General features: G+C 39.1%; 226 protein-coding genes, 1 tRNA gene, 3 riboswitches and 3 other annotated features (2 of these 233 only partly in view). Of the genes, 36 read left to right on the top strand and 191 right to left on the bottom strand.

The window, feature by feature from the left end; translation table 11 throughout:
- The 8 genes from AC6CH1_RS10340 to AC6CH1_RS10375 form a co-directional block, all read right to left on the bottom strand.
- Positions 1 to 375: the beginning of an oligopeptide/dipeptide ABC transporter ATP-binding protein gene (locus tag AC6CH1_RS10340; RefSeq protein ID WP_498317412.1), read on the bottom strand. It extends 576 nt beyond the left edge of the window; 375 of the gene's 951 nt are visible here — the first part of the coding sequence; the start codon lies at positions 373 to 375; its stop codon lies off the left edge, out of view.
- Positions 368 to 1414, bottom strand: coding sequence for an ABC transporter ATP-binding protein (locus AC6CH1_RS10345; protein ID WP_008407551.1), 1047 nt, complete (start codon positions 1412 to 1414; stop codon positions 368 to 370). The genes AC6CH1_RS10340 and AC6CH1_RS10345 overlap by 8 nt, the downstream gene beginning before the upstream one ends.
- 15 nt (positions 1415 to 1429) lie before the next feature.
- Complete coding sequence (locus AC6CH1_RS10350) at positions 1430 to 2416, bottom strand: ABC transporter permease (protein ID WP_251686830.1); 987 nt, start codon at positions 2414 to 2416, stop codon at positions 1430 to 1432.
- Entirely contained in the window at positions 2416 to 3360 is a 945-nt protein-coding gene (locus AC6CH1_RS10355; RefSeq protein ID WP_251686827.1) for an ABC transporter permease, read from the bottom strand. Before AC6CH1_RS10355 ends, AC6CH1_RS10350 begins: the two co-directional genes overlap by 1 nt.
- Positions 3361 to 3540: 180 nt before the next feature.
- A complete protein-coding gene (locus tag AC6CH1_RS10360) occupies positions 3541 to 5319 on the bottom strand; it encodes a peptide ABC transporter substrate-binding protein (protein ID WP_498317774.1) in 1779 nt (592 codons plus the stop codon).
- A gap of 54 nt (positions 5320 to 5373) precedes the next feature.
- Positions 5374 to 6459, bottom strand: a complete 1086-nt coding sequence (locus tag AC6CH1_RS10365) for a dipeptide epimerase (RefSeq protein ID WP_498317415.1) — start codon at positions 6457 to 6459, stop codon at positions 5374 to 5376.
- A gap of 13 nt (positions 6460 to 6472) precedes the next feature.
- Positions 6473 to 7267, bottom strand: coding sequence for a M55 family metallopeptidase (locus tag AC6CH1_RS10370; RefSeq protein WP_427708981.1), 795 nt, complete (start codon positions 7265 to 7267; stop codon positions 6473 to 6475).
- A gap of 308 nt (positions 7268 to 7575) precedes the next feature.
- The gene (locus AC6CH1_RS10375; protein ID WP_427708979.1) at positions 7576 to 8622 is read right to left on the bottom strand and encodes a DmpA family aminopeptidase; all 1047 of its coding nucleotides are present in this window, start codon (positions 8620 to 8622) and stop codon (positions 7576 to 7578) included.
- Between the two features lie 536 nt (positions 8623 to 9158).
- Between AC6CH1_RS10375 and AC6CH1_RS10380 the strand changes: the two genes are divergently transcribed.
- The 3 genes from AC6CH1_RS10380 to AC6CH1_RS10390 all read left to right on the top strand — a co-directional run bounded on the left by AC6CH1_RS10380 (position 9159) and on the right by AC6CH1_RS10390 (position 12335).
- Entirely contained in the window at positions 9159 to 9659 is a 501-nt protein-coding gene (locus AC6CH1_RS10380; RefSeq protein ID WP_498317418.1) for a 23S rRNA methyltransferase, read from the top strand.
- Positions 9660 to 9739: 80 nt separating this feature from the next.
- Positions 9740 to 9940 carry a CsbD family protein gene (locus AC6CH1_RS10385; RefSeq protein WP_008407565.1) on the top strand — a complete coding sequence of 67 codons (201 nt, stop codon included), beginning with the start codon at positions 9740 to 9742 and terminating at the stop codon, positions 9938 to 9940.
- Between the two features lie 211 nt (positions 9941 to 10151).
- Entirely contained in the window at positions 10152 to 12335 is a 2184-nt protein-coding gene (locus AC6CH1_RS10390; RefSeq protein WP_251686815.1) for an EAL domain-containing protein, read from the top strand.
- 23 nt (positions 12336 to 12358) lie between these two features.
- Here the strand turns inward: AC6CH1_RS10390 and AC6CH1_RS10395 are convergent, their stop codons facing one another.
- The 6 genes from AC6CH1_RS10395 to yneA all read right to left on the bottom strand — a co-directional run bounded on the left by AC6CH1_RS10395 (position 12359) and on the right by yneA (position 17240).
- Entirely contained in the window at positions 12359 to 13006 is a 648-nt protein-coding gene (locus tag AC6CH1_RS10395; protein ID WP_498317421.1) for an alpha/beta hydrolase, read from the bottom strand.
- A 13-nt stretch (positions 13007 to 13019) separates the two neighbouring features.
- Entirely contained in the window at positions 13020 to 13583 is a 564-nt protein-coding gene (locus AC6CH1_RS10400) for a DNA helicase (protein WP_427708971.1), read from the bottom strand.
- Between the two features lie 231 nt (positions 13584 to 13814).
- Positions 13815 to 15809: a transketolase gene (gene tkt / locus AC6CH1_RS10405; RefSeq protein WP_251686810.1), complete on the bottom strand. Its 1995-nt coding sequence runs from the start codon at positions 15807 to 15809 to the stop codon at positions 13815 to 13817.
- A gap of 139 nt (positions 15810 to 15948) precedes the next feature.
- Positions 15949 to 16185: a DUF896 domain-containing protein gene (locus tag AC6CH1_RS10410; protein ID WP_079527868.1), complete on the bottom strand. Its 237-nt coding sequence runs from the start codon at positions 16183 to 16185 to the stop codon at positions 15949 to 15951.
- 64 nt (positions 16186 to 16249) lie between these two features.
- Positions 16250 to 16906 carry a YneB family resolvase-like protein gene (locus AC6CH1_RS10415; RefSeq protein WP_251686809.1) on the bottom strand — a complete coding sequence of 219 codons (657 nt, stop codon included), beginning with the start codon at positions 16904 to 16906 and terminating at the stop codon, positions 16250 to 16252.
- A complete protein-coding gene (gene yneA, locus AC6CH1_RS10420) occupies positions 16893 to 17240 on the bottom strand; it encodes a cell division suppressor protein YneA (RefSeq protein ID WP_427708968.1) in 348 nt (115 codons plus the stop codon). Before yneA ends, AC6CH1_RS10415 begins: the two co-directional genes overlap by 14 nt.
- Positions 17241 to 17400: 160 nt before the next feature.
- Here yneA and lexA point away from each other — a divergent pair, with 160 nt between their 5' ends.
- The gene (gene lexA / locus AC6CH1_RS10425) at positions 17401 to 18024 is read left to right on the top strand and encodes a transcriptional repressor LexA (RefSeq protein WP_079527874.1); all 624 of its coding nucleotides are present in this window, start codon (positions 17401 to 17403) and stop codon (positions 18022 to 18024) included.
- Between the two features lie 83 nt (positions 18025 to 18107).
- Here the strand turns inward: lexA and AC6CH1_RS10430 are convergent, their stop codons facing one another.
- The 3 genes from AC6CH1_RS10430 to AC6CH1_RS10440 form a co-directional block, all read right to left on the bottom strand.
- Positions 18108 to 18803 (bottom strand): gamma-glutamyl-gamma-aminobutyrate hydrolase family protein, encoded by a 696-nt coding sequence (locus AC6CH1_RS10430; protein ID WP_498317424.1) that lies wholly within the window; start codon positions 18801 to 18803, stop codon positions 18108 to 18110.
- A 115-nt stretch (positions 18804 to 18918) separates the two neighbouring features.
- Positions 18919 to 19464, bottom strand: a complete 546-nt coding sequence (locus AC6CH1_RS10435) for a 5' nucleotidase, NT5C type (protein WP_251686803.1) — start codon at positions 19462 to 19464, stop codon at positions 18919 to 18921.
- Positions 19465 to 19543: 79 nt separating this feature from the next.
- Positions 19544 to 20251 (bottom strand): DNA alkylation repair protein, encoded by a 708-nt coding sequence (locus AC6CH1_RS10440; RefSeq protein WP_427708963.1) that lies wholly within the window; start codon positions 20249 to 20251, stop codon positions 19544 to 19546.
- A 257-nt stretch (positions 20252 to 20508) separates the two neighbouring features.
- Here AC6CH1_RS10440 and AC6CH1_RS10445 point away from each other — a divergent pair, with 257 nt between their 5' ends.
- Positions 20509 to 21054 (top strand): gamma-type small acid-soluble spore protein, encoded by a 546-nt coding sequence (locus AC6CH1_RS10445; RefSeq protein ID WP_427708961.1) that lies wholly within the window; start codon positions 20509 to 20511, stop codon positions 21052 to 21054.
- Between the two features lie 122 nt (positions 21055 to 21176).
- Here the strand turns inward: AC6CH1_RS10445 and glnA are convergent, their stop codons facing one another.
- From glnA to AC6CH1_RS10460, 3 genes are all read right to left on the bottom strand, one after another.
- Positions 21177 to 22511 carry a type I glutamate--ammonia ligase gene (glnA, locus tag AC6CH1_RS10450; RefSeq protein ID WP_251686797.1) on the bottom strand — a complete coding sequence of 445 codons (1335 nt, stop codon included), beginning with the start codon at positions 22509 to 22511 and terminating at the stop codon, positions 21177 to 21179.
- 62 nt (positions 22512 to 22573) lie between these two features.
- Entirely contained in the window at positions 22574 to 22954 is a 381-nt protein-coding gene (locus tag AC6CH1_RS10455) for a MerR family transcriptional regulator (protein WP_008407589.1), read from the bottom strand.
- A 162-nt stretch (positions 22955 to 23116) separates the two neighbouring features.
- Positions 23117 to 24364, bottom strand: a complete 1248-nt coding sequence (locus tag AC6CH1_RS10460; RefSeq protein WP_498317426.1) for a methionine gamma-lyase family protein — start codon at positions 24362 to 24364, stop codon at positions 23117 to 23119.
- Positions 24365 to 24481: 117 nt separating this feature from the next.
- Here AC6CH1_RS10460 and AC6CH1_RS10465 point away from each other — a divergent pair, with 117 nt between their 5' ends.
- A complete protein-coding gene (locus tag AC6CH1_RS10465) occupies positions 24482 to 25090 on the top strand; it encodes a trimeric intracellular cation channel family protein (RefSeq protein WP_008407591.1) in 609 nt (202 codons plus the stop codon).
- 50 nt (positions 25091 to 25140) lie between these two features.
- Here AC6CH1_RS10465 and AC6CH1_RS10470 read toward each other — a convergent pair whose 3' ends face one another.
- The 14 genes from AC6CH1_RS10470 to gpr all read right to left on the bottom strand — a co-directional run bounded on the left by AC6CH1_RS10470 (position 25141) and on the right by gpr (position 42120).
- The gene (locus AC6CH1_RS10470) at positions 25141 to 25443 is read right to left on the bottom strand and encodes a rhodanese-like domain-containing protein (protein ID WP_498317428.1); all 303 of its coding nucleotides are present in this window, start codon (positions 25441 to 25443) and stop codon (positions 25141 to 25143) included.
- A gap of 79 nt (positions 25444 to 25522) precedes the next feature.
- Positions 25523 to 25747 carry an RNA chaperone Hfq gene (gene hfq / locus AC6CH1_RS10475; RefSeq protein ID WP_079527893.1) on the bottom strand — a complete coding sequence of 75 codons (225 nt, stop codon included), beginning with the start codon at positions 25745 to 25747 and terminating at the stop codon, positions 25523 to 25525.
- 77 nt (positions 25748 to 25824) lie between these two features.
- Positions 25825 to 26733: a tRNA (adenosine(37)-N6)-dimethylallyltransferase MiaA gene (miaA, locus tag AC6CH1_RS10480; RefSeq protein ID WP_498317430.1), complete on the bottom strand. Its 909-nt coding sequence runs from the start codon at positions 26731 to 26733 to the stop codon at positions 25825 to 25827.
- Entirely contained in the window at positions 26726 to 27643 is a 918-nt protein-coding gene (locus AC6CH1_RS10485) for an alpha/beta fold hydrolase (protein WP_498317431.1), read from the bottom strand. The genes miaA and AC6CH1_RS10485 overlap by 8 nt, the downstream gene beginning before the upstream one ends.
- A gap of 22 nt (positions 27644 to 27665) precedes the next feature.
- Positions 27666 to 29564, bottom strand: coding sequence for a DNA mismatch repair endonuclease MutL (gene mutL, locus AC6CH1_RS10490; protein ID WP_498317433.1), 1899 nt, complete (start codon positions 29562 to 29564; stop codon positions 27666 to 27668).
- Positions 29565 to 29578: 14 nt separating this feature from the next.
- Positions 29579 to 32191, bottom strand: a complete 2613-nt coding sequence (mutS, locus tag AC6CH1_RS10495; protein WP_498317435.1) for a DNA mismatch repair protein MutS — start codon at positions 32189 to 32191, stop codon at positions 29579 to 29581.
- Positions 32192 to 32371: 180 nt separating this feature from the next.
- Positions 32372 to 32965 carry an outer spore coat protein CotE gene (cotE, locus tag AC6CH1_RS10500; protein WP_498317436.1) on the bottom strand — a complete coding sequence of 198 codons (594 nt, stop codon included), beginning with the start codon at positions 32963 to 32965 and terminating at the stop codon, positions 32372 to 32374.
- Between the two features lie 225 nt (positions 32966 to 33190).
- Complete coding sequence (locus tag AC6CH1_RS10505; protein WP_498317437.1) at positions 33191 to 35380, bottom strand: bifunctional diguanylate cyclase/phosphodiesterase; 2190 nt, start codon at positions 35378 to 35380, stop codon at positions 33191 to 33193.
- 154 nt (positions 35381 to 35534) lie between these two features.
- Positions 35535 to 35972: a YlbF/YmcA family competence regulator gene (locus tag AC6CH1_RS10510; protein ID WP_251686780.1), complete on the bottom strand. Its 438-nt coding sequence runs from the start codon at positions 35970 to 35972 to the stop codon at positions 35535 to 35537.
- Complete coding sequence (gene miaB / locus AC6CH1_RS10515) at positions 35969 to 37504, bottom strand: tRNA (N6-isopentenyl adenosine(37)-C2)-methylthiotransferase MiaB (RefSeq protein WP_251686777.1); 1536 nt, start codon at positions 37502 to 37504, stop codon at positions 35969 to 35971. The genes AC6CH1_RS10510 and miaB overlap by 4 nt, the downstream gene beginning before the upstream one ends.
- 76 nt (positions 37505 to 37580) lie before the next feature.
- Entirely contained in the window at positions 37581 to 37925 is a 345-nt protein-coding gene (locus AC6CH1_RS10520) for a hypothetical protein (RefSeq protein WP_251686775.1), read from the bottom strand.
- A 90-nt stretch (positions 37926 to 38015) separates the two neighbouring features.
- Positions 38016 to 39845 (bottom strand): translation elongation factor 4, encoded by a 1830-nt coding sequence (gene lepA / locus AC6CH1_RS10525; RefSeq protein WP_251686772.1) that lies wholly within the window; start codon positions 39843 to 39845, stop codon positions 38016 to 38018.
- A 334-nt stretch (positions 39846 to 40179) separates the two neighbouring features.
- Positions 40180 to 41001, bottom strand: a complete 822-nt coding sequence (gene spoIIP, locus AC6CH1_RS10530) for a stage II sporulation protein P (RefSeq protein ID WP_251686770.1) — start codon at positions 40999 to 41001, stop codon at positions 40180 to 40182.
- 84 nt (positions 41002 to 41085) lie between these two features.
- Entirely contained in the window at positions 41086 to 42120 is a 1035-nt protein-coding gene (gene gpr, locus AC6CH1_RS10535) for a GPR endopeptidase (RefSeq protein ID WP_251686768.1), read from the bottom strand.
- A gap of 164 nt (positions 42121 to 42284) precedes the next feature.
- Between gpr and rpsT the strand changes: the two genes are divergently transcribed.
- Positions 42285 to 42533 carry a 30S ribosomal protein S20 gene (gene rpsT, locus AC6CH1_RS10540; RefSeq protein WP_498317438.1) on the top strand — a complete coding sequence of 83 codons (249 nt, stop codon included), beginning with the start codon at positions 42285 to 42287 and terminating at the stop codon, positions 42531 to 42533.
- Positions 42534 to 42604: 71 nt separating this feature from the next.
- Here the strand turns inward: rpsT and holA are convergent, their stop codons facing one another.
- Positions 42605 to 43615 carry a DNA polymerase III subunit delta gene (holA, locus tag AC6CH1_RS10545; RefSeq protein WP_427708941.1) on the bottom strand — a complete coding sequence of 337 codons (1011 nt, stop codon included), beginning with the start codon at positions 43613 to 43615 and terminating at the stop codon, positions 42605 to 42607.
- Between the two features lie 245 nt (positions 43616 to 43860).
- Between holA and AC6CH1_RS10550 the strand changes: the two genes are divergently transcribed.
- The gene (locus AC6CH1_RS10550; RefSeq protein WP_079527924.1) at positions 43861 to 44034 is read left to right on the top strand and encodes a YqzM family protein; all 174 of its coding nucleotides are present in this window, start codon (positions 43861 to 43863) and stop codon (positions 44032 to 44034) included.
- Between the two features lie 51 nt (positions 44035 to 44085).
- Here AC6CH1_RS10550 and AC6CH1_RS10555 read toward each other — a convergent pair whose 3' ends face one another.
- From AC6CH1_RS10555 to AC6CH1_RS10610, 12 genes are all read right to left on the bottom strand, one after another.
- The gene (locus AC6CH1_RS10555; RefSeq protein ID WP_251686755.1) at positions 44086 to 46404 is read right to left on the bottom strand and encodes a DNA internalization-related competence protein ComEC/Rec2; all 2319 of its coding nucleotides are present in this window, start codon (positions 46402 to 46404) and stop codon (positions 44086 to 44088) included.
- Complete coding sequence (locus AC6CH1_RS10560) at positions 46373 to 46948, bottom strand: ComE operon protein 2 (protein ID WP_079527928.1); 576 nt, start codon at positions 46946 to 46948, stop codon at positions 46373 to 46375. The genes AC6CH1_RS10555 and AC6CH1_RS10560 overlap by 32 nt, the downstream gene beginning before the upstream one ends.
- A gap of 85 nt (positions 46949 to 47033) precedes the next feature.
- Entirely contained in the window at positions 47034 to 47681 is a 648-nt protein-coding gene (locus AC6CH1_RS10565; RefSeq protein WP_251686753.1) for a helix-hairpin-helix domain-containing protein, read from the bottom strand.
- Between the two features lie 124 nt (positions 47682 to 47805).
- Positions 47806 to 48543: a class I SAM-dependent DNA methyltransferase gene (locus tag AC6CH1_RS10570; protein ID WP_251686751.1), complete on the bottom strand. Its 738-nt coding sequence runs from the start codon at positions 48541 to 48543 to the stop codon at positions 47806 to 47808.
- Positions 48536 to 48889, bottom strand: a complete 354-nt coding sequence (gene rsfS, locus AC6CH1_RS10575; protein ID WP_008407622.1) for a ribosome silencing factor — start codon at positions 48887 to 48889, stop codon at positions 48536 to 48538. The genes AC6CH1_RS10570 and rsfS overlap by 8 nt, the downstream gene beginning before the upstream one ends.
- A 6-nt stretch (positions 48890 to 48895) precedes the next feature.
- Positions 48896 to 49456, bottom strand: a complete 561-nt coding sequence (gene yqeK, locus AC6CH1_RS10580) for a bis(5'-nucleosyl)-tetraphosphatase (symmetrical) YqeK (RefSeq protein WP_251686749.1) — start codon at positions 49454 to 49456, stop codon at positions 48896 to 48898.
- Positions 49425 to 50018: a nicotinate-nucleotide adenylyltransferase gene (locus tag AC6CH1_RS10585; protein ID WP_251686747.1), complete on the bottom strand. Its 594-nt coding sequence runs from the start codon at positions 50016 to 50018 to the stop codon at positions 49425 to 49427. Before AC6CH1_RS10585 ends, yqeK begins: the two co-directional genes overlap by 32 nt.
- Positions 50019 to 50029: 11 nt before the next feature.
- Complete coding sequence (gene yhbY / locus AC6CH1_RS10590; protein ID WP_251686737.1) at positions 50030 to 50335, bottom strand: ribosome assembly RNA-binding protein YhbY; 306 nt, start codon at positions 50333 to 50335, stop codon at positions 50030 to 50032.
- Positions 50322 to 51164: a shikimate dehydrogenase gene (aroE, locus tag AC6CH1_RS10595; protein ID WP_251686735.1), complete on the bottom strand. Its 843-nt coding sequence runs from the start codon at positions 51162 to 51164 to the stop codon at positions 50322 to 50324. The genes yhbY and aroE overlap by 14 nt, the downstream gene beginning before the upstream one ends.
- 156 nt (positions 51165 to 51320) lie before the next feature.
- Positions 51321 to 52424 carry a ribosome biogenesis GTPase YqeH gene (gene yqeH, locus AC6CH1_RS10600; protein WP_251686733.1) on the bottom strand — a complete coding sequence of 368 codons (1104 nt, stop codon included), beginning with the start codon at positions 52422 to 52424 and terminating at the stop codon, positions 51321 to 51323.
- 57 nt (positions 52425 to 52481) lie between these two features.
- Positions 52482 to 52997 (bottom strand): YqeG family HAD IIIA-type phosphatase, encoded by a 516-nt coding sequence (locus tag AC6CH1_RS10605; RefSeq protein ID WP_008407628.1) that lies wholly within the window; start codon positions 52995 to 52997, stop codon positions 52482 to 52484.
- Between the two features lie 34 nt (positions 52998 to 53031).
- Positions 53032 to 53814, bottom strand: coding sequence for a phosphatidylserine decarboxylase (locus AC6CH1_RS10610; RefSeq protein ID WP_498317441.1), 783 nt, complete (start codon positions 53812 to 53814; stop codon positions 53032 to 53034).
- 311 nt (positions 53815 to 54125) lie between these two features.
- On the opposite strand from AC6CH1_RS10610, the gene pssA reads away from it, so the two are divergent.
- Both pssA and sigK read left to right on the top strand, forming a co-directional pair.
- Positions 54126 to 54665 (top strand): CDP-diacylglycerol--serine O-phosphatidyltransferase, encoded by a 540-nt coding sequence (pssA, locus tag AC6CH1_RS10615; RefSeq protein WP_251686729.1) that lies wholly within the window; start codon positions 54126 to 54128, stop codon positions 54663 to 54665.
- An 85-nt stretch (positions 54666 to 54750) separates the two neighbouring features.
- On the top strand, positions 54751 to 55452 hold the full coding sequence (gene sigK, locus AC6CH1_RS10620) for an RNA polymerase sporulation sigma factor SigK (protein ID WP_079527948.1): 702 nt from the start codon (positions 54751 to 54753) through the stop codon (positions 55450 to 55452).
- A gap of 89 nt (positions 55453 to 55541) precedes the next feature.
- On the opposite strand, the gene mtnN is transcribed toward sigK, so the two are convergent.
- The 14 genes from mtnN to AC6CH1_RS10690 form a co-directional block, all read right to left on the bottom strand.
- Positions 55542 to 56234: a 5'-methylthioadenosine/S-adenosylhomocysteine nucleosidase gene (gene mtnN, locus AC6CH1_RS10625; protein ID WP_251686727.1), complete on the bottom strand. Its 693-nt coding sequence runs from the start codon at positions 56232 to 56234 to the stop codon at positions 55542 to 55544.
- A gap of 40 nt (positions 56235 to 56274) precedes the next feature.
- Positions 56275 to 56955 (bottom strand): YrrS family protein, encoded by a 681-nt coding sequence (locus AC6CH1_RS10630; RefSeq protein ID WP_251686725.1) that lies wholly within the window; start codon positions 56953 to 56955, stop codon positions 56275 to 56277.
- A gap of 133 nt (positions 56956 to 57088) precedes the next feature.
- A complete protein-coding gene (gene greA / locus AC6CH1_RS10635; protein ID WP_251686723.1) occupies positions 57089 to 57574 on the bottom strand; it encodes a transcription elongation factor GreA in 486 nt (161 codons plus the stop codon).
- 269 nt (positions 57575 to 57843) lie between these two features.
- On the bottom strand, positions 57844 to 58479 hold the full coding sequence (gene udk / locus AC6CH1_RS10640; protein WP_251686721.1) for a uridine kinase: 636 nt from the start codon (positions 58477 to 58479) through the stop codon (positions 57844 to 57846).
- Positions 58480 to 59757, bottom strand: a complete 1278-nt coding sequence (locus AC6CH1_RS10645) for a peptidase U32 family protein (RefSeq protein WP_251686719.1) — start codon at positions 59755 to 59757, stop codon at positions 58480 to 58482.
- Between the two features lie 19 nt (positions 59758 to 59776).
- Complete coding sequence (locus tag AC6CH1_RS10650) at positions 59777 to 60709, bottom strand: peptidase U32 family protein (protein ID WP_251686717.1); 933 nt, start codon at positions 60707 to 60709, stop codon at positions 59777 to 59779.
- Between the two features lie 5 nt (positions 60710 to 60714).
- Positions 60715 to 61347, bottom strand: a complete 633-nt coding sequence (locus AC6CH1_RS10655) for an O-methyltransferase (RefSeq protein ID WP_251686715.1) — start codon at positions 61345 to 61347, stop codon at positions 60715 to 60717.
- Positions 61348 to 61563: 216 nt separating this feature from the next.
- The gene (gene mltG, locus AC6CH1_RS10660; RefSeq protein ID WP_251686713.1) at positions 61564 to 62682 is read right to left on the bottom strand and encodes an endolytic transglycosylase MltG; all 1119 of its coding nucleotides are present in this window, start codon (positions 62680 to 62682) and stop codon (positions 61564 to 61566) included.
- A gap of 187 nt (positions 62683 to 62869) precedes the next feature.
- Positions 62870 to 63382, bottom strand: coding sequence for a DUF1292 domain-containing protein (locus tag AC6CH1_RS10665; protein ID WP_498317444.1), 513 nt, complete (start codon positions 63380 to 63382; stop codon positions 62870 to 62872).
- Positions 63383 to 63451: 69 nt separating this feature from the next.
- Positions 63452 to 63742 carry a DUF1292 domain-containing protein gene (locus tag AC6CH1_RS10670; protein WP_014823362.1) on the bottom strand — a complete coding sequence of 97 codons (291 nt, stop codon included), beginning with the start codon at positions 63740 to 63742 and terminating at the stop codon, positions 63452 to 63454.
- 107 nt (positions 63743 to 63849) lie between these two features.
- Positions 63850 to 64266 (bottom strand): Holliday junction resolvase RuvX, encoded by a 417-nt coding sequence (gene ruvX, locus AC6CH1_RS10675; RefSeq protein ID WP_251686709.1) that lies wholly within the window; start codon positions 64264 to 64266, stop codon positions 63850 to 63852.
- Positions 64263 to 64535 carry an IreB family regulatory phosphoprotein gene (locus tag AC6CH1_RS10680; RefSeq protein WP_014823361.1) on the bottom strand — a complete coding sequence of 91 codons (273 nt, stop codon included), beginning with the start codon at positions 64533 to 64535 and terminating at the stop codon, positions 64263 to 64265. The genes ruvX and AC6CH1_RS10680 overlap by 4 nt, the downstream gene beginning before the upstream one ends.
- A gap of 117 nt (positions 64536 to 64652) precedes the next feature.
- Positions 64653 to 67325, bottom strand: coding sequence for an alanine--tRNA ligase (gene alaS, locus AC6CH1_RS10685; protein WP_498317446.1), 2673 nt, complete (start codon positions 67323 to 67325; stop codon positions 64653 to 64655).
- A 137-nt stretch (positions 67326 to 67462) separates the two neighbouring features.
- Positions 67463 to 67670: a binding site (T-box leader), on the bottom strand.
- A gap of 54 nt (positions 67671 to 67724) precedes the next feature.
- Positions 67725 to 68873, bottom strand: coding sequence for a 3-phenylpropionate MFS transporter (locus AC6CH1_RS10690; protein ID WP_498317448.1), 1149 nt, complete (start codon positions 68871 to 68873; stop codon positions 67725 to 67727).
- Between the two features lie 103 nt (positions 68874 to 68976).
- On the opposite strand from AC6CH1_RS10690, the gene yeiL reads away from it, so the two are divergent.
- Positions 68977 to 69645 carry a transcriptional regulator YeiL gene (yeiL, locus tag AC6CH1_RS10695; protein ID WP_498317450.1) on the top strand — a complete coding sequence of 223 codons (669 nt, stop codon included), beginning with the start codon at positions 68977 to 68979 and terminating at the stop codon, positions 69643 to 69645.
- Positions 69646 to 69697: 52 nt separating this feature from the next.
- On the opposite strand, the gene AC6CH1_RS10700 is transcribed toward yeiL, so the two are convergent.
- Both AC6CH1_RS10700 and recD2 read right to left on the bottom strand, forming a co-directional pair.
- Positions 69698 to 70909, bottom strand: coding sequence for a NupC/NupG family nucleoside CNT transporter (locus tag AC6CH1_RS10700; RefSeq protein WP_251686702.1), 1212 nt, complete (start codon positions 70907 to 70909; stop codon positions 69698 to 69700).
- A 334-nt stretch (positions 70910 to 71243) separates the two neighbouring features.
- A complete protein-coding gene (gene recD2, locus AC6CH1_RS10705) occupies positions 71244 to 73739 on the bottom strand; it encodes an SF1B family DNA helicase RecD2 (protein WP_251686699.1) in 2496 nt (831 codons plus the stop codon).
- Between the two features lie 162 nt (positions 73740 to 73901).
- Here recD2 and hisA point away from each other — a divergent pair, with 162 nt between their 5' ends.
- The gene (gene hisA / locus AC6CH1_RS10710) at positions 73902 to 74663 is read left to right on the top strand and encodes a phosphoribosylformimino-5-aminoimidazole carboxamide ribotide isomerase (protein WP_251686697.1); all 762 of its coding nucleotides are present in this window, start codon (positions 73902 to 73904) and stop codon (positions 74661 to 74663) included.
- Positions 74664 to 74764: 101 nt separating this feature from the next.
- On the opposite strand, the gene AC6CH1_RS10715 is transcribed toward hisA, so the two are convergent.
- The 9 genes from AC6CH1_RS10715 to AC6CH1_RS10755 all read right to left on the bottom strand — a co-directional run bounded on the left by AC6CH1_RS10715 (position 74765) and on the right by AC6CH1_RS10755 (position 85210).
- Positions 74765 to 75658 carry a manganese catalase family protein gene (locus AC6CH1_RS10715; protein ID WP_251686696.1) on the bottom strand — a complete coding sequence of 298 codons (894 nt, stop codon included), beginning with the start codon at positions 75656 to 75658 and terminating at the stop codon, positions 74765 to 74767.
- A 65-nt stretch (positions 75659 to 75723) separates the two neighbouring features.
- Positions 75724 to 75930, bottom strand: coding sequence for a YuzF family protein (locus tag AC6CH1_RS10720; protein WP_251689991.1), 207 nt, complete (start codon positions 75928 to 75930; stop codon positions 75724 to 75726).
- Between the two features lie 70 nt (positions 75931 to 76000).
- Positions 76001 to 76447, bottom strand: coding sequence for a D-aminoacyl-tRNA deacylase (gene dtd, locus AC6CH1_RS10725; RefSeq protein WP_251686695.1), 447 nt, complete (start codon positions 76445 to 76447; stop codon positions 76001 to 76003).
- Between the two features lie 18 nt (positions 76448 to 76465).
- Positions 76466 to 78661, bottom strand: a complete 2196-nt coding sequence (locus AC6CH1_RS10730) for a RelA/SpoT family protein (protein ID WP_251686694.1) — start codon at positions 78659 to 78661, stop codon at positions 76466 to 76468.
- Positions 78662 to 78856: 195 nt separating this feature from the next.
- Positions 78857 to 79369, bottom strand: coding sequence for an adenine phosphoribosyltransferase (locus AC6CH1_RS10735; RefSeq protein WP_008407673.1), 513 nt, complete (start codon positions 79367 to 79369; stop codon positions 78857 to 78859).
- Between the two features lie 16 nt (positions 79370 to 79385).
- Entirely contained in the window at positions 79386 to 81707 is a 2322-nt protein-coding gene (gene recJ, locus AC6CH1_RS10740; protein WP_498317453.1) for a single-stranded-DNA-specific exonuclease RecJ, read from the bottom strand.
- Between the two features lie 233 nt (positions 81708 to 81940).
- Positions 81941 to 82306: a LapA family protein gene (locus AC6CH1_RS10745; protein WP_498317455.1), complete on the bottom strand. Its 366-nt coding sequence runs from the start codon at positions 82304 to 82306 to the stop codon at positions 81941 to 81943.
- A 106-nt stretch (positions 82307 to 82412) separates the two neighbouring features.
- Complete coding sequence (gene secDF / locus AC6CH1_RS10750) at positions 82413 to 84686, bottom strand: protein translocase subunit SecDF (protein ID WP_427708901.1); 2274 nt, start codon at positions 84684 to 84686, stop codon at positions 82413 to 82415.
- A gap of 215 nt (positions 84687 to 84901) precedes the next feature.
- The gene (locus tag AC6CH1_RS10755; protein WP_251686690.1) at positions 84902 to 85210 is read right to left on the bottom strand and encodes a post-transcriptional regulator; all 309 of its coding nucleotides are present in this window, start codon (positions 85208 to 85210) and stop codon (positions 84902 to 84904) included.
- A gap of 132 nt (positions 85211 to 85342) precedes the next feature.
- On the opposite strand from AC6CH1_RS10755, the gene AC6CH1_RS10760 reads away from it, so the two are divergent.
- A complete protein-coding gene (locus tag AC6CH1_RS10760; RefSeq protein ID WP_251686689.1) occupies positions 85343 to 86812 on the top strand; it encodes a putative polysaccharide biosynthesis protein in 1470 nt (489 codons plus the stop codon).
- Here the strand turns inward: AC6CH1_RS10760 and AC6CH1_RS10765 are convergent.
- The 8 genes from AC6CH1_RS10765 to AC6CH1_RS10800 all read right to left on the bottom strand — a co-directional run bounded on the left by AC6CH1_RS10765 (position 86792) and on the right by AC6CH1_RS10800 (position 93931).
- Positions 86792 to 87433, bottom strand: coding sequence for a DUF421 domain-containing protein (locus AC6CH1_RS10765; RefSeq protein ID WP_251686688.1), 642 nt, complete (start codon positions 87431 to 87433; stop codon positions 86792 to 86794). The genes AC6CH1_RS10760 and AC6CH1_RS10765 overlap by 21 nt on opposite strands.
- A gap of 97 nt (positions 87434 to 87530) precedes the next feature.
- On the bottom strand, positions 87531 to 87791 hold the full coding sequence (gene yajC, locus AC6CH1_RS10770) for a preprotein translocase subunit YajC (RefSeq protein WP_251686687.1): 261 nt from the start codon (positions 87789 to 87791) through the stop codon (positions 87531 to 87533).
- Positions 87792 to 87920: 129 nt separating this feature from the next.
- Positions 87921 to 89075: a tRNA guanosine(34) transglycosylase Tgt gene (gene tgt, locus AC6CH1_RS10775; RefSeq protein ID WP_251686686.1), complete on the bottom strand. Its 1155-nt coding sequence runs from the start codon at positions 89073 to 89075 to the stop codon at positions 87921 to 87923.
- Positions 89076 to 89192: 117 nt separating this feature from the next.
- Positions 89193 to 90230: a tRNA preQ1(34) S-adenosylmethionine ribosyltransferase-isomerase QueA gene (gene queA / locus AC6CH1_RS10780; protein ID WP_427708897.1), complete on the bottom strand. Its 1038-nt coding sequence runs from the start codon at positions 90228 to 90230 to the stop codon at positions 89193 to 89195.
- A gap of 15 nt (positions 90231 to 90245) precedes the next feature.
- Positions 90246 to 91250: a Holliday junction branch migration DNA helicase RuvB gene (gene ruvB / locus AC6CH1_RS10785; RefSeq protein WP_427708895.1), complete on the bottom strand. Its 1005-nt coding sequence runs from the start codon at positions 91248 to 91250 to the stop codon at positions 90246 to 90248.
- 15 nt (positions 91251 to 91265) lie between these two features.
- Positions 91266 to 91886 (bottom strand): Holliday junction branch migration protein RuvA, encoded by a 621-nt coding sequence (ruvA, locus tag AC6CH1_RS10790; protein WP_427708893.1) that lies wholly within the window; start codon positions 91884 to 91886, stop codon positions 91266 to 91268.
- 153 nt (positions 91887 to 92039) lie between these two features.
- Positions 92040 to 92822: a phosphotransferase gene (locus AC6CH1_RS10795; protein WP_251686683.1), complete on the bottom strand. Its 783-nt coding sequence runs from the start codon at positions 92820 to 92822 to the stop codon at positions 92040 to 92042.
- A gap of 50 nt (positions 92823 to 92872) precedes the next feature.
- Positions 92873 to 93931: a LysM peptidoglycan-binding domain-containing protein gene (locus AC6CH1_RS10800; RefSeq protein ID WP_498317458.1), complete on the bottom strand. Its 1059-nt coding sequence runs from the start codon at positions 93929 to 93931 to the stop codon at positions 92873 to 92875.
- A gap of 103 nt (positions 93932 to 94034) precedes the next feature.
- Between AC6CH1_RS10800 and AC6CH1_RS10805 the strand changes: the two genes are divergently transcribed.
- On the top strand, positions 94035 to 94583 hold the full coding sequence (locus tag AC6CH1_RS10805) for a transcription repressor NadR (RefSeq protein ID WP_498317460.1): 549 nt from the start codon (positions 94035 to 94037) through the stop codon (positions 94581 to 94583).
- Positions 94584 to 94635: 52 nt separating this feature from the next.
- On the opposite strand, the gene AC6CH1_RS10810 is transcribed toward AC6CH1_RS10805, so the two are convergent.
- From AC6CH1_RS10810 to AC6CH1_RS10925, 24 genes are all read right to left on the bottom strand, one after another.
- Positions 94636 to 95928: an FtsW/RodA/SpoVE family cell cycle protein gene (locus tag AC6CH1_RS10810; protein ID WP_498317461.1), complete on the bottom strand. Its 1293-nt coding sequence runs from the start codon at positions 95926 to 95928 to the stop codon at positions 94636 to 94638.
- Positions 95918 to 96313, bottom strand: a complete 396-nt coding sequence (locus tag AC6CH1_RS10815) for a helix-turn-helix transcriptional regulator (RefSeq protein WP_427708885.1) — start codon at positions 96311 to 96313, stop codon at positions 95918 to 95920. The genes AC6CH1_RS10810 and AC6CH1_RS10815 overlap by 11 nt, the downstream gene beginning before the upstream one ends.
- Entirely contained in the window at positions 96306 to 96851 is a 546-nt protein-coding gene (locus AC6CH1_RS10820) for a sigma-70 family RNA polymerase sigma factor (protein WP_498317463.1), read from the bottom strand. Before AC6CH1_RS10820 ends, AC6CH1_RS10815 begins: the two co-directional genes overlap by 8 nt.
- A gap of 233 nt (positions 96852 to 97084) precedes the next feature.
- The gene (locus tag AC6CH1_RS10825) at positions 97085 to 97474 is read right to left on the bottom strand and encodes a thiol-disulfide oxidoreductase DCC family protein (protein WP_251686672.1); all 390 of its coding nucleotides are present in this window, start codon (positions 97472 to 97474) and stop codon (positions 97085 to 97087) included.
- Positions 97475 to 97484: 10 nt separating this feature from the next.
- Complete coding sequence (pheA, locus tag AC6CH1_RS10830; protein WP_427708880.1) at positions 97485 to 98357, bottom strand: prephenate dehydratase; 873 nt, start codon at positions 98355 to 98357, stop codon at positions 97485 to 97487.
- 175 nt (positions 98358 to 98532) lie between these two features.
- On the bottom strand, positions 98533 to 98988 hold the full coding sequence (gene thrR, locus AC6CH1_RS10835) for a transcriptional regulator ThrR (protein ID WP_008405215.1): 456 nt from the start codon (positions 98986 to 98988) through the stop codon (positions 98533 to 98535).
- A gap of 17 nt (positions 98989 to 99005) precedes the next feature.
- Positions 99006 to 100295 (bottom strand): GTPase ObgE, encoded by a 1290-nt coding sequence (gene obgE, locus AC6CH1_RS10840; RefSeq protein WP_427708878.1) that lies wholly within the window; start codon positions 100293 to 100295, stop codon positions 99006 to 99008.
- Positions 100296 to 100307: 12 nt separating this feature from the next.
- Positions 100308 to 100823 (bottom strand): Spo0B domain-containing protein, encoded by a 516-nt coding sequence (locus AC6CH1_RS10845; protein ID WP_251686665.1) that lies wholly within the window; start codon positions 100821 to 100823, stop codon positions 100308 to 100310.
- Positions 100824 to 101024: 201 nt separating this feature from the next.
- Positions 101025 to 101321 (bottom strand): 50S ribosomal protein L27, encoded by a 297-nt coding sequence (gene rpmA / locus AC6CH1_RS10850; RefSeq protein ID WP_008405208.1) that lies wholly within the window; start codon positions 101319 to 101321, stop codon positions 101025 to 101027.
- A gap of 13 nt (positions 101322 to 101334) precedes the next feature.
- Positions 101335 to 101676, bottom strand: a complete 342-nt coding sequence (locus AC6CH1_RS10855) for a ribosomal-processing cysteine protease Prp (RefSeq protein WP_008405207.1) — start codon at positions 101674 to 101676, stop codon at positions 101335 to 101337.
- Positions 101677 to 101692: 16 nt separating this feature from the next.
- A complete protein-coding gene (gene rplU / locus AC6CH1_RS10860; RefSeq protein ID WP_251686663.1) occupies positions 101693 to 102001 on the bottom strand; it encodes a 50S ribosomal protein L21 in 309 nt (102 codons plus the stop codon).
- 14 nt (positions 102002 to 102015) lie between these two features.
- Positions 102016 to 102093 (bottom strand) — a sequence feature (ribosomal protein L21 leader region).
- Between the two features lie 45 nt (positions 102094 to 102138).
- Positions 102139 to 102750 (bottom strand): site-2 protease family protein, encoded by a 612-nt coding sequence (locus tag AC6CH1_RS10865; protein ID WP_251686661.1) that lies wholly within the window; start codon positions 102748 to 102750, stop codon positions 102139 to 102141.
- Positions 102751 to 103290, bottom strand: coding sequence for a hypothetical protein (locus AC6CH1_RS10870; protein ID WP_498317466.1), 540 nt, complete (start codon positions 103288 to 103290; stop codon positions 102751 to 102753).
- A 120-nt stretch (positions 103291 to 103410) separates the two neighbouring features.
- Complete coding sequence (minD, locus tag AC6CH1_RS10875) at positions 103411 to 104208, bottom strand: septum site-determining protein MinD (RefSeq protein WP_251689989.1); 798 nt, start codon at positions 104206 to 104208, stop codon at positions 103411 to 103413.
- 87 nt (positions 104209 to 104295) lie between these two features.
- Positions 104296 to 104964 (bottom strand): septum site-determining protein MinC, encoded by a 669-nt coding sequence (locus AC6CH1_RS10880; protein WP_251686659.1) that lies wholly within the window; start codon positions 104962 to 104964, stop codon positions 104296 to 104298.
- A gap of 91 nt (positions 104965 to 105055) precedes the next feature.
- Positions 105056 to 105574 carry a rod shape-determining protein MreD gene (gene mreD, locus AC6CH1_RS10885; RefSeq protein WP_251686658.1) on the bottom strand — a complete coding sequence of 173 codons (519 nt, stop codon included), beginning with the start codon at positions 105572 to 105574 and terminating at the stop codon, positions 105056 to 105058.
- Complete coding sequence (mreC, locus tag AC6CH1_RS10890; RefSeq protein ID WP_498317467.1) at positions 105574 to 106491, bottom strand: rod shape-determining protein MreC; 918 nt, start codon at positions 106489 to 106491, stop codon at positions 105574 to 105576. The genes mreD and mreC overlap by 1 nt, the downstream gene beginning before the upstream one ends.
- Before the next feature lie 12 nt (positions 106492 to 106503).
- Complete coding sequence (locus tag AC6CH1_RS10895; RefSeq protein ID WP_079528052.1) at positions 106504 to 107520, bottom strand: rod shape-determining protein; 1017 nt, start codon at positions 107518 to 107520, stop codon at positions 106504 to 106506.
- 386 nt (positions 107521 to 107906) lie between these two features.
- Entirely contained in the window at positions 107907 to 108608 is a 702-nt protein-coding gene (radC, locus tag AC6CH1_RS10900; RefSeq protein WP_285848679.1) for a RadC family protein, read from the bottom strand.
- A gap of 11 nt (positions 108609 to 108619) precedes the next feature.
- Positions 108620 to 109213: a Maf family protein gene (locus AC6CH1_RS10905; protein ID WP_498317469.1), complete on the bottom strand. Its 594-nt coding sequence runs from the start codon at positions 109211 to 109213 to the stop codon at positions 108620 to 108622.
- 106 nt (positions 109214 to 109319) lie between these two features.
- Entirely contained in the window at positions 109320 to 109919 is a 600-nt protein-coding gene (locus tag AC6CH1_RS10910; protein ID WP_251689987.1) for a translation initiation factor 2, read from the bottom strand.
- A gap of 207 nt (positions 109920 to 110126) precedes the next feature.
- Positions 110127 to 111374 (bottom strand): bifunctional folylpolyglutamate synthase/dihydrofolate synthase, encoded by a 1248-nt coding sequence (locus AC6CH1_RS10915; RefSeq protein ID WP_498317471.1) that lies wholly within the window; start codon positions 111372 to 111374, stop codon positions 110127 to 110129.
- A complete protein-coding gene (locus AC6CH1_RS10920) occupies positions 111371 to 112642 on the bottom strand; it encodes a bifunctional folylpolyglutamate synthase/dihydrofolate synthase (protein ID WP_498317472.1) in 1272 nt (423 codons plus the stop codon). Before AC6CH1_RS10920 ends, AC6CH1_RS10915 begins: the two co-directional genes overlap by 4 nt.
- 93 nt (positions 112643 to 112735) lie before the next feature.
- The gene (locus AC6CH1_RS10925) at positions 112736 to 115378 is read right to left on the bottom strand and encodes a valine--tRNA ligase (protein WP_498317473.1); all 2643 of its coding nucleotides are present in this window, start codon (positions 115376 to 115378) and stop codon (positions 112736 to 112738) included.
- 57 nt (positions 115379 to 115435) lie between these two features.
- Positions 115436 to 115741, bottom strand: a binding site (T-box leader).
- A gap of 117 nt (positions 115742 to 115858) precedes the next feature.
- Between AC6CH1_RS10925 and AC6CH1_RS10930 the strand changes: the two genes are divergently transcribed.
- Positions 115859 to 116050, top strand: coding sequence for a YszA family small membrane protein (locus AC6CH1_RS10930; RefSeq protein WP_498317474.1), 192 nt, complete (start codon positions 115859 to 115861; stop codon positions 116048 to 116050).
- Positions 116051 to 116102: 52 nt separating this feature from the next.
- Here the strand turns inward: AC6CH1_RS10930 and AC6CH1_RS10935 are convergent, their stop codons facing one another.
- The 16 genes from AC6CH1_RS10935 to AC6CH1_RS11010 form a co-directional block, all read right to left on the bottom strand.
- Entirely contained in the window at positions 116103 to 116690 is a 588-nt protein-coding gene (locus AC6CH1_RS10935; protein ID WP_427708864.1) for an alanine racemase, read from the bottom strand.
- A 63-nt stretch (positions 116691 to 116753) separates the two neighbouring features.
- Positions 116754 to 118043 (bottom strand): glutamate-1-semialdehyde 2,1-aminomutase, encoded by a 1290-nt coding sequence (gene hemL / locus AC6CH1_RS10940; protein ID WP_251686643.1) that lies wholly within the window; start codon positions 118041 to 118043, stop codon positions 116754 to 116756.
- A 1-nt stretch (position 118044) separates the two neighbouring features.
- The gene (gene hemB / locus AC6CH1_RS10945; protein ID WP_251686642.1) at positions 118045 to 119025 is read right to left on the bottom strand and encodes a porphobilinogen synthase; all 981 of its coding nucleotides are present in this window, start codon (positions 119023 to 119025) and stop codon (positions 118045 to 118047) included.
- A complete protein-coding gene (locus AC6CH1_RS10950; protein WP_251686641.1) occupies positions 119022 to 119765 on the bottom strand; it encodes a uroporphyrinogen-III synthase in 744 nt (247 codons plus the stop codon). The genes hemB and AC6CH1_RS10950 overlap by 4 nt, the downstream gene beginning before the upstream one ends.
- A complete protein-coding gene (gene hemC / locus AC6CH1_RS10955; protein WP_498317476.1) occupies positions 119755 to 120687 on the bottom strand; it encodes a hydroxymethylbilane synthase in 933 nt (310 codons plus the stop codon). Before hemC ends, AC6CH1_RS10950 begins: the two co-directional genes overlap by 11 nt.
- 23 nt (positions 120688 to 120710) lie before the next feature.
- Entirely contained in the window at positions 120711 to 121538 is an 828-nt protein-coding gene (gene ccsA, locus AC6CH1_RS10960) for a cytochrome c biogenesis protein CcsA (RefSeq protein ID WP_251686639.1), read from the bottom strand.
- A 139-nt stretch (positions 121539 to 121677) separates the two neighbouring features.
- A complete protein-coding gene (gene hemA, locus AC6CH1_RS10965; RefSeq protein WP_427708855.1) occupies positions 121678 to 123033 on the bottom strand; it encodes a glutamyl-tRNA reductase in 1356 nt (451 codons plus the stop codon).
- A 347-nt stretch (positions 123034 to 123380) separates the two neighbouring features.
- Positions 123381 to 126341, bottom strand: coding sequence for a vWA domain-containing protein (locus AC6CH1_RS10970; protein WP_498317478.1), 2961 nt, complete (start codon positions 126339 to 126341; stop codon positions 123381 to 123383).
- A gap of 12 nt (positions 126342 to 126353) precedes the next feature.
- Complete coding sequence (locus tag AC6CH1_RS10975) at positions 126354 to 127787, bottom strand: S-layer homology domain-containing protein (RefSeq protein WP_498317480.1); 1434 nt, start codon at positions 127785 to 127787, stop codon at positions 126354 to 126356.
- Positions 127788 to 127864: 77 nt separating this feature from the next.
- On the bottom strand, positions 127865 to 129559 hold the full coding sequence (locus AC6CH1_RS10980; protein WP_498317482.1) for a phosphate ABC transporter ATPase: 1695 nt from the start codon (positions 129557 to 129559) through the stop codon (positions 127865 to 127867).
- 142 nt (positions 129560 to 129701) lie between these two features.
- Positions 129702 to 129875 carry a YjfB family protein gene (locus tag AC6CH1_RS10985; protein WP_251686634.1) on the bottom strand — a complete coding sequence of 58 codons (174 nt, stop codon included), beginning with the start codon at positions 129873 to 129875 and terminating at the stop codon, positions 129702 to 129704.
- 123 nt (positions 129876 to 129998) lie between these two features.
- Positions 129999 to 130580: a ribosome biogenesis GTP-binding protein YihA/YsxC gene (gene yihA / locus AC6CH1_RS10990; protein ID WP_079528090.1), complete on the bottom strand. Its 582-nt coding sequence runs from the start codon at positions 130578 to 130580 to the stop codon at positions 129999 to 130001.
- On the bottom strand, positions 130580 to 132922 hold the full coding sequence (gene lon, locus AC6CH1_RS10995; RefSeq protein WP_427708844.1) for an endopeptidase La: 2343 nt from the start codon (positions 132920 to 132922) through the stop codon (positions 130580 to 130582). Before lon ends, yihA begins: the two co-directional genes overlap by 1 nt.
- A 258-nt stretch (positions 132923 to 133180) precedes the next feature.
- Positions 133181 to 134452: an ATP-dependent protease ATP-binding subunit ClpX gene (clpX, locus tag AC6CH1_RS11000; RefSeq protein WP_251686632.1), complete on the bottom strand. Its 1272-nt coding sequence runs from the start codon at positions 134450 to 134452 to the stop codon at positions 133181 to 133183.
- Positions 134453 to 134837: 385 nt separating this feature from the next.
- Entirely contained in the window at positions 134838 to 136127 is a 1290-nt protein-coding gene (gene tig, locus AC6CH1_RS11005) for a trigger factor (protein ID WP_498317484.1), read from the bottom strand.
- Positions 136128 to 136236: 109 nt separating this feature from the next.
- Entirely contained in the window at positions 136237 to 137226 is a 990-nt protein-coding gene (locus AC6CH1_RS11010; protein WP_498317485.1) for a DUF3196 family protein, read from the bottom strand.
- Positions 137227 to 137569: 343 nt separating this feature from the next.
- Between AC6CH1_RS11010 and proC the strand changes: the two genes are divergently transcribed.
- The 4 genes from proC to AC6CH1_RS11030 all read left to right on the top strand — a co-directional run bounded on the left by proC (position 137570) and on the right by AC6CH1_RS11030 (position 141498).
- Positions 137570 to 138379 carry a pyrroline-5-carboxylate reductase gene (gene proC / locus AC6CH1_RS11015; protein ID WP_498317487.1) on the top strand — a complete coding sequence of 270 codons (810 nt, stop codon included), beginning with the start codon at positions 137570 to 137572 and terminating at the stop codon, positions 138377 to 138379.
- Positions 138380 to 138580: 201 nt separating this feature from the next.
- Positions 138581 to 139810, top strand: a complete 1230-nt coding sequence (locus AC6CH1_RS11020) for a saccharopine dehydrogenase family protein (RefSeq protein ID WP_427708839.1) — start codon at positions 138581 to 138583, stop codon at positions 139808 to 139810.
- 32 nt (positions 139811 to 139842) lie between these two features.
- Positions 139843 to 141003, top strand: a complete 1161-nt coding sequence (gene nspC, locus AC6CH1_RS11025; RefSeq protein ID WP_251689986.1) for a carboxynorspermidine decarboxylase — start codon at positions 139843 to 139845, stop codon at positions 141001 to 141003.
- Positions 141004 to 141303: 300 nt separating this feature from the next.
- Positions 141304 to 141498 (top strand): hypothetical protein, encoded by a 195-nt coding sequence (locus AC6CH1_RS11030; protein ID WP_498317489.1) that lies wholly within the window; start codon positions 141304 to 141306, stop codon positions 141496 to 141498.
- A 66-nt stretch (positions 141499 to 141564) separates the two neighbouring features.
- Here the strand turns inward: AC6CH1_RS11030 and AC6CH1_RS11035 are convergent, their stop codons facing one another.
- Positions 141565 to 143028 (bottom strand): protein adenylyltransferase SelO, encoded by a 1464-nt coding sequence (locus tag AC6CH1_RS11035; protein ID WP_251686626.1) that lies wholly within the window; start codon positions 143026 to 143028, stop codon positions 141565 to 141567.
- A gap of 202 nt (positions 143029 to 143230) precedes the next feature.
- Between AC6CH1_RS11035 and AC6CH1_RS11040 the strand changes: the two genes are divergently transcribed.
- A complete protein-coding gene (locus AC6CH1_RS11040; RefSeq protein WP_251686625.1) occupies positions 143231 to 143821 on the top strand; it encodes a biotin transporter BioY in 591 nt (196 codons plus the stop codon).
- A 108-nt stretch (positions 143822 to 143929) separates the two neighbouring features.
- Entirely contained in the window at positions 143930 to 144379 is a 450-nt protein-coding gene (locus AC6CH1_RS11045; RefSeq protein ID WP_251686624.1) for a universal stress protein, read from the top strand.
- A gap of 43 nt (positions 144380 to 144422) precedes the next feature.
- Here AC6CH1_RS11045 and AC6CH1_RS11050 read toward each other — a convergent pair whose 3' ends face one another.
- The 3 genes from AC6CH1_RS11050 to AC6CH1_RS11060 all read right to left on the bottom strand — a co-directional run bounded on the left by AC6CH1_RS11050 (position 144423) and on the right by AC6CH1_RS11060 (position 149384).
- Positions 144423 to 147608 (bottom strand): DEAD/DEAH box helicase, encoded by a 3186-nt coding sequence (locus tag AC6CH1_RS11050; RefSeq protein ID WP_251686623.1) that lies wholly within the window; start codon positions 147606 to 147608, stop codon positions 144423 to 144425.
- 196 nt (positions 147609 to 147804) lie between these two features.
- Entirely contained in the window at positions 147805 to 148848 is a 1044-nt protein-coding gene (locus AC6CH1_RS11055; protein WP_498317491.1) for an acyl-CoA dehydrogenase family protein, read from the bottom strand.
- A 20-nt stretch (positions 148849 to 148868) separates the two neighbouring features.
- Positions 148869 to 149384, bottom strand: a complete 516-nt coding sequence (locus AC6CH1_RS11060; protein WP_251686621.1) for a DUF4242 domain-containing protein — start codon at positions 149382 to 149384, stop codon at positions 148869 to 148871.
- 163 nt (positions 149385 to 149547) lie between these two features.
- Between AC6CH1_RS11060 and AC6CH1_RS11065 the strand changes: the two genes are divergently transcribed.
- A complete protein-coding gene (locus AC6CH1_RS11065; protein ID WP_251686620.1) occupies positions 149548 to 149976 on the top strand; it encodes a winged helix-turn-helix transcriptional regulator in 429 nt (142 codons plus the stop codon).
- Positions 149977 to 149991: 15 nt separating this feature from the next.
- On the opposite strand, the gene AC6CH1_RS11070 is transcribed toward AC6CH1_RS11065, so the two are convergent.
- The 3 genes from AC6CH1_RS11070 to AC6CH1_RS11080 are packed head-to-tail and all read right to left on the bottom strand — an operon-like array spanning position 149992 to position 152499.
- The gene (locus AC6CH1_RS11070; RefSeq protein ID WP_079528125.1) at positions 149992 to 150753 is read right to left on the bottom strand and encodes an ABC transporter permease; all 762 of its coding nucleotides are present in this window, start codon (positions 150751 to 150753) and stop codon (positions 149992 to 149994) included.
- Between the two features lie 19 nt (positions 150754 to 150772).
- Entirely contained in the window at positions 150773 to 151711 is a 939-nt protein-coding gene (locus AC6CH1_RS11075; protein WP_251686619.1) for an ABC transporter substrate-binding protein, read from the bottom strand.
- 11 nt (positions 151712 to 151722) lie between these two features.
- Positions 151723 to 152499 (bottom strand): ABC transporter ATP-binding protein, encoded by a 777-nt coding sequence (locus AC6CH1_RS11080; RefSeq protein WP_498317494.1) that lies wholly within the window; start codon positions 152497 to 152499, stop codon positions 151723 to 151725.
- A 206-nt stretch (positions 152500 to 152705) separates the two neighbouring features.
- Here AC6CH1_RS11080 and AC6CH1_RS11085 point away from each other — a divergent pair, with 206 nt between their 5' ends.
- Complete coding sequence (locus AC6CH1_RS11085) at positions 152706 to 153269, top strand: GNAT family N-acetyltransferase (protein WP_498317496.1); 564 nt, start codon at positions 152706 to 152708, stop codon at positions 153267 to 153269.
- 34 nt (positions 153270 to 153303) lie between these two features.
- Here AC6CH1_RS11085 and AC6CH1_RS11090 read toward each other — a convergent pair whose 3' ends face one another.
- Entirely contained in the window at positions 153304 to 155097 is a 1794-nt protein-coding gene (locus AC6CH1_RS11090) for a carbon starvation CstA family protein (protein WP_251686616.1), read from the bottom strand.
- Positions 155098 to 155464: 367 nt separating this feature from the next.
- On the opposite strand from AC6CH1_RS11090, the gene AC6CH1_RS11095 reads away from it, so the two are divergent.
- Together AC6CH1_RS11095 and AC6CH1_RS11100 are read left to right on the top strand one after the other, a co-directional pair.
- On the top strand, positions 155465 to 155755 hold the full coding sequence (locus tag AC6CH1_RS11095; protein ID WP_427708827.1) for a KGG domain-containing protein: 291 nt from the start codon (positions 155465 to 155467) through the stop codon (positions 155753 to 155755).
- A gap of 282 nt (positions 155756 to 156037) precedes the next feature.
- Entirely contained in the window at positions 156038 to 156589 is a 552-nt protein-coding gene (locus tag AC6CH1_RS11100; RefSeq protein WP_251686614.1) for an integrase, read from the top strand.
- A 104-nt stretch (positions 156590 to 156693) separates the two neighbouring features.
- On the opposite strand, the gene AC6CH1_RS11105 is transcribed toward AC6CH1_RS11100, so the two are convergent.
- Positions 156694 to 158358 (bottom strand): ribonuclease J, encoded by a 1665-nt coding sequence (locus AC6CH1_RS11105; protein WP_498317498.1) that lies wholly within the window; start codon positions 158356 to 158358, stop codon positions 156694 to 156696.
- Between the two features lie 163 nt (positions 158359 to 158521).
- Between AC6CH1_RS11105 and AC6CH1_RS11110 the strand changes: the two genes are divergently transcribed.
- Positions 158522 to 159205: a TraR/DksA C4-type zinc finger protein gene (locus tag AC6CH1_RS11110; RefSeq protein WP_498317499.1), complete on the top strand. Its 684-nt coding sequence runs from the start codon at positions 158522 to 158524 to the stop codon at positions 159203 to 159205.
- Between the two features lie 50 nt (positions 159206 to 159255).
- Here AC6CH1_RS11110 and AC6CH1_RS11115 read toward each other — a convergent pair whose 3' ends face one another.
- Entirely contained in the window at positions 159256 to 160347 is a 1092-nt protein-coding gene (locus AC6CH1_RS11115) for an NAD(P)-dependent alcohol dehydrogenase (protein ID WP_498317501.1), read from the bottom strand.
- Positions 160348 to 160511: 164 nt separating this feature from the next.
- Positions 160512 to 161816, bottom strand: coding sequence for a protoglobin domain-containing protein (locus AC6CH1_RS11120; RefSeq protein WP_498317502.1), 1305 nt, complete (start codon positions 161814 to 161816; stop codon positions 160512 to 160514).
- A 201-nt stretch (positions 161817 to 162017) separates the two neighbouring features.
- Here AC6CH1_RS11120 and AC6CH1_RS11125 point away from each other — a divergent pair, with 201 nt between their 5' ends.
- Positions 162018 to 163010: an EAL domain-containing protein gene (locus AC6CH1_RS11125; protein ID WP_498317504.1), complete on the top strand. Its 993-nt coding sequence runs from the start codon at positions 162018 to 162020 to the stop codon at positions 163008 to 163010.
- Positions 163011 to 163094: 84 nt separating this feature from the next.
- Here AC6CH1_RS11125 and AC6CH1_RS11130 read toward each other — a convergent pair whose 3' ends face one another.
- The 9 genes from AC6CH1_RS11130 to AC6CH1_RS11170 form a co-directional block, all read right to left on the bottom strand.
- Complete coding sequence (locus AC6CH1_RS11130; protein WP_498317506.1) at positions 163095 to 164003, bottom strand: glycine betaine ABC transporter substrate-binding protein; 909 nt, start codon at positions 164001 to 164003, stop codon at positions 163095 to 163097.
- Positions 164004 to 164143: 140 nt separating this feature from the next.
- Positions 164144 to 165058 (bottom strand): glycine betaine ABC transporter substrate-binding protein, encoded by a 915-nt coding sequence (locus AC6CH1_RS11135; RefSeq protein WP_427708813.1) that lies wholly within the window; start codon positions 165056 to 165058, stop codon positions 164144 to 164146.
- A 199-nt stretch (positions 165059 to 165257) separates the two neighbouring features.
- Positions 165258 to 167621, bottom strand: a complete 2364-nt coding sequence (locus AC6CH1_RS11140; protein ID WP_498317508.1) for a bifunctional 2',3'-cyclic-nucleotide 2'-phosphodiesterase/3'-nucleotidase — start codon at positions 167619 to 167621, stop codon at positions 165258 to 165260.
- 125 nt (positions 167622 to 167746) lie between these two features.
- Positions 167747 to 168364 carry a thiamine phosphate synthase gene (gene thiE / locus AC6CH1_RS11145; protein ID WP_498317510.1) on the bottom strand — a complete coding sequence of 206 codons (618 nt, stop codon included), beginning with the start codon at positions 168362 to 168364 and terminating at the stop codon, positions 167747 to 167749.
- Positions 168348 to 169160, bottom strand: a complete 813-nt coding sequence (gene thiD / locus AC6CH1_RS11150; protein WP_498317512.1) for a bifunctional hydroxymethylpyrimidine kinase/phosphomethylpyrimidine kinase — start codon at positions 169158 to 169160, stop codon at positions 168348 to 168350. The genes thiE and thiD overlap by 17 nt, the downstream gene beginning before the upstream one ends.
- Positions 169157 to 169900 carry a hydroxyethylthiazole kinase gene (thiM, locus tag AC6CH1_RS11155; RefSeq protein ID WP_498317513.1) on the bottom strand — a complete coding sequence of 248 codons (744 nt, stop codon included), beginning with the start codon at positions 169898 to 169900 and terminating at the stop codon, positions 169157 to 169159. The genes thiD and thiM overlap by 4 nt, the downstream gene beginning before the upstream one ends.
- Positions 169878 to 170570: a thiaminase II gene (gene tenA / locus AC6CH1_RS11160; protein WP_498317515.1), complete on the bottom strand. Its 693-nt coding sequence runs from the start codon at positions 170568 to 170570 to the stop codon at positions 169878 to 169880. The genes thiM and tenA overlap by 23 nt, the downstream gene beginning before the upstream one ends.
- Before the next feature lie 75 nt (positions 170571 to 170645).
- A riboswitch (TPP riboswitch) is annotated at positions 170646 to 170744 on the bottom strand.
- 66 nt (positions 170745 to 170810) lie between these two features.
- Positions 170811 to 170909, bottom strand: a riboswitch (TPP riboswitch).
- A gap of 137 nt (positions 170910 to 171046) precedes the next feature.
- Positions 171047 to 172027 (bottom strand): NAD(P)H-dependent flavin oxidoreductase, encoded by a 981-nt coding sequence (locus AC6CH1_RS11165; RefSeq protein ID WP_498317517.1) that lies wholly within the window; start codon positions 172025 to 172027, stop codon positions 171047 to 171049.
- A gap of 121 nt (positions 172028 to 172148) precedes the next feature.
- Positions 172149 to 173405, bottom strand: a complete 1257-nt coding sequence (locus tag AC6CH1_RS11170) for a glycoside hydrolase family 18 protein (protein WP_014823223.1) — start codon at positions 173403 to 173405, stop codon at positions 172149 to 172151.
- 205 nt (positions 173406 to 173610) lie between these two features.
- Between AC6CH1_RS11170 and AC6CH1_RS11175 the strand changes: the two genes are divergently transcribed.
- Positions 173611 to 174051, top strand: coding sequence for a cell wall hydrolase (locus AC6CH1_RS11175; RefSeq protein ID WP_008405114.1), 441 nt, complete (start codon positions 173611 to 173613; stop codon positions 174049 to 174051).
- Between the two features lie 78 nt (positions 174052 to 174129).
- Here the strand turns inward: AC6CH1_RS11175 and AC6CH1_RS11180 are convergent, their stop codons facing one another.
- The gene (locus tag AC6CH1_RS11180; RefSeq protein ID WP_008405113.1) at positions 174130 to 174333 is read right to left on the bottom strand and encodes a hypothetical protein; all 204 of its coding nucleotides are present in this window, start codon (positions 174331 to 174333) and stop codon (positions 174130 to 174132) included.
- 134 nt (positions 174334 to 174467) lie between these two features.
- Between AC6CH1_RS11180 and AC6CH1_RS11185 the strand changes: the two genes are divergently transcribed.
- Positions 174468 to 174629, top strand: a complete 162-nt coding sequence (locus AC6CH1_RS11185) for a hypothetical protein (protein WP_498317519.1) — start codon at positions 174468 to 174470, stop codon at positions 174627 to 174629.
- Positions 174630 to 174693: 64 nt separating this feature from the next.
- Here the strand turns inward: AC6CH1_RS11185 and AC6CH1_RS11190 are convergent, their stop codons facing one another.
- Positions 174694 to 174846: a YpzG family protein gene (locus tag AC6CH1_RS11190; protein ID WP_008405111.1), complete on the bottom strand. Its 153-nt coding sequence runs from the start codon at positions 174844 to 174846 to the stop codon at positions 174694 to 174696.
- Positions 174847 to 175042: 196 nt separating this feature from the next.
- Between AC6CH1_RS11190 and AC6CH1_RS11195 the strand changes: the two genes are divergently transcribed.
- Positions 175043 to 175327 carry a hypothetical protein gene (locus tag AC6CH1_RS11195; protein ID WP_008405110.1) on the top strand — a complete coding sequence of 95 codons (285 nt, stop codon included), beginning with the start codon at positions 175043 to 175045 and terminating at the stop codon, positions 175325 to 175327.
- 43 nt (positions 175328 to 175370) lie between these two features.
- Here the strand turns inward: AC6CH1_RS11195 and AC6CH1_RS11200 are convergent, their stop codons facing one another.
- A complete protein-coding gene (locus tag AC6CH1_RS11200) occupies positions 175371 to 176561 on the bottom strand; it encodes a M14 family metallopeptidase (RefSeq protein WP_498317521.1) in 1191 nt (396 codons plus the stop codon).
- A gap of 197 nt (positions 176562 to 176758) precedes the next feature.
- On the opposite strand from AC6CH1_RS11200, the gene AC6CH1_RS11205 reads away from it, so the two are divergent.
- Entirely contained in the window at positions 176759 to 177388 is a 630-nt protein-coding gene (locus AC6CH1_RS11205; RefSeq protein WP_498317523.1) for a hypothetical protein, read from the top strand.
- Positions 177389 to 177779: 391 nt separating this feature from the next.
- Here the strand turns inward: AC6CH1_RS11205 and AC6CH1_RS11210 are convergent, their stop codons facing one another.
- The 20 genes from AC6CH1_RS11210 to AC6CH1_RS11305 form a co-directional block, all read right to left on the bottom strand.
- Positions 177780 to 178316 carry a hypothetical protein gene (locus tag AC6CH1_RS11210; protein ID WP_498317525.1) on the bottom strand — a complete coding sequence of 179 codons (537 nt, stop codon included), beginning with the start codon at positions 178314 to 178316 and terminating at the stop codon, positions 177780 to 177782.
- A 164-nt stretch (positions 178317 to 178480) separates the two neighbouring features.
- Positions 178481 to 179344: a T7SS effector LXG polymorphic toxin gene (locus tag AC6CH1_RS11215; protein WP_498317777.1), complete on the bottom strand. Its 864-nt coding sequence runs from the start codon at positions 179342 to 179344 to the stop codon at positions 178481 to 178483.
- 230 nt (positions 179345 to 179574) lie between these two features.
- Positions 179575 to 180039 (bottom strand): DUF600 domain-containing protein, encoded by a 465-nt coding sequence (locus tag AC6CH1_RS11220; protein ID WP_498317528.1) that lies wholly within the window; start codon positions 180037 to 180039, stop codon positions 179575 to 179577.
- Between the two features lie 51 nt (positions 180040 to 180090).
- The gene (locus tag AC6CH1_RS11225; protein ID WP_498317529.1) at positions 180091 to 180876 is read right to left on the bottom strand and encodes an ABC transporter ATPase; all 786 of its coding nucleotides are present in this window, start codon (positions 180874 to 180876) and stop codon (positions 180091 to 180093) included.
- Between the two features lie 314 nt (positions 180877 to 181190).
- Positions 181191 to 182249, bottom strand: coding sequence for a YkvI family membrane protein (locus tag AC6CH1_RS11230; protein WP_498317530.1), 1059 nt, complete (start codon positions 182247 to 182249; stop codon positions 181191 to 181193).
- A gap of 173 nt (positions 182250 to 182422) precedes the next feature.
- Positions 182423 to 183073 carry an SIMPL domain-containing protein gene (locus AC6CH1_RS11235; protein WP_498317532.1) on the bottom strand — a complete coding sequence of 217 codons (651 nt, stop codon included), beginning with the start codon at positions 183071 to 183073 and terminating at the stop codon, positions 182423 to 182425.
- Positions 183074 to 183329: 256 nt separating this feature from the next.
- Positions 183330 to 184286, bottom strand: a complete 957-nt coding sequence (locus AC6CH1_RS11240) for a sensor domain-containing diguanylate cyclase (protein WP_498317533.1) — start codon at positions 184284 to 184286, stop codon at positions 183330 to 183332.
- Positions 184287 to 184492: 206 nt separating this feature from the next.
- Positions 184493 to 185125: a precorrin-2 dehydrogenase/sirohydrochlorin ferrochelatase family protein gene (locus AC6CH1_RS11245; protein WP_427708781.1), complete on the bottom strand. Its 633-nt coding sequence runs from the start codon at positions 185123 to 185125 to the stop codon at positions 184493 to 184495.
- Between the two features lie 2 nt (positions 185126 to 185127).
- Positions 185128 to 186867, bottom strand: a complete 1740-nt coding sequence (gene cysI / locus AC6CH1_RS11250) for an assimilatory sulfite reductase (NADPH) hemoprotein subunit (RefSeq protein ID WP_427708779.1) — start codon at positions 186865 to 186867, stop codon at positions 185128 to 185130.
- 52 nt (positions 186868 to 186919) lie between these two features.
- Positions 186920 to 188743 (bottom strand): assimilatory sulfite reductase (NADPH) flavoprotein subunit, encoded by a 1824-nt coding sequence (locus AC6CH1_RS11255; protein WP_498317535.1) that lies wholly within the window; start codon positions 188741 to 188743, stop codon positions 186920 to 186922.
- A 24-nt stretch (positions 188744 to 188767) separates the two neighbouring features.
- Positions 188768 to 188911: a YezD family protein gene (locus AC6CH1_RS11260; protein WP_251686585.1), complete on the bottom strand. Its 144-nt coding sequence runs from the start codon at positions 188909 to 188911 to the stop codon at positions 188768 to 188770.
- A 20-nt stretch (positions 188912 to 188931) separates the two neighbouring features.
- Positions 188932 to 189660 (bottom strand): sirohydrochlorin chelatase, encoded by a 729-nt coding sequence (locus tag AC6CH1_RS11265; protein WP_427708775.1) that lies wholly within the window; start codon positions 189658 to 189660, stop codon positions 188932 to 188934.
- Positions 189661 to 189681: 21 nt separating this feature from the next.
- Positions 189682 to 190461, bottom strand: coding sequence for a uroporphyrinogen-III C-methyltransferase (cobA, locus tag AC6CH1_RS11270; protein WP_251686583.1), 780 nt, complete (start codon positions 190459 to 190461; stop codon positions 189682 to 189684).
- A 202-nt stretch (positions 190462 to 190663) separates the two neighbouring features.
- On the bottom strand, positions 190664 to 191482 hold the full coding sequence (locus tag AC6CH1_RS11275) for an ABC transporter permease (protein ID WP_427708773.1): 819 nt from the start codon (positions 191480 to 191482) through the stop codon (positions 190664 to 190666).
- A gap of 34 nt (positions 191483 to 191516) precedes the next feature.
- Positions 191517 to 192296 carry an ABC transporter ATP-binding protein gene (locus AC6CH1_RS11280; RefSeq protein WP_427708771.1) on the bottom strand — a complete coding sequence of 260 codons (780 nt, stop codon included), beginning with the start codon at positions 192294 to 192296 and terminating at the stop codon, positions 191517 to 191519.
- A gap of 17 nt (positions 192297 to 192313) precedes the next feature.
- A complete protein-coding gene (locus AC6CH1_RS11285) occupies positions 192314 to 193321 on the bottom strand; it encodes an ABC transporter substrate-binding protein (RefSeq protein ID WP_498317537.1) in 1008 nt (335 codons plus the stop codon).
- Between the two features lie 62 nt (positions 193322 to 193383).
- Complete coding sequence (locus tag AC6CH1_RS11290) at positions 193384 to 194832, bottom strand: aryl-sulfate sulfotransferase (protein ID WP_251686579.1); 1449 nt, start codon at positions 194830 to 194832, stop codon at positions 193384 to 193386.
- 417 nt (positions 194833 to 195249) lie between these two features.
- The gene (locus tag AC6CH1_RS11295) at positions 195250 to 196434 is read right to left on the bottom strand and encodes a PqqD family protein (RefSeq protein ID WP_498317539.1); all 1185 of its coding nucleotides are present in this window, start codon (positions 196432 to 196434) and stop codon (positions 195250 to 195252) included.
- A gap of 112 nt (positions 196435 to 196546) precedes the next feature.
- Positions 196547 to 197734 (bottom strand): HD-GYP domain-containing protein, encoded by a 1188-nt coding sequence (locus tag AC6CH1_RS11300; protein WP_498317541.1) that lies wholly within the window; start codon positions 197732 to 197734, stop codon positions 196547 to 196549.
- A 394-nt stretch (positions 197735 to 198128) separates the two neighbouring features.
- Positions 198129 to 199580: an aldehyde dehydrogenase family protein gene (locus tag AC6CH1_RS11305; protein ID WP_498317543.1), complete on the bottom strand. Its 1452-nt coding sequence runs from the start codon at positions 199578 to 199580 to the stop codon at positions 198129 to 198131.
- A gap of 318 nt (positions 199581 to 199898) precedes the next feature.
- Here AC6CH1_RS11305 and AC6CH1_RS11310 point away from each other — a divergent pair, with 318 nt between their 5' ends.
- The 3 genes from AC6CH1_RS11310 to AC6CH1_RS11320 are packed head-to-tail and all read left to right on the top strand — an operon-like array spanning position 199899 to position 202118.
- A complete protein-coding gene (locus AC6CH1_RS11310; protein ID WP_498317545.1) occupies positions 199899 to 200777 on the top strand; it encodes a carbon-nitrogen hydrolase family protein in 879 nt (292 codons plus the stop codon).
- A complete protein-coding gene (locus AC6CH1_RS11315; RefSeq protein ID WP_498317547.1) occupies positions 200767 to 201447 on the top strand; it encodes a GNAT family N-acetyltransferase in 681 nt (226 codons plus the stop codon). Before AC6CH1_RS11310 ends, AC6CH1_RS11315 begins: the two co-directional genes overlap by 11 nt.
- Positions 201447 to 202118, top strand: a complete 672-nt coding sequence (locus AC6CH1_RS11320; protein WP_498317549.1) for a GNAT family N-acetyltransferase — start codon at positions 201447 to 201449, stop codon at positions 202116 to 202118. Before AC6CH1_RS11315 ends, AC6CH1_RS11320 begins: the two co-directional genes overlap by 1 nt.
- Before the next feature lie 126 nt (positions 202119 to 202244).
- Here AC6CH1_RS11320 and AC6CH1_RS11325 read toward each other — a convergent pair whose 3' ends face one another.
- The 5 genes from AC6CH1_RS11325 to AC6CH1_RS11345 form a co-directional block, all read right to left on the bottom strand.
- Positions 202245 to 203597, bottom strand: coding sequence for an LLM class flavin-dependent oxidoreductase (locus tag AC6CH1_RS11325; protein ID WP_498317551.1), 1353 nt, complete (start codon positions 203595 to 203597; stop codon positions 202245 to 202247).
- 39 nt (positions 203598 to 203636) lie between these two features.
- Positions 203637 to 204650: an ABC transporter substrate-binding protein gene (locus AC6CH1_RS11330; RefSeq protein ID WP_498317553.1), complete on the bottom strand. Its 1014-nt coding sequence runs from the start codon at positions 204648 to 204650 to the stop codon at positions 203637 to 203639.
- Between the two features lie 84 nt (positions 204651 to 204734).
- On the bottom strand, positions 204735 to 205556 hold the full coding sequence (locus AC6CH1_RS11335; protein ID WP_427708754.1) for an ABC transporter permease: 822 nt from the start codon (positions 205554 to 205556) through the stop codon (positions 204735 to 204737).
- Between the two features lie 15 nt (positions 205557 to 205571).
- Positions 205572 to 206372, bottom strand: coding sequence for an ABC transporter ATP-binding protein (locus AC6CH1_RS11340; protein WP_498317555.1), 801 nt, complete (start codon positions 206370 to 206372; stop codon positions 205572 to 205574).
- 269 nt (positions 206373 to 206641) lie between these two features.
- A complete protein-coding gene (locus tag AC6CH1_RS11345; protein ID WP_498317556.1) occupies positions 206642 to 207718 on the bottom strand; it encodes an aldo/keto reductase in 1077 nt (358 codons plus the stop codon).
- 300 nt (positions 207719 to 208018) lie between these two features.
- Here AC6CH1_RS11345 and AC6CH1_RS11350 point away from each other — a divergent pair, with 300 nt between their 5' ends.
- Positions 208019 to 208528, top strand: a complete 510-nt coding sequence (locus AC6CH1_RS11350; RefSeq protein ID WP_498317558.1) for a nucleoside-diphosphate sugar epimerase — start codon at positions 208019 to 208021, stop codon at positions 208526 to 208528.
- Between the two features lie 384 nt (positions 208529 to 208912).
- Here the strand turns inward: AC6CH1_RS11350 and AC6CH1_RS11355 are convergent, their stop codons facing one another.
- The 13 genes from AC6CH1_RS11355 to AC6CH1_RS11415 all read right to left on the bottom strand — a co-directional run bounded on the left by AC6CH1_RS11355 (position 208913) and on the right by AC6CH1_RS11415 (position 217623).
- Complete coding sequence (locus tag AC6CH1_RS11355) at positions 208913 to 209056, bottom strand: hypothetical protein (protein WP_498317560.1); 144 nt, start codon at positions 209054 to 209056, stop codon at positions 208913 to 208915.
- A gap of 490 nt (positions 209057 to 209546) precedes the next feature.
- Positions 209547 to 209702: a hypothetical protein gene (locus tag AC6CH1_RS11360; RefSeq protein WP_251686568.1), complete on the bottom strand. Its 156-nt coding sequence runs from the start codon at positions 209700 to 209702 to the stop codon at positions 209547 to 209549.
- Between the two features lie 139 nt (positions 209703 to 209841).
- Positions 209842 to 209915 (bottom strand) — tRNA-Arg (locus AC6CH1_RS11365).
- 172 nt (positions 209916 to 210087) lie between these two features.
- The gene (locus AC6CH1_RS11370) at positions 210088 to 210588 is read right to left on the bottom strand and encodes a metallophosphoesterase family protein (RefSeq protein ID WP_498317562.1); all 501 of its coding nucleotides are present in this window, start codon (positions 210586 to 210588) and stop codon (positions 210088 to 210090) included.
- A 106-nt stretch (positions 210589 to 210694) separates the two neighbouring features.
- On the bottom strand, positions 210695 to 211288 hold the full coding sequence (locus AC6CH1_RS11375; RefSeq protein WP_251686566.1) for an XTP/dITP diphosphatase: 594 nt from the start codon (positions 211286 to 211288) through the stop codon (positions 210695 to 210697).
- Positions 211288 to 212040 carry a ribonuclease PH gene (gene rph, locus AC6CH1_RS11380; protein ID WP_498317564.1) on the bottom strand — a complete coding sequence of 251 codons (753 nt, stop codon included), beginning with the start codon at positions 212038 to 212040 and terminating at the stop codon, positions 211288 to 211290. Before rph ends, AC6CH1_RS11375 begins: the two co-directional genes overlap by 1 nt.
- Before the next feature lie 124 nt (positions 212041 to 212164).
- The gene (gene racE / locus AC6CH1_RS11385) at positions 212165 to 212965 is read right to left on the bottom strand and encodes a glutamate racemase (RefSeq protein ID WP_498317566.1); all 801 of its coding nucleotides are present in this window, start codon (positions 212963 to 212965) and stop codon (positions 212165 to 212167) included.
- A gap of 16 nt (positions 212966 to 212981) precedes the next feature.
- A complete protein-coding gene (locus AC6CH1_RS11390) occupies positions 212982 to 213425 on the bottom strand; it encodes a MarR family winged helix-turn-helix transcriptional regulator (protein WP_079528245.1) in 444 nt (147 codons plus the stop codon).
- 73 nt (positions 213426 to 213498) lie between these two features.
- Positions 213499 to 213720: a helix-turn-helix domain-containing protein gene (locus tag AC6CH1_RS11395; protein WP_008405041.1), complete on the bottom strand. Its 222-nt coding sequence runs from the start codon at positions 213718 to 213720 to the stop codon at positions 213499 to 213501.
- 69 nt (positions 213721 to 213789) lie between these two features.
- Positions 213790 to 214233: an acyl-CoA thioesterase gene (locus AC6CH1_RS11400; RefSeq protein ID WP_498317568.1), complete on the bottom strand. Its 444-nt coding sequence runs from the start codon at positions 214231 to 214233 to the stop codon at positions 213790 to 213792.
- Between the two features lie 141 nt (positions 214234 to 214374).
- Entirely contained in the window at positions 214375 to 215151 is a 777-nt protein-coding gene (sdhB, locus tag AC6CH1_RS11405; protein ID WP_251686562.1) for a succinate dehydrogenase iron-sulfur subunit, read from the bottom strand.
- A 16-nt stretch (positions 215152 to 215167) separates the two neighbouring features.
- Positions 215168 to 216913 (bottom strand): succinate dehydrogenase flavoprotein subunit, encoded by a 1746-nt coding sequence (gene sdhA, locus AC6CH1_RS11410; protein ID WP_251686561.1) that lies wholly within the window; start codon positions 216911 to 216913, stop codon positions 215168 to 215170.
- A gap of 95 nt (positions 216914 to 217008) precedes the next feature.
- The gene (locus tag AC6CH1_RS11415) at positions 217009 to 217623 is read right to left on the bottom strand and encodes a succinate dehydrogenase cytochrome b558 subunit (protein ID WP_079528254.1); all 615 of its coding nucleotides are present in this window, start codon (positions 217621 to 217623) and stop codon (positions 217009 to 217011) included.
- 271 nt (positions 217624 to 217894) lie between these two features.
- Here AC6CH1_RS11415 and AC6CH1_RS11420 point away from each other — a divergent pair, with 271 nt between their 5' ends.
- A complete protein-coding gene (locus AC6CH1_RS11420) occupies positions 217895 to 218311 on the top strand; it encodes a YslB family protein (RefSeq protein ID WP_498317570.1) in 417 nt (138 codons plus the stop codon).
- 95 nt (positions 218312 to 218406) lie between these two features.
- Here AC6CH1_RS11420 and AC6CH1_RS11425 read toward each other — a convergent pair whose 3' ends face one another.
- From AC6CH1_RS11425 to AC6CH1_RS11470, 10 genes are all read right to left on the bottom strand, one after another.
- Entirely contained in the window at positions 218407 to 219639 is a 1233-nt protein-coding gene (locus AC6CH1_RS11425; RefSeq protein WP_427708736.1) for an aspartate kinase, read from the bottom strand.
- A gap of 86 nt (positions 219640 to 219725) precedes the next feature.
- Positions 219726 to 219904: riboswitch (Lysine riboswitch) on the bottom strand.
- Between the two features lie 32 nt (positions 219905 to 219936).
- Positions 219937 to 221727, bottom strand: coding sequence for an excinuclease ABC subunit UvrC (uvrC, locus tag AC6CH1_RS11430; RefSeq protein ID WP_498317572.1), 1791 nt, complete (start codon positions 221725 to 221727; stop codon positions 219937 to 219939).
- Between the two features lie 135 nt (positions 221728 to 221862).
- On the bottom strand, positions 221863 to 222177 hold the full coding sequence (trxA, locus tag AC6CH1_RS11435) for a thioredoxin (RefSeq protein ID WP_079528262.1): 315 nt from the start codon (positions 222175 to 222177) through the stop codon (positions 221863 to 221865).
- A 284-nt stretch (positions 222178 to 222461) separates the two neighbouring features.
- A complete protein-coding gene (locus AC6CH1_RS11440) occupies positions 222462 to 223439 on the bottom strand; it encodes an electron transfer flavoprotein subunit alpha/FixB family protein (RefSeq protein ID WP_498317574.1) in 978 nt (325 codons plus the stop codon).
- Positions 223440 to 223495: 56 nt separating this feature from the next.
- Positions 223496 to 224269 (bottom strand): electron transfer flavoprotein subunit beta/FixA family protein, encoded by a 774-nt coding sequence (locus AC6CH1_RS11445; RefSeq protein WP_498317576.1) that lies wholly within the window; start codon positions 224267 to 224269, stop codon positions 223496 to 223498.
- Positions 224270 to 224330: 61 nt separating this feature from the next.
- Positions 224331 to 225104: an enoyl-CoA hydratase gene (locus AC6CH1_RS11450; protein WP_498317578.1), complete on the bottom strand. Its 774-nt coding sequence runs from the start codon at positions 225102 to 225104 to the stop codon at positions 224331 to 224333.
- Between the two features lie 14 nt (positions 225105 to 225118).
- Complete coding sequence (fadR, locus tag AC6CH1_RS11455) at positions 225119 to 225700, bottom strand: fatty acid metabolism transcriptional regulator FadR (RefSeq protein ID WP_079528268.1); 582 nt, start codon at positions 225698 to 225700, stop codon at positions 225119 to 225121.
- A 104-nt stretch (positions 225701 to 225804) separates the two neighbouring features.
- Positions 225805 to 227496 (bottom strand): long-chain-fatty-acid--CoA ligase, encoded by a 1692-nt coding sequence (locus AC6CH1_RS11460; protein WP_251686554.1) that lies wholly within the window; start codon positions 227494 to 227496, stop codon positions 225805 to 225807.
- A gap of 426 nt (positions 227497 to 227922) precedes the next feature.
- On the bottom strand, positions 227923 to 228336 hold the full coding sequence (locus AC6CH1_RS11465) for a DUF350 domain-containing protein (protein WP_251686553.1): 414 nt from the start codon (positions 228334 to 228336) through the stop codon (positions 227923 to 227925).
- A gap of 70 nt (positions 228337 to 228406) precedes the next feature.
- On the bottom strand, positions 228407 to 230686 hold the 3' portion of the coding sequence (locus AC6CH1_RS11470; protein WP_251686552.1) for an endonuclease MutS2. Its footprint extends 87 nt past the window's final position; only the last 2280 of its 2367 coding nucleotides appear in the window; its start codon lies off the right edge, out of view — the gene reads right to left on this strand; it ends in the stop codon at positions 228407 to 228409.

The following is a 230686-nucleotide window of genomic DNA, read 5'->3' on the forward strand; positions in this document are numbered from 1 at the left end:
GCTGTACCTTTTATTATTGATCAGGCCTTCCGAAACAATATAGTCAACCTTTGCCCGTTCATTCAAAGATGCGCCCGGGTCCTGGAAAATCATTTGAATCTTTTGTGTAATCTCACGGTCCCATGCACTGGAAATACGGCCATTAATCTGTTTTCCATGAAATAGAATTTCTCCGTTTGTTATCGGGTTAATACGCATAATCGCACGGCCGATTGTCGTTTTCCCGGAACCGGATTCCCCTACAAGCCCGAATGTTTCACCTTTATATATATCGAAGCTCACGTTATCTACCGCTTTGAACTGTTTTTTACCTTGTCCAAAAACGATATCAATATTTTTCACTTCAATCAGTTTTTCTTTATTAATTTTAGTCATTTGCATATTGTCTCCCTTCTGCGAAAAAGGCTTGCAACACTTCAGGCGGCTCTACTTTCGGTGCCTTTGGATCAAGCAGCCACGTGCGTGCATAATGGGTATCGGTCACTTTGAAAAAAGGCGGACGTTCAACAAAGTCGATTTTCAATGCATATTGATTCCTAGGTGCAAACGCATCCCCTTTTATTTCTTTAAACAAATTCGGCGGTGTTCCTTTGATTGAATATAATTCCTCGCCCTTATTTCCTAATTGAGGGAGTGATGAAATCAATGCCCATGTATACGGATGTTTCGCGTCGAAAAATACTTCCTCGGTTTGTCCAACTTCAATAATATCCCCTGCATACATAACCGCAATTCTGTCCGCGACTTTTGCAACGACTCCTAAATCATGGGTAATATAAATTGTCGACAGCAAATATTTCTCCTGTAAATTGGTTAACAGCTGCAATATTTGTGCTTGTATCGTTACATCAAGTGCTGTTGTCGGCTCATCACATATTAGGATTTGCGGATTGCAGGCAACAGCAATCGCGATCACGATTCGCTGACGCATCCCCCCGGAAAATTCATGCGGGTATTGCTTATAGCGGCGCGCAACATCATGAATTCCAACATCGCGCAGCAGCTGCAATGTTTTTTCATACGCATCATTGCCCTTCAAACCTTGGTGCAGCACGACACTTTCTTCAATCTGCTTTCCGATTGTTTTCAGCGGATTAAGCGATGTCATCGGGTCTTGTGTAACCATGGCGATTTTTTTGCCGCGAACTTTCAGCCAATCTGCCTCTGTTTTAAATTTCGATAAATCATGACCGTCAAAGTGGATTTGTCCATCCGCAATATAGCCGTTTTTATCAAGCAGACCCATGATTGATTTTACTAACACTGATTTCCCTGAACCAGATTCTCCAACGATTGCAAGACTTTCCCCTTTATATAAATCGAGCGAAATATCACGGATAGCCGTCAATGTTTGTCCACGCAGTTTAAATTTTATGACTAGATTTTCGATGGATAATATTTTTTCCTGTTCCATATAACGCCCTCCTCTTTAAACATGATTTTTCGGATCTGCCGCATCTGCAAATGCATTCCCGATAATATAAAAGGCAATCGTAATGACACTCAGCACGATACTCGGGAAAATAAGCTGATAACGTAAATCCGGTGACATCATCAGTACCCGTCCTTCATTGATCAAGTTTCCTAATGATGGCTCACTAACCGGCAATCCAAGACCGATATATGTTAAAAATACTTCCGCACCAATTGCTGCCGGCACTGCCAAACTCATTCGCAGCATAATGACCGAAATTAAGTATGGGAGCAGGTTTTTCAAGATGATTTTGTAGCCGGGTGTTCCTAATGTTTTCGATGCCAGATTGTACTCACGGTCGCGCAGTATGACTATCTGATTTCGCAGGAAGCGCGCCATTTCAACCCAGCCGGTTATACACATGGCAATAATGATCGTCGATATGCCAGGCCGTAAAATATATGCCATTAAAATCAGCACAATCGTTGTCGGAATATTATCCACGATATTGTATAGCTGGGTGATCGGTACCTCGAGCTTTCTCGAATAGCCCCACAAAGCCCCAACTGTAAAGCCGATCAGAACTTCGATAATCGCCACTGCAAAACCGATAAATAAAGAAGTTCTTGTCCCTTCCCAAATTCGGGACCATAAATCCTGACCGATTGAGTTTGTCCCAAAAATATATTCATCATTTGGAGCAACATTCCGGTCCTGCATTCCTGTATCCGGATTTAAATAAATCTGAGTCGGCGATTTCTGATCTGGTAAATAAGGTTGGACAAATGTAAATGCCATCAATACGATGACAAAGACAAGCAAAAATACTGCAATTTTATTTTTACTAAAGGAGCGGAAGGTCGAACGCCAATAAGAGTAATTGGAATAAGCTGTTTCTTCCGCTTTTGCATCATCGACAGCGGCAAAGTCAAACATATGATCATGCAGCTGTTCTGTTGATTTTTCCGAAATATTCTGAATCTCTTTCGTGAAAATTCCCATTAGCGTACACTGTCCCCTTTCCCTAGTTTAATTCGAGGGTCAACAATTGCCATAAGTAAGTCCCCTAAGATTAACCCAATGATCCCTAGTGAAGAAAATACAAGCACTAAACCTTGTACGACATTGTTATCCTGGCGCTGAATCGCATCTACGAGCAACCCACCCATACCTGGAATCGAAAATAATGATTCAATGTAAATCGAACCGGTAATCGTAAATAAAATTGTTGCCGGTAAATATTGCGCCATTGGTATGAAGGCATTTCTCATCACATGGCGGAACATAATCGTACGCTCTGTCACACCTTTTGCACGTGCCAGCTTAATATAATCCTTGTTCAGCTCATCCACCATATAGCGTCGCATCCACATTGCATATGAAGCAATCGGACCAAGTGCCAAACAGATTAACGGTAAAATAAAACTCCGGGGATTGTATTCATCAAACAGCATCGGCAAATTGAGCCATTCCGAAATATACATCTGAATCATGAGGAAATAAACCATCGCCGGTACCGCTACTACAATAACGATATAGCCTGTGCCAAGCCTGTCGAGCCAGCGTCCTTTAAACTGCGCCATTAAAATGCCCAACGGTACACCAACTAGTAATGAGAGTGCTACAGCCCCTAATCCGAACAATATGGAATACATCATTTTATCTTGAATAATGTCAAGTACTGGTACATCTGTACGGTATGTAATCGATTTTCCTAAGTCGCCTTGAATAAGGTCAATGTAGAAGTTTTTTAGTTGGACTAATAACGGATCCCGTAAGCCAAGATTTGTTAAATAGATTTCCTGTTGTTCTGGCGACATTTTTTCTGCTGCCGCGCCTAAATAGCCTTCATCAGGCATTAATCGTAACAGGGAGAAAACTATTGTCACAATGATAAATAACGTCAATATGGATTGCGCGAATCGTTTCGCAATATACTTTAACAAACACGTTCCCTCCTCAGTAATTCCTCGGCGTAATGACGTCCGGTGTCTTGTTTGTCGCTTGCGCCAATTACTCTTTTAATGAATCCGTAACATCATCCGAATGAAGTATATAAAAGCAGAAAGGAGATGCAGAAACATCCTGTCATCTCCTAATCTACCTCCATTTAAAATGCCTACGTATTAATTAGAAGTGTTTGCTAATGCTTCCGCACGTTCTTTTTCCCATGCTTCTTTAGCAGACTTGAATTCTTCATTACTCATTGGCTTTTCTAGGATAGACTGACCTTTAAACTTCTCGGATGTAACACCAAATGGCGAATATTGTGATTCAAATGGATTTAATTTTGAAGCAGTATAACCACCGCCGCCTACAGCGTACGGAATAACAAATGCTTCCTCAATTAAAAATGCCTCTGCCTTTGCAAACAGCTCATAACGTACTGCCGGATCTACTTCTGCTTTTGCAGCTTCGACTAGCTTGTTGTATTCACTGTTATAACCTTCTGCCATCTCCGGCTTGTTATATGTTCCGCCTTCTGAAAATGGATCTGTATACGTTGACGGGTCAGCAAAGTCCGGACCCCAGTTTGCTTCAAGCATCGAAAACTTACCAGGGCGACGTACTTCACCAAGGAATCCTGTAGCAGGACCTGCATATAGTTCCACATCGATGTAATCTGCACCTAAAAGGTTTTCAAGCTGCTGTTCCACTACTTGTGAACGGTTTGCCCATTCAGGTGAACCTGAGTTGTAAGGTAATAATACCTTTACAGGGAATGTTGCTTTACCAGCTAACGCAGCCAATGCCGCCTCTTTATGTTCAAGAGCTAAATCTTTGTTAAATGAATCTGTTTCTGTAATTGCTTTTAATGGTTCAAGCATTGTGTAATCTACACCTTCAACATCCACAAAGTTCTTTGGTGTAATTGTATTTGACAATAAATCTTGTGGATTGTAAGGCTCAATTGTTAACATCGCGGATACACGATCAAGCGCATGATAAAGCGATTTACGGAAATCTTTATTATTAACTGCCACTTTCCAGTTTTCAGGCTCATACTCTGCATCATATTGCGGATCAAAGTTTAATGCATAGAAGTATGTGTAGAAGTTATTTGTGTTTTGGCGTACTAAATCTTTTTTGTCGTCACTGTTTAACCATTCATCCAAAATGGATGTCGGAATTAGTGCCCCATCAATTTCATCACGTAGGAACAGTTCAGGTGCAACTGTTGCCGCTTCCTTATTGTATTTATAGCGGATACGATCGATTTTCACTGTTTCTTTATCCCAGTAAGCGTCGTTTTTCACAAGTACACGCTCATTCTGAGGTTCGAATTTATCTAAAATATATGCGCCATTATATAAAATATTCTCACGAGTTGTTCCGAACGTATCGCCTTTTTCAGCTAAGAACTCTCCGTTTACTGGGAAGAAACATACATAGTTCAGCATCGATAAAAAGTATGGCGTCGGTGCTTCCAATGTATATTCAAGCGTTGTTTCATCGATCGCTTTGATACCTACTTGCGAGAAATCCGTTACTTCGCCGTTGTAGAAGGCATCACCGTTTTTCACGACTGTTGCAATCCACGCTGTCGAAGATTCGTTTTTCGCATCAAGCACATAATTCAAACCATCTACAAAGTCCTGTGCAACAACATTTTCTACATCTTTACCTTCATGGTCTACCCACTTTACATCATCACGAAGTTTGAATGTCCATACAGTTGCATCTTCATTGGATTCCCAGCTTTCTGCTAATCCTGGCTTAACAACTCCGTATTGGTCATATTCTATTAATCCTTCTACTAAATTTGCTGATAATGCAAATTCATTTGTTTCCGCTGTTTTTAAATAGTTCAGCGTTTTAATTTCACCGGAATACACTGTTCGATATTCCGATGTTTCACCAGAATCCGATGAATCACCACATGCTGCCAGTACGAGTACAAACATACACAGTAACGCTAACAAAGATTTTTTCAAAGTCATTTCCCCCATTTCTCTTTTCTATCTGGCTAAGTAAGCCTCTATTAATAACCCGATACCGGGAGCATCGGTCATCTGAATATTCTCCCCTTCGAAAATCGGCCCCCCTTCAATTGGATCTTCACTGCACAAACTTGGTCCATCTAAATCGACCATTGTGACATTTTTGCTGGCCGCTGCAAAATGCGCAGCTGCACTGACACTAATTTTTGTTTCAAGCATACAGCCAATCATACAAGCGACACCATTTGCCTCTGCAATGTGATTAATTTGTTGAGCTTTTGAAATACCCCCTGTTTTCATCAGCTTAATATTTATTAAATCTGCGGCCCGCTTTTCAATGACCTCGATCGCTTGCTTTGGAGAAAATACACTTTCGTCAGCCAAAATATTTGTATACGTATTGCTCGTAACATACTGCATGCCCTTCACATCGCTATAGTGTACAGGCTGTTCAACGAGTTCGATATCTGCCCCTTTATCTTCAAGCTGTCCAATGATTTTTACAGCTTCTTTTGCTGTCCATCCTTGGTTGGCATCTACTCTTAACTTAATATCAGGCCCTACTGCTTTTCGAATTGCCATAACCCGTTCCACATCTTCTACCGGATTTTTCCCGACTTTCACTTTTAAAATGGAAAAGCCCCGTTTGACAGCTGCTAAACTGTCTTTCACCATTTCATTCGTTCCGTTCACACTAATAGTGATGTCCGTTGTTATGTTCTTTCGGTAGCCCCCTAGCAATTTATATAGGGGAGCATTGTATTGTTTCGCCCATAAATCATACAGCGCAATTTCGACCGCCGCTTTAGCACTCGTATTCTGGTAGAGACCCGCATCGACCTTTTGACAAAGCAGTGCAATTTCATCAATTTCAATTCCGATAATCGACGGTGCAATGACTTCTTCTATCACATAGCGGATTGATGAAAGAGTCTCACCTGTAATGACATGGGTCGGTGCAGCTTCGCCCATACCGATTAGCCCATTGTCTGTATAAATAAAGACAGCGATATTTCGTATACTATTTACTGTGCGTAATGCTGTTTTAAACGGGGTAATAAGAGGTGCCTCAACAAGCCCTACCTCAACCTTTGCTATTTTCATAAATTCACCTGCTTTATGTTAAAAATTGTAACAGTCTCAACACTTCAAAATATTCGGTTGTTTCGAACTGGACTGTATTATGCGGCTTAAATGTTGCGCCCGGATAAAACGAATTCCGGTATGCTTTAATATGATCCTTGTAAATAATTTCTACGGTAAAATGCTTCGGCAATTCAATTTGAAGCTTTGTTCGATCAATCTTCATTGATTGTTCTACAAGATATTTCGTCTTTTTCAATGTCGTTTGCGGACTTACATTAATTGTTGCATGACCGACTCCTTCTTTTGTCGCGAATGTGAAAATTTGGTCATTGTAACGGGCGATATGTTCTGTCAATGCCTGATCTCCGCTTACAAAAGCAACCGGTACATCATGGAGGGCTGCTGCATATGTATTTATTAAAAACTCACTAGCATATTCACCGTTTATTTTAATATCCGCCAGTAAGCTCAATGTATGTGCAAGCGGATTCTTCTCACTGCCGCCCTCACTGTGATAGCCAATAAAAATCGCCCGGTCAAAACTGCTGTCTAATCCTGCAACCATGCACATCGGCTCTTGTGTCCAGCCGCGAATGATTTTTACATTCTCCGGCATGTTTTCAATAAGAATATTTCGGCCGGAATCATGTGCATCTTTCAATAAAATTTCAGTAGCACCACCTGCAAATGCTCCTTCAATTGCGGCAAGCACTTCTTTTGTCATTTGTTTTTGAAACTGGGCGTAATCCGGAGCGCTCAGTTCGGTTTCGCTCCATACCGTTGTGCCCGTAATTCCCTCGATATCCGCACTTATATATACTTTCATTTTTTTCGATTCTCCTTTCATTTTTATTTATTCATCAGTCCAGAATAACATTTTTGAAGATTTAGATTTTTCTGTCTTTTATTTATAATCTATAAAATACCATACTTATTTCGATTGTGGAAGTTTTTTCTAATAGTTTTCGAAATAAAATAATAAACTTATAAAGCGCTAAAACCTTTGCTAAATAGCATTATTTCAAGAAGATTTAAAACAAATTATCCCAATAGATATTATATTTTAATAAGAAAAAAGCCTTCTACATTGATGATATGTAAAAGACTCAATAAACTTACTAACGAAAGAATACATTATTCGACAAAATTATAACTTTGGACTTTGTGATTATTTCTTCCCGTTGTTGTTGTTGCTTGTGACAAAGCATTCAGTATTGCTTCTTCTGTCGCTTCGGCAGCTGCCATAAATAATGTGTTCATGACGTCATGATCTTCTCTAATCTGCCGGCGACTTTCGAGTTCTCCATCGAATTGATGTTGTATTGTACGAGCTGTTGTGAAACCAATGACAATATCTCCGCTTCCATGAGAAAAGTGGCTCCCTGTTCTCCCTAACCCTATTCCGCAACGTTTTATAACTCGTTTCAGCTGGCGGCTGCTTAATGGGGCATCTGTCGCCATTACAATAATAATAGAGCCGTCTGTAGGGCTAATGGTCGATTCACCGTTGGCAGCCGTAACGTTATACCGGTTTGTCAAAAATTCGCTTGCCTTCCCAAAGTTACTCAATACAAGGCATCCGACAGTATATTTTTGGGCAGCTTTATCTTCAACGATGCGTGAAGAGCTGCCAATTCCTCCTTTATAGCCGAAGCAAACCATACCTTTTCCTGCTCCGACCGCTCCCTCTTCTATAACATCTGTTTTAGCTTGCTGTATCGCTTCAATTGCATGTTCAGGTTTTACTGGAAAATGACGGATGGAGTTTAAATGGCTATCATTGCATTCTCCGACAATGATATTAACTGTACCAGTCGAAATTCCTATCTCTTCATTCTGTTCAAGTAAATATTGGAGTGTCCCTTGTGATACATTAGGTACCCCAAATGTATTAGTTAGCATAATTGGCGACTCGATTACACCAAGTTCGTCCACTTGAACGAGACCGGTTGTTTTTCCGAATCCGTTTAATACATAGCTGGCGGCTGTCACCTTTTCCCGGAAAAGATTGCCTTGATGAGGTAAAATAGCCGTTACTCCGGTACAGGCAGCATCACCTGAATCATTTATCGGATAATCCAAGGTCACATGCCCGACACTAACACCTTCAATATCGGTAATGCAGTTTTTATCCCCTGGAGGCAATTGTCCAATCGTTATACCCAATTCACGTACTTTCATTGTCTGTTCTCCTTTAGTTGTTTATGTATTAGTTTCATCGTAAACAACTTTTTCCAAAAAGAAAACAGAAAAAAAGACACGTCCTCCCACTAGGTCGCATCTTTTTCATCAAGTGAAATGAATTTATGTTCGATTAATACTTCTACTCACGCAAAATTATATTTCCAGAATTCCTCTTGTCCAACGATCAACAAAGCTTTCAAAAGTAATGCCATATTTGTTATACACTTCATGATAAACAAAGTAAATTCCAAGTTTGTCTAGCAATTCATCATTAATCCGCATTCTACCACTCACTTTCGATTATTTAGATGATGGACTTTTCAGCGCCAAGCGATTCCTATCTAGTTCTAATCATACCCAGAGTTGCGAACGTTATTCATGAACAGACAATGCAAACAATTTCGGAAAAGATTTTCCTTATTCAACTAATTAACGAACTGTTACAATTTATTCACAATCTGTTTCAAAATCAGTGCGAATCTTTTATCACAATTTAGTAAGATGAATGAAATAACAGCATTGGAGGGACTCTAATGAGGAGATTTAGTTTAGTAATATTTTCTGTAATTTTATTGGCAGGATGTAGTGATACGGTATTGGATTTAAAAGAGGCGGCAGCCGGGATTAATGCAAAGGCAAATGAAGCAGCATCAGCGATTTCAATCGATGTCCATTCCATTCGAGCTACTGAAATTGAATTCGACAATCAAACTTTTACGATAAACGACTTATTTAAGACTATATTACGCGATGTCGAGTGGAATTATGACGACAGCGGTGAAACCCAGCAATTGAAAATCACAGGTACTTGGCAAGATAACGGTTTATTCGCCGAGCATTCATTTTCTGCGAACCAAAAAGAACTGTTAAAAGAAAATGGCGAAGTAAAAGTTATCGTTACATTTAACAATGGCACATTGGATGAAACAAAAACAAAAGTATCCATGATAATGGATAGTGAAACAATTATAAAAGAAGTGGGTCAGGAGATTCTTCATCACTTGTATAAAACCTACACACAAATTTTGCTCTAATCCGACTTTTTAATCCACTTTGTTTAGTATTGATAAACGAGGGAATATGATTACCATCTAAACTTTTGGGAGGTCATATTATGTCAAACGGATTTACAGATAAACTAAAAGGCGCAGGCAATAAAATTAAAGGTGAAGTAAAAGAAGAAATCGGTAAAAATACAAATGATCCTTCTTTACAAGTCGAAGGTCAGCGCGATCAGCTAAAAGGGGAAACACAGGAAAGAGTTGCTGATGTAAAAGATAAAATTACAACTAAAATCGATGAATATCGAAAATAAGGTTCACAGAAACTAGTAAATTCCATATTTACTAGTTTCTTTTTTTTGCGTTAAAATAGTTAATATACCTTAATATACCCTAATTTTTATTAAGTACTTTAGACTTAATTGAAAGGGATATTTTTATATTAATATAATCTCACTTTAAATTTATAGGAATTTTGTTATACTTTAGTTAAAATACACATTACTTTTTAAAGGGGAAGTTAGAATGACCATTGATCAATTTATACCCCTATCAAAAGACCGCTTATTTAATTGGCTAAAAACCTTAAGTAACCAGCTTTCGAAAGGATCGCTCATCATTGATATAAATGATGAAAATTTACCTATTTTACATGCTAATCCACACTTTTTAAAATTTACATCATTCGAAATGAAAGAATTGCTTCATCAAAATATCAATATTTTGAATGGACACAGAACGAATGAAACCTCTATTGAAGAATTAAATTTACATTTAAAATCAGGTGTAGCGAAAAAATTTACGATTTTGCATTATACGAAAGAAGGATCCGCTTTTTGGAACACAATTATACTGCATCCGATTCGAAATGAAGACAACGTGATTCAGTATATTTTATTAACTTGCGAAGATACAACGGAAGCAGAGTTAAATAAAATGGTTTATAAATTGGAGCATGAAGTTTATGAAGCGATTGATCATGAAGATAACCTGCAGTCCATTTTAAATTTAATTACCGAGAAGATTGAACTTTTCTATATTCGCGATGTGTATTGTGCCATTCACATTTTTGATGAAAATTGTGAAATTAAATCGTTAGGTACGCATTCATTGCCATTGGAAATTATTAATGAACTTAATATACTGGAAATCACACCTAACACTAGCCTGAATTCAAACGCAGTTTATTTAAAAGACTTTGCTCCCAAAGATCACCATATAGATCTTTTTAAACATTGGCATCTTAATTTTGTTCAAGGTTCATGGACAAAGCCTATTTTAACTCCTCAAAATGAAGTAAGCGGCATTTTGACCCTGTTCAATCAGGATCCAACAGAATTAAAGCAAATAGATATTAATTACTTAAATCGATTGGCCTTACTGATCCAATTAGCAATTAAGTATGCTGAACAAAAAATTGAGCTTAGCAGACTCGCCTTTTTTGATGTTGAAACAAATTTACCAAACCTGCATTATTTCAAATCTGAATTATCAGAATGGATTAATGTTGGCAACTCGGGATTAGTCGCAATTCTACATCCTACTGAATTTAATAAGGTCGTTGATTTATACGGAAGAAACGCTGGAGCCGATTTACTCCGTCAAGTGGCGGATCGTATGCAAATATATTTTCCGGAAAGTGATTCACTGATTTCACGCTTTTCAAATTCGCTTATTTTCGGAAAAGTTGACGAAAACGATTGCTTCCTTGCCTATAATCAGCAGCTTGAATCGATAACACAATTGCCATATATTATCGATGGTAAAGAAATCTATATTACATTAAAGATCGGTTATACAGTCTTTAATGAGTCGATGACAGTCGAGCAGAGCATTCATCAGGCAGATATCGCCTTATCCAATGCACAGAAGCGTACTGGGACGAGCTATGCAGTTTATGAAGATAATAGTACGAAACAATTGACGGAAGAAATGGATATCCTCAATCAATTGGCTTATGGGCTTCAACATGAAGAATTTGAAGTTTATTTGCAGCCTAAAATTAACTTCCAGACAATCGAAGTGGAAGGTTTTGAAGCATTATCTCGTTGGAATTCGAGCAAACTTGGTTTCATTTCACCGGTAAAATATATCCCAATCGCTGAACAAACGGGAAAAATTAAAGCGATTGATTTACTAAACTTTAAACAGATCCTTATCTGGCTACAAAATCGTATAAATGAGAATAAAAAGATTTTACCGATTGCGCTCAATATTTCGCCGGACCATTTTTACGATCCGGACTTCCTGCAAAATATAAGGGATATATTTTATCAATATAATGTCCCGCCGTATTATATAAAGCTGGAAGTAACGGAAAGCATTGAGTTGGTGGATTTTAAAAAAGCAAAAGAGATTCTAAATCAACTAAGACTTATGGGCATTGAATGTTCAATCGACGATTTTGGTATCGGCTTTTCTTCATTAAGCTATTTACCGCAGTTGCCCTTTTCTGAAATCAAAATTGACCGCAGCTTTATCAGCGCAATGGATGAACCCGGGATGTATGCAATCGTACAAACGATTATCCAATTGGCGAAAAATATTCAAATGCGCCCCATTGCCGAAGGAATTGAAACAGAAGAACAGCTGGCAATGCTTCAACAACTTGGCTGTCCTGCTGGTCAAGGCTATTATTTCTATAAACCGATGTCTATTACCGAAGCAGAACAATTGCTGGACACGAAAAAAACAGCTGACGGGAAGTAAATCACCTTCCATCAGCTGTTTTCTTAGTTTATAGTGTTCGGTAAATCTTTCGATAAGAATACGATTAAATCATGTAGATTTTGCTCGCTCACTCCATGACCTACCGGATAGGTTCTGAATGTAACGTCCGTGTCATAGTCATTGAAGAAACGAACGGCATGCTCTGCCCATTCAATCGGAAAATCATAATCATATTCCCCGTGAGAAATAAAGATTTTAGATTTATCCATCGTTTTTTTACTATATTCAAGCGCAACGAATTCCGGTAAATAACCGTTTAATGCTGCTGTTCCACGAATGGCATTGCCCATCACCATCGCAAGTGACTGTGCCATCGCTGCCCCTTGGTTGAAGCCAACAACATAAATTTGCTGTTCATCCAAATTGAATTCCCAAATAGCTTCTTTAATAAATAATTCTATACCTTTCAGCACTTTATCGAAAATGGCACGATTCGGCTTACCCTCTTCTTCAAATGTATAAAATGCATAGCCCGGACGATGTTTAATCGGTCCTTGCAAACTAAAAATATGACAATTTGTTGAAAACGAATCAACAAGTTGTAGTAAATCATTTTCATCGCTCCCTAATCCATGCAGCAAGAAAATCGCCGGTTGCTTATCTGCATCTACTTTAGGTGCTTTGTGTAAATAAATAAATGGTGTGTTCATTTTATATCTCCTTTTAAGAAAGCGTCATTTTATTGACAAGCTGGTCCGTGTAATAAGCCATGTAGCCATCCAGCAATTTGATTGTTTCCTCGATATCGCCTTCTGTTAAAATATTTGCATTTTTAGCACAGGCAACTGTCAAAAAATCAATACGGTATGCATGCTCCACGGATGCATAAGCATAATCGTAAATCACATCTTCATCCTCTACCTTTAATGCATTATATTGCTGATGGAATGCTTTCTTGTAATCGTCCATTTTCTCTCCGACACTGTTGCGGATTTGCATTTGCTGTGCCATTAATTCATTTTCGATATAAGAAACGGTTGGCACTTTTCCTGAACTGAATGTTTCCCGAACAAGATCTGTCCATGCCATTTTATTCTCCACATAATACGCAATATTTAACATTAATCGATCATAAAAATCAGTCGTTGACGTGGAGGAAGCTCTTTTTTCATCGATATTTTTTTGAAGCATTGTTTGGAATTTTTCAAGATCCGCTTTATTCGATAGGAAATAAAGTGTCTGTTCGATATATGTAGTAATTTCTTTTTGCTTATTTTCTGCTGTCATGATTCATCCACATCCTTCATCTGATACTTCCATATTTCTTTATTATCGTACCATTCCTTCAGTAAAATCGCACGTTATCCTATTATCTGTATGGGCCTATTGTATCTGAATTCAGCTCTTTTTGCCAAAGCTTTTTTCTTGTCACCTATACAATAAGTCGGGCTTCCGATTGATTTAGAAATAAAAAAATGCCACTTGCCATAGTAGACAAGTGACATTTTGAGCTTCGAATTAAAGTGCTTTTACTTTCGCAACTACATTTTCTACTGTGAAGCCGTATTCTTTTAACACAATTTTCTCTGGAGCCGATGCACCAAATTTATCGATTGCCAATACATCGCCTTCAAAGCCAACATATTTATGCCAGCCAAGTGATGCACCCATTTCAATTGCTAAACGCTTCGTCACAGCTTTTGGTAATACAGATTCTTTGTATTCCTTGGACTGTTTTTCAAAGCGGTCCATTGATGGCATTGATACAACAGATGCATCAATTCCTTCTGCAAGTAGTGCCTTTTTAGCTTCTACTGCCAAGCCAACTTCAGAACCTGTTGCAATTAACAGGGCATCCGGAGTTTCTTTAGATGAAGCTGAAACGACATAAGCACCTTTTTCAACACCATCGTATACTGTCTCTGTCGCAAGATCCAATACCGGCAAGTTTTGACGAGATAATACTAATACAGTTGGCGTTGATTTGCTCTCTACAGCTAATTTCCATGCAGCTACAGATTCATTTGCATCTGCAGGACGGATAACAGAAAGATTCGGCATTGCACGTAATGATGCTAAATGCTCAACTGGCTCATGTGTAGGACCATCTTCCCCTACTGCAATTGAGTCATGTGTAAACACATATGTTACAGGTAATCCCATTAATGCAGATAAACGAATTGCTGGACGTACATAGTCAGAGAATACAAAGAAAGTACCGCCAAATACGTTTAAACCGCCATGTAATGCCATACCGTTCAGTGCAGCGCCCATTGCAAATTCACGAACACCAAACCAAATGTTACGGCCTTCCGGAGTTTCTGCAAAGAAATCGCCAGCGCCTTTAATAGTTGTCTTGTTTGATCCTGCCAAGTCAGCAGAACCACCGAAGAATGATGGTGTTGTTTTTGCAATTGCATTGATTGCATCACCAGATGATGAACGAGTAGCTACTGCAGTACCTGCTTCATATACAGGTAACTCAGATGCAAAGTTCTCCGGTAATTTGTTTTCCATTGCGTTTACAAATTGTGCAGCCAGTTCTGGATATTCGTTTTTGTAGCTTTCGAATAATTCATTCCATGCTGCTTCTGCTTGTACACCTTGTACTTCGCTAGCTGCTTTAAATGTATCATATACTTCAGTTGGAACGAAGAATGGCTCATGTTCCCAAGCGTATGCAGCTTTTGTTAAAGTAACTTCATCAAATCCTAGTGGCGCACCATGTGAATCTGCTTTACCAGATTTGTTAGGAGAACCAAAACCGATAACAGTTTTCACTTCGATTACAGTTGGGCCGCCAGTATTTTGTTTCGCTTTTTCAATAGCTGAATTAATTTCCACGATATCTGTACCGTCTGCAACTTTTAAATAGTTCCAGCCGTATGATTCGAAACGTTTTTGGATGTTTTCCGAGAATGACTTTTCTAAATCACCATCAAGTGAAATATCATTTGAATCATATAGTACAATTAATTTATCCAATTTTAAGTGACCTGCAAGAGAAATTGCTTCTGCAGCAACACCTTCCATTAAATCACCGTCACCGCATAGTGCAAATGTATAGTGGTCTACAATGTCTTTACCTGGCTTGTTGTATGTTGCTGACAAGTGACGTTCAGCCATAGCCATACCTACTGACATTGCAATACCTTGTCCTAATGGACCAGTTGTCGCTTCTACACCAACTGTATGACCATATTCAGGATGTCCCGGTGTTTTTGAATTCCATTGACGGAAGTTTTTGATTTCTTCCAACTCTAAACCGTAGCCACCTAGATGCAATAAACTATATAAAAGCATGGATCCATGTCCAGCTGATAATACAAAACGGTCGCGGTTATACCAATTAGGATTTTGAGGGTTATGGCGTAAATGCTTCGTCCACAATGTATAGGCCATAGGTGCAGCACCCATTGGTAAACCTGGGTGACCTGAATTTGCTTTTTCAATTGCGTCGATTGATAGTGTACGGATTGCGTTAATTGCTAACTGATCCATCTGTTGTGTCATTATGTGACATCCTTTCCTCGTACGATATTTATACATTTTATAGTGTAGACAAATTTTCACAAGAAAACAATAATTTCTAAAAACGTCCTATAAAATATGTCATACTTTATATTAAATGTGACATATTAATGAAATGTTATTAGTTTAAGAATTTCTTCTGTGATTTAATTTGTTTTAATTTTTCAGGTGTCACATCATTGCCTTCTTCATCAATTACTTTTACATGCTCGATTGTATCACGCATTGTAGTACGGAAAGTATCTAAATATTCTTTGCGCAGCGCTGTACGTTCCTTCGCCTGCTCTTCCGTCAATTTACCTTCTCTCGCTAATTTAGAAAGCTCGTTAATGCGAGCTAATTTTTCTTTTGATAACATTTGAATCTCACCTTTCTTCCTACCTACTACAAAGGTATAAAAAAAACGACTTGAAAACAAGTGTTTACTCTTCAAGTCGCTCCATATATTCAATATATCTTCTATGTACGGTCGCTTTACTGATAGAAATGCCCAAGCCAGACAAAGTCGTAGCAATTTCTGCAAAGGTTAAGCCTTTCTGACGCAGTTGAACAATTTCTTCGACAGGCACTTCTTTTCGTTCACGCCCTTCAATATTACCGCGGTTTTTCAAATTATTTTGCGGCTGGTAGCCATTTTCTACAGCGCGGCGCATTCCCCGGCGGATTTTTGCATTATGCATACGACGCTGATACTCTTCGACAATCGCTAAAATTTCGAGCAGCATTGTATCCATTTCGTTTAATACGACAGGACCTGCATCATTCAATGTATATACTGTCGCTTCATATTTTTGCAGGAGGTGCAGCACTGCCATACGGGCATTCCCTCGCCCTAAACGGGTTTCATCCTGTACAAATAATGCTTTAATACCGTACTCTTTCATGTAGTCAAGCATGTCGAGTAATCCGTCTCGATCGACATCATATCCACTATGCTGGTCCATGAAAATCTCCACATCTTTATAGCCGAATGATTTTGCGTATTTTGTCAGCTCCTCCTGCTGACGCACTAGCGATGTTTCTTGTGTATTTTTATCCGTACTGACACGGCAATAGATCACTGCTTTAGTTTTTATCATTGTTCCCTCTCGCTACTTTAATCAATTGCATATCGGAGGATTCATTCAGCTGAGCTATGTATTGTGAATCTTTTTCTACAGGCACAACCAATACTTGTCCTAAAACAACTTTTTCATCCAGCATTCCGTTTTCCTTTTTTACTTCATTGATCCAATCATGCTTAGCCATTTTACCACGATATTGTTCTGCCAACGACCATAAAGTATCGCCATGCTCTATGCTTACGTGTTCGTATAATTCAATTTTATCATCCTGCATCATGAATAAAGCAATCATAAGTACAGAGAATAGTAGAAACATTGATGTGAAGCCATTTAATTTAACTCTTTTCATTTGAAAAACCCTCTTTCGAATGTACGTTCGGAATGTTTGTTCTCATAATAATACGAACGTATGTTTTTGTCAACCGTTTTTTCGAACTTATGTTTGCATTCATGTTCGCATACTGCTATACTTACTTTAAGAAAAATAGCATGATAAAGAGGTGAGTTAGTTGACACAAAAAATTTCAAAGCGGCAGCAAGCTATTCTAACTTTTATAAAAGAGGAAGTTCGTGCTAAAGGCTATCCGCCATCAGTTCGCGAAATTGGAGAAGCAGTAGGTTTAGCTTCCAGTTCAACTGTCCACGGGCATTTAGCTCGTTTAGAAAGTAAAGGGCTTATCCGCCGTGATCCTACAAAGCCGCGTGCCATTGAAATATTGGATCAGGAAGAGATGAATATCGCAAAACAAGGTGTTATTCATGTTCCGCTGATCGGTAAAGTTACAGCTGGTCTGCCTATTTCTGCAATCGAGGATATCCAGGAATATTTCCCGTTGCCGGATGCTTACGGCTCACCGGAAGAGGAATTATTTATGCTTGAGATTATGGGAGAATCCATGATTGAAGCCGGGATTTTAAATGGGGATTATGTGATCGTTAAAAAAACGTCTACTGCGAACAATGGAGAGATTGTCGTAGCAATGACGGAAGACGATGAAGCAACTGTTAAGCGCTTTTACAAAGAAAAAACTCATTTCCGTTTACAGCCTGAAAATAGCTCAATGGAACCAATCATTGTCAACCAAGTTTCTATTTTAGGTAAAGTGGTCGGCCTCTATCGAAATATCCATTAATCATCAACTTGCCATTCTAATAGAATCGGCAAGTTTTTTATTTACAAAATAAAAAGCTCAGCCGCGAACGACTAAGCCTTTCGTTATTTATTGCATGCTTCTACAAAACTATTAAATAAGCGCTGTGCATAAACATCACCGTTCGGAGCCAATTCTTCCGGATGCCATTGCACCGCGACACAATATGGATGCGATTCATGTTCAATCCCTTCAATGATGCCGTCCTTAGCAAGTGCCGAAACAACGAGCCCTTTCCCTAGCTTTCCAACCGATTGATGATGAAATGTATTTACACGGAATGAGTCTTCTTTAAAAATCTCTTTAAATTTAGGTGTCTTTACTTCAACGGTATGTGCCAGTTCCCCTCGCTTTGAAGGCTGTTTATGTAAAATTGTGTTCACTACTTGTGAGGGTATATCCTGAATTATCTTCCCCCCGAATGCGACATTCATAATCTGTTGTCCGCGGCAAATACCGAGAACCGGCATTTGTCTTTTATAGGCTTCATTCATCAATAAAAGATCGCTGTCATCACGTTTCCGTACAACACTTCCGATATGACGGTGCGGTTCTTCATTAAACAACAATGGATCTATATCCGCTCCACCAATTAATACGAGGCCATCAATTAGATCTAATAACTCATTTACGTTTTCTTCTGTAGCATTCGGTATACAAATCGGTATACCTCCCGCTTGTTCAATTGAAATTAAATACGTGTTATTAATATCCAACTTCTTGTCAAAATCATACATTGTTAATCCAATAATCGGTTTCATTCTTTTTATCCCCTTATAATTTATAGATAATTCCAATAATTTAAATTATACTATTGCGTTATACGAAATGACTACAAAAATAAAAAAGGATTGCAGAATCGCAACCCTTTACTTATTAAACACTTTCCATTTGTTTTATAAAATACTGTTTAATTTCTTTCCAGTTATGAACACGCATGAAACCTTCTTCTGATCGATTGTACGGCATCGAATACAATATACCTGTCCCTTTGAATGCTGCGAGTTGGCGTGGGCTGTCATCAATTAAATAATCGGTATGTATTACCGCTTTATTTCCGCAAAACACAATGTTCTGTGTTTTAATAAAGGGTAAATGCTCCATTAACCAGTCGTATTTCGCTGTAAATGAACCCGGTACATCCATTGCAGCTGTCGCAATAAAAATTTCATAATGTTCCTGCAACTCTTGAATGACTTTAATCGCATCTTCATCCAGTACTTTTAAATCTCTGAAATAGTCAGGCTCATTTAATATTGCAAATAATTTCTTCGCATCTTCTCGAGGCAAATCGCGCTGTGTCGTCAGAAGAAACTCTTCATCTGTAAAATTTGTTCCGAAATTTTCGTTATATGTCACACGTAATTTCGAATAAAAATCAGCTAGTACCTGGTCCATATCGATAGCAATACTTTTTTTCATGTAATAAGCCTCCTTGAAATTCCCATAATTTTAGTTTATACAATTGTATTGTGAAAAAACAAGGTATAACTCTTTACAATTAACAACGTACATATTTACGTTTAAAACCGATTCGCCCTTTTTCCACCTGTTTTTCAATTTCCTCATAAGCATGAAGCAAACCCGGTTTTTTCCCTTCCCGTTTCGTTTCAATTGGTCCGATCTCATTTGCAATTTGCACTGCCTCATCATGTAAAGGTTTAAATGAAACACCGACTGTCATGACAAAATTGTTCATCGCCACCTGTGTGCGCTGCGGTGCTTGACGGATATTTTGTTTTACATACTCGAGCATGTCCATTAACTTTTCCTTTGAAAATTCCTCATCTTTACGATTGCCGAGAAGCCAGCAGTAGCAATGCCACCCTGCCGACATTTTCAGATCCTCACCACTGGCAATCCACTTATCGCTTACTTCTTGCGCAATATCAGATTCCGCCAGAGTTACTGCCACAACATAATCCGAAATCATATAGAAATAGGCCTGTTCCATCCAGCGGTCATAATCTTCCTCAGTCATTGCATTCGGATCCGCAATAATTCCTGCGAAATACATAGCATCATAGTTGCCTGTAGCATAGAGCTGTTCGGCCAGTTCCTGGTCTATTTTTATTTGTTTTACATACGGTTTCATCGAGCCAATCGTTACACCGAACAACGGCTCCTTAGCCCCATTGGACATATAAATCTTTTTTGTACGCTCTTTCCCAAGTGCTTCTAACTCTTGCATCATTGTATCGAGTTTCATAATTTCCTCCTTTTTATTATTATTTTTGTCTTATACTATTATATGATTTAATCGCCAAACATACCTAGCGTTCTTCTCAATAAGCTTGCTAGTAAATATTTCATTTAAAACAGTATTTACGGGATATATACGGCGACATACACTCAAGCTTCAGTGTCCTTTTATTGTTGCCCTGTACTTTAATAAAAAAATTGGCAAATTATTTAACCGAATAATAAAACAACCTCTGAACAGAATAATCTCAGGAGGTGATATTGATGTCAAAAAATAAAAACAACATCAATAATAAAAACGTCGAATTCGGTATGGAAACGGACGTTAATCAAGTAAAACAGCAAAACCAAAAAGCTGAAGCTAAAAAGCAACAATCTTCCGGTTTGTTTGCAAACAGCGGTTTACAAAAGCAATCAAGTTCCTTGAATGCTGAATTCGGGATGGAAACTAACGTAAACCAAGTGAAGCAGCAAAACCAGCAAGCTGAAGCCAAAAAGCAACAATCTTCTGGATTGTTCGCGAATAATGGTTTACAGAAAAACTTCTCTTCCATGAACGCCGAATTTGGCATGGAAACAGATGTTAACCAAGTAAAACAGCAAAACCAGCAGGCCGAAGCCAAAAAGCAACAATCTTCCGGTTTGTTCGCAAACAGCGGTTTACAGAAGAAGCTTTCTTCAATGAGCGCTGAGTTTGGCATGGAAACAGATGTTAACCAAGTGAAACAGCAAAACCAGCAGGCCGAAGCTAAAAAACAACAAGCATCGGGTCAATTTGGTAAGAACAAATTCCAAAACGGCAATAAATAAAAAATATTGAACCGGCAATTTTTATTGCCGGTTTTTTTAGTTCAAAATTATATTGGTTATAATTTTAAATAATATGTATACCTATAAAAAAAACGCTGGAATTTTAACTCCAGCGCTTTCTCTTAGTACATCTTCATATATTGGTCGCGTTCCCACTGATGGACAGTAGAACGGTACATGTCGAATTCGATTTCTTTTGCTTCTTTAAAGTTAGCATAGATGTGGTTGCCTAATGCTCGTTGAACAACTTCATCTTTTGCAAGTAAGTTTAAAGCGTCGTCTAAAGCTGCAGGCAGGTTATCAATGCCGTTTGCTTTACGCTCTTCTTCGCTCATTACATAAATGTTGCGGTTAATTGCTGGTGGTGGCGTTGATTTTTTACGAATCCCTTCCAGACCAGCCTCTAAAATTACTGCCATCGCCAAATATGGGTTAGCTGATGGATCGACCGAACGAACTTCTACACGTGTTGAAACTCCGCGAGAAGAAGGAATACGTATTAAAGGTGAACGATTTTGTGCAGACCATGCTACGTAACATGGTGCTTCATAACCTGGTACTAAACGTTTATAAGAGTTTACTGTCGGGTTTGTAATTGCAGTAAAGCCTTGAACATGATTAAGTACACCTGCCATGAATTGCATCGCTGTTTCAGAAAGACCTAATTCAGTAGACTCATCAAAAAAGGCGTTTTCTTTTCCTTTAAATAACGAAACGTTGAAGTGCATTCCTGATCCGGCTTCACCGAATAAAGGTTTTGGCATGAATGTTGCGTGTAAACCGTGTTTACGTGCAATTGTTTTAACAACTAATTTAAATGTTTGGATATTGTCGCAAGCTGTAATTGCATCCGCATATTTAAAGTCAATTTCATGTTGTCCCGGTGCAACCTCATGGTGAGATGCTTCAATTTCAAAGCCCATTTCTTCTAGTTCTAATACGATATCACGACGGCAGTTTTCACCTAAATCTGTCGGTGCTAAGTCGAAATAACCCCCGTGGTCATTAACTTCCAAGCTTGGCTCGCCTTTTGCATCCAGTTTAAATAAGAAAAATTCCGGTTCTGGCCCTAAGTTGAAATCTGTGAATCCTAGCTCTTCCATTTCCTTTAATACACGTTTCAGGTTGTTACGTGGATCTCCTGCAAATGGTGTACCGTTCGGATTGTAAATATCACAGATGAAACGTGCTACTTTCCCTTTTTCAGCAGTCCATGGGAAAATCATAAATGAATCATAATCAGGATATAAGTACATATCTGATTCTTCAATACGCACAAAACCTTCGATTGATGAACCATCAAACATCATTTTATTGTCCAATGCTTTATCTAGTTGGCTTACAGGAATTTCTACGTTTTTAATTGTTCCTAAAATATCTGTAAACTGTAAACGAATGAATTTTACTTGCTGTTCTTCTACTAGACGTTTAATATCGTCTTTTGTATATTTGCCCACTAAATTCCACACTCCTAAATTTGTTCAGTACCGATTTTACTCGATCTTTTATAATTTACACACTATTGGTAAAAGCGTGATAAATCCCCTTGTCGAATAGATGTTTTTTGCATGCGCTGTGCTTGGCGCATTTCTTCACGTAAAATTTTTCGTAAGTCCGAATCTGAAATTTCTTTGCTCGCTTGTTGGGCGGCCGGATCATTTTTCAAAGCAAACACTTTTTTGATACCTGCCATATTAATACCCTGCTCAAGCATATCTTTGATTTCAAGTAAAGTATCGACATCATTTAAAGAAAACATCCGTCGATTTCCTTCTGTCCGGTGCGGCTGAATTAAATCATGCTCTTCATAATAACGGATTTGTCTTGCTGTCAGATCCGTTAGTTGCATGACGATACTTATCGATAATAGTGGCATTGAACGTCGAATTTCACTACTCATTTAATTCACCTCCCTTATCGCTATATTACGACTTGTTATTTACAATGTCAAATGTATGTCAGAAAAACTCACATAACTTATGTAAATGAGCAAATAGTTGACAGAATAAAGCGAATTCTATGCACAATAAAAATCGCCCAATAAATGGACGATTTCTATAAACTATTTTAGTTTTTGGACAGCAGAACATATGGCATATTTTACATGTTCATATGTTAAACCACCTTGGATAAATGCAGTATAGGGAGGGCGAATCGGACCGTCTGCTGTTAATTCAATACTTGATCCTTGGACAAATGTACCTGCCGCCATAATAACATCATCCTCATAACCAGGCATATAGGCAGGCTCCGGCGCAAAGTGAGCGTTAATAGGTGAAGCAGCTTGAATTTCACCACAGAATGCCACCATTTGTTCAGCCGTTTGGAAAGAGACTGACTGAATGAGATCTGTGCGAACATCCGTGTAATGCGGGGATGTCGTCATACCGATTTCTTCAAGCATAGCCGATGTAAAAATTGCACCTTTTAAACTTTGTGCAACAATATGCGGTGCCATGAAGAAGCCCTGATAAAAATCTGCTAACGTATTTAATGAAGCCCCTGCCTCCGCACCGATTCCCGGTGACGTCATACGATATGCACATTTTTCCACTAAATCCGCGCGACCTGCAATATATCCGCCAATTTTTGCAAAGCCCCCACCCGGATTTTTGATTAATGAACCGGCCATTAAGTCAACACCAACTTCTGTCGGCTCAAGCAACTCTACAAATTCACCGTAACAGTTATCAACAAAAATAACGGTGTTTGGTGAAATTACCCGTATTTTTTCAACCATTTCAGCAATTTGTTCAATCGTAAATGATGGGCGCGTCGCATAGCCTTTTGACCGCTGAATTGCAATCATTTTCGTATTTCCGTTTACTGCCTGTTTTACACCTTCCCAATCAATTTCCTTATTATCGATTAAATCTACATGGGAATAGCCAATTTTATAGTCCTTCAGGGAACCTGTATCCTTTTCGCCCCCGTCAACGATCGACTGAAGTGTGTCATAAGGCTTACCTGAAATATAGAGCAATTCATCACCAGGACGTAATACACCAAATAAACTTAATGTGATTGCATGTGTACCTGAAATGATTTGAGGACGTACGATAGCTGCCTCTGACCCGAAAGTTTGCGCATATACACGCTCTAAATTATCACGGCCTTCATCATCATAGCCATACCCTGTTGAAGGATGCAAATGAAAGTCGCTTACTTGATTTTCTCGAAAAGCTGCCAGCACCTTTTGCTGATTATAAAACGCACGTTCATCCACTTCCTGATGATAAGTGCGGACTTTTTCTTCCACTTTTGTTGCAAGCGTTAATGTTTCAGCTGTTAATATTGATTGAAATGCCATTTTTACTACTCCATTCTGTTCAAACTGTATCCATTATACATGAAAAAAAATAGTTTTGACGAATGTTTGAAAAACTGCTATCGTCATGGTCGAAAGGACATTAAGGGAGAGATGTTTATGGCGTGGGATGTATTTAGTTTGATCGGAACGGTTGCCTTTGCCATTTCCGGGGCAATTGTGGCAATGGAAGAAGAGTATGATTTATTTGGGGTGTACATATTAGGTATCGTTACAGCTTTTGGCGGCGGGGCTATCCGTAATATATTAATCGGTCTGCCGGTTTCGACATTATGGAACCAGGAGCTTATGTTTCAATTCGCGCTTCTTGCGATTACGGTTTTCTTTTTAATTCCGCATCATTTATTTAAACAGTGGAGTCGATGGGGATACGTTACCGACGCAATCGGATTATCCGCCTTTGCCATTCAAGGTGCAATGCATGCTGTCCACCTGGAGTTACCGATTGTAGCAGTAATTGTAGCTGCCGTTTTAACAGGTGCAGGCGGTGGGGTGGTTCGGGACTTGCTTGCCGGTAGAAGACCCATTATACTGCGTCACGAAATTTATGCCGTTTGGGCGGCCAGTGCAGGTTTCTTAATCGGCCTTGAAATTTTTAAGGGGGATTTGTTTTTATACTTTTTATTTGTTTCCATTACTGTCCTGCGGATATGTTCATACACTAAAGGCTGGAGCCTGCCATCAAAGAAAATTTATTATACAAAGTAGGATAACTAAAGGGAGTGCCGAATCAATCGGCACTCCCTTTCTTTTGGAAATTATTTAAATTCTAATTCTCCATCATAGGCCATCATTCCGCCATCTAAATTCGTTACATCAAAACCTTGCTCTGCCAGATATTCGCATGCATTCGCACTGCGCACGCCGCCTTTACATACGACGATATAGGATTTTGAATTATCCAGTTCATTAGTACGTTCAGGGATTGAGCCAAGTGGAATATGTACAGCACCTGGAATCATTCCGTGTTCCACTTCAAAATCTTCACGGACATCGATTACATTTAAATCTTCATTTGCATCGAGTAAGTTGATCAGTTCATCTGTTGTCATCATTTTCATCAAAAATCCTCCAATACTTATAGCATCTTAGTCATTATAATCAATCAGACCAAAATTCGCTACAAGTTTGGCTGTGTTGTTACTCTTCTTCCGATAAAGCTACATTTTTTGACGGTACAAAAGTAGAAATTGCATGCTTGTAAATAAGCTGCTGTTTTCCTTCCGACTCCAATAATACGGTAAAATTATCATATGATTTTATAAGTCCTTTTAATTGGAAGCCATTTAACAAAAATACCGTTACAAAAACATTATTTTTACGTAAATTGTTTAAAAAAGTATCTTGCAAATTAATCGATTTCATCGTCGTTCAATCTCCCTTACCATAAAATACATGCAATAGTTACCTATTCGTTATTCGGACAAAATTTCCCTTTAATTTTAATGATTTTCAAATAAACTTTTTATTTTACTCCAATCATTTCCGATCCACGCAATATCCATTTTGTTTCGGAAATAGGTAAGCTGGCGTTTTGCATAGCGTCTGGAATTTTGTTTAATCTGTTCCACTGCTTCATCAAGTGAAACCAGTCCATCGAAATGAGCATACAATTCTTTAAAGCCGATTGCTTTAATCGCCTGAACATCACGTATCCCAGCATCGTATAGCGCCCTAACTTCTTCAACAAGACCTGCTTCCACCATCAAATCCACACGTAAATTAATTCTTTCATATAACTTTTCACGGTCCATATCCAACCCGATGATTAAGTGGTTATATAGCGGAATATCCCCTCGATTGAATTGCTCTTCCGCTCGAGAAACCCCTGCAAGTTCTGCCATTTCCAGTGCCCGAATAACACGTCTTGTATTATTCGGATGAATGGACGCTGCAGCTGCCGGGTCCATTTGCACAAGTTTTGCATGCATCGCTTCAGGACCTAATACTTCAAGTTCTTTATAATAGTTTTCGCGTGCTGCTTCATCAACTTCCTGTTTGGCAAATTGAAAATCATACAAGACAGATTGTACATATAGCCCCGTTCCGCCAACAATAATCGGCATTTTACCTCGCGCTTGAATCTCTTCAATTTTCCCGCGAACAAGCTGCTGATATTCCGCAACCGAAAACCCTTCCGTCGGTTCTTTAATGTCGAGCAAATGATGCGGAACACCTTCCATTTCGGCTTCTGTAATTTTGGCCGTTCCAATATCCATATGGCGATAGATCTGCATGGAATCTCCGTTTATTATTTCGCCGTCAATCTCTTTTGCCAAGCGGACACTTAGCGCTGTTTTTCCTGATGCTGTAGGACCGATAATGGCCACGACATCGATTTTATTATTCATCTTTTAACCACCGTACAATTATTTCTCTTACTTGTTCTTTCTTTTTTTCATTTAGAATTTCATGGCGCATTCCTTCAAATATATGAACCTTCACATGTTCCACATCGGCACGTGCAAGCAGTTTCCCTACTCGAAACGCTCCTTCTGCTTCAGGTCCGGCGATCGGATCATATGTCCCGTTTGCAACGAGTATTTTTAAATCAGAGCGGATGCGCGCATTTGCATATTCATCCTCCATCTTAAGCATGCCTCCTGTTAGATCAACGAAAAATTGATTCGTCGGAATCACCCCGCAAAATGGATCATCGATATATTTTTGTACTTCTTCTTCATCGGTAGTAAGCCAGTCAAAATTTGTTTTTGCATCTTTAATTTTTCGGTTAAAACTGCTAAAACTAAGATCATTCATGAGATCACTTTGGATTTGTGCTCCCTGCAGCTTTACCAGCTGCTTCGCGATAATATGCCCTGCCTTATGAAGCAATGTCGGTGATCCCGATCCCGATAAAATCAGCCGTTCAATTTTATCGCTATGCTGTTGAATAAAGCGGCGTGCTATGAACGATCCCATACTGTGACCGAATAAAATAGGCCGTTCCGTTGTTTCTCTCTTTAAAAAGGAAAGCACTTCTACAACATCATCAACAACAAGTTCAAAACCTTTTTCAGGTCCGAAATAGCCGAACATGCCGTTTTTTTGCGCTGTATAACCATGGCCGCGATGATCATGTGCTGTTACAAAATACCCTTCATCACATAGCTTTTCTGCAAAATTTTCATAACGCCCACTATGTTCCGACATCCCGTGTAAAATATGAATATGTCCAATACGCTTCTTACTCGGTGCATAAGTACGGACGAAAATATCATGCCCGTCTGACATTGTGACAAAAAATGACCGTTGTTCCATAAAACCATCCCCTTTTTATGAATTACATAACGCGTTTAAACATTTTTTCCACTTCATATGACGTAAAATGAATTAATACAGGTCGTCCATGCGGACACGTAAACGGATTGTCGGCATTTCGTAAATCATTGATCAGCCTTTCCATCTGTTTTTTATTTAAATAGTGATTCGCTTTAATCGACTTTTTGCAGCTCATCATAATGGCCGCATCTTCACGTAATTTTTTTATATCGGTTTTCCGTGCACTTAACACTTGCTCGATCAATTCCTCGATAATTTCCTGTTCCTCGCCTTTCGGGAACCAAGTCGGGTATTCCCGTACAACAAATGAAGAAAGTCCGAATTCTTCCAAGAAAACCCCTACTTCTTCAAGTGCCTCTTTCGATTCTTTTAGACGCAATGCCTCATCTGCCGCATAATGGAATGTTAATGGCATGAGAAGTGTCTGACGTTCGTTTGCATTTACTTCTCCGACTTTATCACGGAAATATTCATACTTAATCCGTTCCTGTGCTGCATGCTGGTCAATTAAATAAAATCCGTCTTCCATTTGGGCTACAATATACGTTCCGTGAATCTGACCGACAATTTCAACTTGCGGGAAATGCCGTTTTGTTTCGGCTTCTTCCATTGGTACCTCTTCCGGATAGGTTTCCTCTTCAACAGTTGGAAGTTCATCGAAATCAGACCGATTATGCTGTTCCCTGCTTTCCGGCACAGGTGAAGCTGTATGCGTGACCGGTTGTTGCTTAGTCGGAACCGGCGCATACGGCTCTTTTACAACAGAAGCTTCACTTGATAATCGCTCAACGATTGTCGATAGCTTTTCTTCATTGAATACAGGCTGTGTTGAAGGTGCCGGTGCAGGGTTCCAAATATTCATCTGCTCAGTCGGCGTTCGAATTGGCTTCTCCTTTTTTTCAGCGAGCGGAATGCGGATAACATCCCGAATCGCAGAACGGATCGTATCTTCAATAAGCTTCAATAGTTCCGGCTCTTTACTTAAGCGTACTTGATGTTTCGCCGGATGAACATTGACATCGGTTAATTGCGGATCTCCCTCAACATACAAAAGTACGATGGGAAAACGCTCAATCGGTAAATACGTATGGTATGCATCTGTAATTGCCTTCTGAATCACGAAATGTTTGACCCAGCGTCCATTGACGAAAAGTGACATATAGTTTTTTGAAGCACGTGTCACCTCAGGCAAACTTGCAAAACCATGAATTTTATAATCTTGATTTTGACCTTCAAACGGCAGCATTTTCTTTGCATTATGTGCACCGTAAATGGCTGCCAATACTTGTTGAACTTGGCCGCGCCCGTTCGTTTGCAATAATGTTTGCCCATTATGCACTAGTTTAACCGCAATCGATGCGTAGCCAAGTGCAATCCGGTTAACAAAATCGATTGTATGCCCAAGCTCGGTCTGAATCGTTTTTAAATATTTTAGGCGTGCAGGTGTATTAAAGAAAAGCTGAGCAACAGTAATATCTGTCCCCCTGCGAAGTGCGGTCGGCTGATGCTCCTTCAAATGACCGCCTTCCATATACAAATGCACACCTCCATTTCCGTCCGATGTGCGTAATGTTAACTTGGAAACCGAAGCAATCGATGCCAATGCTTCACCACGGAAACCAAGCGTCCGAATGCGGAACAGATCCTGTTCTTTTTCTATTTTTGATGTGGCATGGCGCGAAAAGGATTTAAGCGCATCTTCCTCGTCCATACCACTTCCGTTATCTATGACTTGTATTGAATGAAGGCCAGCTTCTTCCAGGAAAATTTCGATTGACGTACTGCCAGCATCGATTGCATTTTCAACTAGTTCTTTTACAACAGATGAAGGGCGTTCGACTACTTCACCGGCTGCAATTTTATTTGATAGCCACTCATCCATTATTTGAATTTTTCCCAAAGCCGTTCCCTCCTTTATTGATTGCCTAGTAATTTTTGCTGCAGTTCATGCAATAATGTCATGGCCTGCATCGGTGTTGTACCCATCACATTCAGTTTTTTCAATGCATCGAGTACTTCTTGTTGTTCTGGTGCAATTGATGGTTCTTCTTCCATTGTAAACAATGAAAGCTGCAAATCGTTCTCCGCCACCTGTTCCACTAATTGCGGATTTTGTGGGGGTTCTTGTTCAAAAATAGCTTGTGGCTTTTCTGCATTCGTTGCTTCAAATTGTTCCAGTAACAGACGTGCACGCTGTAAAATCGTTTCCGGCATTTCCGCAAGCTCTGCCACATGAACACCGTAACTTTTATCTGCGGCACCTTTTTTCACTTTATGCAAAAATACAACTCGGCCGTCTTGCTCGGTTGCACTGACATGAACATTTTGCAGTCGTGCCAGCTCGTTTTCCAAATCCGTCAGTTCATGATAGTGAGTTGAAAATAGTGTGTTTGCTCCGATTTCATCATGAATATATTCCATCATTGCCTGTGCCAGACTCATTCCGTCATATGTTGAGGTGCCGCGTCCGATTTCATCAAATAACAGCAAACTGTTTTTTGTTGCATGTGTAATGGCATGCTGTGATTCAAGCATTTCTACCATAAATGTCGATTGACCTGCTGCTAAGTCATCAGCTGCACCGATTCGTGTGAAGATCTGGTCGGTAATCGGTAGTATCGCTTCATCAGCCGGTACATAGCATCCCATTTGAGCCAAAACGACAATTAGTGCGACTTGGCGCATATACGTACTTTTACCCGACATGTTCGGACCGGTAATCAGCATCATATTTTTATCCTCTGTTAGCACACAATCATTCGGTACATAGCTTTGTTTATTGAGCATTTTTTCAACGACCGGATGTCTTCCTTCAATAATTTTCAAAGCACGTCCTTCATGGAATTCCGGCTTTGTAAAACGGTACTTATCGGTTACCGTTGCAAAGCTCATCAGAACATCAAGCTCACTGATTTGGGCAGCCAATGCCTGAACCCGAGGTATATACCCTTTTAACTGTTCTCGCAATGCTACAAATAAATTATATTCCAATGCAAGGCTCTGCTCTTCAGCATTCAAGATCAGTGCTTCTTTTTCTTTTAATTCTTCTGTAATGAAACGCTCGGCATTCGCTAAAGTTTGTTTTCGTTCAAAACGTGCCAGGTCCGTATTATTCAAATGGGATTTTGTAATTTCAATATAGTACCCAAACACGCGGTTATAGCCGATTTTTAAATTTTTGATCCCTGTCAGTTCACGTTCTTTCTGCTCAAGCTGGGCAATCCAGTCTTTCCCGTTTCGGGATGCATCACGATATTCATCCAGCTGTGCATTGTAGCCATCGCGAATGACATCGCCTTCTTTGATCGAAATTGGCGGATGATCGGTTATCGCCTCTGCCAGCAATTGTTCGATATCGGCACATACGTCCAGCTTTTGACCAAGCGTCACACATTTCTCCAACCCGCTGTTTACAAGCTTTTGCTGAATCTCGGGTACTTGTCGTAATGATTCGCGCAGCTGTGCCAGATCGCGCCCTCCAACAGAACCAAATGCTACACGCCCTGCCAGACGCTCTAAATCATATACATTTTTCAGCAGTGTCGTTAATTCGTCGCGCAAGAAGAAGTCTTCCAGTAATTCCGTAACAATCGCCTGTCGTGCTTCAATAGCATTTTTCTTTGCGAGCGGCTGGTGCATCCATTGTTTCAGTTTTCGGCCTCCCATCGCTGTTACCGTTTCATCCAAAAGCCAAAGCAATGTACCTTTAGCATCCCCGCCCCGTATCGATTGGATTAACTCCAAGTTACGTTTGGAATTTGTATCGATACGAAGGAAATTATCGGCTTCAGTATAGGAAAACGGCTGAATATGCGATAAAGAACGCATTTGTGTACGTTCCACATATTGTAGTAGTCGCTTTGCCACACCTTGCAGCTGAACCGGCAAATGTGCAACATACTGATCTGCCTTTACCGGATCCATTTCTTCTGTTTCAAGTGATAGGACGATACCTACTGCTTCCGCATAATCGGCAAGCAGTAACTGCAGCTGTTCTGTTACAATCAGTTCTTTTATCGCATATGCTTGTACTTGCTGAATTAATTGTTTTGCACTTCCTTCAATTACCGAACAGTTTGCTTCGCCTGTTGATACGTCCAAATAGGCAAAGACGATTTCATCATCTTCATTACTTTCAGCAGCAGCAATAAAATGATTGGATTTCCCGTCAAGCGCTTTTCCCTCTGTAATCGTTCCCGGTGTAATTACTTGTACAACTTCGCGTTTCACAACACCTTTTGCATGCTTTGGATCTTCCGTCTGTTCGCATACTGCCACTTTAAAACCTTTTGCGACAAGTGTTTCGATATAGCCCTGCGCAGAGTGATGCGGTACCCCACACATCGGAATTGGATTATCTGTATTGCCGGCACGCGCTGTTAATGTAATTTCCAGCAGCTGTGACGCTTTAATGGCATCATCAAAAAACAGTTCATAAAAATCGCCTAAACGGTAAAATAAAAAAGCATCTTTGTAATCTTGTTTTACGAGCAAATATTGTTGCATCATCGGTGTATATGTAGTCATGGTTATTTCCCTCACTTGCTAAAACTTGTACAAGTATTATACCATTTGACTCGCAATTTGCCTTCCAAACGCAAAGAAAAGGAATTGTCTGAAAGTTATCTTCAAACAATTCCCATCTGTTTACGATAGAGTTTTACAATTTTTTACGATTAGACATTTGTTGTTAAAAGATGGATGCTTTTACGAAAATGACGAGGAATCATAATCTTTGCCAAAATCTTTGCCGCCAGAGTCGGACGATGATGATGATGACGATGAGGATGAGGATGAAGAACTGCTGGATGGTTGTTGTGAACTTTCTTCAAACGACCATTCATCTTCAAAATCCATTGGGTGTACATTAATGACAATTGTTGTTTCCCCAATAATCTCCACTAAAAATTCACGTTCAACCGTTACTTGGATTTTGTCGCCTTGCTTTGTAATAATTGCTTCAATACAATTCGGCGCTTGTAATACACGGACTTTTACATCATTTGAATCAATTTCTTCTCCATCACGGAATGACAGTTTGACACGATCCTTATAGGAAATTGTCTCTGTATGCACTGCCGTTTTTGAATGATTGCTATATGCATACCACACATTCACATCGAACTTCCCTGTCACCTCAACAAATTTACCGTTACGTTTCGCCTGGTGTTGATGGTTAATTACCCAACAACCTAATATGCTCGTTGGCGCATTCGGTGGACAGAGCGTTTCTACACATTCGGTACGCTTCTTCCCTTTTGCAATAACTGCTTTCGTCACAATTTGACGTAAACGCTTCACCGAACATCTCTCCTTTCTTCAACTAACTCGACTTATTGTATGCGGCAGGTGCCTAAAGGGTGAAATGAGTTTTTAGAAAAGAAAAAGCTACTACAATCCTTTATTGCAGTAGTGCTTTTCCTATTACCTCGCTCAAATGATTCTCAGTGCTGTCGTATCCGTATACGGGATATGGCCTACATAGTGCTTTGTTGTTTAGCCCATATTTTTATTTTACTGTGAGTTTCATTTGCTGAAAGTAATTTTTATTTCGTTATCGAGTAGTTCATTTATTTGTTTAATTGGCATTGGTTTATAATAATAATACCCTTGCCCGACCTGACAGCCTAATCGCTTCAGCTCAAGATGCTGCTCTTCTGTTTCGATTCCTTCTGCTACCGACACCATGTTCAAGTTATCCGAAAGCTGAATAATGGTTTTTATGACGGCATTCATCCTTGGATTCGCTAAATTATCGACAAAACTTTTATCAATTTTGATTTCTTTAAATGGCAGTTCCTGCAAATAGCTGAGTGATGAATAACCAACACCAAAGTCATCAATCGATGTTTCAATCCCCAGCTGTTGCAACTCGTCGATTATTTTTTTTGCTCTTATGACATTTTCCAGTTCGACACTTTCGGTTATTTCAAATTTTATAAATTTCGGATCTATTTTATAGCTTTCTATAAGGGCAATGGAACTTTCTACAAATGCCGGATTATAAAAATGGCTTGGTGAAATATTGATCGATACTTGATACAATTTCAATCCCGCATCGTGTCGTTGTTTTTGCCATTGGAGCACCTTCTTGAAAATTTCGAGGTCAACTTTATAAATATTGCCGGTATTTTCTACAACCGGAATAAATAACGTCGGTGAGACAACACCTAAATCCGTCGAATTCCAACGTGCCAAAGCTTCAAAACTTTCAATTTCCCCTGTCATCAAGTTCACTTTCGGCTGGAGCATCGGAAAAAATTCACTATTTTTTAGACCGCGTGCAAAATGGGCCAGTACATTCATTTCCTGTTCTACAGATTCAATTAAGCTCATATTAAAATTTTTAATAACAGTGCCCGTTACTTTAAGTGCACTTGATAACGCAATATCCGCCTGGCGGACTGCTTCTATGTAATTAATACGGGAACTAAAAGATGAAGTTCCTATTTTTAATGTTAAGTATACTTCTTTTCCATCAATATAATATGGCTCTGATAAAAACTGTTCAGCTACAATGGGCGGAATCTTCATTTCCCGTAATGATAAACGTGTCGCTACAATAATCGCTGAATGGGTATACCTCGCAATGATCGAGTCTGCGAATGATGGGATATTCTGTATTCGATTTGCTAACTGACGCAGCACTTCATCCCCGCCTTGCCGGTCATACAAATCAATAATATTTTGATATTCTCCCGGTTCAATAATATATAAATGCCCCATCGACTGATTTGCAGTAAAATCATTTAAAATGATTTTAAAGCGTTCATAATTATTTAATCCGGATGCAACATCACAAAAAGCAAGACGGTGAATCGCACTTTTTTGGTCAAAATATTTTAATGCGAGTGTAACAATCGGTGCGATTCGGTTCATGAATTTTATTTCAATCGTTTTTGGTTCTGCCAGTTGTTCAAAGTACATTGTAAATAAACCGATCGTTTTTTCTTCTGAATTTAAAATTGGCTGACTCCACATTGAAACTATACGATATTTATCGATAATCGGTCTATATGCTTCATGATAAATCGATTGCTCTAAGTCTTTTAAAATGAGCGGTTTATTTATTTTCCTATTGTCTTTCATATCCATCAATAAAACTTTCTCATCGAGCTCCTTCAAATCTTTCCACATTTCACCGTAAATATTAATCATCCGGTCATTTTCATCAACAAGGACGATGGAACAATGGCATTTCTTTCCGAAAGTTATTTCAACCGATTTGCAAATATTACGTAATACATTTTCAAGTGGATGCCCTGTTTCCAGACTAAAGTAGACTTCACGTTCCAGCTCAATCAACGACTCTATGTTCATGGAGTCCGTTACATCTTTCATTATGATCACACAATATTGGAGTATTCCTTGCTGATTAAACATTGGTAAATGCCTGACTTCGTTCCAAAATGCATACCCATCTTTCCGGTAATGAAAGGATGATGTTTTAAATGTCAGTCCATTTTCAATACTTTCCTGAATCGAATTCTCATTTAACATGTCAGTAAGAGGTCCCTGTAGTAAAGAAAGTGTTGACCCGAGCACATCATCTTCCCTGTACCCTGTTGTTTGCGTAAAGATCTGGTTTACAAATTCAATTGTATACCCTTTATTCGGGTTAATAATTGCTACTGCCAAATCGATCTGCCGAGCCATCTGACATAACCAATCGTACAATCCTTCATCACTTACACTTAGATTATCAAATTCGTTCATTAGTAAAGTCCTTCCTATATAGTTCTAACTAACTTAAATCATAACAAAAAATAGTAGGAATATCGACATATTTATTGTCACATATTGCTAAACTTTTAGAATATTAACTCTATATAAAAAAAGATATCCACGTGGGATATCTTTAATAATTATTTTAAGAACATGAGCCTGGTGTACTATTACGTACTTTTGATCCTGTTTCGCCTTTTAGAACATCGCCGCCTGTAGAAGCAATGACTTCATCTGTGACATTATTCGCAATGGCATTTGATACTAATTGTAACAATTCATTTACTTCTGTCTGTGATTGTTTAAATTGTTGAACGACTGGTAATTCGTCGATTTCTGTTTCAATTCCTGTAATTTTACCTTCGATCATTTTAAGCGCTTTTTCTTTCCCTAAGTGCTGGAAGTTAACCGCCTGCTTTTGCAGTGCTTTCAATGAGGCAATCTTTTCGCGTACAAATTGGTTTTCGTTAATATGTTCTTCCGCTTTTTTGAAAAATTCTACTTCTTCGGTATTCGCAATCATATGGGCAATTTCTTTTGCTTTCTCTACAATCTCATCTTTTGTATACAATTTTGTTGTCATCTTACGAACTCCCCCTCTTTTGTCACTTCTTCTACAAACTCACCCATTAAAGAATAAGATTTTGCTTCTAAAATTTTTACATTTACAAGCTTACCAATATATTTTGGATCTGCCTTAAAGTTAACAAGACGGTTTTTACGCGTATAGCCAGCTAACACATCATCGCGTCTTTTACTGCTGCCTTCAACTAAAACTTCTACTGTTTGACCTTCCAAGTCTTTGAGCGCTCTTGCAGAATACTCAGAGACAACCGCATTCAAGCGGTGCAGACGGTCTTTCTTTTCTTCCTCTGTTACATTATCAATCATTTTTGCAGCAGGTGTTCCTTCACGAGGCGAATAAATATACGTGAACGCCATATCAAAGCCGACTTGACGATACAAATCAAGCGTTTCCTGGAATTGCTCTTCTGTTTCATTCGGATAGCCTACAATGATATCTGTTGTCAGTGTTACTCCCGGAATTGCCGCTTTAATTTTATCGACTAATTGCAGAAAATGCTCACGGGTATATTTACGTGCCATAATTTTTAAAATTTCGTTTGAACCCGACTGGACCGGTAAATGAATATGATCGACGAGATTGCCGCCTTTTGCCAATACTTCGATTAATTGATCATCAAAGTCGCGCGGATGACTTGTTGTAAAGCGAATACGTGGAATATCGATTTTACGGAGTTCATCCATCAAATCACCAAGTCGGTATTCCATATCATCAAAGTCTTTCCCGTATGCATTGACATTTTGGCCTAAAAGCATAATTTCTTTATAGCCTTGTGCTGCCAATTCACGCACTTCCTGAATAATTTCTTCCGGGCGGCGTGAACGTTCTTTGCCTCGTGTATATGGAACGATACAATATGTACAGAACTTGTCGCAGCCGTACATAATATTCACCCAAGCTTTAATCGAACCAATACGTTTTTTCGGAAGGTTTTCGATAACATCGCCTTCTTTTGACCATACTTCGACAACCATTTCCTTAGACATATAAGCGTCATGTAAAATATTCGGCAATCGGTGGATATTATGTGTCCCGAACACCATATCAACATGCTGGTACTGTTTTAATATTTTGTTCACGACAGATTCTTCTTGCGACATACATCCGCAAACACCAATCAGCATTTCCGGATTTTTACGTTTATATTTTAACAGGAAGCCTAGCTCACCGAATACTTTATTTTCCGCATTTTCACGAATCGCGCACGTGTTTAGTAAAACGACATCCGCTTCTTCAATCATCTCAGTCGGTGTATAGCCAAGCTGCATGAAAATACCAGCCATTACTTCAGTATCGTGCTCATTCATTTGACAGCCGTATGTTCGAATATAAAACTTACGATCCTGTCCCATTCCTAAATATTTTTCTTCGATATCAAAATCCTTATGATACTTTACTTCTTCTTTACCGCGTTTTTTCGCGTCTTTAAGTGAAGGAGCCGTAAATACTTTCTCGAAATATTTACTATAGTCTTTTTCTTCCTTAGGTTGTTTAATCTGCTGACTAGCTAGTCGTTGTTCTTCATTCATCGACTACTTGCCCCCCTATCATTTATTACCTTTACTCATTTCATCATTATAGCGAACTGTTGCTGGTTGTTACAAGCTAGTCGATAAATTGTTTGTAACTATTCAAGTCATTATCGCGTAAAATTGTAAAAAATGTGACACTCAATTTGATTACTTGCGCCCAGTTCATTTCATATTTTGCTTCGAATTGATGCTTTGGCAGGCGCAGAACATCTTGGAACAGTCGTCTCGCTTCAATATTTTGCTGCGCTAAATACGCTAAAAACGCCAAGAACAGCTTGTGGTCTTCCAGTTGCAATGCTTTGTTTTCCAGCAGGGCATCTACCCGGCTCCCCGGAGAGTTGGCACGTTCAAACAATTTATTAAATTCACTTTCCAGTTTTTCATTTTTATAATGCAAAAAATTTAAAATATCGGTCATATTTTCTACCTCATTTTTAAAAAACATTTCAGTAAACTAACCTCTAAAAATAAAAGGCAGAAAGATTGCTCTATCTGCCTTTTACAAATATTATTTACTATCATCCATTTTCAGTACAGCCATAAATGCTTCTTGTGGAACCTCTACTGAACCTACTTGTTTCATACGTTTTTTACCCGCTTTTTGCTTTTCAAGTAATTTACGTTTACGAGAAATGTCACCGCCGTAACATTTTGCAAGTACGTTTTTACCCATCGATTTAATTGTCGAGCGGGCAATAATTTTTTGACCGATCGCTGCTTGCACCGGTACTTCGAATTGTTGACGTGGAATCAGCTCTTTTAATTTTTCTACAATTATTTTTCCGCGTTCATATGCAAAGTCTTTGTGTACGATGAAGCTTAACGCATCGACTTGTTCACCGTTCAGTAAAATATCCATTTTGCTTAACTTAGAAGGCTGGTATCCGATTAATTCATAATCGAATGACGCATAGCCTTTCGTATTTGATTTCAGGAAATCAAAGAAGTCATATACAATTTCCGCTAAAGGCATTTCATAAACGATTTTTACACGTGTGTCATCGATGTAATCCATTCCTGAGAAGTTACCGCGCTTTTTCTGGCAAAGCTCCATAACAGCCCCTACATAATCGTTTGGTACCATAATTGTCGCTTTTACATATGGCTCTTCAATACGTTCGATTTTTTGAGGATCCGGCATCATTGACGGGTTATCTACTTTTAATACCGAACCATCTGTTTTTGTTACCTCATAAATTACTGATGGCGCAGTCGTGATTAAATCAATGTTGAATTCACGCTCAATACGTTCCTGAATAATTTCCATGTGCAATAGTCCTAAGAATCCGCATCGGAAACCGAAGCCTAACGCCTGAGAAGTTTCTGCCTCATATTGTAGTGCAGAGTCGTTTAATTCCAGTTTTTCAAGTGCTTCACGTAAATCGTTGTATTTGGCTGTATCAATCGGATAAAGACCGCAATATACCATCGGATTCAGTTTACGGTAACCTGGAAGCGGTTCTGTTGCAGCACGGCTGCCCGCGTATGTTACCGTATCACCTACACGTGTGTCCTGAACATTTTTAATTGATGCTGTTAAATACCCAACATCGCCTACTGTCAATTCAGCTTGTGGTATCGATTTCGGTGTATGAACACCTACTTCGATTACTTCAAACTCTGCACCGGTAGCCATCATTTTGATTTTATCTCCGGCTTTAACAGTACCATTTACGATACGAATTGAAATGATTACACCTTTATACGCATCATAAACAGAGTCGAAAATCAATGCTTGTAATGGGGCATCCGGATCACCTTGTGGAGCAGGTACTTTTTCAACAATCTGTTCCAAAATATCCTGAATCCCAATTCCTGCTTTTGCAGAGGCAAGTACTGCTTCAGAAGCATCCAGCCCAATTACGTCTTCTACTTCAGCGCGAACACGCTCAGGGTCTGCAGCCGGTAAGTCGATTTTGTTGATAACCGGTAAGATTTCCAGATCATTGTCCAATGCCAAATATACGTTAGCAAGTGTTTGCGCTTCAATTCCCTGTGCAGCATCCACTACTAGAATAGCACCTTCACATGCCGCTAATGAACGTGATACTTCATATGTGAAATCGACATGGCCCGGTGTATCGATTAAGTGGAAAGTATAAATTTCGCCATCTTTAGCATTATATTTCAATTGTACAGCATTTAATTTAATTGTAATTCCGCGCTCGCGCTCCAAGTCCATAGAATCCAGCAGCTGTGATTTCATTTCGCGTTGTGTAACAGTTTGCGTCGATTCTAAAAGACGGTCTGCAAGTGTTGATTTCCCGTGGTCGATATGTGCAATAATCGAGAAATTTCGGATATTTTCTTGTCGTTTTAAACGTTGTTCTCGGTTCATGTATAATTCCTCTCCTAATTAGAAAAAACACCTGAGCCCATTTGGCGTTGGTGTCACTACATATGTAGATTATTCATCCATTTACTTTTCTACTAAAATACAGCCTCTATCTCCACCAATTTTAAGTAATGGAACAATAGAGGCATAACTTATTTTAAATTATACTATGAATTGTAGTGAAACGACAACAGCGAACCTTCACCTACAATAGGAAAACCGCATTTCGCGCCTAACTTTTGCGAAATGCGGTTTTTCATATTGGAGCGAATAGCCGTGCTGAAATTGTTCAACATGTCTCACACTATCCGCCTGCTATTTGTAAACCAATTAATACCTACGCTGCTGATTCAACGAAAGCAACCCGGATTGCCTGAGCTAAAATCGCCATTGTTCGCTGAAGCTCTTCTTCCGTGTTGTCAATACCGCCAAATTCAATCAGCAATACATTTGTTGCAAGATCCTGATTATAAACACCGTCAACACCAGTACCCGACTTTTTAATAATACCGCGTGAAACGCCTGGCACAATACGGTTCACTTGCTCACTTAACATTGTTGCATAAGCTAAATTCGCTTCATATGCAGGATGTTCAGCGCCGACAACAAAAGCAATCTTTGCATATTGTTCATTGTTTGCTGTAAGTGTCGTCACTTTTTTAGGGGCTGAATCCCGATGGAAATCGATTATAAGATCATATTCGCTTTCCTCCAAATACTGAGCCAATACAGGTCGAGCCACTTTGTATGCTTGGTGAAATGTTGCATCAACCTGTTTCATTTCGGTCATAACATCAAAGTCTACAATATGTGGGGTTAAATCGTTTAATTCAAGATAATGCTGCATCATTTCTTGTAGTGAAAAGATATTCATTTCTTCATCATAAACTGCCTGCATCCCTTTTGTTTTTTTGACGATCGGCTTATAGGACTCGTGTGAATGTGTGAACATCAACAGTACATCGAATGGATCGACTTTCGGTTCTTCAGGTACTGTGACAATTGGCTCTGCCGCTGCATAAACAACGTGTGGACGTTCACTTTTACTTTTTTGTGTAGTCATTTCATTATTTGGAAAAGGGAATTGCCCAATAATGATAGGCAGTGAAAATAAAAATAAGAACAATAATGAGAAGCGTTTTAGTTTCCGCAAACACATCACCCTTTCTCCAATACAATATGGGAAAAGAGTAAAACTTAGAACGTATAACTAGTTTTTATTGTTCAGAAAATAAATTGCCTGTTAATTACCGGCTTTTTGTTTTTCTTCAAGCCATGTAAACAAGCTTTCACCTAGTAAAAATGCATATTGGCTTAGCCAGAAGTCGACTTCTTTCGGTGTAACCATCAATCGCTCCGGATGGGTACTGAAAACTTCTTCAAATAATTGTCTGCGATCTTCAGTCGGCCATGTCGCCCACTGACCGAAAATCGGTTCAACTTTCGTTAAATCGACTTCCTCGTTTACAGGTGTCCAGTTTGTTACTGAAAGCTTGCCCGACGGTTTATCTCTTTCCTGTATTTTAGCCGCAATTGATCTGAATGCTACGTCAATTGCATCGGCGATTAAAATTGGTGCTTCGACAACTGTCGGAACTCCGATTGCTGTTACCGGGACGCCGAGCACTTCCTTGGAAACTTCCTTACGATGGTTGCCGACACCCCCTCCTGGATGAATTCCGGTATCTGTCAGTTGGATCGTCCGGCATAAACGTGCACTTCCGCTTGTTGCAAGCGCATCGATAATAATGACAAGTGCAGGTTTAATTTTTTCTGCCAATGCATGGATATAATCACTTGTCTCAAATCCTGTTTGGCCGGTTACACCTGGCGCATACAAAATAAACTTTGGTGAATCCAGTTCCGACTGTTTTTTATGCATGGCATCAATCGTATATGGACCAATTGCATCTGGGGTAATCGTCTTGTTCCCTAAACCGATCACTAAAATTTTTGAATCCGCGGTAATTTTTACGTCTTTGTGCAAATCATGCAAGTAATGGATTAAAGATTCCTGCATTTGCTCAAAACCATGGCGGTCTTCTGATGTGAGTGTAGGGATCGACAACGTTATATACGTCCCCTGCTTTTTACTTATTCTTTCTTCCCCTGTAGCATTCACTTCAACTTTTGTGATTTTGACACGATTTTGTTGGGATTCTTCCATGTGAATGCCGCGTTCTTGTTCCAATGTTTCCTTTTGCTGTTTTGTTTGATGTTGGACAACTTCTGCTGTTTCATCAATTAAATCTGTTCGATTCCAATCGATTTTTTTCATAATGCACCTCCACAATTCAGTTTGTTCAAACTGTCAAGTAAATATTCTTTGCGTTTATGTATTGCAATTCCTTCAATCCTTTGGTAGAATGATTTTTGTTGTATTGACACATGAAATAAGTGAGAAAATACTCATCTCGTACCTAAATCTAGGAGGTGAAAGAAATGCCAAACATTAAATCTGCTATCAAACGTGTAAAAGTTAACGAAAAAGCTAACGCTGCTAACGTACAAGCAAAATCTGCTATGCGTACTACAGTTAAAAAAGCTGAGCAAGCGATCGTAACAGGTGCTGAAAACGCACAAGAATTAGTAGTTGCTGCTTCTAAAGCATTAGATAAAGCTGCTTCTAAAGGTCTTATTCACAAAAACGCGGCTTCTCGTAAAAAGTCTCGTTTAGCGAAAAAAGCTTAATTGTAAACTTATAAAGCCAACTGTGCATTTGCACAGTTGGCTTTTTTCATTGTTTCCTAGAATATAAATTTCTATAGTTTCTTCATTAAAAACAGCTCTAGATGGCGCTCACGGTTACCACCTGTTGTTTTAAGCTGAAGATCTACTTCCGCCAGACTATAGAGCGCTTGAAGTAAACGCTGGTCGGATGGGCGGTTTCTTTGACCTGAAATGACCTGCACTCGGTACGGATGAATTTTAAGCTGTTTTGCAATCTGTTGCTGATGGTACCCTTTTTTTTGCAAATAGAAAATATTGGTCATCGTCCGGATATTGTTCGCTAAAAGTCCTACAAGTTTGATCGGTTCTTCTTTTTGACGTAAAAGATCATGATAGATTTTGAGTGCCTCTTCCTGATTGTGCTCCAAATAGGCATTCAGCATTTTAAATGCATCATGTTCAAGTGTTTTCGCCACTAAATCCTCTACAAGTTCATGTGTTATTTCATAATCTTCACCTAAATACAAGGCCATCTTTTCTATTTCCATCTGAAGCTGGAGCATATTCGGACCGACCATTTCCAGCAGCTTACCGACAGCTTCATCGGCGATCGCTTTTCCATGCTGCTCTGCTTCACTTTTTACCCATATATTCAAATCGTTGTTTTGTGGTGTTTCCGCTGCGATTACTGTACATTTTTCTTTCATAAGCTTCGTTACTTTTTTACGCTCATCCAACTTTTCGTATGGCGCGATAAATATGGTGATGGCTGTATCAGTAGGATGCTGCAGCCAGCTTTCAAGACGCTTTAAATCATGGTCAATCTTTTCCTTGCCTTTTTCAGTCGCTTTTAAAAATGATGCATTTTTAGCTATTATTAATTTACGTTCCGAGAAAAACGGAATCGTATCCGCTTCATCAATAACATAATCAATCGGCTGTTCATTTAAGTCAAAGGTCATAACTTCCGCATCTTCATTTTTTTGAAGAGCCGCCTTCAACTGCTTAATTGTTTCATCTACAAAATAGGATTCTTCTCCTACAAGCAAGTAAACCGGTGCGAAATTCCCCTTTTTAAAATCTTGCCATACTTTTGTTATCATACTGGGAACCTCCTTTACTTTCGTAGTTCTAAGTATACCATTTTTTACGTTATTGAGGATGTCCAGTTTCACATCACAATATGCCTTGAAGAAGAATTTATATGGCCGACCTCTTCTCTATTTACTTATGGATTTTTATTGAAGCTCACACCGATTCAATAAACCAATAAAAGGAATAATTAGCATTTCATATAGCATTTTTAGTTAGAATATTCTATAATTATTGAAGATTAGGAGGGATACTTATGGCAGGACATCAAGATCCAAACTATGTAGCTGAAAACCCATTTGAAGGTCGTGGCCGAGCGATGAAAAGCAATGACTTCCCAGATGCCGGTTACGGTTTCGCCATCGGTGGCGGATTCTTCATCGTATTGTTTATTATTGCAACAATCGTAGAAGCAGCTACACGTCTGTAATTCCTTAAAAGTGGGATGGTTTCTTGTTAAAATGAGAAACCATTCCATTTTTTATTTCATAAAAAGAGAATTCGATTTTTCAATATACATTTGATTTTGTGAGACAAAAATTTCTACCGTACCATCTATTCCTGTTGTCGAGTATGGAATTTTTTTCGCCTCAAACCGATTGACAACATCAATATGCGGATGATTATAACGGTTATTTTCACCTGCCATAAACACAACAAATTTAGGGTTTGTTACTGTTATAAATTCCTCGGTGCTTGATGTTTTACTGCCATGATGCCCGGCCTTCAATAAATCGATGTTACGTAATTTCTCGTTATAAAGCCGAATCAGTTCCCTCTCGCCTTCCTGCTCCAAATCTCCTGTAAATAATGCCCGAAATGCCTCATGCTTAACGAGTAGAACGAGCGAATCATTATTTCCTTCATATTCGATTTCCAATGGCCATAAATATTCAAAAGCTGTTTCTCCTATTTGCCACTTATGACCAGCCATTTTCTCAATCAGTTTCGTATTTGTTTTCTCCAGCTCATGCAAAAAATCGTTCATAACCGGTTTGGTGATTGAACCTGGTGTAACGTGCACCTCCTTTACAATCACTTCCCGCAACACTTCTTCAGCCCCCTCTACATGATCCGCATCCGCATGTGACAGCATAAATGTATCGATTGTTTGGATTCCTCGCCCTTTTAAATAGGGAACGACAACTTGACGCCCAACCTCATAGGGAGTTTTCCGCTCTTTCCATGTTTCCTGTTCAAATCTCAACAAGCCCCCTGCATCGATGACAATGACCGATTTTCTGTACGGCAATTCAATGACAATGCAGTCCCCTTGACCGACGTTGACAAAGGCCATTTTCAGATCACTATGCAAAAATGGCTGTATATGAAATATAAATGCAGGCAGTACTAAAGCAAAGATGGCTTTCTTTAACGGAGCTTGCTGGTCAAGCAAATAAAAAGTGAAAAAAACCGAACCGTATAAAACCATAAGCCATATCATCGAAGGTTTCCCGGGGTTCCACATTTGGACAATCGGCTGCTGAATGAAGAGAATGAAATTTGTCAGCGCTGTACGCAACGGCTCATATATAAAGAACAGAATGGAGTCAAACGGGAGTGGCAAATAAGTCAGCACAAGGACAAATAGATTGGTTGGTAAAACAATAAATGAAAAAAGAGGGACGAAGAAAATATTGGCGATAAAAGAGGATAGGCTAATTTCGTAAAAGTGGAACAGTAATAAAGGATAAACAAGGATTTGGCAAACGAACGTAATGTAGAAGGATTGTACCCAAAAATTTGAGTAGCGAGCTAAAATACGGCTGGAATAAACTAAGCTGTAAGTAGCCAAATAGGATAGCTGAAAGCCGACTTGAAAAACTGCACCAGGCTCTAATAAGACAAACATAATAAAGCTGAGCGACAATGCATCATCCATCGGTATTTTCCAACGAACATACTGTGCTAGCAAGACAAATTCCACGACACTTACTGCACGCCAAATAGACGGTGCCCCTCCTGCTAAAATTGCATACAACGGCAATAAAATAAGCAAAAATACTGTAGCGACCTCTCTACGTATCCTCAAGCGGAGCAATAACTGAAAAAACAGGAATGAGACAAGTGCGACATGCAAACCCGAAATTGCAAATAAATGGGTAATCCCGAGTTTTTGATAAGCGCGATTTAACTGTTCGTCGACATTTTCCTGGAAACCAATCAAAAGGGCTTGTGCCTCTGCGGCAAGTGATGGCGGGAACGTTTCTTCAATATGCCTTTTTAACTGAAAGCGCTGTTCATAAATAGGTTGCATGAAACTTTTATTTTGCCGAAAATATTGGAGCTGCTGAATTTCGATAATACCTCTTGCATTCTTACCTTGCAAATAGCGGGCCATAGAAAAGCCATAGCGGTGTGCGGGGATTGATGGGGATACTTGCTCCCCGGTTACAATAAAACTTGTACCAGCAAGCTGCTGTGCCTCGAAGCGTTGTTTTTCCTTTTCAGTTTTCAATTCATAGGTGACATATACTTTGTCGCCGGATTCATCAAGCATGAACCCCCTTAGCATCACACCATTTATATTGTACTCGTCGGTCCATGTTAATATTGCCGGTAGTTCAACCGGTAGTGAAAGCTTATTGATTTCATAGGAAAAATAACTGTAACTCCCAATGCCAACTATTAAAATAAACAGCAAATGAATGTTTGCCAGTCGTTTATAAAGACTAAACACCAACAATAATGCCAGCAAGAAAAGAAGCCTTCCCGATTCCAATGCAGCAAGTGCACTGATACAAACCGACAAGGCATAAAATATCCAGTTATGCTTGAACAAGTTTACCAAATAAAGCATGCATCTTCTCCTCTAATGGGAGCAACTGATCACGGCTTGCACCTAACTCACGAAGCTTTTCGAGCATTTCAGCAGTTAATGCGAACTTTTCATCTTGCAGAAAGTCGATTTTTGCCTCATCAAATGGAATATGCGCAACATGGACATCTGCTTTTTTGAACAATTCCATTGCGTACATATTATTTTTATAATCTTTTGCATAGTACACATTTTTGATACCAGCTTGAATGATGGTCTTCGTGCATGGCAGGCATGGGAAATGTGTGACATATAGATCCGCTCCATTTGATGGCGTACCATATTTCGCACATTGCAGTAATGCATTTGTTTCGGCATGCACTGTGCGGACACAATGGTTGTCCACAACGTAGCAACCTTCTTCAATACAGTGTTCGTCACCTGAAATGGATCCATTATATCCGCCGGCAATGATGCGCTTTTCCCGTACAATTGTCGCACCTACCGCAAGACGGCTGCATGTGCTTCTTAATGCGAGTAAATGACTTTGCGCCATAAAAAATTGATCCCAAGTAATTCGCTCCATATGATAACCCCCAAATGTTTTGTCACCTATCAGTTTATACGTAGTTCCTGACATTCGCAATGTAAGATCAATCAGAAATTTCGGTTTATTTTACGTCGATTAAGTCCTTTAACTGCTCAAATGTTTTATCCCCGATTCCAGTTACTTTTTTTAAATCATCTATAACTTGAAAATTCCCGTGTTCGGACCGATGCTGAATAATCGCACCTGCTTTGGATGGACCAATTCCCGGAAGCTGGGTTAACTCCGCTTCCATCGCTTTATTTATATTAATCTTTCCCTTCGTACTTCCGCTGCCTGAGCCGGTCGCCGGACTCGCCTGTATCATCTGTTCCATTACCTCCGCAGGCTCTTCGCCAGTTTTAGGTATATAGATCACCATTTCATCCTGAAGCCTTTGGGCATGGTTAATGAGCACCGGATTGGCATCGTCTGTGTACCCTCCTGCTGCTTCAACGGCATCGACAATCCGTTGATCTCCGGATAATGTATACACACCCGGATATTTTACCGCTCCTTTTACATCCACCATTATTGGCTTATGTTCGTTTTCGATTTCCGTTTCCGGATTTGTGGAAGGTTCATCAATAGCAGGAATTGTCATTTGGTCAATTGTTTCAATCGCAGCACTGTGCGAGGAATCATCGAGGAATAATAAGTAGATGAATACCGCAGCAACGACTCCGCCCAGAATGGCGAGTTGCTTTTTATACTTCTCCAGAAATGGCTGCAAAATAAAAAACACCCTTTCATAAAGAAGGTTTTATATATGGAGCTTACATCCACTATACAAATTCCGCTTCTTTATGAAAAGGTATTTCCATCAAAACTGCTGAAACTTACTTTTTCAGCTATTTTTATTTAACCGCCCGAATAAAAATTCGTTCGCTTTCATCAGTCGGTTGTGTTGTCATCCAGTCTGCCGTCACTTCAACGTGAGAAAAACCGATTTCTTTCAGCCATTTCACATATTGCTCATACGCAAATGTGCGCTGATAATGTTCTTCATCAAAGCGTTCATATAGACCGCTTTCTGTTAGTACAAAAAACGTCATTTGATGGTACACAGAATGGGGTTCTTCACCCGGCTCTGTATGCCAAACATATGAAATTTCGCCGTCGTCATACGTAAACGGACCATCCAGAAAAATTTCGTCCATTTTATATAACGAATGTACATCAAAGAATAGTTGTCCGCCTTCCCGAAGACTGTCAAATACCCGTTTCAATGTTTCCACGACATTTTGCTGCTCTTTTACATAATTGATCGAGTCAATTGGAATGATCGCAACATCCAAATTGCTGAAACCTTCCAGTTCGTCCATTGACATAGCATATAGAGGCATTGAAACTTTTTCATCCTCCATACGCGCACTTGCAATGGCAAGCATTTCTTCCGATAGGTCAATCCCTGATACAGCGTAACCCGCTTTATTCAGTAATAATGCAAGCGTTCCTGTACCACAGCCAATATCGAGCAGATTTTTATAGTTCTGTGCAGGTGCATATGTCTGAATCCATTCCACATATTCCGTATACGGGATATCGGTCATCAATTCATCATAAACTTCCGCAAAACGCTCATAACTATTCATTGTCCATTTGTGGCGCGTCTAATTGTGGTGCATCTCCCCATAGACGTTCCAGGTTGTAATAGGCACGCTCATCTTTATGGAAAATATGTGCAACAACATCACCCATATCGACTAAAATCCAGCGTGCAGTATCAAAGCCTTCAAGCTTACGTACTGTGTAGCCCGCTTCTTCTGCTTTTTCTTTAATTTCACGTGCAATTGCCTGTACTTGGCGCTCTGAGCTACCTTCTGCAATGATGAAATAATCAGCTAAAAGTGAAATTCCCTGCATATTTAATGCAACGATATCCTCTCCTCGCTTGTCATCGATTGCTTTGTACGTAATATTTAATAACGTTTCATTCATGTATGTTTATTCCTCTCTTATTAAGCTGTTGTAGCATTCAATCGAAACAGGATAAATTGCCTGCTGTGACGAAACTAAAAAACTGAGCGTATGTGTCACACATGCCCGGAATGCATCCTCTAAACTGATGTCTGCCAACGTTCTTAGTTCCTCAACACCCTGAAATTTACGATTTGGTTCAATCATATCTGCTACATAAATAATTTTCTCAAAAGTTGTCATATTCGCACGTCCGGTAGTATGATAACGAATTGCATTTAAAATGCCTTCATCATTAATTTGGAATTCCGTCTCGACAATCCAGGCACCGACCGGACCATGCAATATTTCAGCATTCCAGTCAAGCAGACGCGCATCCAACTGCTGTTCAATCACGACTTGCTTCATCCAGTCAACATCCGCATATTTAGCTATATCATGGAAGATAGCCGCAATCTCTGCTTTTTGTGGATTTTCACCGTATCGTTGAGCTAAACGGATCGCTGTTTCCATTACACCAATGGTATGAATATACCGTTTTTCAGGCATTCGATCTTTAATCGCTGCCAGCATCGTTTGACGTTCCATACAAACCTTCCTTTCGAATATACCGTTCAACTGCAGCAGGCAATAAAAACTGTAAAGGTGCCTCTGTTTGCTGTAACCGGTTTCGAATATATGTTGAAGAAAGGTCAATTTGCGGGGCTTCCACCATACACACGTCGTAACATGATTTTGCTTCACTGCCCGGGCGCTTCACTCCAACAAATGTGACAAGTTCCATTAACTCATCGATACGGTGCCATGTATGCAAAGAATCGATCATGTCCCCGCCGATAATAAAATAAAACTGTATTTGTGGTTCACGTTCACACAATGCTTTCATTGTATCGAATGTATAGGATACCCCTCCGCGCTCAAGTTCATATGTTTCCACATGAAAATACGGAATATCCTCGATCGCCAGCTCAACCATCCGCAGACGCTGAGCATTTGTTGCAGAGCGGGCCAAATCCTTATGCGGCGGCTTTGCGTTCGGCATAAAGCGTACTTCCGTCAAACCAAGCGCTGCATACACTTCATTGGCCATCATTAAATGTCCAATATGCGGTGGATTAAAAGTTCCGCCAAAAAGACCGACTTTCTTCATTACACTTCACCTTATTTCGTAGCTACTTTTGGTAATACGATTTTTTTGTTGTTGCGCGATTCTTTATATAAAACAACTGTCAACCCGATCAGTTGAACAAGCTCGGCACGTGTACCGGCAGCCAGTTCTTCCGCCACAACTTTTTTGTCTTCTTCACAGTTGTCTAAAATGCGTACTTTAATAAGTTCGCGTGCTTCCAATACATCACGTAATTGTGCAATCATTGCATCATTTACGCCACCTTTCCCAACTTGGAAAATTGGATCTAAGTGGTGTGCCTCAGCACGTAAAAAACGTTTTTGTTTACCTGTTAACATAATTTCCTCCTAATTGCGCCGTTAAACGGGCAATCATTGCATTTGTATTTGGATAATGACCTAACCAGTGTTCGTATGCAATCGCACCTTGATGCACGAACATGCCTAACCCATTGACAATTGTCGCCCCTTTTTGCTCAGCCGCTTGCAAAAATGGCGTCATTAATGGATTATACACAATATCTGCAGCAATTGCGCCTGCCGGGAACTTTCCAAGCGAAAATGGTAATGCAAAGTCGCCCGTAGCCATTCCTGCTGGTGTTGTTTGAATAAAAATTTCATAATTAGCCAGGCTTTGTTCTGCTACTTTCATCGAAACAGCTTGGCCGGCATGTAATTCATCAATAATTTGCTGTGCTTTTTCAACTGTTCGGTTGGCAATTGTTATATTCGTATAACCTGTTAGTTGGAGGGCAAATGCAATACCGCGGGCTGCGCCACCTGCTCCGATCAGTAAAACCGGTGCATTACGTTTTGTAGTACCGATCACATGCTCAAGTGATTTCACAAAACCCGGACCGTCCGTATTATAGCCCTTTAATTTACCTTCTGCAGTACGCACGACCGTATTGACCGCACCCATCTTTTCGGCAAGCTCGTCAAGTTCATCCAGGAACGGAATAATCGCTTGTTTATGCGGAATCGTTACATTCCAGCCGCTTGTCCCTAACAGTTTGAAAGATGCAACAGCTTGTTGTAGATGTTCTGGCTTCACGTGTATCGGGATATACGTCGCATCCACATTCGCTTCTTCATACCATGCATTATGCATCTCCGGAGATTTTGAGTGTGCAATCGGATCCCCAATAACCGCAAACCATTTTTTCATCGATATTTCCCTCTTTCCTGCTACCATTCATTCACTGTAAAATAATTGACTTGATAAAAAGAAGGCGAATTTGCCCGTCTACCCTTCATACCAATCAACTAACTTCACTTCAGATGTTAAAAATTTTTCCCTAAATTAGTTGAAGAGACCGTTCTATTAAATCAGTGATGGACGAATGAATACTTCTACGCCTTTTGGTGCGTGTGCTGCTACTACAACATTGGCATGCTGTACTGTAACCCAGCCTAATCCTGAAATAACTACATCAGTTTTCGGTTCTTTGATCGAAAACTCGTGACGTACTAATGGTGGTAATTGATCAATATGTTTAGACGTTGGAGGTGCCAATAACTCACCTTTATGTTCTTCATATAATTGATCCGCACGTTCCAGCTTCGTACGGTGGATCGGCAAATCATTTGCAACATGTACAGTAAATGCCGAACGCTCGCCTTGTATAAAATCAAAACGGGCAAGAGCACCGATAAATAGTGTTTGTCCTGGATTTTGCTGATACACTTTTGGTTTAATTTCTTTTTTTGGCATAATATATTTTAATTCACTTGAATCGATATGGTGTGCCATTTGGTGATGATTGATAATACCAGGTGTATCATATAAAGATGATCCGTCATCTAACGGAATGCCAATCATATCAAGCGTAGTTCCCGGGAAATGAGAAGTTGTAATAATTTCTCCTTCACCTGTAGCTTGCTTAATAATACGGTTAATAAACGTCGATTTACCGACATTTGTACAACCTACAACATATACATCTTTACCATTACGGTATTCTTCAATCGCTTCAACGACTTCCTGCATGCCCATTCCTTTATGTGCCGAAACAAGCTTCACATCAATCGGCTTTAATCCAAGTGCTTTCGCTTCACGTTTCAACCAGTTGATCACTTTCTTTTCTTTTACCGATTTTGGTAAAAGGTCTGCTTTATTTGCTACTAAAAGAACTGGGTTATTTCCAACGAATCGGTGTAAACCTGGTAGCCAGCTGCCATTGAAATCGAAAATATCCACGATTTTCACGATCAGACCTTGCTGTTGTCCAAGACCGTTTAAAATACGTAAAAAATCATCATCCGTTAAGCTAACAGGTTGGATTTCATTATAGTTTTTTAAACGGAAACAACGTTGACAAATAATCATTTCCTTTTCCAGCGAGGACGCAGGTGCATACCCTAATCCATTTTTATCTTCAGTTTGAATCACTGTTCCACAGCCAATACATTGTGGCATTTCATTCATTCAATATTTCCTCCTAACTACTATTGCACCTTCATGCAAAAAAACTTGGGTCGCTTTTTAGTCTTCCCAAGGATACTTTCCTTTTCGCTTTAAATCGTTGTATACACGACGTTCGACGAAGCGGTTAAATTTTGTGACGAGTCCATCAGAGTCAGCAACAGGACGAACTAAAAACGTATAAAGTTTTTGACGTTTTGCGCCCATCACATCTGTTAATAGCTGATCTCCCAGCATCGCAACTTCATGGCGACGTAGACGCAGCTGAACAAGGGCCGCATAGTATGCTGCTCCTAATGGTTTTTTGGCACGGAAAATAAACGGTATGCCATGCGGTTCTGCAAACTGGCGCACCCGTGCTTCATGATTGTTTGAGGCAATGATAATTTTTATGCCTGCTTCTCGCATCATTTCAAACCATTGTACAAGCTCTTCCGTTGCATCAGCACGGTCCCATTCAACAAGCGTATTATCTAAATCTGTTATGATCCCTTTAATGCCTAAATCCTTTAATTTTTCCGGTGTAATTTCATATACACTGCGAATAAATTCATCTGGTAATAAAAAGTTGTACAAAGCCGTAACCCCTAACTCAAAATTTATTTATTCATTATACCATAGTAGCAAAAGCTTCTCCCATTTTTATCTTCGCCCCATTTGTAACATTCTCGGTAAATTCAATTGCATTTTGTTCAAATAACATCACAACGGTTGAACCAAACGCAAAATAGCCGACTTCTTGTCCTTTTTTCCACTGTGTTGACGTATTTGTAAGTTCAATTGAATTCACAAATGTCGCTCCTACTTTAATGAATGCTGTATAATGTTGTTTTTGATAGTTAATTTCGCTTATCATACGATAATTATGACTGATTGGTTTTTTTCCATATTGTAAGCCCATCTGGTTTACAGGATAAGACTTTTGACCAAGTATGTATTGTCGCTTAACAATACCATCAATCGGACTATGGATACGGTGATAATCTGCAGGACTCAAGTAAAAAACAATATACTTGCCATTATTATACCTCTTTGCCTGTATTTCATTTCCCATTAAATCAATTAAAGAATACGGCTTATTTTTCACAGTAAACATTTCCTGATCCTCAATATTGCCGAATGCTTCTATTTTTGCGTCAACAGGACTTGCAAATATATTTTTGCGAACATCTACCGGACGTACTTCTTCTTTCAGCTGGCGAACAAAAAAATCATGCAGGCTAGTAAATTCTTTTGGAGATTTTGAAACTTCTTGTATGTTAATTCCGTATATTTGACTATAGCTACGAATAAAATTTTTACTTAAACGTGATTGTGCAATTTGTTGTAAAATTTTCGAAGAGATTTTACCATTTGATAGTTCTATCATATTCCGGTATAATTTTTCCTTCATTCTAGGTCCTCCGTTAAGTATTGAATAAAGTGAGACTTCAATCAGTTGGGCGCTTTCCTCATCCCCACTGATTAGAAGGAACACAAGCTAAAACCGTCACGTCCAGTGACAACGCTTGTGTAATCAACATCATGTTGGCCCGAACCAATCGGGCTTTTACGGGTAGTTTTACTACTCATTAATGCGGGATAAAAGTAAATTATATAATGACTGGCCAAACAAAGATAGGTTTTAATATGAATTAACTATTACCTTTTTTTAATAGAACAAGTATAATAGAATATAGCCGATGTGCAAGGGAGTGTTTTCCAATGTTTCTACTTCAAAAAGTTGATTCAACGTTTAAAAAAATAAAAGCAAACGCTGCTAATATCATTACAATTACAAATATGTCGTTTGGTGGGGCTGCAATTATGGCTACACTAAATGAGTATCATAGCTACAGTGTACTATTAATTTTTATCGCTGCTTTTTTAGATCGTTATGACGGTAAAGTTGCCCGTAAATTTAATCAGGAGTCCGAATTGGGAAAACAGCTTGATTCCATGGCGGATATTATTTCTTTCGGTGTAGCACCTGCCCTATTAATGTATGAAATGGCATTAATGAATGCAGGATTTACAGGTATGATGATGCCCGTATTATTTATTGCTGCCGGTGCGTTGCGTTTAGCTCGATTCAATGTGATGGATTCAACAGGTTATTTTGTAGGACTGCCGATTACAGCGGCTGGTACATTACTAACTTTTTCTTATTTCTTTACAAATATGTTATCCGAAACGTTTTACTTAATTCTTTTCCCGGTATTGGCACTATTGATGGTAAGTACCTTTACATTAAAAAAAGTGTAAGAGCAGAAATATCGCTCTTACACTTTTTTCATTTCTGCGCAAATTTCATCATATACTGTCGAAAAGATGAAAGGATGTTAATTGCTTGAGCGGTTTTGTGACAGCATTGGTTCAACTTTGGCTTGAGCTTCCCGCATTACTAGGCTATTTAAAAGGGCAGACGTTTTATAAACCGTTATCACGCGAGGAAGAAGAAGAAGTCATCAATCGTTTTATAAAGGGGGATGAAAGCGCTCGTGTCGAATTAATCGAGCGAAATATGCGGCTTGTTGCGCACGTTGTAAAAAAATTCCACCCTTCACACGATTTACTTGATGATTATATTTCAATTGGCACGATTGGTCTTATGAAAGCCGTAAGCAGTTTCACACCAGAAAAAAAGACCCGTCTCGCCACATATGCCGCCCGATGTATCGAAAATGAAATTCTGATGCATCTTCGCGCACAAAAAAAAGTGCAAAAAGATGTCTCGTTATTTGAGCCGATTGGTGTCGATAAAGATGGGCAGTCTCTTCAAATCCGTGATTTACTGCAGCTTGACGAACCTTCCACAATTGAAAAAATTGAACGACAGGAGGATTTTGCCCAGCTGTATCGCTATTTGGATACATTAGATCCACGTGAGCTCGAAATTATTTCCTACCGTTATGGGCTCCAAAACTTCGACCCGCATACCCAAAAAGAAATTGCCAAAAGGCTCAATATTTCACGCAGCTATGTTTCACGCATTGAAAAACGGGCACTTATTAAGCTTTACCAGCAGTTTAAACATGGTGAGAAAGAATAAGCCATATGAAAGGCAGATAGATTTTCAACATACAATAAAGAAAATGCCCAATCCTTTAATGCGATTGGGCATTTCTACGCTGATCCATATTATAACTTTGTAATTGCGTTTAATACGATTTCCGTTGAGTGTTTCGCTGCTACAGGTAAAAACTCATCAAATGACATGCTCGATTCTTGTCCTGCAATGTCTGATAATGCACGAATGACTACAAATGGTGTATCGAATTGGTGGCATACTTGCGCTACAGCCGCCGCTTCCATTTCCACGGCTTTCATTGTAGGGAAATCTTTTCGCACTGCCTCAACACGCTCAGGGTTGCTCATAAATACATCGCCTGAACAAATAAGGCCTACACTGTAATTATGCTCTCCCACTTCTTTAACTGCCTGTTTCGCAACTTCCATTAATTGTTCATCTGATTTATAAGCTGCCGGCATCCCAGCCATTTGACCGATCTCATAGCCAAAAGCTGTAACGTCGACATCATGATGACGTACTTCATCCGAAATGACGATATCCCCAACCTTTAATGCTGCATCAAAACCGCCTGCTGATCCTGTATTAATGACAACTTTCGGATTAAACTTTTCCAATAAGATCGTCGTAGACATTGCCGCATTCACTTTACCGATACCGCTTTTTAACAGTACGATTTCTTTGCCTTCATATGTACCTGTTGTGTATTCACTGTTTGCTATTGTTTCTGTTTTTGTATTTTGTAGAGCACCGCGTAATAATTCTACTTCCTGCTCCATTGCACCGATTACTGCTATTGTCATTTAGTTCATTCCTCCAATTAAACTTGCTAACTATTCTACTTTATTGTGAACCTTCTAATGTTGTCAAAACTTCTATTTGAACCGGTTTCCAGCCTTCATTGTCAACCCATTCTATACTTACACGATATTTTTGTTCTTTGTCCATCGATGTGACAACGGCAATTGCACTTTCCGTACTACCGTTATTATTCACACGCAGTACAATACTGTTTTCCTGCTGTAAATCAATGACGCTGAAAATTGCTTTTAGTTTTTCTTCGTAATCAATATGCCCTTTTTCATATGTCGACACATGTTCTCCTGTTTGTGCCGTCGGATAGGCCGGCCAATTAGGATTTGTAATGACTTCTTTTACTGACGGATCGTTGGAAGGACTCACCATGTCACCCGATTCAGATGTTGGCTGTTCAGTTTCATCTGTAGCGTTATCTTCCTCATCTACTTCTTCCTCCGGTACTTTTGTTTCTGTTTCATTATCTTCCGTTTCTTGTCCAGCGTCATCTTCCGGGACATCAGTTGCTACTTCTGCCGGTGAATCTTGCTCTGCTTCGTTTTTAGGTTCCGGCTCTTGTGTAATGATAAAAATTAATGTTGCCACAATTAACACAGCGACAATAGCGATTAAATAATTTAATCTTTTATCCGCTTTTTGAAATTTCGTCTGTTTTGTTTTTTGTTCAGCATACTGTTGTCGTGTTTGAAATCGTCTTTTTCGTTCCATTTCAATTCCTCCTATGCACACCTATTTTAGCATTAGAACAGCAAAGGTTGCACGGAAATTGAACATTGGAAACTCTTCCAAATATATCAACATAACAAAAGCAGCTAGCAATTTGATGCTAACTGCTTCATAATTATTTTACTTCTAAAATAATAACTTCCATATCTCCGCCTGGTGTTGTCAGTTTTACAACATCGTCCACATGCTTGCCCATTAAAGCTTTAGCAATCGGAGAGTCATTCGAAATTTTACCTTCCATCGGATCGGCTTCAGCTGAACCAACAATTGTGTATGATTCTTCAAAGTTTGCACGTTTACCGTTGATCAGTTCATCAAATGTAACTGTTTTACCTAAAGAAATTGTATTTGATGTTTCGTCCTCAGTAATAATAACAGCATTGCGCAGCATTTGTTCAATCAAAGAAATACGACCTTCCACAAATCCTTGCTCTTCTTTTGCTGAATCGTATTCAGAGTTCTCGGAAAGGTCACCGAAGCTGCGAGCTACTTTAATGCGCTCTACTACTTCCGGACGCTTTACTGTTTTTAATGTGTTTAATTCATCTTCTAATTTTTGTTTTCCATCAAGTGTCATTGGATATTGTTTTTCGTTTGACATTATTCCCACTCCTTAGTATTAACTTGAAAACGTTTACTTTTAGCGTTTTCTATTTCTATTCTTCTAAAAAATACGTATAAATTTAAAAGTTATTTTCACGTATTTTGTTCATAAATAACAGAAAACCCGACTACTAGTTTACGGTATGTGTAAATCCCTTCTTTTAGAAGAAGTTTACACCGTAATACGGGCAGCCGAATTTTATGATTAATTATTTATGTTGTTCTATCGATTTAAAATGTAATTAATGTAAATACTACATCATCATATTACAAGTTTGATTCAGTTTCAAGAATTGTTTTTATTTTCGTTACCATTAAGTCAATTGCAACGTTATTTTCTCCGCCTTCAGGGATAATTACATCTGCATATCGCTTAGTCGGTTCGATAAACATATTGTGCATTGGACGCACTGCTGTTAAATACTGATCGATTACCGAATCAGCTGTGCGACCGCGCTCTTTAATATCACGTTGAATGCGTCGGATAATACGTAAGTCAGAGTCTGTATCCACAAATAATTTAATATCCATTAAATCACGCAGACGCTCGTCCTCCAGCACTAAAATTCCTTCGACAATGATTACATCCTTAGGTTCCACATGAATGACTTCATCTGAACGCGTATGCTGTACATAATCATAGACCGGTTTTTCCACTGATTCATAGGCAAGTAAACGATGAATATGCTCGATCAGCAAATTATTGTCAAATGCAAGCGGATGATCATAGTTTGTTTCCAGACGCTGTTCAAACGTCATATGGCTTTGGTCTTTATAATAATAATCCTGTTCGATAACAACTACTGAATGTTCACGGAAAACATCGTATATAGAACGTGTCACGCTCGTTTTACCTGAGCATGAACCACCGGCAATTCCGATTACAACTGGACGGTTTGACATTTAATTATTCTCCTTTCGCATCATATCAAAATGTGATAATGAGCGATCAACTTTAAATTTAACGATTTGTAGTGGGTGGCGGGCAACATCTAGTTCATTGCCTTTTTCATCCCAAAGCTGGCCAACCGTCATTTTGAATGTATCCATATTAGGGCCGAAAAATTCAACCGTATCGCCTGTCTTGAAATAGTTGCGTTGTTCCAATGTAACTATTTGTGTTTCGGCATCATAATCCATTACAAAACCAGCAAAATCCCACTTCATTTTATGTGAATGGAAACCAAACATTTGTTGTTTATAGCTTGGCTCACCTTCAAAGAATGACGAAGCAGTCGCACGGTTTGCACAGCGCGCCAGTTCTTCCAGCCATTCTTTTTCGAATGTAAAGTTTTCCGGGTCTGCACAGTAAGCATCAATTACTTTACGATAAACGGAAATAACCGTTGCGATATAGTGAATCGACTTCATACGGCCTTCCACTTTTAATGAATCAATCCCTAACTCAATCATGTGAGGAATGGATTCGATCAATTTCAAGTCTTTCGGGCTCATTGCAAACGGTGCTTCACCTTCGTTAAACAATGCTGTTTCTTTACCGTCGTTATTTTCATATAAATCATAATCCCAACGGCAAGACTGACAGCAGCCGCCACGGTTTGAGTCTCTGGCCGTCATATGGTTTGAAAGTGTACAGCGTCCGGAATAAGCGATACACATTGCACCGTGCACGAATGCTTCGATTTCAATGTCTACCTCTTCTTTCATTTTACGCATTTCTTCCCCGCCGACTTCACGTGCTAAAACAACACGTTCCAAACCTTCTTCTTTCCAGTACTTTACCGCTTTCCAGTTGGATAAAGACTGTTGTGTAGAAAGATGGATTTCTAAAGAAGGGGCACACTTTTTACAAGTTTCAATAATTAACGGGTCTGCAACGATAATCCCTTTTACGCCTGCTCCCTCGATTGCCTGCAAGTATTCTTCCAAACCGTCCATATTTTCGTTATGCGCAAAAATATTTGTCGTTACATATACAACGGCTCCGTATTTTTTGGCAAATTCAACGCCTTCCTTCATTTCTTCAATAGTGAAGTTCCCTGCGTTAGAACGTAAACCAAATTCCTGACCACCGATAAATACAGCATCAGCACCGTAGTGTACGGCTACTTTTAATTTTTCCAAGCTTCCTGCTGGTGCTAGAAGCTCTGGTTTTTTCGTAATTACTGTTTTTCCGTTAATAGTTTCACGGATCTTTTCATTTTGAATTAATTGTAGCATACTGCGTTCGTTCTCCTTCCTAGTAGACTGTTTCCTTGTAGATGAAGCCAGTATCCAGTGGACGTAACGCTGGCTGAATTGCTTCGATTTGCTCAAATAGCTCGGATTTAATGTCATCGTACGCATCTTCGCCTTGATCCAAATACGTATCAATTGCTTGACGGTAAAGTTCTGTAACTGTCACCGTATAATCAAACGTTTGAAGGACACCATCAATTTTGAATGAATCGATACCCGCCTCAAACAATTCATTTAACTCTTCAATAATGCACATGTCATTCGGAGAGAAAATATGTGTGCCATTCATATCCTCATAGATCGGATATTTATTTTTACGCTCTTTATCGTGAAGGAACATATTTTTGTTTTCTTTACGATTTTCGATTTCCATCGCTTCGTCACGGTACAGGAAATAGTTCCCTAAAAGTGCGCGCTTAGATTGGAACATACAAGTCATACCATGTACTTGTACTTCGATTTCATGCTTTGTATTTTGTTTAATTTCGAGCACTTCATCGACTGAAAGTTCACGTGCCAGTACAGCACGCTTACTTCCGCGTTCACCCCAATAGTTCACTTGGAAGAAGTTCGTTGCAGTCGTTTCCGGATTCCAATGCAACGGAATGGTTACATTGTTTTCACGCACTGCGATAATTACTGCTGGGTCCCCGAATAATAATGCGTCTACCCCAATACGCTGCATCTGTACTAAATATTCATCCAATGCATCTAAACGATCGTTGTGGAATAATGCATTGACCGCCACATAAACCTTTTTACCTGCAGCGTGAATCAGTTTTGTTGCTTCTTCCACCTGCGCTACTGTAAAGTCTCCAGCTAGACGTAAGCCAAATTTTTGTTCACCGATCACAAAAGCATCAGCACCTGCCTCAAGTAGTGCTGTAATATGCTCAATGGATTGTGGTGTTACTAATAATTCTGGTTTTTTCACACTAATCACCTCTTCAAACAAATTAACAAACCATCACCGACAGGGAAAAAGGCACTAGAATAATCCGGATGTGCCATGATCCAGTCTGAAAATGTTTTTAAATTGCGGATCATCGTTCTTTTTCTTCTAGGTACTTCTTTTATATCTAAATCTGATAATCCGTGCATATACATATTATCGATGTATAAAACGCCACCCGATGGAACGAGTGTTGCGTACTTTTCGAAAAACTTCATGTATTGCCCTTTTGCCGCATCAATAAAAACAGCATCAAAAGTAGTAGGAAGTGTTTCCATGTCTACCTCTAACGCATCGCCCTCTATTACTTGTATGCGGTTTGCCACCTCTGACCTTGCAATGAATTCCTTGGCATACTGAACTCGCGACACATCGCGTTCAATCGTCACAATATGACAATCTGGCAGCGCTTGAGCCATTCGTATAGCAGAATAACCAATTGCCGTCCCAATTTCTAAAATCGATTTCGGATTTTGAATTCGCAAAATTTGATTCAGTGACTCAATCCCGGCAAGCTGCATGATCGGGACATGATTCTGTTCTGCGAAGCGTTCCATTTCCATTAATAATTCATCACGTTCAGGAATGAAAGAAGCAATATAAGCGTCTGATAATTCCATTCGTCATTCTCCCTTTACCTGGTTGTTTGCGCCCATCTTTCATTCACAAGAAAAAAGACGAAACGAAGATGTTTGCGCCTACAAAATTGTTATATAAGGACAAAAAATCACAATTTATAATAGCATGAAAAGAAAAGGAATGCGAACAATTTACTGAATTCCATCGTAAAACGGAAATTTCAAGCCATTCGATCCCTTTTCCACAACTTAACTTTCTTAACGTAAATATTTTTCGATGTTCGCTAAATGTTCATCATACGTTTTAGCAAAATGATTTATGCCTTCTTTATCTGCCAGGAAGTATAAATAATCAGTTTGTGAAGGATTCAATGCCGCTTCAATTGATGTTTTTCCGGCTCCCGCGATTGGTCCTGGAGGCAATCCAACATTTTGATACGTATTATACGGGTTGTCCACTTCCAAATCTTCATACAGCACGCGGTCTTTATGGGACCCTAATGCATACAGTACGGTTGGGTCTGTTTGTAAAGGCATCTCAATTTCCATACGGTTATAGAATACACTCGCAATTGTTTCACGGTCCGTTTGGGCAGTTGCCTCTTCTTCAAGCAGTGATGCAAATGTCAATAGTTCATGAACAGATGTTTCACGTTCTTCCAATACCGGAGTATATTCGGAAACAATCGTATTCATCGCAGAAAGCATTGTATCGATAATTTCCTCTATCGTTGGGTTTTCCTCAAAGAAAGGATATGTTGCCGGATATAAATAGCCTTCTAACGGATGACGAATATTCTCCTTTAAAATAGCTTCTGACAATAATTCAGGATATTCAGTGATTAATTGCTTGACATAAGCGGCATCCGTCACTTTTTTCATGAAGTCCTCTGCTTTATGAGAAGTATTTTTCTGTACAACATCTGCTACTTGCTCAAGTGTTAACCCTTCTGGCACTGTCATTGTAAATACAGGCTCGCGATACACACGACCTGTCTTTAAGCTTTCAATAATTTCGTCGAGTGTCATGGATTTCGTTAAAGAATAACTGCCGGCTTGGAATTCCGATTCATTTTTAAATTTAGTGTAATATTTAAAAATCTGTGCATTCTTTACAATGCCCTTATCTTCTAGAATAGTCGATATTAATGTAATACCTGAACCCATCGGAATTTCGACTTCAACTTTTTTGTTCGATTCCGGGTCCATTGGTTCCAATGCCGATGTCACATAGTTGTATCCTACGAAACCGACAATGGCAATAATCAGAAGAGCCACAAGCGCGATGATTCCCACAATTTTACGCACCGTTCTGACTTCTCCTTTACGCTCTTTCATCTTATTGAACATTTCTTGCTTCTTATTTTCGTCTAGCACGGGAGTCCCCCCTTTTTCTCTCCCATAATGATACATAAAAATCTCTTTCGACACAATATAGAGCCATGAAAGGTATGGAAATTCTCACTATTTGCGACGTTTTATAATAGAAAATGTTCGTTTTTGTCTAAATTTGAACAATAAAAAAACCCTACTGCCGTATAAATCGTCAGTAAGGTTCTTGAAATTAGTTTTGTGCCAATGAGTTTAATACTTGTTCCACCATTTCCCACTCTTCGTCTGTTTCGATAGGAAGTAAGTCCGCTACTTCACCGTTATCGCCAGCGATATAGGCAGAAGCATATACTTCTTCCAGTACAGGCTCATCGTCTTCCATAATTGCATAGAATAAGTAATTTTTGGCGTTGCTTTCAAAGCGGTGTAATATTTGGCACATAACTTCTTCATCATCTTCATTCGTGATTGTGAAGTAATTTGTCTGATCCGAGCCAAATTCGTCTAGTACCGTATTCATAACTTCTTCAACCATTGACCATTCTTCATCTGTTTCAATATCCGAAAAGCCGCTCATTTCGCCATTCTCGTCGAGAACATAGCGAAGTGCAGAAATACCTGCTTCTTCATCACCGATTAATGAGAATAAAACATATGAATGATCTTCCGAATCAAATGTAAATACAACGCGGCATTGTTGCTCTCCGCCGTCTTCTTTTTGCAAAATAAAAATATTTTCTTCCAAACTAATTCCTCCCAATGAATAAAACAGAGCAGGCTCATCACCCACTCTGTTTTTATTGTGTCAAATGAATTATTCTTCTTCGCCTAATTCGTCTTCAATCTGATTTAATACTTCTTCGATTAAATCCCATTCTGCTTCTGTTTCGATCGGCGTTAATTCGCCATCTTCACCGTTTTCAGCAGGAACGAATGCAGATGCGAAAATTTCAACTGCGCCATCTTCGTCTTCTTCTGCGCCTACTAAAGAATATAATACGTATGATTTACCGAACTCTTCTGAATCGAAAGTGTGTAAAATTTCGCAAAGTTGTTCGTTGCCGTTTTCATCGACTACTGTAATATGATTTTGTTGTTCTGACATGATCGTCACCTCTTCATAATATTTAGGCATTGGTGCCTGTTGCTGCTCAATACATTATACATAAAGCCTTTTCGGATAAGTACAAAAAAGCCTCATGTAGAGCAACTTTAGTTTTTACTATCTAAATAACCTTGTAAAATCATGACAGCAGCCATTTTATCAATAACTAGCTTTCTTTTTTTACGGCTTACGTCTGCTTCGATCAGCATACGTTCAGCAGCCATCGTTGTCATACGCTCGTCCCAAAGCTTAACAGGAAAACCAAATGTATCTTCCAGCAGTTTTTTATAGCTTTCAGAAGCTTCCCCTCGGGGACCGATTGAATTATTCATGTTTTTCGGGTAGCCTACAACAAATTCTGTTACATTGTGTTCCTTTACAAGCTCATTGATACGTTCAATACCAAATTTACCTGCCGCTTCATCGATTTTTATCGTCTCGATTCCTTGCGCTGTCCACCCTAGCGCATCGCTAATTGCAACGCCGACTGTTTTCGAGCCGACGTCTAAACCCATAATTCTCATTTATCCGCCTCAGTATTCTTTCTAATATAAAATCTAACGAGTTCCTCTAAAATCTCGTCACGTTCAAGCTTGCGGATTAAATTACGTGCGTCCTGGTGGCGAGGGATGTATGCCGGGTCGCCAGATAATAAATACCCTACAATTTGATTTGTTGGATTATACCCTTTTTCCTCTAAAGCCGTATACACCTTCAGCATCACTTGCTTTACTTCTTGTTCCATGGATTCTTCTGGAAAACTGAATTTCATTGTTTTATCGAAAGAACTCAAGACCAGCACCTCGCTTTCAGCAATGAGGAGATGAATCACACTCTCCCATCTCCATTTATATCATTATAACTTATTCCTGCAAGCACTTCAAATATGCCAGTAGTAAAATTTAGATGTTTAGAAAGATTTTACATGTTCGTAAACAGCATTTAATGCTTCTTCCAGTTTGGCAGCATCTTTTGCACCGGCCATTGCCATATCCGGACGACCGCCGCCTTTACCGCCGCAAGCTTCAGCAACTTGCTTCACAATGTTCCCAGCGTGATAGTTTCCACCTACGATATCTTTCGTTACACCCGCGCATAACATTACTTTCTCGCCATCAACAGCCCCAAGAACAATAACGGCTGATTCCATTTTTCCTTTTAAATCATCCATCATCTGGCGTAATTGATTATTGTCTTTTGCTTCTACACGAGTAGCAAGTACTGTCACATCACCAATTTTTTGTGCTGCATCCAATACTGCGCCAGCTTGTGCATTTGCGATTTTTTGAGACAATGTATCATTTTCGCGTTGAAGTTCTTTGTAATCCGCTTGAAGTGTTGCAACACGAGTTGCCACGTCTTTAGCATTTGATTTTAAAAGGCCAGCTGCTTCATTTAAGATCGCTTCTTCTTCTTTGATTGCTTCATATGCCGCTTTTCCTGTAACAGCCTCGATACGGCGTGTACCTGCACCGATACCGCTTTCAGATACGATTTTGAAAATGCCGATTTCAGATGAACGGCTTACATGCAGTCCACCGCAAAGTTCAATCGAATAATCCGAAACAGCTACAACACGGACAACATCACCATATTTTTCACCGAACAGTGCCATTGCACCCATCGCTTTTGCAGAATCAATATCCATTTCCTGAATAACGACTTCGATATCTTCCCAAATTTTTTCGTTCACCGCACGCTCAACTTGCGCAAGTTCTTCTTTCGTTGCAGCGCCAAAGTGAGAGAAGTCAAAGCGTAAACGGTCCGGTCCTACATAAGAACCTGCTTGTGCTACATGGTCACCTAATACATCTTTTAATGCACGGTGCATTAAGTGTGTTGCTGTATGGTTTTTAAGGATTAATTTACGTTTTGCTTCATCTACTTTTGCAGTAGCCAAATCGCCGACATTCATTTCACCCGATTCTACTACAACAGTGTGCAATGGCTGGCCATTTGGTGCTTTTTGAACATCTTTTACGATAGCAGTGAATCCGTCTGCTTCAACGATACCTGTATCGGCAATTTGTCCACCCATTTCAGCATAGAACGGTGTTTCGGATAGAATAACCAACGCTTCTTCACCTTCAGAAGCAGTTGAAGTTTCTTGTCCGTTGACAACAATTGCAGCAACTTTTGCAGAAGCTTCAAATGCATCATAAATAAATGTAGACTGCTGATTTAAATTTGACAGCACTTCGTTTTGTACTTGCATTGAATCCACATCAGCACGTGCATTACGAGCACGTTCACGCTGTTGTTCCATAGAAGTTTCAAAACCTTCATGGTCAACTGTCATGCCAACTTCTTCGGCATACTCTTCCGTTAACTCAATCGGGAAACCGAATGTATCATACAGACGGAATGCATCAGCACCAGGAATAACTGTTTCGCCTTTTGCTTTTTGGCTTTCTGCAACTTCGTTGAAAATTGCTAATCCACCATCAAGTGTTTCATGGAAGCGCACTTCTTCATTTTTAATAACACGTTGAATAAATGCTTCCTTTTCTTTTACTTGCGGATAGAAATCATGCATAATCTCTCCAACAGTCGGCACTAATTCAAACATAAACGGCTTTTCAATGCCGATTTTCTTCGCATATCGAACAGCACGACGTAATAGACGACGCAATACATAGCCACGGCCTTCATTTGATGGCAATGCACCGTCCCCAATAGCAAATGCTACTGTACGGATATGGTCGGCAATTACTTTAAATGGTGTATTCACGTCTTCAGTTGATCCGAAAATTTCATTTAAATCCACTTCATGCGGACGTTTGTACGTACGGTTTGCAAACATTTCTGTTTTTTCAATGATTGGCATGAAAAGATCTGTATCAAAGTTTGTTGGTACGTTTTGTACTACAGAAACGATACGTTCAAGACCCATACCTGTATCAATGTTTTGCTTTGGAAGTGGTGTATATGTGCCATCCGGATTGTGGTTGAATTGAGAAAATACAAGGTTCCAAATTTCAAGGTAACGCTCATTTTCCCCGCCTGTGTACATTTCTTCCGCCGGTGCACCAACACCGTACTCTTCACCGCGATCATAGAAAATTTCAGAGTTTGGACCAGATGGACCTTCGCCGATATCCCAGAAGTTGCCTTCAAGTCGGATTAGGCGCTCTTTCGGTATCCCGATTTCATTGTGCCATACGTCATATGCTTCCTGATCTTCAGGGTGGATTGTTACCGATAACTTTTCAGGGTCGAAGCCCATCCATTTTGGATCTGTTAAAAACTCCCAAGCGTAATGAATCGATTCTTTTTTAAAGTAATCTCCGATAGAGAAGTTCCCTAACATTTCAAAGAATGTATGGTGACGTGCTGTTTTACCTACGTTTTCGATATCGTTTGTACGAATCGATTTTTGTGCGTTTGTAATACGCGGGTTATCAGGAATGATACGTCCATCAAAATACGGTTTTAATGTAGCCACTCCTGAGTTGATCCATAAAAGTGATGGGTCATTAATTGGAACTAATGGTGCCGATGGTTCAATATGATGCCCTTTTTCTTTAAAGAAATTCAAATAAAGACGTCGAATTTCAGAACCTGTCATAATTTTTGTTGTCATGATTTTTTTCCTCCTAATTTTTATTGAAGTCGATGAATTTTGGTACGAATTAATTACATCCTTCACGTAAATAAGTGCTTCGTTCACCGGAAATCCCAATGATCCGCTGAAGAAAACAAAAAAAGCCTTCATCCCGGTAAAGGGACGAAGACTATTATTTCGTGGTACCACCCTAATTTATAATGCGCAATGCATTATATCTCAAGTGCTTGTAACGTAAGCAAACGGCAGTGATTAGCTGCACTCTGGAGTAGCTTTCAGTATTTATTCGGGGAGATTTTTTCAGCCGGGAAATCTCTTTCTGCTCACGAAATTCATACGTACTTGTTCCATCATCGTTTTCATTTTATTATGCTCTTCATTATAAAAAATAGACACCGTGCTGTCAATCGGCATTCCTTAATAATTAAAACGTTTTTTCGTCAGTAAAATTAAAAGGATTGCAGGCACTGTACAAATGATCATTCCTAAGAACGCCAGACCTGGCTCGATTTCATAAAGTGCACCACCTAATAATGTAAGAATCGCTGCACTTAAACTCATTGCAAGTGCCGAATAAATCCCCTGTGCATTTGGGATCTGCTCCTGTGGTAAAGCTTTTGAAATATAGCGGATAAAGGCATAATGCGCCATCGCAAATGACAGAGCGTGAAGTGCCTGAGATATGATAAACATCGGCATATTCGGAAATGCGTAAACTAAAATCCAACGAACGCTCGAGCCAATTGCCGCAACAAGCAATAATGAAGAAGGTTTCCATTTTGTTAAAATTGTATCGGCCTTGAAAAAATAAAGAACTTCAGATATTACTGCGACATTTAAAATCATGCCGATATAAAACGGATTGACATTCAGATCCTGTAAATAAATATAGCCATAGTTATAGTACGATGCATGTGCCCCCTGAAGTAAAATGACGACAAACAATACGATGATAAAGCTTTTCACTTCAAATAGACCCTTCATTGAGAGCGTTTTTCCATCCTCTTTTACAGGCACTATACTTAAAACTTGAGGTGCAGGCATGAATTGAATGATGAGCAATGCCGTTAAACCTAAAATCATCATCCATAAGATCATTTGCTCCCCGTACATCCCGCTGATCATACTGATGATTAATACAGCGACGACAAACCCGAAAGATCCTAACGAACGCGCTTTCCCATAATGTATGGTTCCATGTTGCATTAATGTGGAAGCACTGCTCTCAACAGCCGGTAATAAAGCCGGGTAAAAAGCACTGAACAGTAACGTCATTAAAAATAAGCCGCTGAATGAATTGATCGGTATGTATAGCAGCGTCACAATTAATGAACTTGCAGTAAAAAAGATCAGCACATTTTTGTTGCTCATTACTTTAGAAACAAACGGGAAAATAAACATCGTCGAGATGGCCCGTGCAACCAGTCCAAAGCCCATTATAATGCTCGCTTCCGAAACCGTAAGCCCTTTATCATTAATAAGCCAACCTGTCCAGTATGGCAGGAAAATACCCCATGTAATAAAGAACATAAAGAAGTTTTTCGCGAGCCAACGCTGATTATTCATAGTCTTCATCCTTTTTCTTTTTTATTAAGTTGAATATTAACATGAGAAATACTACAATAATGTGAGAAATCTCATATTTAATTGGAAGGAGTTGCTTTATAATTTGAGAAAGTTACCAATAGATGAAAGTCTCTCATATATCGAACAATACCCGATTTCCCAATATTTTTCTTTTGATATTGTTCCATTTATCCATGTGTATGAATTCGATAAAGGCGAATTTATTTTCCATGAGCATTCCTTCCCTGACTATTTGTATTACATGGTTGAAGGGAAAGCTAAATTATATATTACCCATAAAAACGGGAAAATTTCTCTTATCGATTTTATTACAGCCCCAACATTTATGGGCGAAATGGAACTGTTAAATGCCGAACGCTATTCAAAAGGCATTCAAACTTCATCAAAGTCAGTATGTTTTGCGATTTCCATTCAGGAAGTGAAGGAAAAATTATTGGCAGATCCTGTGTTTCTGAAAATGCTCTGTATTTTTTTAAGTCACAAAGCAACGACAGCCACAGCAAAATATACACAAAACCAGGCCTATCCGTTGGAAAACCGATTAGCCTCATTCATTCTACTATCATCGGATCAACAATTCTATAAAGAAAAACATACAGAAGTATGTGATTACTTAGGTGTATCGTATCGCCACCTGTTATTTGTCCTAGCACAATTTAGTGAAGCCGGCTATATAACGAAACAAAATCGCGGGTATGTACTGAAGAATCGGTCTGAACTGGAAAAACTCGCATCAGAAATTACGTATTAAAAAAGACTGCGCTAAAATATTTTTAGCACAGTCTCTTGAACACTGAAAGATTTTAAATAAACATACCAGCAATTGCAGCTGATAGTAATGATGCTAATGTACCTGCAGCAACCGCTTTAATCGCAAGCTTTGCAATCATTGGACGTTTATCCGGTGCCATACCACCTAAACCACCGATTAAAATACCCATTGAGCTTAAGTTTGCAAAACCACAAAGTGCAAACGAAATAATAATGGCTGTTTTGTCAGAAAGCTCGCCGATAACCGGTCCGAAGTTAGAGTAGGCAACAAATTCATTTAAGATTAATTTTTGACCGATAAATGAACCTGCACGTACTGCCTCGTCCCAAGGTACACCGATTAAAAATGCTAATGGAGCAAATACATAACCTAATAAACCTTCAAGTGTTACATTTTCAAAACCGAATAATCCTGTAATACCACCTAAAATACCGTTTAATAAGGCAATTAATGCGATGAAACTTAATAGCATTGCTCCAACATTTACTGCTAATTTCAATCCGTCAGATGCACCTACTGCAGCTGCATCAATAACATTTGTCGCTTCAGAATTACGCTCTAATTTAAAGTCATCTTCATTTACTTCTTCTGTTTCAGGAATCATTAATTTCGCCATTACAAGTCCAGCTGGAGCAGCCATGAAACTTGCCGCCAGTAAGTATTCAAGTGGAACACCTAATAACGAATAACCGATTAATACTGAACCTGAAACTGATGCAAGTCCACCTGTCATAACTGCGAACATTTGCGATTTCGTCATTTTATTTAAAAATGGACGAATTACAAGCGGTGCTTCTGTTTGTCCAACGAAAATATTGGCAGCAGCATTTACTGATTCCGCTTTTGTTGTACCTAATACTTTTGATAAGAATCCACCAATAATCTTAATGACAAATTGCATAATTCCCAAGTAATAAAGGACAGAGATTAAAGATGAGAAGAAAATAATAATTGTTAAAACGCTCATCGCGAATACAAATCCAACATTATCTGGATTTGCTAAACCGCCGAATACGAAGTTAATCCCTTCGTTGGCATAACCAATCAGCTTCTGAACACCTTCAGAAAGTTGCATAAGCTTCTCGCGGCCGAAAGACCACTTTAATACGATAAATGCAAAAATCAACTGGACAACTAATCCTGAAATAATAATTCTCCATTGAATTGCTTTACGGTTATTAGATAACCCTATGGCAATCGCTACAACTCCCAGAATACCTATGATTCCCCATACGAAATCCATGTATGTGCACCTCTTCTTTTAGTTTTGAAAACCTTTTCATTTTGTAATATTTGACATCAAACTTCGGATGTCATATAAGTTTTTTTTCATACTAACATATCCAGCAAACTAATATTAATTAATAGTTTCTTTCAAAATTTCTGATTTTTCCGCAAAAAGTTATCATTATTTTATTATGCCCTGTTTTGTTTCAAACTTTTATTATAATTAAAACATTTTCCCTCTACCTTTGATCATAAACACAGCATTTTATAAATTTGTCCAAAATTGTACTTTTCCATAAGCAATAAAAAACTAGTCATTTCCATTCAAACATGAACGAAAATGACTAGTTCTATTCTTCATTGAAGTCATATGGTGAAATATTCGCCATACCAATTAAAGGATGAATATAAGGTGCTGTTTCTGCCGTTAAGTGATTTGGCAGAGATTCACCGATTTTATGCGAATCCGACACATTCAAGAGTCCAAGCTGCTCTGTTGAAGAGTTTTGTTTCACTCCTTTAACGGACGCTTTTTTCTCTTCTATTTCCGGTGACTCTTCTGTCTTTTCTTCAGTGATAAATTCCTGATTTAGTCGTGCCTTTAATGTTGTTAAACGGGTTAAATCATCTGTTTTTGCTAAACCGTTCGCTAATACATCCGGCTCACCACATAAAATTAAAAAGTTTTTAGCACGTGTAATACCGGTATAAAGTAAATTTCTTCGAAGCATTTTTGAATAACCTCGGACAATCGGCATAATGACTGTTTGAAATTCCGAACCTTGTGATTTATGGATCGAACAGCAATAGGCCAATGTTATCTGATTTAAATCAGCACGCTGATATGTCACTTCGATTCCATCATAGCTGACGATAAGCAAATCCTGCTTTTCCACTGTTTCCTTTGCACGGATTATAGAAATCACTTCACCCATATCTCCGTTGAATACATTATTATCCGGTTGATTCACTAATTGCAGCACTTTGTCCCCGATACGGTAAATCGTATCACCGAAAACCAGTTCTTTTCTTGTCCCATCATTTGGATTAACAAGCTGCTGAATTTCTTTATTTAAATTATCGATGCCTGCAGGACCTTTGTACATCGGCGCCAATACTTGAATATCTCGAATTGCCTGACCTTTTGCAAGCGCACCTTTTACAATTTGAGTGACAACGCTCGTTACTTGTCCTGCTCCTGCCTGAATAAACGAGCGGTCCGTTGTTTTGGCAGTCAACGTATCCGGGACTTTGCCCTTTTTAATTTGATGGGCCATTTCGATAATTGTAGATCCTTCAGCCTGACGGTAAATATCCGTTAATTCAACGGTCGGAATTTGCTTGGATGCAAGCAAATCCTTTAATACTTGTCCTGGTCCAACAGGTGGTAACTGATCCTGGTCTCCTACAAAAACGACCTGTACATCTTCATGCAGCGCTTTTAAAAGCTGATGTGCCAGCCATGTATCCACCATTGACATTTCATCGATAATGATGAGTCGTCCTACAACTTCACGCTCTGTTTCTTCATCCTTTTCCTGCCCATTAAAACCTAATAAACGGTGTATTGTCATTGCAGGTAAGCCAGTCGATTCTGCCAACCTTTTTGCTGCACGTCCTGTAGGTGCTGCAAGGACAATCGGAAACGGTTCCTCTTTTTCGGCATATGTCTTAGGATTTAATGATAACCCGTGAAGCTCAGCATATACCTCGACCAAACCTCGGACAACGGTCGTTTTTCCCGTCCCCGGTCCGCCTGTTAAAATCATCACCGCGGAATTGATCGCCGTTTCAATCGCCTGTGCCTGTGTTGGCGCATATGTCACATCATACTGTTCTTCAATATCACCAATCGCTTTTCGGATTTCATCTTTCGAGAAACTTTCGGCTATTTTATTTTTTTCTTTCAGTTCATTAATTTTACTTGCAATGCCCACTTCACTAAAATAAAGTGACGGCAAGTACATGCGTGTTTCTTCACCGCATATTTTCGATTCCTCACGCATTTCGATAGCCGCTTTTGAAATCGCATCATATGGAATTTCAATGCGCTGACTTTGTTCAAGTATGTCTTTCACCATCGGAAGCACCATTTCCGCATCCAGATAAACATGTCCATCTGATAATGCTGCATTTGTCAGTACATGAAAAATGGCTGCTTTTATTCGATCCGGATGATTCCCTGTTATCCCCAGTTTCGCACCAAGTTCATCTGCACGTATAAATCCGACCCCTTCTACTTCCTCAATCAAACGGTAAGGATTTTCTGTCAGCAGCGAAATTGTTTCTTCACGATATGCCTGATAAATTTTCATTCCTAGCTGTGCCCCGAAGCCCCAATCATTCAGCCGCACCATCACCCGTTCCAGTCCAAGGTTTTCCTCGATCGTTTGGCGAATATGTAATTTCTTTTCAGCAGATAAACGGGGTACTGCATCAAGTGCTGAAGGATCTTCCAGTATTTTCGTAAGGGCATCCATTCCAAGCTTTTCTACGATTGTCTCCGCCGTTTTTCTGCCGACCCCTGTAAATAAGTCACTTGATAAATAATGGACGATCCCCTGCTCTGTTGTCGGCACTTCTTTTTCAAACGTGTCAATCTGAAACTGCATCCCGTATTTCGGATGACTTTTTAACTGTCCTGTAAAGCGGTACTGTTCGTCATTTACTAATTGAGGAAAATAGCCGACAATGATGATCTCTTTCTCGTCATACTGAATATTTGTTTCTTGAATTTTGACACGAACAATGGAGTACATATTCGTTGCATTATGAAAAATTGTTACAATTGGTCGACCTAAAATAAAAAGCTTATTTACGTCAAACAAATTTAGATTTTCCGCCATTTTCATGCCACGCTTTCTAATAAATTGTAAGCCCATTTTATCATACCGATTAAAGCCTGTCCTACAATAATGCAAACAAGCCATTACGTCTGATTTTTCTATTAATTTAGCTCACTAAAATGTTATGATACATATAGAATGTAAGAGAAAGTAGTGATGAACATGAATTTTAGACCTTGTATTGATTTACACGACGGAAAAGTAAAGCAAATTGTCGGAAGCACGCTTGGCTATGACAATAAAAAAGTGGTTGAAAATTTCACTTCTGACCAGGATGCCTCGTATTACGCTTCATTATTTCTGCAAAACAAACTGACAGGCGGACATGTCATTATGCTTGGTCCTGGCAATGAAGAAGCGGCGATTTCTGCATTGCAGGCTTATCCGAACGGTCTTCAATTAGGCGGCGGTATTACAGTCGACAATGCACAGAAATATATCGATGCAGGTGCTTCGCATGTCATTGTGACATCCTATATTTTTCATGATGGGCAGCTTGATATGGATCGCCTGCAGCAATTGGTTAAAACAATCGGCAAAGAAAAACTTGTCCTTGATTTGAGCTGTCGAAAACGTGATGGTAAATGGTATGTTGTAACAGACAAATGGACAAAATTCAGCGACTTCGAAGTAAATGCGCAGTCGATTAAGGAAATTGAAGAATATTGTGATGAACTGCTCATCCATGCGGTTGATGTGGAAGGAAAACGCAATGGTATGCAGGAAGATTTAGTACGTGATTTAGCTGAATGGACATCGATTCCGACAACGTATGCTGGAGGCGTACGTTCAATTGATGATTTAAAAAAATTCGAATCACTTTCTAATGGTAAATTACACGTAACAATCGGCAGCGCCCTTTCTATCTTCGGCGGTGACCTGGACTTCCAAACAGTAGTGAATTATTGCGAAGGTATTGAATAGCCAGAACGGATATAAAAATTTTAAGAAATACCATAAGAAACAACACTAAAAACCCATTTTTCGTCAGAGAAAAATGGGCCTTTATTTTATCACGCTTCTTTTTACATATTGAACATGAGACGTTTTGCGATCATCTGGAACTCTTCCGGACCGATTCCCGGTGCAAACTCTTCCGGTAATTCATCTAGATCCGGCATCTTTGCACCTTTTGGCGTTCCCTCTTCTACAATGAGCGGTGCATTCGTCAATGGATGCGGCCCTTTCCAGATTTTATTTATATCCTGATAATCCCCTACGTAATTCCACGTAAATAATACATTTCCATAGCCGCGCTCTTCATATTTTCTCGCGTGGTCAAATACATGGTTATCAAGGCTAGGAATCGGAAGCATCCTTGTTACATCCACACCAGTCGCCATTTCCAGCGCTTTTGCATAGGCAACAACATGTGTCCCGCCGCGCACCAGTAAATAGCCAATCATTTCACGGGCTGTCGGATGATCCGTCATTTCATAAACACGCATTTTATGTGTCCTCGCGCCGCACTCCAGGAAGAAATTATGCAGTAAATCGAGCACGAGATTTCCGCTGGAAAATACGTATTCCCCATTCCAAGGTTTCCCCATCGAATCGACAGGCAAAGCTGTCTGCGCAGAAGCGATAAAGCTCTGCGTATTGCGCATATTTTTGGCGTTCATCATCGGTCCCAGATTTGGGTTCCCGGAAAACGTCGTATCTTTGCCGAGTAAATTGATTGTCGTCGCTACAAGTTCCACATGCCCAAACTCTTCTGCTGTAATACTCGCAACTAAATCATAAAAAGGCTTTAATTTCTTTTTTCCACGGAAATTGAATGACTGATACATATAGTTATTCAAAGTCGACATTTCGCCAAACTTTCCGCCTAATAATTCCTGTACCGCACTTGCAGCGTTTGCGTCTCCATATTCAACCTGTGGTAAATCTATAAGTAATCGATTGACGCGTTGAAACAATAAAGCACCCCCTAATTGTCATAGTAAGCTTATGACGATTTGGGAGTGCGTAGACCACATTCATTTCATTTTTTTAAAAATGGCATAATCCAAACTATTTTGTCGATACGGATATAAAACGGCGTTTGGCACACATCAAGTACAATATAGTCCGGACAGATTGCGGCCAATATCCCTTGCTGAACACGATTTCCCTCTTGCTGGACGGCAACCATCTGCCCTAAATAGTTTTGGATCGCTTCAAGCCAGTACGCGTTTGGATATGTGTTCATTTGAACCAAAAAATCACTCCTTTGTATGCATACTGTACAATATGCGAAATAGGAGTGATCCGTTCATCGATTATTTGGCTTTAGACTCAATTGTAATCGTTACAGGACCATCATTAATGAGTGCAACATCCATCATCGCACCGAAAACACCTGTTTCAACATGCAGTCCATTCGCTTTTAATTGTTCATTGAATGCTTCCCATAATGGCTTTGCCTGTTCAGGTCTTGCCGCTTCCACAAAACTGGGCCGCTTCCCTTTGCGAGTATCCGCATAAAGGGTAAATTGGGAGATTGATAAAATATCGCCGCCTGCATCAGCAATGGAACGATTCATCTTGCCGTCCTCATCTTCCCAAATACGCAAGTCGGTAATTTTTTTCGCTACATATTTGATATCTTCTTCTGTATCGCTATGTGTAATGCCGACAAGCAGCACATAGCCTTTTTGAATGGCACCTGTTACTTGTCCATCGACTGTAACAGAGGCCTGTTTTGAACGTTGTAATATTACGCGCATCTTTTCCCCTACTATCTATTAATTAATTACACGCTGAACGGAGTAAATATCCGGAAGCTGTTTAATTTTTTCGACAACACGATGTAGTCCTGAAATATTGGTAATAGCAATCGTTAAATGAATCGTGGCAATTTTTTCACGATCCGCACGACCTGTAACTGCCAAAATATTTGTTTTCGCTTCACTGACAGCATGCATGACATCATTTAAAATACCTGGACGGTCGAATGCCGAAATCTCGATATCCACCGGGTAGTCTTTACGGATTTGTGTGCCGTCATTTTCCCATTCTACTTCAATAAGACGCTCCACGTTTCCATCTTCCTGGATATTCGGACAATCTGCACGGTGTACTGAAACACCGCGGCCTTTCGTAATAAAGCCGACAATATCATCACCCGGTACCGGTGTACAGCAACGTGATAAACGGATTAATAAATTATCAATTCCTTTTACAATAACACCTGATTCCGTTCGCTTTTTCGGTGTCGGATTGTTCATGCTTTTAACGATTTTTTCAAGCGCTTCTTCCTGTTCACGCTCTTTGCGCATTTTTTCAGCAAGACGATTGACGATTTGCTGAGCCGTAATTCCGCCTACGCCTACAGCCGCATATAAATCATCTTCATGTGTATAGTTGAATTTTCCAATCACACGTTTAATATTTTCTGTTGTTAAGACTTCCTTCATATCAAACTCTTGAGCCTTAATTTCTTTTTCAACGAGTTCCTTTCCTTTTACAACACTTTCTTCACGCACATGCTTTTTGAAAAATTGCTTGATTTTATTTTTTGCCTGCGAACTTTGTGCAATTTTAATCCAGTCTCGGCTCGGGCCGAATGATTGTTTCGATGTTAATACTTCAACAATATCGCCTGTTTTTAAAGGCGTATCAAGCGGTACCATTTTACCGTTTACTTTTGCTCCAATTGTTTTATTCCCGACTTCCGAGTGTACGCGGTAAGCAAAGTCAATCGGTACAGAACCGGATGGAAGCTCAATAACGTCCCCTTTTGGCGAGAAGACATATACCATGTCCGAGAATAAATCGAATTTCAACGATTCCATAAACTCAGCAGCATTTGATGATTCATTTTGGAACTCGAGAATTTCACGGAACCAAGTCAGCTTCTGGTCAATTGTTTCTGCATTTTGTTCTACGGTTTTACCTTCTTTATAAGCCCAGTGTGCCGCGATACCGAACTCTGCTATTTTGTGCATATCCTTTGTTCGGATCTGCACCTCAAGCGGATCCCCATATGGTCCGATAACAGTTGTATGCAGGGATTGGTACAGATTTTGCTTTGGCATCGCAATATAATCTTTAAAGCGTCCCGGCATTGGCTTCCATAATGTATGGATAATACCGATTACCGCGTAGCAATCTTTAATACTATCAACTAAAATACGTACCGCCAGTAGATCATAAATTTCATTAAACTGCTTTTTTTGAAGTACCATTTTGCGGTAAATACTGTATAAATGTTTCGGACGGCCAAAAATATCCGCTTCAATTTCCACTTCTTTCAGCTGGGAATTGATTTCGTCCATTACGTTATCCAAATAAGCTTCACGTTCATCACGCTTTTTCTTCATCAAGCTGACGATCCGGTAATACTGCTGCGGATTTAAATAGCGTAATGCCGTATCCTCCAGCTCCCATTTCACTTTCGAAATCCCTAATCTGTGCGCTAATGGCGCGAAAATTTCCAGTGTTTCCTGAGAAATACGACGTTGTTTTTCAGCCGGTAAATGCTTTAATGTCCGCATATTATGCAGGCGGTCCGCCAACTTAATTAAAATTACTCGGATATCCTGAGCCATCGCAACGAACATTTTTCGGTGGTTTTCAGCTTGCTGTTCTTCTTTTGACATATATTTAATTTTCCCAAGCTTTGTTACCCCGTCCACAAGCTTGGCTACTTCTTCGCTAAATTCATTTACTAGATCTTCGCGTGTCACTTCCGTATCTTCCACGACATCATGCAAAAATCCTGCTGCTACTGTTTCAGGATCCATCTGCAGCTCAGCCAAAATCCCCGCCACTTGTACCGGGTGAATAATATATGGTTCTCCAGAGCTGCGGAACTGCTCTTTATGTGCTTCTTTCGCTACCTCAAATGCTTTAACAACAAAGGTAACATGTTCTTCGTTCATATAAGATTTGACGAGCTCGAAAACATCTTCGGGCGCCAATATTTGTTCTTTCGCCATTATGAGTCCACCTGTTCTTTCTATTTTCGCTTTAAGTATAAGTTCAATTGTATAAAATATATCTACTAAATGTAAAGGCACGTGGGCATTTAGTTTTGCAGAAAGTCGAAATTTGTAGAATTATTGAACAGCTTCTAGTAGATACTTCATTGAAAAAAACTATCCCGCAAAGTTTATACGGGATAGTTCTGTGGATTAATATTGAATTAAAGTTTTAATTGGAATATTGTTGATTTTGTTGCGGCCATTCAATTCTGTAAGCTCGATAATGAATGCTGCACCTACTACTTCGCCGCCTAATTGCTCGATTAAACGAACAGTTGCTTCTACTGTACCGCCTGTTGCAAGCAAATCATCACAGATTAAAACTTTTTGACCTGGTTTTACTGCATCTTTGTGCATTGTTAACGTGTCTGTACCGTATTCTAATCCATAATCTGCAGAAATTACTTCACGTGGAAGCTTTCCTGGTTTACGAACTGGTGCGAAACCGATTTCTAATGCATAGGCAACCGGACATCCAATAATAAATCCACGTGCTTCAGGACCTACGATGATTTCAGCGCCAACTTCTTTTGCATATTTTACAATTTCATCAGTCGCATATTTATATGCCGGACCATTATCCATGATTGTTGTAATATCTTTAAAGCTGATGCCCTCTTTCGGCCAATTTTCAACTGTTGTTACGTACTGTTTTAAATCCATTCTTCCTATGTCCTCCTCAAGAACTCAATCGTTCATTAAACCATTGCTTAAGTTCACTGTATGTTGCATATAACAGCTTCTGCTCAAGTTCAATCTGTTGTGAACGCAATTTATATGACGGTGCTTCGGATAATGCTTTTTTCGGTGCATTTTCGTTTACTGTCGTCAAACCATTCTCTATTGTAACAAATCCTAGCTCAAAAAACACTTTTGTCATAAATTTAATTACTTCTATATTTAGTCCGATATGTTCGGATAATTGTCGAATATGTTGTTTCAAGTTAAAATCCGGACGTTTTTTCAGGAATCCGTAATACCATTTAAAGTGTTCCCTTGTCGGCATTCCATTAAAATATGCAGGTTGATCGGTATATAAATGTGCATAGATTCGTTCAATTTGTACATCTTGCAGTAATTTCTCCAATGTGGATACATTTTCCGGCAAATCGAGTAATACGATATTTCTGTGTAATTTTTCGGCTTCTGTCCCACCTGTAAAATATATTATTTCTTTCGGAATTTCCTGTTCAAAATGTAACTTTGTCTGTTCGGAAAAAGCAATAAAATCCGTTTTTTCCACGTTAATTTTTGCAAGCCAGTTTGCTGTCTTGCTTTTCCCTCGGTAATCATATAGCTGCCATTCATTAACCCGGACATCCTGAATCATGAATTGCGGTTTTTTATTGCCCTGCCATTCATTGATTTGCAAATCCCCAACTAATGATAGAGCAACTCCATATGATATCTCATCATGTAAAGTCCCTTTGTTGAATCCAATTGCATCAAGGGAGCGATACGGATCTTCCAACTCCATCTTCAGATGATTTTCGCCGGAACCAATTTTGCGCATCGATTTTACTTTTACATCCTGAATGCCAAAAACCGGCTTCGGAAATTCTGTGCCAAATGGCGCCAATTGCCGCAGTTCTTCAATCGCATCAACAGTAATTTCACTTAGCTCTATCGGCACATCAATCTGCATCTTTTGTACAAGCTGTTCTTCGGTTAAACAATGTCTGGCCTGTTCATTTAAACGTGTACGCAATGATTCCACATGCTCAATCGGTAATGTCATCCCTGCCGCCATTGGATGTCCGCCGAAATGCGGTAAAATATCACGGTTTTTCGCCAACTCATTATACAGATGGAACCCTTCAATACTTCTCGCGGAACCTTTCGCAATTGCTTTTTCATGATTAAGTGAAAGAACGATTGTCGGACGGTAATATTTTTCAACTAATCTCGATGCAACAATCCCGACAACACCAGGATTCCAGCCTTCCCCTGCTACGACTAGAACAAGGGAATCTTTTAATGAAGCATCATCATCAATCATAGCCATTGCTTCATTTGTAATGTCTTCCACAATTTTTTTTCGTTCAGTATTTTTATCATTCAATTGGGTAGCCAGTGTATTTGCCTGAAGCGGGTCTTCGCTCATTAAAAAGTGTACTCCCGGTTCGGCACTGCCTAGTCGTCCGATTGCATTCAGGCGGGGGCCAAAATAAAAGCCAACAGTTTCTTCATTGATGTCTTTCTTGTTTGCCCCTGATGCATCGCAAATGGCCTTTACCCAAGGATTTGGAGACTGCTTTAACGCCTGTAAACCGCGCTGTACTAAATAGCGGTTTTCGCCAACGAGTGGCACTAAATCGGCAATCGTCCCTACTGCCACATATTCAAATAGATGATCAGGCAACTCGCCGTACAATGCATGTGCCAATTTAAAGGCTACCCCTACGCCTGCGAGTTCTCCAAACGGATAATGACCTTCTGGCACACGCGGATGGATGATGACGTTGGCATCCGGTAAAATATCACCCGCTTCATGGTGATCGGTAATAATCACATCCATACCAAGCTCTCTTGCCACTTTTACTTGTTCAATCCCGCTTATCCCATTATCGACCGTAATAATTAAATTTACGCCATCTTCATAAGCTTTTTTGAAAAGTTCTTCGTTCGGTCCATATCCATGAATAAAACGATCCGGAATAACAAAACTGACATCTGCCCCCAGATCTAGTAAAGCATTGAGCAGCACAGTTGTACTTGTAATACCATCGGCGTCGTAATCACCGTATACGAGAATCTTTTCACCGTTATCCAATGCTTGTTCAATACGCATAACCGCGTCTTCCATTCCAGCCATTAGAAACGGATCATGATACTGAGTTTCGTCATTTTTCAGTAATGGCTTTGCTTGTTCTATCGATGTGCAGCCACGGGCAATTAATATTTTTGCTGCGATCGTTGAAATATTCAGCTGTTCACTAAATTGTTTTATAAGTTGCTCATCTTGCTTTATTATTGTCCATAATTTTTGTGACTGTATCATATATATTCACTTCCTCACGCAGTTCATTATAACGGAAATCTATTGCGTTTCCCAAAGTTTCTTCCGATATTAGTAGAAAAATTGATATGTAATTTCAGGAAGAGTATTTATTAAAATGGATACATTATATTGTTATCAACCCGTTCTTTACGGAATATGTTAACAATTAAAAAAGCTATTTGAAACGTTTTTCGCGTTTCAGATAGCTACTATTGGTAAGCATCACTTTTTGTTTAATTTTTCGGCATTTCATCATTATCCGGAATTTCTTCAGTCACAAATACGGAAGCACCCCGTTCACGAAGCTCGTTTTTCAATCGGACAATCTCAGCATCCTTTTCATTAATCAGTACGTGTGCAGCTTCAAGATCTTTTCGAACTGCTTTCGTTTGCCTTTTCCCTCCGTACATACGGAATGCCGAAAAACAAAAACTGATGATAAAACCGATTAATACTGACCCTAAAATAACTAATATCAATGGCCAGCGTGCTTCTCCAAAGACATAATTCACCTGCACACTATCCACATTAACTGTAGCAAAAATGGCAATTATTATAGCAAAAATGAGTCCAACTACCAATGTCCATTGAATTTTCATATGAGGCTCCTCTCACGCTTTAGTTAAGAAATTTATTCCTTTTTTTGAAAAAGGGTAAACAAAAAACCGCGTAATTTGCAAAATGCAATTACGCGGTTTAATATTTTTAAACTTGTGGCTCGTCTGAACCCCATTGTTTTTTCTCTTTTTTCACAACAGAAGTACCTTTTTTGTCCATTTCACGGCATTTCAGTGAATACCAAACTTGTGCCGCGATACAGATTGAAGAGTAAATCCCTGTAACTAGCCCGATCAATAAAGCGATTGAGAAGTTTTGAATTGATGGAGCACCTAGGAAAATCAATGCTATAACTACTACAATAACCGTCAATACTGTATTCACGGAACGTCCCATTGTTTGACGAAGAGATTTGTTGACGATCAACGCAAGCTCTTCTTTCGTCGTAATTTTTTCGTGACGGTCAATATTTTCACGGATCCGGTCAAACGTGACAATTGTATCGTTAATCGAATAACCGACAATTGTTAATACCGCAGCGATAAACGTAATATCTACCTCTAGACGCAGCATACTGAAAATAACAATAATGAAGAATACATCATGCAGTAATGAAACAATCGCCCCAAGACCCATACGCCATTCAAAGCGGATCGCCACATAAATAATGATACCGAGTGCCGCAAGCGCCAATGCATACATTGCATTTTTCGCCAGTTCTTTTCCGACTGTATCCGATACTGTACTTAAGCTTGGCTCATGTCCGTATTTTTCGTTTACCTGCCCTTTAAAATCAAGTACTTCTTGTTGAGAGAAGTCATCTTTATATCGCATTACAGCGATTGTCTGATTATCGCCTGAAATAACAACATCCTCGTTAGCAAAACCGATTTCATCCAGATAATTCTTAACTTCTTCTTGTACTAGTGCTGTATCCGATTTAATCTCTACACGTGTACCACTTGAGAAATCGATCCCTAAATTCAGTTTGAATACACCTAGCACAACAATACCTGCAACTAAAATGATTGTAGATATCGCATAGAACTTTTTACGGTTTCCAACGAAGTCCAATTTATCAAATTTCGTTGTTAAATCCAATGAAGTGATCCCTTCATCAAGTGAATGCTGTTTCGATCTGCTAATTCCGAACCATGCCGGATTATTGAAATAGCCGCTGTTTACAAGAAGCCCCTGCAACATACGGGAACCCCATACAGCTGTTACAAATGATAGTAAAATCGAAATAATTAATGTTGTAGCGAAACCTTTAACAGAACTTGTCCCGTAGTAGAATAATACGACAGCAGCAAGTAGAGTTGTCAATTGCGCATCAATGATTGCTGATAGTGATTGTTTTGAACCTAATTTGAATGCATCTTTTACAGAATGGCCAACACGTAGTTCTTCACGAATACGCTCGGCAGTTAAAATATTTGCATCAACGGCCATCCCGATCCCTAATACGATCGCGGCAATACCCGGTAATGTTAATACAGCATTAATACCGTTAAAGACGATTAACACTAAATATGTGAATACCGATAAAGTAATAATTGAGATAAACCCTGGTAAACGGTAGTAAAGCAGCATGAACAGGAAGATTAGCAGTACGCCGACTACTCCTGCGAATACTGTATCATTTAAAGCATCTTCACCGAATTGTGCCCCAACCGATGTTGAATAAATCTCCGTTAACTTAACAGGTAATGAACCTGCATTAAGTATAGATGCAAAGTTTTTCGTTTCATCTACTGTGAAGTTACCAGAAATCATAACATCTGTAGTATTTAATACTTGTGTAACAGATGCCGCAGAAACAAATTTTTGCTCTTCAGGAGGCTTTTTGCTTTCTTCAGCGTAAGAATCTACGCCCTCTTCAAAATCCAGCCAAACAACTAATAAGTTATTCGGTGCGCCCATGCTCATGACTTTTTGCGTCACTTCTGCGAATTTCGCTGCGTCTTTCAAAGTTAAAGTTACAATTGGTTGGTTTTGCTGATCAAATGAAGGCGCTGCGCCACCTTCCTTTAAATCTGTCCCATCGAGTAAAATATTATCATTTACGTCACGGAAAGTTAAATTCGCTGTACTCGATAATAGCTCACGTGCAGAATCCTGATCCGCTAATCCTGCAAGCTGTACACGAATTCGGTCTTCCCCTTCAATTTGAATGCTTGGTTCACTAACCCCGAATTCATTAATACGATTATCTAATGCCGTAGTCGTATCTGCCAATACATCTTGGGTAATCTTTTGTCCATCAACAAGTGATTCCACTTCATAAAGTACTTCAAATCCACCTTGAAGGTCCAATCCAAGTTTTACATCGTTTAAAACCTTCTCTACCGTTGTGCCCATCCCTGTAAATAGCAATGCTACGACAAGAACGAACGTAATGATACGGTTTGCTAATTTCATTAAAAAATCCTCCTCAATATCACACGAAACGCGGTGTGATGTAAAACGTAAAAATTACCTTCCACAAACTATGTATTCATTTCAATAATTTTCTGAATCACTTTTCAAAAATAACATTCCGATAGTTTGAAAAGCACAACACTCTCATTATGAAACAGCTTATGGAAACTGTCAAATTATTACTAGATAATTTATTATATTATTCTTATTTTTCCCTACTCTTTAAGCACATGGAACAAACCTTGCAGCTCTTCATTGGAAAGCTTTAAGTTCAATTCATTGCGCTTAAAATCCTTTATTTGCATATAGCTTAGCACTTCCGAAGCAGTAGCACGGAAAATGCCGGCTGTCAGCTCATGCAATCGCATATTTTGCACATCTCTTTTGCGCCACACCTTATCAATGCAATATTTCCATAAATCCTGTTCTGTTATCGAATCATATCCATAGTAATGGAATTCCTCGATTTTGTTCGTCAATATAAGCTGTACCTTTTCGTAAAGGCTGAAAAATGGAATTTGCATGTCGATCACTCCTGAACTTAGGTTTTAACTGCGATTACTACTGCATACTTTATTGTATATGAATGAAATTAAATTGAGAAGGGAGAAAGTAGAAGTTATTTGGGCTCATTTCTAAAAGGAACATTATTTTTAATGTTTGTTATATTTATTTCAAAATGTCTTGGGTTTATGTACAGAATGCAGTTTATGCGTATTGCCGGGGAGGAAGCGGTCGGGCTTTATATGACGGCTTATCCGACATTTATATTTTTCATTTCGCTTATTCAATTAGGTATTCCGATTGCCATTTCCAAGCTGATTGCAGAATACCATGCGAAAAAGAAAACGGAACATGTCACATCCGTAATGAAAACGGCAATCAAAATTTCGGCTATTTCAATTATTTTATTTAGCCCATTCATTTATTTTGCTATTCCGTATATCGCAAAAGTGCTTTTACATAATGAAAACCTTATTTTTACTCTTTATATTAGCCTTTTCACAATTCCGATCGTAATCTTTTCAAGTTTAATAAAAGCATATTTGCAAGGTTTAGCAAAAATCGCACCAACTGCATGGGCACAGCTTCTTGAGCAGCTTGTACGGATTGGTCTCATTGTCGTATTGTTACCTTATTTCATTTCGGAATCGCCTGCATTGACAGCAGCAGCCGCTATGGGGATAACAGCAATTGGTGAGATTTTTTCATTACTGTTTTTGGCAATTTTTTATAAACGCTCGAGTAGAATGTTCAAGAAGGGATCAACAGGCACTTCCTTTACAAAACCGATTTTTAATATTGCATTGCCATCAGCCGGCAGTAAATTATTTGGTACCTTTACATGGTTTTTGGAACCAATCATTTTCTTAAAGGCACTGACGGTTTCAGGATTGGCTGCAGGCGCGGCAACTACATTGTACGGTATCATCTCAGGTGTGCATATACCATTACTCTTGTTTCCGGCTTTCATACCTGCTGCATTGGCAATTGTACTCATTCCTGCCGTTAGCAGCGCACTAGCCAGCAATAATTACCCGTTGCTGAATAAACGCATTACACATTCATTACGACTATCTTCTTTAATTGGCTGTATGGCCGCTACTGTGTTTTTCATACACGGCGATGAGTTGACTATGGTACTGTTCCATCTTGAGGAAAATCGTGGCTATATGAAAATATTGGCTCCTATTTTTTATTTTTATTATATACAGAGTCCGCTTCATTCCATCTTACAAGCACTAGATGAAGCACAGGCTGCCATGATGAATTCCATCTATGGAGGAATAGGGAAACTGTTTTTACTGTTTTTCCTTGCCTCACAACCTGCCATTCAGGAAAAAGGCGCGATTATCGCTATAGGCTTTGGCGTATTAATTACGTCCTTCTTACACATTGCTTCCATTAGGCAGCAGAAAAAGATTAATGTAGGTTTCCGCTTCTTCGTTCTGCCGTATGGTATTTTCATCCTTACTTGTTTTGTACAGCCGATTATCGCTGCCGGCATGCCGCTTATCGTAAGCGTTGCAATTACGATTGGGTTTGTCTTGCTGTTACTGTTCATTACAAAACAAATCCGTTTTAACGATTTCCATTATCTTCGTTCAATATTTTCGCGCTCGTAATTGGACAAACCACTTTCCGTCTTCATAACTGCAGTAGAATATATCGCGTATATTGGGATAACCGTTTACCAATAATTCATGAACGAGCCATTTTTCATCTTTACCAATAATTTTTAAATGTCTTTTGTCAACATAGCCATCCAAAATGAGAGGTAAAATAAATCCGCCCTGATCTTTTTGGTAAATCGATAGCTTTCCGGATTGCTCCAAAAAAGCGTAGGCAACATCCTGCACAGAGCATACTCCCTGTTCACGTAATTGCTGGAGTAAATCATCGAGATTATAGCGCTGCTTTTTCATTTCCGCTTCACAAATATATCCGTCGCGGATAACAAGCGACGGATCACCTTCAATAAAATCGCGCAGTTTTTTATTTTTTAATATGAGCCAGGAATTTAAATATTGAATCAAAAATAATAAAATTATCGGTAAAATGGCTTTAAAGAACTGCCTGTCATAATCGTCTAAGGCGATTGCAGCTACTTCAGCCATCAATACGAATATTGCCAAATCCACAATACTGAGCTCACCAACTTCACGTTTGCCCATAAGGCGGAAAACAACTAGTAAAATAATATATAAAACAATTGTTCGAAATATAATTAATGTATAATCTTCCAATTGATTCACCTCTCATACAATAGCTTGTTCGAAATTGCATGAAAAATACAAAAAAGCTTGTGGAAAATTAAAATCCACAAGCTTTTTTATGTAACGTTTAAACCGATTCTATACGGCCAATTGCTTGGCGTTCGAATTTTAAACGTGTATTTCCGTCAACTAATAAAAAGACAGTCGTATCTTCAATTGCATCTACTTCTCCGTGTAAGCCACCTACAGTAACTACTTTATCACCACGTTTTAAGCTGTTTTGCATAGTAGCAGTTGCTTTTTGACGTTTTTGTGCCGGACGAATTAAAATGAACCACATCGCAACGAACATTACGATAATCGGTAAAAATTGTACTAAACCTTCCATTTTCAAATTGCCCCCTTTCTCTATCTCTTTCTCACTTACCTAGTATAGTATAGAATTGCACGTTTTTGCGCAAAAAAACTCTTTTTTTTCTCAAAAAATTATATTGAATTTCGAATTTCGAACATATTTTTAGAAATTTTTAGCATTCGGTTTATTGTAACCGTACTTTTCAAAGAACTCTTCTTTGAAATCGCCTAGACGGTCTTCGCGGATAGCCTGACGTACATCTTCCATTAATTTAATAAGGAAGCGCAGGTTATGGTATGACGTTAAACGTAAACCGAACGTTTCTTCCGTACGTAATAAATGACGCACATAAGCGCGCGTATAGTTTTTACATGTGTAGCAGTCGCAATTTTCATCGATTGGCGTAAAGTCTTTTGCATATTTTGCATTTTTGATAACCATACGACCTTCAGATGTCATTAATGTACCGTTACGTGCAATACGTGTTGGTAATACACAGTCAAACATATCGATGCCGCGCATTGCTCCATCGATTAACGAATCCGGTGAACCAACACCCATTAAATAGCGCGGTTTATTTGCCGGCATCATAGGTGCAGTAAATTCCAATACTTTATTCATAATATCTTTAGGTTCACCAACTGATAAACCGCCGATTGCATAACCCGGGAAATCCAGCTCCACTAAAGCTTCAGCCGATTTACGGCGCAGCTCTTCATATTCTCCGCCTTGAATAATACCGAACAGTCCTTGCTCGTCAGGACGTTGGTGTGCTTCTTTGCAGCGTTTTGCCCAACGTGTTGTACGATCAACAGATGCTTCCATGTATTCGTATGTCGCAGGGAATGGTGGACATTCATCAAATGCCATCATAATATCAGAACCTAAGTCGTTTTGGATTTCCATCGCCTTTTCCGGTGATAAAAACAGCTTGTCTCCATTTAAATGGTTACGGAAATAAACGCCTTCTTCTTCGATTTTACGGAATTTTGATAATGAAAATACTTGGAAACCGCCTGAATCCGTTAAAATTGGACGATCCCAGTTCATGAATTTATGCAGTCCGCCTGCTTCTTTCACGATATCATTTCCTGGACGCAACCATAGATGATATGTGTTTGACAGAATAATTCCTGCATTCATTTCTTTTAATTCTTCTGGGCTCATTGCTTTTACTGTCGCTTGTGTACCGACCGGCATAAAAGTCGGTGTTTCAAATGAACCGTGTGGTGTATGGACAATACCTAGTCGTGCACCTGTCTGGGCACATGTTTTAATCAATTCATAGCGAATTGGTGGTTGTTTTGTTTCAGTCATAATATAAAAATCCTCTCGTTTCTAAAGTAAACACAGTACTTCGAATGAAAACACCTACTAAATTTAGTAGGTGTTGCACAAATCATTATTGTATATAGGTTTTTGTTTAATTGCAAATTACTTAGCCGGGCGGATAAACATGGCATCGCCAAAGCTGAAGAAACGGTATTTTTCCTTAACTGCCTGTTCATAAGCGTTCATAATTGTTTCCTTTGAAGCAAGTGCGCTGACAAGCATTACTAATGTCGACTTCGGTAAATGGAAGTTTGTAATCAGGCCATCGATTGCTTTATATTCATATCCCGGATAAATGAAAATATTTGTCCATCCTTGAGAAGCGACAATTTTACCGTCATTTTTCGATGCGACAGTTTCAAGTGTACGAGTTGAAGTTGTCCCTACCGATATAACTTTGCCCCCTGCTTGTTTAGCACGTTCAATTACAGCCGCTGCCTCTTCTGTCACACTGTAAAATTCAGAGTGCATATCATGGTCCTCAATCGAGTCCACACTTACAGGGCGGAATGTACCAAGTCCTACATGCAGTGTAATAAATACGACTTCAACACCTTTTGCTTTAATCGCTTCAAGTAAAGGCTGTGTAAAATGCAGACCCGCTGTTGGTGCAGCTGCAGACCCGCGCTCTTTTGCATAAACCGTTTGATAACGGTCTTGGTCATCCAACTTTTCACGGATATATGGCGGTAATGGCATTTCACCAAGCTGATCTAAAATTTCATAAAAGATTCCGTCATATGTGAATTTAAAAGTACGGCCGCCATGATCCAGCTCACCCGTACAAATTGCCGTTAATAGTCCATCGCCAAAAGTAACGACAGTGCCTGTTTTCACACGCTTTGCAGGCTTTACTAACGTTTCCCACTCATCGTCATTTGTCTGTTTTAACAGCAGTAACTCAATGTTCGCACCTGTATCAGCTTTGACACCCATTAACCGTGCCGGCAATACACGTGTATCATTTAATACAAGGCAATCCCCTGCATTTAATTCATCTAAAATATGACCGAATGTGTGATGTTCCACTTCAAGCGAGTTCGGATTTACTACCATTAGACGACTCGCTGTACGGTCCAATAGTGGTGTTTGGGCAATTAATTCCTCTGGTAAATAAAAATCAAAATCTTCTACTTTCACGTTCAAAACTTCCTTCTATTCATTTTGTGTCGGCGGATAACCGAAATGGTCGTAACATAGATTTGTCGCAATTCGACCGCGTGGTGTTCGTTGGATAAATCCGATTTGCATTAAATATGGTTCATATACATCTTCAATTGTAATACGCTCTTCCCCGATTGATGCCGCTAATGCATCCAATCCGACAGGACCCCCGCCGAAGCGTTCAATCATTGACTGCATCAGTTTATGATCAATATGATCAAGGCCACGAGGATCAACTTGCAGCAGCTCGAGTGCCTGCTCAGCCAAACTTGTGGAAACAATGCCATCTGCCAATACTTGTGCATAGTCTCGGACACGTTTTAACAATCGATTTGCAATACGAGGTGTCCCACGGGATCTGCGGGCAATTTCAAATGCCGCATGCTTATCGAGCGCAACACCGAATAATTCGCCGGAGCGGACAACAATCTCAGCGAGAGACTGCTCATCATAATATTCCAAGCGCGATAATACACCGAACCGATCACGAAGTGGAGCAGATAAAGCACCCGCTCTCGTTGTTGCACCGACGAGTGTAAATGGCGGCAATTCCAATCGGATCGAACGGGCTTCAGGACCTTTTCCGACAACGATATCAAGACAGAAGTCTTCCATTGCAGAATAAAGCACTTCTTCAATCGCTCTAGGCAGGCGATGAATTTCATCGATAAAAAGTACATCCCCTGCTTCAAGGGAGCTTAAAATCGCTGCTAAATCCCCAGGCCGTTCAATTGCAGGACCGCTCGTCATCTTTACATTTACATCCATCTCATTTGCAATGACGATCGCTAACGTCGTCTTCCCTAAACCTGGTGGACCATAAAGGAGAACATGGTCAAGACTTTCCTGACGTAGCTTAGCGGCTTCGATAAAGATTTTAAGGTTTTCTTTCACTTTATCCTGGCCTATGTATTGCGCTAGACGTTGTGGTCTTAAAGATAGCTCAAACTGCTGCTCGGCATCTGTTGCTTCACCAGAAAGTACACGGTCTGACATGATTCTCACTCCTTTTTATTTCAATTTCAACAACAGCTTTAATGCCTGTTTAATATAGGCGTCTGTCGTCGTTAACTTTTCGTCTTCACTTAATTGGGATCTGATTTTATCTAATTCTTTTTCTGAATAGCCTAAAGCGACAAGTGCCAGCATCGCTTCCTGCAACTCATGCTCATTCGGATTCACTCCAAATAATGGCAGTTCATTTTCGGCGCTCGGTAATTCGACGTGATCAAGCAGCATGTCCAGTTTCCCTTTTAAATCGAGAATCATTTGACGAGCTGTTTTCTTCCCGACACCCGGGAAACGGATTAAAAATGCTTCATCTTCCATTTCAATTGCCTGGATGACTGAAGTTGGATTTCCGCTCGCTAAAATAGCAAGCGCACCTTTTGGACCGATACCTGATACTTGAATCAGTTTTTTAAATAATTCACGTTGCTCCAAACTATTGAATCCATATAAATTTTGGGCATCTTCACGTACTTGTAATGACACATAGATTTGCTGTTCACTTGCAGATGTACGGAATGCAAATGGATTTGGTGTATAGAGCATCCAGCCAATGCCTTGTTGCTCTAATACAATATATTCTGGTGTAACCCTAGTAACCTGTCCCTTTAAATAATCATACATCGTTTTATCCCTCACATTTCTCGCTCTATTATAGCATAAGAACTGTGAATTACCGAACGTATGTTGCACCAAAAAAGAAAAGACCGTCTTTAAAGACAGCCTTTAATAGTTTATCATATTCTTCTCCATCTAACATCGATTATAAACTGCCAATCAGTTTTGCAATGAATCAATTTGTCTTGCAAAAGAATCATAATTTTTCATCCAGTCATAAACAATCGATTGAATAAACGGATAGCAGGAAAGCTTTTGTCGATCGCTGAGTTTCAAATAAAATAGACATTCCCTTAATATTTCATTCGGGAAAAACAGATAATGAAGCTTTTCCTGCGCTTTATGCAAATAATGATGGTCATTTACAAGTGGCTGGACCTCATACTGAACATGTGGTAATACGCGATGAAGCCATAAAATAATTTCATCTGACGCCTCTCCTAAAGAAGCTAAATCAAAATCAATAAGTTTCACGTCTTCACCACGTAGCATCACATTATGATGAACAACATCCCCATGTAAAATCGTTTGCTTTTCACTCGGAACTGTAATTTGAGCCATTAAACCTAAGGCATAGGAAGCATGATTGACTAAAATATCATAATTGCTTTTTAATAAACGTCTTAGTTCTCTTTCATGATTGATAAAACGTTCAAATCTCCTCGTCCACTTCTCCTGTAATTGATACGTGGACAAGATGCCCGTTTCCGCCCAAGGAATGACTTCATTTGTTTCATGCAGTTTTTCGATTGCATGGAGGGAAAGCTGCTGATGTTCAAAACGTTTATACTCCGCACTTTTTCCTTCAAACCAAAACTGCTTTAATATATGTGGCTCTTCATTTTCTATAAGTGGAATATGATATGGAAATTGTATATTTTCAAGCTCTCGATGAATCGCTTTAACTTTCTGCGCAACAAAACCATTCTCATAGTACTTCATAAAAAAGGACCCTTTATGTGTATCCCACTTCCAGCAATTTTCTTTAATTACTATTGACATGATTTCGGCGGATGTGGCATTGGTTGCATTTGAGGCATCTGATTTGATGGATATGGCATCATTTGTGGGTGACAGCAAGGGTTTGGTTGACGCATCATGTGATCAATCTCTTCATAATACTGGTGTACTAGGTGATCCTTATCCTGGCAATGATCTCTCTTCAACGATGATTCTTCATGGAAAATCGGCTGCATCTGCATTTGCATAGGCACCGACATCGGCATTTGTTCCATATACATATTTGGCTGCATTTGCATTGGGGATTCCATTGCCATTTGGTTACATTTCGAACATCCAGGCATTTGTGGCATTGACATTGGTTGCATCTGCATTGGAGATTCCATGGCCATTTGATGACATTTTGAACATACAGGCATTTGTGGCATCGGCATTGGCATTGGCATGTGATGACATGTTGGACACATAGGCATTTGTGGCATTGGCATTGGCATGTGGTGACACGTTGGGCACACAGGCATTTGTGGCATTGGCATTGGCATTGGCATCGGCATTGGCTGGATATATTGCGGTTGTTCGATAAAAATCGGATGCTGTGGTTGCTGCGGAGGTGGTTGAACAACCGGTTGCTGTGGCATTGGCATTGGTTGCGGTACTGTCACCGTATTTTCAAATGTCGGCTGAACATGTACATTTGTTTGCCAACTCGGCATTGGCATCGGCTGTGGTTGCTGGAAATAAATAATATCCCCTTGCCAAATTGGCTTTTGCGGCTGTGGCATCGGCATTGGAGCTGGTGCTGGCGCTGGTGCCGGCTTAACCATTTGCTCTTTTTTCGGTGCTGGGGCTGGTGTTGGCGCTGGTGCCGGTGTTGGTACCGGCTGCTCTTTAACAGACTTTGGCTGTTCCTTCACAGGATGGTGCATTTCTTTTTTCGCTGTCGTGTCCGGTAAATAGATTTCCATTCCCGGAACAATATAGTCAGGGTTTGCTAAATGGGCATTTAATCGCTTTAACTCATCAAAGCCAACCGCGTATTGCTTCGCGATTTTCCACAAAGTGTCTCCCTTTTGAACAATATGAACGCGCACTTCTTTCCTCCTTTTCTCGTAATAGCATATGCACAAATTGTGCTATTGCCACAATGTTCACGCTTAGTTAGTGGTAAATATGATAAGATGAAAAGGAACTGGTATGCTAATTGAGGTGAATATATTGAAAAAATTATTAGGTGAAGAACGGCGTCTGGAACTGCTTGCATTGTTAAAAATTGCTGAACAGCCAATGACAGGTACAGAATTGGCGAAGCATACAAATGTTTCAAGACAAGTCATCGTCAATGATATGAATTTATTGAAAGCACGAAATGAACCGATTGTAGCAACAAGCCAAGGGTATATTTATATGCACAATGTCCAACAAACACGCCTTCAGCGAAAAATTGTCTGTATGCATAATCCAAATGAGGCAAAAGAAGAACTTTTCATACTGGTCGATTGTGGGGTTACGGTCGAAAGCGTTATTGTCGAACATCCGGTATATGGAGAAATTACCGCTTCGATCATGGTATCTAACCGCTTGGAAGTTGAGCATTTTGTGAAACGCGTTCAGGAAACTAATGCATTGTATCTTTCTGCATTAACGGATGGTACACACTTACACGTTATTAGCTCGGCTTCGGAAGAGAGTTTGAATCTGGCTGAAGCGAAATTACGCCAGCGCGGCTTTTTAATTGAAAACTAAGTTAAAACAGCTTATTCAAAAAGACACTTGTCAGATGAATAAGCTGTTTTTCTTATGAATAATCCCGTTGTAATCCATTTCTAAACAATGTTTTCCGGCGATAAACACTTAATGCAATCCCGATAACAAATGAGTTTAATAGGAGCGGTGTAAAACCATAACTTATAAAAGGAAGCGATAATCCGATAATCGGTAACCAGCCAAGTATCATGGCAACGGAATATCCAAACTGCATGCAATAAAAAGATACTGCTCCAATTACAAGCATTTTGCCATAGGAACGGGTTAATCGGTTCACTTTCCAAAGTATACGAATGGCGATTGCAAATAATACCGATACGATAACAATCCCCGCAATATATCCAAAATCCTGAATTAGCAGTACTAAAGCAAAGTCTGTATGCCCTTCCGGAATATAACGAATTTTCTCTGCCCCAAACCACCCTGCTTCATTTAGTGCATTTTTAACTGCCAAATAAATATAGCCTTCCGTTGTTGCATAGCTAGATGGATCCAAAAATGCATAAAACCGTACAAGCTGATAATCGTGCAACCGAGGAATGATAAAGAACATGCTACTCACTATGAACCCGATTACCGCTAAACTTGTCACAAGTTTTGTCTTGGCGGAATAGTCGCTAACAAAAAATAATACCGTCACTACCCCTGCATAAATGAGGGCTGCTATCAGGCTTGGTGCACTTAAAATAAACCATAACGGCAAAACAAATAACACAATTAACTGCCAGCTTTTAAGTTTTCTCTGCGTAAAAAAGCCTGCCCAAGCAATGAGCAGCAATGGTAAAACGGTCCAAGCTTGAATCTGTATCGGTCCTACCATTAAATAGCTTTGCCCTTGTACCATAGTTGTCGGAAAATAATTTAATATCATTAACAAAATAAGTGCACCAAAATATATAGCTAGACTGAAGCGCTCCAGCTTCCGATAATCGATATACATCAGTGCTGCAATCAATATTACGGCAAATAGAAGGTGCAGCCATTTATTTCGAATAAAATAATCGGTCATATCAACTCCAAAAATGATGGTACTGTCAAATGATAATATCGGGATAAAACTTGCACCTAAAAGAATGGCAACTAAACTAATCAGCAACCAGTCAATTTTCGGCCGGTGGATTTTGTCCATGGATTTTCCGATTTCAGACGCCGACCCCATTTCTTCGATTGCTTTTCGTTCGGCCTCCTCCGGTGTATACCCTTTTTTCATCCATGCATTTTTCGAATGTTCTATATGGTGCTTTAATTCGCCATATACATGAACCTGAGCTTCCTTTGACCGAATAAAGGCGGTTACTTTACTTAAAAACCTTTCACTCTGCATGCATGCGCACCCCCAATAGACGTTCCTTCATTGTCAGTTTCACATGCCCGCCTTGCTGTAATTGTTTTTTACCTGTCTTCGTTAACTCGTATCGCTTAACGCCTTCCTTCCAATTGGCAAGCACATATCCATCGCTTTCCTGTTCGTGAAGAATTGAATAGATCATCCCCTCGTTGTTGACAACATCATGTATCCCTCTTACATGGAGTAATTGCGTAATTTCAATACCGGACTTCGCTTCAAAAAGTAGTGATAAAATAACCTTTTTCAACTCCTCAGCGCTTAACTGTCGCTGAACATTTTCTTTATGCTGCTCTGTGAACTTCGTGCTGGAAAATGCAGTGCGATCCATCGCTTTTTTCAAATTTTTTAAACGATCATCCATTTTCTTCACGCTCCAGATGTTTTTTTAATAGTTGCTTCCCTTTTCGAAGCCTCGTTTTTACTGTGCTCTCGTTAATTTGCAGTACATCAGCCATTTCCTTCATCGTCTGATCTTCGTAATAACATAAATAAATAACTTCACGGTATTTAATCGGCAGCGCCATGACCGCCTTTACTAAGTTATCATCTTCCTGTTGCTGGATGACTTCCTGTTCAACGGAAATACTGCTTTCCACTTGCATAAAAGCTTCATCATCTTTAGCTTCAACATTTTTGGCATACCAGCTTTTCAGATAATCTTTTGAATGGTTAATTGCAATGCGCCAAAGCCATGTTTTTAACGATGATCCGTATTGGAAAGAAGGAAGTGCCCTGTAGCATTTCACGAAAATTTCCTGTGTCAGATCCTCGGCAATCGAGTTGTTATGTACATATTGCATGACAAGCTTTAATACGTCGTCTCCGTAATGTTGCATTAGTTCATCTATAATCGCTTCATTTGATAAGTTAGCGGTATCATTTATTAAATAACCTTCCACCGGAATACCTCCTTTCATCAATTAGACGAGCTCCGTTATTGGAAAGTTTGATTTCTTGACGGAATTTCTAATATATTTGCAGATTTTCTAATATAAATTTTTATCTTCTAATAAAATGGCGATTTTCTAATATATCGCCCGGAATAAGAGGCAACATTGTTCCATTAAAAAACCTGATCGATCCTAACAATCAAAAAATGCACTCCGCATGAAGCGGAGTGCACCTGTACATTTTATAAAAATCGTTTTCGCTGTTCTGGTGACGGTAACATGCATTCCTGCTTTTTCCCGAACCATTTGTAGCGGTTTTTTGCAATCCAGCGATACACAAGATCGCGAACCGGTTTTGGTACAACGATAAATACATAAAACAACTTCCATAAACCTGATAAATTTCGTGTAATATTAAGTGCGGCCGTCGATTCCGTATAATGCCGGTCATTTTCTATAAACACAATGCTGTCCGTTGTTTCCGGCACATCATACTTTTTCAATAAAGCTACTCCAATATCACTTTGAAGCGAGGCAAACTGAAACAATGCTTTCGGGTCACGTTTTATAATAAACTGGACACTTGCATCACAGACATTGCACTCTCCATCAAATAATAAGATTCGTTTCATGCTTTTCACCTCATTCCGGAGTGGCATATGTATAATATGTCCCGAGTGATTTCACTTTGCAGCCTAGCGCAATCAATTCTGCCATAGCGCCTTTCATCATCGGTTCCTCTTCATCTGCTAGTATATCAGTTATGAAGAAATAATTCCCGAGTCCTGTTTTCAGTGGTCGTGATTCAATTTTGCTCAAGTTCAGTTTACGCCATGCAAATACCGAAAGTACTTGATGAAGCGCACCAGACACATCTGTAGGTAATGTAAGCATAAATGTTGTTTTCGGCTGTGCCTGCAACGGTACTAAACCATGCTTTATATTTTGCTTCGATAAAACAAAGAAGCGCGTATGATTAAAATGGAAATCATGGATATTATGTTCGAGTATATGTAAATTATATTTCTCAGCGGCAGAAAAGTTCGCGACAGCAGCGATACATCGGTCTTCCGTACGGGAAACAAGTTCAGCTGCGGCAGCTGTTGAAGAATACGATGTCTGTCTTACGTCACCATGATTGTAATATAGATATTTATGACACTGTGCCAAAGCATGCGGATGTGAATAAATCTCCTCGATTACCTCGTTATTTTCTGCGAATTTTTTATTTACTAATAAATGTTGCTGGATTTTCGACATGACTTCTGCTGTAACGAAAAGCTCGGATTCATGATACAAATAGTCAATTGTCAGTGGGACAGAACCTTCCAGCGCATTTTCTACAGGGACAACCGCCAGTTCGACTTTCCCCTCAGATACAGCTTCAATGCACTCCGGGATGGATTTGTACGGGATATGCCAATCATGCGGGAACAATCCCTTTGTCGCCAAATATGTAAATGATGCTTCCGGACCTAGGTAAGCAACTCTTTTTTCCCAATTTTTTTCTGACATTAATAAGCACCTCGATTATAAGTTCTAAATTTTCTGGAAATTCATCCTATAAGAAAAGCTGTCCAATATGCCCTAAAACCTATTGGACAGCAATTTTTATTTAATTATATTCTGATGGAATTGCACAGGGACATCTCACTTTTCCCTACAAGCAACATCGCGCTTTGAAGAATAGTTAAAATGCGCCTGAACTGATTACTTCAGCAGATTCGATAAATTCAAGTTGATTTAAGCTGCGAATAAGTTCATCCAGCTCATAAGACATGCTTGTCACATCTAAAGAAAGCGTCACATTGGCACGTCCTTGAATGGGAATCGTCTGGTGAATCGTCAGTACATTGCAATGGGCATCAGATACAGTTTCGAGTAATTTGGCAAGTGTACCTTTTCGATCTTGCAATTGAATGAAAACCGTTAAAATACGCTCTTGCACAATCGAATGGAAAGGAAAAACTGCATCCCGATATTTATAAAATGCGCTGCGAGATAAATCCACTTCTTTTACCGCATCCCAAATGGATGAAACAGATCCTTTTTGCAATAATTGTTTTGCTTCCAATGTTTTTTGCATCGCATCTGTCAGGACATCTTCACGCACTAAATAATATCGCTGATTTGCTACGTTTTTCATCGTCATCCCCCACTTAATTAGTCGACAAAGTCAAATTCGAATTCCATTAAACGTACAGTATCGCCATTTTGAGCACCGCGTTTACGTAACTCTTCATCGACACCCATCGCACGTAACTGGCGAGCAAAGCGTCGAATACCATCTTCACGGCTGAAGTCTGTCATTTTGAACAGGCGTTCGATTGTGTATCCTGATAGAACATATGCACCATCATCATCACGTGAAATTTCGAAGTCGCCGCCTTGACCTTCATGCTTGTACATTACGACTGCATCCGACTCTTCTTCAAGAACATCATGTAATAAGAACTCCGGTGTCACTTCTAAAAGATCCGCAATTTCAAATAGTAATGGCTTTAACCCTTGACGTGAAACTGCTGAAACAGGGAAGATTTTTACATCCTCTCCTACTTTCTTTTTAAACTCTTCCAAGTTTTCTTCCGCATTCGGCATATCCATTTTGTTCGCAACGATAATTTGAGGACGCTCAAGTAATCGTAAATTATATTGTTCAAGCTCGTTGTTGATTGTTACATAATCATCATAAGGTTCGCGGCCTTCCATACCGGACATATCGATTACGTGTACGATGACACGTGTACGCTCAATGTGACGCAGGAACTGCATCCCTAATCCGACACCTTGGTGTGCGCCTTCGATTAGACCAGGTAAATCTGCCATTGCGAATGAACGGCCATCATCAGTTTCCACCATACCTAAGTTCGGTACTATCGTTGTAAAGTGATATGCGCCGATTTTAGGTTTTGCAGAAGAAACAACAGATAGTAATGTTGATTTACCTACTGAAGGGAAACCAACTAATCCAACATCCGCCAATACTTTTAATTCTAAAATTACTTCCAGTTCCTGACCTGGCTCGCCTTTTTCGGCTAATTCCGGTGCAGGGTTAGAAGGTGTCGCAAAACGGCAGTTACCGCGTCCGCCACGGCCTGCTTTAGCAATAATTGCTTGTTGGCCATGTTCAACTAAATCGGCAATGACTGTTTTTGTTTCAGCATTCATTACAACCGTTCCCGGTGGCACTTTAACGATTAAATCTTCTGCACGACGACCGTGCATCCCTTTACTCATTCCGTGCTCACCACGTTCAGCTTTGAAGTGACGTTTGTAACGGAAATCCATTAACGTACGTAAACCTTCTTCTACTTCAAAAATAACGTTACCGCCACGTGCTCCGTCTCCACCTGCTGGACCACCATTTGGTACATACTTTTCACGACGGAAGGCGACCATTCCATCCCCGCCGTCTCCACCTTTAACATAAATCTTTACGTGATCGACAAACATTTCTTTCACTCCTCATATGTGAAGAACATATTTCCAACTTGTATTCGTTTGTTCATATGTTTCCACATTAAAAATATTCTGTTCTATTGAAAATGGCGTCTGTTCCCATTTTCCCTTTAAATGAAATGAAATATTCCATTTATCTTCATATGTTTCGATGTTTAACAGTAATTGATGCTCTTCATATGGATCAAGCTTGTCGTAAACATGAATAATTGTGTTTTCCAAGTATTGAACAATCGCTTCATCGTACTTGCTTTGTATTGGTGTACTTACATCACTTGTCATGTTTAGCTGTAAAGCCGGATAACGCCAACATAGGGTATGAAGCCATTCAACTGTTTTTGTTAATTGAAGTCGATTGATGTTCGAAAGTATTTTACAATGTTCAGACTGGTCAAAAATCACCTTTTTTGCCTCGTCCACTCGTCCTAAATCTAAGTTCATCTGGATCAAATGAAGCTGATTCAAATAATCATGATTTGCAAAGCGCAATGCTTCACTTACAGTTAATTTTGAAACGGTCATTTCACACACTCCGTATTCCAATATTATTAGTATAACAAGTATTTCATCTATTTTCCTTCCATACTTCATACTCATACATATTCAATACTTAAGAAAATTTCAATCATCCATTTCCATAAAGGCATCTCTGTACTCAACTATGAATTTGAGTAAAAACTTAAAAAAAGGACTGCAATAAATGCAGTCCTTTCATTGCAAGAATTATGCTTCTTGAGCTGTAGGGTATACAGATACTTTTTTCTTGTCGCGACCATAGCGTTCAAATTTAACAACGCCGTCAACTTTTGCGAATAATGTATCGTCACCACCGCGGCCTACGTTTGTACCTGGGTAAATTTTTGTACCGCGTTGACGGTAAAGAATTGAACCACCAGTTACGAATTGACCATCAGCGCGTTTAGCACCAAGGCGTTTAGACTCAGAGTCACGTCCGTTTTTAGTAGAACCTACACCTTTTTTAGATGCGAAGAATTGAAGATCTAAAGTTAATAATAACATTCTGTTCCACCTCCTAGATCATTTTATATTTCAATTCGATATATTCTGAATAGCTCGCAGTCATTGTATAGAACTGTGTCACCATTGTGTTCAGAATAACTTGTAATTTAGCGTCTGTTTCATCATTCAGTTCAGCTTGTGGAACAGTTACTTTCAAGTAACCACCTTCAGCACCTTGTTCGATTTCAGGAGTAATTCCTGTAATTTGCGGGATTGCGTTTACTGCACCAAAGGCAACAGCAGAAGCACCTGCACAAACTAAATCACGACCATAGATATCCGATAAAGCATGTCCTGAAATTTCAAATCCATACGATTTACGATTTTCATCACTATAAATAGTTACTGTAATCATGTCCGTCACCTACTTATTAAGCGTTGATAGTTTCAACTACTAATTTTGTATATGGTTGACGGTGACCTTGCTTACGACGGTAGTTCTTTTTCGCTTTAAGTTTGAAAACAGTAATTTTCTTTTGCTTACCTTCTTTAACAACTTTCGCTGTTACAGTAGCGCCAGCAACTGTTGGAGCTCCAACTTTAACTGTTTCTCCACCTACGAATAAAACTTTGTCAAAAGTAACGATTTCGTCAGCAGCCACACCTAGTTTTTCAACATAGATTTCTTGACCTGCTTCAACTTTGATTTGTTTACCACCAGTTTCGATAATTGCGTACATTAAAATGCACCTCCTCTTAGACTCAGACTCGCCCGGAATTGCAGGTGACCTATAAAGGTACTTAAACCTGTTCAGCGCGGTTGCAGTAGCACGGGTGCTACAAACAATAACATTAAAATACTACCACACCGAAATTATCAAGTCAACCGCTTCATTACTATTTTTTCAAAAGCAGCACGGTATTTTCGATATTTCCAATCTCCAATTACTTTGCTCCATAAAAAGAGGCTTATAATTGCTAAAGATAAAGTTTGCGGCAATAAATATAATAGTACGATAATTGTTACCGTAAGTAAATAAAAAGAAGCCGTTAAATAAAATTCGAAAATTTTAGAAAACGGCCGCCGTTTCAAAATGCTGAAACATACTATTCTTCCACCATCAAGGGGCCAAATAGGAATAAGATTAATAGCTAAAATAAATAACTGCACCTCTATTAACCTCGCACTCAGCATATCAGGCAGAAATAAACTGATAAAAATCCCCACACATGTTGCAACCGGTCCACCAATAGCGATAATGATCAGCTGCTGATAGGATAACTGCAATTCATCCTTAATCGTCATCTCCCCGCCATACGGAACAATTTTACATTGCGTTATTTTGGCTCCGACTAGCTTTGCAGCGATAAAATGACCTAATTCATGAAATAATAGCGAAACAATAATAATACTGTATAAAGCAATATCACCATATAAAACAATTGATAAGAGCAGTAACAAAAATAATGGATGAATCGTGACTTTCATCTAAATTGGCTGTTCCTTTAGCCAGCGAATCGTTTCTTCCATATTTAAAACTTCCCCGTTACGTTCAATCTGAATGTAGAGTTCCCCGCTTTTTTTCGTTGCGACGACAGTTCCTTTTGTTACTGTCGTGTATGGTAATACATAGAAGTCGTCCACAAATCCAAATGTAACCGTATCCCCTGTATCATAAACAACCGAGACCGTTTTTCCGTTATATTTTGTATGGCCCGTAAACACAATCAATCCATCATACAATGCATTTAATACGAAAGGTTCATCATACACGAGTAAATATCCGTCATTAAAACGATCAATCGTCTCAAACAGCTGTAATTGACTAATCGATACATCTGCACTAACAGGGAGCTGCTGGTCTTCATTAGACAACATATTCACAACCGCTTTTCGCATCATGACTAAATCATCTGAACTATAGACAATGGAATGAATGACACGTTTTGTAGCGATATCCCCATAATAATTACAGCTATAAATAATAACAAAGACAATACTCGCGATGAGCCACTGCCATTTTTTCAAGCTCACCATCCAATCTTTTTGCACTAGTATATGTCAGGAACGACAATACAATTCAAGAATGCCTGTACATAGAAAAAAAGCTGTAAAGGATAATTGATTTTATCCCATACAGCTTACTTCTTATTTAAATAATGCTTTTATTTTTGCGAAAACGCCTTTTGGCTGATCATCTTCCAAGGACATTAACGGCACAGAATCACCTAATATACGGCGTGCGATATTACGGTATCCCAATGACGCTTTGTTGTTCGGATTCATGACAATTGGTTCACCTTTATTGGATGAACTGATAACATCTTCACTATCAACGATGATTCCCAATAAATCAATCGATAAATGAGTAGTTACCTCTGTGATATCCATCGCATCTCCGGTGTTCATCAAACTTTTACGGATTCGGTTAATAATAAGTTTCGGCGGTTCGATCGGCTCCTGCTCCAGCAAACCGATAATTCTATCCGCATCTCTTACTGCTGAAATTTCAGGTGTCGTCACAACAATGGCACGATCCGCACCAGCGACCGCATTGCGGTAGCCTTGCTCAATACCAGCCGGACAATCAATTAAAATATAGTCAAACTCACGCTTCAACTCATCAATTAAAGCTTTCATCTGTTCAGGATTGATGGCGTTTTTGTCTGTGTTTTGGGCAGCAGGCATCAAGTATAGACGTTCATCTACACGTTTGTCCTTTACTAATGCCTGATGCGTTTTACAGCGGCCTTCAATTACGTCCACTAAATCATAAATGATTCGATTTTCCAAGCCTAATATAACGTCTAAATTACGCAGTCCGATATCCGTATCGACTAGACAAACTTTCTTTCCTTGAAGTGCCAATGCCGTTCCTAGGTTTGCAGTCGTAGTAGTTTTCCCTACTCCACCTTTTCCTGAAGTTATAACGATTGCTTCTCCCACATTAGCGGCCCCTTCCTTATATAAGGTAGCTTTTTGAGCTCCAGTTTCATCAGTATTCTTAGAGAATAATAATTCTTCATCACTCATTTAGCTTCCTCCTTTGAATGTTGATAAATTCGGTCGTACATTTCTTATTTCCTGGATTCTATCATATGCTATTACATTATTTTCTCCAAGATAGGCAAAAATTTGATCGGTATTGTCTAGTATATATTGCGTCTCGTTCGTCATTACTTCCACATAATTCCCAATTAATATATGTGTTGGTTCAAAATGTGACGCGGATACAATTGCTTGTTCATTGCCACCCATGCCTGCATGCACAATGCCTTTTAACTTACCCGCAATATGTACATTACCCCCTGCCTCAATACGTCCGTTTGGATTGACATCACCTAACACAAGTATATCACCCGTTACACGAATCGTTTGTCCGGAACGCACAATACCTACATATGTTTCAAAGCGACTTGTCTCAAGCAATTTATGGCTTTCTTCTAATGTAATGACATCACTTTGAATTTTTTTCACACATAGTTTTTGCTGTTCTTCCACAATATCAGTAAGCTGGTCTTTTTGCTCTTGTGTACAGTAACGTTTTCCTAAGTGCAATTGTACATCTATTTTACCATCAAGATGGCCGTCTGTAACTTTTTTTCCAAGTTCTTCTACCAACTCGGTAAAAGAACATTGGTCATCCAAACGAAGAACTAACCCATCTTTTGTTCCTTTAATATGGATAAGTTGTTTTTTCATAGCTTTTTCAAGTCACCTCGCGCTACATAATAACGAAAAGAAAACAATCGGATTATAGGTCCGTTTTGTTTCTTTTCGTTTTTTTAAAATGCTATTGTGCCCGTTGAAATACACGAGCGTTAAGACAATATTTAAACGCCCATGCAAGCATTATCAAAAATAATAGATTACCAATTGTTGTCGGAACTAATCGATTCACTAGAAACGGCTGAAGCGCCATCGTTGTAAATTGGAGCATATAGAAAAATTCATATACAACAAATTCGAAAACAATCATTAGCAATAATGCCAAAATCGTAGAAAATACTAAATGTGGATGAACACGTTTTACACACCATGCCGCAATATAGCAGATAGCGGGATATAAAACCGTATAAAGACCAATAATATTAATATAAAACACATCAAAACAAAGTCCAAAAATAAGACCATAAATCATGGCTTTTTTTCGGCTGTAATAAATGGCTAGAAAAATTAAATATAAAATTAAAAAACGCGGAATCAAATAATAGATTCCTTCGCCCAACTGCAATGGGGAGAATACAGCAAATTCAGATTCAAGCAAAAACAGTAAGACAGCAACGAAGCCAATTAAAAATCGAGCGAGCATTACTCATCCCCCTCATTTTCATCGGCTGGTCCGTTTACTAAATCTTCATTTGTACTGCCGCCGTCAGAACCATCTACCGAAATTGTTTTGCGCTTAGCAATAATAACATGTTCGATCATTGAAAAATCTGCTGCTGGTTTGACATAGGCCATTTTCGTTAAACCGAAATCATCAGTTGTTACTTCTGTAATCTCTCCGATTAAGATACCTTTCGGGAAGATTCCACCTAGTCCGGAAGACAATACTTTTCCGCCTTCTTTCAAGTCAACTTTGGAATCGATACGCTTTAATAATAATTCGTTACGCTCAACGTCATAACCTTCTACTAAACCATGAATTTCCCTATTCTTTTCATCATGTACTACTGCAGATACACGATAGTTTTCATTATTCGTATAAAGCAATTCCACTTCTGAAGTATAAGGTGTTGCGATGACAATTTTACCAACTAGCCCTCGCGAAGTCATAACAGCCATGTTTTTTTCAACACCGTCTGCTGTCCCTTTATTTAAAATAATTTTTTCTTCCCACTGATCAGGGTTTCTCGCGATGACCGTCGCCTGAATTGGGTCGAAATCACGCAAACTTTCCTCGATTGATGCGAGTTCACGCAATGAAGAATTTTCGGCCTTTAATGTACTTACTTCCGCCTTCAGGACGGCAAAGTCTTCTAGACGCATCTTTAAGCGCTGGTTCTCTTCATACGTACTTAACAGCGAATCAATATTGCTAAAAATACCTGTTATGTAATTAGCCGGCTTTGCGACAAGCGATTGTGCAAAGCCAACTGTATCTTTAATAATTTTCTCGGGTAATGTTGCGTTATGACGATCACGTAAAGAGAAACCAATCAATGCCACTAGAAAAATCACGCTTACTAATAGGACAATTAATTTTTTATTAGAAAAATGTGGCACTGCCAGTCCTCCTTACTTCAATTGTTGCGCTCGAATTAAAGCGATGTTGTCTAATGCTTTACCCGTTCCGATCGCAACACAATCCAACGGATCTTCAGCAATAAATACAGGCATTTTAGTTTCATCGCTGATTACTTTATCTAAATTGCGTAATAATGCACCACCGCCTGTTAAAACAATGCCGCGCTCCATTACGTCTGCAGATAATTCAGGTGGTGTTTGTTCCAATGTTTTCTTAACGCCATCTAAAATAACTACAATAGCTTCATGTAAAGATTTTGAAATTTCGTCTGATGTAATTTCAATAGTTTTTGGTAAGCCTGTTAACAGGTCACGTCCACGAATTTCCATCGTTTCAGCAGGTCCTTCAGCACGTGCCGTACCAATTTCTACTTTGATGCTTTCCGCTGTACGCTCACCAATTGTTAAGTTATATGTTTTACGGATGTAAGCAATGATGGATTGATCCATTGCATCACCACCAACACGTACTGATTCACTTGTTACAATACCACCAAGAGAAATTACAGCTACTTCTGTTGTACCTCCACCGATATCTACTACCATCGAACCTGTTGGCTCCCATACCGGCAAGTTAGCACCGATTGCTGCTGCAAACGGTTCTTCAATTGTAAATGCTTCTTTTGCGCCTGCTTGACGGCTTGCATCAATAACCGCACGTTGCTCAACTGAAGTAATACCATATGGCACACAAATCATGACATTCGGTTTCTTCCAGTTAGAACCCGATGCTTTCATTGCTTCTTTTAAATAATATTGAATCATTGCTGTTGTAATTTCAAAATCAGCAATAACGCCATCTTTCATCGGGCGGATAGCCACGATTGAACCCGGTGTACGACCGATCATATTTTTTGCGTCGTTTCCGACTGCTACAATATCGCCTGTTTTTGTATTTTTCGCTACTACTGAAGGTTCACGCAATACAATTCCTTTACCTTTTACAAATACTAATGTATTAGCTGTGCCAAGATCGATCCCGACATCTTTATTCCCTAATCCAAACAAATTAAGTACTCCCTTTCTTATTAAAACAATTTCTAATTTATGATGCTAGCAAAATCATACGCTCTATTATAACGAATTACATCAAAAAATTATAGTGTTACAAGCACCGAATCGCGACTTTTGTCGAATGTTTTTTTCTACAACACTACTTTACTATTGTATTTCTATTTCTGTTACGAAACAAATAAAATTAATATGTAAGATTTAACAAAATCGCCACATGCTTATGACGAATATAACAAATAAAAGTTGCAATTGCGAAAATTGTCGACGAATTTTTAAATCCGTAATAATTGTTATCGCAATGTAATAATTCCTAATTATAAAATAACTACAAAATAAAAAGACAAACGCTTTAATACGTTTGTCCAATTATCTAGAATTCCCTAGAAATATCCCTTTTCCTTCATGCTTATAAACTGATGATCACCAATGATGACGTGATCGAGCAAATCGACTCCGACTATTTTGCCCGCTTCATAAAGTCTTGTTGTGACATCGATATCTTCAGGACTGGGTGTCGGAATGCCGCTTGGATGGTTGTGGGAACAAATGATAGAAGCAGCGGAACGTTTTACAGCTTCGCGGAAAATTTCCCGGGGATGGACGATGCTGGCATTCAAGCTCCCAACAAATATGGTTTGTTTATGGAGCACCTGATTTTTTACGTTGAGAAAAAGACAGACAAAATGCTCCTGCTGTAATGACGTCATATCCTGCATTAAAAAGGTCGCTGCATCTTCCGGCGAGCGGATCGTAAAGCGTTCTTCCAAATCTTTCGATGCGAGTCTTCTTCCAAGTTCGATCGCAGCAAGCAGCAAAACTGCTTTTGCTTCCCCTATTCCTTTAATCTCGGTCATTTCTTCAAGTGTTGCATGCTTTAAATTATGCAATTTTTCGAAGTTGATCAATACCCGATTGGCTACTGTCAATACAGACTCACTTTTTGTCCCGGTACCGAGCAATATGGCAATCAGCTCCTGATTCGAAAGACTTCTTGCGCCTTGGCGGATGAGGCGTTCCCGCGGGCGGTCTGCTTCATGAACGTCATGGATTTTCATATTCAATAACGGTTGTTGGACCGTCATTTACATCACTCCTAAAATGGTAGTTTTAGTAGTTGTAATGTAAGCATTTTTTGAACTAATGTAGCAATTGGTAACCCGACGACATTATTATAGTCCCCTTCAATACGGTCAACGAGCATGGCGCCACTCGTCTGTATTCCGTATCCGCCTGCTTTATCGAAAGGATCTCCTGTCTGAACATAGGCCTTGATCATTTGCGGTGAAACATCTTTAAATAGCACCGATGTTATTTCAACAAATGTATGCTCTGTTCCGTCCGCCAAAATAAGAGCTACAGCTGTCATCACTTCATGTCGATTTCCGGCAAGCTTCGTTAAATGCTCTATGGCTTCTTCCTCCGAAACAGGCTTGTGCAGTAGTTGGTCATTAAACACAACAATTGTATCCGCTCCGATAATACAATGATTAGGACATTTCTTAGCCACATCACGCGCTTTCAATAATGCCACTTCTGTCACATATTCATGAACCGTATCGCCCGTGACGCTTGTTTCGACAACATCGCTTGTCACAATCTCAAACGGGACATTCAGCATTTGGAGCAATTCCTTTCTCCTTGGTGAAGCAGAAGCTAATATAAGTTGTTCATTTGTAGTAAAATTCATTTCCAATCCTCCTACATACTATAGTAACTGAGAAATGGAATTTTGAACAACAGCCAACTCTATATGCAAATATACGAAAAACAAAATTTCATTATGTTTTCCACGATTAAAATGTTACTTTCAAGCAATCAAGACTCTCAAAATAATTTATAAACATATGCAGACGAACAACATTAGGATTCGTCGAAAGCTTTGAAACTTCTGTCATAATCCCTGTCCAGTCTTCCGGTACCTGTTTTTTGTCAATTGCTTTAGTATCCTCAGCCGAGAACAATTTCGGATCTTTCAATGTGACCGGCAGCTGGAGTTCTGCAGGATTAGGACAGCTGCTCGCAATCTTAATTTTTTTATAAAAACCGGTAGGCACAATTGTTAATGCCGTTTCCACTTTTTCTGTATCCAGTCGGGACCAGACAAAATACTGATCGCCCACTTTAACAACTGCTGCTTTATTTAACGTAGGATAAGTCCCCAAAAATTGTGCTGCACTATCAAAATTTGAAAAAACACCGTGCTGCAATGCAAAATACTGTTGCTGTACTTGCTGCTCCTCGGGTGTTTGAACAGTCGTCGGGATTGTTTCTGCAGCTTCTTCGGTTGTCGTAGGTAGTTGCAGAATAAAAACAAATAGTATGACGCCAGCAAGCCCTGTAATACTTCCAATGAACATTGCTTGAAAAATGGCATTATTCCTTAAAGCTTTCATTGTTGCCACAGCTCCATCTCTTTTTCATACAACAATAGCAAAATAGCGTTAAAAAAAGAGGAGACTGCTGTCGCCTTCCTCTAAAAAGTTTTCGATATTATTCTTCTTTATTTGCAACCCGATTTTCTTTTACGGCAATTCATCCTTTTCAAATTGACGCAGATCGCAATATGCACGCTTTATCCCGGGTTTGGTGCCTGGTTGGCATCAGTGCATATTTCGTCGAATTTCACTTAGTAAATAGAGTGAACCGGTAACAATTCGTACTGTTTCATCTATTACCGGTCGCTGTAAAAATTCGTTTACATCTTCTATTATTTGTTTTTCCTCCGCTCGACTAAGTTCGTAAAGGGTCATTGCCTGCATTGCCCGTTCATTATGAATATTGGCGAAATAAAAAGCGTCACCGACTTCTTCCAGTAACTTTAGAATTGTTTTGACATCCTTGTCCGCCAGTAAACCGATGACAAATTCGATTCGCTTGTTCGGAAAGTGCTCTTTTACCGTATCCACCAATGACTGAATACTTGCAGGATTATGTGCCCCGTCAAAATAAAGTTTCGGCCGGATTTGTTCAAAGCGCCCGGCAAGTATTGCATTGTTCACACCCGTACGGATTTTTTGAACATCTAGCGGCAAGTCAAATTTCTTTAAAACTTCCAGAAATGCAGTAATGGCCAATGCCATATTATGCCCTTGATGTTTCCCTAGTAGCTGACGCTGTAATTTGGATATATTTAGTTGCAGTAATGGATACTCATATACTTCGGTTCCTTCATTTTTTGAAACGAAAAAGTCGGTACCAAACTTGAATAATGGTACATTTTTCTGAACGGCTTCCTTTTCGAAAACTTCGGTAACCTCTTCTGTCATTTCCCCAATTACCGCCGGACGATTTTCTTTCAATATGCCGGCTTTATGATACGCTATACTTGTTAATGTATTGCCTAAAAAATTCGTATGTTCCAAAGCGATACTCGGGACAACCGAAACGATCGGTGTCACTACATTTGTACTGTCTTCTCTGCCGCCCATGCCTGCTTCGATTAATACTAAGTCCGGCTTTTGCTCAGCAAAGTATAAAAGTGCCACCGCCGTCAATAATTCAAAGTCTGTCAGTTTTCCGCTAAGTCCGGCTTTTGCCAACTGCTGAAACTTCCGGTCCATCTGCTCATTAGTGATTGACCGGCCATCAATCTGTATTTGATCATGGACATCTACAATACAAGGTGACATAAACTTCCCGACTGATAAACCGTATTCGCGAGCCATCCCTTCAACAAATGCCAATGTTGAGCCTTTTCCGTTCGTTCCCGCTAAATGGACTACATTCAGCTGTTTCTCAGGCTGTCCAAGCAGATTAAGTGCGGATTCAATCGCTTCTAAACCCGGCTTGATCGCTCGTTCACTTTCTACCTGCCAACGCTCTTTGTATAACTCCAGTAATGGAATCATGAAATCCACCCTCTTTCTGTAAACAGACTGCGTACTTCAGCGATAAAATATAAGGAGCCGGTAATAACGAGCAGCTCATCTTCAGCCAAATGATTCATTTCTTTTTCAATTAGCTCCTGCCAATTTGAATGCATAAACTTTTTTGAATGTGTGCTTTGTTCATAAAGTTGCTTCGCTGTCGCCGCGCGCGGCAAATCAATTTGTGTGAAGTGCATTTCAGATGCGACCTCATCCATTAATTTTATACTGATACCATGGTCCTTATCCTGTAAAGCAGCATAGACAAACTTCACTTTATGCTGTGGTGCAGTTTCCTTTAATGTATTAATGAGGGCAGTCGTCCCTTCCGAATTATGGGCACCGTCCAAAATAATATTGTCGTGCACTTTTTCAAAACGCCCTTCCCACTTTGCATGTTGCAAGGCCAATTTTACTTTTTGCGCATTAAAGGATTCAAGATATAAATATGCTGCCGTAATGGCAAGCGCGGCATTGGCCATTTGATGTTCCCCAGCCATCGCAAGTTCAATTTTGTCGATCATGATATTTCCTCGGTAGTCAAAATAAGCACCTTTTTGATTTTCCACATAAAAATGTTCACCCAACGTAAAGATCGGAGCATGGAGCTGTGCTGCCGTTTGCTGAATTACCGCCAGCGCTTCCACATTTTTCACTCCGACAATAACCGGCCTTCCTTGCTTAATAATTCCTGCTTTTTCTGCGGCAATTTCGGCATATGTCTCACCGAGCATATCCGTATGCTCAAGCGAAATTGTTGTAATCACACATACTTCCGGTGTCACAACATTCGTTGAATCCAAACGCCCGCCAATACCGGTTTCAAGCAATGCGATATCCAATGACTGCTCCGAGAAGTATTTTAGGGCAAGCAATGTCATAAACTCAAAAAAGCTTGGGAATTCCCCGCCCAATTTATTTTCAATAACTTCCGCAATTTCATTTGCAATACGCAGAAAGTCTTCATCGGAAATTTGCTGTTTATTGATTGTCACCCGTTCATTGGCACGCTCAAGATGCGGCGATATGAAGGCGCCGACCGTTAAGCCATGCTTGATTAAAATCTCGCGCGTTGCATTCAATGTTGAACCTTTTCCATTGGAACCTGCAAAATGTATGAATTTCGTTTTTTGTTCCGGATTGCCAAGTGCATCCAGGATAATCTTCGCCGACTGTAATGGTTCGCCTTTATATTGGCTTGCTTTTAACTTAAAAATAAAATCTGTGCATTGCTTCATCGTTTGAAACATTATTTCCTCTCCCTAAACGGCTAATATGTAATATATTTTATTATAGCTGAATTAAAAGAAAGAGGTACCGTTATACGGTACCTCTCTTTGGCATTACATATTTTTCAGTTCTGCAATGCGTTTTTCAACTGTTGCGTATTTTGCTTCATAGTCCGCCAGTTTTTCACGCTCTGTTGCTACTAATGCTTCCGGTGCTTTTGAAACGAAACGTTCATTCGATAGCTTTCCAGAAACTAATTTTACTTCTTTCGCCCATTTGTCGAGCTCTTTTTCAAGACGTGCGATTTCTTCTTCAATATTGATTAAGCCTGCAAGTGGCATGAAGATTTCTGCGCCTGAAACTACTGCTGACATTGCCTGTGCTGGTGCTTCAAGATTCGCCCCGATTGTTAAGCCATCCGGGTTACAGAATTTTTCAATATAGCCTTTGTTCACTTCAAGCACTGCCGATGTTTGTTCATCTTTTGCTGAAATCGTCATCGGTACTTTTTTGCTCATTGGTGTATTCACTTCTGCACGAATATTACGTACAGAACGGATAATATCCATTAATAGCTGCATATCGCCCGCTTCTGCTGTAAAGTTGAATGCCGGATTAACAGTCGGCCATGCAGCAACTGTAATTGACTCCCCTTCATGCGGCAAGTGCTGCCAAATTTCTTCTGTTACGAAAGGCATGAATGGGTGCAGTAAACGCATCGTGTTGTCTAAAACGTAAGCAAGTACTGAACGTGTCGTTAATTTAGCCGCTTCATCTTCACCATATAATGGCAATTTCGCCATTTCGATATACCATGAACAGAAATCATCCCAAATGAAATTGTAAAGTTCACGGCCAACTTCACCGAACTCATATTTATCAGATAATGTTGTTACACGGTCAATCGTTTCATTCAAGCGTGAAAGAATCCATTTATCCGCTGTTGAAAGGTTACCTGTTAAATCAATTTGCTCATATGTTAGGCCTTCCATGTTCATCAAAGCAAAACGAGAAGCATTCCAGATTTTGTTTACGAAGTTCCAAGTAGATTCTACTTTTTCTGTAGAGTAACGTAAATCCTGACCTGGAGATGAACCTGTTGCAAGGAAGTAACGCAATGAATCCGCACCATATTGGTCGATTACATCCATCGGGTCAACCCCGTTACCAAGTGATTTGGACATTTTGCGTCCTTCAGCATCACGAACTAAACCATGGATTAAAACGTCTTTAAATGGACGCTCGCCTGTAAATTCTTTCCCTTGGAAAATCATGCGGCTTACCCAGAAGAAGATGATGTCATAGCCCGTTACTAACGTATTTGTCGGGTAGTAGCGCTTGAACATTTCGGATTCTTCATTTGGCCAATCCATTGTAGAAAACGGCCATAAAGCAGATGAGAACCATGTATCTAGAACATCTTCGTCCTGTGTCCAATTCTCAGCATCTTCAGGTGCTTCTTTTCCTACATAAAGCTCGCCTGTTTCTTTGTTGTACCAAGCTGGAATTTGATGACCCCACCATAATTGACGCGAAATACACCAGTCATGAATATTTTCCATCCAGCGGTTATATGTGTTTTCAAAACGATTTGGTACGAAGTTTACTTTTTCATTTTCATCTGCTTGCATTTTTAATGCTTCTTCAGCAAGTGGAGCCATTTTTACGAACCATTGTTTAGAAAGATACGGTTCTACAACAGCATTCGTACGCTCTGAATGGCCTACTTGGTGTACATGTGGTTCGATTTCGATTAATACGCCTGCCTCTTGTAGATCTGCAACGATTTGCTTACGGCATTCGAAACGATCCATACCCGCATATTTACCAGCTAAGTCATTCATTGTACCATCTTCGTTCATAACTAAAATACGTTCTAGATTATGACGGTTCCCAACTTCAAAGTCGTTCGGGTCATGTGCTGGTGTCATTTTTACAACACCTGTACCGAATTCCATATCTACGTAGTCATCTGCAACGATTGGAATTTCACGACCTACGATAGGTAAAATAACTGTTTTCCCTACTAAGTGTGCATAGCGCTCATCTTCCGGGTGTACAGCTACACCAGAGTCACCCAGCATTGTCTCTGGACGAGTTGTTGCAACGCGTAATTTACCTGAACCATCAGCAAGCGGGTATTCCATATGGTAGAATGCGCCTTCTACTTCTTTGTGGATTACTTCGATGTCTGAAAGGGCCGTTTTGGCAGCCGGATCCCAGTTAATAATACGCTCACCACGGTAAATATAGCCTTTTTCGTATAATTTAACGAATACTTCTTTTACAGCATCAGATAAGCCTTCATCAAGTGTAAATCGCTCTTTTGAATAGTCTAATCCTAAACCTAATTTCGACCATTGTGCACGAATATGGGATGCATATTCTTCTTTCCATTCCCATGTTTTTTCAAGGAACTTTTCACGGCCAAGATCATAGCGGGAAATACCTTCCCCGCGCAATTTCTCTTCTACTTTCGCCTGTGTCGCAATACCTGCATGGTCCATACCTGGCAACCATAGTGCATCAAATCCTTGCATGCGTTTCATACGAATTAAAATATCTTGCAATGTTGTATCCCAAGCGTGGCCAAGGTGCAGCTTACCTGTTACGTTTGGCGGTGGGATAACGATAGAGTATGGTTCCTTATCGCTTGTTGGATCTGCTTCGAAAAATTTGCCTTTTAACCACCATTCATAGCGGCCGGCTTCAGTTTGCTGCGGATCGTATTTTGTTGGCATTGTAATTTCCGTCATGATGAATCTCTCCTTTGTCACCTTATTATTGGACATAAAAAAACTCCCTTCGTCTTAAAAAAGGACGAGGGAGTTAATTCGCGGTACCACCTTTATTTCCGATCGGGTTTAGTCAAGCGTTCACATTCCTTACCCACAAACGCTTTCTTAAAATTTAAAAAAGCGCAAGCAGTCAATATGCAGCGTTGGAATGCCCAATCGGCACTTCATTCGATAACGGTGTTTAACCGGATCCTAGCTACTGTTAGTTCACTAAGTCAGCTCCTAGGCTACCTTCTGCATGGTTGATGGAGAAACTTTTCAGCTACCGTTTCCTCTCTTGCCATCGATCTCATACGTACTCTTCCTAATCTTCGCTTCAATTATATAGTTGCACTTTATTTTAAGCTGTTTTTAATGAAATATCAAGCACGAATGGGGAATATACTTTAACACGTTATCTGCGCTCTTCACATATACTATGCAAAAGGAGTCTGGACATTGCGAAAAAACTACAATCCTTATTTATTGCCTCCATGGCTGCGAAAATTCCGTTTCTTTATGCGTCATTGTATTTTGCCGATTACGATTTTTCAGGCGATTCGAACGATCTTACTTCCGACAACGGGTGATATATTATTGCTGGCCATTCTAATTTTATTTACTTACTTATTACTCACAGATTTCATTTAAAATTCACAACAAAAAAATGTTCCGTAAGCTTCAATTCTTACGGAACATTTATTTATTTTTTCAATTGTATTTGCACGCGACTATATGCATCAGCCAACTGTTCCAGGAAATCAAGCTCATGGGGAACGGTTTGAGCCATCTGCGTTGATTCTACTTCTTTTTCCGCTTGAAGTCGGGGTTGTACTTCTTCTACAGGCTTTTCGACGACGATCTCTTCGACTGGTGCCGGTTCCTCTACTTCAACAATTGCTTGTACTTTCTTTTCCACATCACAATGGACTGCCCAGCTACATGAGCAGTAGCCATTATTCGGCTCCACTTTAATATCATTTATGCGAAGTGATACAGCTTCAATGTCATCGTTCGGAAAATCTACTGAAAAAGGCAGGGCATATTCGAAATAACCATGATCTTTTTCAATATCCATATGTTCGATATAGATACCTTCCTCAATTTCATCCTCGCGTGCTACATGATCAAATTGAATATTGCCTTTTACTACATAAATTCCTCTTACTACGACGGAATCTTCGCTAATCTCTTCATGCCATTTCGGTTCTACTACTATTTTAGAATTCTCTTGAACATTTCCTAATTGCTTTGGAAATGTAAATGTCTCTTTCATTTCCCACTGTTGCATAAAAAATCCCCTCCCTACGCTTACATTATGCATAGAAAGGGAATTTATGATTTATTTATGAGATTATCTCGCTAATTTTTCAAAGACATTATGGAATGCCTGAACTGTTTTTGCGATATGTTCTTCTGTATGCGCCGTTGAAATAAATAGTCCTTCAAATTGTGATGGCGGCAGGAAAATTCCTTCTTCGGCCATTAGTTTGAAGTATTCTGCAAATAGCTCTAAATCCGAACTTTTCGCCGATTCAAAATCGATTACATCTTCGTTTGTGAAGAAGAAACCAATCATCGACCCTGCACGATTCACTGTATGTGGAATATTGTATTTCGTCGCTGCCGCACGGAAACCTTCTTCCAACTGGTCACCCAGTTTGCGGAAGTATTCATATGAGTCTTTGTTCAGACGGCTTAATGTTTCATAGCCGGCTGTCATTGCAAGCGGATTACCTGATAATGTACCTGCTTGATAAATCGGACCTGACGGAGCGATTTTCTCCATAATTTCGCGCTTTCCGCCAAATGCACCAACCGGTAAGCCTCCGCCGATTACTTTACCTAAACAAGTAAGGTCAGGTTTAATTCCGTAATATTCCTGGGCACAGCCATAGTCTACACGGAAGCCTGTCATAACTTCATCGAAAATTAAAACCGTTCCATTCTCTTCTGTCAGTTTACGCAGCCCTTCAAGGAAACCTGGCTGTGGCGGAACAACACCCATATTGCCGGCAACCGGTTCTAAAATAACTGCAGCTAAATCAGCGCCGAATTTTTCAAATACTAATTTTGCAGATTCCAAATCATTATAAGCAACCGTTAATGTATTTTTGGCAATATCAGCCGGAACACCCGGTGAGTCAGGTAAACCAAGTGTCGCTACACCTGAACCTGCTTTAATCAGCAGTGAATCCCCATGACCGTGATATGAACCTTCAAATTTTAAAATCTTGTCGCGTCCAGTAAATCCACGCGCTAAACGTAGTGCAGACATTGTTGCTTCTGTGCCTGATGATACAAAACGAATCATTTCCACTGAAGGCAAACGGTCCATTACAAGCTTCGCCAATTTGTTTTCTGAAACAGTAGGTGCACCGAATGATGCGCCTTTAGCTGCCTGATCCTGAATAGCCGAAACAACTTCCGGGTGTGCATGTCCTAAAATTAACGGACCCCATGATAAGACATAGTCAATATATTCATTGCCATCAATATCTTTAATAACTGCACCTTTGCCTGAATCCATAAATATCGGATCCAAGTTTACTGATTTAAATGCACGTACAGGAGAGTTTACTCCCCCTGGCATTAAATCAACCGCTTCTGTAAATGCTGCTTTTGACTTTTCATAACTACGCATATTATTTTTCCTCCAACCAACGACAGACGTCTTTTGCATGATAAGTAATAATTAAATCGGAACCTGCACGCTTCATACCTAATAATGTTTCCAGTACAACCGCTTTTTCATCGATCCAGCCATTTTGTGCAGCTGCTTTTACCATTGAATATTCGCCCGATACATTATACGCTACAACAGGTAATGGGAAGCTGTTTTTCACATCACGGATGATATCCATATATGCTAATGCTGGTTTCACGATTAGGAAATCGGCACCTTCTTCAACGTCCGAAGTTGCTTCGCGAATCGCTTCCATTCGATTGGAAGGATCCATTTGATACGTTTTGCGGTCACCGAACTGTGGTGCTCCTTCTGCCGCTTCACGGAATGGACCGTAATAGCTTGAAGCGTATTTAACCGCATAAGACATAATCGGAATATGCTGGAATCCTGCTGAATCCAATCCTGCACGAATCGCCGTTACAAACCCGTCCATCATGTTCGATGGTGCAATAATATCGGCACCGGCTTTTGCTTGTGAAATTGCTGTACGCGCCAGCACATCAAGTGATGGATCATTTAACACTTGATCGCCTTCAATAACACCACAATGACCGTGATCTGTAAATTCACACAAGCAAGTATCTGCTACGACTAGAAGCTCTGGATGACGTTCTTTAATTAAACGTGTCGCTTCCTGTACGATACCGTGATCATGGAAAGCACCAGTACCGACTGCATCCTTTTCTTTAGGAATTCCGAAAAGTAATACCGCACGAATGCCTAAGTCTACAATTTCATCTACTTCAGCTGCCAAGTTATCTAAAGATAATTGGAACACGCCCGGCATTGAACTAACAGGGTTTTTAATATTTTCGCCTTCAATAATAAACAACGGATAAATAAGGTCTTCTTTTTGTAGGTATGTTTCTTTTACGAGTGCACGCATCGCTGCATTTTGACGTAAGCGACGGTGACGTTGGAAATATAGTTCTGTCATTTTGTCTGTTCCTCCAGGATGAGCTGTTCAATTACAGCTTGCATCGTATAGATTTTAGGTTGCACAATTGGCTGAACCCCGTATTTTTCAAGGGCTGCTGTTGTTACATGACCAATCGATGCAAATTTCACATTTTGCCAATCTACATGCGGCAAAATATGCTCAGCATAAATATCTACCGCAGAAGGACTGGCGAATATTACAATCGGATGTTTTTCTGTCAGTAGGCACTGTGTTAATTGCGAAAAATATTTTCTGCACGGACGTGTTTCATAAACCGTCCATTCATCCGCTCCAGTACCTTCATGAATCGTCTTTTTCGCCATCGATCCGCGCACAAATAAGGCACGTTCACCTGGCTCCATCGAAAATTCCTCCACAAATACATCAGCACTGTAAACAGTTGGCATAAAATGAATTTCATAGCCGTGCTCCTGCAATAAAGCAGCTGTCTTTTCACCGACAGCTGCAATTTTCATTGTGGCCGGAATCGTCTGTTCATGCCGTATACATTTATCGATAAAGCTTTTTACCGCATTTTGGCTCGTAAAAATGAGCCACTGATATGCAGGTAATTCACGAAAATAGTATTCATCTTCCTTAGAAACCTTTTCTACTGTTTCGATTAATGGATAATTATAAACTTTCCCGTCATGTTGCTCAATCAATTGCTCTACAGACCTTACAACCGCCGAGCCTGTAATAATTAATGTTTTTCCTAAGAGTGCATTACTCGGCATCTAACTCAGCCTTTACTTTTTGAATTAAGTCAAAGGCACCTTGCTCAGTTAATTTTGCGGCAACAGCTTTACCAACTGCATCCGCGTCAGTCCCTGTTAACGTTTCCTTATAAGTTACAGAAGCATCCGGTGCTGCCACTAAACCTGTTAAAGTAATTGTGTCACCGTCTACTGTTGCATAGCCGGCAATCGGCACTTGGCAGCCCCCGTCCATCGCAGCTAAAAACGAACGCTCGGCATGTGCTGTAGCCCATGTTGTAGCATCCGTTAATTTTGCCAGTTGCTCAAGCAGCTCCGCATCATCCGCGCGGCATTCAATCCCTAATGAACCTTGTGCAACAGCTGGAAGGCAAATTTCCGTATCTAAATATTCAGTTACGACTTCATCACTCCAGCCAAGTCGTTTCAAGCCTGCTGCGGCTAAAATAATCGCATCGAAATCTTCTGTTTCCAGTTTTTTTAGACGTGTATCAACATTTCCGCGAATCCACTTAATCTCAAGATCTGGACGTGCTTGTAATAATTGTGCGCTACGACGTAATGAACTCGTTCCAACGATTGCACCTTTTGGCAAATCGGCAAATTTCACATGACCATTTGAAATAAAGGCATCTCGCGCATCTTCACGTGGAGGAATACAGCCAATGATCAGCCCTTCAGGCAATACGGCAGGCATATCTTTCATCGAATGCACAGCAAAGTCGATTTCTTTATCATAAAGAGCTTGTTCGATTTCCTTAACGAATAGACCTTTACCGCCAACTTTAGAAAGCTGTACATCTAAGATGCGGTCGCCTTTTGTTACAATTTCCTTGATTTCAAAATCAAATGGTACGCCAGCTTCTTTCAGCTCATTAATAAACCAGTTTGTTTGTGTTAATGCTAATTTACTTTTTCGAGATCCTACAATAATTTTTCTCACGTTACTCCGACCTTTCTATTCTGCTAAACCCACAGATGGAAATTTGATAATTTGCTGCCGAGAAAGAAATTAATCACAACGAGTAAAAATAAATAAATATGCACCTGTGCATACACCATGCCGATTAATTTTCCTTTCCGATGCAGCAAAAAAATAATTAAGTAAACAATCGATACGATAAACGAGCCTAAAATTTTTACATCGAAAACGGAAACATTCTCTAATGTTAAAAATGCCCATTCTAACCCTAAAATTAAACTTATTAATAGCAATGGAATACCAATAATGGTCGATAAATTAATCCACTTAACCATTTGCTGTAAACTAGGCAATCGTGACCATAAATTCGTAAACTTTTTTTGCTTTAATATGCGATATAAAATTAAATACAGCAGCGAGAAGACAAACGCAACCGAAAAAGCGGCGTATGACACAATCGCAAAACTAATATGGATTAACAGCATTTCCGAAACTAATGAATCACCGACAATCTGATCATTCGTTTGCGGTGCAAATAAGTGAATTGTCATAAATACAAAGCTCAATACATTAATGAAAAACACCGGTAAATCAACTCGTACAATACAATGAAGGACGATTGAAAGTGTTGTTAAGAGCCATGCATAAAAGAATACCCCTTCATACAACGACAAAATAGGAAATCGTTTCGTTTCAATGATAAACAAGACGATAAATAAAGTTTGCAACACCCAGACGATGGAAACAAACCAGAAGGCTACACGCCTGAATTTTATATTTTTATAAAGGTAGTCTGAAAAATAAAGTACGATACAGAGCCCATAGAGAATGATCATGAGCTCGTATAATCTTGTCATTACCATTTCTGTCATATGCACCTTCTCCTGATGGAAACTTACTAAAAAAAGCGCTTTCGCTATCTATAATTTTACCATATAGATACGAAAACGCTTATGATTTATTTGAATAAAGTGCTTCAATAAGGCTCAATGTCTATTGGCTATTGTTCAATTAATAAGAGAAACCTGGTTTTAAGGTTACCTCTTGTGCTGCTTCACTGTTTTTAACTTCCGGGCGTAATTGCTGTACTTCTTGCTTCACTTCGTCTTCAATACCGAAGATTTGTTGGAATAATGCAAGCTGTGCTTCCGCATTTTTCTCGTTCGCAAGTTCTTTTGCTTGGAGAATCGGCGTTTTCAATAGCTGATTAATAATCGATTTTGTATGCTTGTTTAAAATTTTGCGTTCGCGCTCTGTTAAATTCGGCATTTTGTTTTCGATACTCATCATCGTTTCTTCTTGAATAGATGCCGCTTTTTTACGTAAGGCAGAAATAACAGGCACGACTCCAAGTGTATTAAACCAATCTTTAAATTGAATAATTTCCTCTTGAATCATCGCCGTAATTTCATTTGCCGCACGTTCACGCTCTGCCAAGTTGGCTTGTACAATTCCTTGAAGGTCATCAATATCATAAAGGAATATATTTGGCACATCGCCAATACGAGGATCTAAATCACGCGGTACCGCAATATCGACCATAAACAATGGGTCGCCTTTACGAAATTTCGCTACATCTTTCATCAAGTCATAATCGATGACATAGTCTGTTGCCCCAGTTGAACTGATTAAAATATCCGCTTCAAGCAACGTACATTGCAGCTCATTCATTGCTTTCGCATCGCCATCAAACTTCGCTGCCAAGTTTTGAGCTTTTTCAAATGTACGGTTAATCACCGTTACTTTTCCTACACCATTTCCGTATAGGTTTTGAATTGCAAGCTCACCCATTTTACCGGCACCTAAAATGGCTACATGCTTATCTTTTAAGGACCCAAAGATTTTTTTGGCAAGCTCCACGGCAGCATAAGAAACAGAAACAGCATTTTCCCCAATCGCTGTTTCGCTATGGGCACGTTTTGCGAATGTTACGACTTGCTTAAATAATTGGTTGTAAACTGTACCAGTTGTACCAATTTCCTGACCTTGTAAAAAACTTTTCTTTACTTGTCCTAAAATTTGCGTTTCCCCAAGCACCATGGAATCAATACCAGCCGTCACACGGAATAAATGGTTTAATGACTCATCTTCTTCACGGATGAATAAGTGATCCTCAAACTGTTCCATTGGTATGTTAAACCAGTTCGCCAAAAATTGTTTAATATAGTAGCGACCAGTGTGTAATTGATCAACAACCGCATAAATTTCAGTACGGTTACAAGTAGAGATTATTACATTTTCCAATATGCTTTTTTGGTTTTGTAGCGCTTCCATAGCATTCGGAAGATCCGATTCGATAAACGAGAGCTTTTCACGAATTTCTACTGGCGCTGTTTTATAATTCAGGCCTACTACTAATGTATGCATGAACCCCCACACCTCACACGTTCTAATTCATTGATTTTATTGTAGCATAATGACAGCATGATTCTAGTTTAGTTTGTGAACATGCTTTGAAAGTATTTACTAAACATACTTAATTAAATCCAAAAAACAACTTTTAAATTGTCATTGGATGTTTAAACCTTTGTATCTATACCCTAACTTCAGAAAAATACATCTTGTCACAAATAGCGCAAGATGAAGTCTTTTCGGAAAAGGATTTTGAATTGTTATATTAGAATTATTCTAATGTAAGTTTAACAAAGTTCGACATAGATTTCAATCATTCAAACCAAAAAAGAAGCCCACTTTATAAGTGAGCCTCTATTTTGTCACATATTATGAATTTTAGTCCCAATAACTTTTCCTGTTGCATCGAGTGCCTGGAATTCAACTTCTACATATAAATCAAATTCCGGGAACTCATAAAGGTTCGGTCGATGCATATAGCGCGAAGAACCCCGTGCCGGCAAGTCGTATTTAACATCTCCACTCGGTGATATAAATACAACGCGTACACCTTTTACATTGTCGCATCCTGTATTCACATCCGCCAAAATTGTTACTTTTGATGTTTCGATACGCACATCAGTATTGTTAAAGATTGTATCCCCTACTAGACAACTATTGTTCATAACAGGAGTTTTACATAAAATCGTTGTAATGATCGCCTGTAGAGAGCTGTGCAAGTTTTCAATCGATGTGATATTTTGATATGTGCCCTTTGTTTCGGATGAAATATCTTTCAGTAGTTTTTCATTTACCGTTGTATATGATCCAACCGAAACAGTGTGGATAGCAATGCCTTTTTCTCTTGCATCGTTCAGCACGTTAGTGAGTCCGCTGCTGTTTGAATAACCGTCTGTCACAAGGACAATGGCTTTACTTGTATACTGGTTTGTCGTGAAATTACTGATTGCTGTTTCAAGTGCTTTCACAATATTTGTCGATCGATTTTCGTTTTTATACGTTAACAAACTATCGATACTAGAAACGATATCCGCTTTGTCTGTTGCTTCGTGATTTGGACGATTATTGAAGCGATATACATGACTTGGGTTTGCCCCGATTTGTTTAATCGTTTGCTTCACTTTATTCGCTGTATAATTTTTCGCATCGCGCGCTTTCATCGAACCAGAGTGGTCTACAACAAACATAACTTCCGATTCAACGGAACATAAATTGTTTTCATAACGCGGGTTTGCAAAGATTTGTTCAGAGACTGTTGTATTTTTCAGACTTTGTACGACTTTATCATAACGTGGATCCAGATCGATCAAGCGTGCCTTAACCTGTGATTTACCATATAAAATATCGTCAAAGTAAACTACAGCAGATCCGCGGCTGCCTGTGCCGTTATTATAGTCTTTCGTATTTGTATCAAATGATACGACACGCGTTTTTCCGTTAAATGTTACTTCCACCGTTCCTTTATAGTCGGTAATAATTACCCCGCCTGGTGCGACAAGGTTTACGATTACCTTCGTATAACGGTCCATGCCATCCGGGCGCTGCTGCAGTTCTTTTCCTGCAAGCAATACTTTAATTTTCGCAGCGGCACCTTCCAGCTTCCCGATTACGTCCGCATAATCTTTTCGCAATAAGTTTTTGTCGATTTGACCTAAACGATCATACATTGCCTTAATGACCTCAACCGATTCTTCATGTGCTAATGTTACCTGATCAGCAATCGGTAGAAACTTATCTGTCAAATAAATAATGACCGCATGGAGCATTGAATCGAATGCTTCAGTATCTTCTTCACTCATAACACCTTGCAAATCATATGTTGCACGTCCCTCATTGTTGACCGTGTACATGACTTTAGCATTGCCGAGACCGCCCCAAGAAGACTCCTCTTTTGGTCCTTCGATCATATAGTCGAGAATTTGTTCGAATAGCCAAACCGAAATAATTTGTCCTTCCAGCTTTAGATCTGCATTCCCGTATTGAATTTCCTTGGAAGTAACCTGACCTTGTGTCAATTTCCCGTCAGCAGTTGTATAGTTTTCCCATTTAGACCCTGTCATCACTTTTAAATCCGGATCGTAATCTGAAATTGTAATAACCCCGTTTTGTGTAAATGGTACTGTCGTTGTCCCTACCAAACCTGAAGGCAATGCAGGTAATGGTTTTACCCCAGGATCAACCGTTCCTCCATTCCATTCCGTCTGTTCTGGATCAAACACTTCATAAGTAATACGCAATTCCGCTTTTGGCACATAGCGGACAGACGCTTCAATAACCTGATTTTTGTATGTGTAATACTTTTCTGATGGATTAATCATCTCAAAGCGAATTGTATCAACTACTGACTTCGTTAAAGCAGGAGCCGTTACATATACGCTAAGCTGTGGTCCATCGGTATAAACCGTTGTTGATTGACCGCTTGTACTTGTATTCGTTTCAGAAACTTTTGCCCCGGCTTTTGAAGTCACTTTAAATGCCAATGATTCATCATATGAAATGTCGTTGCCATAGCTATCGCGCAAATCAATTGTAATTAAAGTTGAATCCACTCCGTTTGCTGTAAGCTCTTCGTTTTCAACATTAATTTTTTTAACCGCTTTATAAACATCCGGACGTGTCGCTTTATCATCCGTGTTTTTACCAGGAGTTGTCGGAATCGTCACAGTACCGTTTTTACTCTCAACAAAGTTCACCGGTAATGTAATTTTATTGTTGTCTTTGCCGGCAGGTGTACTTGCCAGACCTTCGATCGCCAATTTCCCCTGCTGATTGATACGGTACATGAAGACCGCCATATCACCGCGATTAATGTTGCGCGTCGGCTTATAGTCTTCATATGTGCGCTTTCCGGTTGTACCTGTTGTAATTTCGTTCATATATAAATATCTGACTGCCTGGATCTCGGATAAATCGAGACCATTTACCGCCGCATAAAGCTTTGCAAAGTGGCCGCGGGAAATATTGGCATTGCGCTTCGACTTATTATTCACGCCATATAACGGAATATTCAAGTCACCATAATATTCATAGAGCATATCTTTATCATTTGTATTGAAGTGATAGTTTTTGTCCATCTTCGCTAAAAACTGCAGCATCTGCCATTCCATCACGAGTGTACCGGACTGGAACTTATTCCCTTTATATAACTGCAAATAATCATTATCTATTGTCCATTTGGCTGCTTTATATTTCGAATTTTTTTTCGCTATATCCGAAATTTGCTTGCTTGCAGCTTCCGTTTCCGCAGCACCGAACGGAAATACCACGGAAAATACTAGTAGGCAACTGAGCAGCATGGCCATTAGTTTCTTCATTTTACTCATGTTTGCATCCCCTTAGTTAAAGAACAGAATATTGTCTCGGTAATTCTCTTTTAAATCTGCTTCTAAATAACGTAAAAATCGTTCAATAATCGCGGAAGACTGTGCACGTGTCAGTGTTGCTTTCGGATTGAAATAACCGTCGCTGCCTGACATTAGCCCTAACTGAGTTGCGACATAAATTGCATCGCGTGCATAATCCGTAATTTTGTAATCATCTTTATAGTCTGTAGAATAGCCTGGATCAGGTGCTTTTCCTTCCAGTCCAAGTGCGCGCACTAAAATTGTCGCTGCCTGCTGGCGTGTTAAAAAACCATCCGGATCAAATGTCGTAGGATTTTTTCCTTTAATAACTCCTTTATCAACCGTTGCCACTAAGTAATTGTAATCCTTTACTGTACGTTTCACGTCTTTGAAAATAGAAGGCTGTGTCTTTTTGCGGTTCGTTTCTTCCAATACACGCAGATCAATTGCTTTACCAATAGCAACTGCAAAATCATAGCGCTGTACAGGTGTATTAGGTGAATAGAAGTTCGATTGATCATCCAATATCCCAAGTGAATACAATTTTTCAATTTGCTCACGTGCCCAGTTGGAAGATAAATCACGGAATTTTGGAATTTTCAGCATTTCCAGCTTCGGCATATAATCGATATTGCTTGCGACCGTTCCTTCGCTACCAGGTAAATCGTATTCGTATTCCGATAGCGAATCGGCAGAGCTAATCGTTTTATAGTTGCCGTTAAAACTTGATAAAGATGCATCGTTTTCGTTATATTCTAGTGTTCGTGACTTGGATGTCGATACTTTGTTTTTCACTGTACCGATCGTCCCGTCATCATATTCAATCTCGAAATCTGTAATTTGTGTTTCAGTAGCTCCCCAGAAATTTTCATATCCTTCATTTCGGCTATCTGCATGTACCGTTATCGTTTTTGTAACAGCATTCTTGCCTCGGCCTGTCGTTTCGGTATATGTTTTGCGGGCAATCGCATTTCCTGAATAATAGTCAGATGCCGGACGCTTGTCTGTAATCGTACTTTTAGAAAGCTGGTAATCCGCCAATGTAAATGTTCTGTCGCCAACTGTAATTTTTTCGGTAAATTTTGTAACCTCACCCGTTGCTGAACTTTGCCCTACTTGGTCATAGTTTGTAACATCGTATGTATACGTAAAATTCCGCGTCAGCTTTTCTCCATTTGGTCCAGCCAACGTAAACTTGTATGTCTCGGTTAACTTGCCTTTAGATTCTCTCGTTGAAATCGTTACATTTTTATTTGTGCCCGTAAATTTAATCGGTTTTCCTGTTAAGAAAAAGTATTCTTCATACTCATATTCGTTTTTTATACCGCCTGTTAAATCGATAGATTGTGCGGAACTTGCTGAAGGGAGCAGCATCAGAAAAAATGAGCATGCCAATAGGAAGGTGAAGCAAAGTTTCTTTCTCACAAATTCGTCCCTCATTTCTTTAAAATTCACTTTTGTTTAAATGGCATGCGAGAAACTTGTCCCGCATGCCTTTTTAATTAGTTTACTAATAATACATAAACTTCCGATGTTGAACGTGCAATTGCTGTTACATGATCTGCCTTATGAATATCAGTAATATCGATTACTTCACCATCTTTAATAACCATCGCTTTTGATAGGTCGAGTGAAAGCGAACCGAAACGGTAGTTCCAGTTACCATCTTTGCTCCACTGGCTGCTGTTAACAACAGATATCTTTTTCGTATTAAAATTAATCGAACTTACACGGCCTGTTAATGTTAACGTAGCCAGTTTTTCATTTGGCACAAAATGAATGCCCTCAATATGACCTTCGTTTACAAAGAAATATCCGTAATATGGATTTGGTGAATTTGTATAATTATCATATAAATCAAGATCCAGTTCCGGAATGACTTTGAATTGCTTTGTTCCGTCCAGTTCAGATGCGATTGTAGAATTACTGTAAGCAAATGATGTAATGGTCTTATCCATATTCCAGAAATGATTATCGAAACGTTGTAAATCTGATAACTCCACTTCATATGCATCTAAATCCGCTACATCAATTCGACCAAAGTAAAGTTTATATTTTGATAGATTCGGTGCTAAATATGCATCATTTGTTATATTGACGATATGAGCATAATCACTCTTAGCCGCACCATCCGTTAATACAAATGCCGTTGTCGAAATCGGTTTTTGCGCTAAATCAAGAGCAATAAGGCCTTCAGGTTCTACTAAACGGCCATTGCGGATTAAAATCGAACCGTTATGGTAATTTAATTTCAAAGAACTTTTAAGTTGCAGTGTATTCACACCAAGATTGACACTTGTAATAGGTTGATAGAATGTACGCTCATTTTTAGCTAATACGATAATCTTATCGATTACTTCCTTGCTGAACTGAGTTTTTGTTACAAAATAAAGCTCACTATTTTTATATTTTTTTAATTGGCTTTTTGAAATTTTTTTATTTCCTACGTAAATACTTGTATTGTTTGTAAAATTAAATGTTGCCTGTGTCTTCGTTCTAACCGTCCCAAAGCGCCAGTTTAGTAAAGGATGCGCATTCTTAACATTTAGCGAATTTTTGTTTGTATTAACCGTATTTAAATCTGCTTTATATAATTCTTTCACCATATTGGCTGTACTCATAATCGTAATTTCAGCGATACGGGAAGTATTGGCTGTTGCAAATTTTAAGCGGACACGGTCTCCTACATAAAGTGAACTTAAATCTACTGATGAGTTTCCTTTGAACACTTCCGTATTGTTTGTCACTGTATAATTTTTCGTTGAAGCGCCGTCGATTTTTACACGGAGCTGCAAACCGTTCGGATCAATCTGTGTCACAGCTCCGGTTACTTGTTTGCTGTTTTCGACGATTGAACCGCCTTCTACATTTGTAGATCCACGCATTTCTGTAATTTTGCCTAAGTTTAATTTAATCGTGACACTCATGCCTGCTTTAAATCCTGCAATTGTTGTCAGCGTATTATTAATATAGTATTTCTGCGTATTCGCAAGGTTAAATGTTGCGGTTTTCCCTGCACTGTTTTTTAATGTGACACTTTTTAATGTTCGTGTGATATTCCCTTTCTTATCTTCAGTTTCATTATAATTTGCTTTCATAAATGTATATGTATTTGATGCTTCAGCTTGCTGCCCTGTTGGTAAGATTGCTAAAGCAAAAGTAATTGCCATTAATACGGTAATGATTTTTTTAAGCAATTTTTCCGCCTCCTTCTCTCAGTAACTTTTCTTTTAATTCATAGCAAACGCCTGGAATATTTGTATTTAATCCCAAATATTGTTGCAGGACCTATATAGTGTAACAAATTTGCCGACTATTGGCATTGGTTGTCGAAATTATTTATACGGAAATATCGATTAATTTACCTAATACGGGGTGTGACGCATCGATCACTTCGACTATTTGTTCCGCATTTTCTTGCTGAAACTCCATCACTTTTTTCGTCATGGCCAATGAAACATCTTGCATCAATCCAGTATGTTTCATCGACATCGCTAATGCAGCAATATCCAAATGTACACCTCCTATTTACCTTTATCGGCTAAATACTATGAATATCAAGTAATTATTATTATTTCTGAGAGTAAATTGGCCAAAATAAAAACAACCCCGAAAGTTAATTCGAGGTTGCGTTGTTTACATGCGTGATTCAATTTCGGCCCAGGCCTCTTCAAAACCAAGACCTTTTTCAGAAGAAAACACAATTAATGGATCTTGCTTTTCCATTTGTAATGTTTCGCGGACAATCTTTTTATGCTTATCCCATTTCCCTTTCGGAATTTTGTCGGCTTTAGTTGCGACAACTATTACCGGGATATTGTAATGCTTTAAAAAATCATACATCATGCAGTCATCTGAAGTCGGGTTATGGCGAATATCAACAATTAAGACAACCGCTTTTAACTGTTCGCGACTCATAAAGTACTGCTCGATCATTCTTCCCCATGCTGCACGTTCTGATTTTGAAACTTTTGCATAGCCGTATCCTGGTACGTCAACATAATAGAGCTGTTCTTCAATTTTATAGAAGTTCAGCTGTTGTGTTTTACCAGGTTTTGACGAAATACGCGCCATTGCTTTACGGCCAATCATACGATTGATAAACGAAGATTTGCCGACATTTGAACGACCCGCTAAAGCGAATTCAGGTAGCCCGTCTTCCGGGAACTGTTCTGGTCGGACAAAGCTGCCGATCATTTCTACGTTATGGACTTTCATTACTTATTAAAACCTCCATCTAGTGCGAGCGCAAGAACTTCTTCCGCTTGTGAAACTAGTTTAAATGTGAGTTGCTCACGAATTGTTTCAGGAATATCATCAATATCACGTTCATTGTCTTGCGGAATGATAATCGTCGTTAATCCCGCGCGGTGGGCACTTAATGATTTCTCTTTTAAGCCGCCGATCGGCAGTACACGACCCCGTAATGTTACTTCTCCAGTCATACCAATTTCGCGTTTAATTGCTTTTCCAGTTATTGCAGACACAATAGCAGTCGTCATCGTAATACCTGCTGATGGACCATCTTTTGGTACTGCGCCTTCCGGAACGTGGACATGAATATCGTGCTGATCGAAATAATCAGCATCCACACCTAAATCTTTTGTTAATGTGCGGACAAATGAAAGTGCGATTTGTGCAGATTCCTTCATTACATCGCCAAGCTTCCCTGTTAAAATTAATTTACCTTTACCAGGTGTTAATGAAACCTCGATCTGCAATGTATCTCCACCGACTGTCGTATAGGCAAGTCCTGTAGCAACACCTACTTGGTTTTCCATTTCCGCCTGTCCATAGCGGAAGCGGTGTTTCCCAAGCATATCCACCAATACTTTCGAATTGACCGTTACTTTTTTCTTTTCGCCAGATACGATTTTTTTCGCGGCTTTACGGCAAACAGTCGCAACTTGGCGTTCCAGTCCACGAACACCAGCTTCACGTGTATAGTAACGAATTAAATCCGTAATCGCTTCGTCTTTCATTGCCATTTGCGTTTTCTTCAAACCATGTTCCTTCATCTGTTTCGGAATCAAATGGTTCTTAGTAATTTCTACTTTTTCGAATTCTGTATAACCTGCGATATTAATGACTTCCATACGATCCAGTAACGGTGCAGGGATTGTACTTAAATCATTTGCTGTTGCAATAAATAATACATCTTGCAAATTGTATGGTTCTTCGATGAAGTGATCACTGAATGTATTATTTTGCTCCGGATCCAATACTTCAAGCATTGCAGCCGATGGGTCTCCACGGAAGTCATTTGACATTTTATCAATTTCATCAAGTAAAAATACAGGATTTGTCGTGCCTGCTTTTTTCATTCCTTGAATGATACGTCCCGGCATTGCGCCGACATACGTACGGCGGTGACCACGAATTTCAGACTCATCACGCACACCGCCAAGTGAAACACGGACAAATTTACGGTCAAGGCTTTCTGCAATGGAACGCGCTAAACTCGTTTTACCTACGCCCGGAGGTCCTGCTAAACATAAAATCGGACCGCGCAATGAATTCATTAATTGACGTACTGATAAATATTCCAAAACACGCTCTTTCACTTTTTCCAGGCCATCATGATCGCGATTTAAAATTTCTTCAGCATAGGCAATATCGATACGGTCCTCCGTTTTTTCTGTCCAGGGAATCGATACAAGCCATTCCAAATAGTTGCGGATGACACCACTCTCTGCACTTGCAGCAGGCAGCTTTTCGTAGCGGTCCAGTTCTTTTAACGCAACTTTTTGTGTAGACTCCGGCATTCCGGCACTATCGATTTTTTTACGAAGTTCAGCAATTTCACCCGTTTTTCCTTCGCGATCACCAAGCTCTGTTTGAATTGCTTTCATTTGCTCACGCAGATAATACTCTTTCTGTGTGCGCTCCATCGCCTGCTTCACTTTTGTACTGATTTTTTTCTCGAGATTTAAAATCTCCTGCTCGTCATGCAAACGAATCATCAAGTGGTCTAAACGCTTTTTAATGTTCGTAATATCGAGCACTTCTTGCTTTTCATTAATTTTGAAAGGTAAATGAGAAGCAATGACATCTGCTAATCGGCCCGGTTCTTCAATATCAAGCACCGATTCGATTGTTTCCGTCGTAATTTTATTTGAAGATTTTGCGTATTTTTCGAAATACGATAATACAGTACGCATTAAAGCTTCCGTTTCCGCATCTTTGTGCAGCTCATCTTCAAATAGTTCCAAATCTGCAGTTGTAAATTTACCGGAATCTTCATAACGAACCATTTCCGCACGGTTTAAACCTTCAACCAGAATACGCAATGTTCCATTCGGAAGCTTTAGCATTTGTTTTACTTTCGCTAATGTCCCCATTTTATAAAGATCTGCTTTTCCCGGTGAATCAACACGTAAATCTTTTTGAGTTACCAAAAAGATTGTGCTATCTTCAAGCATCGCATGTTCTAGTGCAGCAATAGAACGTTCTCGACCCACATCAATATGTAAAACCATCGTTGGGTATACAAGAAGTCCTCTTAACGGTAAAACTGGCATATTAGTTAATTTTTTTGTCACGCGGGTATTCACCTCCATCCAAATCTTAAAAACAACCCGCAATATAAGTATGTGTTAGTTTCTTGTCAATTACGCCTAAGCGTAGCTGTGTCCAGATTTTTCCGAGTTTATGTGCTCTAAATACTGGAGCAAACCATAAATAACGCTTCAAAACCTGTATCATTCGGCTAAAAATACCCGAAACTTTATGTATATACGTTTTGTAAGAAAAAGCTGACTTTGGACTTGCTTGAGAAGTCTAAGTCAGCTACATAGTTGAAATCCATTCAGCTAAAATTAAGCTGAAGTTTTTTTGTTGTCATCTTTTTTCAATTCAGACCCATCATCCAAAATTAATTTTGGATCTGCTTTATCACGAATTGTTTCAGCTGTGATGATACATTTTTTAATATCTTCACGTGAAGGCAATTCAAACATAACATCAAGCATTGTCGCTTCGATGATTGAACGAAGACCACGGGCACCTGTTTTACGTTCGATTGCTAATTTAGAAATTTCGACAAGTGCATCATCTTCAAACTCAAGTTCTACATCATCTAGCTCCAACATTTTTTGGTATTGTTTTGCTAAAGCATTTTTAGGTTCAGTTAAAATTTGTACTAATGCATCAACATTTAACTGTTCTAAAGTAGCCAATACCGGTAAACGTCCGATAAATTCCGGAATTAAACCGAATTTCAATAAATCTTCAGGAATTAACTGAGACATAATTGAAGCTTCTTCATCAATATCTTTATTTTGTGTTGAAGCAAAGCCAATTACTTTTTCGCCTTGACGACGTTTAATAATTGTTTCGATTCCATCAAATGCTCCACCTACGATAAATAAGATGTTCGATGTATCGATTTGAAGGAACTCCTGGTGTGGATGCTTACGTCCGCCTTGTGGAGGAACACTTGCAACTGTACCTTCTAAAATTTTCAGTAATGCTTGTTGTACACCTTCACCTGATACGTCTCGTGTAATTGAAGGATTTTCAGATTTACGAGCAACCTTGTCAATCTCATCAATATAAATGATACCCTTTTCTGCACGTTCTATATCATAATCTGCAGCCTGGATTAGTTTTAAAAGAATATTTTCAACATCCTCACCAACATAACCTGCTTCAGTTAAGCTTGTCGCGTCAGCAATTGCGAATGGTACATTTAAAATACGCGCCAACGTTTGAGCAAGTAAAGTTTTACCGCTACCAGTTGGTCCGATTAATACGATATTCGATTTTGATAATTCAACATCATCAATTTTTGAATTCGAATTAATACGTTTATAGTGATTATATACAGCAACTGCCAATGCTTTTTTTGCACGTTCTTGTCCGATTACATATTCACCTAAAATATTTAAAATCTCTTTAGGTTTTGGAATTTCATTGAACTCGATTTCCTCTTCGATCCCTAACTCTTCCACTACGATCTCTGAGCATAGTTCGATACATTCATCACAAATATATACGCCTGGTCCTGCAACCAGTTTACGAACTTGTTCTTGTGGTTTACCACAAAAAGAGCATTTTAAATTGCCTTTTTCATCATTAAATTTAAACAATTTGGTTCACCCCTATTCAAGCAACAATCTTACAAGATTCTAGTTGTTTTATCAAATAAATTGATTGCGCGTTGTTACTAGCTTATTTTATGTCCTATTAAACTTTGCTGGCTGTTCAATAGTTAATGAAATTATATTGTAACTTTTTATCATTAAATATTCAAATGAACCAACTATTATATGTATGTATTCAAAGGTAGAAAACAAGGCACGGGAATACCGTACCTTGTCAAAATCTCATTTTATTCAATCCGTACTAGTTTTATCTTTATGTTAGACGGTAGCCCAGGAATTAAACCGGTACTTGTCGGTACTGATTCTTGCTTCACCATGGTCATGAATCAGTACAGGATTGAATTCGAACTCGATTATTCAAAACAAATAATTAGTTAGAAATTTTAGCGTTTTCAACTAGGAATTCAACTGTTTTTTGAGTGCGGATATCGTTCTCAAGAACTTGAGTTCCACCTAAAGCAGTTAAAATTTGGTCGTTTGACATACCGAATTGAGCAGCCATTTTTTCAACTTCTGTATTGATATCTTCTTCAGATACTTCAATATTTTCAGCTTGACCAATTGCTTCTAAAACTAAAGATACACGTACACGGTTTACAGCTTCTTCAGCCATTTGAGTGCGTAATGCTTCTTCGTTTTGACCTGAGAATTGGTAGTATAGGTCTAAGTTCATGCCTTGCATTTGTAAACGTTGGCCGAATTCTTGAACCATACGGTCAACTTCAGTGTTGATCATACCTTGTGGAATTTCAACTTCTGCATTAGAAGCTGCTTTTTCTACTAACTCGTCGCGTAAAGAAGCTTCAACGTCTGCTTCTTTGTTAGCTAAAGTTGTTTCTTTTAATTTAGTGCGTAATGCTTCTACAGTTTCAACTTCTGGATCGATTTCTTTAGCGAACTCATCAGTTAAGTCTGGTAATACTTTTGTTTTAACTTCTTTAACTGTTACAACGAATTTCGCTTCTTTACCAGCTAATTCAGCAGCATGGTATTCTTCTGGGAAAGTAACTACTACATCTTTCGTTTCACCAGTTTTAGCACCTACTAATTGCTCTTCGAAACCTGGAATGAATGAACCAGAACCGATTTCTAATGAGTAGTCTTCACCTTTACCGCCTTCGAATGCTTCTTCTCCAACAAAACCTTCGAAATCGATTACAGCTGTATCGCCTTCAACGATTGCTTCATCTTCTTTAATTTCTAATTCAGCTTTTTTAGCTAATTGAGCGTCGATTAAAGATTGAACTTCTTCGTCTGTTACTTCAGCAGATTGTTTTGTTACTTCTAAACCTTTATATTCACCTAATTTAGGTTCTGGTTTCACAGTTACTGTAGCAGTGTATGTGAAGTCAGTACCTTTAGCGAAATTCTCAGTACCCGCGATTTCCGGGTAGTCAACTGGCTCAATACCAGCTTCGTCTAAAGCAACTGGGTATGAAGAATTGATAACGATTTCTAAAGCATCTTGGTAAAGAGCTTCTACACCGTACATTTTTTCAAATACGTTACGAGGCATTTTTCCTTTACGGAAACCTGGTACATTAATTTGTTTTACTACTTTTTTGAAAGCTTGGTCTAAAGCTTTATCAACTTCTGCAGCTTCTACAGTAACCGTTAATAAACCTTCGTTACCTTCTTGTTTTTCCCATTTTACTGACATATATATTACCTCCAAAGTTAACATTCGTTTGAATAAACAAACTCGTCATATATATTGTTTGACAACCATTTTAGTATAACATAGATGCTCAATGTTTCAACTTTTTTCACTACTCTTGCAAATCCGACATTTTTTCTATGTTTTGTAAAAAAGTTACTATTTCACCATTCTTTTCGCTGTCTTCACCGAACATTGTTTTCACGTAATCGATATAGCCTGCTGCAACTTCTTCACTGGAATACCCGGACCATTCATACGGATAAAGGACAATTGCATGCTTATCAATTAAGTGCAGCGCAAACTCTAATGTTGAAGGTTCCTGCGCCAATTTTCCCGCTATAATTTCCGTAATTTCCGTATATTGAGGCAGCTTCGTCGGCAACGGAAAATTCACCGGATTTAATTCTATGGACTGATCAAGTTTTGTTACAGTAACTGACATATTGATTTCCTGTTCAACAAGCAGGATGAGCAGTAAACTTTTTATAAATGGTTCGATTCCATCGTTTTCAATGATTGCTTTCAATTCATCTGAATAAGGACGGATATTCTTTTCTGTAAGCTCATGTATTAGGATCATTTGCTGTTGTGCGGACTTTTCTAAAAATTCTGTTGCCGTAAATTCTTCAAGTTCTTCATCTTCTATAATTGTTGCTTGAAAATGGGATTCCTGATTTTCGGCAATATGGGCGTTCAAGTTTTTTAAACGTTCGAATTTCCCCACTTCATGATCAGGAATTAACTGTTCGTCAAACAATGACTCAATGATTTTTTCGACTTGTTTAAACTGGCGTAATTGCATGCAGATCGTTAAGTACAATTCCATTACTTCAAAGTACATGTTAGGGCCTATCGCAAGCAATTCCTCACATACTTGTTTCGCACGTTCGAAATTTTTTTCTTCATATAATGAGTACGCAAAAATACTAAGTGACATTTCATCCCCTTCACCCAGCAACAAAGCTTGCTCAAATAACTCATTCGCTTCTTTGTATTGGTTATTTTCAGCCATATGTTTTGCTTCATTAAATAACCGGTCCGTCATCCCAGGGAATAAAATTACTTTTCCATGACCTTTATTCTTTTTATTTTCTTTCATCTAATCACTCCATCGGCGACAAAGTAATGCTAATGCACTCTTCGTCCATTGCATTTATTTTAACGTTGTTTTTTCATTCCAACAATAAGTACTCAAAAATTATAGTTATATACAATTGATTACTCGTATGCGTGTTTTAATTCGAAGTTGTTACCCTTTTTCCTCAATGTTCCCGTTCTTACTTGGAAATAACCTATTTTATTGATAATATCAGCAGATTGAAGGTATTTTTATGTGTGAAAAAAGTCGTTCTGGTTGCATTGACCGAGCAGTGCGGTATACTAAGCGCTATGAATATTTACGTAATAGATATAATTAAATTAATTGAAAGAAGGATTTATAAATGAAATTTGGATTTATCGGCCTTGGAAACATGACTGGCGCGATTATTCACGGCATGATTACAAGCGAGCAATTTAATGCTGCCGATGTACACGGGATGAATAGGAGCCGCGAAAAAACCGATGACCTTGTACATAAATACGGCATTCAGGCAGCCGATACGATCGAACAGCTAATGGAACAAGTTGACGTTATTGTCATCGCTGTAAAGCCCCAAATGTTTGAAGATGTTTTACCCGCAATTAAAAAACACCTGACAAATAAACACATCGTCATTTCAATCGCTGCCGGTAAATCACTCGATTATTTACACGAGGAACTTGGAAGCGAAACGTCTATCTTCCGCGTTATGCCAAATATCAACGCTACCATCGGGGCATCGACAAGTTGTTATTCAACTCAGAAAGCTAGTGACAATCAAAAAGCCATCGTCGAGAAGCTGTTTGCTACAGTCGGAACAATTGTTGAACTTCCTGAAAGCCTATTCTCAATCTTTACAACAATCGGTTGTGCTTCTCCTGCCTTCACTTACCTTTATATCGACTCATTAGCACGTGCGGCAGTTCGTGAAGGAATGCCAAAAGATATGGCACTTCAAATTGCAGCAAGCTCTGTATTAGGCAGTGCGCAAATGGTATTACAGTCCGAATCACACCCATGGGCATTGATCGATCAAGTATGTTCACCTGGAGGAACGACAATTCAAGGTGTCACTTCCCTTCAAGTCAATCACTTCGAAAGTACAATCTACGAAGCCGTTGATGCCGTTACGAACCGTGATACATTTTTGCAAAAACAGACAGTTAAATAGAAATGCCAGCCCAGTGGATTTGACTTCTCACTGGGCATTTTCTTTTTTAGACAAAAATGATAATAATTTATGTTTTTCATTTCTCTCAATTCTCAAAAAAAAATATGAGAACATAATTGCTAACTACCGTACTATTCTATATAATCAATCTTGTTTCAAAAATGAAACCAAAAAATTATAGATTTGGAGCGTGACAAGAAATTGGGTAAAGCATTGATTATTGGAGCTGGCGGTGTAGCTAGCGTTGTCGTACATAAATGTGTACAAAACTCAGAAGTATTCGAAGAGATTATGATCGCAAGTCGAACAAAATCAAAATGTGATGCTTTAAAAGATAAATTAGATGGTGGAAAAACGATTATTCACACAGCACAAGTGGATGCGGATAACACTGAGGAACTAATTGACCTAATCAATGGATTTAATCCAGATGTGGTGATCAATGTAGCTTTACCATATCAAGACTTAACTATTATGGATGCATGTTTAGCAACAAAGACTCACTATGTAGATACAGCGAACTACGAGCCTTTAGATACTGCTAAATTCGAATATAAATGGCAATGGGCGTATAAAGAACGTTTTGAAGAAGCAGGTATTACTGCGCTTCTAGGTTCAGGTTTTGACCCAGGTGTAACAGGCGTATTCACAGCGCATGCACAAAAGCATCATTTCGATGAAATTCATTACATCGATATCGTTGATGCAAACGGTGGAGACCACGGACTTCCATTCGCAACAAACTTCAACCCTGAAATCAACATTCGCGAAATTACTGCGAACGGACGTTTCTGGAAAGATGGCGAGTGGGTTGAAACGGAGCCTTTAGAATATAAAACAGTTTATAACTTACCGGAAATCGGTGAAAAAGATTGCTACCTTCTATACCATGAAGAGTTAGAATCTTTAGCGAAGAACATTAAAGGTTTAAAACAAATCCGCTTCTGGATGACGTTTGGCGAAAAATACTTAACACATTTAAATGTACTTGAAAATGTAGGTATGACTTCAATTGAGCCAATCGAATTCCAAGGACAAATGATTCAGCCAATCCAGTTTTTAAAAGCTGTTTTACCAGACCCAGCTACATTAGGTCCTCTTACAAAAGGTAAAACAAACATCGGCTGTATCGTTCGCGGTATTAAAGACGGTAAAGAAAAAACTTACTATGTATACAATGTATGTGATCACCAAGAATGCTACAGAGAAGTTGGCTCACAGGCGATTTCATACACAACTGGTGTACCGGCAATGATCGGCGCAATGCTTGTAATGAACGGCGAATGGCAAAAACCAGGTGTATGGAATGTAGAAGACTTCAATCCAGACCCATTCATGGATGCATTAAATAAATGGGGATTACCATGGCACGAAACAGAAAACCCTGAATTAATCGACTTGGAATTTACTTCTGCTGGAGAAAAAGCATAATGGCAGATATTAAAAATACGAAAAAACCTGTGATGGCGGCTGCTCTTGCAGAAGAAACAGGCATAGACTGGTCACAGGCACCATCTCCAGCCTTCGTAGTGGACGAGCGATTACTTGAGCGCAATTTAAAACTATTAAAATCCGTACAAGATCGCACGAATTGTGATATTTTACTTGCACTTAAAGGCTTTTCTATGTGGTCAACATTTCCGATGGCGCGCAATTATTTAGCGGGAATTACATCTTCCTCACTATTTGAAGCACGTCTTGGTTTTGAAGAATTCGGCAAGGAAGTACACGCTTACGCTCCTGCTTATGCAGAGCATGAAATCGATGAGTATTTAACTTATGTCGACCATATTGTATTTAACTCTTTTGATCAGTTAAATAAGTACAAAGACAAAGTGTTAAATCACGAGAAAAATATTTCTATTGGTTTACGTGTAAATCCTGGTTATTCAGAAGTGGAAACTCCTCTGTACGACCCTTGCTATATTAACTCGCGTTTAGGTATTCCGGTGGAGTCATTCCGTCCGGATGAACTTGACGGTGTTGAAGGCATTCACTTCCATGCTATGTGTGAGCAAGGTGCTGAAGTTCTGGAGCGTATTTTAGTACACTTTGAAGAGAAATATGGTGAATACTTGCATCAAATGAAGTGGATCAACTTCGGCGGCGGACACCATATTACGAAACCAGGTTATAATGTTGAGCTATTAGTCAGCTTAATCAACCGCATCCAAGAAACATATGGCGTAAAAGTAATTTTAGAGCCAGGCGAAGCAATTGCGCTTAATACAGGGTATTTAGTCGCGACAGTGCTTGATATCGTGCATAACGGCATGGAGCTTGCAATTGTCGACTCTTCAGCTACTTGCCATATGCCGGATACACTTGAAATGCCTTATCGCGCGCATATTATCGGTTCGGGTCAGCCAAACGAAAAAGCTTACACATATCGTTTAGGCGGCATGACTTGCTTAGCAGGTGACATTATCGGAGACTATTCTTTTGATGAGCCGCTTAAAGCAGGCGACAAACTTGTCTTTACGGACATGGCCCATTATACAATGGTAAAAACGCATATGTTCAATGGTGTAAATTTACCAAGTATTTGCACTTACAATGAACAAGATGGAGTGAAAGTAATTCGTACCTTCCAATACGAAGACTACCGTAACCGTCTATCTTAATTAACAATACAGGGTAACAAAACATCCATTTTCTCCTTGAGGAAATGGATGTTTTTCTGTTTTCAGAAGTTCCGTATTTAAATATACTTTTATCATTTTGAATGATTTGTTGCACGAAGCTAATTAATATAGATATTACAGAGTATATGTTAAACTTACTTTTAGTAACTTACTAAAGGAGTCTAATAATATGAAGAAATTTGAATTCGGCATTTATTCCCTTGCTGATATTGGCAGCAACGAGGCAGTTTCAGCTTCCAGTTATCTTTTGAACAATTCATCGAAATTACCGGACCGAACATGGCATTATTTGTTGGAAGTCCTGAAGATGTTGCAGAAAAAATTATTAAACAATATGAATTCTTCGAGCATAGCCGATTTTTGGCGCAGCCGGATATTGGTGGTCAACCATTTGAACTTGTAAAAAACAGTATGAATTTATTTGCCAACGAAGTCGTTCCAATTGTTAGAAACCACATTGAGATGAAATTATAAAAGTTTTCTTTTGCAAAGGAAAACAAGCACGGCAACAACTTTTACGTTGTACCATGCTTGTTTTTTTTAAGTTCCACAATAGCTTACAAACGGTGGTTCTTCGTCTGTTGGTGGCTCTGTATATTTTTTGTACTGCTCCGTTATATTAAACGGACTTGTCAGCACTTGCAGCATCTCGGCAAACATTGACGGGTCGCCTTCTGCAAATTGTTCAATTGCCTGTTCCACAAAATGATTTCTTGGAATAACGGCCGGATTAACAGACTGCATTACTTGCATCGTTTCATCAATCGTCGTGTCTTGCTGTTCAATCCGTTCAAACCATGTTTTTTCCCACTGTTTAAATGCCTCTGACTGGAACAAATCATTATTCGGCCGCTTACCTTCCGACAATGCACGGAAAGTATTTGTATAATCCACTTCATGTTCTTCCATTAAATTCAGCAGATCATCAATCAGCTTCTCATCATGTTCATCAATTGAAAGAAGACCTAATTTTTCCCGCATTTCGCTATAATAATATGCTTCATAAATTGATGGGAATTTCCCAAGAATATTTTGTGCTAGCTGAACTGCTTCCTCTTCATTTTCATGAAGGAGCGGCAGCAAGCTCTCAGCAAAACGTGTTAAGTTCCATGATGCGATCGGCGGCTGATTGCGGTAGGCATAACGCCCCTGACGGTCAATCGAACTGAATACAGTTGCCACATCATACGTATCCATAAACGCACATGGCCCGTAATCGATTGTTTCACCGCTGATTGTCATATTATCGGTATTCATTACACCATGAATAAAGCCGATACTTTGCCACTTCGCTATAAGGGCAGCTTGTCTATCAAGTACCGCTTCGAGCAATGCAAGATAGCGATTTTCCGCCTGCAATAGCTCGGGATAATGGCGCCGGGTTGCATAATCTGCCAAAGCTTTTAAGTCGCCAGCTTCGCCAAATGTAGCCGCATACTGAAACGTTCCGACCCGCAAATGACTTGCGGCAACCCGAGTTAAAACAGCGCCTTCCAAAGCCGTTTCACGATAGATAATATTGCCAGTTGCCGTAACGGCTAGGCTGCGTGTTGTCGGGATCGAAAGCGCATGCATTGCCTCACTGATGATAAACTCCCGCAACATTGGACCGAGTGCAGCACGTCCATCGCCACCACGAGAATATGGTGTAAGACCGGATCCCTTCAATTGAAGATCAAATCGTTCCCCATTTGGCGTGATGTGCTCTCCGATTAATAACGCTCTTCCGTCGCCTAGCATATTAAAATGTCCGAACTGATGTCCCGCATAGGCTTGAGCAATTTGCGCTGCACCATCCGGCATTTCATGTCCCGCCAAAATAGCGGCACCATACTCTTTTAATTCCTGAGCCTTTAAACCAAGCTGCTCTGCTAATGTACGGTTAAAGATGACGATTGAAGGTGATGTCACTTCATTAGCCGTTACATGGGAATAAAAAGTTTCCGGCAACTCCATATAACTGTTATTAAAACGAAAACCAAAATTCTGCTTTTTATCTGTCATTGTTTTCGCCTCATTTCTTTCAAAGATGCACTTATTATAAACTTTTTTATACAAGTTAACCAAAATTACGACCGGTTATATTTATATAAGCACGCCCCTCATATGTTAACCTATCAAAAATAAAAGTTGACACAAAACAAAACTCATTTTATATTTATGTTAACCAGAATAATATAGAAGTTAACGACAAGGGGAGTAATGTATGGAGACTGTTCATAAAACACAAAGCTTTAAAACAATCGATTTAATTTACAGTGCACTTTTTGCGACACTTATTATGGTAGGAGCAAATATTACATCATTCGTACCTTTTCTAACGGTCGGTGGTGTACCGATAACATTACAAGCATTTTTTGCAATATTAGCAGGTTTAGTACTTGGATCAAAAAAAGGAGCCATTGCATGTGCAGTGTATATGTTTATCGGGTTAGCAGGGGCACCGGTATTCTCTAAATTCACAGGCGGATTTTCGGCGATTCTACTACCGACTTTCGGCTTTATCGTAACGTTTATTATTAGTGCATATATTGCCGGTAAAATTGCCGAAAAGTTTCAAACGCGACTTGCCTATATTATTGGCGCACTTATTGCGATGGCAGTTAACTATATTATAGGAACAACATGGATGTATTTCGCCTATACATTATGGGCATCTGCTCCAGAAGGTTTTACATTTAAAATGGCATGGCTTTGGATGATTCCTCCAATGCCAAAAGATATTATTCTTTCAATTTTTGCCGGGTTTTTTGCTTATCGTATCCAAAAGATCCTGAAAATCCTGCCAACAAAATAATATAAAAGATTGCAGTAGAACTCCTCATCTAATGTTATCGGCGTCATCATTATACCGAGATTCATATATTTGATATACTTTATTCAATAGATGAAGGAGGAATTTCATATGGCAAATCATTATCAAAATATAGTTGTTGCAGTAGATGGTTCAGAAATAAGTGATCTCGCTTTTCAAAAATCGATTGATATAGCAAAACGAAATATCGGCTCGACTTTACATATTATCCATGTAATCGATACGAGCTTCTCCACATCTTTTGATATGCTTTATGATAATATGGTTGAATTGGTTCGAAAACATGGTGAAGTTTTATTGGACCGCTATGAATTGGAAGCAAAAGAAGCAGGCATTCCTACAATCAATAAAATTTTAACAAAAGGCACACCTAAGACGATTTTAGCGAGAAAGCTTTCAGAGCATGCGCCAGCAGATATTATTATTTGTGGGGCAACCGGATCAAATGCGGCAGAGCAGATGTTCATGGGCTCCACTACAGAAGCAATCGTTCGGCATGCAACATGTGATGTATTGATTGTACGTACACCAGAAAAATAAAAAAAGGGGTTATGAGGTGCACAAAAATGTCCTCATAACCTTTTTAAATCATTAAAATTTCCCGGATATCTTGCTCGGTTAATGTTCCCTTCGACGATTCATCACCGTCCAATATATCCGAAATAAGCATTTTCTTCTTCTGTTGAAGCTCACTCATTTTTTCCTCAATCGTTCCATTTGCAATAAGCTTAATAACTTGTACAACTTCCTTTTGCCCCATACGATGGGCACGGTCAGCTGCTTGTTCCTCGACTGCCGGATTCCACCATAAATCATATAAAATGACGGTGTCCGCCCCTGTTAGATTCAGTCCAGTACCACCTGCTTTTAATGAAATCAAAAACATATCCCGCTCTCCATCATTAAAAGAGTTACAAAGTGCAATACGCTCTTCTGAAGGCGTTTGTCCATCAAGGTAAAAATATTGTTCTCCGCGCTTGGAAAGCTCTGTCGCAATCATTTTCAACATTTGTGTAAACTGTGAAAATATTAATACCCGTCGGCCGGATGCCTTCGATTGTTCCAATAGTCGGAACAGCTGCTCAAACTTTGCGGAACCACCTTTATACCCTTCGACAAACAATGCCGGGTGACAGCAGATTTGACGCAGTCTCGTAATTCCCGCCAAAATACGAATTCGGTTTTTATGAAACGTTTCTTTGTCCAGATGCTTCATTGTATCAACACGCAACTTGGCCAAATAGGCGGCATACAACGCTTTTTGCTCCGGTAACAGTTCAGCTTTTTCAATCATTTCCTCTTTTTGAGGTAATTCCCCTAATACATGTTCTTTCATTCGGCGAAGGAGAAACGGCCGTACTTTTCGTGCAATATCTTTTCGCTGCATATGGCGGAAATCCTCAAGCTCGCGGAACAGCTGCGGAAAGATGACACGGTAAATCGACCATAATTCCGATAATGAGTTTTCAATCGGTGTTCCTGTTAAACCAAAGCGATTTGTTGCATTGATTCTTTTTACCGTTCTTGCTGTCTGAGTAACCGGATTTTTAAAGGCCTGTGCCTCATCAAAAAATACCGTATGGAAATGCTGACGTTCATAAAATGCGCTATCTTTACGTAATAACGGATAGGTTGTAATAATAACATCATGATCTTCCATTGTACGCAGTAAATGACGCCGCTCCGCTACTTCCCCATCAATGACAATCGCTTCGGCTTCCGGTGCAAATTGCATGAACTCATAAAGCCAATTGTATGAAAGCGACGATGGACAAACGATTAGAACCGGCTGTTTGTTAGCACGGATTATCGGCAATTCTGATACAATAAAAGCAATACTCTGGACTGTTTTCCCAAGCCCCATATCATCGGCAAGCACACCGCCGAATCCATAATTCGAGAGCAATTTCAACCAGTTAAAACCATGTTTCTGGTAATCCCGAAGAATTGGTTCCAGGCTTTTTGGAACTTCAAATGTCAATGATTCAGGATGTAATAACTGACCTGTAAACTGTTTAAACGATTCTTCCGCTTCGAATATATCACTTTGTTCAAATTGCTCCAAAAACGGTAGACTATCCGTTATTGGCATATTAAACGTTAATTCATACTCATCATCCTGAGCTGGAATTGCTCTAAGAAAACGTTGAATTTCTTCGATTTCCCTCGTCTCCAAAGACAGCAATGCCCCATCTTGTAGACGATAATATTTTTGCTTCACTTTGATTGCCGCTAAAATTTCTTTAATTTGCTTATTCGAAACGCCATCCATTTCAAATTTAAATTCAAGCCAATTTGTTCGTTCCTTTTGGACATTCACCCGGATTTTTGGAAAGTTATTTTCTTTGGCAATCCGCAGCTTAACAGAACTTGTTGCATAGATTTTAGCGAGTTTTGTGAGCTTTGGAAGCTGGTGATATAAAAACTCATATTCAAGTTCTTCATTCTGCATATAGTAGCCGCCATCCGTTTTTGTAAAGCCGCTTTCATCCATCAACGCTAAAACTGCCGCTTCCTTTTCGATATCCCGAATGATGAACACGTCATCTGAAAGCTGTTCATCCAATGGTTGAATGACAAATTGCCCGTACTGAAATTCCACACCTGCTAGGAAACGATTTTTCAGACGGTCTAAATAAACGTTTACTACTAATGGGTTTTCCATCTGTTTAACCGAAAGCTCCCGAGCCATTTCGACAACGCCTATTTTTTTCAGTTTAGGTATCACCTGTTCCCGGAAGTAATCCCAGTGTGAATGCTCAATTGTTAATAAAGATTTTTGCTGAAGCATTTGCTTTAATTCGAAAAGCTGCTTCATGCTGTCTTCACTCATTTGCGTCAATTCACCTTCAAATAGCACTAACCGGTAACTTGGAAGCAAGACAGCACGTTCAATTCCTTCTATATAAAGCTGATACTCTTCTCCTTTTGCTTCAATGAAAAAACGAAGTGCTGTAGGCTGTGTTACAATCTTTAATTCGCTATAGCTTTCGTTTTGATAAAATAACAAAACATTTTTCGTATTGGAAATCAATGAAGAAAGTATATACCAGGATGAAGGCGGAATGATCAGCAAATGCTGCTCCTGACTTTGTACAGGCATATCATTATAAAGTGCATCATCTTCTACAATTTTTATAAGGAGCTGTAAGATGGCATCATGCTGTTCGTCAAAACAAAACTGTTCAAAATTATAGGTTGTGTTATGGGAAATCCGGTATGGCTTTTTATTTTTTATATGTGTTAAGAACTCTCGAATAGATAAAATTTGATCTCCATTAACTTGGAGCTGCATTCCAATAACCGGGTCTTGTTCTGTAAATTGAACAGGTGTTATTACGAACTGTACATCCATTACTTCCCGCTTTTCAAAGTGACGCTGCTGCTTTGTCGTTTGTACTGTCTGTTGTTTAAAAATAGAAAGAAAACTGTTTTCAGAAATAAAACTTTCATCGTACTCATCATCTGGCAGCGATTGAGCCTTATTCTTGCTGAGATTATTAATAGCGATAAGAACCGCCGCTACATGTTGACAGCTTTTACTGAAATCACCCAATGTCGGACAACTGCACGATGTCTTAAATTGATCTGTTCCCTCTTTTTCTATCCGGACAACGAATTGTTCCGTGCTTTTTACAACCGCTTCTCCATACATATCCGTATATTGCAGGAAATTCACTTTTCCTGTTTGATAAAAAGTTTGCCCTTTTTTAAAAGAAACGGTTCCGCATAGATTTTTTATTTGTTTTTCCGATAGTTTAATATCCATGCCGTTCCCCCTTTTCTATTCAATCCATTTTCTCATGTCACTCATTGAATTACTAGTTTGAAGCGAAGATGAAGAAAACCTTTAATTCTTCAATAATTACGTTATGAGATGAGTAAATGAAAAAATTAAGAGCAAAAAAATATCATTTCTCCTTAGAGAAAAATGATATTTTTGGGTTATCTTTGCCTCTTCAAACTCAAGCAAAAGATGATTTGATTTTTTCTAGATGTCGGACTGTTGGCGTCAAGTTGGCAAAGAAGTATGCTTCACGCAGTTTGCGTGATGGTACACTTCCTGCAACATAACCGGCAGCTCCATTGTGTATCATGTTCGCCTGTACCGCAGCTAATGTATCATGCACTGCTTGCAGACGTGTGTTGACAATTTCCTTCAATGACAAATTGCCTGCCAAGTTGTTCAACTCTGAATTAATTCTATCATATTGATCCCGCAGTTCAGTTGCCTGTACTTTTAAGTATTCATTACAGCCATTTTGCTTCGCTTTTACTTTTTCAATACCTTCAACTGCTGCCGCAATAACACCTGCACCAAGCGGAACTTGATAATAAATAAACGTAGGGCGAATAATATCGCAAAATGCTTTTGCATCCTCGGAAATGACAAAGTCTTTCGAAATTACAACTTGATTAAATTTACATGAATAAGTCGCGCTGCCATTCACTCCAAGGAAACCAAGTCGTTCATTCATTTCAAGACCTTTGATATCAGTTGGGACAAGCACCAGAACTTCAAGACTATCGACTGTCGCAACTGCACCAAAGTAATGACGGTTCCCCAAGTTTGATACAGCAGGCAATGTTCCATTAATAACATAGCCTTCTTCTGTCTTTTCTGCCTTCAGATGAAGTTTTTCTAATCCAGAATAGTACTTCATCGCATTTGATAAACCTGTTGCACCAAGTTTTACGCCGTTTTCCAGCTCAGGTAATATTGTTTGCTTTAAATACGAGTTATTACTATTACGCAAATAAGTTAATGCGGCTAAATGGCACCAAACACAAAACGCTGTTGTCATACAAACCTTTGCTGTTTCACGAACAACCGCTGCCTCATCTTGTAATAGTGTCGATTGGTCCTTATTTGCCGAATGGAAGAATCCAGCCTCACTTAGCGCTAAAATATAATCTTCTGCATAATGTGCCTGTTCATCGACCTTCTTCACTACGGGCTTCAGTTTTTCATCGATGATTCGTTCTAACAATTCTTTGTTCAATGCCATTGTCCCCGCATCCTTTCCTTTTAGTCTGCCAATTCCGTTAATGATGTGATCGGTGTTTGCACTGCTTCACGTGCACGTTTTACAGCTGCTTCATCTGGTGCATCATAGAAACATAAACATTTTGTCATATCTTCACATACATAAGTACGAGAGAATTTTACATCTGGAACTTCTTCGTATTTTACCGAATTTTTCTTTTTACGCTCTAAATATTTTTCCATTGTGATTTCTGCAGGAATTTCCCATTCCACTAGGTAGTTCACTTGCTCGCCGCCTGCTTTGACTTCATCAAGTTCTTTACCGATTAAACGTACTTCCTTTACTAAATCAATAGCAACACCTTGTGTTTGTAATGCTGTTTTTGCTGCTTCCTCATCAGATGCTTCAATAATGAAATAGCCACGGGAAAAATCTTTTGCCACTTGTACTTCGATAACCCCAACACCTTCTGTTGCATGCACTTTTTCGACTAATGCCGCAAATGCTTCCTTTGAAGAAACCTCGTTAATTGTTGATTCTACTAAAAATAAACTCATTGTATTATCCTCCTAATAGTAAATGTTAGATTGTTCTATATTCAAATAGGCGTTCTGATAGAGCGCACTATGAATACCCATTTAAAATGCCTTTTACAGGTTAAAAAAATTAACTCGCATTGCATAAAATTAATGTTTATACTTGTATCAAGGAGGCGAAAACATGAAAACACGTTATGACTTACCTTGTAACATTGCACAAACATTAAATATTCTTGGTGATCGTTGGACGCTTCTCATCATTCATGAACTGCTGATTGGTGAAACGAACTTCAATGATATTAAGCTGAAGCTTCCAGGTTTGTCAGCAAATATTCTGTCAAACCGGTTAAAAGAATTGGAAGAAGCACAGATCGTTCAAAGTGAGCTATATTCCGCCCATCCCCCACGCTACCGTTACACATTAACGGAAAAAGGTACCGCCCTTGAGCATGTTTTCAATTCGATGATTATATGGGGTGCTGATCATCTGGAAACCTGCTATAAAGAAATCGTAGGTCCTGATGAACAGCGTGTAGAAGTCGGATATTATTCTACTGACACTGGCGAACGTGTCGATACGATTCATATACGGCCGTTAAAAACTGTCTAAAATCATTAGGCAGTTTTATTTTGCGCCTCCCCAGATGCGGTTTACCCAGCTTTCAAAATAATGAATGCCTTTATCCAGTAAAAGGCCAAGTACCCCGATTACAACAATACTCGCCATGACTAAATCCAGACTCAAAGAATTTCGTGCATCGACAATTAAAAATCCTAAACCCGATTGCGCACCGACCATTTCCCCGGCTACGAGGAAAATCCATGCAGAACCTAGCGCCATATGCAGCCCATTGGCGATCATCGGAAATGAAGCCGGCAATATAATTTTTCTCATGGTCTCAAAAGGGCTCATTTCAAAATTCGATGCAATGCGTAAATACGTTTTGTCGACTTTTTTTACCGCTGATACCGTTGACAATAAGACCGGGAAAAATGCAGCGATAAAAATAATCACAATCGCCGGCATATTGCCGATGCCGAACCATAAAACGATAAACGGTGACCATGCAATCGGCGAAACCGGTCGCAATACTTGAACTACTGGATCGAGCACTTTCCAGACAGCCGGCAACCTTCCTAAAATCAACCCTAACGAAATGGCTGCAACGACTGCAATCAGATAACCTGAAAAAAATCGTAATAAACTAATTTGTATATGTGCAAACAGCGAACCATCGGAAATGATCGCAAGTAATGCTTCCCCCACTTTTAAAGGCGGAGGGAAAAGTGCCGACTGATGCCCACCTATCATAATTGCAGCTTGCCAAACGACAAGTAATAATAGAAAGCCAAGTGCAATCGGGGACAATTTCTTCACTATCGCCATAATATCCCTCCGTCCTCTACTAATTTACAAAGCTAGCATCAACAAAATCTTCATAGGAAGGAGGATTTTCGGATAATCCCATTTCCAATAATGCATCACGTAGAATCGCATAGCTGTCTTGTTCAATACTTAAATTGTCGTAGGAAATCCAATCTAATGATATATCCAGTACATTTTTTTCAACTGTTAAATATTGACCAACGACTTCATGCATATGGTCGTCTTTCCCTTGTGCAAGCTCACCGCCTGCTACATAGTCATCGACAAACTTCCCTGCCAATTCTTTATTGTCTTTAATAAACTGACCGCGCAATACTAAACCGCAATCAATCGAATCTTGCCAAATTTCTTCTGACTGATAAAGCACTTTCCCGTTTTCCAATGCAACCGATATCGCACCAAATGGCTCAGCAACTACATAACCAGCAATACGCCCTTCCGCTAAAGCTGCAGGCATTTCCGCTGGCGGCAATTCGATCACATCTACTTCATCGTAAGCAATGCCATGTTTTTTCAGCATTTCATACAGCAAAATATTGTGTGTTGAAAATCTGCTTGGAATCGCAAAAGATTTCCCTTTTAGTTCTTCCACGGAGTTTATATCTTTCCCACCGATCAATACATTGCCATCACGGTGACCAAGTGCCACTGCTTTTAGATCAATGCCTTTTTCCTTTGCATTCATCGCTAGCTGGATCAATACAGATGCCCCATCAATTGCACCAGTATTCAGTGCATCCATCAGCTCTGGCCAAGACCCGAATTTCACGAGCTCTAAATTGTAATCTTCATACTTTTCATCATTCTGCATATATAACGGAACTGCATGCGTAATCGGTAAATAGCCGATTTTAATCGTTGGCTTTTCCCCGTCACCTGCAGAACTTCCTTCATTCGTCCCGCATGCCGACAACACTGCCACGAACAGCATTGTCATGATTAACACTACCTTTTTCATCTACTATCCTCCTAAATATTAAATTCGATTGCTGCTTTATCATGAGTAAACTGGAATTCATTGAATATAATTTCGCGGTAATGCTGAAAATCCGTATCAGCACGATTGCGTTCCTTTGGCAACTTCAGCACAACTTCTTTATGAATTTCACCAGGATTAGGCTTCATAATAAGGATGCGATCTGCTAAATAAATTGCTTCATCGATGTCATGGGTTACTAATACAATCGTCATTTTCTCGCGTTGCTGGATTTGTTTTAATTCATCCTGTAAATAATAGCGTGTAAAGGTATCAAGCGCTCCGAACGGTTCATCCATTAAAATAACTTCCGGTTGAATGGCTAGCGCACGGGCAATTGCGACGCGTTGCTGCATGCCACCCGACAGCTCGCCAGGCAATGCATTTGCACGGTCTTCCAATCCGACCATCTGTAAATAATGGGCCGCTCTTTTTGTAATTTCAGCAGTCGATAAATCTGAATTCTCAATCCCGAGCTCCACATTTTTCCGAACAGAGCGCCATGGCAGCAGCCCGTAATTTTGCATAAGCATAATACAGCGTTTACTAGGTTTTGTAACGGCAGTCCCATCAAGCAGGATCTGTCCTTGATTAGTCGTTTCAAAGCCACCGATACAGTTCATCAATGTACTTTTACCGCAACCGCTTTTCCCCAGAATGGCAATCACTTCGCCGTGTTTTATATTAAAGGAAACATCCTTTAATACTGTCGGACCTTTTTCTCCATACGACTTTGAAACCTCATTAATTTCAATCTTAGCTGTCGACAATTATTTTTCACCCCAATACCGATTATTCAACTTGGTTTTATATTATATGAGTTATATTATTATACTTACTTAAATAAAACAACCTTATTTTTTAATTAATTTTTATTTTCTAAAAAATAATCGGATATTTTTAGAATATAATGTAAAATAGAGCAATCTACTCTTTGTAGATTTCGTTTGTTTTATCGGAAAGTGAGGTTATATGAATGAAAAAAGTAACATTAGTTCCACAAGCGCTTAGCTATGCGAAAGAAATCCATCGATTATCAATGGCGCCCGAAGTAAAGAATGCACTCGGGCTCCCTACACAATCTTTAGAGGATACGGAAAACTTTATTATTAATACACTAATGGAGGAATCTGAAGGGAAAACTATATCCCGTTTAATTTTGAATGAAGAGGACCAATTGATTGGTATTACGACACTGATGTTTATCGATCAGTCCAATAAGCAATGCCATATCGGAAGCTGGATTGGAGTCGATTATTGGGGACAAGGTTATAATCTGGCCTCTAAAATAGAACTATTGAAAATAGCATTTGAATACTTGCATCTTGAGGTAGTTTTTGCCGGTGCACGCACGGTCAATTTGCGTTCTCAAAAAGCACAGGAAAAACTCCCGTTCATATCTTTAAATATCGAACAGCAATTTCCCGAAGAACATTTGCTGCTGGAAAAAAGACAAAAGCAGCCGTGTATTTTAAATGCTGTTTTCAGGGACGACTTTCTCAACTATTTATATCCAACACAAAAAGAGCGGAAAATTTAGAGATTACTCTAATTTTCCGCTCTTTTTATTTATTTTAGTTAGCAGCTGCTTGTTTTGTGAAACGAGGATGTGCCCAAAGTTCACGCCATTTTATGAATGATGTAATTACAATGATCAATCCCAATGTCAGCATAATAATCGATAGAATACCGTTTAAAATATTGTAACCACCGGCCATTTCGTTCCAGTAAACATTTTTCACCATCCAGAATCCTGCTACATTTACCGTAATATATAAATACACTAATGGAATAAAGCAAGTTAAAGCATAAATACGTTTATCTGCTACTTTCAATACGAATGTTACACCACATACTAGACCAATGGAGGCCATCAGCTGGTTGGATACCCCGAATAACGCCCAGACAGAAGCAATATCCCCTGAATTTAATAAGTATCCCCACATGATACAGGCCAATGCACTTGCTCCAATTGCCCCTGGTAGCCAATCCGTCTTTTTCAGCGGCTTATAGACATTCCCTAAAAAGTCTTGAATTAAGTAACGCGCTGTACGTGTACCTGCGTCAATTGCAGTTAAAATAAATACAGCTTCAAACATTATAACAAATTGATAGAAGTAAGCGGTTAGATGGCTAAACCATTCTACCCCTGCAAATATGGATGCCATACCGACTGCAAGTGTTACGGCACCACCAGTACGTCCCTCCAGATCCATACCAATCGCTTCTGACAGCACCGGTAAATCAACTACCGTCATTCCTAATTTCGCGAATGCTTCAGGTGATGAGTTAATCGCAAAGTAATCTGCCGGATGCAGTACAGTTGCAGCGATCAGTGCCATAACTCCAACGACACATTCTACGAGCATTGCACCAAAACCAACTACGCGAATATCATCCCATCGGTTCAGCATTTTCGGTGTAGTACCTGATCCTACAAATGCATGGAAACCAGAAATAGCTCCACAAGCGATTGTAATCGATACGAATGGCCATACTGGACCTGCAACAATTGGACCGCCTCCTAGGAATTCAGGAATAAACGCAGGGAATTGAATTGTAGGGTTAATAATAAACACTCCAATGATTAAAGCAATAAACACCCCTATTTTCATGAAACTGCTTAAATAATCGCGTGGTGCCAATAAGAACCATACTGGTAAAGCAGCCGCAAAGAACGCATAAATCGGCAATAGAATCGATAATGTTTCACGATCCAATGTTAGTACATCACCTAACCAAGTACCTTGAATAGATGGTCCGTAGAAAACGGCCCCAACAAGGAGGATGACCCCAAGTATTGTTGATATTTTCAAGTTCCCTGTAAATTTATTGATCAGGCCCATGAGCATTGCAATCGGTATCGTTGCAGCAACCGCAAATGTTCCCCAAGGGTTTTCTGCTAAAGCACCTAAAATAACCATTGATAAACCAGCCATTGTAATTGTAATAATGAACAGCATTGCTAATCCTGTACAAAAACCAGCGACAGGCCCAAGCTCTTCACGCATAACTTCCGATAATGACTTCCCGCCTTTTGTCATCGAAGCAAATAATACAACAGCATCGTGTACAGCTCCCCCAATAACAGCACCAATTAATAACCAAAGGTAACCCGGTAAATAACCGAATTGCGCGGCTAAAATTGGTCCAACTAACGGTCCTGCAGCTGCAATTGCTGCAAAGTGATGCCCGAATGCTACCCAACGATTTGTCGGCACATAATCTTGTCCGTCATTTTTTTCGTTTGCAGGTGTTGGCGTATCTTCATTAATCTTTAATACTTTTTTTGTAAAGAAAATTCCGTAAAAACGATAGGCAATTACTAAAATACATATTGCCCCAATTACTAGTGTAATCGCATTCATTTCACTTTCCCCCTATGTATATCTCTTTTGTTGTAATACAACAATAACAAAATTAAGAACTGTTGTATCACAATATTTAAAATTAACTGAAAATTATGTATAATAGCTATTTTATCATACTAGACTACTTAAATTATGGTAATTATCAAAATAATAGAAATAAATTCCCCTTACAATACTTCACATACCTATGTTACGTGAAGATTCTCTTCTAAAGAATGAACTGCTTTTTTTGTTTCTGATAACTTTACATCATTTTTTTGTAATATAAATGAAATATAATTTATGTTTAATATAAAGTGAGATGGGAATTTAACTAGTAAGCTTAGCAATAAGCTAAAAAATTTTCACTAGGAGGATGTAAGAAATGGCTAACAACAACAAACGTAATCAGAATCAGAATGACGGATCAATGACGGTTCAAGAAGCGGGTCGTAAAGGCGGAGAAGCTACATCTAATAACCATGGTAGAGAATTTTACGAAGAAATCGGCCGTAAAGGTGGAGAAGCGAGCAGCGGAAACAACCAAAACGGTAACAACAACAATAACAACGGCGGCGGCAAAATGAGCCGTGAAGAAGCTGGCCGCAAAGGCGGAGAAGCAAGCCGTAAAAACAATAACAATAACAGTAACAATAACAACAAAAATAACTCATAATTATTTAATTGACCTTGAAGATAGGTTAATGCAAGATGTAAATATTAATAATTTACATTAATAAGGGATGTTTGCCGTTTAGAAGAATGGCAAACATCCTTTTTTGCATGCTTTTACTCGCCTATCCAAAATTTCTCTCCAACAGCATACATAACCAAACAAATTACTTGAAAATATTATATAGGAATTATATATTATTTTATGCTTGCTTTAATTATAGCGAGCGTTTTATTGTGTTTTCTTATTTATTTTATATATATAGAAAAGGAAATGAGCGCATACATGCAACAATCTACAAACAAATTTTTATATGAATTAATTTATTCCACTATAAAAGCTACCGGCCTCAATACAATGTTGGAAGAGGATCATACCGGAGTAAATATGAGCTATAACTTTATAACGAATGTTGTTAGTTTTGATGCAAACCGTTTAGTAAAAGCAGCTGGAGAACTATCAACCATTCCATTTGATCAATATGTAAAAACCATTACACTTCATGAACTAGGTCATGCGATTGACCGCCCTGCACTAGATGCTTCTTTAACTAGAACCTTCGATTATTTTGATATGCGAGATCAATATTCTACTAAAGAAATTTTTAATAATCCCGAATTGTTAGGTATGATTATTGAAGAACATCAAATGAACATTGCTTTTGAAGAAACAGCATGGGCTAATGCAGAAATTCTGAATCAAAAATTACAATTCATCGATCAAAATTCATTTGAAACGATAAAAAAACATAGTCTTTCCACATATATTAGAAATTATGAAGAAGATTTAGCAGCTTACAAACAGTTACTGGAACAAACAGAACTTCAGCCTGCTTAATTTTAGTGCGCCCAAACAAATAAAGAATAAAAAGCATGTAATAAAACAACGATCTTGAAAGCGAACATTTCCTTTCAAGATCGTTTTTCTGTTTTAATTTAATTTTATATTTCAATAATTATCGGCAATATCATTGGCTTTTTCATTTTTAATGTAAAGATATATTGATCTACCGCGTGTTTAACCGCTTTTTTCATAGCAAAAGGATTGGCTTCATTAAAGTTTTCTACAGCTGCTTGAGCAATTTCGTTAATATCATTTATTAATCCTTCTGATTCCCTTGCATAGACGAATCCTCGTGAAATACTATCCGGACCTGAAATAATGGAACCATCGAATTTACTGATTGTGACAACAATAACTAGCATCCCATCTTCGGATAGCTGCTTTCGATCCCGCAGTACAATTTCACCGACTTCATCACTTCCAGTACCATCCACATACGTATCTCCTGCCGGAATTGAACGTGTTTGCCGTGCTTCCCCGCCTTTAATATCAACTATATCACCATTTTTCAAAATAAATGTATGCCCTTTTTCAACTCCAACCGCTTCGGCCAATGAACGATGAATATGAAGCATGCGATATTCTCCATGAATCGGAATAAAATATTTTGGTTTCATGAGTGTCAGCATCATTTTTAAATCTTCTTGATAGCCATGTCCAGAGACGTGCATACCGGTAATACTTGAATTTCCGTAAACTACATTTGCGCCAAGCTGAAACAAATTATCAACTATTTTTGAAACATCTTTTTCATTTCCCGGAATAGGAGAAGCTGCGAAAATAACCGTATCGCCTTGGACAACTTTGACATCTCGATTACGACCAGTTGAGAGGCGGGAAAGCGCAGCTAATGGTTCCCCTTGGCTTCCCGTACATAAGATTACTGCCCGTTCCGGCGGCAACTCTTTTAACTCTCTTGGTTCGATAAGCATCCAACCTGGAATATCCAAGTAGCCTAGTCGCATCGCTACAGACGTAACATTGACCATGCTGCGGCCTAATAATACAATTTTTCGATTCGTCTTTTTTGCTGCTTCGACAATTTGATGAATACGATTCACATTGGATGCAAATGTAGAAATGAAGATTTTTCCGGTCGCCTTTTGAAACGCCTCATCCAAATGACGTCCAATTACTTGCTCGGATGGTGTAAATCCCGGACGTTCAGCGTTTGTACTTTCGGAAATAAGCGCAAGCACCCCTTCTGAACCGAGTGCTGCCATTTTGTGAATATCCGACGTTTGATCATTAACAGGTGTAAAATCAAATTTAAAGTCACCTGTATGAATGACTTTCCCTTCAGGTGTATGAAAAACAATCCCTAAACAGTCTGGGATGCTGTGACTCGTCTTAAAGAATGTGAGTGATAATTGGTCGAAACTAATTTTCGATTCTGCATTTATCTCATTTAATTCTGAATCACGTAGCAATTTATGCTCTTTTAATTTCAATTCAATTAACCCGAGTGTAAATCTGGTAGCGAATATCGGCATATTAATTTTTCTCAGCAAATATGGGATACCGCCAATATGATCTTCATGCCCATGGGTTACAACTAAAGCCTTGATTTTATGTTTATTTTCCTCCAAATAACTTAAATCCGGGATAATTAAATCAACACCTAATAAACTTTGATCCGCAAATTTACCGCCACAGTCAACAATAACTAATTCTTCTCCATATTCAATGACATACATATTTTTTCCGATTTCATTAATACCGCCGAGTGCGAAGATGGATAGTGTATTTTCAGTATTTAGCAACTTCGAGTCCTCCTATAGGATGGATATTTTTATGTGTGCATAAAATTTCGCCTTATACATTAGTATTTCTAATTTAAAAAGAAACTATACGAACGCAGTTCACGATGTTTTGAAATAATTCATCGTATTTCGCCCATACTATTATTGAAAGGAATTGATTATGATGCTTAGTGAAAAACAGCTTACTAAATTAAAACGACTGCTCATCGAACAAAAAAGAGAATTAATTGGTGATGTCAATACAAATGAAAATGAAATTATTGCACGTGCCAGTTTAAGGGATTCTACTGATGAACTCTCTACTATTGACAATCATCCCGCAGATTTGGCGACCGAATTATATGACCGTGAAAAAGATATGGCGTTAAAAGTGCATAGTGATGACTTATTGGGTCAAATCGAAGCAGCATTTGAACGGATGAATGACGGTACATATGGAGTTTGTACAAAATGCCAAACAGAAATCCCATATGATCGGCTGCAAGCAATTCCGTATACGACTTTTTGTATTGAGCATAGTGATGCAAAAGCTCCTGCAACAGATCGTCCGGTTGAAGAACAACTGCTCCATCCGGCTGTAGACAACTCCTTTTCAAATCGGGAAAAGGATGATGAGCTTCAAGATAACGAAGACTCTTTCCAAATCGTAGCACAATATGGAAATTCCGATACACCCGCGGATATTGAAGGGGATTTCTATCACTACAATGATTTATATAAAGACAAAGATGATGAAGATACGTATTCTGCATTGGAAATATTGCATGTCTCAAAAGAAGATTATCTTCAGGGGCAAATTTCCAAAGAGTATGCAGATGAAGCACGTAAATATGATTATTTAGAATGACCGCAATAAAATCAAAAAGCCGAGAATTTTTGTGTACTCGGCTTTTACCTTTATTTTGCGATTTTTAAAATGGGTTTAATCGTAATCCCTTTTTTAGAGTCTTCAAAAGCTTCGTTAATTTGTTCAAATTCATAAAACTTAACGAGTCGATCAAACGGGAATTTACCATCTTTATAATAGTTAACTAACTCCGGAATAAATACGCGAGGTACCGAATCGCCTTCGATGACACCCATCATTGTTTTCCCTTCCGCCATAATATCGTTATGGACATCAATTGCCATCTCAGGTGTTACGCCTACAATGGCACAAGTACCTAATGGGCGTAATGCATTTAGGGATTGTTTCACAACGGGCGGCACACCTGTCGTTTCAACAGCAAAGTTTGAACCTCCGTTTGTAATCTTTTTCACCTCGGCAACGACATCAACATTTCGTCCATTTAATACATGTGTTGCCCCGAGTTCTTTTGCAAACTCCAATCGGGAATTATGGACGTCCACGGCAATAATTTGTTTACAGCCGACAATTTTTGCTGCCATCAATGCAGACAAACCTACAGCTCCGCATCCGTATATGACAATTGTGGAACCAAATTGTGGTCGCAGGCGATTTAATACTGTACCGGCACCTGTTTGAATCCCACAGCCAAGAGGACCAAGCAACGCTAAGTCGACATCTTTATCTACTTTTACAACATTTCGCTCATGTGCAATTGCATATGTTCCGAATGAAGACTGGCCGAAGAATGTCGCTAACTCAGTACCATCTTTTGAAAGACGTGTTGTATAGTCATTTTGGACACCGCCAAAGTTTAGTGGATTAAACGTATCACATACTGTAGGATGTCCAGTCAAACAGTTTGGACATGAACCGCAATGTGCAAATGAAATAACGACATGGTCACCTTTTTCTAAACTTGTTACGGCTTCATCCACTTCTTCCACAATTCCTGATCCTTCATGACCAAGAACGGCTGGAAGTGGAGCAATTGCTAAATCACGTGCTACCGCATCCGTATGACAAACACCAGTTGCTACAATTTTAATCATTACTTCATTTGCTTTTGGAGATGCAAGTTCCACTTCCTGCAAGACGAAATCTTTTCCTTGTGCTTCAGTTACAGCTGCTGTAATTTTCATTCTTTGTGTCTCCTTATTTGTTAATTTATTCTCACCTACCTTACTATTCCCAATCATTTTGTAATTACACTTAATTATAAAAGGCAGCTCAGAAAACAAAAAACTGTGTAAAAGCAATTGCACTTTTACACAGCCTTATTCATTTCATAATACTTAAACAATTTTTACAGGTGGGTAGTCATTTGGTACAGTTCATCTGCAGTAGTTGCAACATCTCTCGTCTCTTGACCGATGTTGCTAATGACACTTGTTAGGTTTGTTATATCCAATGCGACTTCTTTAATTTGTGCTTCATTCTTTTCGATTGCCTTTAAAATTTGCTGGAATTTTGTTTGCGTACTTATTGATACGTCCAGACCTGAATCCACCCTTGACTGGACAGCATCAATCATTTGAACAGCAGTCGACGTTAACAACGTGGATGTCTGGATAAGGTTTGTTATGTTCTCTACTGAACTTTTCGATTGCTCTGCCAGTTTACGTACTTCCTGTGCGACAACTGCAAAACCTTTTCCATGGTCCCCTGCTCTTGCTGCTTCAATCGAGGCGTTTAATGCCAGTAAATTTGTCTGGTCGGCAATATTTTTTACTAGCAACACAATATTGATAATCTGTTCTGAAGAGACCTTTAAATTTCCGATTAGTTGTCCCATTTCAACCGCGCTGTCTTTAATTTCAATCATTTCCTGCTCCAGCCTTGAAACTTCATTTTTCCCTGTCAATGCATCTGTATGAATATGTTGGACAATTGCGACATTCGATTTGATTGTATTGTTTATATGTGATGTATGATTGTTTACTTGTTCAATCGATTGGTTCGTTTCTTCTGTTAAATCAGCCAGATTTTGAATAACGGCCGATAATTTATCCTTTAATTCAAGTTTGACAACATTATATTGCTCTCCTCGTAGATTTTGATTTTCCTTTTCGTATTCCTCCAATACAATCTGCATTTCCAGGTTAATAAGTTTTGACACATTTAATGTAATTTGTTCCCTAAGTGCAAGGTCCGTTATATCTTTACTAATGAGCACAATCATCGTTTCCTGCAATTTTTGAAATGTACCCATATACCACTTCGGGTCCAAACCGATTTTGAAATGCATGCGGGCGAGTTTTCGTTTTGCTTCAATTGTCTCTTCATTAAAAACGCCATCAAACATAGAAATAATGTACAAATTCAATGTTTTCTTTAAGCGATCAATTTTTGTTCGTTCTTCAATTATTTTTTTTAGTGATGGCACAGCCAATACATTTTCATAAAATACATCCGTTATCTCTGATACGCCTGCAGTAATTGCAGGTTGATACGATTTTATACAACGTAAATTATTTTCGTCTATTCCGATTAATTTCATCTGCTGCTCTAACTCCGGCATGCTTGTAAATTGTATAATAGGCTTAAAGTAATTCATTTCTTCTAATTTACTATCTTCATTTACCGATTTCCGCTTCCACCATATCACCATTATCGTCACCCTTACATTATGTATAGTATTTGTACAACGTTATACTCTATTTTCTGTAAATATTATCGCTATTTAATCTATTTAATATACAAACATTGTACACCTTATATAAGTAAATGTATATATTATTAATTTTTTTTATAGTATATTTGTACTTAATGGTATACAGTAAAATTAAAACTAAGAAGTGAGGGAAAGCTCATGTCCTGTAAAAACTGTGTCGTATCTGAATTACAGTTTGATATTTTATTAGAAGGCGAAAATAATATAGCTATGATGGATATGATTATCGATCACTTTAAGCGTCGGAATTTAACGATTACTAAAAAGGAACAGCTCGTATCGATACAAGAATCCGGTGTAAAGGAATTTCTTGACTTTAGCAGGGATTATATGGAACCCGAACAGATTTATTTTAGAATAGATGAGATGGCTTGGAAGTCTATTGCTGAAATTGAAACAGTTTTGGAAATGCAATGGATTGATGATGTCATACATAGAAATGCGATTGTCAGCTATTCACAACCTATCGTAAATAACAAGAAAGAAATTTATGCTTACGAAGTGTTGTCACGCTTTACCCGTGAAGATGGTTCGCTTATATACCCAAATGAAATTTTCACGGCAGCAAAAACTCGAGGGCACTTGTATGCATTGGACCGTTTATGTCGTATGGCTGCCGTAAAATATGCTGCTGTGCTAAAGAAAAAAACATTTATCAATTTCATTCCTACATCGATTTATTCTCCGGAATATTGTCTGCAGTCAACGGTGAAGCTTGCTAAACTTCTGCAAATTGACCCGAGTCAATTTGTCTTTGAAGTCGTCGAATCGGAGCAGGTCGATGATATTGAGCATCTAAAATCGATCTTGAATTACTATAATGATAAGGGCTTTCAATATGCTTTGGATGATGTAGGAGAAGGGTATAACACACTGGAAATGCTCGACGGCATGAAGCCGCATTATATGAAGCTTGATATGAAGTATGTACAAGGTGTTGTAAACGATAGTCAAAAACAACATACCGCTAAACAGTTTTTAAAGAAAGCACTTGAAATTGGTGCAACACCACTTGCTGAAGGTATTGAAACCGAGGAAGACTTTGAGTGGCTAAAACAAATTGGCTATGAGCTTTTCCAAGGCTATTTATTTGGAAAACCAAGCGTCGAACCACAGCGTTCCATCCGATAAGAAAAAGCTATGTGCAAAATGGTTTCCCACTACTGCACATAGCTTTTTTCATCTTAGATTTATTCTAAAGATCTTATTCGTAATTTACTTCTTTGGATCCAAATCCTCAATTGAATCGATATCCATATATGCTGGTACGACTAAACCATTTTGTGTGCCTTTTAAGTTTTCTCCTAAATCCACTATATCTTCCTTATGCTTTTTGTAAAATGCATCATGTGTGGTTGGAAGTGCTGCAGAAAGCGATGCATCTCCTTCACCGCTAGCAATAGCCTGGAACATAATGGCTGGATCAACAGGAATCACATTAACTTTATACCCTAAATCATTAATTACTTGTTTCATGACACTGCTTGATGCTAATTCAGAATCCCAAGTAGTAGTAATTAACTTTAATTCTTCCCCGTTTCCTTTTACAATACCTTCAGTCCATTCATTCACTTTATCTTCATTATTCTGAATCCACTCCGCTGCAGCCGAATCAAAATCACTATTTGAAGCTTCCAGCATTACTTGTTCTACATCTTCCGGTTCCCAATAAAATCGGTCAAGAACAGTATACAAATCAGGTAAATCTTCCTCTAACCCTTTTCTTACAAGTGTATTCGTATATTCTTCCCCACCTAAAGCTCCTTTTGGATCCTCCAATATCTTTAGATCGTAAGCTGAGAATTTCCAATGAGGCTTCCAACCTGTAACAATAATTGGTTCTTCATTACGAATTGCTTGATCTAAACTACCTATCATACCGGCTGTCGAACTTTCCTGTAATGTCCAGCCTTCCAGATTTTCATATTGTTCTAATGCGTCATATGTAAGACCTGTTAATCCAGCACCAGGTTCAATACCAACTATTGTATAGCCCACTTCTTCACCAATACTGGCTTCTTTTCCATTTGAATTATCACTGCTGCCTGTATCATCCCCGCATGCTGCTAATAACAATGCTGCAGACATCCCCATAGTTAAACCTAAAGCTTTAAATCGTTTCAAAATACTTCATCCCCTATAAACTGAATTTATCTACTCCCGAAAATCGACAACCCCATTTTAACTACAAGTTGTTACTCATGTCAAACTAGAGATACAAATAAATAAAGCCCCGTTTAGACTATTACGGGGCATATCTATATTTATTCTTTCGGTTTTAAATCTTCAATCGAGTCAATCTCTACATATGCCGGGACAACAAAACCATTTTGCGTGCCTTCCAGATTTTCACCTAAATCAACAATATCGTCTTTATGTTTGTCATAAAAGGCTTTGTGAGTTGTCGGTAACCATGGTGCAACCGTTACGTCTCCTTCACCTGTTGCAATCGACTGGAACATAATAGCCGGGTCTACCGGAGTCACCTCAGGTTCGTATCCTAATTGTTCCAGTACAGTTTTTATTACACTACTAGATGCAAATTCAGAATCCCATGGTGTAGAAATGATTTTTACTTTCTCGCCATTTCCTTGTGCTATATCTTTTGTCCATTCACTTACTTTGTCTTGATTACTTTCAACCCAATCGGCTGCTGCTACATCAAAGTCTCCATCTTCTTGTGCATCATACATTACTTTTTCCATATCTTCCGGTTCCCAATAGAAACGGTCAAGTACTGTATATACATCAGGCAGGTCTTGTTCTAACCCTTTTCTTGCAAGTGTTTGAATGTTTTCAGCACCGCCTAAAATACCTTTAGGATCTTCAAGTATTTTTAAATCATAAGCCGAGAATTTCCAGTGTGGAGTCCAGCCTGTCACAATAACAGGTTCTTCATTCCGTATTGCCTTATCCAATGTACTCAACATTCCGGCAGTTGAACTTTCCTGTAATGTCCAACCTTCCAGATTTTCATATTGCTCCAATACATCATGTGAGAGGCCAGTCAGACCTGCTCCAGGTTCAGTGGCAACAACGGTATAATTCACCTGTTCACCAATACTGGAGGACGATGCGCCTGTTGTATTTTCTTTATTTTCCGTATCATCTCCGCAAGCAGCAAGTAGAAGTGCTGAAGATACCCCTAAAGTAATACCTACTGTTTTTATTTTGCTCATCTTCTCATCCCCTAAATTGAAATTTATATCTAAAAAGTAACAACTCAATATTAACAACAGGTTGTCACTATGTCAAACGGATCTATCTCAAAAATAGTTACTATATAGTCCGCCGTTCTTACTCATGACTGGAATTTCAAAACACAAAAAAACCTGCAGACAGAAGAAAGGTATTCTTCGCCTACAGGCATTTTTATAATTATTTTGTTTTTAAACCATACTTTCCAAAGCCGTCTGTACCGTCTCCAATATACTTAATAGCGCTGTTTTCATCTAAAACATCCACTGCTTTTTTAGAAGATTCAAATACAACGTTTACGCTATCCGGAATCGGAGCAAATTTCCAGTTACCATCTGCTGTCGGATCGATTGTTTTTTCGGCTAAAATATAGTCGATAATTGCCTGACGGTTTTCATCCGGATAAATTTCAACCGCTGTTGCATTACGTACACCCGGGAATGTACCGTTTGCACGATAGTTATTTGTCGCTACGATAAATTCCTGTGCTTCATCAATTGGCTTTCCGTTATATTGCAGATTGACAATACGTGATGCTTGTTCGTTTACTACATTTCCGCTCTCATCGTATTTTGCCGGTTTTGTTACATCGATTTCATATGTCACACCGTCAATCACATCATAATTGTATGAACGGTATTCTTCATTGATTAATTGCTGCTCATCTGCTTTTGCTACATCAATTTGATTGAATTGGCCTGCAGACATTTCCAGCCATTCTTTCACATCCGCCCCTGTTACTTTCAGCATAGCAAGTGTATTATCATATAAATATAAATCTGCAACATTTTTAATTGCAAGCTCGCCTTTTGGTACAAATGTATAGTATTCCGGATCGCTTCTTGTTCCTGCTTTGAATGGTGCACCCGCTGATAAGACAGGAAGGTTTTCATACGCTGTACCTTTCAGCTTTTGTTTCACATAAATTGATTGAGCATCCGTTACAATTTGAATAGAAGGATCATCCTGTACTTGCGAGAAGTAACTGTGAATGTTAGCTGTCGTTGTCCCCACTGCCTGACGCACATATTTAATCGTTCCTTCATGTGTTTCTTTCACACTTTCTACAACTTCAGCGCTGACAGTGTCATTATCTTTTGCGATTTCACGCACCGCGCCAGTACCTGTTGTGACATCCCAAGCTTCGTCTTTTTTCTCTAGTTCTAGATCAATGACCCCTAAATGACTACCGAATTTACCGGCCATAACAATCGGCTTGCCGTTCATTGTCCCTTTTTCAATATCCACATTTGTTATAGAGCTATCCACTTTACCTGGGAATACGCCATGGGCATGCCCAGTAATGATTGCATCTACATCTTCAATTGTAGATAGCAAATACGATACATCCTCTTCGCCATTTTCATGTGTAGCATCTCCCATACCTGAGTGTGAAAGTACTACGACAACATCCGCTCCTGCTTCTTTCATTTGCGGAACGACTGTTTTAACAGCCTCTACGGAATCATCAACTGTTACTTTTCCTTCTAAATTTGCTTTATCCCATTTTAAAATTTGAGGTGGTACAATACCTGTTACCCCAATATTAATTGTCGTTTTTTCACCGTTTGAATCAACTACATCTTTTTCAATCATAACATACGGCTTATACATTAATTCCTTTGTCGCTGCATTGCGCACATTGGCATTAACATACGGGAATGGGGCATCATCTGTTACTTCATCAAGAAATTCCAAACCGTAGTTAAACTCGTGGTTACCGAATGTCGCTACATCATAATCGAGTGCGATCATGGCCGCAATCGATGGGTGAACTTCCCCGTCTTTTAATTTCGTTACGGACTGAATATATGAGCCAAGTGGCGTTCCTTGTATTGCATCTCCATTGTCAAACAGCACTGTATTTGGATTTTCCTCACGTGCCTTTTCGATTAGCAGCGCAGTTTTTGCCAAACCTAAACTGTTCGTTGGCGTATCTTTGTAATAATCATAGTTTACAATATTAGTATGAATATCCGTCGTGCCTAAAATACGTAAAGAAACCGTCGTATTTGCTTTTACCGGACTGTATTCTTCCAAAAAGCGCTGAAGAATTTTTTGCATCTGTGCTTTTGTTACAAAATCTTTCGGGCGAATCATTCCGTCATCAAAGCCTGTCAGTAAGCCTGTTGCTACGGCTTTGGCCATTTCCTGGCGATTGCCTTGTCCAATTTTGTTTGCATCTTTAAACTGATCCAATACCTTTTCAGAATATGTTTCCTCATCTTGTAACCCTCTCGCCGCAATAAGGAAAGCATGAGTACGTGTCAATTTTTCGTTTGGCGCAAATTTAGTTGGAGTTTTTCCTTTAATTAACTTTAATTCTACCGCTTTTTCAATATAAGGCTTAAGCGACTCAGGTACATCCTGGAATTTTACAGACTGTCCCGTACCGACCTCTACTCCCAATGCATCAATTACGGCCTTCACAAACTCTCCACGTGTCATATCTTCATTCGTAGATGTTGGTGCCGCTGAAACTGCTGACATGCCACTTGCTAAAAGTGTTAGCGTTAAGGCTGAAGCAGATAGTTTTTTCAACATTTCTTTCACTCCCAAATTCTGTAGTGTATAACAGAACTATCATACTAAATTGCCAGAATAGTAGAAAAGAGTAATTTGGTACAGGTTATTCCAATTAAAATAGTACTTATATGACAGAATTTAACTTACAGTGAATTTACAGCTTCTTTTATATTATCGCTATGACTGATTGCAGAAATAACGGCGACTCCATTTACTCCGGTTTGTCTAACAATGAAACTGTTTTCAACAGAGATTCCGCCAATTGCTACAATCGGAAATTGAGGGTACTGAGATTTCGCTTCTTCTAATAACGTCAGCCCTACCGGTGCTCTCGCATCACCTTTTGAGAAAGTTTGATAAATTGGACCAATCCCCGCATAATCTGCCCCATTTGCAATGGCAAATTCCAGTTGTTCCATTGTATGAACCGATACTCCAACGATTTTATTTTTCGCAAAAGATCTAAATTTTTCAACTTCGGTGTCTTCCTGTCCTACATGAATCCCATCTGCATTTAATGTTAATGCAAGTTCAACATCATCATTGATAATGAATGGTACTTTATATGTTTGGCATATCTTTTGGCATTTACGCGCAAATTGTACATACTCATCGCCTTTTAAAGCATTTTTGCCTTTTTCCCTCAGCTGGAACATCGTGATTCCTGCCTGTAGCGCTTCTTCTAAAACAAGCAGCGGGTCGCGTTTACAATTGATTGTTCCCATAATAAAATATTTATTTAAATCAAAAAACATGGACATCACACAACCCCCGCTGTTCATGATAGGCGAAATGATTTGTCGGGCCAAACCCGTTGCCAATATTGAGCGGATGACGAATTGCCAGCTGCACATATTTTTTTGCTTCTATAATGGATGCCACTATCGATCTACCTTTTGCCATCTCCGCCGTGATTGCTGCCGAAAATGTACATCCTGTTCCATGGGTATGCTTAGTATCCACTCTCTCGGTTTTCATTTTAAATGGTTGCTCCCCGCGAATGAAAACCGTATCTGTCGCATGCTTACTGTTTAAATGACCACCCTTAATGACTACACATTCCAGCCCTAGACTTAATAGATGCTGCGCCGCTAAATTGATATCTTTTTCATTTTGTATTGTATAACCAGTCAGGATTTCCGCTTCCGGAATGTTCGGTGTACAAACGGTTGCAAGCGGCAATAACTTTTCCTTAAGGGCCGTTGTTGCTTCCTGTTCTAGCAAACTGGCACCGCCTTTTGCAATCATGACCGGATCAACGATAAGCGGAATATCCGTATTTTTTAGTAAAATCACAATGGCTTCGATAATTTCAGCACTAAACAGCATCCCTGTTTTAATTGCCTTTACGTCGAAATCTTGAAGTACTGCCTTTAGCTGAGCTTGAACGAAATCAGCCGTTGTAGGAAAAATTCCATGCACTCCTTCAGTATTTTGAGCGGTTAATGCGGTGATTACTGATGTACCGAATACACGGAGTTCCTGAAACGTTTTTAAATCGGCTTGAATCCCGGCACCGCCACCGCTATCCGAGCCTGCGATTGTACATGTAATCATTGTCGTCCCTCCGCTAAATTTTCTAGTTCATTCAAGAAATTTGTGTGGAAAGTTCCTATAGCTGCAGCAGAGTTGGCACTTGCCTGTTTATATTCGGTCAATAGTGTCAGTAAGTCATCAAACGGTTCTTTACTGACCGCAAGCACCGCTGCACAAAAGGCACTAAGCAAGCAGCCACTCCCCGTCATTTTTGTCACCTTTTCATGACCACCCTCTACAAATCCCACTCTTATCCCATCAGTAATAACATCTTGTTCTCCTGTTACAATCACAATACATTGATAGTTATTAGCCAACTTTTTGGCAGTCACTGCAACATCGATATCTCCTTTGCCACTATCCACACCTTTAGACGCCCAATTTACTCCCGCAAGAGCCGCCATTTCTCCAATATTGCAGCGGATTACATTAATCTTTAAAAGGTCGAGCAATTGTTGTGCTGTCTCCGCTCGAAACTTCGTTGCCCCTACACCTACTGGATCAAAAACAACCGGAGTATTATGCATGTTTGCGCTAAGTCCTGCTTTCTTCATCGACTCTATTGTCCGTTCATTCAAAGTGCCCATATTTAAAAGTAAAGCATTGGCCTGGGCAGCCATTTCTCCCACTTCTTCTATTGCATCCGCCATTACTGGTGAAGCTCCTACCGCCAGCAAGCCATTCGCTGTAAAATTTGCGACAACATAGTTGGTAATACAATGAACTAATGGTTGTTTATTATAAATTGCTTGCAGACTCATTTATATACACCCCTTGTTCCCAGCTTTGCTTTGTCCAAGGCATCTCCCAGAACATCCATTCGTAATAGCAGCTTTTCTTAAAATGCTCCTGCAATACTTTTAGCTTTGCAGGTTGTTCTTTCGCATATCGATCCAGCATCGATTTTTGTACTTCAATATTTTGAAGCATCTCCTCGGAAGCATATAATGCAATCCACTGTTCATAAAGAGGGACATTCGGACATGCATCTTTTAACCTTTGCCCAATCTCCTGATACAGCCATGGGCACGGTAAAATTGCCGCAAATGCTTCTGCTACATCTCCGTTATGCACTGCATTATACATATGGCTTACATAGTTATAGGCTGCTGGAGCCGGTTCGAATTGTTCCAAATCATCCGCTGTCACACCTAATTCTTTAAACGTTGTACGGTGTAACTCCAGCTCTGCGTCATGAATAAATTTTGCTGTTTGCAGAAAATATTGAACATCGTCATCCGTAGTCGCTTTTGCAGCTGCAAGAGCAAGAACTTTCGTATAATGTTTTAAATAATATGCATCCTGCAGCATATAAAACTTAAACTTTTCAAGCGGTAAACTCCCATCTGCAATCCCTTGTACAAAAGGGTGATAGAAGCTAGCCTCCCAATAAAAATCCGTTTCTTTCCTTACCTTTTCACAAAATCCCATTGTTACTCCTCCTTTTTGTTGGCGGAAGCACAAAAAAGACGCCTCAATATAGAGAGACGTCCCCAAAAAGTGTAAGTACCACTTTTCATTGCTCCCTACGTCCGTATTAACGGCCAGGTTCCAAGGGTCAGGTTTTAACCTTCTCAACACTGCTGTGTCCCCCCGCAAATCAAATGCTTGTATATTTGCAAAAGAAAGACTCCACGTAAAGGATACGCGGAGCCAAAGTAAGTACATATGTATAGCGTGTACTTTGCTCCCTACGTCCGTATTAACGGCCAGGTTCTAAGGGTCAGGTTTTAACCTTCTCAACACTGCTGTGTCCCCCCGCAAATGCATTTAATTACCCCGAGTGTAACAAATTAATTCGACCCGGGCAAGTGAATTCACAAAATTACGAAATTAATAGTTCAATAACAAATTCACAAAATAGCGCATCGTTAGTAAAAATTTTGTTACTAATGATGCGCTGACATCTATTGTAGATGGGTTACTGCAGATCTTTTACCAGTCAGTTCCTGATAAGCCTGAGCATATTCCTCGGCCAATTTATCGACATATTGTTTTGTGGAAGTAATCTCTTTAATCGCGCCAATTCCTTGCCCGCTGCCCCAAATATCTTTCCAGGCTTTTGCGGTATTATCGTTAAAGTTCATTGCTGAAGGATCACTTTCTTTTAAATTACTCGGGTCCATCCCCGCGTTCATGATAGAACCTTTCAAATAATTCCCGTGGATTCCTGTAAATAAATTGCTGTATACAATATCTTCTGCAGTACTATCAACAATCATCTGTTTATATTCTTGACGAGCAAACGCTTCTTCGGTCGCGATGAATGGTGAACCGATATAGCCAAAATCAGCCCCCATCGCCTGTGCAGCCAATACCGAATGTCCTCGTGCGATTGATCCTGATAAAGCTAATGGACCGTCAAACCATTCACGGATTTCCTGTACGAGCGCAAATGGGCTTTGCTGACCTGCATGGCCACCTGCGCCTGTTGCTACAGCAATGATGCCGTCTGCACCTTTTTGAATCGCTTTTTTTGCAAAATGATTGTTAATGACATCATGGAAAACGATGCCTCCATAACGATGTGCTGCCTCAAATACTTCTTCACGTGCCCCAAGTGAAGTAATAATAATCGGAACTTTATATTTCACACAGAGCTCCATATCCTGTTCCAGCCGGTCATTTGTTTTATGGACAATCTGATTAATGGCAAATGGCGCTGCCGGCCGATCCGGATTTTTGGCATTATAGCTGGCCAACTCCTCTGTAATTTCAGCTAACCATTCATCCAACTGGCTTGCCGGTCTTGCATTTAACGCAGGCATTGACCCGACTATTCCTGCCTTACATTGTTCAATGACCAATTTCGGATTGCTAATAATAAACAATGGTGCCCCGATTACTGGGATACGTAAGTTTTGTAAAATTTTCGGAATATTCCCCATCTATAATCCCCCTTTTATTCAGCTACTACTAATACTTCATCAGCTTCAATAAAATCTCCTTCTTAATTTAGATGACAATCAAAAAGTCAGATGTTTTTTCATCTGACTTTCTTTCCTTTTGCTATTTCTTCACTACATTAAAATTAGCCCCGATGAGCTGCCAATTTTGCGGGAATGGCAGACCGAGCTTCCAATAGCCGACTCCGCGCAAATTTAATCGCTTTACTAAATCGAACTTCGCCTGAATCGAACGCGCATCTTCAAACCAGACAATATGTGAACGCCCTTGCTCATCATAATAGTTAAAGTAGGGTGCCTGTGCTGTATAGTCAAATTGGATTGCTGCGTTGTAGCGTTTGGCCACTTCAATTGCACGTTGCGGGCTTATCGCTTCTGCGTAATCTCCTCCTTGTACAAAAGGTAATGTCCAATCGTAACCATACAAATTTTGCCCAAGTAAAATTTTATTTGCAGGAATTTCTGTTAATGCATATTGTACTACTTGTTCGACTTGAGGCAGCGGAGAAACGGCCATTGGAGGTCCAGCAGAATAGCCCCACTCATATGTCATCAGCATAACAAAATCCACTATTTCGCCGTGCGCCTTATAGTCATGGCCCATAAACCATTCCCCTGGCTGATCGGCTCTCGTTTTTGGAGCCAATGCGGTAGAAACGGTATATCCTTCCGCATGCATACGCTCGACAGCTCTTCGGAGGAAATTATTATAAGCTTCCCGCTGATCGCGTGCAATCCGTTCAAAATCAAAATGAATATCCGAAATATTTCCGATACGCTTTGCTTCAGCAATGATATTGTCCAGCAGTAAATTTTGAACAGCAACACTTTGGAAAATATCACGTGCTAGCTCAGCACTAAACTGATAATCCTCGAGATTAGTGATTGCCATTGCTATTCCTGTATTATTTTGTTCAGCAATTTCCGGTAATGGGTTAATTGTAGGCGCTTTTAATGAACCATCCCGTCTTGCTTCAAAACTGAAAATAGCTAAATACGTTAAATAAGGACTTGCCTCCCGAACTTGGTCGAGCAGCGTATCACTTATTTCATCGCCTCTTGGTTCTACATATGCCAAAATTTCTGCGGACCTTTTAGTTGGTTCCGGTATATACAATGAGGTGCCAATCATCAGCAACGCATCTGGATTCAAGCCATTTGCTTGTGCGAGCGTTAAATAATTCACCTGAAAACGTTGACCAATTGACCATAAACTATCCCCTGGCTGTACAATATAATACTGCCCTTTCAATGGAACGACCAATGCTTGCCCGACCACTAACCGGGCCGGCTCCGGAATTTGGTTGGCTTCCACTAAACTCTGCACCGTTGTTCCATAAGCCTGTGCGATTGCCCACAATGATTCTCCCGGTTGTACTACATGAATTTGAATTGTCCGTCCTCCTTTTCCTATGTACTAATTTATGAACTATATACCGTATTAATGCGGAAAGATAGGTTAGAAATATATAAGTAACCATGACAAAAAACAATATTATACATTTTCATTCATTCATATGCGCAACCAGGTTGACTGTTTCATACTATAGTTGTGAGGTGAAAAAATGCCAAGAGTAAAATACCGGGATTCCGATGTGGATTTGATGGCACGAATGATGCGGGCTGAGGCTGAAGGTGAAGGAAAACAAGGGATGCTGTATGTCGGAAATGTAATTGTGAACCGAGCTGTTGCTTCATGCCTGGATTTTAATGATGTGAGAACAATCGAGCAGGTTATTTTCCAAGTACAGGGCAATAACTATTCTTTTGAGGCGGTACAAAAAGGAAACATGTTTTATCAGAGGGCTAGAGAGACTGAAAGAAGATTAGCAAGACAGACGCTGGACTATTGGCGAGACCATCCGGCGAAATATGCACTTTGGTATTTTAACCCATCCGGCCCATGTCCTCCTACTTGGTACGATCAACCATTTACAGGTCAATTTAAACAGCATTGTTTCTATGAGCCTATAGCAGGAACATGTGAAAGTGTTTATATGGGCTAGCATTACCTATTGCCCAGCTATATAAGAAAAAGCCTTGTACATTCTATGTAGCGAGGCTTTTTCATTTTTCTTTATCCGTTACTTTTTATTGGATTGCTGGTTTTTATCATGGTTTGTTTTATTATTTTTATTTTTTAATTTCGAATCGAACTCTTCGGCAAATTCCGCTGTATTATCTTCAGGATTCCGGTTGTGACTTGTTGTATTTCGGTGTAATTCTTTATAGGTAGAAAAAGGATTATGTGTTCGCGTATTCATCGTTTCTTTACTGTTTTTGCTCATTTCATCACCTCCTACTGGCTTAATGTGCTCAGGATAGGAGGTTTTATGCTTTTTTCAGGCTTCCTCAATTTTTGTAATGAAAAAAAGTTGTAAAGCCATATTAAGAAGGAACCAATATTGAAAGGAGCATTTAAATGGGCAGAGATGATAGTAAAAGTAAAGGAACGAATAAACAATCATTACCGCAAACACCGAAAAACATGGAAATTGCACCAAACAAAGTAAAGGAAGAAATTGCGAATGAACTAACCGAGCTCCATCAGCAAGCAAAAAAAGGAAAAAGAAAAATGTATTGATATGTAAATGGCCTTCATTCCAGTATGTACTGGAATGAAGGCCTGATTTACTTCAAGACAAAGGTTAGAACTGTCTCGCCTTCGCATTAATTCTCAAAATCTGGTTATGCAGAGTTACCTCTGTTTCCCCTTTGATTTGAGACTTTTGATGCTTGTCGCTCGCCCAGTTTTGGTGGATCTTCTTAGATTTTGGATCTGTGAAACCCTTCTTATCCATTCGTTCCGCCTCCCTATGTTTAAAAGTGAATCAATTTTAGTATGGCTGTACTTGCTGCAGTTATTCCCTATAAAGATAAAAATTGATATCGACACATTTCCTAACAATTCCGAATTTCTTCCGCGTATGGAATCATTGCATCCACCAATACTAAACGTGTGAATCAGTCAATTTTCGCAAGAAAGGATGAGGAACAGTGGCTAAAAAAAGTTCAGGTACACCTAGCTGGAAACAAAATCACCCGATTACTTTATTATCCAACTCCGTTGAACGAACAGAACGTGCAGTAAAACAGGCAATGTCCCACCCGGAGGAATTTGCGGTGGAACATGCTTTTAATTCAATGGAACGTACCGAAAATGCACTTGCCAATGCAGAGCAAAGACAGGAGCATTTGGATATTGTCGAGCAGAATAAATCCAAACTAGATGAGCTAAAGCAAAGCATCCTTGAAATTGATGAAACCTTGAGGGATTCATAAAAGTTCCCCCGTTACCTCTAAGGACGTAACGGGGGGACTTTATTTACATATATAATGCACTTAAAAAAATCCCTAATGCTTCTTCATAAATTTCACCGAATTGGCTGATTGGTAAAGGATTCGTTCCAAGCCCCAGTTCAACGGTGAATCCGGGGCGGCGCCAATCTTGAATAAACCAGTCTTTGTAACCCGCATAGCTTTCTATTGTCTGCACAGGCTCATATCCGCTTTCCCTCGCAAATTCATTGACAAGGTGTTCTGTTTCAGGAGGTTCCAATCCCATGAATCCCCAATAAATAACTTGACCTTGTGTATGGAAAGCCAAAACCCGAGCAAAATCCCGCTCTACTGTCAAATCGGCCATTGCAATGGATTCCGGTTCCGATAGCGGACTTTGCCCACCATAATCCCGCGGCCCAGGCGTTTTCGGGTTTCTTTCTCTTTCCCGTTCCCATTCAGCAGGGAACTGGTCGTTCAGATCAACCCCATTAATATTCGCTTTCCAACCAGAGAAATCAGTACTGCCGCCATTCCATTCAATAAGCTTATTGCGGATTGTTTCATCTTCCGGAGGTCCGTTCAGCACTAAATCCACTCCGTCCGGATTTACCATAGGTACAATATTTAAATTTGTCTGATTATACAACGGCAATGTATAAAGCCCTCGTATTGCACCATTATTCGTAAGCGACAATAAATAATCATTAAGAAATGTCATGACAACCGATGTCGTAATCCACTCATTGGCATGAAAAGAAGCATTAAAATGAACACGTTTCTGCCCGTTCCCAATCGTGAGTCCAGGAATTTCTTTCTCTAATACGGAAATGCCAATCGGGTCATTAACGGTAAACGGATAAATTGCCTGCAATGACTGAATATCCTGCACCATTGCCCTATAATCGTAATCCTGTTCACCGTTCACAACTCTCCATGTCACACGAACAGGCAACCGCAACCGTAGACCGACCTGAAGTACGTATGGATTGAGTACCGGATTGACCAGAAAAAGCGCATCCATCGGCATATTAATTCTTTGTGCAATCGACCAAACCGTATCTCCCCGTTGAACCGTATACTGACTTGTCACATAACCGGGAATCTGAACGGGTTGGTTGGGCATCAGGGCTTGTGCATTCAGATTCCGATTCGAATCAAGAATCAGCTGAAAAGGAACATTAAAAACTTGGCTATAATACCAAAAGGAATCACCCGGTCTTACGAAAATCTCCACAAAGCTCCTCCCTCAATAAAATCATCAATAGGAAAGTATATGAATGCGGTGGGTGATTATTAACACGGTTCGAGAAAACTGATTATTATCTTCAATCGCTTTCTTTATTAACTAATATTTTCCCTGTATATATGAAATTGAGAGAAACTATATGTTATACTAGAATTTACTAAATTTTTATTGTATGGGGGTTCATCATGGAGACGAAAAGAATATCGCTGCATCGTGCACTATCTGAATTAAAAATGCTTGGTGAACGGATCGAATCGGCTACGTACCGTGTAGTGCTGGCTCGAGCAAACAGAAAAAGCAATGAAAAAATTGAAGGTATGTCAATTGATGAGTACAAAAAAGAAATGCAAGGTTCTTACGACAAGGTCACAAGTCTTATTCAATACCGTAATAAACTAAAAGCACTCGTTGTTGAGTCGAATGCCAAAACAATCGTTAAAATCGGTGCAGATCAAATGACAGTTGCTGAAGCGATTGAACGCAAACAATCGATTACATATGAGAAGGATTTACTAAATCATCTGCGCCGACAATATTTCGAAGCAATTGAAGAAGTAACAACTGCAAATGAGGCGCTCCCTGAAAAGCTTGAAAATTATTTAATTAATATTTTAGGGAACAAGGAAAAACAATCATCCTCAGATGAAGTAAAACTCCATACCGAAACTTTTATGAAGCGCAATGAATACGAACTGATCGACCCGATGCAAGTAAAGAAAACCATTGACGAACTTGGAGCGAAAATTGAGGAATTTGAGTCAGAAGTAGACGCTGTATTATCAGAATCAAATGCTATAACCTTTATTGAGATATAATTAATAATTTGCATAGCGTAGCGAAAACAGTAAACGGATCGGCGCTCGTGCTTTGACTGTGTGCGAGTTGAAACAACCAAACAGTCACTCAACCTACAATTAATAGTTGAATCTTAATAGAAAAGTTCAACGCTTAAAGGTCAAAGCTGAAATATTAAATTTCAAAGCTCTTAACTTTTAAAGCTGAATGTTCAAATGATAAAGCTCATTCAAATCCTGGAGTATGGTTTAGGTATGTCGATACATGACCGTCTGTGGCCCCACCAGGCAGCTATTGTTGTGCAAAATGAAATACCGAATTCGCTTTCTTGGCGAATTCGGTATTGTTTTACCTCTCCTATATACCGGTGCATATTTTTCGAAATAAATATGGAGCACAAAAAAGAAACAGTCAATTACAACTACCTCCCTCCAAATTTAATAGATCAAACTCATTTTCATCATACCAGTACTTTTCTGCTCTATCTATGTATGATAAAAAATCTTCATAAACTCCTGTCCAATTTTCAGGTACAAAATCCTCGTAGGAAGCTGGTTCTGAATAAAGGGAGTACAGTTCTCTTTTATCGAAATTTACGAATAAAGAAGGCATAAAACTATAAAAAGTGTCCTCTTTTGTTTCAGTAAGAAAATTTAATTTAAGCCTTTCTCTTAATTCTTTTGTTGAAACAGCATACTTCACAATTCTTGGCGCAAATGCTGCATATGAATCCTGATCTAATATATCTATGTCTTTCCTTTCATCATCTTCTTCGATAAAAGGACCCATATTTCCAAGTCCCACTTCTTTAAGTTTCTTTCTATATGCCTCTTCTAGTTTTTTTCTATCTAAAAACCACAAATCTTTCTGTGAAACATACCATTTGAAATGATTATCAATTAATACACCTACAATAATATTCTCAAGTGCTTTAGGTTCCAATAACATATGTTTCAACTCCGTTTTATTATTTTTCTTACTCTACGTTTTCGAACTATAATCATTAGAAATTACTAATTCACATCAATTACTAGTATTCCTTTAACATGAGCACGGTTATTAATTTTTATGGCTTCTATTAGAAGGGCTGGCTGGTATTCTTACTACCCTTCTCAACAACCTGCTACCTCATCCACGTTACTATCAACAATTTTATCAATTGCTTTCGGGATTTTCAAAACTTTTCCTATTGGGATGAAGGATGCTAACGCAATACCTTTATCAAGGCCCGAAGCATTTTTATCAGCTAGCGTGCTCACGTCGTCCAATATTAAGAAATCCAACAAACCTTTTCCGATTTTTGTAGCGCCACTTCCGACGTCTCCGAGGAAATTAAGAAAACCATTCTCCTCTTCTTTCACATTATCTACTGTTGTGGCTGTAGCGGAAAGCTCTTTTGCGACTTCTTTTTCTTTTTGCTTCATAAATGAAACGAAATTTGTTGAAACCATCGCACCGCTGAGACCGAAAGTAACTAAAGGCTGCTGACCATTTTGATAAAGACCAGGGAGAGTATATGGATTCGCTCCTCCGATTCCTCCAGGATTAAATAGCGGATTCATATTAATTACTTGATCCAACGATTGCGTACGATAGGCCAGTGCAATCATTAACGGATTCTGACTAGCGAATGACTGCCATTGTTCTGCCGGGAAGTTAACATCTGTTACCCCTTCTGTCATCATCGTTTCTATGTTGGTAATCCATGTTTTCATGTGCATCAGGTCTGTTTGAATTGTCGTTAATGCATCTGTTTGGGATACGTCAAATTCAATCAGTTTTTCAACGGTTTCGTCCCGATGTCGTTTCGCGTCATGTACACCCAGATGGACTTCACTATCATCCAGTTTTGGCAAGTTCACGATATCTGACACTTGGTCCATGATATTATTGGCTTCATCTGTCAGCTCTTCCGTCACTTGTTTGGCTCGGTTTAAGCCTTGCTCGATTTCGCCTTCTAATGCTGCTTGGCGAATAAAGCCCGACTAATTCGGTTCGAGCGATGAAAGTGCTATTTCTCCTGTAGTTAATCGATGTACTTTACGAAAATAAGAGCACGATTTTTACAACGAATGTAAACTTCAAGGCTTGGAAAGGGATACAGGGGTTATCTACATTTTAAAAATAATAGCGCTTTATTCGGCGCTAGGTATTCACCTAAAAAAGAAACCTTGAAAGGCATATAGCCAATCAAGGTCTTGTTTTACTAATTATTTCCCTTCACTTCTTCAAACCATAAATCAAAAATATCATCTGGTAATAGTTCGTAATCATTCGAATAAACTAACTCATATCTATATTTTCCTTTTAAGCTATTTTGTTTTACATTATAATAAAGTTTCATTTCTGTCGGCATATCTTTTTTGAACTCTTCACATTTTTTATGAATATGCTTTAAATTTTGATTACCAATTCTTAGTGCAGCCTTTTGTCTTTCTTTAGAAACATCATAAACCTGATTTTGTGGACTATTCGATCCTTTTACAGTCTCGTTGAGTTGATGTTTATGAACAACCTTACCATTAATTTTATAGAAAAAATCAAAAACATACATTTTGGGTTCATATGAACAATAAATAAAGATCTCATCTGCTTTATTATCGACGTACTCTAAACAAATAGCCACCATGTCTGTTTGTAATTCTGAAAAATAATCCTCAAATACCTTCACATAAACACCCCTAATTCTCTATACTTGTAAACCTCATACGACCATGTCCTCCTAACTTTGTTTTACTTTTCTATTATTTTTGACTGCTCTTTCCGTGTTCAGATAACCGTTTATATCAAAATTGAAGCTTTTAAATCTTATTTTGCAATACAGTATGACAAGCTGCTCCGGCAATACGAAGATGAGTGTATAAAATATGCCAAAAGGCAAAAAGACGAGCGTGATTGTTTCATATAAATCGGACGAACCGAATTTCACAACAAATTGAATAAGAAAAACAAGGGCCGTACTGCCAATGATTACAATCGGAATATAGGATTTCGTTTCAAATTTACCACGCATTTCTTCGCTCCTTGACCCTGCTCGGTAATGCCCTTTTTTAAGAAGTAAATAAAAGCGGATCCATGTAGCGATAAATAACAGGCCTGCGATGGAAAGTGTAATCCAAGTTAAGTTTAGTAGTGTTTCAACTGTTGCACCGTCCTGTTCCCCTAAAAGAAATAATGGGGACAGGAAGAAAAATACGGAAAAGTTTTGTGTCATGATAATCGACAGGAAGTACTGCAGCTTCTCCATCTTATTAAAAACGACAGGAATAGCGAATAGAAGGGACAATAAAATAATGATTCCTGTAAGCCACATATGAATTGTTTTAATGCTTTCGAAATTTGGATAGATTGTGTATTTACCTGCAATATTATAAGTTAGATAGAAAAACAGTGCCTGCAGGAAAATACCTAATACAAGCACAGATGCCAACGAATTCGGACTTTGTCTACCAGACTCCAGCGGTCCTCGTAATACTGCGAAATCTTGTTCGGATAGTTTTTTTAGCATGCGGTGAATACCTCCATTTCATCTCAATACTATATAACCTTAATTAATCAGGTCAATAAGGATCCAACAAAAGAGGGAGTTTATACTAAGTATTAAATTTTAAATAAGTAAACTATCTCATTTTATGTATCTTCATTTTGAAAATATTAATAACCTATGTCCTTTCATTTTCCAATGAAATCAAAGTAAGTTCTTAACCATAAATTATTTAATAGCAAATTCAGAACTCACTTTGACATCTTGATATTAAAAAGCCGACTAATATACTTCAGGTCTTTCTGACAATCTTGCGGCTACTAAGGAGTCTTCGGCATTCAACTCACCTTCCGACCACTCGATTTGAATAATGCTGAAATCATGATAAAAAGAATCAGAACTATTCCTAAATACCCCATGATGACATACAACTTACTGATCAAAGTTGTAAAACCGACTAAGCTAATCGCAAAGCCAACAATACACAGTAGATTGATAACGACCTTAAATGCAAAACGGTCCTGTTTTACTATTCGGACAGCCAGTATATAAAGCGTTCCTACAGCGGTACTGTAAATCATGGCTAACAGCACAAAGGACATGATGATTCCAACTGTAGGATGAATTTGTTTAGCAAGTTCCAGTGTCGGCATTTCGACTCCGGCCACAATATCCATTTTGGCAAATAAAGCTACATTAATTAGTAAAATGAGTAACCCTAGTATGATGCCTCCTAACGCGCCGCCTCTTCTAGCAACCTTTCTATTCGTTGCCGTTCCCCCCATTACAATAAGCATTGCCGCACCTGCCGCAATATTATAAGAAACATATATAACGGCGCTGGAAAACCAATGTGGTGATGCAGAAGGCTGGCTTTTCGCGATTACATTCAGCTCGCTCACTGAATATTCCATCGTAAACAATGAATAAATTAATAGAATAAATATGATTCCGAGTAAATATGGCATAAGAGCCGCCAGCATTTTAATGATACTTTCTGCATTAAGCATCAGTGTAATTACAACAAGTATTGCCATAAACAAGCTTCCTATCGAAGCATCCACACTGTACATCTGATTAAAAGTAGAACCTGCTCCAGCCAGCATAACAACCGCAATGCCGAACAGCACAAAGGAAATCATCTGGTCCAGTACCGGACCAAAAAAGCGTCCACCAATAAAATGAATACCTTCCTTATGGGAAGTCGTCTGCAAATCTGAACCAATCTGTGCAAGCGTCATCCCCAACATCGTAAAAATAATTGTTGCTACAATACAGCCAAACACACTCATTAACCCAAAACTTGTAAAGTACTGCATTATTTCCTGTCCTGAAGCAAATCCTGCACCGACAACTAAACTGACAAACGCCCCTGCAATTTGAATACTCTTTTTCAATTCGCACCTTCTTTATATTTCTATTTATCATAGATACTTTATGTACAGGCATGTAGAAAACATGCTTGAATATAAAAAGAAGAGAATTTGATTAAAAATCGCCGCAATAAAAAAATACCTTAACCGCTATTTTTCTAGACGGTTAAAGTATTATAGAATGTAATATAAATTTTCTAATAACTAAACTTTACACGAACTGATGCGCTTACTGTCATTGTTCCAGGTTCTATCGGTGTCACTACCTGTTGGCTGCTTAACTGCATCGCTTTGTACGGAATTGGAGCAATCGTTTGCTCTTCGATTATTTCCACCGGCACCATGTGTAATGTAACACCCATCGTTTTAGCCATAGCTGTTGCTTTCCCCACGGCATCAATCAGGGCAAACTGAAGTGCCTGCCTGTAGTAAACATCTGTATCCGTTATTTTAAACTCGATAGCAGATACATGGTTTGCTCCGTTTCGAATTGCCGTATCAATTACCGAACCTACTTGACCAATATCGGCTATTTTCACTGTTATGGCGTTTTGTACTTCGTAGCCCCTTAACACCTGTCTTCCATCTATAAAATCGTAGGTTGGAAAGATATTATAAGCAGCCGTCTGAATCGATTCTTTTGGAATCTTTAAAGCGATTAGTGAGTCTATTACACGATTCATAATGACCGCATTTTCCCGCTGAATCGTGCTGACATTTTCCCCTTGCGTCCGAACTTCGATTTGCACTTGCGCATAATCAGGCTGAGCAATAATTTCACCATTCCCAGTAACAGTCAATTCCCGTATACTGGCGACTGGTTGAAACATCATTTGTGGGTGATACAAGAGCTTCCACCTTTCTTATAGCCGGTTTCTGTTATACTATGCACTTCATTCCTTGGAGTTGTGTAAAGATGTGTGTGAGTTGCAACAACCAAACAGTCCCTCAACCTACATCAACATTTTATTGTTCAATAGAAAAGTTCAAAGCATAAAGCTCGATTAACTGATAGCGTTTCCTTTGCACTGAATTTAGTCATAAAAAAATACACCTCCAATTGAGATGTTTCTGACAATTGGGGTGCAGTTCATTTTGGAGAATTCAATCCACATTAGCCTCAAAAAATTTATAATTGTTCTTACCCGCCAATTTTGCTTGATATAGTGCTTTGTCCGCATGTTTTAGGATTGTTTCCAGGGCAGACGTATCTTCTGCCGTATAATGGACTATGCCTAGACTTGCGGAAAGTTGATATTCGTTATCCCATGTATTGAGATACTCAAGAAGTATTTCAGCCTGTTTGGCAGTTTCTTCTTTAGAAGAAATATGAGGTAAATTTATAATAAATTCATCTCCTCCCAACCTCACTGCAAATACATTTTCGTGATGTTTTATAAATTTTTTAATTTTAGAAGATACACTTTTTAAGATTTGATCCCCTGCATCATGGCCATACAGATCATTTATCTTTTTAAACCCATCCAAATCAAGAAAGAATAAAGTCCCTCCTAATTCTGAATATTCCTTGAAAAACGCGAAAAGAAACTCTCTATTGTAAAGTCCTGTCAAAGAATCTTTATAGGCCAGTTTTTCCAACATTAAATAATATGAAAACATCTTCGCTACCTTTTGAAGCAAACTGATGCTTTTTGTATCAAAATGAGCAGCATCATGATGTACCACACATAATGTGCCAAACTTTTCCCCATTTGTAAGGGAAATTGGGATACCCAAATAGGAATTAATATTAATTTTTTCGCTTATTTTTTTCAGCTCTTCAAAATCCGTTTCTTTACTGATATCTTCATATATTAACGGTCGATTATTTTCAAAATCAATTTGATTACAAGCCGTTTGATTAAGCTTAATTGCCATACCTTCAGATAATAAAATATGTGAATCTACATTTGAAAGCCGAAGAATAACTTGCTCATTTTCGGTGAATGAACTTAAATAAATCAGTTTGTCAGGCATAATTTCTTTTGCTAGTTCTAATACATCACTGGCGAGTTCATTAAAATTTTGATACATCTGTAATTCCTGCATTGGTATCACCATGAAATTACCTCCATTCCAGAATATCCGTTTGAAGTTATAGATTATGGAAACATTCAAAGTTTTTATAGTAAAGATTTATCATCTTCCATTAATAGTAACATAAATAAATATGTCTTTATCTATAATTAGATTTCTACTGCTTTACCCAGTTTTTTCTATAAATACAGAAATAAAAAAGAAGCAGTCAATTGTAACTGCTCCCTAATTTATCTTTTATTTTTTTGGCGGTGATAGTATAAATCTAGAATCTTTTCCATAAAAATTGACCGTTGTATAGAATTGGAATGATAACATTCTTCCAAGCATTCCTTTAACAGAATACGCTTCTGTTCTTTTGTAAATTGACCCTCTTTCACCAGATGCCGGACTTCTTTTAAAAACAATAAATACTCCGGATCTATCCCATCAACAATTGCTGCGAAGTCGTCCCGCAGATTTTTGGCAAGCATTGGGCTTATACCACTCGTCGTCACCGCGATCGTAATTTCATTTTTCTCATATATTGCCGGAAAATGAAACGAACTATTTGCCGGATCATCGACAATATTGATCAGCTGATTGGTTTGACAGCATTCCTTAACCCTTCGATTTACCGCTGTATCATCTGTAGCTGCAATGACGAGAAACGTACCTTGCACATCACTTTTATGAAAGGGTCTTGCAATATGCTTGATTACATCACTTTTCACAAGGTCATGTAAACGTACCTCAAGTACCGGACTTACGACTGTAATATTCGGTTGAAAGCGTAATAACGACTCGATTCTCTTAGTCGCTATTTTTCCGCCTCCTATTACAATTACTTTTTTATTTCGTATATTGACCATTATCGGTAACATTGTCAACTTTTCACTTCGCTCATTCCATGAAATTGTCGGCCATCTGTTACTGCTTCTACATAACCTTTACGAATCGTGAAATCACCGAAATGTTCACCATCGAAACGTTCTTTTGCATACTCAGAAAAAATCGGTGCAAGGATACTCAAAATTTCTTCTTCACCAATATTTTCTTTATAGATTTTGTTTAAGCGCTGTCCTTTAAAATCGCCGCCCAAGTATAAATTATATTTGCCAGGTCCTTTTCCGATAAAGCCGATCTCACCCATTGCTGCACGTGAACAGCCGTTTGGGCATCCTGACATACGAATACCGATTTCGGTTTCACGCAGCCCGTTATCCGCCAGTATTTCATCAATTTTTGTAATTAATGAAGGCAAATAACGCTCCGCCTCTGCCATTGCCAAGCCGCATGTCGGTAATGAGACACAGGCAATTGAATTGCGGCGCAGTGCTGAGTAATGTGCACCGTCCGTAATGTTGTAAGCTTTTAACAACTTATCAATGACTGCTTTTTTCTGTGGTGTTACATCCGCGATTAAAAGATTCTGGTTTGGTGTTAAACGGAAAACCCCTGTATGCACTTTCGCAATTTCACGCAAGCCTGTTTTTAACTGATAATCCTCAAAATCTTTAATGCGCCCGTTTTGGATAAATAATGTAAAATGCCATTTTCCATTTTTTCCTTTTATCCAACCGTACTCATCTCCTGTACGATTGAATGTGTACGGTCTTACTTCTTCTAGCTCCCACCCTAAACGGTGTTGCAGCTCTTGTTTAATAAAATCCAATCCTTTTGTATCTACTGTATATTTAAAGCGGGCTTTTTTACGTTCCGCTCGATTTCCGTAGTCGCGTTGGATTGTTAAAATTTTCTCGGCTGTTTCAAGCAGTCGTTCTTTTGGAATATAACCGATTAAACGTCCTAATTGCGGATATGTTTCTTTATCACCATGTGTCATACCCATCCCGCCGCCTACCGCGACATTAAAGCCTAGCAGCTCGTCATTTTCGACAATGGCAATAAAACCAATATCCTGTGAAAATACATCAATATCATTGCTCGGTGGAACGGCAATACCAATTTTAAATTTACGTGGTAAATACAGGGCACCGTAAATCGGCTCTATTTCTGTATCTTGTGTTCCATCGTAAACTTTTTCCCCATCGAGCCATAGTTCATGATATGCACGTGTACGAGGCAGTAAATGTTCACTTAATCTCGCCGACCAATTATACACTTCTTCATGAAATGCCGATTGATTCGGGTTAACATTACACATCACATTCCGGTTTACGTCACCGCAAGCTGCGATACAGTCAAGAAGTGCTTCATGGATTTCTGACATATACTTTTTGACATTCCATTTTAAAATGCCATGCACCTGGAATGCCTGACGAGTCGTTAATTTTAGTGACCCATTCCCGTACTTTTCCGCCATTTCATCCATTACAAGCCACTGTTCCGGTGTTGCCGCGCCTCCTGGTGTTCGGACACGTGCCATAAATTGGTAGGCTGGCTCCAGCTTTTGCCGTTCACGTTCTGTACGCAGATCCCGATCATCCTGCAAATAGCTGCCATGAAATTTCATGAGACGGTTATCATCATCCGGAATTCCAGAACTAATTGGATACTGCATTGTTTTTTCTAAAGTCCCTCGCAAATAATTACTTTCGTCTTTAATACGTTCAACATCATTCGGTTTACCCGGCTGTTGGGGAAGTACGATTTTCTGACTCATATGCCTATCTCCTATCTCTGTTAAAATTAACGGTCAATAACTGCTAAATTGTTTAATAAACGTCTCGCTGATAACGTTTTTGACTTTTAAGCTCATTAAAAAACAATGAAACTTCTTCATCTGTTTTGCCGCCTTGTTCTGCAACAATTTGGCGCAATGTTTGATCCACATCATGTGCCATATATTTCTCATCACCACATACATAGATAACCGCACCATTGTTGATCCATCTATATACTTCTGCAGCATTTTCGAGCAGGCGATGCTGTACATATACTTTCTGTTCTGTATCACGTGAAAAGGCTACAGATAAATTCGTTAATATCCCATCTTTGAGCCAGCGCTGCAGTTCAGTTTGATACAGGAAATCTGTAACAAAATGCTGGTCACCGAAAAACAGCCATGCATTGCTTTCGATTCCTCCCTCAGCACGTTCTTCCAAAAATGAACGGTACGGCGCAATGCCTGTGCCGGCACCAATCATAATAATTGGTGTTGTTGTATCTTCAGGCAGACGGAAATTCGGGTTTTTATGAATATAAACCGGAACCTTATCCCCGATTTCAATTCGCTCTGCCACTTGTCCCGATACAACCCCTATGCGATCACGCTCATCTACTTCATAAAAAACTTTACCGATTGTTAAATGCACTTCTTCTTCATTCGCCTTTTGGCTGCTTGCAATTGAATAGAGACGTACCGGATTTTTACGTAGTTGATCAACAAATTGTTGGGCAGTCCAGTTGAACGGTCCAAATGTTTGCACAACATCCAGCAGGTCGCGTCCATAAATATATTCTTTCAACTTCACATCATCTTCCAACAACTTCTTAAGCTTTTCATCCGTTGAAAAGACAGCAAGCTTTTGTAGTAATGGTTTTGTCAGTACAGTAATTTCGAAATGGGAAATGAGCGCTTCACTTAATGTATTAGACTGGTTTTTCACAGATACTATTTCCGAACCTTCAAACCCAAGTGATAATAGTAATGCAGTTACTAAGTTTGCATCATTTTCCGGTAGAATGCCGACACTGTCACCCGGTTCATAAGTTAAACCGGATCCTTCCAATGAAAGCTCCAAATGCTGCGTTTGCTTATTCGATCCGCGGCCATTTAAATTGATGCTTTCCAGAACTTCCGCATAAAAGGGATTATTTTTGTTGTATACGGATTCTTCAGATGCACTTACCGCAACCGGAGACTTTTGTAATTCCGGCAGTTTGTTCGGCGTATTTTGTGCCAGTGCTTCTACGACGCTCCCGATCCACTCTGATGCAAGATCATCAAAATCCAAATCACAATCAAAGCGGGGAACTAAACGCTTTCCGCCCAATTTTTCTAATTGTTCATCAAAATCAATTCCTGTTTTACAGAAAAATTCATACGAGCTATCGCCTAACGATAATACAGAGAAAGATACATCCTCCAGTTTCGGCGCACGTTTACCATATAGGAAACTATGGAAAGAGATGGCATTATCTGGTGGATCGCCCTCACCATGTGTACTTGTAATGACGAAAATATTTTTCTGTTTTTTCAGACTATTCACCTTAAAATCGGACATTGCAGACAGAGAGACTTCGACTCCCTGTGATTCTAAAGCCGTTTTCAATTTTTTTGCGACACTTTGTGCATTGCCTGTTTGGGAACCGTATAAAATGGTTGCCTCCTGTTTGACTGCTTCCAGTACTGCAACGGTTTGCCCTTGTTCAGTAACCGTTACTTCAAGCGGCTGACTGGAATCTCCAATTGTTTGTATTGCGCTTAAATAACCGTTCAACCAAACTTTTTGATAGTCCGTTAATGTTGGATAAAGCTCATTGATTAATTTTGTCTGTGCCTCGGAAAATGGGCTATTATACAGATTTAACGTCAAAACTTCCACCTCGCGAATCTTGTTTTATTTCAATCTTATTTTTTCGTTTTTTTCAATTTGTACAACATGACCGTCCTGAATAACTAAAGTAACTGTTCCATATTTAACGGATGCAACCGTATCTTTAATTTTCTCAATTGTTTGGGTAAGATCATTTGATTTTGTCATTATTAAATGCCTCCTAATTTTCAGATAACCTCTTTCACTCTTTCCAGCAAAACATTCCGTACTTTTTCGTTATAGCCTAAATGGTTGCATAAAATAACGGAAGCTGGATCAAGGTCAAGCGCCAGTATTTTCTTTTCGATTCCTACACTTAAAAGTCCTGAAAACAATAAATAAGGTACAATAAAAACTTGCTTTATCTGCTTGGTTTTCAGTTCAACTAATGTCTGTTCAAAAGAATGACCTGCACCATACAAAAAACAAGATTTCACTTCCCGGAAGCCATAAGTTGCCTTTAGCTGTTCACTGATTATCGCCATATCTCTTACAACGGCATTGTCGCTGCTTCCTCTGCCTATCAATATAACTTCTGCATCTGCATTAATCGGCACCTGTTGTTCTTCAATTCTTTCAAAAACTGTCTCAATTAAAGATGAATGAATTCCTAAAGGACGTCCGATTGTAAACTTCAAATGCGGAAAACGTTCTTTTGCAATTTTTATTTCAGCAGGTATATCTTTATTAGCATGCTGGGCAGTTAATAATAAAATCGGGACAACCGATATATGTGTTGCACCTTGATTGACACAATTTGCAATGCCTTCAACAATATTCGGCTCGACCAGTTCCAAAAAGGCGGTTTCCTGAATTTCAGCTTCTACAAAAGACTTTGTTATTTCAATAAACCGTATCGCTTCATCAACACCTTTTTTCAAGCGTGTGCCGTGTCCTACATACAAAATTGCCTTCATTAGAATCACCTGCTTCCTGCTTTACACAATTTTTTCCTTCAATCTTTTATCCTGTTGTACGGTTTGCTCATACCATGCTATTTTTTCCCGTAATGCTACGACTTCACCCACGATAATAATGCTTGGGTTTTTTACGTCGTTTGCTCTGGCAATATCAACAATCGTACCAAGTGTGCCAGTTATCGTCTGCTGTTGTTCGAAAGTTCCCATATGTACTAATGCAACGGGTGTTGATGCGTCACGTCCATACGTTAAAAGTTGCCGGCAAATATAAGGTAAATTACCTACCCCCATATAAATAGCAAGTGTATCAATACCCTTTGCCAAACTTTCCCATTGGATGGAATCGTCCTTTCCTTCACGCATATGTCCTGTGACAATCGCAAAACTGGAGCCCAATTCACGATGCGTAACCGGGATACCTGCATAGGCGGGTGCCGCAATGCCAGATGTAATTCCCGGCACGATTTCAAAAGGTATGCCATTTTCCGCTAATACTTCCGCTTCTTCAGCACCACGACCAAAAACAAATGGATCGCCGCCTTTTAATCGGGTCACCGTTTTACCTTGCAAAGCATGATGAACTAATGAAAGATTAATATTTTCCTGAATCATTGCATGACGGTTCGGCAATTTGCCGCAAAAGATTAACTGTGCCCCACGCTTTGCATAAGAAAGCAGCTCATTGTTAATTAATCGGTCATACAAAATTACGTCTGCTTCCTGTATACAACGCAAACCTTTTACGGTGATTAAATCGACATCACCAGGTCCTGCACCAACAATATATACTTTCCCCATTAAGTTACTCTCCTTTATAAAAACAAAAGTCCAAATATTTGTATAATAAACCATATGATACATGGAAATTTTCTACAAATCAATAATACCAAGTAAAAAAATATGAATAATTAGATTAATAGTACAAACTTATTATTTTTGAATTGCACTAATAGTCTCTCATAAAAATAAGCTAAACAAATTCGTTTAGCCCATTTTTATGTTACACAACTTTATAGCGACCAAGCAGCTTGCGTCCTGCATATGCGAAAATCCGGTCCATAATAAAGCCCATTAACCCAAGAACGACAAGCCCTACAAAAATCCAGTCTGTTTTAAAGTACAGTCGTGCATTCCAGATCATAAAACCGATCCCTTCATTTGCAGCGACCATTTCCGCACCGACAATCGCCATGAACGATGAACCCATTGCAAGCTTTGCACCTGTGAAGATGTACGGGATTGTTGCCGGAATAACGACATAAATAAGCGTTTGGAATTTCGAAGCCCCCATACTTTTAGCAGATAATAATTTATCATTCGAAATAGATAGGACCCCTGTTAATGTATTAATCGTAATGACAAAAAATGTTGCATAAACAATTAAAAATACTTTTGACTGTTCGCCAATCCCAAACCACAGCATAAATAGTGTAATGAATGCAAGCGGCGGGATGAAACGTACAAAGTTAATAACCGGTTCAAATAGTGCCCGCACAAACTTATTCGTTCCTATAAGCAAGCCAAATGGTACAGCAATTAAGAGTCCGAGTGTCCATCCTGCCAGCACCCGTAAAAAACTGTATCCCATATAGAGAAACAACGTCCCATCACTGGCAATTTCAATTGCCCCGATTAAAGTTAAATATGGGCTTGGCAAAAACATCGGTTCAGAAAACATTGAAGCAATTTGCCATACGAGCAGAATAAATAACCAGCCGATAATACCGGACTGTAAAATCAATTTACCGATTCGGCTTTTCTTTTTTACCTTTACGACAGGTGCCACTTGCTGTCCTTTTTTTAGTTCAATCGTCGTCATAAGCTGCCTCCCTTAATTCTAAACAAAAGTTTTATTAAATCGTGAAGTCCTCAAAATGTGTCTGAACTTGCTTATAATGGTTGTTGAAATCGACACTTGTTATATCTCGAGGATAAGGCAGGTTTACATCATAAGTCGTTTCGATTCGTGAATTCGGACCGACAGACATAATACCAATCTTCTGACCTAAAAGAATCGCTTCCTGAATGTCATGTGTCACAAAGATAACGGTTTTATTTGTTTCTTTCCAAATTCGAATGAGCTCATTTTGCATTGTTCGTCGTGTCATCGCATCAAGTGCCCCAAACGGCTCATCCATTAATAAGATTTCCGGCTCATTTGCCAAAACACGGGCAAGCTGTACACGCTGCTTCATCCCGCCCGACAGATTATCAGGAAACTTTTTCGCATGGCCAAGTAAACCCGTTAGCTTTATGAAAGTATTGGCTACCTTTTTTCGTTCTTCTGCAGGCACCTTCTTCATTTTTAAGCCAAATGAAATATTCTCCTCAACTGTTAACCAAGGGAACAATGCTGAATCCGCTGACTGAAAAACGAAACCACGTCCATCTCGGTTTTCTTCACGAGAAGTCACAATTTGCAATTCGCCAACTGACATATCCAAAAATCCTGCAATAATATTCAGCAATGTCGATTTACCGCAGCCACTTGGTCCGAGAAGTACATAAAACTCGCCCTTCTTTATCGATAAATCTACATTTTTTAATACATATGTCGGATTTTCAATATCTGTTTTAAACGTTTTGGCACCATTTTTAATTACAATTGCTTCTTCTGTTATCGTATTCAGCATTGCCTTTTCCCCCTTAGTTAGTAAGTTACTTTGTCTTTCAAGACTTGCTTCGCCGGATCTAGATACAGCTTTTCATCCAAATCAAAATCTTCATCCAAAATACCGCGCTCCAGCAAATACTCTTTCATGTTGGATAAATGTGTATAATCTTCCTTCGTAAAACCGAGCGTATAGTTCACTCGTTTTAAATCAAGCATTATATCTTCTTTTGCGATTTTCAACTCTTTATAGCCGATGTCAGCAGTACCTTCCGGATTCCCCTTTACATATTCAACTCCTTGTTCAATGCCTTCAAGGAACTTCCCGATTTCTTCTGAATTTGCTTCTGCAAATTTACGGTCCACAATTAAATAGCTCGATATACTTAAATCAGGTACAGTACTCAATCGGTCGATTTCATGCACACCATCAATATTCTTGAATTTCTCTATTAAAGCACCCGTTCCAATAACGACATCGATATCCCCTTTTTTCATTCCGACGATAGCTTCATCAGGTGTACTGTATGGTACATATTTAATGTCGTCCTCGCTAATACTGTAGTGCTCTAAATATTTAGCCCATTGGTATTCAGATACCGTTCCTTTTGCAACACCGATTTTTTCACCTTTAATATCCGTCGGTACTTCTATGCCCTTTACTGCCAAAATTTCCGACAGACTGACAGAGTTGAAGTGCTCATCGCTCCCTGTCAATGAAGAAACGACTACGAAATCACCTTTACCAAGTGAGTTCAGTAATGCATAATCTGCTGCCAATCCTGTATCTGCCTGCTTTGTCAAAACAGCGTTCACAGTATCGATTCCGTAGGCAAAATTGGAAAGCTCTACATTCAATTCTCTATCCGAAAAATAACTGTTATTCGCAGCTGCCCGAATTTGGAATGAACCCCCTGCTGCTGTATCAATCGCTGCCCGAATTGTTTTGCCGCCAGCATTGGCTGAATTTGCATTATTACCGCATGCCCCCAATATAAGCGCCGTTATTAATAAGAGCAGTAGATGTATTGATCCTTTTAATTTCATATTTTCACTCTTTCCATTAGCAAACTATTTTTATTTTTATACTAGGAATTATTTCAGAGAATTTATGTTGTAATTTTCTTCGCCACTGTCTCATCATAACGCGCAACGCAAAGGGCTCCTTCTCCATAAGAAAAAGCTTCTTTAATTTCAGCAACAGAATGTGCACCGCCTTCTGCCGCATTCGGCACTCGGAAATCTTTCACATCAATCGGCTTAATCTCAACTTCAACCGGTGTTTCCAATTGAGGTACCCAGTTGTATGGAACACGGTATGCGCGGTAAACCATATTTGACCCTCGTTCATTTTTATAGGCAGAAATATATTCCCATACAATTTCATGGTCTGCCGTTACTTCAAAAATACGTCCATTCGAGCCCTCTGTAATTAGCGTATTGCCATTTTCCAAACGCTGTGCCGAACTTATATAAGGACTGTAGAATTTATAGGAATCCGTTGGTACCGAAAACTTCGCTTCAAGTCCAGTATATTGCCATACAATTTCAAGTGTAATCGGATCGATTTCCAAAATGCGGGAATGATCGCGGATGGCTACTTTATTACCGTCAACCGAGTTTGGATTCGGTGCGCCGTATCCTCCCCAGCCTCCGTTGTCAAATACTAAAACATTGCCCTCACCTGGCAAACCTTTTGGGATGATATGTGCATGATGCTGTCCGATAATCCATCCTAAATGTTTTGTCTCCGGTGTGTCATAATCCGGTCCAAGTTGCCATACGATTTTCCCTGTTTCTTTGCTTGTAATCGCGATAATATTTGCCTCACGCGCATCCCATATAATATTGTCCGGATGGAAACGCTCATCACCATTATCATAATGGCGATTCGGACCAACTAATGAAATGGAATTAATGTGAAGCCAGTCGCCTGAATGATTACCGAAGAAACGTCGATTCGGTTCTTCATAAATCGCCTTTTTTGCTTCCTCACTAAAGTTAAGCTCATCGAAATGCTCATGTGCGTTCCATTCCCATACGATATTGCCTTCCCAATCGACCTCAATAAATGCATCATCCAATAATGGGTGTTTGGAGATTTTTTCGTTCGCTACATCACGGTGAACTAAAATCAATGTATTTCCACCTGTTGTTTGCGGCTCCTGACCTGGTGCCGGATAACCTACAGGGCTGCCAGTACGCTGATAGTCGTGGTGTGCACGTGCAACCCATCTTGCCTCATGACCCGGATCTTCAATAAACTGATGCTTATCAAATTTCCATACAACATTACCTTCAAAATCAATTTGTACTAAATCGCCCTCATCTTGGAAACCATACTGTGGATCACGATTAAACGTGTGCCCAAGTACAAAACCACCTGGAAATACTTTGTTCGGGAAGCCGCGTAGCCCTTTCCATAAATGAACTTCTTTCCCGTTCATATCAATCAGTAATGCCCCTTCATTTGCTGCCTGAAAAATTGTATAACCGCTTGCCGCCTTTTCAGGATTGTAAACTGTTGCCCCTGTCGGATGAATTGTTGGATTTCCCATATATACCGCTCCCTTTTCATTATTTTTTCAAGTTAACCGTGTATTTTATGTCTTAATAAATTACCATTCAATAGTTATCAATTGCTTGCTTTGTTTAAATTCCATTCCTCCTTCCAAGACAACCTTTTAACAAAGGTTAAAAAGAAAAGGCACTAAAAATACAGCCTCCTCCAATGTGTTTGGTGAGAGTAATGTATTTTTAGCGCCTTTAGTTGTCTAATCAGCACTTTATTAAATTATTTTTTAAAGTAGAAGTTCACTTACTCAATCCCTAGTAAACTACTTAACTTTAAAAGTATTAACAGTATCGTACCGATTTAATTCTTATTCGTCAAGTAGGTTTTTAAAATAATTTAAAATTTTCGGAAAACTAACAAGAAAACGCTAAACTTATATAATCGAGTTTAGCGATTTTTCTCAGTTTTCATGCTTCTGTTTTCTTGCTACAAAAACAAGCATGATAAGCATGAACATGGTCATTACAAAAAATGCAATAGCATCCCAAAACGCTGCAGGATCACCTGCTCCGAGAAGGTTCATATAAATAGTAGCGTACGTATAATAAAGCTGTGGTACAAAATACATCACTGCCAAAATTAACGTTAAAACAACTCCAACTATGTAGAATACACTATACAGGCGAATCAAATTCCATTCATTTTGAAATATTTCTTTATAATTTTCTCCATCTTTTCGTTGTTTTTTAAATAAGGAATTCAAATAGATTTTTCCGTTTTCCATCAAGTTATAACAGCCTGTTATATTTTCCATAACATAATAAACATCTGTTTTCATATAGAAGCAGCATTGATAAATAAATTTAATGAAAATATCCAACACGATGATTCCAAGAATTCCTATAATACTCACATCCGGAAAAAGAAGCATTATACCGAATGAAAGGAAAAGAATGACCTGCTCAAAAGATATTCCGGCAAGATACAGGATATTTCTCTTTTTTGGATCGAGCTTCCAAGCTTGAGTGAGATCTGTTTCAAAAACTATAAATAGGAGCCGATTTCCAATGCTTAATTTAGCCGGCAAATCATGTGATCGAATAGCAAGAATATGTCCGAATTCATGAAGTAAAATTAATACTAAAGAAACTGATAGATACATAAGAATATTCAGCATCATAGAATCGAATAGGAATATATCTTTGTAATGAGGAAAAAGTTCCGGGTTCAGTATGAGAATGATGATGTTTGCAATGAGCAGCAGCAAGTAGATCTTGTTCATTGCTCCATTAAAAAATAAACGCCCCACCGATTGCGGAATCCATAAGAAACCACCCGAACGTGATGTGGATTTAGACTGCTCTTTTTTAACGAGCACACCATCCACTTCTTGAACAAGCCCTAACTCCAACAGCTGTTCAACAAAATCAACAATATCCACTTCTTCATCTGCATATGAATTTTTTAATGCATGTTCAATGGAAATGAGCTCCTCACCTTGTTCCAAACGTTTGATAGCATCAACACCAATCTCAGGCAATTCAAAGAAATCACCGGAAATCGGCTCTTCTACGATATAATGTTTTTTATCTTTTCGAATGGATAACGGATATAACGTTATCTCGGATTGTAAGGATACCTTCAATATATAGCCTCCTCTTTAAATTAAAATAGGATGCTAAATAATAGCATCCTAAGTATGTACTTATTTTGGGATAAGGAAGCACCAAAAACAAGTAACTTTAATTTTATTTAATTTACGAATTTTCACTTTTCTCCCCCCCTTTCAAGCCCATACCTTTACTGTATGTTTTAGAAATTTGCACCCAATCAGGATAAATCTTTTTAAATAGTTCTATCAGTTGCGGATCAAACTGACTGCCTTGGCCATCGAGTATACGTTGATATGCTACTTCAAATTCAAGTGCAGGGCGGTACGATCTGGAGGAAGTCATCGCGTCAAACGCATCAGCTACAGCAGTAACTCTTGCTAAAAACGGTATATCTTCGCCAGTAAGTCCATCCGGATATCCTTTTCCATCCCATCTTTCATGGTGATGGGTAATTACATCAATATTATCTGCAATGCCTTCAACATCTTGAATAGCTTCAGCGCCTACAACAGGGTGCGTTTTAATTATATCAAATTCTTCATCAGTCAACATCCCAGGTTTTGTCAAAATCGAGTCCGGAATACTAACTTTTCCAATATCGTGCAAAAGACAAGCGTAGTAAAAATAATTTAACTCAGACGGTTTAAATTTTTCTGTAGCTTCTGCCATTTTCATTGCATAGGCAGCAACTCGTTCACTATGACCACGTGTATATGGATCCTTCAACTCTAGTGTAGCAATTACTCCTTTAACAATACCTTCCAATTGTTCGTCGTATGAGTTTTTTAATGCTTTAATATAATTTAATATTCTATTTAAAAGAATAAAAGCAATAAATGAACACACTAACATTATGATAATAGGAAACATAACTATCGGATCCTGTATAACAATACCTACAATAATATATTTAATTATCAATCCAAATGATACATAATAAGTAAATTTTTTAGTTACAAAAATAGGTGAGAACAATATAAATATAATCTCTACTAAATTTCCACTAGTATACGAGTGAGAACTATCTTTATAGTACAATATATCTGAAAATAGATTAGTGGTAAAGTACTCAAAAAATATTATATATTTTACAAATTCTGTTTTATCTATTTTTATCAGATATATAGATAAAGGAATTAAACCAAGGATTACTCCATATTTAATATACATAAAATCGTACCATATTAGACTTTTATCATTTGCATCGTGCCAAGGAAATGCCGGAAAAAGATCGTAATATAATATGTCGTATACAAAAAATACGATATAGAACAGCCATAAAAATAATTTGGTTGAACGTTTTTCTTCTTGTAACAATGATGTTTTTTTCATTTTTTACCTCACAATTAAATTACCAATCAATAGACCTTATGTTCCACATACCATTATAACACGAGATTGGAAATTAGTTCTATATATCTATGAATTAAATTTCTCACTTTTTTATTAATTTACTCTTTTAACCATAATATATTCACTTTGTACCTATTAACTAAAAAAACAGGAATTTTTTTACTACTATTTCAATAAGGCTATCTTAACAATATTCCTATATACCCTGCAACACAATTCCTAATTTCAATCATTTCTATTAACTTGGGTTCGTTTAAAAACTCTAATAATAACTAAACCAAAAGTCTCACTTCAATAAAACGGAATGTATCCCCTTAAAATAAAAAGACCTAATCTTAAATGTCGATTAGGTCTAATCTTATTGATTTAAATATTAAAACGGGTATTCTCGTGGGTCTGTCTGAACAGAAATCCATTTTGTCGTTGTAAATTCATGGATTGCCCATTCGCCGCCATATCGGCCTAAACCTGAAGCTTTCTCTCCTCCGAAGGCAACGATCGGTTCATCATTTACTCCCTGATCATTGACATGAATCATTCCTGTAATAATCTGTTTAGCCACTTCAACACCATGTTCAGTTGTACCGGCATGAACGGCGCCGCTCAGCCCATAGTCACTGTCATTAGCAACGCGAATCGCCTCTTCTTCACTATCTACAACGATTACACCTACAGCAGGTCCGAATATTTCTTCCTGGGCTATCGGCATATCATTCGTAACATTCGTTAAAATAGTAGGAGCCAGTACATTACCTTTCACTTCCCCTTGAAGGGCGTATTCTGCTCCTTTTTCAATACTCTGGTCAATTAATCGTTGAATTCGGGCGATTTGTTTATTATTAATAAGCGGACCGACAACCACATCATCATTTTTTGGATCCCCGTATTTAATTTTGGATGCTCTATCCACAAATGCTTTTATAAACGTCTCGTATACCGGGCGTTCAACAACAATCCGATTCAGAGACATACAAATTTGTCCGCTGTTTAAAAATTTACCGAAAGCGGCAGAAGCAGCTGCTCTTTGAACATCAGCATCTTTCAAGACGAGCATGACATTGTTTCCGCCAAGTTCTAAAGCTACACGTTTTAAGTTTCTTCCGCATACCTCTCCAATATGGCGCCCTACCTCTGTAGAACCGGTAAAAGAAATGATTTGAGGAATAGGATGCTCAATAAATGCATCTTTAATTTCAGATGAGCTGCAAACTGTAACATTTAACAACCCTTTAGGAATGCCGGCCTCCTCAAAAATTTCAGCTAAAATAAGTCCACCTGAAATCATCGTCTGCAGATCCGGTTTAAGTACAACTCCATTCCCCGTTGCTAAAGCAGGAGCAAGGGAACGCATTGTTAAATGGAACGGGAAGTTAAATGGACTAATAATCCCCACTACCCCAGCCGGATTATGATATACTCGGTTCTCTTTCCCGGGAATAATGGATGGCATGATTTTCCCATGCATCCGGAGTGGGAACGTAGCCGCCTCTTTCATAATGCCGATAGCACCACTAATTTCAATATTGGCTTTCGTATGGGAAGCACCATTTTCCTCCACTAAAATTTGCACGATTTCTTCTCTTTTTCGCTCTACAATTTGTGCAGCTTTTTCTATGATCGCTTGTCTTTGATAGGCATTGACCTGTTCCCATTCTTTTTGTGCTTCTTTGGCCGCTTGATACGCCTCATCTATGTCTTTTTCATTTGCCAACCGAATTTCCGCAATCGTTTCCTCGTTGTAAGGATTCTGGTCTACGTATACTCTTTCACTGTTTCCTTCTTTCCATTCTCCACCAATATACTGCTTATTCCATTTTTTATTCATCGGTATCATCCTTTCCAACGTTAAATGCCATAGAATTTCACTCAAAATGCCATACGTCTTACTTTAATGCATGTACATATATCACTTAGTACCCTTGATTCGCCGTTTTATTACCATAAATATCGTTTTCTTATATTTTTCCTATAAAATCATTCTCTTCTACTTAAGCTTTTTGCCACGTTAGTATAAGTGAAAATCTTCACAATATACGTGAGTTACGGATGCATTTCCAAATTCGCATTGAAATTAACTGAAAAACATACTATTATAGCTAGCAATATGATGGTAATATTATGAAAAAATAGTAAGGAGGTCCATATGAAACTACGTGTATCAACCGTTCAATATCATCTTCATACGATTCGATCATTTGAGGAATTTGCTCAGCAAGTAGACCATTACGTGCGAGCTGCCCTAGAGTTCGAGACGGATTTCATTTTATTTCCTGAGTTTTTTACGACGCAGCTGTTATCTATAGGCAACGATAAAGGGGACCCACTTTCCATCAATGAGCTTCCTGATTTTACAGTGCAGTACCTTGATTTATTTACAGGTTTAGCCGTTAAAACAAAGATGCATATTATCGGTGGTACCCATGTCATACGGAACAATGACAAACTCTACAATGTAGCTCACTTATTTTATCCGGATGGCACGGTTGCCACACAGGCGAAACTTCATATTACTCCAACCGAGGTAAACGAGTGGAACATGGCGGCAGGTGATGAGTTACACCTTTTTGATACAGAAAAAGGTAGAATTGCAATTTTAACGTGTTACGATATCGAGTTCCCTGAAATCGTACGAATGGCAAAAGCTCGTGGCGCAGATGTTATCTTTTGCCCATCTTGTACCGATGATCGCCACGGCTTCCATCGTGTTCGATATACAAGTCATGCCCGCGCTATTGAAAACCAGGTATATGTTGTTACCGCTTCTACTGTCGGTTCGCTCCCAACCATTGATTTTATGCGCATGAATTTTGGACAGTCCGCGATTATTGCACCAAATGACGTCCCGTTCCCACCGCGTGGAATCGTAGTTGAAGGAGAGCTCAATAACGATATGGTTGTTACGGGGGATTTAGATTTGGCACTGCTTTATCAAGTACGCGAAAAGGGCTCTGTAACAACGTGGCGTGACCGTCGTACCGATTTATACAATGACTGGGAAAGCAGTTTTATCAATGTACAGTAAACAGTTTTATGTGTTTCAAGACAGCAAGCCGATTCTTGCGACAGTCCGGAATTACACGCCTGCAGATTTTGATGCCCTTATCCGTATTCAACAGGATTGCTTCCCTCCCCCATTCCCTTCAGAGCTATGGTGGAGTGAAGAACAACTTATAAGTCATGTCACACATTTCCCGGAAGGTACACTTTGCATTGAAGTGGATGGGCAAATCGTCGGTTCCATGACGTCCTTGCTCGTTGATTTTGACCCAAACAATCCCCTACATACGTGGGAGGACATAACCGATAACGGCTATATTCGTACTCATGATCCAAATGGCGATACACTCTACATTGTTGATCTTTGTGTGCGCCCAGCTTCTCGCAGTTTAGGGCTTGGCAAATGGCTCATGCTTTCGATGTATGAAATCGTCATTGAGCAAAAGCGCGTTCGTCTGCTTGGCGGCAGCCGGATGCCGAATTATCATCACCATGCCGACCAGCTTTCACCAGAAGCGTATATTGAAGCCGTTTTGCGTGGTGAAATACACGACCAGGTCATTTCGTTTCTACTACGCTGCGGTCGCATGCCGATACAAGTTGTACCCCACTATTTAGAGGATGAAGAGTCGCATCATTATGGTGTATTAATGGAATGGCGCAATCCTTTCGTCCAAATCAAGGAGGCTTATTAATGGATTATCATCGCATTACATCGATTACCGACCCACTGTTTGCAGATATGTATGAACTATTAAAAACGGTATTTCCACCGGAGGAAGTATTAGCATTTGATTTATGGAAAGAACCGCTGGAGGATCCAAGCATTCGCGTATTTATCGCCGTCCATGAAGGTGAAGTCGTTGGGACAACAGAGTACCGCTATTATAAAGATTTAAATGTTGGCATGACCGATTTTACAATTATCGGCCGGGAAGGTATTGGCGTCGGCCGTTTCCTAGCAACAAAACGTGAAGCAGATTTACAAGCATTGGCACAGGAAAACAACAAGCAAATGGCAGGCATGTTTGCAGAAATCTATGATCCGTATCGTGTAGACGATCACGGCTTTGGTGGAGTAAAACCAATGGACCCGTTTGTACGCCGTGAAGTGTTATCACATTTAGGCTACAAACGGCTAAACTTCCCGTACGTCCACCCATCATGGCAGTTGGACGGGACAGCTGTAAGCGGACTTGATTTATGCTTTATGCCCGCTGACTACGAACAAACCGATTTAAATGCATCACTGATTGCGACATTTTTAAAGACGTACTATGCAGTATTGCCCGAGAAGCCAGATACATGGGTAGAGATGATCGAGTATCTTGATGCAAAAGAAAGTGTGGAGTTGGTGGCAATTTAACATTTTCTATTATTGTACTAATCGTGCACTACAGATTTATCTATTTCTTACAAACAAAGCACTTCAAATTCTAAGTACAATAGAAACTGAAGTGCTTTTAAATTGTTAGAAACGCTAAATTACAGATTAAAGTGGAACTTCTTGTGGAGCTTTTGGCTGTATATATGGATTAACCGGACGTTTTAAACCAAGATTTTCACGTAATGTGGTACCAGCATACTCCGTCTTAAATATTCCCCGCCGCTGTAGTTCTGGAATTACTTGTTCTACAATGTCGTTGAAGCCTTGCGGGAAAGTTGGTGCCATTATATTAAAACCATCAGCCGCTTCATTTTCAAACCATTCCTGCAACTGATCGGCAACTTGGGTTGGCGTCCCGATAATTTCTCGATGCCCGCGAGCCCCTGCAATATTGTTGTATAATTCTCTCAAAGTTGTTAACCCTTTTGCCTCTACAATACCTTTCACAATACTCGCTCGAATATTCGGGTTCGTGCCGTCAATTTGCTGGCCATTAAAATCTGGAATTTGCCCTTCAAAGTCGTACTCCGATAAATCTACCCCCGTAAAACCGGATAGATAAGCCAAGCCTACTTCTGGCGTAATATAGTTATTTAATTGCTGATGTTTCGCAATTGCTTCCTCTTCTGTTGCAGCTACAACAATGAAAGCCCCTGGTAATATTTTAAGATCTTCAGGATTACGACCGTATTTTGCTAAACGGCCTTTAACATCTTTATAAAATGCTTGTGCATCTTCCAGTGTTTGCCATGCAGTGAAGATAACTTCAGCTGTTTTCGCAGCTAGCTCTTTTCCTGCCTCCGAAGAGCCTGCCTGTACGATTACCGGATGGCCTTGTGGTGTGGACGGCGCATCCAGTGTTCCTTTTAGTTTAAAGAATTTCCCCTCATGATCTATTTCAGTCACTTTATTTAAGTTGTAATAATGACTACTTTCCTTATCAATTATCAATGCCTCTTCGTCTATCGAATACCATAGCTTTTTCACCACATCTACAAATTCATCGGCACGCTCATAACGTTCTGCGTGTTGAAAGTGTGCATCACGGCCAAACAGCAATGCCTCTCGCTCATTGGCTGAAGTCACAACATTCCAGGCTGCACGACCGTTTGATAAATGATCAATGGCTGCAAACTTACGTGCTACATGAAACGGTTCATTATACGATGTTGTTAATGTTGCTGTTAAACCGATATTTTTCGTGACAGCTGCTAATGCAGAAATAATGACGACCGGATCCAGCTTCAATCCTGAGTGTGCATTTTCTAAAATCGGTTGACCAAATACATCTGCAAAAAATAAATTATCAAACTTGCCGCGCTCCGCAACTTGCGCGATTTCTGTTAAATAGGCTAAATCTGTTACTTTACGTACTTCGGTTTCGGGATGTCTCCAGCTCGCAACATGGTGACCCGGCAGATTAATAAACGCACCTAAACTTAATTGTCTTTTTGTCATTTTAATATTCTCCTTTTTCGTTGAATTTAGTTAAAAGCTTTATTTGCCATATGGATTGTATTCATTTGTGAATAGATTCTCTAACTTCACTTGACCTTTTTTTAAATCACCATTCTCCACTAACCAGTCGATCCAGATTTGGAATTCCTTTTCTGCAATTTGTCCACCTTCTTCAGCAATCCCTGTGCTCTGCCAGTATTTTAAATTTTCTGTCGTTTCATTACCTTCACGTGCAGAAACAATTTCCTCAAACTTTGCAATGACTTCTTCACGGGGCGTTGTTCTAGCCCATTCAATTGCTTTCGAAACTCCTTCTACAAATGTTTTAACTGTGTCCGGATTTTCTTCAATATACTTTTCAGTAAAAAAGAATTCACCTGCTGTAAATTGACCAAATAAATCGGTATCTTTAAATACAGGATAAATGACACCATTTTCTAAAGCACGTTCTTTCGCAATACCACTAAGTGCTACAACATCGATTTGACCAGCCCGTAAAATTTGCTCTGCACTCGCGCCCGGTACAACGACTAATTGAACTTCTTGAATTTCATCTTCTGTTAAACCGCCATCACGTAAAAATTGTTTTACTGCAAACTCAGAGTGCGCCCCTAATGTGTTCATTCCGATTTTCTTGCCGATTAAGTCTTTCGCTGTTTTAATGCCACTGTCGTCCAATGTGTAATAGCCGATAAATGTATTTTCATCACTACCGTAAGAGCCTACAACCGATTTAATCTTTACACCTTGTGCATAAGATTTAATAATGGCACCGTTAAATGCTGATCCGAAATCTATTTCGCCTGTTGCTGTTAGTTGAATACTTTCTGGACCGCCGACCATATCACTCACTTTTTCCAGCTCTATATCCCCCAGATAACCAAGGGCCTCTGCTAATTCAGGGAATATTACATTTCCTGGTGTGCTTTGATATTGTATAACTCGATCTTGACCATTTGCGCTTGCTGTACTACGTGAATCATTATTTGAGCACGCTGTTAAAGCTCCCAGACTTACACTTAATACGACTAATAACAACCACATCTTTTTCATGCTAAGATTCCCCTTTTCCTGTTTAAATACAATATACATAACTAAACAAATTAAATTAGTAGGTTTTAATTAAAAATAAAATACTTACTGTTTCCATCGCGAGAAGTAGCGCTCTGCACCGGAAAGGCCATAGTTAATCAATAAGCCTAATAATGCAATAGTAATAATGCCCGCATACATTTCAGCAATCAGGAAATTGTATTGCGAATACGTAATAAAATAACCTAGCCCCGCTTTTGCACCAATCATCTCAGCAGCAATTAATACTAAAATCGCACCCGTCCCTGCCATACGAATACCAGTAAAAATTGTCGGTACCGATGCAGGTAAAATAACTTTGTAAAACAATTTAAACGAAGAAATATTCATTGAGCGTGCTGATTTAATTAATAACGGATCCACACTTTTTACAGCAGAAATAGTATTTAATAAAACGGGCCAAGTACATGCATATAAGACAATTGATATTTTAGAAACTTCACCAATTCCTAACAGTAAAATAAATACTGGTAACAGCGCTAATGCTGCTGTGTTACGGAATAGCTCCAAGATTGGTGTTAATAACTCTCTTGCTAACGGATACCATCCAATTAGCAGACCTAATGGTATCGCTACGACTAATGCTAAAGCAAAGCCAAAAAGTGAACGTAAAATACTCGCCTCAAAATGTCTCCATATTTCCCCTGTTATAAGTAGGTCCCACCATGCATGAATAACCTCGGAAAATGGCGGCAGAAACGTCCTATCGACAAAACCTAACTGTGGGGCAAGCTCCCAGAATAATACAAACAAAATAAGTACGATTGATTTCTTAAAGACTTTCAACATGATTGAAAGTGATTTACCGGAAGTCCTAGGTCGTTTACTCGTTTCTTCGATTTGCGTCGGTTTATTTAATGTTACCATCTAAAAACCCCCTTCTTAAATGTGTGCGCCTTGATATTCCGGTTCATGCAGTAAACTCCATACCTCATGCCTCGCTTTTACGAATGCTTGGTTTGATTTAATATCAGCGTCAGCTAAACGATTGTTCAGTGGAATATCTATAATCTTTTTGACAGTACCTGGATTGGCTGAAAGAACAACAACCCGTTCTCCTAAGTACACTGCCTCATCAATTCCATGTGTAATAAAAATAATTGTCTTACCTGTCTTCTTCCAAATGCGCAATAATTCCGTTTGTAATGTTTCACGAGTTTGTGCATCTAATGCGGCAAATGGCTCATCCATTAATAATACATCTGGATTGAATGCTAAACTCCGCGCAATTGCTACGCGCTGCTTCATTCCCCCTGATAATTCATGCGGATAGCGATCAGAATAGTTTTTCAAGCCTACTAAGTCCAAATAATAATCGGTTCTCTCTTGCCACTCCTTTTTCGGAATTCCTTTCGCTTCTAAACCAAATTCAATGTTGCCGCGTGCTGTTTTCCATGGAAATAATGCATATTGTTGAAAGACAATTCCACGATCCAGCCCTGGTCCGCTTATTTCACGACCATCAATAAGAATCCTGCCTTTTGTCGGATTCGTTAAACCTGTCAGCAAATCGAGTAATGTAGATTTCCCACATCCACTCGGCCCTACTAAAGTAATGAATTCACCCTCCTTTACTGAGAAGTCAATACCTTGAATAGCAGTAAATTCACGTTGAGCCCCTTTTTTGTTTTCATCTCGGACTAAGAAGTTTTTGGAGACTTGTTCAAATTTGATTTTTTCCATTGTTCACACTCCTATTTCACACAATTCCAATTAAAATAGTATGTTTATTGTAAAAAATTTTTTATATGAATCGTCCACTCACAATTAGTAAATCCCCCTTTCAGTTAAAACAAAAGGCTCCCTTATCAATTAGATAAGGGAGCCTCTAGTATCTCTAGTGAGCTTGCTAAGCCATATATTGAAATTAATAATAAATAAAACTAATTTAAATGTCAACTAGTTTTATTGGAATTATCAGATTTTTTTATGCTATGCTTGGAGTCCATTAATTATAATCCAGTCTGATTTTTTCTATCCATCAACTTAATGTATTCGTCTAAATAGACCTTTTCTGCATTTGAAGCTCTATCCACTGTATTCATAGCGCGGTGCCATAATGGATAAATAGGTTCCAGTGCTGTTAAGTTATTAATTTGTGAGATATCTTCGTTTGTTAATTTTAAATTATAGGATGCAATATTCTCATGCAATTGTTCTTTAGTTCTTGCAGACAAGATAATTGAATCTACATTTGGTCGATCACGTAACCATGCAAGAACAACTTGCGCTACTGTCGCTTTATGTTTAGACGCAACATCTTGCAATAAATCGATTAGATTATAAAACAAATCCGGATTTTTAATATATGTTTCCGGCCAGCCATTCTCTTGTCTTGTACCTGGTTCGAACATTTTGTTTCTTGTAAATTTACCAGTAAGCAGCCCCTCACCAAGTGGCGATCTAATACTATTAGCAATGCCCAATTCTTTACCGGCCGGCAAAATTTCGTACTCTGCTTCACGAGATTCCGGTGTGTAATAGATTTGTTGTGCAATTGGCGGTATCATATTATTTTCTACTGCCCATGTTTGTGTCTTCGCAAGTGCCCAACCGTTGTAATCGGATACTCCCCAATGACGAATTTTCCCTTTTTTAATTAAATCATTCATCTCTTGGACCGTTTCACTAACCGCTACTTGGCCGTCCCAACAATGTACATAATAGAGATCAATATAGTCTGTACCTAGTCTTTTTAATAGCGCATCTATCGATGAATCAACGTTGATTAAAGCTCCCGTATCGGTTGGTTTATCGATCAGCTGAAATCCTTTTTTACTGCTGATGATCATATCCTGGCGTTTATCTCTTATCGCTTTGCCAAAAATAACTTCCGCATCACCTTTTGCGTACATATTTGCTGTATCAAAATGGTTGATGCCTTGATCCAGTGCGTAATCCACCATATAATTTGCGGTTGTCTGATCCATTGCACCCGCTTCCTCAAGACCATTTGTACTGAACATCACGGTACCCAAAGCATATTTAGAAACTTTCAAATCTGAATTGCCAAATAAATTATAATCCATCATGATCCCTCCTATGCATTGTGTTTTCCCATGTTCCCTATTAAATAAAACATTCTACGACCTTTTCACGAGATATTGCACAATCATGTTATAGAATGGGTGCGTTAAAAAGCGCATTCTCTTTTTGAGTCTATTTAGGAACCTTTGTATTACCGCTAAAATCCTTTACGTTATTTGATTGTGTCAAAAAATAGTTGGTTAATTTAAAAATTCGGGTAAGAAAAAATAGGTAACTTGTTGCACAGGGGTATTGGAGCGGGTGAGCTTCCCTTTTGCTATTAAATCCAATTATTGGAAGGAGTGTTTGAATTGAGTAAAAAGAAAGAAATCAAAAAGTTAAAAGATCATGCATTTGCTGATCTTTGTTTAATCGAAAAAGAATTTCAGCAAATTGTAAAAAATACTTCGAATAAATCAGGTGCTTTTAAATGGGTGGAGCTATTGAGTGATTATGAGTTGGAAGAATTTTATGGACGCCGTAGGGACCGAAAATATGCAACGCTCACAGTAGAGTTGTATTCATTAACTGAACAACTGCTAAAAGACATTTATAAAGTTTACTTTAATCATAAATATAAAAATAAGTCCGACATTAATATAATTCTCGATCTAGAGAGGAAATTGGGTGATTACTTAACTTTTAAAAATAATACTAAATTATTGGCGAACCTCAGAAGTTGTATTGTTCATGAAGAATTTTCTTTAAAGTCTGCAAGAAAAAAAATAAATATCAAAAAGAAAAATAGAATTTTATTTAAACAATTGATGAAAGATGTTGATCTGTATATAGAAAATATAGAATTGAAATAAAATGTCGTGCCCCTTATTTATAAATACATTTTTTCTCCGGAACTAATTAATATATCCGCTACTAATCACAGTCCGTTAAAATAAAATAGGTCAGCCATGAAATTGGTCGACCTATTTCATGGGAGTATTCATTAAAACAAAAAAACTTTAATTATAACAATTGGAGGCTGATTGCAACGATAAACTCCCACACGATAAAGCAATAGACAATGAAAAAGATGACTCCAGCAACATGCCAAAGTCATCTAATCGCTGCCTTAACAACTTCCACTATTCATCATCACACATGGTCAACTAATAGTCTGTTTGAATTCGACAGGTTATGATAATTTGTATGTTTAAATTATGGGTATGTTATCAATTTCCACGGTTTTTATGTGAAGTTCACATTGTAAGTACATAGTAAATAACATAGAGCCAACCGAACAAACCATGTATTATCGCCAACACTACAGATTTATTAACGCTCCATGAAATAATGATAGCAAGCACCATACCAAAACTTACACCACCAATTTCAATCTTCACAACCGCCCCATCCTCTCTGCTGTCTTGTCAATCAACACATTGCGCTTACATAATACTTTATTTCGCGCATGTATAATTTATCTGCATCATCTTCCCATTCATAGCATCCTTCTTTATCCCCATAGCGAATAGAACAATGTTTTTTAGATCATCGTCTAATTCGTTATATAATCCTTCAATGGCATCAATGGTTTTCTTTAAATGTTGGTACCGTTTATCTTCTGATATAACATTATTGCTTTTCTTTCCGTTGGATTAAAATGTTATTAATTTTACCTCCGCCAATATTGCCATCTGCTTCATGGTATGGATTTATCAATACCAATTCACGAAAGTGTAGAATACGTTTACTTTTCGTTATGATAAATCCAAATTTCTTCGATGGTTTTATTTTGCCCTGGTGACAGTTTATTCATTTTGCCCTCTACTAATGAGGATTATAGTTGTGCAATTGCATCTCTAATTTTGTCATTAGAATCATACTCCGATTTTAAAAACGATTCCAAGCTCTCGACGCTTTCTTTTTTATTAACATTTCATTCTTCAAGTGCTTTTCCAACTTCCATTCCTTTTGCAATTGTTTCTTTTTTCGGTTTTGTATTTCAGTAGATACTGTAACGTCAAAAACACCTTTTTTCTTAATCAAAACAAAAAACCTCCAATTATTATAATTGAAGGTTTTTTTGCAACAATTTTTTGGTGAATTTTTAACGGTTAGAATCCCGCTAGTTATACCCACACTAGTCAAATCGTTTATACTATTGAGTTTTCTCAAAATTACTTTACGTCCCAGGAGGGATTCGAACCCCCGACCGACGGCTTAGAAGGCCGTTGCTCTATCCTGCTGAGCTACTGAGACAATTTCTTTAAACCAATTGGTAATAAAGACAATTTTTATTATATGGTATATTATATTTAAAGTCAACAAACAAATTCAATAAAATTATTATTTAACTAAAATAATTTTTTGTTCTCTCAATTCTGCATAAAAAAAGTGAAGTCCTCATTAACTCGAGGCTTCACTTTGATAATTAACGCTCATAAAATAATTCATCGATCAAATTATTATTATCGTCATAACATTGTAATGTAAAATGTGTGGAAGTTATTGTTAGGGTAACAAATGACTTTTCTTCTATTCGACGCGGCTTTAGTAAGCTGCCCGGATTGATAAATAAAATGTCGTCAATATATTCTGCACCAAGTACATGTGAATGACCAAAACATACGATTTGTGCGCCGACTTCCTTTGCGCGGTAAATCAGTTTCATTGGAGAGTTTTTCACGTCGTATAAATGCCCGTGTGTCACATACACACGATCTCCATTTATCTGAAACAGCATCTCCTCTAAATAGTTATGGTCATGATCACAGTTCCCTTTCACACGCTCTACTCCTTGCAGAGCAGGATGTGCATACGGTAATTCACTATCACCACAATGGATCACTTTATGCGCATCTGGATGGTAGCCCTTTACACGTTCAATGATTTCCTCGTCACCATGTGTATCACTCATAATCAATAGCTTCATTCGTATCCACATCCTTTACATTTCTATACTTAGTGTGACAGCATTGAAACGAAAATTCAATCGTTATTAAACAAATTTTTACAATTTCCAACAATTCCCGCAATTGCTATTTCAGAAATTCTGCTAACTGTAATGCCAGTTTACGAATAGCATTGCCTCGGTGTGAAATGGCACCTTTTTCTTCTGCAGAAAGCTCAGCCATATGTTTTTCCAAAGCAGGCACATAGAAAATCGGATCATAGCCGAATCCGTTAGTCCCTTTCTTTTCATGTGCAATCATACCTTCACATGTGCCGAATACTGTTTTCGTTTCCATATTCGGTCCTGCAATTGCCAATGCACAGCAGAAACGGGCTGTACGCTGTTCTTCCGGTACATCCTTCATGTTTTCCAGCACTTTCACCATATTCGCTTCATCGTCATGATCGCCGGCATAACGTGCAGAATACACTCCAGGTTCACCGTTTAATGCATCGATCGCTAAACCGCTGTCATCCGCAATCACGATTTGGCCAAGCATGTTTGCTAATGTTTCCGCTTTTAAAATTGCATTTTCTTCAAAAGTCTTACCTGTCTCTTCAATTTCCACATCCGGAGCAACGTCAAACATTGTGACAACTTCATAGCCGAATGGTCCAAATAATGCTTCAAAGTCTTTCGCTTTTCCTTTATTCTTTGTGGCGATTACTACTTGTTTCATTATGCTTCCACCTTTCCGATCAAGTTTGCGATTTCACCTAGTGCTGTTTTTTGCATTTCGATTAGCTGGGCAATTCCCGATTCTCCTAAATCAAGTAATTCATTCAGTTCTGAACGGCTGAATGTCGCTTCTTCACCTGTACCTTGTAATTCCACAAATTCGCCGGCACCTGTCATAATAACATTCATATCGACTTGTGCAGATGAATCTTCCACATAATTTAAATCCAAAACTGCGCCAATGTTTTCTAATTTTCCCACACTAGTTGCAGCTAAATAATCTGTTACAGGGAATTTTACGAATGGCTTGTCTTCGCCTAGTTTTGCAATTGCCTGTGTCATCGCTACAAATGCTCCTGTAATCGATGCCGTACGCGTTCCGCCATCTGCCTGGATCACGTCACAGTCAATCCATACCGTTTTTTCACCTAGCGCTTCTAAATCAACGACAGCACGTAATGCTCGGCCGATTAAGCGTTGAATTTCCATCGTGCGGCCACTTACCTTCCCTGCAGAGCTTTCACGGCGTGTGCGTTGCTCTGTAGCGCGTGGTAGCATGGAATATTCAGCCGTAATCCAACCTTTACCTTGTCCACGTAAAAAACCAGGGACTTTTTCTTCAATCGTTGCAGTACAAATCACCTTTGTATTTCCAACTGTTATTAATACCGAGCCTTCCGGATGCATTAAATAATTATTATCAATTTGAACTGGACGTAATTCATTCACAGCTCGTAAGTCATGTCTAGTCATTCGTGACCTCCTCAATTTGTTCGCGCACTTATCTTATCACAATTTAAGGAGGGTCTAAAGCAGAAAAGCAAGACATAGAAGGAAAAAGCTCAAATTAGACAAAATGCCTAATTTGAGCTATCAACTATTTTTCAAATGTAATTTTACGTATATCCAATTCACCTTTTTCCAGCCAACGTTCTGCTATGGAACGGAAAATCGGCACGGAACCAGATGCATGCAGAATATGCTGCGGTGGTTCTTCACCTGTTCGTAATTTTCCTGTATAGCTTAAAATCGCTTCGACATCTTTAGCCGTTTCTTCGGCAGATGACAGGACGTGAACATGTGAGCCTACTGCTGCCTCAATTTGCTTTTGTAAAATAGGATAATGTGTACAGCCTAAAATGACTGTATCAAATCGCTCATCTTCAAGCGGCTTTAATCCTTTTGCAACGAGGTCATACGAAAATTGGCCTTCGTATTCACCACTTTCAACGAGTGGCACAAATGTCGGACAGGCAAGTGGAATTATTTTCGCTTTTGTCGATAATGATTTCACCGCTTCTTCATATGCGCCGCTTTTGATCGTGCCTTCTGTCGCTAATACGACAACTTCATTGCGCTTTGTCTTTTTTATGGCCGCTCGTGCCCCTGCATTAATAACTCCTAAAACCGGAAATGGCATATGTTTTTGCAGACTTTCCAATGCAACGGCAGTCGCAGTATTACATGCAATGACAAGCATCTTCACATTCATCTTTTCGAGTGCTTTTGCCATCTCCCATGTAAAATTGCGGACTTCTTTCTTTGTGCGTGGCCCGTAAGGACATCGCGCCGTATCACCTATATAATATATTGTTTCATTCGGCAAAAGCTCCATAATCGCTTTTGCCACTGTTAATCCGCCAACTCCGGAATCGATAACACCAATTGGGGCATTCACTTGTACCGCCTCTATCCTATTTCATTAATAAATGTAGTTTTTGCAATGTTCTTGATAATTGTTCAAACTCTTCTGCGTTAAATTCCTGTGTAATATCCCGCAAATAATTTTGACGCTTAAAAATTACTTCCTGTATAATTCTTTCTCCTTCAGGTAAAAGATGAATCCGTACAACACGTCGATCATTTTCGTCACGTACACGCTGTACCAATTCATTTTTCTCCATCCGGTCCACTAAATCTGTCGTTGTCGAAAACGCTAAATACATTTTCGTAGACAAGTCACCGATCGTCATATCACCCGATTCATGCAACCATTGCAATGCAATAAATTGCGGAGGTGTAATCGTATAATTGCTTAAAATTTCTCGACCTTTTTGTTTGATTAAGTGTGAAATATATCTTAGTTCTTTTTCCAGGATTGCTACAGATTCAGAGCTATGTGTGCTGTGATCTTTCATCTACTCCATTCACTCCTCGATGCGTTTCATAGTTCTATTTTGAAGTTTTTTTTATAAAATAGCAAGCATCGAATCAGTATATCGACAATTCCTGAAGTCTTAATAGCTCAAGAATTGCTTGCGTACGACTTGATACACCCAGCTTTTGAATCGTATTGGAAATATGATTACGAACGGTTTTTTCACTAATGCCTAGCTTAGTTGATATTTCCCGTGTTGAATAGTCCTTTATTAATAGCTCAAAAATCTCGCGTTCTCTTTTTGTTAACAGCGAACGATGCTGCGGACGATTCATTTTGCAACACCCTCCTATCCTCTTCTTTGTACATTATGTCGAAAATACAAAGCAGGTGAGGGCATTTAACTATTTCCCAAGCAATAATTTTTTTTGCTCTTCCAGTAACGGGACACCTTTCCCCGTGTCACTGCTCAATTGTACAAGCGTTCCGCGTCCTGTATAGCATGCTTCATCTTTTTCATTTTTCACCAAATAATGCAAATCCATGGAAGAAGTGCCGATCGACGCCGTTTTGACAAATATTGTCAATTCTTCATCAAAGAACACTTCTTTTAAATAATCACACTGAATATCTGCCACAACGAGCATATTTCCCGTATTCGATCCTGCTGTAAAATCAAATCCTAATGCTTTAAAATATTCGATACGTGCATACTCGAAATAGGCAAATACTTTTGTATTATTTACATGCCCATACATATCTGTTTCCGAAAATCGTACCTTTACCTTTGTCGAAAACGAAAATCCTGCCATCCATTCTGTTGCATCCTGAATATATGTAGCTCGCATAAAAATTCCCCCTTTGTTTGATTACATCATCATCCCCTGATAATGAATACTCATTCATTATAGCATAATTTGTAAGAAATCAAAAAGCGATCCTAAACAAAAAGACCCCCACCTAGGTGAGGGTCAATTATATTCATTCGATTAATCAACCATGTGGTCAGAACCGAAGAAGTTTTTGAACATTTGAACTGTTGTTTCACGGTTAAGTGCAGCGATAGATGTTGTCAAAGGAATACCTTTTGGACAAGCAGCTACACAGTTTTGAGAGTTACCACAGTTTGCAAGACCACCGTCGCCCATGATTGCATTTAAACGCTCGTCTTTATTCATTGCACCAGTTGGGTGTGTGTTGAATAAACGTACTTGTGATAAAGCAAATGGACCGATGAATGATGCTGATTCAGAAACGTTTGGACATGCTTCCATACATACACCACAAGTCATACATTTTGATAATTCATAAGCCCATTGACGTTTGCGCTCCGGCATACGTGGACCTTCACCTAAATCATAAGTACCATCGATTGGTACCCATGCTTTAACTTTCTTAAGTGCGTTAAACATGCGCTCACGGTCTACTTGTAAGTCACGGATAACCGGGAAAGTTTTCATTGGCTCTAAACGAATTGGTTGAGTTAACTTGTCTACTAATGCTGAACAAGATTGTTGCGGACGTCCATTGATTACCATTGAACATGCACCACAAACTTCTTCCAGACAGTTCATATCCCATGCTACTGGAGTCGTTTTTTGACCATCAGCAGTAACAGGATTTTTTTGAATATGCATTAGAGCAGAGATAACGTTCATACCAGGACGGTAAGGAACTTCAAACTTCTCAACGCGTGTAGCACCATTCTCATTGTCTTGACGAACGATTTCTAACTTAACTGTTCTATCAGTATTTACTGTTTCCACTGTTTAGTTCCCCCTTCTACGCTGAGTAGTCGCGTTTACGTGGTGGAATTAACGAAACGTCTACTTCGGCATAAGTAATAATTGGTTCGCCCGTTGCCGGATCGAACTTCGCCATAGTTGTTTTTAAGAAGTTCTCATCATCACGTTCTGGGAATTCTGGCTTAAAGTGAGCGCCACGAGATTCGTCACGTAATAATGCACCCTTCGTCATAACTTTAGCTAAATATAACATGTTCTTTAACTGACGAGTGAAGTGGGCACCTTGATTCGACCATTTTTGCGTATCGTTAATGTTGATGTTTTCCCAACGCTCTTGAAGCTCAGTTAATTTCGCATAAGTTTCTTCTAATTTTGCGTTTACACGTACAACAGTCATGTTGTCAGTCATCCACTCACCAAGCTCTTTGTGTAGCAAGTAAGCGTTTTCCGTACCATCCATTTTCAGGATAGCTTCCCATTTCTCTGTTTCTTCCTGTACGCGACGCGTGTAGATTTCTTCAGGTAGATCTTCCGCATGCTTTTGAAGTCCTTTAATGTACTTAACAGCATTTGGACCTGCAACCATACCACCGTAAATCGCTGATAATAATGAGTTCGCACCTAAACGGTTTGCACCATGTTGTGAGTAGTCACATTCACCTGCAGCGAATAAACCAGGAATTTCAGTCATTTGGTCATAGTCAACCCATAATCCGCCCATTGAATAGTGTACCGCAGGGAAGATTTTCATCGGTAATTTACGTGGGTCATCACCTACGAATTTCTCGTAGATTTCGATAATACCACCTAATTTAATATCTAATTCATGAGGATCTTTATGGGATAAGTCTAAGTATACCATGTTTTCCCCGTTAATACCCAACTTTTGGTTTACGCACACGTCAAAAATTTCACGTGTTGCGATATCACGTGGTACTAAGTTACCGTAAGCAGGATATTTCTCTTCTAGGAAGTACCAAGGCTTACCGTCTTTATACGTCCATACACGTCCACCTTCACCACGAGCAGATTCAGACATTAGACGGTTTTTGTCGTCTCCAGGAATCGCTGTTGGGTGAATTTGAATCATTTCTCCGTTTGAATATGTTGCACCTTGTTGGTAAACAATCGATGCTGCAGAACCAGTGTTGATTACTGAGTTTGTTGTTTTACCGAAGATAATCCCAGGACCACCTGTTGCCATAATTACAGCATCAGAACGGAATGAGCGAATTTCTTCTGAACGTAAATCTTGTGCTACGATACCGCGGCAAACGCCTTCGTCATCAAGCACCGCACCAAGGAATTCCCAGTGCTCATACTTCGTAACTAAACCAGCTACTTCGTGTGCACGAACTTGCTCATCTAGTGCATATAATAATTGTTGACCCGTTGTCGCACCAGCGAATGCTGTACGGTGCATTAATGTACCACCGAAACGACGGAAGTCAAGTAAACCTTCTGGCGTACGGTTGAACATTACTCCCATACGGTCCATTAAGTGGATGATACCAGGAGCGGCATCAGCCATTGCTTTAACTGGTGGTTGGTTCGCTAAGAAGTCTCCACCATATACTGTATCGTCAAAGTGGATCCATGGAGAATCCCCTTCACCTTTTGTATTAACTGCTCCGTTAATTCCGCCTTGTGCACATACAGAGTGTGAACGTTTAACTGGAACTAACGAGAATAAATCAACTTCAGTACCAACTTCAGCTGCTTTAATCGTAGCCATTAAGCCAGCAAGACCGCCACCAACGACGATAACTTTACTTTTTGCCATGATTATTTCTCACTCCTCATTAATTGCTAAAAACTCTTACTCATATTCCATTCCTTCTAGGATCTTAACTATGTAGTAGTGATCAAGTTAAGGGATTAGACGAATGCTAAGATAGCTGCAACACCAACGATTGCTAATACTACGAAAATTAACAACGTAACATAAGTTGCGATTCGTTGAGATTTGTTAGATTGCGTAATACCCCAGCTTACTAAGAACGACCATAAACCGTTCGCTAAGTGGAATGCTGCTGAAACGATACCTAAGATGTAGAATACTAACATTAATGGATTGTCAACGATTTCAACCATCATATTAAATTCAACTTCAGCACCTAATGCTTTTTGGATACGTGTTTGGAAAATATGCCACGCAATGAAGACTACAAGGAAAATACCTGTGAAACGTTGCAATGCAAACATCCAGTTACGGAATGTGCTGAAACGTCCAGTATTGTATGTTGCAGTGAAAGCAATATACACTCCATAGAATCCGTGGAACATTAATGGAATATAGATAATGATCCATTCCATCGCTAACAATAACGAGTGTGGAAGTAATTCCATAACACCTGTTGCGTTATTGTAAGTTTCTTCACCGCCAACTGCAGTGAAGTTCAGAAATAAGTGGAACACCAAGAACAACCCGACAGGAACTACACCTAATAACGAGTGTAAGCGGCGCCATAAAAATTCACGATCTTTCGACAAAACTGTTACCCCCCTTAGTACTTGAAATACACATGCGCAACGCCTCAAAATTGTAAAAGTTGGGATGTTGACTGCGCATTTCATCATGGTACAATATTATGACATGTCCATTGTACTCTCAACAGATACTAGCGTCAAGGCAACGCAGGATATTTTATAATCATTTTAAAGACGGTTTTACGCTGTTTTAAGAACTGTTTTTTCTGCTTATAACCCATTTCTTCATGAAAGAATGAAAATTATAAGAAAATTTATGAAAGAGGTTTTTTATATGGAAGGGTACAAAATGAAAACGATTCCAACTTTTGGCTACGAAATCATTCGTGACCATCTTCTTCCTTCTATTCTAGGTAAGCATGAAGAAGATGTTTTATATTGGGCAGGTAAAGAAATTGCAAGAAAGTTCCCATTATTTTCAATGGATGAACTCCCTTCCTTTTTTATGGAAGCTGGCTGGGGTCAGTTAGTTCTGGAAAAAGAAACGAAGGACGAACTTCATTACATACTTTTGACAACAGAGGAAGTGCCACTCAATATTGTACAACGTTGCTTCCGTCTTGAAGCTGGCTTTTTAGCAGAGCAGAAACAAAAGCAGCTAGGCTATTTGACGGAATGCTATGAAGAAAAAGATAATGACAAAAATGTCGTAAAATTTACGTTAAAATGGGATTTAAAAGAGAAAATTTAGCCTTCAACTTATAATAAACAACTATTGCTGAAGCAGCAAATTTACTCAATAAAAAGCTGGAAATAAGCTACTACAGCTCATTTCCAGCTATTACTTTAAGAAGCGGTTACTTCTTTCATCGCCAAATTGAATTCCTCATGCAGCACATTCGCAGCACGAACCATTTCTTCCTGTGGTACAACGACAGAAACTTTAATTTCCGAAGTGCTGACCATTTTTACAGGAATATGTTCGCGACCTAAGCGTGCAAACATGCGAGCCGCAACCCCCGGATTGGATGCCATCGCAGAACCGATAATAGATACTTTCGCTAAACCTACTTCAAAATCTGCAAAACTAAACCCAAGTGACAGTTTACTAGTTTCCAGTACCCGTAAAGCTTCCGCAAACTCATCTTTGGAAATTGTAAAGGAAATGGTCGGCTTCACGCCATCAATGACTGCTTGAACAATAATGTCCACATTGATATCATTTTCTGCTAAAACACTAAACACTTCTGCCAATGACGCGGTTTCATAAGAATCATAGCCGATCGTCAAACGAATAATATCCGATTCGTAAGCTACCCCGCGTACAAGTAAGTTTTTCTCCATGTCTACATCCCCTTTAATAAAAGTGCCTTCCACGTCCTGTACGAAAGAGCGTACAATGAGCGGTATATTGTATTTTTTGGCAAGTTCAACCGCACGTGGGTGCAAAATTTTAGCCCCTAAATTTGCAAATTCCAACATCTCATCATAAGAAACTTCCGGTAGTTTCCTAGATCCTTTTACAATTTCTGGGTCTGCCGTGAAAATCCCTTCAACTGATGAAAAAATCTCGACACGCTCTGCTTCGAGGGCAACCGCAAGTGCAACTGCTGAAGTTTCAGAACCCCCTTTGCCGAATGTTGAAATATTGTCTGTCCCCGTAACTCCTTGAAAACCTGCTACTACGACGATTTCACCTAATGCCAAATGTTCCTGAATTCGTTTACTATCCACATGATCGATTCGTGCGTTGCCATGTTTTTGATTAGTATGAATACCTGTTTGCCATCCAGCAAGTGACACAGCTTTACCTCCATGCTCCTGAATTGCCATTGCAAGCATTGCACTAGTTATTTGTGTTGCTGATGAGGCCAGTGCATCCATTTCCCGTTTCGACGGCTCATCGGTAATTTCAGCAGCATATTGTCTCAATTCTCGTCGTATAGCGGGTATTGAAGAAACGACAACGACTAAGTTTATGCCACGTCCTTGCTCTTTTATCACTTTTTTGGCTACCTGTACGATTTTTTCCGGTGTAGTCAATGCCGGACCGCCAAACTTTACTACAACTGTCTCCATTCTTTTCCCTCCTTAAATTGTAAACAAAAAGACGACTTCCCATATTCATGGAAAGCCGCCGTCAATACAAATAATAATTATAAGTTTTTCAGGATAGCCCTCCAGAACATAAAGCTCTGACAGTTTTACATCTCTTAAATGCAAAACCAGCAAACTGCGCGAACAATACGCACTTCACTTCGGCAGGGTCCCCTTTCGATTGCTGTCAATGGAATTGTTCTTCCTCGAGCAATTTACTGTTGAATACTGCGCCTCTATCTTAGTAAATATTGAATTGTCTTATATATTAGCACACCATTATTCTTTATTCAATGGTGCTTCATGAAAATGCCGATATATGACATCCGCCAGCTTTGCCGGCACACCGGACTCCTGCAGCTGCAATTCGCTTGCCTCGCGGATTTTTTTTACTGATCCAAAATACTTCATGAGTTGCTGCTTCCGCTTCGGACCTACACCTTCAATCCCATCAAGAACTGAAGTGATGGCATTCGTCTGATGTTGCTGACGTAAAAACGTAATCGCAAATCGGTGTACCTCATCTTGAATGCGCTGCAATAAATAGAAACCGTCACTTGTTCGCTTTAATGGGACAACTTCCGGAGGCGTACCAAATAATAGCTGGGACGTATTGTGCTTTTCGTCTTTAGCCAATCCTGCTATCGGAATGACTAACCCAAGCTCGTCTTCAATGACTTCACGTGCGACTTCCATTTGTCCTTTTCCTCCGTCGATAAGAATCAGATCAGGCAATGGCAGATTTTCCCGCAGTACACGTGTGTAACGACGTCGAATAACTTCCTGCATCGCACCATAGTCATCATGTTTGGCCGCTTCCCTTGTTTTATATTTCCGGTATTCCTTTTTCGCAGGCTTCCCGTCTATAAAAACAACCATCGCCGAAACCGGATCCGCACCGTGCATATGACTGTTATCAAACGCCTCTATTCTAAGCGGCAATGGAATTTGCATCGCTTCAGCAAGTGCTTCACAAGCCCCGACTGTCCGCTCTTCTTGACGTTCAATCAATTGGAACTTCTCATGAATGGCGATTTCAGCGTTTTTCATTGCTAGATCAACAAGCTCTTTTTTGGAACCGCGCTTCGGTGTCAGCACCTTCACATCCAGCAGTTTTTGTAAAATTGTTTCGTCAATCGACTTTGGCACAAAAATTTCCTTTGGCAATAAATGATGCGGCTGTTCGTAAAAACGGCCGACGAATGTTAAAAATTCCTCTTCCGGCTCATTATAAATCGGGAAAATCGAGACATCCCGCTCAATGAGTTTGCCTTGACGCACGAAAAACACCTGGACACACATCCAGCCTTTTTCTACTGCATAGCCAAATACATCCCGGTTGCTCAAATCATCCGTGACGATTTTTTGCTTTTCCATAATTTGATCGATATGAGCAATCAAATCCCGGAATTCCTTTGCCCGCTCAAACTCCAGATTTTCGGCAGCATCCATCATTTTTTGCTGAAGGTCTTGTTGTATTTCTTCAACGCCCCCATTTAAAAACTTCGAAATCTCATCAATCATTTCGTCATACACTTGTTTTTCAATTTCTTTTACACACGGTGCCAAACATTGACCTAAGTGATAGTACAGACACACCTGGTTAGGCAGATGTGTACATTTACGAAGCGGATACAATCGGTCCAGTAATTTCCGCGTTTCGTTTGCCGCATAGGCATTCGGATACGGACCGAAATATTTCGCTTTATCCTTCTTCACTTTTCTTGTCGTAATAATACGTGGGTATCGTTCATTCGTTATTTTTATATAAGGATACGTTTTATCATCCGTTAGTTTCACATTATATTTCGGATCATGCAGCTTAATTAGATTCAGTTCCAGTATAAGAGCTTCCAAATCACTTGAAGTCACAATATACTCGAAGTCTTCTATCTCACTGACTAGTCTCGCAGTTTTACCGTCATGACTTCCCGTAAAGTAAGAACGCACTCGATTTTTCAATACTTTAGCCTTACCAACGTAAATAATCGTGCCTTGACGGTCTTTCATAATATAGCAACCTGATTCATTCGGTAGTATTTCTAGTTTTGCTTTAATGATTGCATTCATATTCTCACCTGTCTAATATGTCCTTTCCTATAGTTTAACTGATTAAGGTATAAGAAAAAAGCCGTACACCTTGTATGGCATACGGCTTTCAACATATCAATTATTCCTTGGTCATATGAGTGGCCAGAGGTTTAATTATTTGTTGTCGTTAATGAAATCAATTAACGCTTCTTTTGGCATGAAGCCAGCAGTTTTTGCTTTTACTTCACCATCTACGAATAATAGTAATGAAGGAATTGACATGATTTGGTATTCTGCAGCAGTAACTTGGTTGTTATCAACATCCACTTTCACGATTTTTACATCGTTACCGATTTCTGTATCTAATTCTTCAAGAACTGGAGCAATCATTTTACATGGTCCGCACCAAGTAGCCCAAAAGTCTACTAAAACTGTGCCGTTTGAAATTTCTTGTGGGAAAGTTTGATCTGTCGCGTGTACAATTGCCATATTAAATAGCCTCCTTAAATAACATATGGTTGTAGTATAGCATGTTTTCCCAATTAAACAGTAGTAAAATGCTTGGGAATATAAATACACCTCAAATTTAGCGGTTGTATCTGATGCCATATAGATACTTATTAGCATTTTTTGAGGTTAAAGAATACTTATACCCTTTATTTAAACATATTAAAGCTTTATACGAAATCCATCACCATTCGCACCATCCATACCACAGCACTTTGGAAATTAAAAAGGGCTCCCTTCAAAAGAAGGAAGGCCTTAATCACTTTTTATGCATTTACTTTAAGTGCTTTAAACTCTTCGATTAACATTGGCACTACTTCGAATAAGTCTCCAACAATACCGTAGTCTGCTACTTTAAAGATATTTGCTTCCGGATCTTTGTTGATCGCAACGATCACTTTTGAGTTCGACATACCAGCTAAATGCTGAATCGCACCAGAAATCCCCGCTGCGATATATAGGTCAGGTGTTACAACTTTACCAGTTTGGCCGATTTGTAATGAGTAATCGCAATATTCAGCGTCACAAGCACCACGAGATGCGCCAACTGCTCCACCTAGTAAATTAGCAAGCTCTTTTAATGGCTCAAAACCTTCTTCAGATTTAACACCACGACCACCTGCAACTACTACTTTCGCTTCTGAAAGGTCTACACCTTCAGTAGATTTGCGCACAACTTCTTTGATGATTGTACGTAAATTTGTAATATCAACTGATACTGATGATACTTCACCAGTACGAGAATCGTCTTTTACTAATGGTGGAATATTGTTTGGACGGACTGTCGCAAAAATAATACCATCCTTGATTTTTACTTTTTCAAATGCTTTACCAGAATAGATTGGGCGGACGAATACTGTATCATCGCCAGCACCCTGAATTTCCGTAACATCTGAAATTAAACCGGATTGTAAACGTGAAGCAATTTTTGGTGATAAGTCTTTACCTAATGAAGTATGACCGAAAACGATTGCTTCTGGATTTTCTTGTTCTATTACTGCTAAAATTGCTTGGCTGTATCCGTCAGATGTATAGTTTTTCAAGTGCGGATGTTCTACTGTAATAACACGACTCGCTCCATATGCGATTAATTCCTGCGTTAACCCAGCTACTGCATCCCCTACTAATAAACCTACTACTTCACCACCGTCAGCGATTTGTAAACCTGCTGCAATTGCTTCGAATGAAACGTTACGTAAGCTCCCTTCTCGAACCTCACCTAACACTAAAACTTTCTTTGACATAGAATATCCCTCCATTACCATCTTCGTAAAAATTTCCGTACTCTAGTTGACTTCTATTAGACTACTTTTGCTTCGTTATGAAGTAAGTTTACTAATTCTTTTACCTGTGCAGAAAGGTCGCCTTCTAATACACGACCAGCCGCTTTTTGTGGCGGTAAGTAAATTTCAACTGTTTCTACTTTTACTTCAACATCGTCTTCATCGATATCTAAATCATCCAATTCCAGTTCTGCAAGCGGTTTTTTCTTCGCTTTCATAATACCTGGTAAAGATGGGTAACGTGGCTCGTTTAAACCTTGTTGAGCTGTTACTAATAATGGTAAAGATGTTTCTAATACTTCAGCGTCCCCTTCGATATCACGCACAATCTTAACGTTCATGCCGTCGATTTCCAATGAAGTAATTGTTGTTACGTAGTTAATGCCCAGCAGGTCTGCTAAGCGCGGGCCAACTTGTCCTGAACCACCATCGATCGCTACATTTCCTGCTAAAATTAAATCTGCTTCTTTGTCTTTTAAATATTCCGCTAAAATATAAGCTGAAGAATACTGGTCAAGCTCATCTAAATCATCTTCTGTATTAATCAATACCGCTTCATCGGCACCCATTGCTAAAGCTGTACGTAATTGCTTTTCTGCATCTTCGCCACCGATTGTCACAACTGTTACTTTACCGCCTAATGCGTCGCGCTTTTGAATTGCTTCTTCAATTGCGTACTCATCATATGGGTTGATGATGAATTCTGCACCATCTTCTTGAATTTTACCGCCGGATACGACGATTTTTTCTTCTGTGTCAAAAGTACGCTTTACTAATACAAAAATATTCATAATCTAGACCTCCTAAAAGCTTTTTAATTTTAATCCCGAAAAACAGGGAAGAATACATTTTTTATTTGCCAGTAAATACTGGCTCACGTTTTTCAATAAATGCTTGGATTCCTTCTTTAGCATCTTCAGAAACAAATACTTCACCGAAGCTGTTTGCTTCAGCATTTACTCCCTCATAATAAGATGATGGTTTCGAGTAATTCAGCATTTGGATCGCTGCTTTAAGAGCAATTGGTGATTTTTTCGCAATTTTTTGAGCGATTTTCAATGTTTCAGGCATCAGCTCTTCATCGGAAAAAGCACGGTTTGCTAATCCCCATTCAACAGCTTCAGTCCCCGAAATCGGGTCGCTTGTAAACATCATTTCCGCTGCTTTTGCTACACCAACATATCGTGGTAATCGCTGTGTTCCTGCAAATCCTGGTATTAAGCCTAATGAAAGCTCTGGTAAGCCTAATTTTGCCGATGCAGTTACAAAGCGCATATGGCATCCCATTGCAAGTTCCAAGCCGCCGCCTAATGCTGCACCGTGGATCGCGGCAATAACCGGTTTACTGAATGTTTCGATACGTTCGAAAACATCTTGTCCATTTTTTGCCAACCCTGTAAATGCTTCTCCTGACTGTACGCTCGTAAACTCTTTAATATCCGCACCTGCAGAGAAGAAACGTCCTTCGCCATGCAAGATGATGACACGTACATTTTCATCTTCTTCTACAGCGTCTAAAAGTGCATTCACATCTTGGATCAAGCCTTGTGAAAGTGCATTTGCTGGTGGTCTTGAAATCGTTGCAATTGCGACCCCTTCTTCTACTTTCCAACTTAGAAACTCCATCCTCTACATCCCCTTTATGCTTTAAGTGCGTTTAGCAGTAATTGCTTTACTTTCGGAGCTTGCTCTAATAAATCATATCGATTTTCATTCATTACCCAAGTTGTCGTAATTTCATCAATTGTGCCAAACACCATTTGTCTCGCAATACGAACATCCATCGTCTGGTTGAATTCACCATTTAGCATACCTTCGATTAGAATTTGATCCAGTAAAATTAAGTATTCTTTTAGAATAGAATTAATTTTCAGTCTAATTTCTTTATTCGATTGACGTAACTCAAGCTGAGTTACAGTTGCCAAGTGGCGATCACTTGATAGAACATGGAAATGATTTTCGATCATTTTACATAACTTATCTGAAGCAGTTTCCCCACTTTTTATTATAGCCTGTAAATTCTCTACGAAAATACCCATTTTTTCCTGAAATACAGAAATTAAAATATCTTCTTTGTTTTTGAAATATAAGTAGATTGTGCCATCAGCAACCCCAGCTTGTTTTGCTATTTTTGATACTTGGGCTTGATGATAGCCGTTTTCTGCGATAGCAATGACTGCTGCGTCTACTATTTGCATATATTTGGGTTTGTTTCGTTTCAAGCAGATCACCACCAAAAAAAATATGAAAACATGAATGACCATTCATTCATGTTTTCATATTATAGTTTGTTCTGCATTCTGTCAATAGTTTGCTAAACAATTAATTATTTTGCTTCTTGTTGTGCCATTTTCTGTTTTTCTTCTTCAATAAGCGTACGACGTAAAATTTTCCCGACTGCTGTTTTCGGCAGCTCTTGACGGAATTCATAGATACGAGGCACTTTATAGGCAGCTAGGTTTTTACGGCAATACTCGTTCAGCTCTTTTTCTGTAACAGTTTTACCCTCTTTAAGAACAATATATGCCTTTACGGTTTCTCCACGATACGGATCCGGTATACCGGCTACGACACATTCCTGAATCGCCTCATGCTCATACAGCACTTCTTCTACTTCACGCGGATAAATATTAAATCCGCCTGCAATAATCATATCCTTTTTGCGGTCAACAACATAGAAATAACCCTTTTCATCCATATAACCTAAATCACCCGTTAAAAACCAGCCATCTGCAAATGTCATTGCTGTTTCTTCAGGACGATTCCAGTAGCCCTTCATAACTTGTGGTCCTTTTACCGCTATTTCACCAATTTCTCCTACAGGCAATACTTCTGCTTCACCTGAACGTAAAATAACCGCTTCTGTATTCGGCCAAGGTAAACCGATCGAACCGTTGATACGATGGTCCCAAATTGGATTGGCATGTGTAACCGGAGAAGTTTCGGTTAAACCGTATCCTTCTACTAAACGACCGCCTGTCAATTCTTCAAACTTTTCCTGAACTTCCAGTGGTAATGCAGCAGACCCGCTTAAACACGCTTTAATTGACGATAGATCATATTTTGCTAAATCCGGGTGATTCAACAAGCCAATATACATTGTTGGGGCACCGGGGAATAAAGTTGGTTTTTGTTTATCAATCGTTTTCAACGCTTGCTCTGCATCAAATTTCGGAAGTAATACCATCTTGCCTTGCTGCATGACAGATAAAATTAATACAGTTGTCATACCATATACATGGAAGAATGGAAGTATGCCTAAAATTGTCTCTTCACCTTTTTTACATTTATACATCCATGCATCACACATTAATGTATTTGCAATCAGGTTTTTATGCGTTAACATAACACCTTTCGGGTAACCTGTTGTCCCGCCAGTGTATTGCAATAATGCTAAGTCATTTTCAAAATCAAATTCTTGCTCGATTTTATCGGTTTTGGCCATTTTCATGATTTCCGTAAACAGGTGATTCGTTCCGCTATGTTCCACCCTTACACTAAAACCGTACTGTTTCTTTTGGATGAACGGATACACTAAATTTTTCGGGAATGGCAAATAATCTTTAATTCCTGTAACGATGACATTTTCAATATTTGTCTCATGTAATATTTTCATTGCTCTTGGATATAAAATATCCATTACTAATATTACTTTTGCTCCGGAATCCGCCATCTGATATTGCAGCTCCCGTTCTGTATAAAGCGGATTCGTCTGTACGACAACCCCACCGGCATACATCGTACCATAATAGGCGATGACTGCTTGCGGACAGTTCGGCAGCATAATTGCAACTCGATCCCCCTTCTCCACCCCTAGAGAATGCAGGTAGTTCGCAAACTTCAACGCCGATTCATAAAGCTCTTTATACGTAAGCTCGCGCCCCATGAAGTGTATTGCCACTTTATTAGGCATTGACTCAAATGCTTGTGTTAAAAACTGGTGTACAGGAATTTCCGGCAGCTCAATAGAATGTGGTACTTCCTTCGGATAGCTGGCCAACCAAACCTTTTCTGTCATAAAACTCCTCCCCTTCGATAAAGCTTTACTTGTTTACATCATTATAATGAAAATTGGAAATGGTTTCAAACTATTTTCATAGATACACACATTATATTCTCGTTTATGCATATATTTTCTCGTTATTTATTTTGACTTTTATAGTATTATTGTATTTAAAACATATAGGACTATTCGTTTAGTATGGAAATATACTTTTTCAATAAAGTATTAAATAGTTTAAATATTTTTTGTTAACGGTCCTAAAAGTTTATTTTATTCGATTGATATAAATCTGCTCAGCTAATGAAAAAAGCAAATGAACTAACTAAATGCTAGTTCATTTGCTTTTATGTTTAGAGTGTCATCATGTAGTAAATGCCGACTGCAAGAAAAATGACACAGACGACGAGTAAGATTTTTGATAATGTTTCCATGTGTATGCTCCTATGAAATACTTGCTCCGATAACAAATGACAAACCAAGAGAAATTGTAAATGAGATAAATCCAACTGAACGGTTGTCAGCAGCAATCTCCTCATCCACATTAAATCTCGGCGTTAAAAACTCAAATAAAAAATAGGCAAAAATTAATAACGTAAAACCGAACAAACCCCAACCGAGCATTTCAATAAATGATGTATGCTGATTAATTGAATATCTGAAAATATTACAGACGCCTAAAATTTTTCCTCCAGTAGCTAAAGCGACCGCGACATTTCCCTTTTTTATTTCATCCCAATTTTTATACTTTGTTACGACCTCAAATAAAATCATCGATACGAATAGGCAAAGGACTACCACACTAAAATAGCCTGCAGTTTCTACGAGAGGATGGTGCCAAAAGTTTGATCCTAGCAATCCATTTTACCCCCTTTAATTATTTTCTTTCTATGTTTAATATTAGCGCATAATTTAAAAGGAGCAACAACTATTTTAGTTCTACGACTGTAACACCGAATCCGCCTTCGCCCGCTTCACCATATCGGTATGATTTAACACGCTTATGATTTTTCAGGAAGCTTTGAATCCCTTGGCGTAATGCACCAGTCCCTTTACCGTGAATAATCGATACACGCGGATAGTTCGCTAATAACGCATCATCTAAATATTTTTCTGTGCGAATAAGTGCTTCTTCATATCGTTCCCCACGTAAATCAAGTTCAAGTTTTACAACGCTGTTGCGGTTTTTCACATTCATCATCGGACGAGTAGCCTGCTCTTTTTCTGGTTTCAAATACTCTAAATCAGATTCAGGCAGTTTCATTTTCAAAATACCGATTTGAACAACCCACTCATTTCCTGCTTTTTGCAGGAGTGAGCCTTTTTGACCGTAGCTTAATACCTTCACTTCATCGCCCACTTGCAGATTTTGCTTACGCTCACGGGCAGCGACAGCCTTTTGAAGCACTTTATTGTTATCAATCGGTGCTGCATTATCTAAACGCTTTTTCGCATCGATTAACTCATGCTCTTTCACCGATAATGCGGCATTTTCTTTCATTTTTCTCAACTCTGTAATAATCGATTCCGCTTCTTTCTTCGCCTCATCGACAATTTTACGAGCCTTATCTTTCGCTTTTTTCTCCAGGTTTTCCTTTTTCTCATCATAAATACGAAGACGTTCTTCCAGCTCTGCCCGGATTTTTTGTGCGTCCTCCAGTAAAAGGTGAGCTTCGTCCGCTTCACGTTCAGATCGTAATCGGCTTTCTTCAAGTGAAGCAATCATAGACTCTACTTCATGACGGTCAGTACCCGTAAAGGATTTTGCATGGTCGATTACATTTGAACTTAATCCAAGACGTTTGGAAATTTCAAATGCATTCGAGCGACCTGGCACCCCGATCAGTAATCGATAAGTAGGGCTAAGTGTTTCAATATCGAATTCTACACTCGCGTTGACAACAGATGGACGGTTATAGCCGTATGCCTTCAACTCCGGATAGTGAGAAGTTGCCATAACACGCGCACCGCGATCAACTGTTTCATCCAATATAGCAATTGCGAGTGCCGCACCTTCCTGCGGATCGGTACCTGCGCCAAGCTCATCAAATAATATTAACGATTTTTCATTAAATTTGCTTAAAATGTCTACTATATTCACCATATGAGAAGAGAAAGTTGATAATGACTGTTCAATGGACTGTTCATCACCAATATCCGCAAAAATTTGCTCAAACACAGCCAATTCAGAACCATCTAGTGCCGGAACAGGCAGTCCGCACTGTGCCATGATTGTACACAGTCCCACTGTTTTCAGTGTTACTGTTTTACCGCCTGTGTTCGGTCCAGTAATAACAATAGCTGTTACATCTCGTCCAAATTCAATCGTGTTTGCAACTGCTTCTTCAATTGGCAATAGCGGGTGTCGTGCACGGACTAGTCGTGTATAACCTTCTTTATTCATTTTTGGCATTGTGCATTTATTTGCTTGTCCGTATTTCCCTTTTGCTAAAATAACATCCAATTCTCCAAGTAACTGCACAAGAACAAATATTTCATGACCGACTTCCTGTACCTTTAATGTTAGCTCGGATAAAATGCGCTCGATTTCAGCCTTTTCTTTCACTTTAAGACGCTGCACTTCATTGTTCGCTTGAATCACTGCATCAGGCTCGATAAACAATGTTTGACCTGAAGCTGACTGGTCGTGGACGATTCCGCCATAATGTGAACGATACTCTTGTTTTACAGGTATTACGAAGCGGTCATTACGAATTGTAATAATTGCGTCAGACAACATTTTTGTTGCATTCGAACCACGTGTGAGACTTTCCAGCTTTTGACGCACTTTAGATTCTTCTGAACGCAAGGACTGGCGAATTGAGCGTAATGCAGGACTTGCTGAATCAAGCACCGTGCCATTATCATCGATACAATCATTAATTTCGTGCTGCAATGCCGTCAAGACAGGCATTTGTTCTTTACGTTCGATAAAGTGCGGGATTTCAATTGTCTTTTCTGATTCGATATCTTCAATGAAATTTCGTAAAATTCGGCTTGCTCGTATTGTGCTTGCGATTTCCATTAATTCCATCGGGCTGAGCATACCGCCGATTTGTGAGCGTCGTGCATGTGGACGTACATCGAAAATACCGCCCAAAGGTACATTGCCTTTCACACGCAAAATCGCGAGTCCTTCGTCCATTTCTTCCAAAAGTTCTACAACTGTATCGTAATCCGTTTCCGGTACAAGTTCATCGATCGCTTG

Source organism: Solibacillus sp. GQ1, assembly GCF_059758555.1.

What these genes read in the sequence shown, in the direction of transcription:
- AC6CH1_RS11135 (WP_427708813.1), bottom strand. Translation starts at nt 165,058, where the DNA reads ATGAGCAAAATAAAAACAGTAGGTATTACTTTAGGGGTATCTTCAGCA.
- AC6CH1_RS11400 (WP_498317568.1), bottom strand. Translation starts at nt 214,233, where the DNA reads ATGCGAGCTACATATATTCAGGATGCAACAGAATGGATGGCAGGATTT.
- udk (WP_251686721.1), bottom strand. Translation starts at nt 58,479, where the DNA reads ATGTCAAACCGTCCAGTTGTAATCGGAATTGCCGGTGGTTCATGCTCA.
- AC6CH1_RS10370 (WP_427708981.1), bottom strand. Translation starts at nt 7,267, where the DNA reads ATGAAAGTATATATAAGTGCGGATATCGAGGGAATTACGGGCACAACG.
- AC6CH1_RS11370 (WP_498317562.1), bottom strand. Translation starts at nt 210,588, where the DNA reads ATGAAGCTATTGATTATGAGTGATACACATGGTGACGAGGAAATCATT.
- AC6CH1_RS11265 (WP_427708775.1), bottom strand. Translation starts at nt 189,660, where the DNA reads ATGAAGGCAATTTTGTATGTAGGACACGGCACACGCTTGAAAAAAGGT.
- recD2 (WP_251686699.1), bottom strand. Translation starts at nt 73,739, where the DNA reads ATGGCGGAAAATCTAAATTTGTTTGACGTAAATAAGCTTTTTATTTTA.
- tgt (WP_251686686.1), bottom strand. Translation starts at nt 89,075, where the DNA reads ATGACTGAAACAAAACAACCACCAATTCGCTATGAATTGATTAAAACA.
- AC6CH1_RS10700 (WP_251686702.1), bottom strand. Translation starts at nt 70,909, where the DNA reads ATGGATTTCGTATGGGGAATCATAGGTATTCTGGGAGTTGTAGCGATT.
- AC6CH1_RS10730 (WP_251686694.1), bottom strand. Translation starts at nt 78,661, where the DNA reads ATGGCGAAAGAACAAATATTGGCGCCCGAAGATGTTTTCGAGCTCGTC.
- AC6CH1_RS11310 (WP_498317545.1), top strand. Translation starts at nt 199,899, where the DNA reads ATGAAACTACGTGTATCAACCGTTCAATATCATCTTCATACGATTCGA.
- AC6CH1_RS10455 (WP_008407589.1), bottom strand. Translation starts at nt 22,954, where the DNA reads ATGAGTAGTGAAATTCGACGTTCAATGCCACTATTATCGATAAGTATC.
- AC6CH1_RS10400 (WP_427708971.1), bottom strand. Translation starts at nt 13,583, where the DNA reads ATGACAGCAGAAAATAAGCAAAAAGAAATTACTACATATATCGAACAG.
- yqeH (WP_251686733.1), bottom strand. Translation starts at nt 52,424, where the DNA reads ATGAATGAAATGCCACAATGTATTGGCTGTGGAACAGTGATTCAAACT.
- cobA (WP_251686583.1), bottom strand. Translation starts at nt 190,461, where the DNA reads ATGGGGAAAGTATATATTGTTGGTGCAGGACCTGGTGATGTCGATTTA.
- yhbY (WP_251686737.1), bottom strand. Translation starts at nt 50,335, where the DNA reads ATGTTAACAGGTAAACAAAAACGTTTTTTACGTGCTGAGGCACACCAC.
- thiD (WP_498317512.1), bottom strand. Translation starts at nt 169,160, where the DNA reads ATGATTACATGTACAATCGCAGGCTCGGATAGCGGTGGCGGTGCCGGG.
- AC6CH1_RS10585 (WP_251686747.1), bottom strand. Translation starts at nt 50,018, where the DNA reads ATGAAGAAAGTCGGTCTTTTTGGCGGAACTTTTAATCCACCGCATATT.
- AC6CH1_RS10550 (WP_079527924.1), top strand. Translation starts at nt 43,861, where the DNA reads ATGGCAGGACATCAAGATCCAAACTATGTAGCTGAAAACCCATTTGAA.
- AC6CH1_RS11095 (WP_427708827.1), top strand. Translation starts at nt 155,465, where the DNA reads ATGGCTAACAACAACAAACGTAATCAGAATCAGAATGACGGATCAATG.
- AC6CH1_RS11325 (WP_498317551.1), bottom strand. Translation starts at nt 203,597, where the DNA reads ATGACAAAAAGACAATTAAGTTTAGGTGCGTTTATTAATCTGCCGGGT.
- trxA (WP_079528262.1), bottom strand. Translation starts at nt 222,177, where the DNA reads ATGGCAATTGTACACGCGACAGATCAAACTTTCCCACAAGAAATTTCA.
- mutS (WP_498317435.1), bottom strand. Translation starts at nt 32,191, where the DNA reads ATGACTACATATACACCGATGATGCAACAATATTTGCTCGTAAAACAA.
- AC6CH1_RS10460 (WP_498317426.1), bottom strand. Translation starts at nt 24,364, where the DNA reads ATGGCATTTCAATCAATATTAACAGCTGAAACATTAACGCTTGCAACA.
- spoIIP (WP_251686770.1), bottom strand. Translation starts at nt 41,001, where the DNA reads ATGTGTTTGCGGAAACTAAAACGCTTCTCATTATTGTTCTTATTTTTA.
- AC6CH1_RS10745 (WP_498317455.1), bottom strand. Translation starts at nt 82,306, where the DNA reads ATGAAAATTCAATGGACATTGGTAGTTGGACTCATTTTTGCTATAATA.
- AC6CH1_RS11315 (WP_498317547.1), top strand. Translation starts at nt 200,767, where the DNA reads ATGTACAGTAAACAGTTTTATGTGTTTCAAGACAGCAAGCCGATTCTT.
- AC6CH1_RS11260 (WP_251686585.1), bottom strand. Translation starts at nt 188,911, where the DNA reads ATGACAAAATCAAATGATCTTACCCAAACAATTGAGAAAATTAAAGAT.
- AC6CH1_RS11185 (WP_498317519.1), top strand. Translation starts at nt 174,468, where the DNA reads ATGGGCAGAGATGATAGTAAAAGTAAAGGAACGAATAAACAATCATTA.
- dtd (WP_251686695.1), bottom strand. Translation starts at nt 76,447, where the DNA reads ATGCGCGTAATATTACAACGTTCAAAACAGGCCTCTGTTACAGTCGAT.
- AC6CH1_RS10690 (WP_498317448.1), bottom strand. Translation starts at nt 68,873, where the DNA reads ATGAATAATCAGCGTTGGCTCGCGAAAAACTTCTTTATGTTCTTTATT.
- ruvB (WP_427708895.1), bottom strand. Translation starts at nt 91,250, where the DNA reads ATGTCAGACCGTGTACTTTCTGGTGAAGCAACAGATGCCGAGCAGCAG.
- rpsT (WP_498317438.1), top strand. Translation starts at nt 42,285, where the DNA reads ATGCCAAACATTAAATCTGCTATCAAACGTGTAAAAGTTAACGAAAAA.
- ruvX (WP_251686709.1), bottom strand. Translation starts at nt 64,266, where the DNA reads ATGAGAATTATGGGTTTAGACGTCGGCTCGAAAACAGTCGGCGTTGCA.
- hemA (WP_427708855.1), bottom strand. Translation starts at nt 123,033, where the DNA reads ATGCATACATTAGTAGTAGGCCTGAATTATAAAACAGCGCCAGTAGAA.
- obgE (WP_427708878.1), bottom strand. Translation starts at nt 100,295, where the DNA reads ATGTTTGTCGATCACGTAAAGATTTATGTTAAAGGTGGAGACGGCGGG.
- AC6CH1_RS11245 (WP_427708781.1), bottom strand. Translation starts at nt 185,125, where the DNA reads ATGTTACCGATAATGGTCAATATACGAAATAAAAAAGTAATTGTAATA.
- AC6CH1_RS11320 (WP_498317549.1), top strand. Translation starts at nt 201,447, where the DNA reads ATGGATTATCATCGCATTACATCGATTACCGACCCACTGTTTGCAGAT.
- AC6CH1_RS11335 (WP_427708754.1), bottom strand. Translation starts at nt 205,556, where the DNA reads ATGGTAACATTAAATAAACCGACGCAAATCGAAGAAACGAGTAAACGA.
- rpmA (WP_008405208.1), bottom strand. Translation starts at nt 101,321, where the DNA reads ATGTTATTATTAACTTTAGATCTTCAATTCTTCGCATCTAAAAAAGGT.
- yajC (WP_251686687.1), bottom strand. Translation starts at nt 87,791, where the DNA reads ATGGAAGGTTTAGTACAATTTTTACCGATTATCGTAATGTTCGTTGCG.
- AC6CH1_RS10470 (WP_498317428.1), bottom strand. Translation starts at nt 25,443, where the DNA reads ATGAAAATGATGACAACAGATGAACTGATCAACTTACTCGATGCAAAT.
- AC6CH1_RS10905 (WP_498317469.1), bottom strand. Translation starts at nt 109,213, where the DNA reads ATGAATTTTACTACAAATGAACAACTTATATTAGCTTCTGCTTCACCA.
- AC6CH1_RS11340 (WP_498317555.1), bottom strand. Translation starts at nt 206,372, where the DNA reads ATGGAAAAAATCAAATTTGAACAAGTCTCCAAAAACTTCTTAGTCCGA.
- AC6CH1_RS10385 (WP_008407565.1), top strand. Translation starts at nt 9,740, where the DNA reads ATGTCAAACGGATTTACAGATAAACTAAAAGGCGCAGGCAATAAAATT.
- hemL (WP_251686643.1), bottom strand. Translation starts at nt 118,043, where the DNA reads ATGCGTAGTTATGAAAAGTCAAAAGCAGCATTTACAGAAGCGGTTGAT.
- AC6CH1_RS11210 (WP_498317525.1), bottom strand. Translation starts at nt 178,316, where the DNA reads ATGTTATTGGAACCTAAAGCACTTGAGAATATTATTGTAGGTGTATTA.
- nspC (WP_251689986.1), top strand. Translation starts at nt 139,843, where the DNA reads ATGGCGGCTGCTCTTGCAGAAGAAACAGGCATAGACTGGTCACAGGCA.
- AC6CH1_RS11050 (WP_251686623.1), bottom strand. Translation starts at nt 147,608, where the DNA reads ATGGATATTAAACTATCGGAAAAACAAATAAAAAATCTATGCGGAACC.
- AC6CH1_RS10395 (WP_498317421.1), bottom strand. Translation starts at nt 13,006, where the DNA reads ATGAACACACCATTTATTTATTTACACAAAGCACCTAAAGTAGATGCA.
- AC6CH1_RS10920 (WP_498317472.1), bottom strand. Translation starts at nt 112,642, where the DNA reads ATGTTTCAAACGATGAAGCAATGCACAGATTTTATTTTTAAGTTAAAA.
- AC6CH1_RS11390 (WP_079528245.1), bottom strand. Translation starts at nt 213,425, where the DNA reads ATGAAAGATCACAGCACACATAGCTCTGAATCTGTAGCAATCCTGGAA.
- alaS (WP_498317446.1), bottom strand. Translation starts at nt 67,325, where the DNA reads ATGACAACAAAAATTATGACAGGTTCTGAAATTCGACGTCTTTATTTG.
- AC6CH1_RS11010 (WP_498317485.1), bottom strand. Translation starts at nt 137,226, where the DNA reads ATGAAAGAAAATAAAAAGAATAAAGGTCATGGAAAAGTAATTTTATTC.
- AC6CH1_RS10485 (WP_498317431.1), bottom strand. Translation starts at nt 27,643, where the DNA reads ATGGAACAACGGTCATTTTTTGTCACAATGTCAGACGGGCATGATATT.
- AC6CH1_RS10735 (WP_008407673.1), bottom strand. Translation starts at nt 79,369, where the DNA reads ATGGATTTAAAACAGTACGTAACAACAGTTGAAAATTGGCCGAAAGAG.
- gpr (WP_251686768.1), bottom strand. Translation starts at nt 42,120, where the DNA reads ATGAAAAAAATCGATTGGAATCGAACAGATTTAATTGATGAAACAGCA.
- AC6CH1_RS11240 (WP_498317533.1), bottom strand. Translation starts at nt 184,286, where the DNA reads ATGGTGATACCAATGCAGGAATTACAGATGTATCAAAATTTTAATGAA.
- AC6CH1_RS11100 (WP_251686614.1), top strand. Translation starts at nt 156,038, where the DNA reads ATGCAACAATCTACAAACAAATTTTTATATGAATTAATTTATTCCACT.
- AC6CH1_RS10825 (WP_251686672.1), bottom strand. Translation starts at nt 97,474, where the DNA reads ATGAAACGAATCTTATTATTTGATGGAGAGTGCAATGTCTGTGATGCA.
- AC6CH1_RS10520 (WP_251686775.1), bottom strand. Translation starts at nt 37,925, where the DNA reads ATGACCGATATTTTAAATTTTTTGCATTATAAAAATGAAAAACTGGAA.
- AC6CH1_RS10345 (WP_008407551.1), bottom strand. Translation starts at nt 1,414, where the DNA reads ATGGAACAGGAAAAAATATTATCCATCGAAAATCTAGTCATAAAATTT.
- AC6CH1_RS10630 (WP_251686725.1), bottom strand. Translation starts at nt 56,955, where the DNA reads ATGGAACGAAAAAGACGATTTCAAACACGACAACAGTATGCTGAACAA.
- proC (WP_498317487.1), top strand. Translation starts at nt 137,570, where the DNA reads ATGAAATTTGGATTTATCGGCCTTGGAAACATGACTGGCGCGATTATT.
- tenA (WP_498317515.1), bottom strand. Translation starts at nt 170,570, where the DNA reads ATGGGATTTTGTGAAAAGGTAAGGAAAGAAACGGATTTTTATTGGGAG.
- AC6CH1_RS10365 (WP_498317415.1), bottom strand. Translation starts at nt 6,459, where the DNA reads ATGAAAATAGCAAAGGTTGAGGTAGGGCTTGTTGAGGCACCTCTTATT.
- AC6CH1_RS11440 (WP_498317574.1), bottom strand. Translation starts at nt 223,439, where the DNA reads ATGTCAAAGAAAGTTTTAGTGTTAGGTGAGGTTCGAGAAGGGAGCTTA.
- mtnN (WP_251686727.1), bottom strand. Translation starts at nt 56,234, where the DNA reads ATGACAATAGCAGTAATCGGTGCAATGGAGCAGGAAGTAGAATTATTA.
- AC6CH1_RS10465 (WP_008407591.1), top strand. Translation starts at nt 24,482, where the DNA reads ATGGCGTGGGATGTATTTAGTTTGATCGGAACGGTTGCCTTTGCCATT.
- AC6CH1_RS10810 (WP_498317461.1), bottom strand. Translation starts at nt 95,928, where the DNA reads ATGCAGAGTGAAAGGTTTTTAAGTAAAGTAACCGCCTTTATTCGGTCA.
- AC6CH1_RS10760 (WP_251686689.1), top strand. Translation starts at nt 85,343, where the DNA reads ATGTTTGTTATATTTATTTCAAAATGTCTTGGGTTTATGTACAGAATG.
- AC6CH1_RS11305 (WP_498317543.1), bottom strand. Translation starts at nt 199,580, where the DNA reads ATGAATAAAAAATGGAATAAGCAGTATATTGGTGGAGAATGGAAAGAA.
- hemB (WP_251686642.1), bottom strand. Translation starts at nt 119,025, where the DNA reads ATGACAGAACTATATTTCCAACGTCACCGTCGCTTACGTCAAAATGCA.
- hfq (WP_079527893.1), bottom strand. Translation starts at nt 25,747, where the DNA reads ATGAAATCGATTAATTTGCAAGATACTTTTTTAAACAATTTACGTAAA.
- AC6CH1_RS10390 (WP_251686815.1), top strand. Translation starts at nt 10,152, where the DNA reads ATGACCATTGATCAATTTATACCCCTATCAAAAGACCGCTTATTTAAT.
- AC6CH1_RS11125 (WP_498317504.1), top strand. Translation starts at nt 162,018, where the DNA reads ATGTCCTGTAAAAACTGTGTCGTATCTGAATTACAGTTTGATATTTTA.
- AC6CH1_RS10755 (WP_251686690.1), bottom strand. Translation starts at nt 85,210, where the DNA reads ATGCAAATTCCATTTTTCAGCCTTTACGAAAAGGTACAGCTTATATTG.
- AC6CH1_RS10970 (WP_498317478.1), bottom strand. Translation starts at nt 126,341, where the DNA reads ATGAGTAAAATGAAGAAACTAATGGCCATGCTGCTCAGTTGCCTACTA.
- AC6CH1_RS11190 (WP_008405111.1), bottom strand. Translation starts at nt 174,846, where the DNA reads ATGGATAAGAAGGGTTTCACAGATCCAAAATCTAAGAAGATCCACCAA.
- AC6CH1_RS10815 (WP_427708885.1), bottom strand. Translation starts at nt 96,313, where the DNA reads ATGGATGATCGTTTAAAAAATTTGAAAAAAGCGATGGATCGCACTGCA.
- pheA (WP_427708880.1), bottom strand. Translation starts at nt 98,357, where the DNA reads ATGTCAGAAAAAAATTGGGAAAAAAGAGTTGCTTACCTAGGTCCGGAA.
- uvrC (WP_498317572.1), bottom strand. Translation starts at nt 221,727, where the DNA reads ATGAATGCAATCATTAAAGCAAAACTAGAAATACTACCGAATGAATCA.
- AC6CH1_RS10415 (WP_251686809.1), bottom strand. Translation starts at nt 16,906, where the DNA reads ATGATAAAAACTAAAGCAGTGATCTATTGCCGTGTCAGTACGGATAAA.
- AC6CH1_RS11065 (WP_251686620.1), top strand. Translation starts at nt 149,548, where the DNA reads ATGAAAACACGTTATGACTTACCTTGTAACATTGCACAAACATTAAAT.
- AC6CH1_RS10915 (WP_498317471.1), bottom strand. Translation starts at nt 111,374, where the DNA reads ATGATTCCATTACTGGAGTTATACAAAGAGCGTTGGCAGGTAGAAAGT.
- AC6CH1_RS11450 (WP_498317578.1), bottom strand. Translation starts at nt 225,104, where the DNA reads ATGGAGTTTCTAAGTTGGAAAGTAGAAGAAGGGGTCGCAATTGCAACG.
- mreD (WP_251686658.1), bottom strand. Translation starts at nt 105,574, where the DNA reads ATGCTCGCTCGATTTTTAATTGGCTTCGTTGCTGTCTTACTGTTTTTG.
- sdhA (WP_251686561.1), bottom strand. Translation starts at nt 216,913, where the DNA reads ATGGCAAAAAGTAAAGTTATCGTCGTTGGTGGCGGTCTTGCTGGCTTA.
- AC6CH1_RS11175 (WP_008405114.1), top strand. Translation starts at nt 173,611, where the DNA reads ATGCCAAGAGTAAAATACCGGGATTCCGATGTGGATTTGATGGCACGA.
- AC6CH1_RS10795 (WP_251686683.1), bottom strand. Translation starts at nt 92,822, where the DNA reads ATGAAGTACTATGAGAATGGTTTTGTTGCGCAGAAAGTTAAAGCGATT.
- AC6CH1_RS11460 (WP_251686554.1), bottom strand. Translation starts at nt 227,496, where the DNA reads ATGACAGAAAAGGTTTGGTTGGCCAGCTATCCGAAGGAAGTACCACAT.
- pssA (WP_251686729.1), top strand. Translation starts at nt 54,126, where the DNA reads ATGTTTCTACTTCAAAAAGTTGATTCAACGTTTAAAAAAATAAAAGCA.
- hisA (WP_251686697.1), top strand. Translation starts at nt 73,902, where the DNA reads ATGAATTTTAGACCTTGTATTGATTTACACGACGGAAAAGTAAAGCAA.
- AC6CH1_RS11275 (WP_427708773.1), bottom strand. Translation starts at nt 191,482, where the DNA reads ATGACGACGATTGAACTAAAAAAAGGACAGCAAGTGGCACCTGTCGTA.
- AC6CH1_RS11055 (WP_498317491.1), bottom strand. Translation starts at nt 148,848, where the DNA reads ATGGCATTGAACAAAGAATTGTTAGAACGAATCATCGATGAAAAACTG.
- AC6CH1_RS10505 (WP_498317437.1), bottom strand. Translation starts at nt 35,380, where the DNA reads ATGAACGAATTTGATAATCTAAGTGTAAGTGATGAAGGATTGTACGAT.
- AC6CH1_RS11205 (WP_498317523.1), top strand. Translation starts at nt 176,759, where the DNA reads ATGGAGACGAAAAGAATATCGCTGCATCGTGCACTATCTGAATTAAAA.
- AC6CH1_RS10880 (WP_251686659.1), bottom strand. Translation starts at nt 104,964, where the DNA reads ATGAAAAAACAACTTATCCATATTAAAGGAACAAAAGATGGGTTAGTT.
- cysI (WP_427708779.1), bottom strand. Translation starts at nt 186,867, where the DNA reads ATGAGTCAGAAAATCGTACTTCCCCAACAGCCGGGTAAACCGAATGAT.
- AC6CH1_RS11090 (WP_251686616.1), bottom strand. Translation starts at nt 155,097, where the DNA reads ATGAATGCGATTACACTAGTAATTGGGGCAATATGTATTTTAGTAATT.
- AC6CH1_RS10510 (WP_251686780.1), bottom strand. Translation starts at nt 35,972, where the DNA reads ATGACAACAAAATTGTATACAAAAGATGAGATTGTAGAGAAAGCAAAA.
- thiE (WP_498317510.1), bottom strand. Translation starts at nt 168,364, where the DNA reads ATGTCCATGTTTTTTGATTTAAATAAATATTTTATTATGGGAACAATC.
- AC6CH1_RS10655 (WP_251686715.1), bottom strand. Translation starts at nt 61,347, where the DNA reads ATGGAATTATCAGACGCTTATATTGCTTCTTTCATTCCTGAACGTGAT.
- miaA (WP_498317430.1), bottom strand. Translation starts at nt 26,733, where the DNA reads ATGAATAATAAAATCGATGTCGTGGCCATTATCGGTCCTACAGCATCA.
- AC6CH1_RS10670 (WP_014823362.1), bottom strand. Translation starts at nt 63,742, where the DNA reads ATGTCAGAACAACAAAATCATATTACAGTAGTCGATGAAAACGGCAAC.
- AC6CH1_RS10855 (WP_008405207.1), bottom strand. Translation starts at nt 101,676, where the DNA reads ATGATTACAGTAACTATTTATAGTGATGAAAATCGTAAATCGTATGGA.
- AC6CH1_RS11045 (WP_251686624.1), top strand. Translation starts at nt 143,930, where the DNA reads ATGGCAAATCATTATCAAAATATAGTTGTTGCAGTAGATGGTTCAGAA.
- ruvA (WP_427708893.1), bottom strand. Translation starts at nt 91,886, where the DNA reads ATGTATGATTATTTAAAGGGACAGGTTACTAGGGTTACACCAGAATAT.
- AC6CH1_RS11445 (WP_498317576.1), bottom strand. Translation starts at nt 224,269, where the DNA reads ATGAATATTTTTGTATTAGTAAAGCGTACTTTTGACACAGAAGAAAAA.
- miaB (WP_251686777.1), bottom strand. Translation starts at nt 37,504, where the DNA reads ATGAATGAAGAACAACGACTAGCTAGTCAGCAGATTAAACAACCTAAG.
- AC6CH1_RS11225 (WP_498317529.1), bottom strand. Translation starts at nt 180,876, where the DNA reads ATGCTAAAAAAACTATCCGAACAAGATTTCGCAGTATTACGAGGACCG.
- lepA (WP_251686772.1), bottom strand. Translation starts at nt 39,845, where the DNA reads ATGAACCGAGAACAACGTTTAAAACGACAAGAAAATATCCGAAATTTC.
- AC6CH1_RS11395 (WP_008405041.1), bottom strand. Translation starts at nt 213,720, where the DNA reads ATGAATCGTCCGCAGCATCGTTCGCTGTTAACAAAAAGAGAACGCGAG.
- AC6CH1_RS11300 (WP_498317541.1), bottom strand. Translation starts at nt 197,734, where the DNA reads ATGAAAAAAACATCATTGTTACAAGAAGAAAAACGTTCAACCAAATTA.
- tkt (WP_251686810.1), bottom strand. Translation starts at nt 15,809, where the DNA reads ATGACACAACAGATGGATCAGTTAGCAATTAACGCAATCCGTACACTA.
- AC6CH1_RS10440 (WP_427708963.1), bottom strand. Translation starts at nt 20,251, where the DNA reads ATGAAACTCGATACAATGATGCAAGAGTTAGAAGCACTTGGGAAAGAG.
- AC6CH1_RS11330 (WP_498317553.1), bottom strand. Translation starts at nt 204,650, where the DNA reads ATGAAAAAGATGTGGTTGTTATTAGTCGTATTAAGTGTAAGTCTGGGA.
- holA (WP_427708941.1), bottom strand. Translation starts at nt 43,615, where the DNA reads ATGATAACAAAAGTATGGCAAGATTTTAAAAAGGGGAATTTCGCACCG.
- AC6CH1_RS11120 (WP_498317502.1), bottom strand. Translation starts at nt 161,816, where the DNA reads ATGGTGATATGGTGGAAGCGGAAATCGGTAAATGAAGATAGTAAATTA.
- AC6CH1_RS10570 (WP_251686751.1), bottom strand. Translation starts at nt 48,543, where the DNA reads ATGAATAGTTATGAGCGTTTTGCGGAAGTTTATGATGAATTGATGACC.
- AC6CH1_RS10360 (WP_498317774.1), bottom strand. Translation starts at nt 5,319, where the DNA reads ATGTTTGTACTCGTACTGGCAGCATGTGGTGATTCATCGGATTCTGGT.
- AC6CH1_RS11115 (WP_498317501.1), bottom strand. Translation starts at nt 160,347, where the DNA reads ATGAAAATTACAGCAGCTGTAACTGAAGCACAAGGAAAAGATTTCGTC.
- yneA (WP_427708968.1), bottom strand. Translation starts at nt 17,240, where the DNA reads ATGAAAAGAGTTAAATTAAATGGCTTCACATCAATGTTTCTACTATTC.
- AC6CH1_RS10910 (WP_251689987.1), bottom strand. Translation starts at nt 109,919, where the DNA reads ATGAAAGCTTTAAGGAATAATGCCATTTTTCAAGCAATGTTCATTGGA.
- AC6CH1_RS10435 (WP_251686803.1), bottom strand. Translation starts at nt 19,464, where the DNA reads ATGAAAAAAAGTATTGCTATCGATATGGACCAGGTACTAGCTGATTTT.
- AC6CH1_RS11420 (WP_498317570.1), top strand. Translation starts at nt 217,895, where the DNA reads ATGGAAGGGTACAAAATGAAAACGATTCCAACTTTTGGCTACGAAATC.
- AC6CH1_RS11180 (WP_008405113.1), bottom strand. Translation starts at nt 174,333, where the DNA reads ATGAGCAAAAACAGTAAAGAAACGATGAATACGCGAACACATAATCCT.
- AC6CH1_RS11165 (WP_498317517.1), bottom strand. Translation starts at nt 172,027, where the DNA reads ATGGGGAATATTCCGAAAATTTTACAAAACTTACGTATCCCAGTAATC.
- rph (WP_498317564.1), bottom strand. Translation starts at nt 212,040, where the DNA reads ATGACTAGACATGACTTACGAGCTGTGAATGAATTACGTCCAGTTCAA.
- AC6CH1_RS10805 (WP_498317460.1), top strand. Translation starts at nt 94,035, where the DNA reads ATGCTAATTGAGGTGAATATATTGAAAAAATTATTAGGTGAAGAACGG.
- AC6CH1_RS11375 (WP_251686566.1), bottom strand. Translation starts at nt 211,288, where the DNA reads ATGAAACAAGTAGTAATCGCCACAAAGAATAAAGGAAAAGCGAAAGAC.
- thiM (WP_498317513.1), bottom strand. Translation starts at nt 169,900, where the DNA reads ATGAGTCTGCAAGCAATTTATAATAAACAACCATTAGTTCATTGTATT.
- AC6CH1_RS11110 (WP_498317499.1), top strand. Translation starts at nt 158,522, where the DNA reads ATGCTTAGTGAAAAACAGCTTACTAAATTAAAACGACTGCTCATCGAA.
- AC6CH1_RS10445 (WP_427708961.1), top strand. Translation starts at nt 20,509, where the DNA reads ATGTCAAAAAATAAAAACAACATCAATAATAAAAACGTCGAATTCGGT.
- AC6CH1_RS11060 (WP_251686621.1), bottom strand. Translation starts at nt 149,384, where the DNA reads ATGAGTTTATTTTTAGTAGAATCAACAATTAACGAGGTTTCTTCAAAG.
- AC6CH1_RS11345 (WP_498317556.1), bottom strand. Translation starts at nt 207,718, where the DNA reads ATGGATTATAATTTATTTGGCAATTCAGATTTGAAAGTTTCTAAATAT.
- yihA (WP_079528090.1), bottom strand. Translation starts at nt 130,580, where the DNA reads ATGAAAGTCCATAACGTAGAAATGATCGGCAGCTTTGTCCGACCAGAA.
- AC6CH1_RS10350 (WP_251686830.1), bottom strand. Translation starts at nt 2,416, where the DNA reads ATGGGAATTTTCACGAAAGAGATTCAGAATATTTCGGAAAAATCAACA.
- aroE (WP_251686735.1), bottom strand. Translation starts at nt 51,164, where the DNA reads ATGAAAAAATGGTTTGCGGTTATTGGGGATCCGATTGCACACTCAAAA.
- AC6CH1_RS10430 (WP_498317424.1), bottom strand. Translation starts at nt 18,803, where the DNA reads ATGAAACCGATTATTGGATTAACAATGTATGATTTTGACAAGAAGTTG.
- AC6CH1_RS10610 (WP_498317441.1), bottom strand. Translation starts at nt 53,814, where the DNA reads ATGAAGGAAAAATTATACCGGAATATGATAGAACTATCAAATGGTAAA.
- AC6CH1_RS10560 (WP_079527928.1), bottom strand. Translation starts at nt 46,948, where the DNA reads ATGGAGCGAATTACTTGGGATCAATTTTTTATGGCGCAAAGTCATTTA.
- tig (WP_498317484.1), bottom strand. Translation starts at nt 136,127, where the DNA reads ATGTCAGTAAAATGGGAAAAACAAGAAGGTAACGAAGGTTTATTAACG.
- AC6CH1_RS10645 (WP_251686719.1), bottom strand. Translation starts at nt 59,757, where the DNA reads ATGCTACAATTAATTCAAAATGAAAAGATCCGTGAAACTATTAACGGA.
- AC6CH1_RS11070 (WP_079528125.1), bottom strand. Translation starts at nt 150,753, where the DNA reads ATGGCGATAGTGAAGAAATTGTCCCCGATTGCACTTGGCTTTCTATTA.
- secDF (WP_427708901.1), bottom strand. Translation starts at nt 84,686, where the DNA reads ATGAAATTAGCAAACCGTATCATTACGTTCGTTCTTGTCGTAGCATTG.
- yqeK (WP_251686749.1), bottom strand. Translation starts at nt 49,456, where the DNA reads ATGGAACGTCAAACGATGCTGGCAGCGATTAAAGATCGAATGCCTGAA.
- AC6CH1_RS10950 (WP_251686641.1), bottom strand. Translation starts at nt 119,765, where the DNA reads ATGCCGAGTAATGCACTCTTAGGAAAAACATTAATTATTACAGGCTCG.
- AC6CH1_RS11285 (WP_498317537.1), bottom strand. Translation starts at nt 193,321, where the DNA reads ATGAAATTAAAAGGATCAATACATCTACTGCTCTTATTAATAACGGCG.
- thrR (WP_008405215.1), bottom strand. Translation starts at nt 98,988, where the DNA reads ATGAAAAACGTAGCAAATCAGCGATATTATTTAGTGCGTGAAGATGTC.
- AC6CH1_RS11030 (WP_498317489.1), top strand. Translation starts at nt 141,304, where the DNA reads ATGGCATTATTTGTTGGAAGTCCTGAAGATGTTGCAGAAAAAATTATT.
- AC6CH1_RS10845 (WP_251686665.1), bottom strand. Translation starts at nt 100,823, where the DNA reads ATGACCGTTTCAAAATTAACTGTAAGTGAAGCATTGCGCTTTGCAAAT.
- ccsA (WP_251686639.1), bottom strand. Translation starts at nt 121,538, where the DNA reads ATGACAGAAATGGTAATGACAAGATTATACGAGCTCATGATCATTCTC.
- AC6CH1_RS10410 (WP_079527868.1), bottom strand. Translation starts at nt 16,185, where the DNA reads ATGTTATCAAAAGAAAAATTAGCTCGCATTAACGAGCTTTCTAAATTA.
- rsfS (WP_008407622.1), bottom strand. Translation starts at nt 48,889, where the DNA reads ATGAATGAAACGTTATTAAATATTACGTACAAAGCAATCGATGACAAG.
- AC6CH1_RS10925 (WP_498317473.1), bottom strand. Translation starts at nt 115,378, where the DNA reads ATGACGGAAATTACAATGCCAACAAAATACGATCCGCAGCAAACTGAA.
- AC6CH1_RS10555 (WP_251686755.1), bottom strand. Translation starts at nt 46,404, where the DNA reads ATGCTTTATTTGGTAAACTTGTTCAAGCATAACTGGATATTTTATGCC.
- AC6CH1_RS10720 (WP_251689991.1), bottom strand. Translation starts at nt 75,930, where the DNA reads ATGAACACATATCCAAACGCGTACTGGCTTGAAGCGATCCAAAACTAT.
- recJ (WP_498317453.1), bottom strand. Translation starts at nt 81,707, where the DNA reads ATGATACAGTCACAAAAATTATGGACAATAATAAAGCAAGATGAGCAA.
- AC6CH1_RS11280 (WP_427708771.1), bottom strand. Translation starts at nt 192,296, where the DNA reads ATGCTGAATACGATAACAGAAGAAGCAATTGTAATTAAAAATGGTGCC.
- AC6CH1_RS10375 (WP_427708979.1), bottom strand. Translation starts at nt 8,622, where the DNA reads ATGAAAGTACGTGAATTGGGTATAACGATTGGACAATTGCCTCCAGGG.
- rplU (WP_251686663.1), bottom strand. Translation starts at nt 102,001, where the DNA reads ATGTACGCAATTATCGAAACTGGTGGTAAACAAATCAAAGTTGAAGCA.
- AC6CH1_RS11290 (WP_251686579.1), bottom strand. Translation starts at nt 194,832, where the DNA reads ATGGGAAATCCAACAATTCATCCGACAGGGGCAACAGTTTACAATCCT.
- AC6CH1_RS11040 (WP_251686625.1), top strand. Translation starts at nt 143,231, where the DNA reads ATGGAGACTGTTCATAAAACACAAAGCTTTAAAACAATCGATTTAATT.
- AC6CH1_RS10865 (WP_251686661.1), bottom strand. Translation starts at nt 102,750, where the DNA reads ATGAAAGTCACGATTCATCCATTATTTTTGTTACTGCTCTTATCAATT.
- greA (WP_251686723.1), bottom strand. Translation starts at nt 57,574, where the DNA reads ATGTCAAACGAAAAACAATATCCAATGACACTTGATGGAAAACAAAAA.
- AC6CH1_RS11035 (WP_251686626.1), bottom strand. Translation starts at nt 143,028, where the DNA reads ATGACAGATAAAAAGCAGAATTTTGGTTTTCGTTTTAATAACAGTTAT.
- AC6CH1_RS10935 (WP_427708864.1), bottom strand. Translation starts at nt 116,690, where the DNA reads ATGCAACAGTGGGAAATGAAAGAGACATTTACATTTCCAAAGCAATTA.
- AC6CH1_RS11085 (WP_498317496.1), top strand. Translation starts at nt 152,706, where the DNA reads ATGAAAAAAGTAACATTAGTTCCACAAGCGCTTAGCTATGCGAAAGAA.
- AC6CH1_RS11140 (WP_498317508.1), bottom strand. Translation starts at nt 167,621, where the DNA reads ATGTTGAAAAAACTATCTGCTTCAGCCTTAACGCTAACACTTTTAGCA.
- lon (WP_427708844.1), bottom strand. Translation starts at nt 132,922, where the DNA reads ATGGAGGTGAATACCCGCGTGACAAAAAAATTAACTAATATGCCAGTT.
- AC6CH1_RS10380 (WP_498317418.1), top strand. Translation starts at nt 9,159, where the DNA reads ATGAGGAGATTTAGTTTAGTAATATTTTCTGTAATTTTATTGGCAGGA.
- radC (WP_285848679.1), bottom strand. Translation starts at nt 108,608, where the DNA reads ATGACGGTCCAACAACCGTTATTGAATATGAAAATCCATGACGTTCAT.
- AC6CH1_RS11425 (WP_427708736.1), bottom strand. Translation starts at nt 219,639, where the DNA reads ATGGAGACAGTTGTAGTAAAGTTTGGCGGTCCGGCATTGACTACACCG.
- AC6CH1_RS11075 (WP_251686619.1), bottom strand. Translation starts at nt 151,711, where the DNA reads ATGAAAAAGGTAGTGTTAATCATGACAATGCTGTTCGTGGCAGTGTTG.